This window comes from Pseudomonas sp. LS.1a, from assembly GCF_022533585.1.
Taxonomy (GTDB): domain Bacteria; phylum Pseudomonadota; class Gammaproteobacteria; order Pseudomonadales; family Pseudomonadaceae; genus Aquipseudomonas.
This window is the reverse complement of the sequence record NZ_CP092827.1, coordinates 3,669,289-3,896,415: the sequence shown is the minus strand read 5'-3', so window position 1 is coordinate 3,896,415 and position 227,127 is coordinate 3,669,289. Positions and strand designations below refer to the sequence as shown.

Below are 227,127 nucleotides of genomic sequence, written 5' to 3'. Positions count from 1 at the left end.
GGCGATAGGTGGTGATGGGAACGCCCAGCGTGCTGCCGTCGGATTGCAGGGTCGACTCCTGGAACTCGTGCACGGGGTAGATGCGGCCTTCGGCGTCACGGGCATGGAACTGGCCGACCATTACTGCTGCCATTTGGTTGGAAACCTCTGAATTACGTGGGAAATGTCTGCAGGCATAGACCGTGGAACAGCGTCGGAAGTTTTCGCCCTGCGGAAAAAAAACCAAAGCGACGAGGAACGGTCATCTATAACTACAACGTCCCTTTAGCCAGCAGAGGTTGGAAATTGCCATGAGCCAGGTGTATTCGGTAGCGGTGGTCGTCGGTAGCTTGCGCAAGGACTCCTACAACCGCAAGGTCGCCCGCGCACTATCGGAGCTGGCGCCGTCCAGCCTTGCCCTGAAAATCGTCGAGATAGGCGATTTGCCGTTGTACAACGAGGATGTCGAGGCCGAAGCGCCGGACGCGTGGAAGCGTTTTCGCGAAGAGATCCGCCGCAGTGATGCGGTGCTGTTCGTCACCCCGGAGTACAATCGCTCGGTGCCTGGCGGCCTGAAGAATGCCATTGATGTGGGCTCGCGGCCTTACGGGCAAAGCGCCTGGAGTGGCAAGCCGGCGGCGGTGGTCAGTGTGTCGCCGGGGGCCATTGGTGGCTTTGGCGCCAACCATGCCGTGCGCCAGTCGCTGGTGTTTCTGGACATGCCGTGCATGCAGATGCCAGAGGCCTACATTGGCGGCGCGGCGAGCCTGTTCGAGGATTCGGGCAAGCTCAACGACAAGGCCCGGCCGTTCTTGCAGGCGTTCATTGACAAGTTCGCTTCCTGGGTGAAGTTGAACAGGGCGGTTTGAGGCCTGTTCGTTCAGGCGCCGGTCATCGAAGGGGCTGCGCAGCAGCCCCCAGCGGACTAGCGGAAGCTGTAGGAAACCCCGGCATACACGGCAAAGCCTTCGCCCGGCGTCGAGCGGGCGTTGTCTTTGCCGGCATCGTTGTAGCCAGGTGTCACCGTTGCCGCATAACGCTTGTTGGTCAGGTTGCGCAGGTCCAGCCAGGTCTGCCAGTCCTGCTTCGGTGAATCCCAGCCCAGGCGGGCGCCGAGCAAGGCATATTCATCGGCATGGTAACTGTTGGCGTAGTCAACCTGCACCTTCGACGCCATCTGCGTATTCACCCCCGCGTAGAACCCGTTTGGCCAGTCGTAGCGCAACTCGGCCTGATAGTAGTGCATGGGGATACCGGGCAGGCGATTGTCGCCAAACGTGTCGTCGTCGCGATAGTGGAAGTCACTGAAGGTATAAGCCTGACGCAGGCTCAGCTTGCCAGTGCCGGTGCGCTCCCACAGGGTGCTGTCGAGGCCGGCTTCCACACCCTGGTGCACGGTGGCGCTGGCGTTGAATTCCTTGGCCGGAGCGCCTTGCACGATTTCCACCGCCAGCAATTCATGGCGAACCTGCGAGTAGTACCACGCCAGGTTCCAATGCCCCAATGCCGATTCGCCGCGTGTGCCCAATTCCAGTGTGGTGGCCGTCTGGTTTTGCATTTCGATCGGTTGGTTGGGTGTTGGCGAACTCCAGATCAGGGACCACGGATGTGGAGGTTCGACCGAGCGACTCAGGTTGCCGTACACCTGCAGGTCCGGGCTGATGTCATAGCGCAGCCCAAGGCGTGGCGCGTAGTCCCAGTCATGCATGCTCACCTTGCCGCCCTCGGCAGGGTAAGTGACATCACTTTCACGGCGGGTGTAGATCATCGCCAGGCCTGTGGTCAGCCACAGGTCGGGTACCAGTTCCAGGTCATTGCCCACATGCAGCACCGTGTCCGAGCCCTGGTAGGTGAAGTCACGGGTGCGCTCACCGAACACGTCGCCATTGCGGGTGAACTGCGATGCACCGCTGTTGGGCAGGTGCTTGGTGGTGCGCCAGCCGATGGTGGTCTTGCTCTCGTGGCCGAACAAGGTGTCGCGACGGAAGTAGTTCAAGGTGCCGCTGACATCGGTGTAGGCCACCTTCAGGCGCATCGGGCCTTCGCGCAGGTCCATCGGGTAGTCGTGGTAGACCAGGCCGGCTTCCAGGCGCGCATCGTCGTCGAGGTAGAAGGTGGTCTTGTTGCCTGCCCAGGTACTGCCCGGTTGCGGCCGGCTGTCGTCGCGGGCCAGGTAGGCCGGGTTGGCCGCGCGTGGGTGGTGCTTGATCTGCTCCTTGGTCAGGCGCCCGGCCAGCTGGTTCTCGGTTTCCCGGTAGCGCAGGTAGAAGCGGGTTTCCAGGTTCGGGTTGAAGCGGTAGCCGACATTGGCGGCAACGCCCTTGGCACTGCCGCTGCTGTGCGCCTGGTAGCCGTCATATTCCGAATCGGTCAGGGCCACGTAGTAGTCAAGGTTGCCCAGCACCTGCCCCGAGCTGATGTGCCGGTGCTGGTAGCCGCGGCTGCCGACTTCGTAGCGCACCTGCAGCGGGGCGGCGTCGTAGCCTGTGTGGGTGACGTAGTTGATCGCACCACCGAGGGCGAGGGCGCCCTGGTCGAAGCCATTGGCGCCGCGCAGCACTTCGGCACGGCTCAGCCACAGCGGCTCGAACAGTTCGTAGGGCGTACCGCCCGGGCCGGTCAGGGGCAGGCCGTCGAACATCGTGTACACCCCGGAACCATGGGCCCCCGGTGCGCGGTTGATGCCCGAACCGCGGATCGACAGCTTGATGCCATCGTTGCCCGCCGACTGGGCGAACACCCCGGGCTGGTAGGCCAGTACGTCCTGGTTGCTGGCCACCCGGCCTTGCCCCACGCGCTGCATGTCCACCAGGTTGCTGGCACCCGGCACTTCGCGCAGGCGTTCGCTGGCTGCGCTCAGGTCGTTCTGCTCCTCATCGGTGATCAGCACCTGGCCCAACTCGACCGCAGGTGCCGCCAGGGCGGGCTGGGTGGCCGCAAAAGCAGCCAGCAGGCCGAGGCAGGGTGGTAGGGGCAAAACGCAACGCATTGTACGACTCCAGGCGAAAGGCGAATGGACAACGGCGTTGAGACGAGCGAAATGCCGCTTGGAGCACGAAGAAAGTCGGCAAATCTCGTGCAACCTTCGTCAGACGGTTCTGTACGAAAGTTCTTTACAAGCCGCAGCGGTGGAGTAGGGCGGCCCGCGCTTCGTAAGGTGACTGCAGATCGGCAGCGATGCCTCGCTCAATCACCCGTGGAGTTCAAACATGACTGACAACGCACGACACTCGCAGCAACCCCTGGCGGACGCCCCGGTTCGCCTGACGCCACGTGAACGGCAAGTGCTGTTGTGGTGTGCCTACGGCAAGAGCTCGTGGGAGATTGGCCAGATCCTGGCATGCAAGGAATCGACGGTGAATTTCCATGTGTCGAACATCCTGCGCAAGTTCGATGTGCCCACCCGGGTGGCAGCGGTGATCAAGGCCATTCGCTACGGCATGCTAGCCGAGCAGTGAGGGGGGAGCATGGACAACGATCCTCGGTTACCGCGCTTTGCCGATTGCCATGATCCGTTCTGGCCACGGCTGGACCTGGGCAGGCTGCGTGAGCGGCTGAACCTGCGGCGGCCTGTCAGTGAGGCCGCGCTGGAAGTGGCCGCACGCTGCGCCGCCATCGATGCAGCCCGCGAATTCGCGCGCTGGCGCGCGGTGTTGCGAGAACGGGGCTACAAGCGCCTCGAGGATGTGGCCGGGCATGACCAGGGGCGTGCATTGCGGGTGTGCTACATCCGCTTTGTCGAAGCCGCTGTCCTGTATAACCTCGGCTCGACCGCCTACCTGCCCATTGCGCGCCGGAGGGCTGCCCATGGCTGAGGAATCTGTACTCGACAGTTTGACCTCGGCGCTGGTGGTGTTGCTGGGCGTGGATGGCAATGTATTGTTCGCCGCGTTTCTGGGGGCTTTGCTGGTGAGTGCGGCGCGCGATCGGTTGATCACCAACACGGCCAGGCGCCTCACGCTGGGCAAGAAACTGTTGCTGGTGTTCGTGACCGTGGGGGTGGGCCACCTGTTCGAGCCGCTGGTGTCGTCGCTGGCGCCGTTGCTGACCCGTGGCATGGCGGCGTTCGTGGCTGCCGTGGTGGTGATCCCCATCAGCCTCAAGGTGATGGTCTGGCTGGATACGCTCGACCCGCGCGAACTCATCCAGCGCTGGCGCCGCCGGGGCTAGCCGCTGGTGGCGTTGGGCAAGCGACTGGTCAGTGCGCTCAATTGCCGTTCCAGCTGCTGGATGCGTTGTTTGTCCTGAACCAGCAGGAGAACGGCTTGGCGATCGGCAAGCGACAAGGTGCGCAGGCGCGCGAGCATGTCGCATTCCCAGCCTTCTTCGTCCTGGTATGTGCGAGGTCGCTCGGGTTCGCCCAGCAGAAGCCAGTCCAGTGAGCATGCATATTGCCTGGCGACATCTATGCAAAGCGAATACGGAATGCTGTCGCGCACCTTCCAGCTGCTCAACGTTTGCGGGCTGATCGACAGTGCTCTGGACAGCTCGGCATCAGATTCCGTAGCGGTCAGAAGCTTCAGTCTGGCCAAAACCGAAGCAAGTACATTGGTACTCATAACAAATATCCATGACTGGTTTAATGATATTCCATGGGCTTAAACTACTCGTTATGAATACAGCCCTGCGTTTTAAGGAGCATTTCTGCAATGAGAAGCATCAAACTGAAGAATACACCTACATATGCAGCTAATACTGACAAAACTGGACGACCATTCCCACAGAAGGTATGCCTGAACAATGCTTGCAGGTACTTGCCGTGAGTACATACAAGCTGGTTTGCCCGCATTGCCACAGCCGGATGCGTATACGCACCAGTGAAGGGCGTCATATTTTCCTGCGGATCGCTTATTTGCAATGCACCACCGAAGCGTGTGGCTGGTCAGTGCGCGCCGAATTTGAAATGACCCATGAACTCTCGCCCAGCGGCATGCCCAACCCGGAAGTGTACCTGCCTTCGGCCAATGGTGATTTGCGCAAGGCAGCGTTGCCGGGTGCCGGCCAGGACAAGCCCGGTGAATGAGCCTTCGTGCTCACGGACAATAAGTGTGCAGATAAAAAAACACCCCGCATGAGCGGGGTGTCTTGTTTTGCCGGGGCAATCAGCCGATCAGTTGCAGGCCCGCTTGCTGGACCATTTCCAGCAGCGGTTGCGGGTACACACCCAGCACGAAGGCGAGAATGGCGATAGCCAGCAGCATGACACCGCCGGTGCGCTGCTCCCACTTCAGCGGGGCGTCGTGGCGACGCAGGTTCGGCTCGACCAGGTACAGGGTGACCATGACGCGCAGGTAGTAGTAAACGCCGATGGCGCTACCGATCACCAGGGCACCGACCAGCCACCACAGGTGCGACTCCACGCCAGTGGCAATGATGTAGAACTTGCCGATGAAGCCGGCGGTCAGCGGGATACCCGCCAGCGACAGCATCATCACGGTCAGTACCGCAGTCAGGTACGGACGGCGCCAGAACAGGCCGCGGTACTCGTACAGCGCATCGGCGTCACGGCCGCCGTAAGGCGAGGACATCAGGGTGATGACGCCGAAGGCGCCCAGGCTGGTGATCACGTAGGTGACCAGGTACACGCCCATGGCTTCCAGGGCCAGGCCCTTGCTGGCGACCAGGGCGATGACCAGGTAGCCGAAGTGGGCGATGGACGAGTAACCGAGCAGGCGCTTGAGGTTGCTCTGGGTCAGTGCCAGCAGGTTACCGATCAGGATCGAGGCCACGGCAATCACCGCCAGTACGGTGCTCAGCACGCCGCTGCTGGCAGCAGGGGAGAGCATGAACAGGCGCACGACCACGGCGAACACCGCGACCTTGCTGGCAGTGGCCAGGAAGGCGGCGACCGGTGCCGGGGCGCCTTCATACACGTCCGGGGTCCACAGGTGGAACGGTACCAGCGACAGCTTGAAGGCCAGGCCGACCAGCATCATGCCCAGGCCCAGCTGGGCCACCAGGCTTGGCATGCTGGTGGCGGCCAGGGCCTTGCCGATCTGGTCGAAGCTCAGGCTGCCAGCGTCGGCGTACAGCAGGGCCATGCCGAACAACAGGAAGGCCGAGCCTGCGGCCGACAGCACCATGTACTTGATGCCGGCTTCCAGCGAGCGCTTGTTGAAGAAGGCATACGCTACCAGGCCGTAGACCGGTACCGACAGCAGCTCCAGGCCGATGAACAGGCCGGCCAGGTGGTTGGCGCTGACCAGCACCAGGCCACCGAGGGCCGACATCAACAGCAGCAGGTACAGTTCTTCACGGTTGCCCGGGAAGCCCTTGGAGCCTTCGCCGAGGTAGGCGTGGGCGAGGGTGACGCAGGCCAGCGTCGCCACCAGGATGATGGCCATGTACAGGCAGGCGAACTTGTCGATGGTGATCAGCGGGGTGACCGCCAGCGGCGCAACCTTCAGCGCCGGCAGGATCGACAGCAGGGCCAGGTTGAGGCCCACGGTGGACAGCAGGAAGGTCTGCGAGTGGTTGCGCTTCCAGGCGATCGCCAGCATCACCACCACCGTGGTGATGGTGGTGATCAGCATCGGCGCCAATGCGATGAAGTGTTGAGTGGTGAATTCCATAGCGCTCTTACCGGGCCGAAGCGAGTTGAGTGAAAGCGGAACCGAGCCACTGCTGCACACCACTCATGGTGGCGGCAGAGGTGTCGAGGAACGGCTGCGGATACACGCCCAGCAGGATCAGCAGTACCGCCAGACCCAGGACCATGATCAGCTCGCGACCGTCCATGCCGGCCAGCACGGAGTCGGTCTTGGCCGGGCCGAAGTAGGCGCGGTGGATCATGATCAGCGAGTACACCGAACCGAACACCAGGCCAGTGGTGGCGATCACGGTGATCCACGGCACGCTGGCGAAGCTGCCGATCAGGATCAGGAACTCGCCGACGAAGTTGCCGGTACCGGGCAGGCCCAGGGAGGCGGCGGCGAAGAACAGGCTGATGGCCGGCAGGTAGGCGATGCGGTGCCACAGGCCACCCATCTGGCGCATGTCACGGGTGTGCAGGCGCTCGTACAGCTGGCCGGCCAGGATGAACAGCGCGGCAGCCGACAGGCCGTGGGCCAGCATCTGGATCACCGCGCCTTGCAGGGCCTGCTGGCTGCCGGAGTAGATACCGATCAGCACGAAGCCCATGTGCGAGACGCTGGAGAAGGCGACCAGGCGCTTGATGTCGGTTTGCGCGAAGGCCAGGAAGGCACCGTAGAAGATACCGATCAGGCCCAGGGTCATGGCGATTGGTGCAAACTCGGCCGAGGCATTCGGGAACAGCGGCAGGGCAAAGCGCAGCAGGCCATAGGCCGCAGTCTTCAGCAAGATACCGGCCAGGTCCACGGAACCTGCGGTCGGTGCCTGGGCGTGGGCGTCAGGCAGCCAGGAGTGGAACGGCACTACCGGCAGCTTCACCGCGAAGGCGATGAAGAAGCCCAGCATCAGCAGGTACTCGGTACCGGCTGGCAGTTCGGCCTTGAGCAGATCGCTGTAGTTGAAGGTGATCACGCCGGTGTTGGTGTAGTTGACCAGCACCAGGCCGAGGATCGCCACCAGCATGATCAGGCCGCTGGCCTGGGTGAAGATGAAGAACTTGGTAGCGGCGTAGATCCGGGTCTTCTTGCCGTCCGCGGAGCTGTGACCCCAGAGCGCGATGAGGAAATACATCGGCACCAGCATCATTTCCCAGAAGAAGAAGAACAGGAACAGGTCCAGGGCCAGGAACACACCGACCACGCCGCCGAGGATCCACATCAGGTTGAGGTGGAAGAAGCCGACGTGGCGCTGGATCTCTTTCCAGGAGCACAGTACCGACAGCACACCGAGCAGGCCGGTGAGCAGGATCATCAGCAGCGACAGGCCGTCGAGGGCCAGGTGGATGCTGATGCCGAAGCGCTGGATCCACTGGACTTTGTATTCCAGGGCCCAGGCAGGCTCGGCGCCCGGAGCGGGGGCCAGGGTGTAGTCGCCGTTACCCCACAGCCACAGGCCGATGCCGAGCAGCAGGGACATGGTCAGCAGCGCGATCCAGCGCGGCAGGGTGGCGCCGAAGCGCTCACCCAGCCAGCACAGGAAGCCGCCGATGAAGGGGATCAGGATCAGCCAAGGCAAAATCATGACGGGTTCGTTTCCTTTTGCAGGGTCGCAAGGTTCGCAAAGTTCATGGTCATACCGCGGCCACTACCACAGCGCCGAGTACCAGCACTGCGCCAACGGCGATCGAAGCGGTGTACCAGCGCAGCTGGCCGGTCTCGGTCTTGCTCATGGCGACGTGGCCGCCGCGAGCCAGGCGAGGGATCAGGCCGATGCTGCGGTCAACCGGATCCTTGCGCAGGATGTGGCTGATCAGCAGGTAAGGTTTGACGAACAGCTTGTCGTAGATCCAGTCGAAGCCCCAGGCAGCGAACCACCAGGCCGACAGGACACGACCGATACCGCTGTTGGCGACGGCGCTGACGAAACGGCGCTTGCCCAGGAACAGCAGGGCCGACAGCAGGATACCGGCGATGGCGATGGCGCCCGAAGTGAGCTCCAGCGCGTGCTTGGCTTCGCCACCGGCGTGGCCGGCGCTTTCAGGCAGTACACCGGCCAGCGGCGGGGTGATCCAGGCGCCGACGAAGGTCGACAGCACGATCAGCACGCCCAGCGGCAGCCAGTGGCTGATGCCGTGGCCAGCGTGGGCTTCGGTCTTGGCTTCGCCGTGGAAGGCGATGAAGATCAGGCGGAAGGTGTACAGCGAGGTCATGAATGCACCGACCAGGCCGGCGTACAGCAGGCCGGTGTTGCCGCTGGCGAAGGCTTCCCAGAGGATCTCGTCCTTGGAGTAGAAGCCCACGGTCACGATCGGCAGGGCAGCCAGGGCAGCACCACCGACCACGAAGCTGGCGTAGGCCAGCGGCAGTTTCTTCCACAGGCCACCCATCTTGAAGATGTCCTGCTCGTGGTGGCAGGCAACGATTACCGCACCGGAGGCAAGGAACAGCAGGGCCTTGAAGAAGGCGTGGGTCATCAGGTGGAAGATCGCCGCGTCCCAGGCGCCAACGCCCAGGGCCAGGAACATGTAGCCGATCTGGCTCATGGTCGAGTAGGCGAGGATACGCTTGATGTCGGTCTGCACCAGCGCGGCGAAGCCGGCCAGTACCAGGGTCACGCCACCAACCACGCCTACCAGGTGCAGGATGTCCGGTGCCAGCAGGAACAGGCCGTTGGTACGGGCGATCAGGTACACGCCCGCGGTCACCATGGTTGCCGCGTGGATCAGCGCGGAGACCGGAGTCGGGCCGGCCATCGCGTCGGCCAGCCAGGTCTGCAGTGGCAGCTGGGCCGATTTACCGACCGCACCACCCAGCAGCATCAGCGTAGCCAGCACCATCCAGGTGTCGCCAGCCTGGAACTTCTGCGGTGCCAGCACCAGCAGTTCCTGCACGTTCAGGGTACCCAGCTGGACGAACAGGATGAACAGGCCGATGGCCATGAACACGTCGCCGATACGAGTGACGATGAACGCCTTGAGTGCCGCGTTACCGTTGTTGCGGTTGCTGTAGTAGAAACCGATCAACAGGTACGAGCACAGGCCCACGCCTTCCCAGCCGAAGTAGATGAACAGCAGGTTGTCGCCCAGCACCAGGAACAGCATGCTGGCGATGAACAGGTTGGTGTACGCGAAGAAGCGCGAGTAGCCCGCTTCGCCACGCATGTACCAGGACGCGAACAGGTGGATCAGGAAGCCGACACCGGTGACCACGCCGAGCATGGTGACCGACAGGCCGTCCAGGTACAGGGTGAAGTTCGGCGCGAAGCCGTCCACCGACATCCACTGCCACAGCAGCTGGCTGTACGCGCCGCCTTCAGGCGGGGCGACGTTGAATTGCCAGATGACGTAGGCGGCGGTGGCGGCCGAAAGGCCTACCGAGCCGACGCCGATCAGGGCCGACAGGTTCTCCGAGAACCGCCCGCGCGAGAACGACAGCAGCAGGAAGCCGACGAGGGGGAAGACGAAAGTCAGGAAGAGAAGGTTCATCCGCGCATCTCACTGGCAGCATCGATGTCGAGAGTGTGGAAGCGGCGATACAGCTGCAGCAGGATGGCCAGGCCAATACTGGCCTCGGCGGCTGCCAGGCTGATCACCAGAATGAACATCACCTGGCCGTCGGGCTGGACCCAACGGGCACCGGCGACGACGAACGCCAGGGCAGAGGCGTTCATCATGACTTCCAGGCTCATGAGCACGAAGAGGATGTTGCGGCGGACCATCAGGCCAACCAGACCTAAGCAGAACAGGATGCCGGCGACCGCCAGACCATGCTCGAGAGGGATAGCACCCATGATTTACTCCTTCGCCTCGTTGCGGCCCAGGTGGAAGGCGGTGACGGCCGCGGCCAGCAGCAGCATCGACGCCAGTTCGACCACCAGCAGGTACGGGCCGAACAGGCTGATGCCGACTGCTTTCGGGCCCACGGTGGTACCGCTGATGGCGGCGCCGCTCGGGGCGACGAACAGCACGTACAGCAGCTCCAGCAGCAGCAGGGCGGCGAGGATCACAGGCCCGGCCCAGATACCGGGCTTGAGCCAGCCCCGTTCCTGGGCGACCGATGCCGGCCCGAGGTTGAGCATCATCACCACGAACACGAACAGCACCATGATGGCGCCGGCGTAGGCGATCACTTCCAGGGCGCCGGCGAACGGCGCACCCAGGGCGAAGAAGATCATGGCCACGGAAATCAGCGAAATGATCAGGTAAAGCAAGGCGTGCACGGGGTTGGTGCCGGTCACCACCCGAAGGGTGGAGACCACGGCGATCCCGGATGCGAAGTAGAAAGCGAATTCCATCTTTCTGTCCTTATGGGAGCAAGCTCTTCACGTTGATCGGCTCGGCTTCGTTCTGTGCAGAGCCCTTCGGCTTGCCAGCGATCGCCATACCGGCAACACGGTAGAAGTTGTAGTCAGGGTTCTTGCCGGGGCCGGAGATCAGCAGATCTTCTTTCTCGTAAACCAGGTCCTGACGCTTGAACTCGGCCATTTCGAAATCCGGAGTCAGCTGGATCGCGGTGGTCGGGCACGCTTCTTCACACAGGCCGCAGAAGATGCAGCGCGAGAAGTTGATGCGGAAGAACTCCGGGTACCAGCGGCCGTCCTCGGTCTCGGCCTTCTGCAGCGAGATGCAGCCGACCGGGCAGGCCACCGCGCAGAGGTTGCACGCTACGCAGCGCTCCTCGCCATCGGGGTCGCGGGTGAGGACGATGCGGCCGCGGTAGCGCGGCGGCAGGTACACGGGCTCTTCGGGGTACTGCAGGGTGTCGCGCTTGCGGAACCCGTGGGAGAACACCATTGCCAGGCTGCGCAGCTGGGTGCCGGTGCCCTTAACGATGTCGCCGATATACTTGAACATGGGTCAAATCCTCACTGGGCCGCGACGGCTGGCGTGTTGTAGAGCACGATCGCAGCGGTCACCAGCAAATTGATCAGGGTCAGCGGCAGGCAGAACTTCCAGCTGAAGTCCATCACCTGGTCATAGCGTGGGCGCGGGATCGAGGCGCGCAGCAGGATGAACAGCATGATGAAGAACGCGGTCTTCAGTGCGAACCACAGGAACGACAGTTGCGGCAGGATGCCGAACGGGCCGTGCCAGCCGCCGAAGAACAGGGTTACCAGCAGCGCCGAGATGAGGATGATGCCGATGTACTCACCGACGAAGAACATGCCCCATTTCATGCCGGCATACTCGATGTGGTAGCCGTCGGCCAGTTCCTGTTCCGCTTCTGGCTGGTCGAACGGGTGACGGTGAGTCACGGCGACGCCAGCGATGAAGAAGGTGCAGAAGCCGAAGAACTGCGGAATGATGAACCACAGGTTCTGCGCCTGGTATTCAACGATGTCGCGCATGTTGAACGAGCCCACCTGTACCACCACGCCCATCAGCGCCAGGCCCAGGAACACTTCGTACGACACGGTCTGTGCCGAGGCACGCAAGCTGCCCAGCAGGGCGTACTTGTTGTTCGACGACCAGCCGGCGAACAGCACCGCGTAGACCGACAGGCCGGCCATGGCGAAGAAGAACAGCAGGCCGATGTTCAGGTCGGCAACGCCCCAGGTCGGGGTGATCGGGATGACCACGAAGGCGATCAGCAGGGCGCTCATGGCCACTACCGGTGCCAGGGTGAAGATCACACGGTCGACGAAGGGTGGGTTCCAGTCTTCCTTGAAGAACATCTTCAGCATGTCGGCAGCGATCTGGAACATGCCGTAAGGGCCGACGCGGTTCGGACCGTAACGGTCCTGCCACCAGCCCAGCAGGCGACGCTCGACGAAGCTGAGCAGCGCGCCACAGACCACCACCGCCAGCAGGACCACGATGGCCCGCAGCACGGTGAGGATCACATCGATCACTTCGGGGGTGAACCAGCTCATTGTGCTGCCTCCTGCAGACCTTCGACGGATGCACCGAAGATGGCAGGCGGAATGCCAGCCAGGCCTTTCGGCAACGCGACCAGGCCGGCGCCCAGCTCTTCATTGATACGCAGTGGCAGGCGCAGGGCCACACCGCCCACGTTCAGGCTCAGCAGGGCACCGTCGTTGACGCCCAGGCGGTCGGCTTCGGACTTGGCCAGGGCCACATAGGCTGCCGGGATGCGCTCTTGCACCGGGGCGGCGCGCGAGGAGCTTTCTTCGCTGCCGAACAGGTGGAAGAACGGCACGGCAGTCCAGGTGCCACGGGCCGGGTTGAAGGCGCCCGGAATGGCGTTGAACCAGTGCAGGCGGTCGCCTTGCGATTCGATCAGACGTACGCCTGGGTCACCGGCACGCAGGTGGCCACCGACCTCGTCCTGGAACTTGTTCCAGGCTTGCGGCGAGTTCCAGCCCGGCGACCAGGCGAACGGCACTTGCTGGCGCGGTTCGGCCGAGCCCGAGTAGCCTTCCATGGAGAAGGCGAACGCGGTGTCCTTGTCTTGCGGGGTGCGCGGCTCGTGCACGCTGATGTTGGCGCGCATGGCGGTACGGCCGGAATAGCGCAGCGGCTCACGGGCCAGTTTCAAGCCCTTGATGCGGAACGCGGCGCCTGGCGCAGCGTTGACGATGCCGGCCAGTTGCGGGACGGCTTCGGCGCAGGCGCTGGTGACGTGGTCCAGCTGGGTCCAGTCGACCGGCTTGTTCAGCAGGGTGGCACGCAGGGCGTGCATCCAGCGCCAGCCTTCGTGGATCTGGATGCTGCTGTCCAGGTACTGCGGGTCGAACACCTGGAAGAAGCGCTGGGCACGGCCTTCCTGGCTGACCAGGGTACCGTCGCCTTCGGCGAACGAGGCAGCTGGCAGCACCAGGTGGGCGCGGTCGACAGTCGGCGTTTTCGAGTGGTCGGCAACGATCACTACCTTGGCCGCGGCCAGGGCAGCGTCGACCTTGGCGGCCGGTACGCGGGTGTACAGGTCGTTTTCCAGCACGACGATGGCATCGGCCTTGCCGCTGATGACCGCGTCCAGCGCGGCATCGACCGACTCGCCACCGAGCATGGCCATGCCGAGGCTGTTGGCTTCAGGCACCACCAGGCTCAGCGAGCCGTTCTTCTCGCGCAGCTTCAGCGCCTTGGCGATGTTGGCGGCGGCTTCGATCAGTGCCGGGTCGGCCAGCGAGGTACCGGCTACGACCAGTGGGCGCTTGGCGGCGACCAGGGCGTCGGCGATGCGCTGGGCCAGGGCTTGCGCTTCGGCGTCCAGGCCTTCGACGGCTGGGGCGCTCGGGTCGATGGCGTGGGCCACGGCGAAACCGATGCGGGCCAGGTCGGCCGGGGCGGCGTGCACGCATTCTTCGGCGACGTCGTCCAGCTTGGTTTCAGCCAGCGAAGCGATGAACAGCGGGTACAGCGCGTGCTGGCCGATGTTCTTCACGGCGGCGTCGAGCCACGGCTGCACTTTCATCGCTTCGGCCATGGCCTCGGCCTTGCCCTTGGTGGCCTGGCGCACGGCCAGGGCGACGCGGGCAGCGGTCTGGGTCAGGTCTTCACCGAGCACGAAGACGGCGTCGTGGTCTTCGATGTCGCGCAGGGTCGGGACCGGCAGCGGGCTGTTGTTCAGCACGTTCAGGGCCAGGCGTACGCGGGCCAGTTCGCCGGCTTCCATACCCGAGTAGAAGTACTCGGCACCGACCAGCTCACGCAGGCCGTAGTTGCTTTCCAGGCTGGCGCGTGGCGAACCGATACCAACGATGGTGCGGCCGCGCAGCAGGTCGGCGGCCTTGTCCAGGGCGGCGTCCAGGCCCAGCTTGGTGCCGTCGGCCAGGTGTGGCTGGCGTGGGCGATCCTTGCGGTTGACGTAGCCATAGCCGAAGCGGCCGCGGTCGCACAGGAAGTACTGGTTGACCGAACCGTTGAAGCGGTTTTCGACCCGGCGCAGTTCGCCGTAGCGCTCGCCCGGGCTGATGTTGCAGCCGCTGGAGCAGCCGTGGCAGATGCTCGGGGCGAACTGCATGTCCCACTTGCGGTTGTAGCGCTCGGAGTGGGTCTTGTCGGTGAACACGCCGGTCGGGCAGACCTCGGTCAGGTTGCCGGAGAATTCGCTTTCCAGCACGCCGTCTTCGACGCGGCCGAAGTACACGTTGTCGTGGGCGCCGTACACGCCCAGGTCGGTACCACCGGCATAGTCCTTGTAGTAGCGCACGCAGCGGTAGCAGGCGATGCAGCGGTTCATCTCATGGGCGATGAACGGGCCGAGGTCCTGGTTCTGGTGGGTACGCTTGGTGAAACGGTAGCGGCGCTCGTTGTGGCCGGTCATTACCGTCATGTCCTGCAGGTGGCAGTGACCGCCTTCCTCGCACACCGGGCAGTCGTGCGGGTGGTTGGTCATCAGCCATTCGACGACGCTGGCGCGGAACGCCTTGGATTCTTCATCGTCGATGGAGATCCAGGTGCCGTCGGAGGCAGGGGTCATGCAGGACATGACGATACGACCGCGGGTGTCGTTCTCGTCGGTGTACTGCTTGACCGCGCACTGCCGGCAGGCACCAACGCTACCAAGCGCCGGGTGCCAGCAGAAATAAGGGATGTCGAGGCCGAGCGACAGACAGGCCTGTAACAGGTTGTCTGCACCGTTGACTTCGAGCGCTTTGCCGTCTACGTGGATAGTGGCCATTGTTCAAAGTTCTTCGTTGGCCCGCGTGAGCGGGCGTGGCTAATGGAAATCGGTGAGCTTGCGACACGCCACGATTTCTCGGGCCTGCCGGCAAGCTGGCGAGTGGCACGGACCACCCGCCTAATCATCTTGTTATGCGCCGACCACGATCGGCTTCGCCAGATTTGGACGCAGTGCATCGCCAGCACTTGCTGGGGCGACACCCGCCTCGAACTCCGAGCGGAAGTATTTGATGGCACTGCCCAGCGGCTCGACGGCACCTGGTGCGTGAGCACAGAAGGTACGGCCAGGGCCGAGGAAGTTGACCAGGCCCAGCAGCGTCTCGATGTCTTCGGCGCGGCCCTGGCCTTTTTCCAGTGCGCGCAGCATCTTCACGCTCCACGGCAGGCCGTCACGGCATGGAGTGCACCAGCCGCACGACTCGCGGGCGAAGAACTCTTCCATGTTGCGCAGCAGCGAAACCATGTTGATGCTGTCGTCCACCGCCATGGCCAGACCAGTACCCATACGGGTGCCGACCTTGGCGATGCCACCGGCGTACATCTGCGCGTCGAGGTGCTCGGGCAGCAGGAAACCGGTACCGGCGCCGCCTGGCTGCCAGCACTTGAGCTTGAAGCCGTCGCGCATGCCGCCGGCGTAGTCTTCGAACAGTTCACGGGCGGTGACGCCGAATGGCAGTTCCCACAGGCCCGGGTTCTTCACCTTGCCGGAGAAGCCCATCAGCTTGGTGCCGTGGTCTTCACTGCCTTCGCGGGCCAGCGACTTGTACCAGTCGTTGCCGTTGGCGACGATGGCCGGGACGTTGCACAGGGTTTCGACGTTGTTCACGCACGTCGGCTTGCCCCACACACCAACGGCAGCAGGGAAGGGCGGCTTGGAGCGTGGGTTGGCGCGGCGGCCTTCCAGCGAGTTGATCAGTGCGGTTTCTTCACCGCAGATGTAGCGGCCGGCACCGGTGTGCACGAACAGCTCGAAATCGAAACCGCTGCCGAGGATGTTCTTGCCCAGCAGGCCGGCGGCCTTGGCTTCCTCGATGGCGCGGTTGAGGTTCTTCGCTGCGGTGGTGTATTCGCCACGCAGGAAGATGTAGCCACGGTAGGCCTTCAGGGCGCGGGCGCTGATCAGCATGCCCTCGACCAGCAGATGGGGCTGTTGCTCCATCAGCATGCGGTCCTTCCAGGTGTTCGGCTCCATTTCGTCCGCGTTGCACAGCAGGTAGCGGATGTTCATGGATTCGTCTTTGGGCATCAGGCCCCACTTCACGCCAGTGGGGAAGCCTGCGCCACCGCGGCCCTTGAGGCCGGAGTCCTTGACGCTTTGCACGATGTCGTCGGCCGACATCTGCGCCAGTGCCTTGCGCGCGGCAGCGTAGCCGTTCTTCGATTCGTACTCGGCAAGCCATACCGGCTCGCCGTCGTCACGCAGGCGCCAGGTCAGCGGGTGGGTTTCGGCCGTGCGCGCGATGCGGTTGGCCGGGCCGAAGGAAGTAATGGTCATACGTAACCCTCCAGCAGTTTGGAAACGCCAGCCGGCTGCACGTCACCGAAGGTGTCGTCGTCGATCATCAGCGCCGGGGCCTTGTCGCAGTTGCCCAGGCAGCACACCGGCAGCAGGGTGAAACGCCCGTCCGCGGTGGTCTGGCCGAGGCCGATGCCCAGCTCGCTCTGGATCTGGCTGACCACCGACTCATGGCCGCCGATGTAGCAGACCATGCTGTCGCACACACGGATGATGTGGCGGCCGACCGGCTGACGGAAGATCTGGCTGTAGAAAGTGGCGACACCTTCGACGTCGCTGGCCGGAATGCCCAGCACTTCACCGATGGCGTGGATGGCGCCGTCCGGCACCCAGCCACGTTCCTTCTGGACGATCTTCAGGGCTTCGATGGACGCCGCGCGCGGGTCCTCGTAGTGATGCATTTCGTGCTCGATGGCCGAGCGCTCGGTTTCGCTCAGGGCGAAACGGTCTGTCTGGATAAGCGTGCTGTTCATGCTTAGCGGTCCACGTCAGCCATAACGAAGTCGATACTGCCCAGGTACGCAATGAGGTCGGCGACCATGCTGCCTTTGATCACCGAAGGGATCTGCTGCAGGTGCGGGTAGCTCGGGGTACGGATCCGGGTGCGGTAGCTCATGGTGCCGCCATCGCTCGTCAGGTAGTAACTGTTGATGCCCTTGGTCGCCTCGATCATCTGGAACGACTCGTTGGCCGGCATGACCGGGCCCCACGAGACTTGCAGGAAGTGCGTGATCAGGGTTTCGATGTGCTGCAGGGTGCGCTCTTTCGGCGGCGGCGTGGTCAGCGGGTGGTCCGCCTTGTACGGGCCTTCCGGCATGTTGCGCAGGCACTGGTCGATGATGCGGATACTCTGGCGCATCTCCTCGACACGGACCATGCAGCGATCGTAGGCATCGCCGTTGTGGGCCAGCGGTACTTCGAACTCGAAGTTCTCGTAGCCGGAGTAGGGGCGGGCTTTACGCAGGTCGAAGTCGCAACCGGTGGCACGCAGGCCGGCACCGGTGGTACCCCAGGCCAGGGCTTCCTTGGTGTTGTACGCGGCAACGCCGATGGTACGGCCCTTGAGGATGCTGTTCTGCAGGGCAGCCTTTTCGTACTCGTCGAGGCGCTTGGGCAGCCATTCGACGAAGTCCTTGACCAGCTTGTCCCAGCCGCGCGGCAGGTCGTGGGCGACGCCACCGATGCGGTACCAGGCCGGGTGCAGGCGGAAACCGGTGATCGCTTCGATCACGGTGTAGGCGCGCTGGCGGTCGGTGAAGGTGAAGAACACCGGGGTCATGGCGCCGACGTCCTGGATGTAGGTACCCAGGAACAGCAGGTGGCTGGTGATACGGAAGAACTCGGCCAGCATCACGCGGATGGTGTCGACCTTCTGTGGCACCTTGATGCCGGCCAGTTTCTCGACCGCGAGCACGTACGGCAGGTTGTTCATTACCCCGCCGAGGTAGTCGATACGGTCGGTGTACGGGATGAAGCTGTGCCAGGACTGGCGCTCGGCCATTTTCTCGGCACCACGGTGGTGGTAGCCAATGTCCGGTACGCAGTCGACGATTTCTTCACCGTCCAGCTGCAGGACGATACGGAAGGCACCGTGCGCGGAAGGGTGGTTGGGGCCGAGGTTGAGGAACATGTAGTCCTCGTTGGCGCCCTGACGCTTCATGCCCCAGGCTTCCGGGTTGAAGCGTGCCGACTCCTCTTCAAGCTGCTGCTTGGCCAGGGTCAGGCTGTAGGGATCGAACTCGGTGGCGCGGGCCGGGTAGTCCTTGCGCAGCGGGTGGCCTTCCCAGGTGGGCGGCATCATGATGCGGCTGAGGTGCGGGTGGCCGGCAAAGTCGATGCCGAACATGTCCCAGACTTCGCGCTCGTACCAGTTGGCGTTCGGCCAGATACCGGTCACGGTCGGCAGGTTCAGGTCGCCTTCGCTGAGCGACACCTTGATCATCACATCGCTGTTACGCTCGATCGACAGCAGGTGGTAGAACACGCTGAAGTCGGCGGCGGGCAGGCCGCGGCGCTGGGTGCGCAGGCGTTCGTCGACGCCGTGCAGGTCGTACAGCATGCTGTACGGTTTGGCCACGCCGCGCAGGAAGCTGAGCACTTCCTTGAGTTGCTCGCGCTTGACCCACAGCACGGGCATGCCGGTGCGGGTTTCCTGGGCGACGAATGCTTCGGCGCCAAAACGGTTGTGCAGTTCGACGACCACATCCTGGTCGTCAGCCTTGTAGGGCGGAATGAAAATAGCGTTGTCCGCTGTCATGGTCTCGGTCGCTTTGGGTCAACGTTAAGAATGAAGCCAGGCCGCCGGCTCCAGGGGAGCGGGCGGCAGGTCGCTGGATCAGACTTCGTCGGGGCTGCGCAGGTTGGTTACTGCAATGCGCTGCTCACGACGCAGGTCTTTCTGGGCTGGCATCTCGGCACGGTAAATACCTTGATCACCAACAACCCAGGAAAGCGGGCGTCGTTCTTGGCCGATCGACTCCTGCAGCAGCATCAAGCCTTGCAGGAAAGCCTCAGGGCGTGGCGGGCAGCCAGGCACATAGACGTCCACGGGGAGGAACTTGTCGACCCCCTGAACGACCGAGTAGATGTCGTACATGCCGCCGGAGTTGGCGCATGAACCCATGGAAATGACCCATTTCGGTTCGAGCATCTGCTCGTACAGGCGCTGAATGATCGGCGCCATTTTGACGAAGCAGGTACCGGCGATGACCATGAAGTCGGCCTGACGCGGCGAGGCCCGGATGACTTCGGCGCCGAAGCGGGCGATGTCGTGGGGTGCCGTGAAGGCCGTGGTCATTTCCACGTAGCAGCAGGACAGGCCGAAGTTGTACGGCCAGAGGGAGTTCTTGCGACCCCAGTTGACCGCGCCACGCAGCACATCTTCAAGCTTGCCCATGAAGATGTTCTTGTGGACCTGGTCCTCTAGCAGTTGATCGGTGACGGTTTCCCGTTCACCGACCGGGTACTGCTCGTTGGGCGCATCCGGATCGATTCTGGTGAGATTGTATTGCATGCCAAAGCCTCATTGTTTCAGCTTCGCTTGCCGCTTGCGGCGACCTTCGGGAGCCCAATCAAGTGCCCCGACGCGCCATAGGTAGACAAGACCAGCCAACAGAATTGCTATGAAAACGAGTGCTTCGACGAATCCGGTCCAGCCGCTTTCGCGGACGGACACAGACCATGCAAAGAGGAAGAGGGCTTCGATATCGAAGATCACGAACAGCATCGCGACCAGATAGAATTTGGCGGACAGGCGCAGGCGGGCGCTGCCGACGGGCAGCATGCCGGATTCGAAGGGTTCGTTCTTGGCGCGGCCCCAGGCCTTGCTACCGAGCAGGCTGGACAGGCCGAGCATGAAGGCGCACAGGCCGACGACACCCAGGAGGAAGATGGCAAAGCCCCAGTTGTGGGCGATGAGTCCTGCCGAATCGGACATGCTAGAGATCCTTATACAGAGACCCAGCTCTGCAGTCTGAAATAAGTGTAGAGCGGCGACCTGGTGTCGCACGTGCAGTGACCAAATGTCGCAGCTGAATCAATCGCGCTGATTTTATGGGTAAACCCGGTGCAAGTAAAATTTCTGTCGCAAATTTATTCGTAGGATTAAGTACAAAACCTGCGTGTAACTGGCTGAAAGCCTTGAGATTCGGGCATTGCGTGCGGTTTTGTTAATTATGTTTCTTGCGACGGGTAACGAATTGCAAGTTTCGTAATGATAATTGATATCATTTAACCTGATGCCTGATATTTCCCCTGTTCTGTGCCTTGTAAAGTTCATCTGGCGATTTCCTCTACTTGCAAATGCGAAAAACGCCTGTTCTAGCACCTCCCGACACCGCTCGCACCGCTCTGGGTCAATACTTTATCGATTGAGCGATGACTGGCAGATGAAGTGATCGCCCACTGGCCGAGCCAGTAGGTGAGGATGATCAGGTACGGCGCGGCGGCGAAGGGGCTGACGAAGCGGTCGATGCCGATCAGGCTGTCGGAGAATACGAACAGGCCGGCACCGAGCGCGGCCAGGCTGCCACAGGCCAGTGCGCGCCAGAGCATGGCACTGATTGCCAGGGCGTACACTGCGACCGGGATCAGCAGCGGGCCGAGACCGTGGCTGGCGAGTACGCCGAACAGGGTGATGCCGGTGAGGGCGCTGAACAGGAGTGCGGGTAGGGCGGGGTGCAATGTTTGGCCGCAATAGGCGCGCAGGTAGGCCAGGTGGGCACAAAGGAATGCGACCAGGCCGAACACGAACAGGTCGGCGGGGATGGCCAGCAGGATGTCGCCGAGTACCGAGAACGCCAGGCCGATCGAGATCCACTTGCGATAGGGCGAGGCTGGGGCGCTGCGCAGCCAGGCGATCAGGGCCAGTACGGGTATCGGTTTGGCCAGCAGGGCGAGCAGGGTGTTGTCGCTGGCCAGTGCATATATATAGAGGGCAGCGGCGGCCAGGGCGATTGTGGTCAGGTGGCTCGGGCGGGGCATGGGCGGTCCTTGCTGCTGGGCTGCCACAAGCATAGACCTGATTGTGGGGTTTGTTGGTGATGCGTCGGGGTTGTGTGAGGGCTGGCATGGGTATGGCGAGAGGAATGTGGCGCCTGTGAGATCGAGCGCCGCCCGCGCGGCGCTCGATTTGAGCAGCACCGCAAAAACCAAGGCAGGCACCTGGCCGCCCTGACGCAATCGGGCGCAGAACACCTGAAATGTCGGATTTAACCCCTTCCATGTAGGCCATTTCCCAAACATACTCTTGCCGCCTTTTTTCCGTTGCGGCTGCTGTGGCAGCGCTCTAGTCTCGGCGAGTCGTTGCACATCAACGACACGGCTTTGACAGGCCGGAATTGAAAGAAGGTGCACTCGCTTTGCCTCAATGGCAGCTGTGCGTGTGGGCACGTTCGCGTGCGCCGGTCTTTCTTTCTTTCCACCGGTCTGTCAACCCGCGCATAGCTGCCACCTAACCGTTTGACAGCGGGCGGATGGCAGCCAAACAGGAAAGAAAGGAGCGAGTCATGCTAAAAGTTGTCCCCGATCCACCCCGCAACTCCCATTCCCTCGAAGACACCCTGATCCAGGCCACCGTGGTGCATCAGGCCTTCGGCATTGGTTCAGGCGCAGATGCACACAGGGCCTCGGACTTTGCACTAAGGCTTGATTGATGTGTTGTCTGGGTGTGCCTCTTCGCGGGTAAACCCGCTCCCACAGGTTCATCACAAGCGCCAAGACTTGCACAGCACCTGTGGGAGCGGGTTTACCCGCGAAAGGGCCGGCCCAGGCAGTAGAGAATTTTCAGGGGAATGAACAATGACAACAGAAGACACCCAGTTCACCGTCGGCAAAACCACCTTCTTCCAAGGTGAAAACGGTACTCACCCACTGTTCCGCATCGAGCCCGGCATTCCTTGTCGGGATGCCCGCGAGCAGTCCTCGGAGCTGATGGGCTATGTGCGCGAACTGACCATCACCGGCCTGATGGACGAGAAACCGATGATGATCTGGGCTGCCCATTACCTCAGCGCCATGGCCAAGGCGCTGATGGATGACGCAGAGCTGGGCATGAAGCATTGAGGTTGTTCCAGTCACAGGCTGCTATTTGAACCCATGCAAAAAGGCCCAGGGCTTTCACAAACCCCGGGCCTTTCTTCAACAGCAACCCACTATCAGTGGAACTGCTCTTCCTCGGTCGAACCAGTCAGTGCGGTCACCGACGAAGCCCCGCCCTGAATAACAGTGGTCATGTCGTCGAAGTAGCCAGTGCCCACTTCCTGCTGGTGCGCCACGAAGGTGTAGCCTTTGTTGGCGTCAGCGAATTCCTGCTCCTGCAGCTTCACGTAGGCGGTCATGTCGTTGCGGGCGTAGTCGTGCGCCAGGTTGAACATGCCGTGCCACATGTTGTGGATGCCGGCCAGGGTGATGAACTGGTGCTTGTAGCCCATGGCCGACAGCTCGCGCTGGAACTTGGCGATGGTGGCGTCGTCCAGGTTCTTCTTCCAGTTGAAGGACGGCGAGCAGTTGTACGACAGGATCTGGTCCGGGTACTCCTTCTTGATCGCTTCGGCGAAGCGGCGGGCTTCGTCCAGGTCCGGCTTGGCGGTTTCGCACCAGATCAGGTCGGCGTATGGTGCATAGGCCAGGCCGCGGGCGATGGCCTGGTCGAGGCCGGCGCGTACCTTGTAGAAGCCTTCACGGGTACGCTCGCCGATCACGAACGGCTGGTCGTACGGGTCGCAGTCGCTGGTCAGCAGGTCGGCGGCGTTGGCGTCGGTACGGGCCAGGATGATGGTCGGTACGCCCGAAACGTCAGCGGCCAGGCGCGCGGCCACCAGCTTCTGTACAGCTTCCTGGGTCGGTACCAGTACCTTGCCACCCATGTGGCCGCATTTCTTGACCGAGGCCAGCTGGTCTTCGAAGTGCACGCCGGCGGCGCCTGCTTCGATCATGTTCTTCATCAGCTCGTAGGCGTTCAGTACGCCACCGAAACCGGCTTCGGCGTCGGCCACGATTGGCGCGAAGTAGTCGATGTAGCCGTCGTCGCCCGGGTTCTTGCCGGCTTTCCACTGGATCTGGTCGGCGCGGCGGAAGGCGTTGTTGATACGCTTGACCACGGTCGGTACCGAGTCGACCGGGTACAGCGACTGGTCAGGGTACATGGACTCGGCCGAGTTGTTGTCGGCGGCAACCTGCCAGCCGGACAGGTAGATGGCCTGGATGCCGGCCTTGACCTGCTGCACTGCCTGGCCGCCGGTCAGGGCGCCCATGCAGTTGACGAAATCTTTTTCTGGGCGGAAGGACGGGTGGGCACCTTCGGTGACCAGCTTCCACAGTTTTTCTGCACCCAGGCGCGCCAGGGTGTGCTCCGGCTGCAGGGAGCCACGCAGGCGAACGACATCAGCGGCGGTGTAGGTACGGGTCACGCCTTTCCAGCGCGGGTTCTCGGCCCAGTCTTTCTCGAGGGCTGCAATTTGCTGTTCGCGTGTCAGTGCCATGGAAATAAACCTCGTCGCATCGATCTTGGGGTAATTGTGCTGATGCTCGGAGCAGATCAGGAGCTGGCGGCTGTCCTGTTCGCAGGAGTGCGGCGGCGAACGCGAAGGCTCGAAGGGGAAGGGTGTGCAGGCCAGGCGAAAGGGTGCTCCGGCAGGTTGGCTCGTGGTTGCCTTGCTGCGGTGCTACGCGATTGCCAGTACTGCGGTGATGCGCTTCCGTCCCTCGGGACAACTTCTTCGTTGCAGTCGCAATCCCGTCGAACCGCCTTGTGGGCCGTATAGACACGAGGCGCCTCCAGGGGTGGGAGGAGCACGCCTCGAAGGCCCTTGCCAGGGCCCCTGATTAGCGGGAGCGAGGCCATCATGCCCTTGGGAAAAAGACCCTGTCAAATGTTTTGTAGTGGTTTTTTTCTCTTACTACATCTTTGGTCTAATGCGACCTGGCAGTCAGTTTCAAGGCCTTTGGTCGAGGCCTTGAATTGCCTGGGATCAGTCGAGAAGGTCGACTTTGACACGTAAAGTCATGTTTTCACCGCGCTGGGTGCTGTAACTGAGGCTTGATGTGCTGCGATCGGCTTGGCTCTGCTGATTGTGCCCGGCCAGTGTGATCCATTCGCCGAGCTTGCCGGTGACCGTCGTGTCGGTGCTTTGCACATTCACTACATCTGCACGTTCATGGCTGATGCGGTCATTATTGGTGCTTATTTGCAGACGAACCATATCGCCACTCAGGCTTGGGGTGACGTAGAAACCCTGGGTCACGTTGCGGTATTCGGTGTTGCTCTGGATGCGCCCGTAGCCGTCGGTGCTGGTGCTGGTGATCGGGATGCTCTGGCCTATCTGGATCAGTGCCGGCTGGCCTTCGCTGGCCTGGATCTGCTGCATGCCGCCGTCACGGTTACTGGTGCCGTAGTGGATGACACGCGCGTTGCCACGGTTGTCCTGGAAGTTGCTGTCGTTGTTGTCGACGCTGATCAGCAGGCGCTTGGGCGCGGTGTCCAGCTGTTGCAGCAAGGCGCGCAGGTCGTCGATGCGCTCGGCACTGGCGTTGACGATCAGCTTGTTCTCGAAGGCGCTGACCGTGCCGTCCTTGCCGATGAACGCCTGGGCGGCGGGCAGCAGTTCGGCGCTGCTGCGGTGTTGTAGCGGTACGACCTCGGTGGCGGCCTGGGCGGTAAGGCTGGCGACCAGCAGCAGGGAGGCGAGAAGGGGGCGTAGCGGCATGTCCATGATCTCCGCAGGTGGAATGTTCATGATGGCAAATTTGCCTGGCTTCTGCTGGTTTCACGTTATAGAACCCCTTGAGCGGTGGCCGCTGTCAGACAAATTCCGTAACATCGCGCCCCTTGTTTTTGTACCGTCCGCCCGGACCGCCTCACAGGATGCTCATGAAACCCGCCCGACTCCGCGCCGACCTGCTCGCCGGCCTGACCACCTCGTTCGCCCTGGTGCCCGAGTGCATCGCCTTTGCCCTGGTGGCTCACCTGAACCCGCTGATGGGTCTGTATGGCGCCTTCATCATCTGCACCCTGACGGCGCTGTTCGGTGGCCGGCCGGGGATGATTTCCGGCGCTGCCGGCTCGATGGCGGTGGTGATCGTCGCGCTGGTGGTGCAGCACGGTGCGCAGTACCTGCTGGCGACGGTGCTGCTGGGGGGCGTGGTGATGATCCTGTTCGGCTTGCTGCGCCTGGGCAAGCTGGTGCGGTTGGTGCCGTACCCGGTGATGCTCGGCTTCGTCAATGGCCTGGCCATTGTCATCGCCCTGGCCCAGCTGGAGCATTTCAAGCAGGGTGAGCACTGGCTCAGCGGTGCGCCGCTGTACCTGATGGTGGGCCTGGTGGCGCTGACCATGCTGGTGGTTTATGTGTTGCCGAAACTGACCCGTGCGGTGCCGCCGGCGTTGGTGGCGATCCTCAGCGTTGGTGTGCTGGTGTACCTGCTGGGTCTGCCCACTCGCACCCTGGGCGATATGGCGAACATCGCCGGTGGCCTGCCGCACCTGGCGCTGCCGGACGTACCGTGGAATCTTGAAACCCTGAAGATCATCGTCCCTTACGCGGTGCTGATGGCCATGGTCGGCCTGCTGGAAACCCTGCTTACGCTCAACCTGACCGATGAAATCACCGAAAGCCGTGGCTACCCGGACCGCGAGTGCGTGGCACTGGGCGCGGCCAATATGGTTTCCGGCCTGTGCGGTGGCATGGGTGGTTGTGCGATGATCGGCCAGACGGTGATCAACCTCAGTTCCAATGGCCGTGGCCGGCTGTCGGGCGTGGTGGCCGGAGTGATGGTCCTGCTGTTCGTGTTGTTCCTTTCGCCGCTGATCGAGCGTATTCCGCTCGCGGCACTGGTCGGGGTGATGTTCGTGGTGGCGCAGCAGACCTTTGCCTGGGCGTCGTTGCGTGTGCTGCACAAGGTGCCGCTGAGCGATGTGCTGGCGATCATTGCCGTGACCGTGGTAACGGTGCTTACCGACTTGGCAGTGGCGGTGTTGTTCGGTGTCGTCATCGCGGCGGTGAACTTTGCCTGGCAGCATGCGCGCGAGCTGTATGCCGACAGCCATGAGGACGGGGAAGGGGGCAAGCGTTATCAGGTGCATGGCACGCTGTTCTTTGCCTCGACCACGCCGTTCCTGAACCAGTTCGATCCGGCTAACGACCCGGCCAAGGTGACCCTGGATTGCCAGCATTTGAGCTTTGTCGATTATTCGGCGATTGCCGCGTTGAAGACCTTGCGGGAGCGGTATGCCAGGGCGGGCAAGCAATTGCGGGTGGTGCATCTGTCGGAGCGCTGCAAGAAATTGCTGAAGCGGGCTGGTGAGCAGCACTGAGAGTGGTTGTTGCCTGTACCGGCTTCTTCGCGGCTAAAGCCGCTCCCGCAGGGGTTATGCATTCCCTGTGGGAGCGGCTTTAGCCGCGAAGAGGCCGGTACAGGCGAATGAACTATTCCCCGCGGTTCTTCTTGACGATGGCGTCGGCAATACTCGCCGGCGCCTCGGCATAGCGGGTGAACTCCATCGAGAAGCTGGCCCGGCCCTGGGTCATCGAGCGCATCGAGGTGGCGTAGCCGAACATCTCGCCCAGCGGCACCTCGGCACGGATCACCTTGCCGGCCGGCGTTTCGTCACCATCCTGGATCATCCCGCGGCGCCGGCTCAGATCACCGAGGATGTCACCCTGGTACTCCTCCGGGGTCACCACTTCCACCTTCATCACCGGCTCCAGCAACACCGCTCCACCTTTCTGCGACAGCTGCTTGGTGGCCATCGAGGCGGCGATCTTGTAGGCCATTTCGTTGGAGTCGACATCGTGGTACGAGCCGTCGTACACCGCCGCCTTCAGGTTGATCAGTGGGTAGCCGGCGAGCACGCCGTTCTTCATCTGCTCCTCGATGCCCTTCTGGATCGCCGGGATGTACTCGCGCGGTACCACGCCGCCGACGATTTCGTTGATGAACTCCAGGCCTTCCTTGCCCTCGTCGCCGGGGGCAAAGCGGATCCAGCAGTGGCCGTACTGGCCTCGGCCGCCGGACTGGCGGACGAAGCGGCCCTCGATTTCGCAGGTGTTGCGGATTTTCTCGCGGTAGGCCACCTGTGGCTTGCCGATGTTGGCCTCGACGTTGAACTCGCGGCGCATGCGGTCGACGATGATGTCCAGGTGCAACTCGCCCATGCCCGAGATGATGGTCTGGCCAGTCTCTTCATCGGTGCGCACACGGAATGACGGGTCTTCCTGGGCCAGCTTGCCTAGGGCAATGCCCATTTTTTCCTGGTCGGCCTTGGTCTTCGGCTCCACTGCCACGGAAATGACCGGGTCAGGGAAGTCCATGCGTTCGAGGATGATCGGCTTGTCCATGTCGCACAGGGTGTCGCCGGTGGTCACGTCCTTCATGCCGATCAGCGCGGCGATGTCGCCAGCGCACACGTCCTTGATTTCGGCGCGCTGGTTGGCATGCATCTGCACCATGCGGCCGATGCGTTCTTTCTTGCCCTTGACCGAGTTGAGCACCGCGTTGCCGGAGCTGAGCACGCCGGAATAGACCCGGGCGAAGGTCAGGGTGCCGACGAACGGGTCGGTGGCGATCTTGAACGCCAGGGCCGAGAACGGCTCGCTGTCGTCGGCGTGGCGCTCCAGGTGCTTCTCTTCGTCATCCGGGTCGGTGCCCTTGATGGCGGGGATTTCCGAAGGCGCGGGCAGGTAGTCGATGACCGCGTCGAGCATCAGCGGTACGCCCTTGTTCTTGAACGACGAGCCGAGGATGGTCGGCACGATCTCGTTGTTCAGGGTGCGTTTGCGCAGGCCGGCCTTGATCTCTTCGATGCTTAACGCTTCGCCTTCGAGAAACTTGGTGAGCAGTTCGTCATCGGCCTCGGCTGCGGCCTCGACCATGTGCGCGCGCCATTCGTCGGCCAGTGCCTGCAGTTCGGCGGGGATGTCTTCCTCGCGATAGCTGGTGCCCTGATCCGCGTCGTTCCAGTAGATGGCCTTCATCTTCACCAGGTCGATCTGGCCGACAAAGTTTTCTTCGCTGCCGATGGCCAGCTGGATGGGTACCGGGTGGTGGCCCAGGCGTTGGTCGATCTGCCTGACCACGCGCAGGAAGTCAGCGCCCTGGCGGTCCATCTTGTTGATGTAGGCCAGGCGTGGCACGTGGTACTTGTTGGCCTGGCGCCAAACGGTCTCGGACTGTGGTTCGACCCCGTCCGCGCCGCTGAATACCACCACCGCGCCATCGAGCACGCGCAGCGAGCGCTCCACCTCGATGGTGAAGTCGACGTGGCCGGGGGTGTCGATGATGTTGAAGCGATACTTGTGGGCGAACTGCTTGGTCGAGCCCTGCCAGAAGGCGGTGGTCGCCGCCGAGGTAATGGTGATGCCGCGCTCCTGCTCCTGGGCCATCCAGTCCATGGTCGCGGCACCATCGTGCACTTCGCCCATCTTGTGGTTGACCCCGGTGTAGAACAGGATCCGCTCGGTGGTCGTGGTCTTGCCGGCATCCACGTGGGCGACGATGCCGATATTGCGGTACAGCTCGATGGGCGTTGTGCGGGCCATGGCGGACTACCTGTGGATGAGCGGATTCTCCCACGGTAGCAGACCGGGAGAATCCTGCCCTGCCGCCTGACCGTCAGTCGGCCTGGGCTTGCAGCATCCACTGGCCGTCCACTTCGCGGGCCAGGCCGCTGGCGGGCAGCAGGGCCAGCAGGCGCGTGTGCAGGGCGGCTTCGGTGAAGGTCTTGAGGGTGGCCAGGTCCAGTGCACCCACCAGGTTGAGATCGGCCTTGGTGTACGACAGCCAGGCTTTTTTCAGGGCCTGGGCGACGTCGCTGCCGGAGGTGCTGGCGAAGCGGCGGTGCCATTGGCGGCCGTCGAAGGTGAAGGTGTGGGCGTGGCTGTAGGTGCTTTGGTCGCCACCTTCGGTGCAGCGGTGGCAACGGCACGGGCCTTCGCCGAAGGCGTTGCGCAGGTAGCTGTTGAAGTCCACCACGGGCTTGAGGGACAGGCGTTTGTCGACTTCGAACAGGTCGGCGATCAGGGGTTCTTCGGCGCTCACTCGGGATCCTCGTGTGGTGTGGCTTGCATCGGCGGGCACCCTAACAGATCGGGCCTTTCAGATCACCTTTTGCAGGCCCGGCCTCTTCGCGGGTAAACCCGCTCCCACAGGTACTGCGCATGCGGTCCCTGTGGGAGCGGGTTTACCCGCGAAGAGGCCAGTAGAGACAATAGAGACCACCTGCCGTACTCTACGCGCCCATACGCCTACACACCCACTGAGGTAACCCCGCTTGAGCACCAAGTACCCGTACATCGCCACCATCACCATCAGCGCCGAAGACCGTGGCGGCGACACCGAGGCCTCGGAAAACCCCAACATGCGCGTTGGCCTGGAAGCGGTGACCGAAACCCTGAAAAAGGTGCATTTCGTCGGTACGCTCGCGGCCCCTGAAAAGAACGCCACGCACATCTGCGTGACCCTGGAAAACGGCCTGACCTACTACGGCCCGATCGTCAACGGCCACGCCGAACTCGAAGGCGGCTGGATTGCCTTCGAGTCCGACATGCTCACTCCCGCAGAACTGGGCTTGTAAGTATCAGTTCAGCTCGGCCAGGCACTGCTCGAGGATATCCAGACCTTCTTCGAGCACCGCGGCCTCGATGGTCAGCGGTGCCAGCAGGCGGATGATGTGCCGTGCCTTGCCGCTAGGCATCAGCAACAGGCCCTTGGCTCGCGCCGCTTCCATCACCTTGGCCAGCTGCGCCGGTGCCGGGCTGCCGTCGGCATTGACGAACTCGATCCCGCGCATGGCGCCGACGCCGGTCAGGCGGCCGATGAACGGGCTCAGCCCAGAAGCCTTCCAGCGCTCGTAGCGGCGCACGATTGCCTGCTCCTGGCGCTCACCCCAGGTAGCGACGTTCTCGTCGGTCATCTGCGCCAGGCTGGCCAGGGCCGCCGCGCAGGCGATCGGGTTGCCCGAATAGGTGCCACCCAGGCCGCCTTTGGGCAGCGCTGCCATCAGTTCCTTGCGCCCGACCACCGCACCCAGTGGCATGCCGCCGGCAATACTCTTGGCCAACAGCAGCAGGTCGGGCTCAAGCCCTAAGCGCGGGAAGGCGAAGCGCTGGCCGGTACGACCGAAACCCGACTGGATCTCGTCGATGATGATCAGGATCCCGCGCTCGTCGCAGAAGCGGCGCAGGGCCTGGGCGAAGCCTGGGTCAAGGGCGAGGAAGCCGCCTTCGCCCTGCACCGGCTCGAAGATGAACGCCGCCACGTCCTCCACGGCCAGCTCGACGCTGAACAGGCGGTCCATGGCCTTGAGGGCCTGTTCGCAGGTTACCCCGGTGTCGGCGCTGGGGTAGGGCAGGTGGTACACCGGCCCTGGCAGTTCACCGACCCGCTGCTTGTACGGGGCGACCTTGCCGTTGAGGTTCAGCGTGGCCAGAGTGCGACCGTGGAAGCCGCCGTCGAAGGCGATGATGGCGCGTTTGCCGGTGGCACCGCGGGCTACTTTCAGGGCGTTTTCCGCAGCTTCCGCGCCGCTGTTGGTGAGCATGCCGGCCAAGGGGTAGCTGACCGGCACGAATTGGCTCAGTTGCTCCATCAGTGCCAGGTATGGCCCGTGGGGGGCTGCGTTGAAGGCGTAGTGGGTCAGGCGAGTGGCCTGGGCCTGGATCGCCTCGACCACGGCCGGGTTGCAGTGGCCCAGGTTGAGCACACCGATACCGCCGACGAAGTCGATGTAACGTTTGCCGTCAGTGTCCCAGACTTCGGCATTACGGCCATGGGAAAGTGTGATCGGGTGAACGATGGCAATGGATTGGCTGATACTTTCCTGGTTCATGGGCACGCGGACCTTTGTTCGAGTTTCTTATTATCCAAGCGTGTTGGCGGGTTATTCCGCAAACGAATTATTCGATTGCGGTCATTCCCTGGATTCGTGATCTTGTAGTTGATTTATATCGCCTGTGCCGGCCTCTTCGCGGGTGATATCAATCCCCCTCGGCCACCCGCTCCCGAATCCACTGCACGAAGGCCCTGACCTTGGGCACTTCGGCCGCATGCTCGGCATGGGCGATGAAGTGCCGGCCATTGCTCGCCACCGGGTGGTCCCAGGCCACCACCAGCTTGCCCTCGCTCAGTTCTTCGGCCACCAGGTAGCGCGGAATCAGGGCGATGCCGCAGCCGGCAATGGCCGCGCGGATGCACAGGTAGAACGTGTCGAAGCGTGGCCCGTGGTAGCTGTTCTGGCTATGCAACCCCAGCCCCAGGAACCATTCGTGCCAGGCCTCCGGGCGCGACACGCACTGCAGCAGGCGGTGTTCGGTCAGCGCCTGGGCGCTGTCGAAACGGTGGTTGGCCAGCAGCTGCGGGCTGCACACCGGCACCACTTCTTCGCTGAACAGCTCGATGCAGGTTGCCCCGGGCCAGGTGCCCTGGCCGAAGAAAAACGCAATGTCGGCCTTGGCCTGCACCAGGTCGAACGGCTCCAGTTCGTTGCGGATATCCAGGTGAATGCGCGGGTAGCGGTCGCCAAAACCCTTCAGCCGGGGCACCAGCCAGCGCGCGCCGAAGGTGGGCTGGGTGGCGATGCGCAGCACTTCGGTCTCGTCGCCGTAGCTGAGGATGTAGCGGCTGGAAATGTCGATCTGGGTGAGGATCTTGTTCACTTCGGTGAGGTACAGCGCGCCGGCGGGGGTCAGGTGCAGGCGCCGGCGAATGCGCTGGAACAGCGAGTGCGACAGCATGTCCTCGAGCTGCGCCACCTGCTTGCTGACGGCGCTCTGGGTCAGGTGCAGTTCCTGGGCCGCGCGGGTGAAGCTGAGGTGGCGGGCGGCCGCTTCGAAGCACTGAAGGGCGGTGGTCGAAGGCATCAGGCGTTTGGACATGACGGGCAAATACCGAGCAAAAAAGGAAGGAGTTCATTCCGTAACGGAATCATGTGTTTCGAAAAGGTCGTTTGTTGACCCCGCCCTATAGATTAATACTGACCTGGATCAACGATTACAACCGGTCGTGCGAAGAGGAGGTCAGTACCCGCTTCCGGCAACTGCAAAACAACAACAACGAACATCAGAAATTTATAAGAATTCTGCTCCAGTCTTCAGCCGCTCCGCCGCGGCCGACCCATTCGAGGGTTCTTCATGGCTTCGCTACACAACAACAAACAGCGCTCCCTGCAGCACGGCCTGACGTCCCGTCAGGTCTCCATGATCTCCATTGCCGGCATCATCGGGGCCGGCCTGTTCATCGGTTCCTCCAACGCCATCGCCACCGCCGGCCCGGCCATCCTCATCTCCTACGCCATGACCGGCCTGCTGGTCTTGCTGGTGATGCGCATGCTGGGCGAAATGGCCATCGCCAACCCCAACAGCGGCTCGTTTTCCACCTATGCCTCCGAAGCCATCGGCCCTTGGGCGGGCTTTACCATCGGCTGGCTGTACTGGTGGTTCTGGGTACTGATCATTCCGGTCGAGGCCATTGCCGGCGCCGATATCCTGCATGCCTACTTCCCCGGTGTGCCGTCGTGGCTGTTCGCCTTCCTGATCATGCTGGTGCTGTCGGGCACCAACCTGATCAGCGTGAAGAACTTCGGGGCCTTCGAGTACTGGTTCGCGCTGGTCAAGGTGGTGGCGATCATTGCCTTCATCGTGGTCTGCAGCCTGGCGGTGTTCGGCGTCTGGCCGCTGGCCGAGGTGTCCGGGGTGAGCCGGCTGTGGGACAACGGTGGCTTCATGCCCAACGGTTTCGGCACCGTGCTCGGTGGCGTGCTGATCACCATCTTCTCGTTCTTCGGCGCCGAAATCGTCACCATTGCCGCTGACGAAACCGCCAACCCGAAAGACAAGATCCGCCGCGCCACCAACCTGGTGGTGTACCGCATCGCCATCTTCTACCTGGCGTCGATCTTCCTGGTGGTGTCGCTGGTGGCCTGGAACGACCCGGGGCTTAAAGCCGTGGGTTCGTTCCAGCGCGTGCTGGAAGTGCTGAACGTGCCGGGTGCCAAGCTGCTGGTGGATATCGTGGTGCTGGTGGCCGTGACCAGCTGCATGAACTCGGGCCTGTACACCGCGTCGCGCATGCTCTATTCGCTGGGCGCCCGTGGCCAGGCGCTGAGCGTTACCAAGCGTATCTCCGGTTCTGGCGTACCGACCGTGGCGGTCATTTTCTCGACCCTGGCCGGCTTTGCCGGGTGCTTCGTCAACTATGTGTTCCCGGGCAAAGTGTTCGGCTTCCTGCTGTCCACCACGGGTGCCATCGCCTTGCTGGTGTACCTGGTGATTGCCGTGTCGCAGCTGCGCATGCGTGCCCGTGCCGAGCGTGAAGGGCGGCCGCTGGAGCTGAAGATGTGGCTGTTCCCGTGGCTGACCTGGCTGGTGATCGGCACCATCGTCATGGTGCTGGGCTACATGCTGTTCAGCGATGCCTACCGCTACGAGACGCTGATGACTGCCGGAGTGACTGCATTCATCTTGCTGGTTTCGCTGACCCAGCGAGGCACCAAGGTGGTTGCCCAGACGGCCTGATGATTCTGCTTTAATGGGGGCGTTGCGCGCCCCCATTCGAACAAGCACAGGAAGCGTATGAACGACCACTCACTTTCTCTACAGGCACTCGCTGCACCCGACGGCACTTGCTACGGCTGCGGTTGCTCCCACCCCAGCGGCCTGCACCTGCAAAGCCACTGGGACGCCGACGGCATCCACCTGTTGTGCCGGCACGTGCCCGACAGCACCTTCACCGGCTGGCCCGGCCTGGTTTACGGCGGCCTGCTGGCGATGCTGGTCGACTGCCACTCCAACTGGACGGCGATGGCCTACCACTACCGTAACGAAGGCCGCGAGCCGGGTAGCCTGCCGCGTATCGACTGCGTTACCGGCACGCTCAACCTGACCTACCTGAAACCCACGCCGATGGGCGTCGAGCTGTTGCTCAAGGCGCGTGTGGAAGGCGAAGTAGGGCGTAAGAGCCGGGTGATCTGCGAAGTCTGGGCCGACGATGTGCTGACCGTGACCGCCGACTCGGTGTTCGTCCGTGTCGATACCGAAAAGCTCAAGCTCAAGGCTCACGGCCAAGCCTGACTGCCCGTGCTGACAAGTGGTCGGTGATGGTCAGCGGCCGGGGATGTCTCTAGAGTGAGAGGTTCATTCCCCCAGGCAAGGTTGATCATGACCGATCTCAGTGCTTTCCCTATTACCCGCAAGTGGCCCGCCAGGCACCCCGAGCGCCTGCAGCTGTATTCACTGCCGACGCCCAATGGCGTCAAGGTGTCGATCATGCTCGAAGAGATCGGCCTGGCCTATGAGCCGCACAAGGTCAGCTTCGACAACGATGATCAGCTGAGCCCCGAATTCATCTCGCTCAGCGCCAACAACAAGATCCCCGCCATCCTCGACCCCAATGGTCCGGGCGGCCAGCCGCTGCCGCTGTTCGAGTCCGGGGCCATCCTGCAGTACCTGGCGGAGAAGAGCGGCCAGTTGCTGAGCCAGGATCCGGCCCAGCGTTACCAGACCCTGCAGTGGCTGATGTTCCAGATGGGCGGCATCGGGCCGATGTTCGGTCAGGTGGGCTTCTTCCATTTCTTTGCTGGCAAGGAATACGAGGACAAACGCCCGCGGGACCGTTATGTCAACGAGTCCAAGCGCCTGCTCGGTGTGCTGGACCGGCATCTGAAAGGCCGGGAATGGATGGTCGACGAGTACAGCATTGCCGATATCGCGATCTTCCCGTGGGTGCGTAACCTGGTGGAGCGTTACAACGCCCGTGACCTGGTCGGCTTCGATCAGTTCAGGGAAGTGCAGCGGGTGCTGGCGGCGTTCCTTGAGCGGCCGGCGGTGCAGCGTGGTCTGAAAATCCCGGCTTGAACAGTTGGCACTGATCCTGTGGGAGCGCGCGTGTCGAACCGCCGCGAAGCAGGCACCGCGGTGCATGGCACCGGCTTTGCCGGTGTTCGCGGGCATGCCCGCTCCCACAGGGATGGAGTACAGATTCAGAAAATGTGGTGCAGTAGCCAGTACAGGCTGCCGGCCAACAGCATCGCTGCCGGCAAGGTCAGCACCCAGGCCATCAGCAGGTTGACCAGCGTGCGCTTCTGAATCCCCGACCCGTTGGCCACCATGGTCCCGGCCACCCCGGAACTCAGCACATGGGTGGTCGACACCGGCAACCCGAACATGTCCGCCGCACCAATGGTGCACATTGCCACCACCTCGGCCGACGCACCCTGGGCATAGCTGAGATGGGTCTTGCCGATCTTCTCGCCTACCGTCACCACGATGCGCCGCCAGCCGACCATGGTCCCCAGCCCCAGTGCGATGGCCACGGCCACTTTCACCCACAGCGGGATGTAGCGGGTGGCGTCGTCCAGCTGGGTCTTCAGCAGCAGCACATGGCTGCGTGTGTCGGCATCGAAAACCACCAGCTGGTTCTTCTCGATCAGGCGGATGGCTTCGCTGGTCAGGTACATGTCGTTGCGCACGTTGGCCATGGCCTCGGCCGGTACGCGCTTGAGCGAGCCATAACCTTTGACCTCTTCGCCGATCATGCCGGTCAGCGCCGCCAGCGCCGGTACCAGTTGCGGGTTGGCCTTGGGTTCGGCAATGAACGTGGTCAGCACCTGGCGCGGGTCGGCCGGCGCCGCTTGCGGGTCGTTGCGCACCAGTGCCTGGCGGGTTACCTCGGCGACGGCGGAAAACTGCAGGGCCTGCTCATTGGGCATGGTCTTGTTCAGTGCGTAAGCCATCGGCAGGGTGCCGACCAGAATCAGCATGATCAGGCCCATGCCTTTCTGGCCGTCGTTGGAACCGTGGGCAAAGGACACACCGGTGCAGGTCAGGATCAGCACGCCGCGGATCCACCACGGTGGTGGTGTCTGGCCTTCCGGCGCCTGGTACAGCGCCTTGCGCTTGACCAGCGCGCGCAGGGCCAGCAGCAACAGGGCAGCGCAGGCAAAGCCGATCAGTGGCGAGAACAGCAGGGCATAACCGACCTTGCTGGCCTGGGCCCAGTCCACGCCACTGGTACCGTCGCGTCCGTGCATCAGCGCGTTGGCCACGCCCACACCGATGATCGAACCGATCAGGGTGTGCGAGGAGGATGCCGGCAGGCCCAGCCACCAGGTGCCGAGGTTCCAGATGATCGCCGCCAGTAGCAGGGCGAAGACCATGGCGAAGCCGGCCGAGGAGCCGACCTGCAGAATCAGCTCCACCGGCAGCAAAGCGATGATGCCGAACGCTACCGCGCCGCTGGAAAGCAGCACGCCGAGGAAGTTGCACAGCCCGGACCACACCACGGCGACCGGTGCCGGCAAGGAGTGGGTGTAGATCACGGTGGCCACTGCATTGGCAGTGTCATGGAAGCCATTGACGAACTCGAAGCCCAGGGCAATCAGCAACGCCAGGCCCAGCAGCAGGAATGGCGTGACCGTGGTGATTGCCGTGCCGCTGGCCGTCACATCCTGCTTCAGGCTCCAGGCGGAGTAGGCAATGCCGGCCAGCAGCAGGCCGAAGAACAACACCAGGGTGGCACGCCCCGGCTTGTGGGCAAGCTGCGGGCGGGAGTCGCGTTGGGCCAGTTGCGGCTGGCTGGCCAGTGACGGGGTTGCCATGGGGGCTCCGGTTGGCGTGGGGCGAAGGTGCCGAAGGCCTTGAGCATAGAAACAATTCGTAACCCGGCCGTGACCTCGATCAATGATTTATCTAGGCTCAAGACGGACGGTAATGGCAGGAGAAACCGATGATTCGCTGCAAGCGTGTCTACGATGCGGTTGAGCAGGACGACGGCCAGCGCGTGCTGGTCGATCGGCTGTGGCCGCGCAACAAGCGCAAGGAAGACCTGCGCGGACAGTGGTTGCGCGAAGTTGCACCCTCGGATGAATTGCGCAAGGCGTTTCACCAGGGTGAAGTGGATTTCGCCGGTTTCACCCAGCGCTACCAGCAAGAGCTGGCGGCCCACCCCGAGCACTGGTACCCGCTGTTGGACTTGGCGGGGAAGGGCACTTTGACATTGCTTTATGCGGGCAAGGACACTGAACACAACAATGCCCGGGTGCTGGCGCAATGGCTGGAGGACGAACTGGACCGGCGTGGGCCTGGCAGTTCGCCCGTGTGCTACGCCCAATGATTGATATTCGTTTTACCGGCCCTGTCGCCGGCAAACCCAAGAGTTCGATATGTGATGCCCCTGAACCTGACCCCCGCCGACGACACCCACTGCACCTTCGCACGCGACCTCACGCGCCGCGCCATGCTGCCGTACTACCGTGAATATGACCTGTTGTGGATCGAGCAAGCCTTCGACGAAGCCTGGGGCTGGCGCGAGCAGTGGCTGGTGACTGAAGGTGACACCGTGCTCGGCTTCTGCAGCCTCAGCCAGGACCGTCAGGCGCTGTTCATCCGCGAGTTGCACCTGCTACCCGAGCACCGTGGGCGTGGTGTCGGCAGCTGGGTGCTGGAGCAGTTGGCGCTGTGGGCCCGCCAGCGGCATCTGCCGCTGCTACGGCTGATGGTGTTTCGCAGCAACCCGGCGCGTGTGCTGTACCAGCGCCATGGCTTCGTCGAAATGGGTGAGGACGAATGCTTTGTGCGCATGCAGCGTACGATCGACTAATAGCGCAATGATGGCTTGTCGCGACTGGTGAGCATGGGCATAGTGAACTCAGGCGTTTACGGCTGCCTGCAGGCGGGTAGGCCGTACATGAGTGTGAACAGGGACAAGGAGCCTCCCATGAATGGAATCGGTCCGCGGCTGCGGGAAGAGCGTGAGCGTCTGGGGATGACCCAGCGCGTGTTTGGAGATATCGGCGGGGTCGAACCCAATGCCCAGGGCAAATACGAGAGTGGTGAACGCTCGCCGCGGGTCGATTACCTGGCGGCATTGGCGGCCAGGGGGGTGGATGCGCAATATGTGCTCAGCGGTATCCGCACCCCGCTACCGCTTGAGGGGCTTAACGCCGATGAGTCCGGTTTGCTGAGGGCATTCCGGCAGTTGTCGTGCGACGATCAGGCGGCACTCTGGCACCTGCTGCGGCGTTTGACCAACAACGACAAATCCCGGCAGACAGTGAGGCCGCTCTCGGTTGAACGTCAGGCGTTTCTTACGGAAGGAATGCGTTAGGCCCGCCGTGAAAAATTTTGTTAAGGTGGCGGGATCCAATCGCCCTGCTGACGAGGTGTGTGCTTGATTAGGGTCTTAGTGGTCGATGATCACGATCTGGTACGAACCGGTATTACCCGCATGCTGGCCGACATCGATGGCCTGCAGGTGGTGGGTGAGGGGGATTCGGGCGAATCGGCACTCAAGCTGGCCCGTGAGCTGAAGCCGGATGTGGTGCTGATGGATGTGAAAATGCCCGGCATCGGTGGCCTGGAGGCCACCCGCAAGCTGCTGCGCAGCCACCCGGACATCAAGGTGGTTGCCGTGACCGTGTGCGAGGAAGACCCATTCCCCACGCGCCTGCTGCAAGCCGGTGCTGCTGGCTACCTGACCAAGGGCGCCGGCCTTGACGAAATGGTCCAGGCCATCCGCCTGGCCTTTGCCGGCCAGCGCTACATCAGCCCGCAGATCGCCCAGCAGCTGGCGCTGAAACCGTTCCAGCCACAGGGCTCGCCGTTCGATGCCTTGTCGGAGCGGGAAATCCAGATTGCCCTGATGATCGTCGGCTGCCAGAAAGTGCAGATCATCTCCGACAAGTTGTGCCTCTCGCCCAAGACCGTCAATACTTACCGTTATCGGATCTTTGAAAAACTCTCGGTCACCAGCGATGTCGAACTGACCTTGCTGGCCGTTCGCCACGGTATGGTCGACGCAAGCCTGTAAAACCTCATGTCCCAAGTTTTCGATGCCAGCGCATTCCTGGCGACCTGCAGTGGTCGCCCGGGCGTTTACCGGATGTTCGACGCCGAAGCCCGGTTGCTTTACGTGGGCAAGGCCAAGAACCTCAAGAAGCGCCTGGCCAGCTATTTCCGCAAGACCGGCCTGGCGCCCAAGACCGCCGCGCTGGTGGCGCGCATCGCCCAGGTCGAAACCACCATCACCGCCAACGAAACCGAGGCGCTGCTGCTGGAGCAGAACCTGATCAAGGAATGGCGGCCGCCGTACAACATCCTGCTGCGCGACGACAAATCCTACCCCTACGTGTTCCTTTCCGACGGCGAGTTCCCGCGGCTGGGTATTCACCGTGGGGCGAAGAAGGCCAAGGGCCGCTACTTTGGCCCGTACCCCAGTGCCGGGGCCATTCGTGAAAGCCTCAGCCTGCTGCAAAAGGCCTTTTCGGTGCGCCAGTGCGAAGACAGCTACTACGCCAACCGCACCCGGCCGTGCCTGCAGTACCAGATCAAGCGCTGCAAAGGGCCCTGCACGGGCCTGGTGACCGCCGAGGAATATGCCGAGGACGTGCGCCACTCGGTGATGTTCCTCGAAGGGCGTAGCCAGCAACTGGGCAACGAGCTCAATGCCGAAATGGAGAAGGCCGCCATGGCCCTCAATTTCGAAAGAGCCGCCGAGTTGCGCGACCAGATCGCCTTGCTGCGGCGGGTCCAGGACCAGCAGTACATCGAAGGCGGCAGCGGCGATGTCGATGTCATCGCCGCCTTCGTCAACCCCGGTGGCGCCTGCGTGCACCTGATCAGCGTGCGCGGCGGGCGGGTGCTGGGCAGCAAGAACTTCTTCCCCCAGGTGGGCATCGAGGAGGAGGTGGCCGAAGTGATGGCCGCGTTCCTCTCCCAGTACTACCTGGGCAATGCCGAGCGCGAACTGCCGGGCGAGCTGATCGTCAACGTGGTGCACGAAGACTTCGAAGCCATCACTGAAGCGCTGCACACGCTGCGCGGCCGCGAGCTGACCATCAGCCACCGGGTACGCGGTACCCGCGCCCGCTGGCAGCAACTGGCGGTAACCAACGCCGAGCAGGCGCTCAATGCCCGCCTGGCCAACCGCCAGCACATGGCCGCACGTTTCGAGGCCCTGGCCGAGGTGCTGAAGCTGGACGAGGTGCCGCAGCGCCTGGAGTGTTACGACATCAGCCATTCCAGCGGCGAGGCCACGGTGGCCAGCTGCGTGGTGTTCGGCCCCGAAGGCCCGCTCAAGTCCGACTACCGCCGCTTCAACATCGAAGGCGTCACTGCCGGCGACGACTACGCCGCCATGCACCAGGCCCTGACCCGCCGCTACGGGCGTATCAAGGACGGCGAGGGCAAGCTGCCAGACGTGCTGCTGGTGGACGGCGGCAAAGGCCAGCTGAACATGGCCCGTGACGTGATGCAGGAGCTGGGCTTCAGCGACCTGACCCTGCTTGGCGTGGCCAAGGGCGTGACGCGCAAGGCCGGTTTCGAAACCCTGTACCTGAACGACGTGCACCACGAGTTCACCCTCAAGGGTGACTCACCGGCCCTGCACCTGATCCAGCAGATCCGCGACGAAGCCCACCGTTTCGCTATCACCGGCCACCGCGCCCGCCGTGGCAAGGCCCGCCGGGTGTCCAGCCTGGAGGATGTGGCCGGGGTAGGGCCCAAGCGCCGGCGCGACCTGCTGAAACATTTCGGCGGCCTGCAGGAGCTCAATCGCGCCAGTATCGATGAAATCGCCAAAGCACCCGGCATCAGTAAAAAGCTTGCCGAGTCGATTTATGCCAGCCTGCATAGCGAGTAGAATGCGGGCTCAACTTGCGGCCAGTCGTACCGATGAATATTCCAAACCTGCTCACCGTTCTACGCGTCCTGCTCATCCCGATCTTCATCCTGCTGTTCTATATGCCCTACCACTGGAGCTACATGGCCGCCAGCAGTGTGTTCGCCGTTGCCGCCGCCACCGACTGGCTGGACGGCTACCTGGCGCGTCGCCTGCAGCAGAGCACGCCGTTCGGTGCCTTCCTCGACCCGGTGGCCGACAAGCTGATGGTGGCGGTGGCCCTGGTGCTGCTGGTGCAGACCCACGCCAACTTCTGGCTGACCTTGCCGGCCGCGGTAATCATCGGCCGCGAGATCGTGGTTTCGGCGCTGCGCGAGTGGATGGCCGAGCTGGGCGCCCGGGCGCATGTGGCGGTGTCCAACCTTGGCAAGTGGAAAACCGCGGCCCAGATGCTGGCGCTGGTGATCCTGCTGGCCAACCCGCCGGCGGTGACCTTCTGGGTAATCCTCGGCTACGCGCTGCTGCTGGTGGCGGCGGGGCTGACCCTGTGGTCGATGGTGCACTACCTGCTGGCCGCCTGGCCGCACCTGCGCGAAGGCTCGGAGCAGAAATAAAAGTTTTTTTGAATCAAGGGGTTGACGCCGTTTTGGAAATCGCTAGAATGGCACCCATCACGACGCGGGAATAGCTCAGTTGGTAGAGCACGACCTTGCCAAGGTCGGGGTCGCGAGTTCGAGTCTCGTTTCCCGCTCCAGATTAAAGATTTGCAGACTTTCTTTTTTGTCTGCAAGTTGTGAAAAAAGGGCATGCGCACGCTGCGTAAAGTCTGGCAATCTGCCAGAGCCCGTCAAGAGAATGCCCCGTATCGAAAGATACGGGGCATTTTTCGTTATGGGCTGCATCCAGGGAGAGTCCCGCAGCCAGGCCACAGTCGCCCCTGAGTGGCTAAGCTTGATCTATCGCCAGAGCCTTCTGCCCACAGCGTGAAAGGAGGTGTTTGATGCAACTCATCGCTCAGAAAATCGACAAGCCAGAAACGACGAACTTCATTTTTGGCCAGACGCACTTCATCAAGTCCGTCGAGGACATCCATGAAGCGCTGGTAAATGCGGTGCCAGGTATTCAGTTTGGCCTGGCCTTCTGTGAAGCGTCCGGCGAACACCTGGTGCGCTGGTCTGGCACCGATACCGCGATGATCGAGCTTGCCCAGAAAAATGCACAAAACATTGCGGCTGGCCATAGTTTCATCATTTTTCTTGGTGATGGATTCTATCCACTGAATGTGCTGAACACCGTCAAGCTGGTTCCAGAGGTGTGCTGCATTTTTTGTGCGACAGCCAATCCGGTTGAAGTGATTCTCGCCGAGACGGAGCAGGGGCGAGCAGTTCTGGGGGTGGTGGACGGGGTTCGTGCCACTGACATTGAAGATGATGAAGGCATTGTGTGGCGCAAGGGCTTGTTACGACAGATCGGCTACAAATTGTGAGTTGGCGAGCGGGTACGCGTGAGCGGTGCCCGCAGGGGTAACAGCATCAGGACGATGCTGTCGGCAGGTGTACACCGAGAGCATCGCCTTTCAGATGTTGCCCCTTTGATTGGACGTGTCGTCAAACACCAGGCCGCATCAACGGCTCAGTACCTGAACTCGACCCCCACGTACGCGCCAATCCCGTCCCCCGGCCAGAACGACGCAGTATCCTGCCCGCGCGCGTTGTACACCGGCGTCACCGCCGTCACGTACGCCTTGTTCGCCAGGTTCTTCAGGTCCAGCGACACCTTCCAGTTGCCCTTCGGCGCCTCATACCCCAGGTTCGCTCCCCAGATGGTGTACGACGGCGCATACAGGGTATTGGCATAGTCCACTGCCGTGCGCGAGGCTGACTGTACGTTGACGCCGGTGTACCAGCCGCTGTGGTCCTGGTACTGCAGTTCACCCTGGTAGATGTGCTTGGGCACGCCCGGCAACTGGTTGTCGCCGAAGGTGTCGTCATGCCGGTAGTAGAAGTCGTTGTAGGTGTACACCTGGCGCCAGCGGACCAGGTCGCCCTGAGGGTTTTCCCAAAGGCGGGTGTTGAGACCGGCTTCGACACCCTGATGGATGGTTGGCGAGGCGTTGAAGGCGCCGGTGACCGCTGCCGACGATGACGTGGCGGGGATGATCTGCACGTTCAGCAGCTCGTCGTGGATCCACGAGCGGTACAGGGCCAGGCTGCCATCGAAGATGCCGTGCGAGCCCTTGATACCGACCTCGAAGGTGTTGGCCTTCTGCTCCACCAACGGGCGGATGTAAGGCAGGGTCGGGCCGGAGCCCGAGTACTCCCAGGAAGCAGGCGGGTCGATGCTGCGGCTGAAGTTGGTGAATACCTGCAGGTTCGGGCTGAACTCGTAGCGCAGGCCGATGCGCGGGGCGACGCTCCAGTTGTCGTAGTCCACGTGCTGCGGGAAGTTGGTGGTGTTGGGGTTCACCGCGTGGTCGATGTTGATCTTGCGCCGCACGTTGATGAACGACACGCCGCTGGTGAGCCAGAGGTTGTCGACCAGGTTGAGGTCGTTGCCCAGGGCGATCACCCGGTCGAACGAGTCCTTGTAGTTGACCTGCTTGAGCGACACCTTGTCGTCGTTGGCCGAGTTCACCCCGCCACGCAGGTGCTGGGTGGAGGTGACGGCGATGTTGCTGCGGCTTTCGTGGCCGAACAGGTAGTCGACCCGGTCATAGCCCAGCAACAGGCCGAGGTCGTGCCAGTCCCAGTAACTGGGATTGCTCGGGCTGCGTGGGCTGTTGGTATGGCGATAGTCGTGATACGACAGGCCGAAGGTCAGCCGTGCATCGTCGTCAAAGGTATAAGTGGTCTTGCTGCCCACCCAGATGCTGCCCGGGCGGCGCGCACCGGCACCGCTGCTCTCGGCGGTGGCGCTGGCGCGGCGCGGGTGGTGCAGTGCGGCGTTGAGGGTGGTGGCGCTGGGGTCGTTGTGGGTTTCATCGCGGTAGCGCAGCAGCAGGCGGGTTTCCAGCTTGGGGCTGAAGCGGTAGCCGGCATTGGCAACGATGCCCGAGCTCTTCGACAGGCTGTAGTCGCGATAACCCTCGTTGCGGTAGTTGTCGGCTTGCAGGTAGTAGTCCAGGTCGCCCTCGACCCCACCGTAGCTGATGCTCTGTTTCTGGTAGTGGTAGCTGCCGGCTTCGGCGCGCACGCGCAGGCCAGGGGCGCTGTAGCCGCTGTGGTTGACGAAGTTGACCGCGCCACCGAGGGTCAGCGCGCCATACTGGAAGGCATTGGCGCCGCGCAGGATCTCGGTGTAGTTCACGCCGCTGGCGTTGAGGAATTCGTAGGGTGTGCCGCCAGGGCCGGTCAGCGGCAGGCCGTCGAACAGGAACTTGATGCCTTCACGGAAGTAGCCGGGCGAGGTGTTGGCACCGGAGCCGCGGATCGAGATCTTCGCCGCGTCGTTGCCGCCGGTGGACTGCACGAATACGCCGGGCTGGTAGCCAAGGGTGTCCTGCAGGGTGGCAGTGCGGCCCTTGGCGACCTCTTCACTGTCGACCACGCTGGTGCCGCCGGGCACCTCGGCCAAGGCGCTGGCGGCCTGTTGCACTTCGGATTGCTTGGCGGCCTGCACGGTTACCGTGCCGAGGGTCTGGTCAGCGGCCAGTACCGTGACCGGGGCCAGCAGGGCCGTGGCCGTGGCCGCGGTGGCCAGGGCGGCGTGGCGGATGGCCAGGCGCAGTGGGTGGGGTTGAATCGCACGCATCGTTGAATTCCTTGAAAGTCATCGTAGATCCTCGGCGTTCTATGGGAATAGTCAGGCCTGTCGGAATGGGTGAGAGCAGTTTCTGTGCCAGCTGGTGAAAGGCCGGAAGTTTGGGGGTATGGCCAAAGTTTTAGTGTGAAGTGCTGAATAAAAAAGCAAATTTTGTTGCGCCCCTGTTGTTTGCGGAACAGTGCAGGTTATATCCAAATATCCGAATGCTATGGCGCAACCTGGGGGAGCGGCTTTAGCCGCGATCACCGGCGCAGCCGGTGCCATGCAACGCGTTGGATTCTTCGCGGCTAAAGCCGCTCCCACAGGGGACGCGGATTGATTGCAATTTCAGTTATTTACGCGGCAGCGCAGCCCACAGGGTTGGATGTTGTCAGCGCAACAGGGATGAAACAGTTTGTATGGTTAATGCGTCAGGCCGTTTGAACTAACCTCAATGAATGCGCAGTGTTAGCGCTGGCACGACAACTGCAATAGCCCTTTATGTAGCCGTCTATATAAAGGGCCCCTTGTGCAGCTGAATTGCCGATTATTCAATACATGCCTGGTGGCCAGTGCGCTGTTAGTTGCCGCCTGCCCACCCGCCACGTCCGCGCAGAGCCAGGCGCTGCTCAAGGGCGAAGCGCTCAGCGAAGTGAACGGCGTGATGCGCTACCCGGTCAGCGATTTCGTCGAGCAGCAGCCCGGCAAGCGCGGTGGCACCCTGCGCGTGTCGGCAGCGACCGACGCCGGCAGCTTCGATATCCACGCGCTGTCCAATGGCAACATGCAGTGGATGGGCCGCATCCTGTTCGATTGCCTGGTGTACCAGGCCGAGGACGGCACCCTCACGCCGTGGCTGGCGAAAAGCTGGGACATCAGCGCCGACGGCCTGACCTACACCTTCCACCTGCGCGACGACGTCACGTTCAGCGATGGCGAGCACTTCAACGCCGAGGCCGTGCGGGTCAACCTCGAACACATGCGTGACCCGACGACCAAGTCGCCACTGGCCGCCGCCTATATCGCGCCATACCTGCAGGGACGGGTGGTGGACGAATACACCTTCGAGGCGACCCTGCGTGCGCCCTATGCGCCGTTTCTGGATGTGCTGTCGCAGGCCTGGCTGGGGATGATCTCGCCGCGGCAGATCCTCGAAGCGCCGAAGACCATCGCCAGTCAGCCCATCGGCACCGGGCCTTTCGTGCTGACCGGCTGGGTGCGCGACCAGCGTGCCAGCTTTGTCCGTCGCCCGGGATACGACTGGGCGCCGCCAGCGATCAACCACCAGGGCGAGGCGTATCTGGACGGCATCGAGTTGAGCTACGTGCCTGAAGCGATGATCCGCTACACCTCGCTGGAAGCCGCCGACAACGACATGGCCCTGGACGCACCGGCGCAGAATGCCGCAGCGATCCGCGCCAACCCGCAGCTGACCCTGCGCAACCGCATTCGCAAGGGCAACCCGTCGCGTAGCATCACCTTCAATGTCGAGCGTGTGCCGTTCGATGACGTGCGGGTGCGTCAGGCCGTGGCCAAGGCCATCGACCGTGATGGCCTGGCGTGGATCTCCGGCTTCGGCGAGTACCTGGCCAAGGGGGATTTCCTGGCCGTGAATACGCCCGGCTATGACCCGGTGGCCCGCGATGCCTTGGCCTTCGACCCGGCCGAAGCCGGGCGCCTGCTCGACGCTGCCGGCTGGACCGGCCGTGACACCGAAGGCTATCGCACCCGTGGTGGCCAGCGCCTCGGGGCGACCTTGCTGACCTATGACAACCCGGCGTTCCCGGCCAATGTCTCGGTGGCAGCCCAGGCGGACCTGCGCAAGGTCGGCTTCGACCTGCGCATCGAGTTGCTGCCGCTCAGCAAGGTCATGGAGCTGCGTTACCGCGGCGACTTCGACGCCATCGGCGGCGGCTATTGGCACACCAACACGGCCGATGGCCTGTTCATCCTCTACCACAGTCAATCCATCCCCAGCGCACGAATGATCGGCCAGAACGTCGGCCACTTCCGTGACGCCACCCTCGACCGGTTGCTTGGCGACGCCCGGCGCAGCACCGACCCGAAACAACGCCGCGAACTGTATCGCCAGGCCCAGCAACGCCTGGGCGAGACCGTGCCGGCCGTGCCTTCGGTGGAAAGCCAGATGCTGCTGGCCTACCGCAACGCAATCGGCGGCGTGCTGTTCGATGGTTCGCACAATGTTCCCCTGTTCACCAGCGTATGGCTGGCAAAGGAGCAACCATGAAGCTGCTGTCGATCTTGCTGCGCCGCCTGCGTGACGGTGTGATAGTGCTCTGGGCGGCGGCCAGCCTGACTTTCCTCGGAATGCAGCACAGTGGTGGCGACACCGCCCTGGCGATCCTCGGCGGCCCGGATGCCATGCCGAGCGAAGCGCTGCTGGCCCAGGTGCGTGCCGAGTACGGCCTCGATCAACCGCTGTGGGTGCAGTACGGCCACTACCTGGCGCGCCTGGCCAAGGGCGACCTGGGCGAGTCGTACCGGTTGCGCATACCGGTCAGCCAGGCGATTGGCGAGCAGGCTGCCGCGACCCTGGCTTTGGCCAGCAGCGCGGCGGTGCTGGCAGTGCTGCTGGCGGTAGCCTCGGCGCTGCTCACCGCCAACCGTGGGCGGCGTTTGCGGGCGGTGGTGTCGGGCATCGAGCTGTTGCTGTCATCGGCGCCCAACTTCGTGATCGGCACGCTGCTGCTGTTGGCCTTCGCGTTCTACTTCCATTGGTTGCCGCCGTCCGGGTCCAGCGGTTGGCGCTCGCTGGTACTCCCGAGCCTGGCCCTGGCGCTGCCGATCGCGGCGGTGCTTGCCCAGGTGTTGCGCCAGGCGCTGGAGCAGGTGCTGGAACAACCCTTCATCACCCAGGCCCGTGCCCGTGGCATGGGCGATATCGCTGTGCGTCTGCGCCATGCCCTGCGTCATGCCCTGGTGCCGCTGGTGACCCTGGCCGGCTACGTGTTCGCCAGCCTGCTCGGCGGTGCCGTGGTGCTGGAACTGCTGTTCGGCCGCCAAGGCATTGGCCGTTTGATGCTCGACGCTACCGCCACCAAGGACGTGCCACTGGTGCTCGGCGTCACCCTGCTGGCGGCAGCGATCTACGTGCTGGTCAACCTGCTGGTGGACCTGGCGACCCAGGCCATCGACCCGCGCACCGCACGCTCCTGAATTCACCTGAAAGGAACCATCATGAGTCAAACCACGATTACCGATGCCGAGCTGGACGCGCGTTTTGCGCCGATCTACGCGCGTATCGCCGAAGGCGCGGTGGCCCGCGAGCAGCAGCGCACCCTGGCCCATGAGCCGGTGGCCTGGCTACGCGAAGCCCGTTTCGGTGCCCTGCGCGTGCCGCGCAGCCACGGTGGCTCAGGCGCAACCTTGCCGCAGTTGCTGCGCCAACTGGTGCGTCTGGGGCAGGCCGACTCCAACCTGCCGCAGATTTTCCGCGCCCACTTCGGCTTCGTCGAAGGGCGGCTGTCGTCCGGCGACGCCGCCTCCCAGGACTACTGGTTCGCCCGCGTGGTCGCCGGTGAACTGTGGGGCGCGGCCATGGCCGAACGCACCGACAGTACCGGCAATTCCGTGCAGTTGAGCGAAGACGAGGGCGGTTACCGCCTGGACGGCGAAAAGTACTACTGCACGGGCACGTTGTACGCCGATTGGGTGGCAGCAGTGGCCAACCATGGTGACGACTTTGTCAGCCTCGTGGTACCGACCGGTGCGCCGGGCGTGGAGCGGGTCGATGACTGGGACGGCTTCGGCCAGCGCCTGACCGGCAGTGGCACCACCCGTTTCACCCGGGTCAGCGTGCAGCCGCAGCACCTGCTGCGCCGTTTTGCCAAGGGCGAGTTGCGCGCCGAATCCTACCTCACCGCGTTCTACCAGGCGGTGCACCTGGCCACCCTGGCGGGCATCGGCCGTGCAGTGCTGGCCGATGCCGTAGCGTTCGTCCAGGGCCGCACCCGTGCCTTTGGTGTGCCGGGGCAGTCGCAGCCGGCCGCAGACCCGCGGGTGCAAGCGGTTATCGGTCGCCTGTCGAGCCTGGCCTTCGCCGCTGATGCGCAAGTCACCGCCGTGGGCCAGAGCCTGCAGGCGGTGTACGAAGCCGGGCAGCAGGGTGAGGTGGCCGAGCAGCTTTACACCGACGCCGAGATCCACGCCTTTCAGGCGCAGCAGATCGTCCTGCCGCAAGTGCTGGAAGCGAGCACCTTGCTGTTCGAAGTCGGCGGCGCATCGGCCACCAGCAATGCCCGGCGCCTCGACCGCCATTGGCGCAATGCCCGGACCCTGGCTTCGCACAACCCGGCGATCTACCGCGAGCAGGCGTTGGGCAACTACTACCTCAATGGCATCAGCCCGGCCCAGGCCTGGCGCGCCCTTCACGCCAGCGCCAGCGAAGGGCAGGGCAGCGGCGACGAAGCCAGTGCAGTCTGATCAGGAGAACCGCCATGACCACGAAACAGATGAGCCTGGGCATGAACATCCTCGGCTTCGGCTCGCATTCCGGCGCCTGGCGCCAGGGTGAGGCGGCAATCGACGCCTATATCGACGTCAACTATTACCGCGATATCGCGCGTATTTCCGAGCGCGGCTGCCTGGATGCGATCTTCCTTGCCGATGGCCCGGCGTTGCCGCCGGATGTGTCCGCCCAGCCGGGCGGGCGCCTGGAGCCGACCGTGCTGCTCACCGCAGTGGCGGCCGCCACCGAGCGCATCGGCGTGATCGCGACCTGCTCCAGCACCTACAACGAACCCTTCAACCTGGCCCGGCGAATCGCCTCGCTGGACCATATCAGCGGCGGCCGAGCGGCCTGGAATGTGGTGACCAATGCCGGTGATGCGGCAGCACAGAACTTCGGCCTGGCGGGTGCGCCGCTGCATGTGGACCGTTACGGACGGGCCGAGGAATTCGTCGACGTGACCCTGAAACTTTGGGACAGCTGGGAGGAGGACGCGATCATCGGTGAGCGCAGCACCGGCCGTTTTGCTGACCCGGCCAAGGTCCACACCCTGGATTTCAAGGGCAAGCACTTTCAGGTCAAGGGGCCGCTGAACCTGCCGCGTTCGCCGCAGGGCAGGCCGGTACTGGTGCAGGCCGGCTCTTCCGAAGGCGGCAAGGCACTCGGTTCACGCTATGCCGATGCGATCTTCACCACTCAGACCACCCTGGCCGACGGGCAGGCGTTCTATCGGGAAATGAAGGCGCGGGCCAAAGCCTGGGGCCGTGACCCGCAGCACCTGAAGATCATGCCCGGCCTGTCGACCGTGATCGGCAGCACCGAGGCCGAGGCCCATGCACGCTTCGACGAACTCAATGCCTGGCATGGCGAGCACGGCCTGTTGCAGCAGGTGGCGGGGCGTATCGGCATCGATGCCAGCGAGCTGGACCCGGATGCGCCATTGCCATGGGAACGGATTGGCGCGGTGGCGGATTTCGAGCGCGGGTCGCATGGTTTTCTGGAGGCTCAGTTGAACCTGGCGCGCAGTGAGAACCTGACCATTCGCCAGCTGTCGCGGCGGATTCTGGTCGGGCACCGGTTGGCCGTCGGTACCCCGGAACAGGTTGCCGATACCTTGGCCGAGTGGTTTCTGGCAGGGGCGGGGGATGGTTTCAACATCATGCCCGACATGTTCCCGTCAGGTGCTCGGGTGTTCGTCGAAGAGGTGGTACCGCTGCTGCAGAAGCGCGGGTTGTTCCGCACCGAATACACCGGCACCACCTTGCGCGATCACCTGGGATTGCCGAAAGCAGCGAACCAGTTTGCACAAGCCCGGCGCGAGACCGCACGGGCTGTCTGAGGGCTGCCGCCCAGACATCAACGCATCATCCAAGGACTCGATACCATGCGCTACCGCCCACTCGGCCACACCAACCTGCAAGTCAGCCTGCTCAGCCTCGGCACCATGACCTGGGGGCACCAGAACAGCGAACAGGATGCTCACCAGCAACTGGACGCTGCCCTTGCTGCAGGCATCAACTTCATCGACACCGCCGAGATGTACCCCACGCCCACCCGTGCTGAAACCTGGACCACCACCGAGCGCTACATCGGCACCTGGCTCGCCGCCCGCGGCAACCGCGACAAAGTCCTGCTGGCCAGCAAGATCGCCGGCCCGGCCCGCGACCCCGGTGGCCAGGCGCACATCCGCGATGGCCTGTCGCACCACGACCGCAAGAACATCGTCGCTGCCCTGGAGGGCAGCCTGCGTCGCTTGCAGACCGACTACATGGACCTCTACCAACTGCATTGGCCCGATCGCACCAGCAACTTCTTCGGCATCCGTGAATACCCCTACGTCGACGACCATCCGCAAACGGCAGCCATCGAAGAAACCCTTGCAGTGCTGGACGAGCAGGTCAAGGCCGGCAAGGTGCGCCATATCGGTGTGTCCAACGAAACACCGTGGGGGGTGGCGCAATTCCTGCGGCACAGCGAGGACAAGGGCCTGGCGCGGATTGCCAGCATCCAGAACCCGTACAGCCTGCTCAATCGCTTGTACGAGAACGGTCTGTCGGAGTTCAGCCATCGTGAGGGGATCAGCCTGCTGGCCTATTCGCCGCTGGCGTTCGGAGCGTTGACCGGCAAGTACCTGAACGGGGCGCGGCCGGAAGGTTCGCGATTGTCGTCGGTGTATCGCACGTTCAATCGCTACGGCAGCGAAGAGGCCAACAGCGCGATTGCCGGTTATGTGCAGATTGCACGGGAGCATGGACTGACACCGGCACAACTGGCTCTGGCGTTCGTCATACACCAGCCGTTCGTGGCCAGTGCGATCACCGGGCAGACCACCTTGTTGCAGTTGCAGGAGAACCTGAGCGCACTGGATGTGCAATTGAGCGATGAAGTGCTGGCCGAGATCCAGGCCGTGCACCGCCGTATTCCCAACCCGGCCCCGTAGCCCACATGGCAAGGGCTTCGCCCTTGTTCGCGGCTGAAGCCGCTCCCACAGGGACCGCACGGATTCAGCCTTTGCGGTGATCCTGTGGGAGCGGCTTCAGCCGCGAAGAGGCCGGTACAGGCAACACAAGAAGGACAGACATGAACGCAATCGTATCCATACCAGACACAGTGACCAGCAGGTGGCAGATTCGCCCAGGCCTGACGCTGGCCTGGATCATATTGGGCCTGATACTGCTGGCAGTAACCTTCCCCGACTGGCTCTCGCCAACCGACCCGTTGGCCGCCGACGCCCGCCTGGCTTACCACCCGCCAGGCCCCGCCTTCTGGCTGGGCAGCGACGAGAACGGCCGCGACGTCCTCAGCCGGCTGATCCATGGCGCCCGCCCATCGCTCTACATCGGCCTGGCCGCCACCCTGGTCGGGCTCGGCCTGGGCACGCTGCTCGGCTTGCTCGCCGGCCTCGCTCCGGCCTGGCTGGACAACCTGCTGATGCGCGCTGTCGATGTGCTGCTGGCCTTCCCGGACCTGTTACTGGCGCTGGTGATCATCACCCTGTTCGGCCAAGGCACCAGCAACCTGATCCTCGCCGTCGGCATCGCCTCGGTGCCGCGCTATGCCCGCCTGGTGCGTGCCCAGGCCCTGACCATCCGGCGTGCCAGCTTCGTCGAGGCAGCCGTCACGCTGGGCCGCAGGCCTTTGGCAGTGGTGTTCTGGCATGTGCTGCCCAACGCCGTGCAACCCGTGCTGATCCTGGCCTGCATCGGCCTGGGTGGCGCCATCACCGCCGCCGCCGCACTGAGCTTCCTCGGCTTCGGCGCACCACCTCCCGCGCCGGAGTGGGGCGCGATGATGGCAGTGGCGCGCAATTTCATGGCCAACGCGCCCTGGCTGATGGCCTGGCCTGCGCTGGCGATCACCCTGACTGTCATTTCCATCACCGTCATCGGCCGCGACTGGCTGCGCCGTAGCGAGGGCAGAAACCCATGAGCATCTTCGAAAAGCACCCGGCACCCTTGGTGGATATCCGCGACTTGCGCGTGAGCTTCAACGGTGTGCCGGTGGTGCACGGCGTCGACTTGCAACTGCATGCCGGGCAGTGCCTGGCGCTGGTAGGCGAATCGGGCTCGGGCAAGAGCGTGACGGCGCGTACCCTGGTTGGCCTCACCGGGGTGGGTGCCCGCGTGCAGGCCCAGCGCCTGGCCTTTGCCGGGCAGGACTTGCGCCAGGTCGACGAAACGGGTTGGCAGCGCTTGCGCGGTGGGCGTATCGGCTTTGTCATGCAGGATGCACTGGGTTCGCTCGATCCGCTGCGGCGCGTCGGCGCCGAGATCGAAGAGCCGCTGCTGTTGCACACTGACCTGTCTGCTGAACCGCGGCGCTTGCGGGTGCTCGAACTGCTGTGCCAGGTCGGCGTACCTGAACCCGAAGTCCGCGCCCGACAATACCCGTGGCAACTGTCCGGCGGCCTGCGGCAGCGCGCCCTGATCGCCTCTGCCATCGCCTGTCAGCCGCGCCTGTTGATCGCTGACGAGCCCACCACGGCGCTGGACGCCACGGTGCAGGCGCAGATTCTCGACCTGCTGGAGCAACTGCGCGAGCGCGACAACAGCCTGTTGATGGTCAGCCATGACCTGGCCGTGGTCGCGCGCCTGGCCGACCGGGTGGCGGTGATGCGCCATGGGGTGGTGGTGGAGCAGGGCAGTGTCGAACAGATCCTGCAGGACCCGCAGGACCCCTACACCCAGCGCCTGCTGAGCGCGGCTCGGGCGGTGCATTTCAAACGTCCGGCGGCGCCGGCCCTGGCACTGGTGGAGGATGGCGTGGACGAACAACCCGTGGTGCTGGAGGCACGCGGCCTGAGCAAGGCCTTTGTCGGGCCGGACGGGCGGATGCGCCAGGTGCTGAACGACGTGTCCCTGCAGTTGCGCGCCGGGCAAACCCTGGGCGTGGTGGGCGAGTCCGGCTCCGGCAAGAGCACGCTGGGGCGCATCCTGCTGGGGCTGGAGCGGCCGGAGCAAGGCAGCCTGCAACTGGCCGGGCAGGACTGGCTTGCGTTGTCTGCCGCGCAGCGGCGCCAGGCACGGCAGGGGATCCAGGTGGTGTTTCAGGACCCGCTGGCTTCGTTCGACCCACGCTACACCGTGTTGCGGGTATTGGCCGAGGCGCTGGCGCATGCAGGTGTACCGCGTGCGCTGCAGCGCACCGAGGCGGCGGCGTTGCTGGAGCGGGTGCAGTTGCCGGTGGGGTTGCTCGATCGTCGCCCGCTGGAGTTGTCGGGCGGGCAGCGGCAGCGCATCGCGATTGCCCGGGCGCTGGCCATGAAGCCCAGGGTGCTGGTGCTGGATGAACCGGTATCGGCGCTGGATGTGTCGGTGCAGGCGCGTATCCTCGCATTGCTGGCCGAGCTCAAGGCGGAGTTGAACCTGGCTTGCCTGTTCATCTCCCACGACCTTGGGGTGGTGGAGCAGGTCAGTGACCACCTGCTGGTGATGCAAGGGGGAAGGGTGGTGGAGCAGGGCCCGGCAGCCCAGGTGCTCGGCCAGCCGCGTCAGGCCTATACCCGCGCTTTGCTCGATGCCGTACCTCATCTTCCGGCGGCGCGGCCAAGCTGGTTTACGCGGATTGCGGTGTAAACCCGTGCCAGCCCTGACGCGGGCAAGGCCGCTCTTGTAGAACTGCACATGACTCATTAAATGTGCAGGAACCCTGTGGGAGCGGCTTTAGCCGCGAACAAGGGCGAAGCCCTTGCCATGCACCGTGTTGGATTCTTCGCGGCTAAAGCCGCTCCCACAGGATCACTACAGGCTTCAAGGCTGTGGGAGCGGGCTTGCCCGCGAAGTGGCAGGAACAGCCAATCGGGAAATCTCAGGAGAGGCATCGACGATCACAAACAAAACACAGTTCACTGTCGCCCCACCAACACCCCCGGACACTTTGCCCCCGCAACAGCACCTCACCCTCGGCAAACCCCAGCAAAATCAATCCCTTGAACCCGGCACAACTCCTGCAACAGGCCTATCGAAGCCCAGTCCCCGCAGGAGCGCCCTTGAACACACCCATCCTCCCCCTGATCCCGCTCTGCACCGCACTGGCCTTGCTCGGCTGCGAAAAAACCGAACAGCACGCCGCCGCGCAAAGCACCACGCCACAGCAGGGCGGCACCCTGGTCTACGCCACCGACCGCGAGCCCACCTGCCTCGACCCGCATGTGGCTGGCGACATGCCGCAGGTATTCGTTGCCCAGCAGTACCTCGATTCGCTGGTGTCGATGGACAGCAACGGCCAGATCGGTCCCTGGCTGGCGACAAGCTGGGAGGTTTCGCCAGATGGCCTGCGCTACACCTTCCACCTGCGCCGCGACGTGCAATTCACCGACGGCACACCGTTCAATGCCGAAGCGGTCAAGGCCAACCTCGACCACATGGCCAACCCCAAGACCCAGTCCAGTACCGCTGGTGGCTATATCCGCCAATACCGCGGCACCAAGGTGCTCGACACCTACACTGCCGAAGTCACCCTGGCGACGCCCTATGCGGCCTTCCTCGAAGTGTTGGCCCAGGGCTTTCTCGGCATCCAGTCGCCCACCGCACTGCAACGCAGCCGTGACCAGAACTGCGAAAGCCCGGTCGGCAGCGGGCCGTTCAAGGTGGTGCGCTGGGACCGGCAGAACCAGGTGGAACTGGTGCGCAACCCGGCCTACAACTGGGCGCCACCGACCGCTCGGCACCAGGGCCCTGCGTACCTTGATCGCATCGTCTGGAAGTTCATCCAGGAGCCGTCGGTGCGCTTCGCCTCGCTGCAGGCCGGTGAGGTCGATGTGATCGAAGCGTTGCCACCAGAATCGCACGAAGCAGCACGGCGCAACCCGGACGTGGAACTGATCATTGCCCAGCGCCCGGGGAACCCCACCAACGGCACCTTCAACCTGCGCCGCGCACCGTTCGACGACATCCGTGTGCGCGAGGCCTTCGTTCGCAGCGCCGATGTCGAGGGGGCGCTGAAAAGTGTGTACTTCGGCGAGTTCCCCCGCGCCGGTGGCCCGTTGAGCTTGGCCACGCCGTTCTACAGCGGTGACTTCGAGCGCGGCCAGGACTATGACCCGGCCCGCGCTGCCAGGCTGCTCGACGAGGCTGGCTGGACCGGCCGCGACAGCGAAGGCTACCGCACCAGGAACGGCCAGCGGCTGCGCGCCGTCGTGCTGATCGGTGCGCGCACGCCGCCGTCGGAGCTGACCCTGTGGGAACAGGTGCAGGCAACTACCCGCCAGGCAGGCCTTGAGCTGGTGCTGGACCAGATGAGCGATGCCCAGGTCACCGCGCGCCAGGCCGCCTGGGACTATGACATCCGCATCGGCTACTGGAATACCAACACCCCCGATGTGCTACGCATCATCTTCACCACCGCCTTCGTGCAGCCGGCCGGGGTTGGCGGTTACCACCAGAACTCCTCCGGCTACGCCGACCCCGGTTTTGACGCGCTGCTCGACAGTGCGCTGGCCACCCAGGATGCGGACCTGCGCCGCCAGCGCTACTTCCAGGCGCAGCAACAGGCTGCCGCGCAGTACCTGCAACTCACCACCTACCCGCAAAGCACGCGCCTGGGCATCTACAAGACCGCCCATGGCGTGCGCCTGGAGCCTTCGCTGGCGGTGACCTACCTCTATGACGCATGGGTGAACAAATGACTACGACGACACTCGCGGTGATCGACCCACGCCGCGAACGCCTGGCCGCCCTGGGCCGGCGCGCCACCCTCCGCCTGGCCGGCGGCGTGCTGGTGCTGTGGGCGGTGGCGACCCTGACGTTCTTCGCACTCCGGCTGATGCCGGGTGACCCGGTGCTGGCGATCCTCGGTGGCCCCAGCGGCAACCCCACGCCCGAAGCGATTGAAGCCGCGCGCGTGGAGTATGGCCTCGACAAGCCGTTGGCTGTGCAGTACGTGTTCTACCTGGGGCGCCTGCTGCAAGGTGATCTGGGGGTGTCCTACTCGCAGCACCTGCCGGTTACCCGGGTGCTGGCCGAGCAGGGCGGGGCGACCTTGGAACTGACCATCGCCGCCCTGCTGCTGGCCTGGGTGCTGGTGCTGCTGCTGACAGTGGTCACCGCCGGGCGCGGCAGGCTGGTCGGCGGCATCGCCTCGCTGGCAGAAACCCTCAGCGCGGCACTGCCGCACTTCTGGCTCGGCGTGGTGCTGCTGGCGGTATTCGCCTTCGGCCTGCGCTGGTTCCCGCCGGCCGGTAGTGACAGTTTCGCCAGCCTGATACTCCCGGCGTTATCCCTGGCGATTCCGCTGGCCGGCTTCATCGCCCAGGTCACCCGCGAGTCGCTGGAACTCACCCTCGATCAACCCTTCATCCTGACCGCCCGTACACGCGGCCTCAGTGACCTGGCCGTGCGCTTTCGGCACGCCTTGCGCCATGCCTTGCTGCCAGGTGTGTCGCTGTCGGGCTGGGCCATCGGCGCACTGATCAGTGGTGCGGTGGTGTGCGAGGTGATCTTTTCCCGCAAGGGGGTGGGCCGCCAGCTGTACCAGGCAGTGCAGGCCCAGGACCTGCCCTTGGTGATCGGTATAAGCCTGGTCGTTGCGGCTGGCTATGTGCTGGCGAACATTCTGGTCGACCTGCTGTACCAGTGGATCGACCCTCGGCAGCAGGAGGCTGCAGCATGACAGACCTGACCCATGATCAAGCCCTTGCGCCGTTGCGCCGGCAGCGTCATCTGAAACTGCCGCCGCTGGGCGCAAGCCTGGCGATCCTGTTCCTGTTCGCATTGCTTCTGGCCGCGTTGGCGCCGGGGCTGTTCACTCGCATCGACCCATTGGCCATCGTACCGCGGCAAGCGTTTCAGCCGCCCGGTTGGGCGCACTGGCTGGGCACCGACCAGTCAGGGCGCGACATCTTTGCGCGGATCATCCACGGCGCACGGCAGAGCCTGCTGATCGGCCTCGCGGCGACGGCCATTTCCATGGTCATCGCCATCGCCCTCGGCCTGCTTGGTGGCCTTGGCGGCGCACGCGTGGACCGTGCGGTCGGCTGGTTGCTGGAAGTGCTGTTCGCCTTCCCCAGCCTGGTGCTGGCGCTGCTGTTCGTGGCGGTGTTCGGCAGCGGCGTCGGCCCGCTGATAGTCGCCACCGGGCTGGGCGGTGCGCCGGGGTACGCGCGCATGGTCCGTGGCCAGGTGCTGGCGGTACGCAACGCCGGCTACATCGAAGCGGCGCGGGCGCTGGGGCACCCGACTGCGCGCATCGTGCTGCGCCAATTGTTGCCCAATGCCATGCGGCCATTGGTGGTGACGCTGACCATGGGCGTTGGCCAGGCCATCGTCTGGGCCTCGGCGCTGAGCTTCCTCGGCCTGGGCGCGCGGCCACCGGCGCCGGAGTGGGGGACGATGTTGTCCATGGGGCGTGACTTCATCGCCAATGCCTGGTGGCTCACCTTCTTCCCTGGCCTGTTCATCGTCCTCACCACCCTGGCGACCACCGTGACCGGCCGTTACATCCAACAACGTCTGGAGGGGCGCCTGCCATGAGCGACAAGACCTTGACCGTCGAAGGACTGAACGTGGCCTTTGATGACGGCAGCGTGGTCCGTGATTTGTCTTTCACCTTGCCGCCGGGCCGATGCGTGGCCTTGGTTGGTGAGTCCGGCTCGGGCAAGAGCGTCAGTGCCCGCTGCCTGGTCGGCCTGGCCGGGGCGCGAGCGAAAGTGAGCGCCCGTCGCCTGAGTTTCGCCGGCCATGACCTGCTCGACCTCAGCGAGCGGCAGTGGCGGGCGGTGCGTGGCAAGGACATCGGCTTCGTGCTGCAGGATGCGCTGGTGTCGCTGGACCCGTTGCGGCCTGTGGGCAAGGAAATTCTCGAAGTGCTGCAGACCCACGGATACGGTGACCGCCACACCCGTACTGCACGTGTGCATGAGTTGCTCGAGCGAGTAGGCGTGCCGGATGTCGAGCTGCGTGCTCGCCAGCGTCCGGGGCAGTTGTCTGGCGGCCTGCGCCAGCGTGCACTGATCGCCAGTGCCCTGGCCCTGGACCCCGCACTGGTGATCGCCGATGAGCCGACCACGGCACTGGATGCCACCGTGCAGGCGCAGATTCTCGAAGTGTTCCAGCAGATCAAGGCCCGTGGTGCCTCGCTGCTGATCATCAGCCACGACCTGGCAGTGGTCGCGCAATTGGCCGACGAGGTGGTGGTGCTGCGCCATGGCGAAGTGGTGGAGCAGGGGCCGATGCAGCAGGTGCTGCGCCAGCCGCGCCACCCCTACACCCGGGCCTTGCTGGCGGCAGTGCCGGCCGAGCACCCGCGCGGTAGCCGGCTGTCACCCGAGCGGGTTGGCGTGCGCATCGAACCGCGGGCACGCTCGCACGGTGACGTGCTGTTCGAAGGCCGTGGTCTGGGCAAGCGCTACCTCGGCCCCGACGGGCTGGTGCGGCAGGTGGTACAGGGTGTCGATTTCACCCTGCGTGCCGGGCGCACCCTGGGCATTGTCGGTGAGTCCGGCTCGGGCAAGACCACCGTGGCACGCATCGCCCTCGGCCTGCTGCAGCCCGACGAGGGTGAGGTGCTTTATCGCGGGCAACCCTGGAACCGCCCGGCCAACGCTGTGAGCGAGGCCGTGCGCCGGCCGTTGCGTGGCGAGATCAGCGTGATCTACCAGGACCCGCTGGGCTCGTTCGACCCGCGCTGGAGCGTGGCGCAGATTCTTGATGACGCGTTGCAGGTAGCCGGTATCGAGGCACCCGCCAGACCCGCACGCATCGCTGTGCTGCTCGACCAGGTGCGCCTGCCGGCAGCGCTTGCCCAGCGCCGACCGTTGCAACTGTCGGGTGGCCAGCGCCAGCGGGTGGCAATTGCCCGGGCCATCGCCAGCGAGCCCAAGGTGATCATCTGCGACGAGCCGGTCTCGGCCCTGGACGTGTCGGTGCAAGCCCAGGTGCTCGACCTGCTGGCCGACCTGCAGGACGAACTGGGCCTGGCCTACCTGTTCATCTCCCATGACCTGGGGGTGATCCGCCATGTCAGCGACGACGTGCTGGTGATGCGCCATGGTCAGGTGGTGGAACAGGCACCGGTCGAACAGTTGTTCGATAACCCGGCCCACGCATACACCCGGCGATTGCTCGGCGCGGTGCCGCGCCTGCCCGGTAGCGGCGCCGAACTGGTGGTGCCGCCGCTGGACCTGGTGCACGAGGCGTTCGACCTGTTCGACGAAACCCGCCTGTGGAAGATCGCGATTTGAAGGTGAACTGAGACGTCAAGCCCTGCGCGGCTCCCCCAGGGATCGCGCCAGCCTCAAGACATTGGCAAAGCAGCTGCTCCCACAAGGCTCGGGTCGCTTAAACGAAAGATGCACTTAAAGGACTGAACCATGACCACATTTCAACGTTTCCCAACCCTGGCTCCGGCCACCAGCGTCGCGGAGCTGAAGGCCCGCATCGTGGCCTTGTTGCCCGCAATCGGCGAAGGTGCCGCGCAGCGCGAGCGCGAACGCCAGCTGCCCCATGAGGCCATTGCCCAGCTTGCGGCAGCCGGGCTTTACACCGTGCGTATCCCTGAGCAGTACGGCGGCCCCGGCGGCACTGTCAGCGATGTGATCGAACTGCTGCTGCAAGTCGCCTCGGTCGATTCCAACGTGGCCCAGGCCCTGCGCCCAGGTTTTGCCTTCGTCGAAGGCCTGCTGGCCGCGCAGGCCGAAGGCGCCGAGCAGGAGCGCGAGCGCTGGTTCGCACGCTATCTCCAGGGTGCGGTGATTGGCAATGCCGGCTGGGAACTGGGCGGTGCCAACGGCGCCATCGCCGCGCGCCTGGTGCGCGAGGGCGAGCACTTTCGCGCCAATGGCAGCAAGTTCTACAGCACGGGGGCGCTGTTCGCCGATTACGTCAGCGCCGTTGCCCTGGACGAGGACGAGCAGCCGGTGTCGTTCATCCTGCCGCGCGACCGCGAGGGCCTGGAGCTGGTCGACGACTTTGATGCCATGGGCCAGCGCCTGACCGCCAGCGGCACCACCCATTTGCGCAATGTGCGCGTCGAGGCCAGCGATATCCGCACGCGCACCGTGGAGGAGGGCAAGCGCACCATCGTCACGCCGTTCCTGCAGCTGTTCCTTGCCACCGTGCTGGGCGGTATTGCCCGCAATGCGCTGGACGACGCCACCCGCTTCACCCGTGAGCATGCCCGCCCGATCAAGCACAGCACGGCCAGCCGCTCGGTGGATGACCCCTATGTTGAGCTGTCGGTAGGCGATATCGCTGCCCGTGCCTATGGCGCCGAGGCCATGGTGCTGAAGGCCGCTGCAACCATCGACAAGGCCTGGGCCGCGCAACTGGATGAAGCCGCCGTGGAGCAGGCCGCGATCGAGGTGGCGCAGACCCAGTACCTGGTCGCCGAGCTGGCGCTCAAGGCTGCGCAAACGCTGTTCGACGTTGGCGGTGCCTCCACCACCGGCCGCCAGCATAACCTCGACCGCCACTGGCGCAACGCCCGCACCGTGGCCAATCATAACCCCCGCCAGTGGAAGGCGGCGGTGGTCGGTGCCTGGCAGCTCAAGGGCACTCGCCCACCTGTCTCGGGGCTGTTTTGACTGCCCAGCCGGCCTTGCTGGCCGGCCATGTGCAAAGCCCCAAGGTGCCGGTGATCATCGGTGCCGCATTGTTCATGGAGCTGCTCGACAGCACTGCGGTGATGACCGCCCTGCCGCGGATGGCCGCCGATTTCGGCGAGCCAGGGTTGCGCATGAATCTGGTGGTGTCGCTGTACATGCTTGCCCTGGCCCTGTGCGTGCCGGTCAGCGGTTGGGCCGCCGAGCGCTTTCGCCCACGCCAGGTCATGTTGTCGGCGATGGGCTTGTTCACTTGCGCCTCGCTGGCCTGCGCCCTGGCCGATACGCTCTGGCAGCTGTGCCTGGGGCGCATGCTGCAGGGGGCAGCCGGGGCTCTGATGACACCGGTGGGGCAGGTGATCATCCTGCGCTGGTCGAGCCGTGAGCAGCTGCTGCAGGCCATGTCGTGGTTGGCCCTGCCGGCACTGGTGGGGCCGCTGGTCGGTCCGTTGCTCGGCGGTTTGCTGGTGACGGTGCTGTCCTGGCACTGGATCTTCCTGATCAACCTGCCTATCTGCCTGCTCGGTTGCTGGCTGATCCTGCGCCATGTACCGGACTATCCGGCACGGCCGGTGCCACCGTTGGACGTGCGTGGCTTGCTGCTCAGCGGCGGGGCCCTGGCCATGTTGGTGTTCGGCCTGGAATCGCTGGGGCTGGGGCAGTTGCCGCAGGCCTGGGCGATGGTGCTGGTGGCCGGTGGGGGAGCCTGTGCGTTGGGGTATCTGCTGCACGCGCGGCGACATCCCAATCCATTGGTGGACCTGTCGCTGTTGCGCCTGCGCAGCTTTGGCGTGGCCCAGGCGGGTGGCGGGCTGTTCCGCCTGGGTTCGGCAGCCCAGCCGTTCCTGATCGTGCTACTGCTGCAGAACTGCCTGGGCTTGAGCCCGTTGGCGGCGGGATGGCTGGTGGTCAGCGGCGGCGTCGGCGCGCTGCTGATGAAGGTACTGGCAGTGCCATTGGTGCGGCGCTACGGCTATCGACGGGTGCTCAGTTGCAATGCCGTGCTCAGTGGTGTGGGGATTGCCCTGTGCGCCAGTTTCGATCGTGATACTGCTGTGTGGCTGATGGCTACGGTGCTGTTCGCCGCAGGCCTGGTGCGTTCACTGCAGTTCTCGACGTTGGGGGCTGCCAGTTATCAGGACGTGCCCGGTGAGCGATCGGCGGCGGCCAGTTCGTTGTCGGCGATGTCCGTGCAGCTGACCATGGCCATGTCGGTGAGCCTGGCAGGGGGGCTGTTAGGGATGCTGGCCGGGTTGGACGGGCGTAGCGAAACTTCGGTGGCAGATATCTCCACGGTGATGGTGCTGTGCGCTGCCATGTGTGGAATTTCCGGTCTGGTGTTCCGGCGTTTGTCGGACTAGTCAGCACGCGAACACCACGTTCGTGCGCGATGCCGCGTTGCGGATATGCTCTTGCATCGCACGCTGCGCCCCGGCCTGGTTGCCACGGGCAAGCTGGCGCAGGATCTTGCGGTGTTCCTGCCAGGTCTCCATGGCGCGTTCCGGGCGAATGAACGGCAGCTTCTGGCTCTCCAGGAAAATGTCCTGGTTGGTGGTGATCACCTGCAGCATGGCGTGGTTGCCACTGGCTTCCAGCAGGCGACGGTGAAAGGCGAAGTCCAGGCGCGCGGCGGCCTCGAAATGGCCAGCACGCAGCTCCTGGCGCATCGACTCGACATTGGCTTCGAGCGCATCGATGTCCGCTGCCGTCAGGTACAGCGCCGCCAAGCCGGCGGCAAACCCTTCGAGTGCATAGCGCAACTGGAACGTATCGACGGCGGATACCTGTTCGGCATAGGGCCAGGAGAAACCGGTAGCGGGTGGCGGCGCCTGGACGAATACTCCCTTGCCCGGCTGTACGCTCACCAGCCCCAAGGCGCTCAAGGAGGACAGCGCCTCGCGCAGGGAGGCGCGGCTTACACCCAACTGCTCTGCCAGGTCACGTTGGGAGGGCAGGGCATCACCAGGCTGGTAGTCGCCGTCCTGGATCAGCCTGCGGATAGCCTGCAAAGCGATTTCCGGAACTGCACGGGGGAGTGTGTCGAGCATCTGTTCAGACCAGCTGGCAAGGGGTCTGCGCTTTTTAAAGGCTTTAGCGGTTGCCTGGCAAGTCTCGCCCCACGCTGACGCAACGGGGCAGGTGGCTGCACGAAAGGGGGGCGATGGCAGAGCGATTGGTGCTATCTGTTCAGACCAGTAAGACCGCGTGATGCCAAGGGGCGAAAGCGTATTCCGGGGCTGCCGGGCAACACTGGCACGGCCTGTGCTTTTCGGGCTAGGCAACTTCTTCGCATGCACCCGAGGCATTTTCCATGAAAAACATCCGTACCCTGTTTCTGGCCACCCTGCTTTGCGGCGGCGTCATGAGCGTTTCTCAGGCCCAGGCCGATGCGCTGGCCGACATCACTGCCCGGGGCGTGCTCAAGGTCGCCGTACCCCAGGACTTCCCTCCCTTCGGCTCGGTAGGGCCGGACCTCAAACCCCGCGGCCTGGACATCGACACCGCGCAACTGCTGGCTGACAGGCTCGGCGTCAAGCTGGCGCTGACCCCGGTCAACAGCACCAATCGCATTCCGTTCCTCACGACCGGCAAGGTCGACCTGGTGATTTCCAGCCTGGGCAAGAACGCCGAGCGAGAAGCGGTGATCGATTTTTCCCGCCCCTACGCACCGTTCTACCTGGCAGTGTTCGGGCCGGCCGAGACGTCGGTCGACGATATCGGTGCCGTTGCCGGCAAGACCATCAGTGTCACGCGTGGCTCGATCGAGGACATGGCGTTATCCGCGGTCGCCCCACAGGGTACGATCATCAAGCGCTTCGAGGACAACAACTCGACCATCGCCGCCTACCTGTCGGGCCAGGTCGAGCTGATCGCCAGCGGCAGCGTGGTGATGGCTGTCATTGCCGAGAAGAACCCGGGCAAGGTGCCGGTGATGAAGGTCAAGCTCAAGGACTCGCCCGTGTACGTGGGCCTGGCCAAGCAGGAGCCGGCCTTGCTCGAGAAGGTCAACGCCACCCTGGATGCGGCCAAGGCCGACGGCAGCCTCAACCGCAATGCCGAAAAATGGCTGAAGCAGCCATTGCCGGCCGACCTTTGAACGGCCCTGGAGTCGCTGACCCATGGCCTATCAATTTGATTTTTCCCCGGTGCTGGCCCAGGGCGGCCTGCTGCTCGAAGGGGCTGTGTTCACGCTTGAGCTGACGTTGATCGGCACCCTGTTCGGGGTGGCCATCGGTGTGCTTGGCGCGCTGGTGCGCGCCTGGCGACTACGGCCGTTCGATGCCCTGTTCGGCCTCTACGTGGAGCTGATCCGCAACACGCCCTTCATCGTCCAGTTGTTCTTCATCTTCTTCGGCCTGCCCGCGCTTGGCGTTCGGTTGACGGAATGGCAGGCGGCGGTACTGGCCATGGTGATCAACCTTGGCGCCTATTCCACCGAGATCATTCGGGCGGGTATCCAGGCCATCCCCAGAGGGCAACTGGAGGCTGCGGCGGCATTGGCCATGAGCCGTTTCGAGGCTTTTCGCCATGTGGTGCTGCAACCTGCACTGGCCAAGGTCTGGCCGGCCCTGTCGAGCCAGATCGTGATCGTCATGCTCGGCTCGGCGGTATGCTCGCAGATCGCCACAGAGGAACTGTCGTTCGCTGCCAACTTCATCCAGTCGCGCAACTTCCGGGCTTTCGAGACATACCTGCTGACCACGGCCTTGTATCTGGTCATGGCCATCCTGGTGCGCCAACTGCTGGCATGGTTCGGTCGACGCGCGTTGATGGGGAGACGCTGAATGGATTTCACCTTGTGGGACATCGTGCGCAACCTGCTCGCAGGCTTGCAATGGACCTTGCTGCTGTCGCTGGTGGCATTCGTCTGTGGTGGTATTGCCGGGCTGTTGCTGCTGTTGGCGCGCATCTCCGATAGCCGGTTGCTGCGTGGCGCGGCGAGGAGCTACATCGAGCTGTTCCAGGGGACGCCGCTGCTGATGCAGCTGTTCATGGTGTTTTTCGGCATCGCCCTGTTCGGCATCGATGTGTCGGCCTGGATGGCGGCGGCCATCGCCTTGACGCTGTTCACCAGTGCCTTTCTCGCCGAGATCTGGCGGGGCTGCGTCGAGTCCATACCACATGGCCAGTGGGAGGCCTCCGGCAGCCTGGCCATGAGCCGTCTGGAGCAGTTGCGCCATGTGATCCTGCCCCAGGCCCTGCGCATTGCCGTCGCACCGACAGTCGGGTTCTCGGTGCAGGTGGTCAAGGGCACGGCGGTGACCTCGATCATCGGTTTCACCGAGCTGACCAAGACTGGCGGCATGTTGGCCAACGCCACTTTTGAACCGTTCCTGATCTACGGTCTGGTGGCCGTGGGTTACTTCGTCCTTTGCTACCCGCTCTCGCTGAGCGCCCGTTATCTGGAGAGGAAGCTGCATGCCCCTGCTTAGAGTGTCCGCATTGCACAAGTACTACGGCGACAACCATGTGCTCAAGGGGGTCGACCTGGCGATCGAGGAGGGCGAGGTGGTCGCCATCATCGGCCGTAGCGGTTCCGGCAAGAGTACCTTCCTGCGAACCCTCAACGGCCTGGAGTCGATCAGCGACGGGGTGATCGAGGTGGATGGCGAATACCTGGATGCCAGCCGCGCCGACTTGCGCTCGCTGCGGCAGAAGGTTGGCATGGTGTTCCAGCAGTTCAACCTCTTCCCTCACCTGACCGTGGGCCAGAACGTCATGCTTGCGCCCCAGGTGGTGAAGAAGGCCGGCAAGGCCGAGGCCCGCCAGTTGGCCGAACAGATGCTCGCCAGGGTTGGACTGGGCGACAAGTTCGACGCCTACCCGGACCGCCTTTCCGGCGGCCAGCAGCAGCGGGTGGCGATTGCCCGGGCGCTTGCCATGTCGCCCAAGGTGTTGCTGTGCGACGAGATCACCTCGGCGCTCGACCCCGAGCTGGTCAATGAGGTGCTCGGTGTGGTGCGCCAGCTGGCCAGTGAAGGCATGACCCTGATCATGGTCACCCACGAAATGCGTTTTGCCCGGGAAGTCGGTGACAAGCTGGTCTTCATGCATCAGGGCAAGGTCCACGAGACGGGCCATCCGCGCGAGGTTTTCGCGGCCCCCCGGACAGCAGAGCTGGCGAACTTCATCGGTAGCGTGGCAGGGGGTTAGGGTCCATCGTGTTGCCCTGCGAAGGCGCCAGTGCCGATTCGGCGCGGCCCCTTACCCCGCATGCCTCAGGATGTAGCGAATGAAGGCATCCAGTTTGGGTAGCGCGCTGCGCTGGCGCAGATAGACCAGGTTGACCGGGCGGGTAGCGGGCAGGAAGTCGTCAAGCAGTGTGACCAGGCGCCCTGCGCGAAGGTCCTCGGCCACCAGGAACTCGGGTTGCAGCAGGATCCCGTTGCCTGCCAGGGCGGCCAGCCGCAGTGCCTGGCCATCGTTGCTTTTCAGCACCCAGTGTTCCGGCCAGGGGTATTCCTTGCCAGCGTCCAGCAAGGGCCAGGTGAAACGGTTGGTCCATGTGGAGTGCGCCAGTAACCTGTGCCCGGCCAGGTCTGCCGGAACGGCTGGGCGCCCGTGCCTGTCCAGGTAGCCGGGGGCGGCGCAGATCACCATCCGATAGGGGCGCAGTGCCTTGGCCACCAGATCTGCATCACCCAGGTTGCCAATGCGCAAAGCAGCATCGAACCCCTCGGCCATCAGGTCGACGACACTGTTGCTGAGCACCAGATCAACGCGCACGTCCGGGTGTTCGGTGAGAAAGCCGGCAACCAGCGGCGCGAGCAGCGACGAGCCCAGGGTCATGGGGGCGCTGATACGCAATAGTCCGCTGGGTGCCTGTTGCAAGCTTTCAACGCGCTCATAGGCCTTGCGAACCTGGTCCAGTGCCTGCCTGGACTCTTCGTAGAACACGCGGCCTGCTTCGGTGACGTGCATGCGCCGGGTACTGCGCTGGATCAGTTCGACCTGCATTGCATCTTCAAGTTGGCGGATATACCTGCTCACCATTACCACTGACAGGTCCAGGTGCTCGGCGGCCTGGCTGAAGCTGCCCTGTTCGGCGACGCTGACAAATACCTCCATGGCGCGCAGGCGGTCCATATTTTAACTCCTGGTTAAATATGATTGAACAATACCTGTATTTATTAACAAATTGTTTTTGCTTACCGTGAAGACTGTCAAGTCATCAATGAGGTATGCCCCGTGGCGCCCTTGCATTCGCTGCTCGAACATTTTCCACAAGTCAGCCTCGTCGACCGGCCAACACCCATTCAGCGCCTTGAAGGCCTTGAGCATTCGCTCGGGCTGCTTAAGCGCGGCATCAAGCTGTTCGCCAAGCGTGACGATTACATGGCCCTGGGCGGCGGTGGCAACAAGCTGCGAAAGCTTGAGTTTCACCTTGGCGAGGCCCTTCGAGACAAGGTGGATGTGGTCGTGACAATGGGTGGGCTGCAATCCAATCATGCACGTTTGACTGCGGCAGCCTGTGCGAAGCTGGGCATGCGTTGCGAACTTGTGCTGGGCCGTGCCGTACCCCGGGACGATGAAGAGTACGAGCACAACGGCAATGTGCTTCTGGATGAGCTGTTCGGGGCCGTCGTGCATATCGTGCCTGAAGGTTTTACCACGGCGAGTTGGGCCGACACCCGTGCACAGGAACTGCAAATGCAGGGCTGCAAGGTCAAGGTTATTCCCACCGGCGGCTCGACAGCCGTGGGGGGCCTGGGCTATGCCAAGGCCGCGCTGGAAATCGCCCGGCAGGAAGCCAGCATGGGCCTGAAGTTCACGCACATGGTCATGGCCAATGGCAGTTCCGGCACCCATGCGGGCATGGCCGCCGGGTTTGCTGCGATGGGGCGGGCGCCGGGCTTCATCAAGTCCTTTGCAGTACTTGCCGAGGCGCCTGAATCGCACCGTCGCACGCTTGAACTTACCCGGCAGACCTTGGAACTGCTTGGCAGCGAGCAGGTTATCGAGCCGCCAATGATTGCCGTCGATGGTGCACATCGCGGCGCGGGCTATGGTGTTCCGACGAAGGCCATGTTGTCGGCGTTGCAACTCATGGCCCGTTCCGAGGGGCTGTTGCTTGATCCGGTCTACTCCGGAAAAGCGTTCGCCGGCCTGGTCGCCGACCTGGAAAGCGGCTTGTACGCACAGGGTGACAACATCTTGCTGCTGATGACCGGTGGGGCACCGGGGATCTTCGCTTATCGGTCGGCCCTGCAGGGCGCATAGGTACGAGTGCGCCGGGTGCTTATGCCTGCGCATGATGAATGTGGGGTCTACCTTGAGTAGGCGCACCCGCGGCTGTCGTTTCAATTACCTGAGGTCGTGTGAAATGAGTAACCCCATTCAAGTGCCAAGGATCGCCGATCAAGGTACTGAAGATGTTGATACCGTCGAGACAAACGAGTGGCTGGATGCCCTGGAGGGCGTAGCACGCACCGAGGGCAGTGGGAGGGTGGAATTCCTGCTGCAGCGCCTGGCCGAGCATGCCGGCCACCTGGGGGCTCGAATCGCTGCCAACCCATACTCGCTTTACCAGAACACCATCGCCGTGGAACAGCAACCGGAGTACCCCGGTGATCTGGCGATGGAAGAGCGCATTACCTCGATCATTCGCTGGAACGCGCTGGCCATGGTGGCCAAGGCGAACAAGGCCTATGGCGAGCTGGGCGGCCATATCGCCAGTTACGCCTCTGCCGCGGAAATCTTCGAAGTGGGCTTCAACCATTTCTTCCGTGCCGATACTGCACAAGGCAAAGGCGACCTGGTGTATTTCCAGCCGCATTCCGCGCCAGGTGTCTATGCCCGCGCTTTCCTGGAGGGCCGGCTTGAGCAACAGCAACTCGAGCGTTATCGGCAGGAGGTGGATGGCGGCGGGCTGTGCTCCTATCCCCACCCTTGGCTCATGCCGGACTTCTGGCAGTTTCCGACCGGCTCCATGGGCATCGGCCCGATCAGCGCGATCTATCAGGCCCGCTTCCTGCGCTACCTGCAACACCGTGGCATTGCCTCGACCGAAGGGCGTCATGTCTGGGGGGTATTCGGCGATGGCGAGATGGACGAGCCGGAATCGGTCGCAGCACTGTCGCTTGCCGCACGGGAGAAGCTGGACAATGTCACCTTCGTGATCAACTGCAACCTGCAGCGGCTTGACGGGCCTGTGCGCGGTAACGGGCAAATCATCCAGGAGCTGGAATCGCTGTTCAAGGGTGCTGGCTGGAACGTTATCAAAGTGGTCTGGGGCTCGGGCTGGGATGCCCTGTTCGCCCGGGATCACCACCACGTTCTGCTGCGCCGCCTGGCCAGCACCGTCGATGGCCAGTACCAGGCCCTGGGTGCCAACGATGCAGCCTACAACCTTGCGCATTTCTTCGACCTCGACCCGGAGCTGCACGCGCTGGTCGCTCACATGAGCCCGGCCGAAATCGATGGCCTGCGTCGCGGCGGCCACGATTTTCGCAAGTTGCACGCTGCATTCGACGCAGCGAAGCGCCACAAGGGGCACCCGACGGTCATCCTGGCGAAGACCAAGAAAGGCTTTGGCATGGGCCAGGCCGGCGAATCGCGCAACACCGCGCACCAACAGAAGAAACTGGACGTCGAGGCGCTCAAGGCGTTTCGGGACCGTTTTGCGCTGCCGCTGGATGACCAGGCAGTGGAGGAGATGCGCTTTTATCGACCGCACGATGACAGCCCAGAACTGCGCTACTTGCATGCCCGTCGGCAGTCGCTGGGTGGTTACCTGCCTCGACGCACCAGCCTGGCCCCCAGCATCGCGGTACCGCCGCTTGCCGACTATGCGCGGTTCGCCCTGGCCCCTGACGATCGGGAAATCTCCACCACGATGGCTGTGGTCCGGCTCTTCACCAACCTGCTCAAGGACAAGCAGCTCGGCCCACGCATCGTGCCCATCGTGGCCGACGAGGCGCGTACCTTTGGCATGGCCAATCTGTTCCGCCAGGTTGGCATCTATTCACCGGTTGGCCAGCTCTACGAACCGGAAGACGCCGGTGCATTGCTGTACTACAAGGAATCCACCGACGGCCAGTTGCTGGAGGAGGGCATTACCGAAGCCGGTGCTGTCTCTTCGTGGGTCGCCGCAGCGACCTCCTACAGCGTCAACGGCGAGCCGATGCTGCCGTTCTATATCTACTATTCGATGTTCGGTTTCCAGCGCATCGGCGACCTGATCTGGGCGGCTGCCGACCAGCGCGCCCGTGGTTTCCTGATCGGTGCCACCGCTGGCCGCACTACCTTGGCGGGCGAGGGCCTGCAACACCAGGACGGTACCAGCCAGCTCATCGCCTCGACGGTGCCTAACTGCCGCGCCTACGACCCGGCGTTCGCCAGTGAGGCGGCCGTGATCATCGACCATGGCAGCCGACGCATGCTCGAGCAGCAGTGCGATGAGTTCTACTACCTGACGGTGACCAACGAGAACTACACCCAGGCCCCGCTGCAGGACAGCGAACACGACGATGTGATCCGTGGCATGCGCCTGTACGGCACGCGCGGAACGGAGGAGCCTGCGGTACGCCTGCTGGGTTCCGGCGCCATCATGCGGGAGGTGATCGCCGCCGCCGAGCTGCTGCTGCAGGACTGGGGTATCAGCAGCCAGATCTGGAGTGTCACCAGTTTCTCGGAGCTGGCACGCGATGCTCGCGAGGTAGAGCGCCAGCGCCTTTTCGGCAGCCAGTCCGAAGGGCAGAGCCACTTGCAGCGCTGCCTGCCCGGGCCTGTGCCGGTGGTGGCGGCCAGCGACTACGTGCGTGCTTATGCCCAGTTGATCGCTGCCCATGTCAGCGCGCCGTTCACCGCCCTGGGTACCGATGGCTTTGGCCGGAGTGACACGCGCTCGGCACTGCGTCGCTTCTTCGAGGTTGATCGTCAGCACATTGCCCTGGCGGCATTGGCAGGCATCGATCCTGGCAAGCACGCCGCAGCGCTGCAGCGTTATGGCATCGACGCACGTGCCGAGGCACCCTGGAACCGCTGAGCCTCGGCAGCCTTGGCCTGGCCTACGCCATCCGGCGTAACGCCACGGCCATGGCCCCGCCAAGTACCGGCATGCCCAGCAGCAGTTCGAATGAAGATTTCACGGTGTTGCATGAAAGGTCTCAAGTCGTTCGAAATATGACTTGGACGGTCTTGGTGGGTGGCGCATAGGATTGCAGCCACTGGAGTTCACAACCGACTCCCTCATCAGGAAAATGCACATGAACCTCAAATCACTTATCGCCAACCCGCTGGGCTTCGGTACCGCCCCACTGGGCAACATGTTCCGCAACGTGCCTGAAGACGAAGTACAGGCTACCGTCGATGCCGCCTGGAACAACGGCGTGCGCTACTTCGACAGCGCGCCGTTCTACGGTGCCGGCCTCTCCGAAAGCCGTCTGGGCAATGCCCTGGCCGCTCGCCCACGTGACGAGTACGTGCTCAGCACCAAGGTCGGCCGCATCATCCTCGACGAACTGGAAGACCCGGCTGCCCGTGAACTGGGCGAAAAAAGCGGCCTGTTCGAGCACGGCAACCGCAACCGCATCGTCAACGACTACAGCGCCGACGCCACCCTGCGCTCGATCGAAGACAGCCTGCGCCGCCTGAAGACCGACCGCCTGGACATCGTCTGGATCCACGACATCGCCCAGGACTTCTACGGTGACGAATGGCTGAGCCAGTTCGAAGTCGCCCGTACCGGTGCCTTCCGCGTACTGACCCGTCTGCGTGAAGAAGGTGTGATCAAGGCCTGGGGCCTGGGTGTGAACCGCGTCGAGCCGATCGAGCTGACCCTCGACCTGGAAGAAGCCCGTCCGGACGGCTTCCTGCTGGCCGGCCGCTACTCGCTGCTGGACCACGACCGCGCACTGCAACGCGTCATGCCGCAAGCGGTGGAGCAGGGTGTCGGCATTGTCGTGGGTGGCCCGTACAGCTCGGGTGTTACCGCTGGCGGCGAGCACTTCGAGTACCAGAAAGCCACCCAGCCGGTGCTGGCCAAGCTCGAGCGCATCCGTGCCGTGGCCCGTGCCCATGGCGTGGATGTGAAGGCGGCGGCCCTGCAGTTCGCCCTGGCCCACCCGGCCGTGGTCTCGGTGATCCCGGGCTCCACCCGCCCTGCACACGCCAACGAAGACCTCGCCGCCCTGAGCAAGGTGATTCCGATGGCCTTCTGGAACGACCTGCGCCAGCAAGGGCTGATCAACGCCAAGGCTCCGGTACCTGCTGTTTAAACCGATCTTGCAGGGCCGCTTGGCGGCCCTGTCTACCCCGAATCAATGGGGCCACGCCCCGAGGAGAATCACCATGGCAACTGCACAAGCTTCCATCACCCTGGCAACCGATGCCAATCGCGTCTGGCAACTGATTGGCGGTTTCGACGCGCTGCCCGACTGGCTGCCGTTCATTCCCGAAAGCACCCTGAGCGAAGGCGGCCGCGTTCGTACCCTGAAAAGCGTGGCTGGCGACACCATCGTCGAGCGCCTGCTGGACTTCAACGAAGCCGGCCGCAGCTACAGCTACACCATCCTCACAGGCCCGGCTCCGGTGCGTGACTACCAGTCGACCCTGCGTGTGGTGGCTGAAGGTAGCGGCTCTCGCGTGGAATGGTCCGGCTCGTTCGTGCCGGTGGGTATCAGCGATGCTGAAGCAACCGCGCTGTTTGCCGGCATCTACGAAGATGGCCTGGCGGCGCTGAAGAAAGGGCTGGAAGGCTAGGCGGTTTTCTGGAAGGGCTTGCCCGGCGACAGTGTCAGGATTCGAACCCTGGAACGTCGCTTGGGGGCCGGCTAACACGTCGGCAGAGTTTCCAGGTAGCACCAGAACTCATCGGCAATCAGTGACAAGGGAGAGGTCCTACGGCTCTATCGGAAGTTTCACTGCCCAGTCCGGTTTGTACACCTTAAGGGTGTCGCTACCATCAGGGTTCGGCGCTTCCAGGGAGATTTCAGTGACCTTTTCCGGCCATACAAGAAAACCGGGGTTAGTAGCGTGAACCGGCCCTTGTGTTCACCCAGGAGCTTTCTGTGCTCGGCCTTGTTGATTCTGTTGTGTCTATTGGGTGTATTCCCGCTGGATGTAATCCTGCCATCATTCCCTGCGCTCGCAGACGAGTTTCACGTCGAGTCACAGCAGATAGCCTACTCGGTGAGCTTCTTTGCGTTTGGTGTCGCCTTGGCGCAAATCGTGATCGGGCCATTGTCGGATGGCATGGGGCGCAAGCGGTTGTTGCTCGCTGGGTTGGGAGTGTCCATTGCAGGGGCAGTGGGTTGTGTACTTTCAACCCGCTATGAGACGTTCATGGCGTTCCGTTTGCTGCAGGCCCTGGGTTGCGGGAGTTTCGTGCTGGGCCAGGCGCTCGTGCAGGATCTGTACAGTGGTAGACAGCGCAATGCCATGCGGATCCTGCTGATCAGCGCAAGTGGGCTGTTCATTTCGTTGTCACCGGTCGCAGGCGCTTTTCTCCAACAATCCTTTGGCTGGAAAGGCAGCTTTACGGTATTCGCTTTCATAGCCGTGATCGTTTCATGCCTGTCATATGCATTGCTGCAGGACACGCCTGCATCGCGAGGCCGTAGTTCGGGCATGCGCAGCTATTGGGTCATGCTGCGTGATACGACCTATCTTGCGCACTCCCTGCTGTCCAGCCTCGCGTTTGCCTGCCATTTTTCCTTCATCGTGGTCGCGCCATTGGCGTTGATGGACCGCCTGGGGCTGACGCCATATCAATTCTCGGTGGTATTTATCGCCTATGGGCTTGCGTATATCGCTGGCGGAGCAGCTGCGACCTACTTGAACAATCGTGTAAGCCCGCAGGTTCAGATCAAGACAGGATTCCTGCTTATAGCTGCCGGGGGCATCACACTGTTGATCTGGGAGCAGCTAGCGGGATTGACGGTGGCGGGGCTGCTGCTGTCGATGATCATCTGCACGACCGGGACAACGCTGGTGCGTCCTGCTGCAACGACCCAAGCCTTGGCGCGCTACCCGCATCAGGCCGGTGCGGCAGCGTCGCTCAATACGACGTTGTTGTTCGTAGGTGGTGGTTTGGCTGGCAGTCTTGTTGCTGGCGTCGAAAGCGAACTGCCGATGAGCCTGGGGCTTTTGTTCCTGGGTGTCAGTTTGTGCGGATGGCTACTGCTTGCATGCCTGACGGAAACGCTATCGAGCACTCGAACTTGATAGCAAGCGAGCCATCCTCGGTGAAAGCGATTACGGCGTAGCTGAGGTGTTGATCAGGCCCAGATACCAAACAGCACCAACGCCGCCACGCCAAGTCCGACCGCAACCGAACAGCCGCCCAACGACAGTGCCGCCCGACCTTGCCGGTACCAGCCGTCCTGGCCCAGTTGCCGTGCCGGTGCCAACAGGCTGCGCCAGTGCAGTTCCGTGTCATGGAACGCCTGCAGATTCGCCATGTCCGCATCCAGCCAACGGCGAAAATCAATCCGCTCGCAGGCCGTTACCTGTGGGCTCTGCAAGCGCACGTACCATTGCCCGGCAACACTCGCCAGCACATCCCGGCGCGAGCGGCCGGCCTGCAGTGCCTGGTCCATGTGCCGCTCGATGCTCGCCAATGGCAGGTCGAGGCGGGCGGCGATGCTGGCGAAATCCAGTTGGTCGAGGCGGTTGAGCAGGAACACCTGTTGCACACGCCGTGGCAGGCGCTTCAGGGCGTACAGCAGGGCGTCGTCGACATGATGTTCGGCAGCAGGGCCTGGGTGCTCAAGGGGCAGCAGCAGACGGGTCATGGACAGCTCCTTGCTCTGGTAAGGGGGAGAGGGGTGGGGGCATCTTCCGTGATGCATGATCAGCGTAGGTGAAACGAGATTGATTCTCAAGTGCTGATTCCGCAAAGTTTTGTAATGAGCGTTCACGCCCTGAAACACCTTTGCTATCATGCGCGCCATCACGATCTTCATTAGCCTGAAGAGCCAAAAAAAAGACCCAGCAAAAAGCCGGGTCAAAAACCGTGATTAGCCTGATGAGGAGATAATCTGAGAGCGACCTAAGCTCCAGGTTATCCAGCAGATCTTGCGATCAGCTGAGTGCAATAATAATCGTTATCATTTGCCAGTCAAATGAATTTTCGCTAATCCGGTAAAAAAGTTTTACCGGTGCGCTTCCTTGTCCCGGCAATCGGGGCTTTGCCGTTACCCGGCCATCACGTTCTCTCCCTTCTTTTCGTCTCTACAAACCCGGTTCCCCGGTGCGTTTGTGCTCCAGCAGTGCGCGGGCCATGTCCATCATGTGCATCAGGGCGAAGGTCAGCTCGCGCTGGCTGCCCTGCTGGTGGGTTGCGGTCTCCTGTGCGGTGGCGGCGGCGCAGCGCAGCAGGGCGATGGCGTGCTCCTGCGCCTGGTCGGTGGTTACGCCCTGGTGCAGGGTCCAGATCTTGTTGTCCAGAGTGGGACGCGGTGGGTTGGGGTTGAGGTAGTAGTCGAGAGCGCGGCGGGCGGCTTCGCTGTCGAGATCTGTTTCGTCGTTTTTCGGATGTTTCATCGCGATACCTTCTGATTTCCCTTCAAACACGCGGGAATCACAGGATAGGTCAGTCTGTACTATCTATCGAAAAATAAATAATTCAGATTGTGTATTGCTGCGAGTAATACAGTCCGTATTGTTGCCGCTCATGGAAAACTGGAACGCATTTCTCAAGCGCTACAAGCGCGAACACAATCTCAGCCAACTGAAGCTGGCCGAACGCCTGGGCATGACTCAGGGGGGCGTGGGGCATTGGCTGCGTGGCACGCGGCGGCCGACGCTGGAAACCATCAACGAAAAGCTCGAAAAACTTGGGCTGGTGTTTCTGGAAGCCCAAGTCATGGTGGTGGAGCGCGATATCGTGCGCGAATCGCCTGGTCACTATGCGGCTGAACAGCCGGTTTCGGCCGAAGCGCTGCTGTATGCGAGCTTTCGCTTCCCGGTGCTGAGTTGGGCTGACTTGCAGGGGCCTTTGCCAGAGACAAGCAAGGCCCACGAACAGACGGACTATATGCCCGCAGGCAATGCATTCTGGTTGGTGGTGGAAAACGACTCGATGAATGCCGCCAGCGGCAAGAGCGTGCCTGAGGGCATGCGTGTGCTGGTGGATACCGGCCTGCCGGCAGAACCAGGGAGGTTGGTAATCGCGCGGCAGCCCGGGCGGCCGGCAGTATTGCGGCAGTTGGTCGAGGAGGGCGGAGACAAGATGCTCAAGCCGCTGAATACGCGCTATCCGACAGTCCTGTGTGAAGAAGGCTGCGAGTTTCTGGGCGTGGTCGTGCGGGGGCACGAGGTTTTCTAGCTTGCCGGGGCCGCTTTGCGGCCCTTTCGCGACACAAGGCCGCTCCCACAGCGGTCGCGTCGGGTTTGATCGTGACGCACGCCTTTGCAGGAGGCTCATGGCAGCGATGAATATGGATAAATGGATCGCCCTGGTCCGTACCCGGATGGAAGAGCTAGGGCTCACTCAGGAACAGCTGGCCGAGCGCGTTGGCGTGTCTCAAGGCAGCGTGGGGCATTGGGTGAACAAGCGGCGTCAGCCGAAGATCGAGTCGATGAATCGCACGCTCGTCGAGATTGGCATGCCCCATTACAGCGTCAGCTTGCAGCTGCGCATTCAGGGGCAGGACGGGGAGCGGAGCGTTTACGAGATGGATGGGGCCGATGACGACGTGGACCTCATGCAATACATCGTGTGCTTCCGCTACCCGGTGCTGGGCTGGGATGAGCTAGGTATCGCAGAGGGGGTGGAGCCAGGTGTGTTCGAGCAGACTGACTACCTGGCCCAAGGCAAGGCGTTCTGGCTGACCGTCGAGAATGATGCGATGAGTGCCGCCAGTGGCCGCAGTGTGCCGCAGGGTATGCGGATGTTGGTGGACCCTGGGGTAGATGCCGAGCCAGGGCGTTTGGTTATCGCTCGTCAGCCGGGCAAACCGGCGATCTTCCGTGAGTTGGCGGAGGAAGGTGGGCAACGGTACCTGAAGGCACTTAACAGCAACTACCCGGCGCTGCTGTGTGAGGATGGCTGCGAGTTTCTGGGGGTGGTCGTGCGGGTGCATGGCTCCTTCTAGATTGCCGGGGCTGCTGCGCAGCCCTTTCGCGACACAAGGCCGCTCCCACAGGTACGGTGCATGCCTTGAGGTTGGCGCGGTACTTGTGGGAGCGGCCTTGTGTCGCGAAAGGGCCGCAAAGCGGCCCCCAGGACGCTTACTCTGCCAAATCGACCAGCACCGTCCCTTCGCTGACCATATCCCCTTCCTGGCAGAACAACGCCTTCACCGTGCCGCCATGCGGCGCGCGAATGCTGTGCTCCATCTTCATGGCTTCCAGCACCACCAGCGCCGTACCCGCTTCCACCACCTGCCCCGGCTCCACCAGCACCCGCACGATGCTGCCGTTCATGGGCGCACCCAGGCCACCCTGGTGGCTATGGCTGGCCTCGGCCTCGGCAATCGGGTCGAAGGATTCGATGGCATGCATCTCACCCTCCCAGTGAAGGTACAGCGTGCCACCGCGGCGGATCGCCAGATGCTGGCGACGCACGCCCGCCTGGTCATGTACCAACTGCTCGCCCACCAGCTGCCAGGTAGACGCAGCGCTGCGCTCCAGGGCTACTGCCTGGTCCTGCCCGCCACTCACCAGATGCAGGCTGCTGCGCGCCGGCAAGCCAAGGCGCAGGCCATTGCGCTCGGCCCATGGCGAACTGCGGTCGTCCTCCCGCTGATGTGCGGCCTGACCCTGCAGCCAGGCCTCGGCCGCCGCTTCCCAGAAGCCTGCCGGCAGCGCTTGCGGTGCGGGCAGCAAAACCGCCTGATGACGCGGAATGAAGCCGGTATCCAGCTCCGCTGCCGCAAACGCCGGGTGGGCGAGAATGCGCCGCAGGAAGGCGATGTTGGTCTTCAACCCGCCAATGGCAAACTCGTCGAGCATGGCCAGCAAGCGCAGGCGTGCCTGTTCGCGGTCTTCGCCCCAGGCGATCAGCTTGCCCAGCATCGGGTCGTAGAACGGCGACACCACATCGCCTTCGCTGACCCCGCTGTCCACCCGTCGCCCTTCGCCGGCTGCCGACTCGCGGTACAGCGCCAGCTTGCCGGTGGCGGGCAGGAATTCGTTGGCCGGGTCTTCGGCGTACAGGCGCACTTCGATGGCATGGCCGATCAGCGGCACCTGGTCCTGGGTAATCGGCAGGGCCTCGCCGCAGGCCACGCGAATCTGCCAGGCCACCAGGTCCAAGCCGGTAATGGCTTCGGTGACCGGGTGCTCCACCTGCAGGCGGGTGTTCATCTCCATGAAGAAGAACTCGCCGCGGGCATCGAGCAGAAACTCCACGGTACCGGCGCCCACGTAGCCGATGGCCTGGGCTGCGCGTACCGCCGCCTCACCCATGGCCCGGCGCAATTCGGGTGACAGGCCTGGTGCTGGGGCTTCTTCCACCACTTTCTGGTGACGACGCTGGATCGAACAATCACGCTCGTTGAGGTACAGGCAGTTGCCGTGCTGGTCGGCGAATACCTGGATTTCCACGTGACGAGGCTTGAGCACGTATTTTTCCACCAGCATGCGCGCATCGCCGAACGATGACTGCGCCTCACGCTGTGCCGAGGCCAGGGCGTCGGCCAGCTGGCTTTCCTCCTCGACCACTTTCATGCCCTTGCCACCGCCGCCGGCGCTGGCCTTGAGCAGCACCGGGTAGCCGATGCGTTCGGCGGCGGCGCGGAAGGTGTCCAGGTCCTGGGCTTCGCCGTGGTAGCCCGGCACCAGCGGCACGCCAGCGGCTTCCATCAGCGCCTTGGCCGCCGACTTGCTGCCCATGGCGTCGATGGCGCTGGCCGGTGGGCCGAGGAAGATCAGCCCGGCCTCTTCGATGGCGCGGGCAAAGCCCGCGTTCTCGGACAGGAAGCCATAGCCCGGGTGGATGGCCTGGGCGCCGCTGGCCTTGGCGGCGGCCAGCAGCTTGTCGACCAGCAGGTAGCTTTCGGCAGCCTTGGTGCCGCCGAGGTCGACGCGGATATCGGCTTCGCGGCTGTGCCGGGCATCACGGTCGGTGGCGCTGTGCACGGCGACAGTGGTCAGGCCCATGGCCTTGGCGGTGCGCATCACCCGGCAGGCGATTTCGCCGCGGTTGGCGACCAGCAGGGTGGTCAAAGCGGGGCGGCTCATGGGCGCGGCTCCTTCTTGTCATCGGTTTGCCAGGCGGGGCGGCGTTTTTCCAGGAAGGCGCGCAGGCCCTCCTGGCCTTCGGCGCTGACGCGGATGCGGGCGATGGTGTTTTCGCAATAGCGGCGCAGCGCCGGGCTGAGTTCGCCGGCGTCCACTTCGCGCAGCAGGTCCTTGGTGGCGCGCAGCGCTTGCGGGCTGTTCTGCAGCAGGTTGGCGACCCAGGCTTCGACCTGGGCGTCCAGTTCGCTGGCCGGGTACACCTCGGCCAGCAGGCCCAGCTCGCGGGCCCGCACGCCACTGAAACGTTCGGCGGTGAGGGCGTAGCGGCGTGCGGCGCGCTCGCCGATGGCCTTGACCACGAACGGGCTGATCACTGCCGGGGCCAGGCCGATGCGCACTTCCGACAGGCACAGCTGGGCGTCTTCGGCGCCGATGGCCATGTCGCAGCAGCTGATCAGGCCCAGCGCGCCACCAAAGGCGGCACCTTGGACCACGGCCAGGGTCGGCACCTTGAGGCGGTGCAGGGCATACATCAGTTCGCCCAGCTCGCGGGCATCATCCAGGTTGGTGTTGAAGTCCAGCTGCGCCGACTGCTGCATCCAGGCCAGGTCGGCGCCGGCGCTGAAGTGTCGGCCACGGCCGCGCAACAGCACGAAGCGCAGGCTGGCGTCCTCGGCCAGCTGGTCGAGGGCGACGATCAGTTCGCGGATCATCTGCGCGTTGAAGGCGTTGTTCTTGTCCTCGCGGCTCAGCCACAGGGTGGCGAAGCCGCGCGGGTCGCGGATCACTTCGAGGGTGCTGAAATCGCTCATGGTCACATCCGGAAAATGCCGAAGCGGCTCTGTTCGATCGGTGCGTTCAGCGCGGCGGACAACGCCAGGCCGAGCACGTCGCGGGTCTGTGCCGGGTCGATGACACCGTCGTCCCACAGGCGGGCGCTGGAATAGTAGGGGTGGCCCTGATGCTCGTACTGGTCAAGGATCGGCTGCTTGAGCCGGGCTTCGTCCTCGGCGCTGAACGGGTGGCCACTGCGCTCGCTCTGTTCGCGTTTGACCTGGGCCAGCACGCCGGCGGCCTGTTCGGCCCCCATCACGCCAATCCGCGCGTTGGGCCACATCCACAGGAAGCGCGGGTCGTACGCCCGGCCGCACATGCCGTAGTTGCCGGCACCGAAGCTGCCACCGATGATCACCGTGAACTTCGGCACCTGGGCGCAGGCCACGGCGGTGACCAGCTTGGCGCCGTGCTTGGCGATGCCACCTTCCTCGTACTTTTTACCGACCATGAAACCGGTGATGTTCTGCAGGAACAGCAGCGGGATGCCGCGTTGGCAGGCCAGCTCGATGAAGTGCGCGCCTTTTTGCGCGGCCTCGGCGAACAGGATGCCGTTGTTGGCCAGGATCGCCACCGGGTAGCCGTGCAGGTGGGCGAAGCCGCACACCAGGGTGGTACCGAACAGCGCCTTGAATTCATCGAACACCGAGCCGTCGACCAGGCGCGCGATCACCTCGCGCACGTCGAACGGTTGCTTGGCATCGGCCGGCACCACGCCGTACAGCTCGTCGGCGGCGTACAGGGGGGCCACCGGGGCCTGGCGCTGCAGCTTGCCCAGCTTGTGCCAGTTGAGGTTGGCCACGCTGCGTCGGGCCAGTGCCAGGGCGTGTTCGTCGTTGTCGGCGTAGTGGTCGGCCACGCCGCTGGTGCGGCAGTGCACATCGGCGCCGCCAAGGTCTTCGGCACTCACCACTTCACCGGTGGCGGCCTTTACCAAGGGTGGGCCGGCGAGGAAGATGGTCGCTTGCTGGCGCACCATGATCGCTTCGTCGGCCATCGCTGGCACGTAGGCACCGCCGGCGGTGCACGAGCCCATCACCACGGCAATCTGCGGAATGCCCAATGCGCTCATGTTGGCCTGGTTGAAGAAGATCCGCCCGAAGTGCTCGCGGTCGGGGAACACTTCATCCTGGCGTGGCAGGTTGGCGCCGCCGGAGTCCACCAGGTAGATGCACGGCAGGCGGTTCTGCAGGGCGATGGTCTGCGCACGCAGGTGCTTCTTCACCGTCAGCGGGTAGTAGGAACCGCCTTTGACCGTGGCGTCGTTGGCCACGATCATGCATTCCACGCCTTCGACGCGGCCGATGCCGGCGATTACGCCCGCAGCAGGCACGTCTTCGCCATATACCTCATGGGCGGCCAGTTGGCCGATTTCGAGGAACGGCGAGCCCGGGTCCAGCAGGCGGTCGATGCGCTCGCGTGGCAGCAGCTTGCCACGTGAGGTGTGCCGCTCCTGGGCCTTGGGCCCGCCGCCCTGGGCCACCTGGGCGAGCAGGCCGCGCAGGGCCTGGACCTGTTCGAGCATGGCCGCGCTGTTGCCGGCGAACTCCGCCGAACGCGGGTTGATCTGGGTGTGCAAGGTAGCCATGTGCGCGCGTCCCCTGTGCTCAGCGGGTTTCGTTGAACAGTTCGCGGCCGATCAGCATCCGGCGGATTTCGCTGGTGCCGGCACCGATCTCGTACAGCTTGGCGTCGCGCAGCAGGCGGCCTGCCGGGAATTCGTTGATATAGCCGTTGCCACCCAGAATCTGGATCGCCTCCAGGGCCATTTGCGTGGCGCGTTCGGCGGTGTAGAGGATCACCCCGGCGGCATCCTTGCGGGTGGTCTCGCCACGGTCGCAGGCCTGGGCCACGGCATACAGGTAGGCGCGGCTGGCGTTGAGCTGGGTGTACATGTCGGCGATCTTGCCCTGGATCAGCTGGAACTCGCCGATGCTCTGGCCGAACTGCTTGCGGTCGTGGATGTAGGGCACCACCAGGTCCATGCAGCTTTGCATGATGCCGGTCGGGCCGCCGGACAGCACCACGCGCTCGTAGTCCAGGCCGCTCATCAGCACGCGCACGCCGCCGTTGAGCTGGCCGAGGATGTTTTCTTCCGGCACTTCGACGCCGTCGAAGAACAGCTCGCAGGTGTTGGAGCCGCGCATGCCCAGCTTGTCGAACTTGTTGCTGCGGCTGAAGCCTTTCCAGTCACGCTCGACGATGAACGCGGTGATGCCATGCGCGCCCTTGTCCAGGTCGGTCTTGGCGTAGATCACGTAGGTGTTGGCGTCGGGGCCGTTGGTGATCCAGGTCTTGCTACCGTTGAGCACGTAGTGGTCGCCGCGCTTTTCCGCGCGCAGCTTCATCGACACCACGTCGGAGCCGGCGTTGGGCTCGCTCATGGCCAGGGCGCCGATGTGCTCGCCGCTGATCAGCTTGGGCAGGTACTTGAGCTTCTGCTCGTGGCTGCCGTTGCGGTTGATCTGGTTGACGCAGAGGTTGGAGTGGGCGCCGTAGGACAGGGCCACCGAGGCCGAGCCACGGCTGATTTCTTCCATCGACACCACGTGGGCCAGGTAGCCCAGGCCGGCACCGCCATATTCTTCCGGCACGGTGATGCCCAGCAGGCCCATGTCGCCGAACTTGCGCCACATGTCGGCCGGGAACAGGTTGTCGTGGTCGATTTGCGCGGCGCGCGGGGCCAGTTCGGCGGCGACGAAGGTGCGCACCTGGTCGCGGAGCATGTCGATGGTTTCGCCCAGGGCGAAGTTCAGGGTGGGGTAATGCATGCTGGGGCACCTTCTTGTTCTTGAAATTGGGTAACACCGTAGCTCAAGGGCTATCCACCGGCCCTGTGGGAGCGGGTTTACCCGCGAATGCGTCAGCAGGGCCACCGTCATTGCCTGGATGATCGCATTCGCGGGTAAACCCGCTCCCACAGGGTCGGTGATACGCCGACAAACCCGATGTCGTTTTCACCTTTACGTTAACGTAAACCTGTGGACGGTCACTGTCAATCGACTCATCACCTTTACGTAAACGTAAATCTGCGCCAGAGTATTCCCGCTTGCTTCAGTCGTGCCCAGAACAACCACAAGAAGGGACACCCATGAGTCAACCAAGCTATACCCGCGGTCGCCAGGACCAAGCCTTGCTGACCCAGACCATCGGCCAGGCCTTCGATGCCACCGTGGCCCGTTTTGCCGATGGCGAGGCACTGGTGTCGCGTCACCAGGGCCTGCGCTACAGCTGGCGGCAGCTGGCCGAGCAGGTCGAGGTACATGCCCGTGCCTTGATGGCCTTGGGCGTGAACACCGGCGATCGGGTCGGCATCTGGTCGCCCAACTGCGCCCAGTGGTGCATCCTGCAGCTGGCCAGCGCCAAGGTCGGTGCCATCCTGGTCAACATCAACCCGGCCTACCGCGTGGGCGAGCTGGAATACGTGCTGCGCCAGTCCGGCTGCCGCTGGCTGGTGTGTGCCGATGCCTTCAAGACGTCCGACTACCACGCCATGGTCCAGGAACTGGCACCCGAACTGGCCAGCGCCATCCCGGGTGAAATGGTCAGTGAACGCCTGCCCGACCTGCGCGGTGTGGTCAGCCTGGCCGCCAACCCGCCGGCAGGCTTCCTGCCTTGGCAAGCGCTGGCCGAGCGGGCAGGGCAGACCTCCGTCGAGGCCTGCGCGGCGCGCCAGCAAAGCCTGCAGTTCGACCAGCCGGTGAACATCCAGTACACCTCCGGCACCACTGGCGCGCCGAAGGGCGCCACGCTCAGCCACTACAACATCCTCAACAACGGCTTCATGGTCGGCGAAAGCCTGGGCCTGACCGCACGTGACCGCATGGTGATCCCGGTGCCGCTGTACCACTGCTTCGGCATGGTCATGGCCAACCTCGGCTGCATCACCCATGGCAGCACCATGATCTACCCCAACGACGCCTTCGACGCCGAGCTCACCCTGCGCGCCGTGGCCGAAGAGCGCGCCAGCATCCTTTATGGTGTGCCGACCATGTTCATCGCCATGCTCGACCACCCCGCGCGTGCGCAAATGGACCTGTCGACCCTGCGCAGCGGCATCATGGCCGGCGCCACCTGCCCGATCGAGGTGATGCGCCGGGTCATCGACCAGATGCACATGGCCGAAGTGCAGATCGCCTACGGCATGACCGAAACCAGCCCGGTGTCGCTGCAGACCGGCCCGGACGACGGCCTGGAACTGCGCGTGACCACCGTGGGTCGCACCCAGCCGCAGCTGGAGAACAAGCTGGTGGACGCCGACGGCTGCATCGTCCCGCGCGGCGAGATCGGCGAGCTGTGCACCCGCGGCTACAGCGTGATGCTCGGCTACTGGGACAACCCCCAGGCCACGGCGGATGCCATCGACCCGGCCGGCTGGATGCACTCGGGCGACCTGGCGGTGATGGACGAGCACGGCTACGTACGTATTGTCGGGCGCAACAAGGACATGATCATTCGCGGCGGCGAGAACATCTACCCGCGTGAGCTGGAAGAGTTCTTCTACACCCACCCGGCGGTGGCCGATGCGCAGGTGATCGGCATTCCGTGCAGCCGTTATGGCGAGGAGATCGTCGCCTGGATCAAGCTGCACCCGGGGCACAGTGCCACGGTCGAGGAACTGCAGGGCTGGTGCAAGGCGCGCATTGCGCATTTCAAGGTGCCGCGGCACATCCGCTTCGTCGACGAGTACCCGATGACGGTGACCGGCAAGGTGCAGAAGTTCCGCATGCGCGAGATCAGTGTCGAGGAGCTGTCTGCCGGGTGATGTGTTGCCTGTGCCGGCCTCTTCGCGGGTAAACCCGCTCCCACAGGTATTGCACAGCCTTCGAGGTCGGTGCTGTACCTGTGGGAGCGGGTTTACCCGCGAAGAGGCCGGCCCTGCCAGCACAGAATCCTGGTCTACCCTTAAGCCTCTACCGGTGGCTCCTGGTTGGGCGGGTCGCCCACCGTCGGCGGCACGGTCGGCTTGATCGGCAGCTCGTCCGGGGCTTCTTCCGGCACGGGCGGCGGCAGGCTGGGGTCGTCGATGTTGGGGTCGGGTGTCTCCGGTGGAATGGGAATGTTCATGGCCTGACCTCGCATGGGTAATTGAAGAGGTGCTGCAGGCTTCGACTCCTGGCAGCTGCCGTTCGCTCAATTTTATTGAACCCCACGCCTGTGCCCGGCTCTGAACCCTTACCGCTACCAGCCTGAGGGAGCAAGGTCCGATGTCACGAAACGAGCCCTTCGAAAGCGTGCCCATGGCCAACGATCACCCGGACCAGGCCATCAGCCTGTCCCAGGCGCTGCTGGCGCCACGCATCGTGATCGAAGACACCCAACCCGTGCTCGAAGCCGGTACCTTCGCCACCAAGGCCATCAGTGGCCAACCAGTGGCGGTCAGCAGCAAGGTCTACAGCGACGGCCACGACCGCCTGGCGGTGATGCTTAACTGGCGCCAGGCCCACAGCCGGCGCTGGCATTGCGTGCCCATGCATTCGCCGGGCAACGACCTGTGGCAGGCCGAGTTCACCCCCACCGAACTGGGCCCGCACCTGTTCAGCATCGAGGCCTGGATCGACCCGTTCGCCACCTATTGTCACGACCTGGAGAAGAAGTACCACGCCGGTGTCGAGGTCAGGCTGGAGCTGGAGGAAGGCCGGTTGATGCTGGGCAAGGGCATCGAGTTGTGCGACGGTGCCCTGCGCGAGGAACTTCAGGCCATCCAGCAGCGCCTTTCCACCCTGGATGCCGACGACCAGGTGGCGCTGTTTCTCGACCCGGCCACCGCGCGCCTGATGAGCGATGCCGAGCACCGCAGCTACCTGGCCCGCAGCCGTGAATTCCCCGTCGATGTCGACCGCCCGGCAGCGCAGTTCGCCAGCTGGTACGAGCTGTTCCCGCGCTCGATCACCGACAGCCCCGAGCGCCACGGCACCTTCAATGATGTGCACGAGCGCCTGCCGATGATCCGCGACATGGGCTTCGACGTGCTGTACTTCCCGCCCATTCATCCCATCGGCATGCAGCACCGCAAGGGCCGTAACAATGCCCTGAAAGCCGAGCCCGGCGATCCGGGCAGCCCGTATGCCATCGGCAGCCCGGAAGGCGGCCACGAGGCAATCCACCCGCAACTGGGCAGCCGCGACGACTTCCGTCGCCTGGTGGCCGCGGCGGCCGAACATGGCCTGGAAATCGCCCTCGACTTCGCCATCCAGTGCTCCCAGGATCACCCCTGGCTGAAGGAGCACCCTGGCTGGTTCAGCTGGCGCCCGGACGGCACCATCCGCTATGCCGAGAACCCGCCGAAGAAGTACCAGGACATCGTCAACGTCGATTTCTACGCACCCGACGCCGTGCCCTCGCTGTGGCTGGCCCTGCGTGACGTGGTGGTCGGCTGGGTCGAGGAAGGGGTGAAAACCTTCCGCGTCGACAACCCGCACACCAAGCCACTGCCGTTCTGGCAGTGGCTGATCGCCAATGTGCGCAGCCAGCACCCCGAGGTGATTTTCCTTGCCGAGGCGTTTACCCGGCCGGCGATGATGGCGCGCCTGGGCAAGGTTGGTTATGCGCAAAGCTACACCTACTTCACCTGGCGCAATCACAAACAGGAGCTGCGCGAGTACTTCGAGCAGCTTAACCAGCCGCCGTGGAGCCAGTGCTACCGGCCCAACTTCTTCGTCAATACGCCGGATATAAACCCGTACTTTCTGCACACCTCCGGCCGTGCCGGCTTCCTCATCCGCGCGGCGCTGGCCACCATGGGGTCGGGGCTGTGGGGCATGTACTCGGGCTTCGAGCTGTGCGAAGGCACGCCACTGCCGGGCAAGGAGGAGTACCTGGATTCGGAGAAGTATGAAATTCGCCCGCGCGATTTCAGTCAGCCCGGCAACATCATTGCCGAAATCGCCCAGCTCAACCGCATCCGCCGACAGAACCGCGCCTTGCAGACTCACCTGGGCGTGGCGTTCTTCAACTGCTGGAACGACAACATCCTGTACTTCGCCAAGCGCACGCCGGCGCGCGACAACTACATCCTGATCGCGGTGAGCCTCGATCCGCACAACGCCCAGGAGGCGCATTTCGAATTGCCGCTTTGGGAGCTGGGGCTGGACGACAACGCCGAAACCCATGGCGAGGACCTGATGAACGGCCACCGTTGGTCGTGGTACGGCAAGACCCAATGGATGCGCATCGAGCCTTGGCATTTGCCGTTCGGCATCTGGCGCATCGAAAAGGCCCGTTAACAAAGTGCACGCCATCCGCTGTGGGAGCGGGTTTACCCGCGAAGCAGGCGCCGCGGAGCATGGCACGGGCTTCGCCCGTGTTCGCGGGTAAACCCGCTCCCACAGGGTTCGTGTCAAGTCAGTTGCTTGTGCATTGGGGCCAGAGCAACCTGGAATTGAAAGGAGTCGCATATGGCCAAGCGTTCCCGCCCGGCAGCCTTCATCGACGACCCGCTGTGGTACAAGGACGCCGTCATCTACCAGCTGCACATCAAGTCGTTCTTCGATTCGAACAACGATGGCATCGGCGATTTCGCTGGCCTGATCAGCAAGCTTGACTACATCGCCGAGCTGGGCGTCAACACCCTGTGGCTGCTGCCGTTCTATCCCTCGCCACGTCGCGACGACGGCTACGACATCGCCGAATACAAGGCCGTGCACCCCGACTACGGCAACCTCGCCGATGCCCGCCGCTTCATCGCCGAGGCGCACAAACGCGGCCTGCGGGTCATCACCGAGCTGGTCATCAACCACACCAGCGACCAGCACCCCTGGTTCCAGCGCGCCCGCCATGCCAAGCGCGGCAGCAAGGCGCGGGACTTCTACGTGTGGTCGGATGACGACCAGAAGTACGACGGCACGCGTATCATCTTCCTCGACACCGAGAAGTCCAACTGGACCTGGGACCCGGTCGCCGGCCAGTACTTCTGGCACCGCTTCTACTCGCACCAGCCCGACCTCAACTTCGACAACCCGCAAGTGCTCAAGGCCGTGATCGGGGTGATGCGCTTCTGGCTCGACCTGGGGGTCGATGGCCTGCGCCTGGACGCCATCCCCTACCTGATCGAGCGCGATGGCACCAACAACGAGAACCTCGCCGAAACCCACGACGTGCTCAAGGCGATCCGCGCCGAAATCGACGCCAATTACCCCGACCGCATGCTGCTGGCCGAGGCCAACCAATGGCCCGAGGACACCCGCCCGTACTTCGGCGAAGGCGAGGGTGACGAATGCCACATGGCTTTCCACTTCCCGTTGATGCCGCGCATGTACATGGCCCTGGCCATGGAGGACCGCTTCCCGATCACCGATATCCTGCGCCAGACCCCGGAAATCCCCGCCAACTGCCAATGGGCGATCTTCCTGCGCAACCACGATGAGCTGACCCTGGAAATGGTCACCGACCGCGAGCGCGACTACCTGTGGAACTACTACGCCGAAGACCGCCGCGCGCGCATCAACCTGGGCATCCGTCGGCGCCTGGCGCCGTTGCTGCAGCGTGACCGTCGGCGCATCGAACTGCTCACCAGCCTGCTGCTGTCGATGCCCGGCACCCCCACGCTGTACTACGGCGACGAACTGGGCATGGGCGACAACATCTACCTGGGCGACCGCGACGGCGTGCGCACGCCCATGCAGTGGTCACCGGACCGCAACGGCGGTTTCTCCCGCGCCGACCCGCAGCGGCTGGTGCTGCCGCCGATCATGGACCCGCTGTACGGTTACCAGACCGTCAACGTCGAGGCCCAGGCCAACGACCCGCACTCGCTGCTCAACTGGACCCGGCGCATGCTGGCGGTGCGCAAGCAGCAGAAGGCCTTCGGCCGCGGCAGCCTGCGCACCCTCACGCCGAACAACCGGCGCATCCTCGCCTACCTGCGCGAGTACACCGACGCCGAGGGCAACACCGAGGTCATCCTGTGCGTGGCCAACGTCTCCCGCGCCGCCCAGGCGGCTGAACTGGAATTGTCACAATACGCCGACAAAGTACCGGTGGAGATGCTCGGCGGCAGCGCCTTCCCGCCGATCGGCCAACTGCCGTTCCTGCTGACCTTGCCACCCTATGCCTTCTACTGGTTCCTGCTGGCCTCCCACGACCGCATGCCCAGCTGGCACATCCAGGCCACCGAGGGGTTACCCGAATTGACCACGCTGGTGCTGCGCAAACGCATGGAAGAACTGCTGGAAGCCCCAGCCAGCGATACCCTGCAAAACGCCATCCTGCCGCAGTACCTGCCCAAGCGGCGCTGGTTCGCCGGCAAGGAAGGGCCGATCGACGCGGTGCGTCTGTGCTACGGCGTGCGCTTCGGCACGGCCACCACGCCAGTGCTGCTCGGTGAAATCGAAGTGCTCAGCGACGGCGTGGCCAACCGCTACCAACTGCCGTTCGGCCTGCTGCCCGAAGAACAGATCAACACCGCGCTGCCGCAGCAGCTCGCCCTGTCGCGGGTGCGCCGTGCCCATCAGGTTGGCCTGATCACAGACGCCTTTGTGCTCGAACCGTTCATCCGCGCAGTGCTGCGTGCCTGTGAGGAGGGCATGCAACTGCCTTGTGGCAACGGCGAGGGCGAGCTGCGCTTCGAAAGCACGCAGCAGTTGGCGAGCCTGGCGTTGAACGACGAAAGTACAGTGCGCTACCTCAGCGCCGAGCAGTCCAACAGCTCGGTGGTGATCGGCGACCATGTGGTGCTCAAGCTGATCCGCCGGGTCAACCCGGGTGTGCACCCGGAGCTGGAAATGAGTGCCTATCTGACCGCCGCAGGCTTTGCCAATATTTCGCCATTGCTGGGCTGGGTCAGCCGGCTGGACGAGCAGGGGGTGCCACACTTGCTGATGATCGCCCAGGGCTACCTGAGCAACCAGGGTGATGCCTGGGCCTGGACCCAGAACACCCTGGAGCGGGCCATCCGCGACCAGATGGAGCCTTCCAGCCTGGACGCCGAGGCGCACACTGACGCACTGGCCGAACTCACCGGCTTTGCCGCCTTGCTCGGCCAGCGCCTGGGCGAGATGCACCTGCTGCTGGCCGCACCGACCAATGACGAGGCTTTCCAGCCGCGCCCAAGCGATGCCGACGACAGCGAACGCTGGAGTGCGCAGATCAGTGCCGAACTTGCCCATGCCCTCGACCTGCTGGCGCAGCACCGCGACAGCCTCGACAGCGACAGCCAGGCGCTGGTCGACGATTTGCAGCAACAGCGCGACGGCCTGGCCCAGCACATTGCCAACCTGACCCACCAGGCCCAGGGCGGCCTGCTGATGCGCGTGCACGGCGACCTGCACCTGGGCCAGGTGCTGGTGGTGCAGGGCGATGCCTACCTCATCGATTTCGAAGGTGAGCCGGCCCGGCCGCTGCAAGAGCGCCGGGCAAAACACAGCCCGTACAAGGATGTCAGCGGCGTGCTGCGATCCTTCGACTATGCTGCTGCCATGATCTTGCGCAATGCGTCTGCGGTCGACCTTTCCGGTCCGGCCCGCCAGGCCCGGCAACGTGTTGCCCGGCAGTACCTGCACCAGTCGCGGCATGCCTTTGTCGAAGCCTATGGCCTGGCCACTGCAGCCATGCCCCACGCCTGGCAGCAGGCCGAGGGCGAGCGTGCCGCACTGGAGCTGTTCTGCGTGGAGAAAGCCGCCTACGAAATCACATACGAAGCCGAGAACCGTCCGAGTTGGTTGGCCGTGCCCTTGCATGGCCTGCATGGACTGATCAGTACCTGGGGAGAGTCATAGATGAATGCAACCACGCGTGAAAACGGCGGCCTTCGGCAACGGGACCTGGACGCCCTGGCCCGCGCCGAGCACGCCGATCCATTTGCGGTACTAGGCCCCCACGGCGACGGTACGGGCGGGCAGGTGGTCCGCGTCTTCCTGCCCAATGCCCTGAATGTGCGCATGCTGGCCCGGCATGACGGGCGCATCCTCACCGAAATGGAGCAGGGCAGCCTGCCCGGTTTGTTCACCGCGCACCTCGATGAAGCACACCCGTACCTGCTGCAGATCGGCTGGGCCGGCGGCGAGCAGGTCACCGAAGACCCCTACAGCTTCGGCCCGCAACTGGGCGACATGGACCTGTACCTGTTCGCCGAAGGCAACCACCGCGACCTGTCGGGGCGCTTTGGTGCCCAGCCGATCCAGGTCGATGGTATCGACGGCGTGTGCTTTTCGGTGTGGGCGCCGAACGCGCGTCGGGTGTCGGTGGTGGGCGATTTCAACAACTGGGACGGCCGCCGCCACCCCATGCGCCTGCGCCATAGCGCCGGGGTGTGGGAGTTGTTCGTGCCGCGCCTGGGCGTGGGCGAAACCTACAAGTTCGAAGTGCTGGGCAAGGACGGCATACTGCCCCTGAAAGCCGACCCGCTGGCGCGCGCCACCGAACTGCCGCCGAGCACCGCCTCCAAGGTTGCCGGGGCGCTCAGCCACGGTTGGCAAGACCACGACTGGATGGCGCAACGCGCGCAGCGCCATGCCTACAACGCGCCGCTGTCGATCTACGAGCTGCACCCCGGTTCCTGGCGCTGCGAGCTGGATGAGGCGGGCGAAGTCGGGCGCTATTACAACTGGCGCGAGCTGGCCGAGCGCCTGGTGCCGTACGTTCAGGAGCTGGGCTTCACCCACATCGAACTGCTGCCGATCATGGAGCACCCGTTCGGCGGCTCCTGGGGTTACCAGCCGCTGTCGCTGTTCGCGCCCACCTCGCGCTACGGCAGCGCCGAGGACTTCGCCGCCTTCGTCGACGCCTGCCACCAGGGCGGCATTGGCGTGCTGCTCGACTGGGTGCCGGCGCATTTCCCCACTGACGAACACGGCCTGGCGCGTTTCGACGGCACCGCCCTGTACGAATACGACAACCCCCTGGAGGGCTACCACCAGGACTGGAACACGCTGATCTACAACCTTGGCCGCAACGAAGTGCGCGGCTTCATGATGGCCTCGGCACTGCACTGGCTGAAGCACTTCCACATCGATGGCCTGCGCGTCGATGCGGTGGCCTCGATGCTGTACCGCGACTATTCACGCAAAGCCGGCGAATGGGTGCCCAACCGCCACGGCGGGCGCGAGAACCTGGAGGCCATCGACTTCATCCGCCACCTCAACGGCGTGGCGGCCCACGAGGCCCCGGGCGCGCTGATCATCGCCGAGGAGTCCACCGCCTGGCCCGGCGTCAGCCAGCCGACCCAGCAGGGCGGCCTGGGCTTTGCCTACAAGTGGAACATGGGCTGGATGCATGACACCTTGCATTACATCCAGAACGACCCGGTGCACCGTACCTACCACCACAACGAGATGAGCTTCGGGCTGATCTATGCCTATTCCGAGCACTTCATCCTGCCCATCTCCCACGACGAAGTGGTGCACGGCAAGCACTCGCTGATCGACAAGATGCCCGGCGACCGCTGGCAGAAATTCGCCAACCTGCGTGCCTACCTCACCTTCATGTGGGCGCATCCGGGCAAGAAGCTGCTGTTCATGGGCTGCGAGTTCGGCCAGTGGCGTGAGTGGGACCACGATGGCGAGCTGGACTGGTACCTGCTGCAGTACCCTGAGCACCAGGGGGTACAGCGCCTGGTGGGCGACCTCAACCGCCTGTATCGCGAAGTGCCGGCGCTGCACGAGCAGGATTGCCAGCCGCAGGGTTTCCAGTGGTTGATTGGTGACGATGCGCAGAACAGCGTGTATGCCTGGCTGCGCTGGAGCAGCAATGGCGAGCCGGTGCTGGTGGTGGCCAACTTTACGCCGGTGCCGCGCGAGGGCTATCGCATTGGCGTGCCGTTCGGCGAGCGCTGGCAGGAGCTGTTGAACAGCGATGCAGAGCTATATGCCGGGTCCAATGTCGGCAACCTGGGGGTGGTGGAGAGTGACGAGATAGCCAGCCATGGGCAGCCGCAGTCGCTGGCCCTGAACCTGCCGCCACTTGGGGTTCTGATAATGAAACCAGCCTGATGTGTTGCCAGTACTGGCCTCTTCGCGGGTAAACCCGCTCCCACAGGAATTGCACAAGCTTCAGACCCTGTGCGGTCCTTGTGGGAGCGGGTTCACCCGCGAAAGGGCCGAACCTGCCTACCACCGCATCCGCACCCCAAGGCTGCCAATCAACCCGTTCAGGTCATTGTCGTCCACGTCACTGCTGTAATCGGCACTGACAAACAGCGCCACCGTGGGCGTCACCCGCGCCACCAGCCCCAACCCCAGTTCCACCGTGGTCGAGTAGCGCGAGCTGGAGATCTTGTCGACCTGGTCCAGCTTCACCTCCTCGGCATTGCTGAAGTCATACCACACGTTGGTCCGTACATAGGGCTCGATCGGCATGCCGCGTACCTCATAGCGTCCGGACAGCCTGGCACCCACCCGGCCGCTCCAGCTCGGCTGGCTGTCGAAGGCCTGCAAGGTCTCTTCCTGCGCCCGGCTGCCGGGGAAGAACTGCTGGTTGATCAACTGCGCCTGCGGCTCGATCACCCAGCCGCCCCCCAGGCCGATGGGGATGCCCCCCTCCAGCGAGAAGGACACCGCGTGGCCGCTGTCGTCCAGCCGCTGGCCGTTCTCGCCACGGCCATTGACGTCGATGCGCGAGCCCATGGCCACGGCATCCAGGTGCCAGCCCTGCTCATGGGTCATGCTCCAGTACACCCCCAGGCTTTCCCCGCTCAGGTTCACCGCGTTGCGCTGCTTGTCGCCCAGCAGCCGGCGCGTGCCGTTGAAGTTGGTCTGCAGGTTGTTGTGCCCGACGAAAATCCCCGCGCGGTGCACATTGCCCGCTGCAGTTTCACGCACAAACAGGTCCGGGCCGATCATCAGTTGCTGGCTGGGTGCCTCCAGCTGGTCTGGTGGTTGCGCACCCTTGCCTGGCGCGATCGGGAAGAACTGCGCCCACTGGCTGGCGACAAGGTCCGGTGCAGCCTGCCCATGGCGCTCGCTCATCTTCTGCGAAAACGCAGTCAAGGTACCGATACTCAAGCCACTGGCGCTGATCGGGTCGAGCGACAACTGTGGTACTGCCGGTTGTTGCAGGAAGCCGGGCGAGGCCGGGTCGTCCTGCAATTCATACGCGATAGTTTCCACCGGGGTTGCCAGAAGCAGCGACGTGGAAACCGCGTAGAAAATGCTGTCGAAGCGCAAGGGATTCGAGGTGCTTTTCATGGCGGATCTCCTTTGTTTTTGTGTTACAGCCCTAGGACCTGGCCTGTTGTCACGAGCTGTACGGCAAAAACAGTGGGCGACCCAAACCAGCACGCCCGGCTTTCGCCAGCGCGCACGAAGGCGCGAGCTAGAGGCCCGGCGCGAGATCATTACTGCTTGATATGTTCAGCTAAGGAGAGGGCGCCGCTTGCGTCAAGAAAGCGTGAAGGAAGTGTTCATGTTCCGTAGCGTGGCTCAACCAATTGATTTTCCGGGTAAAACAGAGGGCTATAGCGGGGTTCGCTATTTGCCGTGTGGTGACTATGAAAAATAATTGCTAGAGCCTGACCTCGACCGCCAACGGAAGGTGGTCCGACAGGTGCGACCAAGGTTTGTGCCCCAGAATCCGCGGCCCATGGCTTTCGGCGTTGCGCAGGTAGACGCGGTCCAGGCGCAGCAGCGGCAGGCGCGCAGGGTAGGTGCGGGCCAGGTGGCCATGGTGGCGCTCGAAGGCCTCGTGCAGGTCATGCTGCAGGCCCAGGGTGCGGTTGCCGTGGGATTTCCAGTCGTTGAAATCGCCGGCGATGATCACCGGGGCATCGGCGGGCAAGGACTCGAGCAGCTTGCGCAGCAGTTGCAGCTGCTTCTGGCGGTGGCTTTCCAGTAACGACAGGTGCACGCAGATGGCATGTACCTGGCGCTGGCCGGGGACGTCGAGGATGCAGTGCAGCAGGCCACGACGTTCGGGGCCGGTGATCGACACGTCGAGGTTGCGGTGTTCGATGATCGGGTATCTGGACAGCAGCGCGTTGCCGTGGTGGCCGTCGGGGTAGACCGCGTTGCGGCCGTAGGCGAAGTCGCTCCACATGCTGTCGGCGAGGAACTCGTACTGCGAGGTCTGCGGCCAGCCGGGGTAGCGCGCGGCGTGGCGGTCGTGGCTGCCGAGCACCTCCTGGAGGAAGACGATGTCGGCCTGGGTGCTGCGCACCGCCTCGCGCAGTTCCGGCAGGATGAAGCGCCGGTTGAAGGCGGTGAAGCCCTTGTGGGTATTCACCGTCAGCACCCGCAGCCGCTTCACGGCCGGGGCCTGGTTGTCGCTGGCGAAACCTTTACTGCCGGCTTCGGGGTTCACGGTTACTCCTCGGTCAACGGGTTTGCGCCGCTCCTGCAAAAGGGACACATACCCGCGGTTCAGGTTCACTCCTCATCACGCTGCAACACCATCAGCAGCAACGACCGCCCCTTGACCTCGAAGGTGCTGTCGAACTGCAGATGCTGCCCCTTGCGCAGCTCCGGCCGGTCGGTGTCGACCAGGCAACTCCAGTAATCCCCATCGGGTACCGTCGGCAACTCGAACGGTACGATGTCATGGTGGGCATTGACGATCAGCAGCACGGTGGCCTCGGCGCCTGGCCGGGCAATGCCACTGACCTGCGCGCGGCCATCGATCAACATGCCCAGGCATCGCCCGTGCGGGTCTTCCCATTGCTCCACGCTCATCTCGTTGCCATCCGGTGCCAGCCAGGTCACGTCCTTGACCCCGATTGCCTCATTGTAGTCGCCCACCAGAAAGCGCGAGCGGCGCAGTATCGGGTAGGCCAGGCGCAGGCGGGTCAGGCGTTTGACGAAGGCCAGCAGCTCTTCACCCTCCTGGTCCAGGTCCCAGTTCACCCAGCCGATCTCGCTGTCCTGGCAATAGGCATTGTTGTTGCCGTGCTGGGTGCGGCTGAACTCGTCACCGGCGACGATCATCGGCGTGCCCTGGGCCAGCAGCAGGGTAGCGAAGAAGTTGCGCATCTGGCGCATGCGCAGGGCATTCACGCCCGGGTCGTCGGTTGGCCCCTCGACACCGCAGTTCCACGACAGGTTGTTGTCGGTGCCGTCCTGGTTGTTCTCGTCGTTGTCTTCGTTGTGCTTGTGGTTGTAGGACACCAGGTCGCGCAAGGTGAAACCGTCGTGGGCGGTGACGAAATTGACCGAGGCATAGGGGCGCCGGCCACGGTTGTTGAACATGTCCCCCGAGGCGGTCATGCGCGAGGCAAAGTCGGCCAGTTGGCCTTCGTCACCTTTCCAGAAGGCGCGCACGGTGTCGCGGAAGCGGTCGTTCCACTCTGCCCAGCCCGGGGCGAAGTTGCCCACCTGGTAGCCGCCCGGGCCGCAGTCCCAGGGCTCGGCGATCAGTTTTACCTGGCTCAGCATAGGGTCCTGGCGGCAGGCGACGAGGAAACCGTGGCGTTCGCTGTAGCCGTCGTGGTAGCGGCCAAGAATGGTCGCCAGGTCGAAGCGGAAGCCGTCCACGTGCATTTCGCCGGCCCAATAGCGCAGCGAGTCGGTGACCAGCTGCAGCACGCAGGGGTGGCTAAGGTCCAGGGTGTTGCCGGTGCCGGAATCGTTGATGTAATAGCGCTTGTCGTCCGGCATCAGGCGGTAGTACGAGGCGTTGTCGATGCCGCGCATCGACAGCGTTGGCCCGCGCTCGTTGCCTTCGGCGGTGTGGTTGTAGACCACGTCGAGGATTACCTCCAGCCCGGCGTCGTGCAGGTGCGCGACCATTTCCTTGAACTCGGCGATCTTGCCGCTGGCCAGGTAGCGCGGGTGTGGGGCGAAGAAGGCGATGCTGTTGTAGCCCCAGTAGTTGTTCAGGCCCTTGTCCAGCAGGTGCTGGTCGTTGACGAAGGCGTGAACCGGCAGCAGCTCGATGCTGGAAACGCCCAGCTCCTTGATGTGCCTGAGCAGCTCGTCATTGGCCAGGCCGGCGAAGGTGCCGCGCAGGTTTTCCGGTACTGCCGGGTGGCACATGCTGATGCCACGGGTGTGCGCCTCGTAGATGATCGTGCGTTCCCAGGGGATCAGCACGCGCTGGTCGCGGCCCCAGGTGAAGGCAGGGTCGATCACCTTGCACTTAGGCACGAAGGGCGCGCTGTCGCGTTCGTCGAACGACAGGTCGCCGTCGGGGTGGCCGATGGTGTAGCCGAACAGTGCTTCGGACCATTGCAGGCTGCCGACCAGTTGCTTGGCATACGGGTCGATCAGCAGTTTGTTGGGGTTGAAGCGGTGGCCGTTCTCTGGCTCGTAGGGGCCGTGCACGCGGTAGCCATAGATCAGCCCGGGGTGCGCGTCGGGCAGGTAGCCGTGGTAGATCTCGTCGGTGTATTCGGGCAGCTCGATGCGCTCGATTTCGTGTTCGCCAGTGGAGTCGAACAGGCACAGCTCGACCTTGGTGGCGTTGGCCGAGAACAGGGCAAAGTTGACCCCCAGGCCATCCCAGGTGGCACCGAGGGGGAAGGGCAGGCCTTCACGGATGCGCGATGGGGCGACCGAGCGGGTTTTCTTCGGGGTGCGGGGGCTCATGGCGGTCCTCTATGGCCGTGGTGGAGGGGGAGCTGTGCAGTCCTGCACCGGCCTCTTCGCGGGCTTGCCCGCTCCCACAGGTACGGCGCCACACTCAGGCCTGGCGCCTACCTGTGGGAGTGGGCAAGCCCGCGAAGAGGCCGGTACAGGCTTAACCGGCAGCCGGCTTTTTCACCGCCCGGGGCTTCTTCACCGCTACGGCTTTCTCAACCGGCTCAGCCGCTACCTTGGGCTTGGCCGGCGCCCGCTTGCGCGGCGCCGCCTTGGGGGCCAGTGCCTCGGCTTCGGCCAGCTTGCGGGCCATGTCCCAATGGCGGTCTTCCTGGCCGGCAGGCTTACCCTCGGATTCCCAGATCTGGTAGGCAAATTCGCGGATACGTTTTTCATCAACACTCATCATGACGCTCCTGATGCTCAAGATTGTTGTATCAGCAGGTTGACCGGAAACTCCGCCAGCACGGCGCTCAACAGCAGCTCCCTGGAAGAGCTGACCGCAGCACTGGGGAAAAGTCCCGTCGAGTTGGCAGGCGACAAGGCAAACGGCAGGCTTACTCGGGTATCGTCCCAGTTCTGTGCCGGGATCAGGGGTATCGGTGCACCCGCCAGCAGGGTACTGGCCAGGCGTGGCGCGATGATGACGGCTCGCTCGCCTTCGCCCAGGCGGGCAAAGGCCACCACCTTGTCGGCATGCCGGCCGTGCACGCTCAGCGGCAGGTAGGCACCCCGGCGGAACAACTCGGCGTGGGCCTGGCGGCAGTCCAGCACCCGGGCGATCAGCGCCTGTTTGAGGCGGCCGTCGCGCCAGTGCGCCAGCAGTTCGGCCACAGGTGTTGCATCGTCCAGGGTGCGACGCCTGCAAGCGTAGTCCACGGCGCGGCGGTTGTCCGGGTCGACCAGGCTGAAGTCCCAGTATTCGGTGCCCTGGTACAGGTCAGGTACGCCCGGCGTGGTCATGCGCAGCAGGGCCTGGACCAGGCCGTTGAGGGCACCGGGGCAGGCCAGCAGGTATGCGGCATCGGCCAGGGATTTGCGCAGCTGCTGGTTCTCGCTGTCCAGCAGCAGGCCGTCGATGTAGCGGGCGCAGGCGCCTTCGTAGGCCTCGTTCGGCGCGCTCCAGCTGCTGCGCAGCTTGGCCTCGCGCAGGGCCTTCTGCTGCCACTGGCGAATGCGTTCGGCGTACTGGCGCAGGGCGTTGTCCTCGTGCAGGTCGAGGTCCAGTGGCCAGCTGCCCAGCAAGGTCTGCAGCAGCATCAGCTCATCGCCGGGGCTGGGCGCCAGGCCGTCGTCCAGTTGCATGCGCAACGGTGTCGCCAGTTCGCGCCAGTGTTCCATTCGGCTGGCCAGCCACGGGCCGCGCTCACTGAGCACGGCCAGGCGCGCGCGGGTGTCTTCGCCGCGCTTGTGGTCATGGGTGGCGCTGGCCAACAGGTTGTCGGGGAAGTCGCGCAGGCGTCGCTGGGCCTCGTTGTGGAAGTGTTCGAGCGGGGCGCTGAAGCGCTCGGCGTCGAAGCCCACGTCGTTGCGCGACAGCAGCCGTGCGCTGCGGTAGAAGGCGGTGTCTTCCACGGCCTTGGCGGCGCTGGGCGCGGTCAGTTGCTGGAAGCGCACGCAGGCGTGGCGCAGTTGCTTGCGTGCCCGGCCCGCTGGCAGGTTGCGCCAGGTTTGCCCGCCCAGCCACTGTTCAAGGTGCTCAAGCAGCGGCCAGTCGGCTTCGCCGAGGTCCTGGCGGGCATTGGCCAGGGCCTGCTGGAAAAACCCTTCGTCTTCTGCCGGGCGCCCGCAGGCATTGAAGTAGGTGCGGTACACCGGGTAATGCGCCACCAGCGCCTGCAAGGCGCGACGGATAGCGCCCAGGGTCAGGTCGCGAGTCATCAGGTCGTTGCGCGCTACCTGCAACAGCGCCTGGGCCACCGACTCGCAGTCGCCGGCCAGGCTGGCATTGAGCACCAGGTGGCGAGCCTGGCGCACCTCCTCGGGGAAGTCCGGGCGTTCGCTTGCATTGGCCCACAGCTCGGTCAGCGCTGCTTCACCCGCCGGGTCGTGCTGCAACAGCGAGACCTGGTTCATGAACTCATAGCCGGTAGTGCCATCGGTAAGCCAGTCGCGGTGCAGGTGCTCGTTGGCGCCGAGGATCTTCTCCACGTAAATGGGGAAATGCTCCAGGGCTGCATGCAACGGCCGCCGCGCCAGCAGGCCATCGACCCGCCGGCGCAGCTTGCGGCAGTAACCGCGCGGGTCGGCCAGGCCGTCGATATGGTCGATGCGCAGGCCGTCCACAAGGCCACGTTCGATCAGCTCGAACAGCTTGGCGTGGGTGGCTTCGAACACCACCGCGCGTTCAACCCGCAGACCGCCCAGTTCGTTGATGTCGAAGAAGCGCCGCCAATTGATGTCGTCGGCGGCGGTGCGCCAGCTGGCCAGACGGTAGGTCTGGCGTTCCAGCAGCAGGTGCAGGCGCTTGAAGCCATTCTCGCTACGGCTGTCGAACGCCACCAGGGCCGACGCAAGGTCGACGCCTGCGCCTGCCAGGCGCGCCAGTTCGGCTTGCAGCGGCAGGGCGTCGGCCAGCGGCGTGGCCGATGCGTTCAACGCAGTGAAGCGTTCGGCCAGGGCCTTGAGCGCCGGTTCCGGGCTGAGGGCGAGAATCCAGCCATAGTCGACCGGGCAGATCGGGAAGCGGTGTTGGTAATGGGCGATTTGCAGCTGCCCATGGTGCTTGTCGAACTCAAGCGGTATCTCGCCATTTTTCAGCGCCACGCCATAGTCGCTGGCGAGGAACGGCAACAGCAGCTGGCCGGCCAGCAGCGGGTCGCTGGAGTGCCACTGGATGTCGAAGAATTCCGCATACGGGCTGCGTCGGCCCCAGGCCAGCAGGCTCTGCCACCAGGGGTTGTCGGCACCGCCCACGGCCATGTGGTTGGACACCGTATCGAGGATCAGCCCCATGCCGTGCTGGCGCAGGGCCGCGACCAGCCGTTGCAGCGCCGCCTCGCCGCCCAGTTCGGGGTTGACGCAGGTCGGGTCGACCACATCGTAGCCGTGGCGTGAGCCGGCGCGGGCCTTGAGGATAGGCGACGCATACAGGTGGCTGATGCCCAACTGGGCGAAGTACGGCACCAGCGGCACCGCGTGATCGAGGGTGAAGTCACTGTGAAATTGCAGGCGCAGGGTCGCGGTCAGCGCTTTCATCGGTCACGCTCCCAGGCCTGTTCGCGGGCCTGGGCCAGCAGTTCCAGGCGCCTTGCTGCGTCTTCGTCGTCGAGCAGCTCACGTACCGGCCGGGCAAAGCGTCGGCGCCAGTTGGGGTGGCCGGCGGTGGTGCCCGGCAGATTGGGTTGCTCGTCGCAGCCTAGCAGGTCTTCCAGCGGCACCAGTACCAACGGTGCGCGGGTGTGGCCGACGTAGCGGATGGCCGCATCGATCAGCGCGTCGTTGTCCGGCAGCGAGCCGTAGTTGGCCTCCAGGGTACGGCGCAGGCCGTCGTGCTCCTTCTGCCGTTCGTGGCGCCAGTGCAGTTCGGTCGCGGCGTCGATCAGTTGCAGGCGGTGGTTCCAGTCGATGTCGCGGTTTTCCAGCCAGCCGGCCAGCGGCGCAAGATCGTGGGTGCCGGTGGTGGCCAGGGCGTTGTCCGGCCAGTCGAGAATCGGCTTGAAATGGCCGGGCTGGGTCTGCTCGAAGGGCAGCACGCGCATGCCCAGTACGGCCTTGGCCGCCAGTTGCTCGCGCAGGCCGTCAGGCACGGTGCCCAGGTCTTCGCCGAGGATGATCGCCTGGTGGCGCACCGACTCCAGCGCCAGCAGGCGCAGCAGGTCGTCCAGCGGATAGTTGAGGTAGGCACCTTCGCTGGGCTTGCTCCCCTGCGGTATCAGCCACAACCGGCGCAGGCCCATGACATGGTCGATGCGCAGGCCGCCGGCGTGGGCGAGATTGGCTCGCAGCATTTCGATGAAGGCGCGGTAACCGTTACGTTTGAGGCCTTCGGGCGAGAAGGCGCAGATGCCCCAGTCCTGGCCGGCACGGTTGAGGATGTCAGGCGGTGCGCCCACTTTCAGGCCTGCCAGCAGCTCGTCCTGGCGGCTCCAGGCCTGGCTGCCGGCACCGTCGGCGCCCACCGCCAGGTCAGCGATCAGGCCGACCGCCATGCCGTTGCCGCGTGCCGCTTCCTGGGCGCGTTGCAGGCCTCGTTCGGTCAGCCATTGGCAGAAGGCATGGAACTCGACCTTGGCCGGGTAGGCTTTGGCGAAGGCCTCCACTTCCGGGTGGTAAGGGTCGTGCCAGGCCTTGGGCCAGTTGCGCCAGTCGGCGCCCAGGCCATGCTCTACGGCCTGCGCCTGCAGCACCTCGAAGCGGCAGTGGTGCTCCAGGGCCTGGCCACCAGCTTCGCGGAAGCTGTCGAAGTCCGTGCGCAGCGGGTGCTCGCCCTGGCTGAAGCCCAGGTACAGGGCTTCGAGCAGGCGCAGGCGGGCACTGGCGGCACGCGGCCAGTCGACCAGCGGGGCTTGTTCCAGGTCCTCCAGCTGTTGCTCCAGGCCGCAAGCTTCGATGGCCACGCGCACAGCCCGCTCGCCCAGCAGCGCGGCCGGGCTGGCGTACAGGGTATTGAGCAGCAGGCGGCTGGAGGGCGAGTAGGGGCTGTAGTGCGTCTGGTCGATGGCCGACAGGGCGTGGATCGGGCTGATCGCCAGGGCATCGGCACCGCGCTCGGCGGCCGCTCGGGCCAGTTGTTCCAGGGCCAGGCAGTCGCCGTAGCCGCCATCGCCGGGGCGGCGCAAGCTGTACAGCTGCACCGCCAGGCCCCAGCAGCGCGGTGGCGGCTGCGGCACACGGTCCTCAAGGCTGTGGCAGCGTGGCGGGGCCACGGCCACGGTGAAGCGGCGGCTGTCGATTTCCACCTGGTGGTAGCCGATGGGCAGTTCACCAGGCAGGCGAGCCTGGTCGTCGAGGCATAGGGTGAGTGAGGCGTGGTCTTCGAGGGTGCAGTGCGCGACGCTGGCGGCGCTGAAGTAGCGCGCCAGTGGCAGTGGCTGGCCGAGGTCGGCGGTCAGCAGCGGCGGCAGGTGCTCACTGTCTTCGGCAGCGTCGACGGCGCGCAGGCTGGCGGCAATGGCGGCGTCATCGGCGGCCGGGTGGCCAAGGCCTGCAAGGATGTTGCGCAGCACCTCGTCGCTGACACGCTGGGGCCGGGCGTTGGCGTCGATCCAGTCGCGGCTCAGTCCGACGCGGGTCGCCAGACGGTGCAGGGCGGTTTCGCTCATGGGCGCTCCTGGGCAGGTGGAAGCAGGCTGACCACGCAGCTGTACGCGGCCAGATGAGTATCGGGGTGCCGGGCGTCGCTGCTGTCGAACAGCCGGGTGGCTGGTGCGGGCAGCTCGACCGCCTGTGGGCTGGCGTCCAGGTTCAGGTCAATGCGCAGGGTGTTGCCATCGCCCAGGCGCCAGCGTGCGGTCAGTGCCTTGTCGCCGAGCACCTCGGCACCTAGCGCGCGGCTGCCTGGCAGGTGGGGGATCACATGGCGGCGGCGCAAGTCGAGCAACTGCTGGTACAGGCCGTGCCAGCCGGCGATCACTTCCCAGGCCTGCGGGCGGGATGCCTCGAAGGTCTGTTCGGCGTTGGGGTCGGGGATGCGTTGGCGCTGCTCGGGGTCGGCGAAAGCGGCGAAATGGGCGAACTCGCCGCGCCGGCCTTCACGCACGGCATCAGCCAGCTGGTCATGGAAGTCAGTGAAGAACAGGAACGGCCGGCAGCTGCCGTCTTCGTCGCCCATGAACAGCAGCGGGATCATCGGCGCCAGCAGCAACAGGCCGGTGGCCGCCCGCAGCGCCGGCGGCGGGCACAGGCGGGTCAGGCGCTCGCCGAGGGCGCGGTTGCCGACCTGGTCGTGGTTCTGCAGGAACAGCACGAAGGCGCTGGGCGGCAGGTGCCCGCTGGGCTCGCCGCGGGGCGTGCCATGGCGGTTGGCCTGGCCCTGGAACACGAAGCCTTCGCCAAGGCAGCGGGCCAACTGGTCGATGGGGCGCTGCTGGTAGTCGGCGTAGTAGCCTTCGGTTTCGCCGGTCAGCAGCACGTGCAGGGCATTGTGGCCGTCGTCGTTCCACTGGGCGTCGAAGCCTTGTTCCAGCAGGAAGGCCTGGTTGTGCTCGTTCTCCAGTACCAGCCACACCTGGCGGCCCGGTTCCACTGCCGCGCGTACCCTTTGTGCCAGCTCGATCAGGAAGTCGGGCTGGTCGATGGCGTGCACGGCGTCCAGGCGCAGGCCATCGAAGCGGTAGTCGCACAGCCACATCAGGGCATTCTGGATGAAGTACTCGCGCACCTGCGGGCGACGGAAGTCGATGGCTGCGCCCCAAGGCGTCTGCCGGTCGTCGCGGAAGAACGGGCTGGCGTACCGGTGCAGGTAATTGCCGTCGGGGCCGAAGTGGTTGTACACCACATCGACCAGCACCATCAGCCCCAGGCCATGGGCCTGGTCGACCAGCTCACACAATTGCTCTGGGCTGCCATAGGTGTTTTGCGGCGCATAGGGCAGCACGCCGTCGTAGCCCCAGTTGCGCTCGCCGGGGAACTGCCCCAGCGGCATCAGTTCGATGGCGCTGATGCCCAGCTCGGCCAGGCGAGGCAGTTGCCGGGCGACCCCGGCGTAGCCGTCGAGCAAGCCGACATGCAGCTCCTGGATGACCGCCTCGTGCCAGGGCCGGCCTTGCCAGGGGTATTGCCAGGCATAGCCGGCCACATCCACCACCTGGCTTGGGCCCTGTACGCCCTCAGGCTGGTAGCGCGAGGCCGGGTCGGCCACCTGCAGTGCGCCGTCGATACGGTAGTGGTAACGGTCACCGGCCTGGCACGGGGCCACGCCGGTGTACCAGCCATCATCATCGGGCAACAGCTCGATGGCCGGCTGTTGCTCCAGTTCCACGCTCACGCTGCGCGCATCCGGGGCCCAGAGGGCGAAGCGCGCCGACGTGGCGTCCAGCAGGTGTGCGCCATGCCTGTGCATCTTCTGCTCCCCGCTCAGTAGTGGCTGTGCTGCGCCTGCTTGACCAGGTCTTCGTACAGGCGTGCGTAGGGTTCCACGGCCTGGCACCAGTTGAACGGTTGGGTCATCGACAGGCAGCGCATGGCATTCAGCAGGTCCTTCTTGCCATAGACATAGAAGGCGCGGCTGAGGGCCTGGCGATAGCTCTCGACAGTGGACTCATTGAACAGGAAACCGGTGACACCGGACTCGATGGTGTCGGCCAGGCCGCCGGTGTTGCGCGCCACCGGCAACGAACCGAAGCGCTGCGCGTACATCTGGCTGAGGCCACACGGCTCGTAGCGTGACGGCATCAGCAGGAAGTCGCTGCCGGCGAACATGCGCCGGGCGTCGGTTTCGTTGAAGCCGATGCGCACGCCGATGCGGCCCGGGTGGCGTAGCGCCAGCTCGCGCATGGCCTGTTCTTCTTCGGGCTCGCCACGGCCGATGATCGCGATCTGCCCACCTTGCTCGACGATGTAGTCGGCGACACCGAGGGTAAGGTCCAGGCCTTTCTGGTAGACCAGGCGCGAAACCACGGCGAACAGTGGGCCTTCGGAGGGCTGCAGTTTGAAAAGCTCGCGCACTGCCTGGGCATTGCGCGCCTTGCCTTCCCAGTCATTGATGCTGAAGTTGTGCTGCAGGTGCTTGTCGGTAGCCGAGTCCCAGCTTTCGTCGATGCCGTTGGGAATGCCGCCGAGCAGGCCTTGCTGCGCCTTGCTGGCGAGGAAGCCGTCCAGGCCGCAGCCGAATTCCGGGGTGGTGATTTCCCGGGCATAGGTGGCGCTGACCGTGGTGATGTGGCTGGAATAGGCCAGGCCGGCCTTGAGGAACGACAGCTTGCCGTAGAACTCCATGCCTTCCTGCTGCATGGCATGTTCGGGGATTGCCAGCTCCGGGCTGCAGCCGCGGCTGTACACGCCCTGGTAGGCCAGGTTGTGGATGGTGAACAGGGTGGGCGTGCTCAGCCCGCGCCAGTGCATGTAGGCCGGCGCCAGGCCGGCGGGCCAGTCGTGGGCGTGCACCACTTCGGGCTTCCAGTGGATCCTGCCTTCGCCGGCGGCGATTTCGGCGGCGGCCAGGCCCAGGCGGGCGAAGCGGATGTGGTTGTCGGGCCAGTCGCGGCCGTTGTTGGCGCCATAGGGGGTGCCGTCGCGCTGATACAGTTCGGGGCAGATCAGCACATAGATGACCAGGCCGTCGGCCATGTCCATGCGCCCGATCTTGCACGGCGGCAGGGCGGCGTGGCCGCCCAGTTCACCGACGATATGGATGGGGTTGTCGCTTTCCATCACCTGGCGGTAGCCGGGGATCAGCACCCGCACATCGTGCAGGTGCGCCAGGGCGCGGGGCAGGGCGGCGGACACGTCGCCCAGGCCGCCGGTCTTCACCAGGTCGGCGATTTCCGAGGTCACGAACAATATCTTGCGCTTGTTGCGGTTGTGCTGGCGCTGGGCGCCGGGTGCCTTGCCTGTCGCGGCGAAGTCCGGGGTGAGCGGTTCGCGGTTGTCCGGGTTGAATGAATCTACGTGAGGCTCGACAGCGGCACTGATCATACTTCTCTCCGTCCCTATGCTTGGCCGGGTGCTGGCACCCGTGGCGATGTTTCGTGTTGGTTCTCTCTGTTTCTGGATTCTGCGTAGTGCGTTCCATGCCCCAGGTTCGTGCGCGCAGGCACAGCGCGATCGGCATTCCCGCCGAAGGCGATTGGGCTGGTGGGGTGTGTGGGCCGAGGCTGGGAAGTCCCTTTGCGTTTGGCCTACTTAGTTCCTGACCTGCCCGCGTTCCGTAAAGTTCGACTTTTTTTCGTCACTCTTCCGTTGAGCAAATGGCGGGCCGAAACCCGAGTGTAGGAGAGAAAGAGATAAAAATGTGACCCGCTGGTCACCATTGTCGTGCCGCGGAGTAGACGCAAACGTTGGCGGTTGTGACTGGATGTGAATGCAGGGGATGGAGCGGTTGATGAAGGGGCAGACGGGCTGCCCCATTACGGATAGCTGCGCACCTTTTTGGTGCGCTGGAGGAGTGTCAGAGTCATCGCCTTCCAAGAGAATGTGCATTTCGGAATCCGAGTGATTTCAGGAAGAATGAAAGGGGCTGTTTCGCGAACTTTTCAGTAACTGTTTTTATTATTTTCCTGGCTTGAATTTTTGGTGATTCAGCGATCGGACTCGCGCGCGCAAAATTTTGTAAGTTGATGCGTTAAGAAATTTCCTACGAAATCGTCAATGCATGAAACCCATCGTTCCTGTCATGGCGGGGCGGTACGGTTTAAGTTGCTCTTCAGTCACTGCCTCATCCTCACTGTCGTCATCGATCAAGTCCGCCAATGCCACGGATCTAGCCGGCTTGAGCGTTGACGACGGGCAATTTTCATTCGACGTACTCATCTTGAAGAAAGCCAGGATGTGGTTGTTTTTCGCCGGTAAACATGATGGCGGGTAGAGCAACTCATGAAACAGTCGGACTTTCGCTTCGGATTTCAGGCGCTCGCCGGGCGCACGGAGTTCGAAGTGGTTTCATTCAAGCTGGAAGAAACCATCAGCCAGCCATTTTTACTGAACCTTGAACTTGTCAGTTACGACAGTGATGTCGACTTCGGCCAGGTGCTCGACAAGCCTGCGCTATTCACCCTTTATTGCGCAGACCGGCCACTGCGTCATGTGCATGGCTTGGTCAGTGCCTTCAGCCAGGGTGAAACCGGCTTCTGTCGCACGCGCTACCACGCCCTGGTCGAGCCGCAACTGGCCCGCGCCCGCTTGCGTTCGAACTGGCGCATCTTCCAGCAGAAAACCGTGCCGCAGATTCTTGAACTGATGTTCAAGCGTCAGGGCATTGCCCGGTTTGAGTTCAATAGCAGCGCCGAGCACCAGGTGCGTGAGTTTTGTGTCCAGGCGGGGGAAACCGACCTCGACTTCATCCATCGCCTTGCCGCTGAAGAGGGCTTCGTCTACCGCTTTGCGCACTGCGCCAGGCACCACACGCTGATCGTTACCGATCGCCTGCTATCGCTTGGGTTGCTCAGCCGGGGCACGCTAAAGCCCGTAGATGATGAGGCGCTTTGGCTGGATGAAGATGATCTCGGCCCCGACAAGGTGCTGTACCACGCCAGTAGCGGTGGCGACCAAGCCCGTGCCTGCCTGCGGCGTTTGCGCTACTGCGAGCAGGTGCGTACCGCGCAGCAGGTGCAGCGCGACTACACCTTCACCAACCCGGCCTATCGCCAGGAGCACAAGGCTCAGGCCAGCGGAATCACGCACCAGTCGCTGGACTACGAGTTTTTTGATTACCCGGGCCGCTACAAGCGCGATGCGGTCGGCAAGCGCTTCACTGAAACGCGGCTGACGGCCCTGCGCCATGACGCCCGCCTGGCCGAAGTGCAGGGCGATGACGTGCGCCTGCAGCCAGGCCTGAGCTTCACCCTCGTCGGCCACCCGCGCGAAGACCTCAATGTGCACTGGCGCGTGATCAGCCTGTGCCACGAAGGTACGCAGTTCACCAGCCTGCAGGAAGAAGCCGCCGGTGCCGAACAAGGTACCCGCTATGTGAACGATGCGCTGCTGGTGCAAGGCATGGCCGAATGGCGCCCGGCACCCTTGGCCAAGCCGCGCATCGATGGCCCGCACATGGCCACCGTGGTCGGCCCTCCGGGCGAAGAGATTTTTTGCGACCAGTGGGGGCGGGTCAAGGTCAGCTTCCCCTGGGACCGTGAAAGCAGCAACAACGAATTCAGTTCCTGCTGGGTACGGGTGTCGCAAGGCTGGGCCGGTGGCAGTTGGGGTTCGATGGCAATTCCGCGTGTTGGCCAGGATGTGATTGTCCAGTACGTCAATGGCGACCCTGACCAGCCGATGATCACCGGGCGCACCTACTGCGGTGACCAGCTGCCGCCTTACGACCTGCCCGAACACAAGACCTGCATGACCATCAAGAGCCAGACCCACAAAGGCGATGGCTTCAACGAGTTGCGCTTCGAGGACGAACTGGGGCGGCAGGAAGTATTCATTCATGCCGAGCGCGACCAGAACAACGTCGTGAAGCACAACGAAACCACGTTCATCGGCAATGATCGTAGCGAGCGCGTCGAGCATGACGAAGTGGTGCACATAGGTGGCAACCGCAGTGTCAAGGTCGGCGCCAGCAAGAGCGAAACGGTCGCCCTTGGCAAAGTCGAAAGCATTGGCCTGGGCAAGTCGTTGGCCGTTGGCGGGGCGTTGAGCGTGATGGTTGGCCTCGAGGCCAGCGAGCAGGTCGCGCAGGACAAGCGTGTGCAGGTCGGCGGGCAACTGCGGGTCGATGCCAATGACGATGTGTCGATCACCAGCCATCACGGCCATGTGCACATCGACAGCCGAACGTCGCTGACCCTGAGTTGCGGCGGGGCGTTCATCAAGCTGGGTGGTGGCCGCATCGAAATCGGTTGCCCCGAGCCACTGCTGTTGCATGCCATCGCCCAGGTAAAGGCGCCTGCACGTTACGGTGAGCCGCCTGCACCGTTGCAGGATGAAATCGAGTTTCGCCTGGTGCATGCCGACGGTACGCCGATTGCGGGCACGGCCTACGTGGCGACGTTGTCCGATGGCACCCAGCGCCAGGGTATGGTCGATCAGAACGGCTATGCCCGCCTGGCTGGCGTTACCCCCGGTTGCAGCGCCCAGGTGCGCTACGAGGTTGGCCAAGGCTCGCTGCAACTGACGACCGCAACCGAGCCGGATGCTGCCTTGCAGGCATTGCTTGCCGGCTGCACCTCGGCAGGTGGCCAGCCATGAACTCCGCTGCTGACTGGCTGGATGAAGCGGTGGAAAAGGTGGCAGGCGGCTTTGGCTGGCTGCGTGACCTGGTGCTGGGCGAGTTTGCCGAGGAACGGCCACTGAGCGTGGTCATTGCCGACATGCTGCTGTCGTTGGTGCCTGGGGTGGTGATCGTGCTCAGTGCCCGTGACCTGGCCGCAGTGTGCCTGCGCCTGGGCAAGCGCTACACGGCGGATGGCAGCCAGGCAACGGCGCAGCCGCCACAGTGGCAGGAGTGGGTGCTGCTGGTCGCCTGCCTGATTACCTTGATCGCGCCGATCATCGGTGCCGTGGTGGGGGCGGTGGGTACGCCCGTGGGCTCGGTGGCAGGTGCATTGGTCGGCCAGGAAGCGGCAGCGTTTCTGCGAGGTTTGTGCCTGCTACTTATCCGTGAAAGCCAGATCATCTTGCGGACCGTGGTTGCGTTTCTTGGCAAGTTCACCCGCGGCAGCGTGGAGTTCTGGCTGCGCCAGGTCAGGTTCACGAGCTATGAAAAGGATTTGCTGGCCTATCTGAACCAGTTCTTGACCAAGGTCATCGCTGCAACGGCAAAGCTTCGCAGCTACCTGGGCAACTGGCCCTTCAACCAGGCGGCCTCGCACCTGTTGGTGCGGCTGCAGGCCATGGAAGCGCAGTTCTACGCGGTGCAGGTGCATGCAGTGCGGGAAATCCCACAGGCGCTGATGCAACTCGACGCCAGGTTGGCCAAGGTGCTGGAACAGGCCAGCGATCTGCCCGCGCAGGTTGCGCAGGCCGGGGTGCATGCGCCTAAGCCGGTGCCCATGGCGATGAGTGGTGGGCGGGTGACTTCTGGCATTGGCATGCGTCCGCGTTACCTCGAGCGCCCCGAGGGTGCGCTCGGCCCGCCAGTGCCCACCTCTGCGGCTGCCGCCACGCATGGCGCCAATGTGCACGTGTTCGATCATTCGACGGCGACCCGGGCGCAGAAGGGCATTTATGGGGAGGTGGTCAGTGATCAGTACATGCTCGGCAAAGGCCATGAGAACCTGCTGTCGGTCGCTCGTGGGCCTCGCAGCCTGGAAATGAAACCCACCGGGCGCGGGCTGGATGGCGTCTATCGTAATGCCCATCCACCGCCGCCGTTCATCATTACCGAGACCAAGTATCGAACGGGGGGCGCGTTTTCGCCGGGTAGTTTGCCGGTTACAAAGGGGAGTAAGGGGTTTCCGAGCGCCAGGCAGATGAGTGATGCGTGGATTGAGCCGAGACTTGACTTGGAGCTTGGGAAAAAACAGGCGGAAGAAGTTGCATTCGCCGGATATGAACGTTGGTTAATGATCGTAGATGAAGGTGGTGTGGTAACGAAAATAGTCAAGCTCGACGAAAATGCTAAATTTATCGGTGATGTGATCCAATAGGGGTGTGTAATGACTGGATTTGATCGGGTCAAGCGTGAGCCTTTTTTGCAAGAGGCAGCCTATCTCGATAGTGTTTCTTTTTGGAAGGAGAATTATGTAGAGCGCCAGGCTGAGTCTTTTCTCGAAATTGAGCGTCCCGAGTATGTAAATGTCAAGATGTTGAGCTGGAGGTGGTGCTTTCAGTCTATGGAGTTGCTCATTGCTCTATATTCGGGAGGGGAACCCATTGAAGCGCTTGAATTTTACGCGGATCACATGTTTTCCCAGTTTCAACGTCACAAGCAAGCTTATCCGAGTTTCAGCTTGAAACTGTGGGAGCCGGATGCCTATCAGTACACACTCTGGCTTCTATCGTTTGCAGTGCTGTTCAACAAGCCCGGGCGCATCAGACAAATCGCAGGTTTTTTGAGTGAAGCCCCAGATGACGGTGAGGACATCCTGTTGCGGCAACTGTTTTCCCGTGTGGGGGTGACGATCCCCGGGAGTACGTTGATTCATGAGCGCCCCTACCATGAATTGCTCAATGCCGTAACTACTGAGAAGGATGAGCAGCAACAGGCAGTGCGTAGTTACCTGAAGCAGTGGTATCGCGGCATGCGCGACTGTTATTGGCATGACCGGCACAAGGCACGAAGCGATGCGGGTTTCTTTGGCTATTGGGCCTTTGAGGCAGGATTGGTCACTGTGTTGTGGGGCGTCGACGATACGCCCTATAGAGATCTTCCTTTCTACCCGAAGGATTTGGTAGACGATGCTCGCAAGCGTCAAGTTATCAAAAGCTTCCCTGAACAACTGCAAAGCGCGCCGTATTCGGATGCGCTTGCCAGGTCGGGCGAAATTTGCCCGCGCACGGGCGTGTGGGTATGTGATGAATGGGCGGTGGGGCCCCAGACATTCATGCAAGGCGTAGAGATGCCGAGCGAAAATGGGCGCTCTCTGGTTTGGCGCTTGGTGAAAGGCTTATAGCGTGCGGGAGGGCCAATGGGCCAGTTCGACAGCATCAAGCGCGACCCGTGGATGGTCGAGCAGCATTACCTGGCTTCGACGCGTGAAAAAGAGCAGGAATTCGCCGACCCTGACGCCCAGGCATTGCTGATCGGGCCAGCCGAGCACAGGCATCACTACCGTGGCCTTAGCCGCGACTGGGCACACATGGCACTGGAGCTGGCAGTACAGCGGTATTCCGGTGGCGAGCCAATGGAACTGGTGGAGGCCTATGCAGACTATGCGTTCGCCCAGTTCGCCCGGCATTTTTCGGCGTACCCGGCATCCAGCGAGCAGTTGCGCCCTTGGGTGTCGGATGAATACCGGCTTGCCTTGTGGCTGCTGTCGCTGGCGGTGCTGTGCGGTTACCCCGAGCGTGTCGGCCAGATACTGGGCTGGCTGAACCAGAACGACGAGCGCAGCCCCGACCTGCTGCTGCATCGCCTGTTCCAGCGGCTGGGCAAGGCCTACCCTGGCACCTTATTGCTTCACCCCGAACCTTATGGCGCCTTGCTGGAGAGCCTCGACCTGAAAGGGCCCGCGCAGCATGACGCGCTCATGCACTATCTCGGGCAGTGGTACGCCAATGCGCACGATTGCTACTGGTATGAGCGCCACACCTGGGCACGGAGCGACCACTTGGGTTATTGGGCCTTCGAGGCGGCACTGGTGGCGTTTTTATGGTCAGTGCAGGGTGATGGCCTGGAAAGCGCTCCCCACTTTTACCCGCAGGCGCTCGTCGAAAGGGCGCATTACCGACGCCTGGGCAAGCAGTTCCGCGATCCGGAAACCGCCAGGCGCGAGGATGCCCCAGGCTGGCCTTCCGGCACACCTTGCCCATGGCCCGGTTACTACGTCTGCGTCGAGCGCATGGTAGGTGAGCAAGTGTTCATGCACCAGGTACCTTTCCCTGAGATCGATGGCCAGGTCGTGCACTGGCGGCTGTCGAAAACGTTCTGATGGCGCTGCCGGCATGCGTGCCTGGCGCCTCACATGATTCGGGAGTGGCAACAATGCCTGCCATCGTTCTGCTGGGTCACCCTCATCACTGCCCGTCGTGCGGACCGACCAGCATCAGCAGCGGCTCCAGCCTGTTCTTCGTCAACGGCAGGGCAGCCGCCAGGGTTGGCGACAGGCTCGGGTGTGGGGCGGTGATTACCAGCGGCTCGGCACTGATGATGGATGATGGGCAGCCGCTTGCCAGGATCGGCGATGCCACCAGTCATGGCGGTACCCTGGAAAATGGCGATAATAGCTGGCTGCTCGATTGAGCGATGCGGGAGCAGTTCAGCTCCCACAGGGACGGGGCAGGTTCAGAGGCTGACGGCCTTGCCGTCTGTGCGCGCTTGCGCCAGCAGCAGGTTCAGTTGGGCGACCTGTTGGCGCAGTTGGTCACGTTCGTCCTTCAGTTTACGCAGCTCATCACGGCGCACGGAGACATAGAGGGTCTGGGTTGGGGTTGCAGGCATCAAGGTACCCATGAGCACACCTCGCGGTTTTGGCTAGTGACAAGTCAAAGCGTAGACGCTTCACGCGGGCGCATTCTGAATTCTTTCGCAGGCCTTGGGAACTTTTTTGTTTATCGTGGTCTCGCCGTTCGTCGCTGAACCCTCGATCGGTTCGCTGGACTAATCTGAAAAGCTGGATTGTGTTGTCATTTATTTCGAAAGGGGAGCATCGGCTCATGCAACTGGGAATCATCGGGCTGGGCCGCATGGGCGGCAATATCGCAAGGCGCCTGATGCGCGCCGGCCACCGTACTGTGGTGCATGACCGCAACCGTGAGGCCATCGACGGCCTGGAGAGCGAAGGCGCCCAGGGCGCGCACGACCTCGGTGCGCTGGTACAGAAGCTGAAAGCACCGCGTGCGGTGTGGGTAATGCTGCCGGCCGGCGAGCCCACCGAGCAGACCATCGCCCAACTGGCCGAACTGCTGGAACCGGGCGATGCGATCATCGACGGCGGTAACACCTTCTACAAGGACGACGTGCGCCGCGCCGCCGAGCTGGCCAAGCGCGGGCTGCATTACCTGGACGTCGGCACCTCCGGTGGCGTGTGGGGCCTGGACCGTGGCTACTGCATGATGATCGGTGGCGAAAAGGATGTGTTCGAGCGCCTGGAGCCGCTGTTCAAGGCGCTCGCGCCGGGGGTGGGTGACATCCCGCGTACCCATGGCCGCAGCGGCGAGCATCAGCGTGCCGAACACGGCTACATCCACGCCGGCCCACCCGGTGCCGGGCACTACGTGAAAATGGTGCACAACGGCATCGAATACGGCCTGATGCAGGCCTATGCCGAAGGTTTCGACCTGCTGCGCAGCAAGGGCGGCAACGAACTGCCGGAAGACCAGCGTTTCGACCTGAACGTGGCCGAAATCGCCGAAGTGTGGCGGCGTGGCAGCGTGGTCACCTCGTGGCTGCTCGACCTCACTGCCGATGCGCTGGTGGCCGACCCGCAGCTGTCGCAGTTCAGTGGCTCGGTGTCTGACAGTGGCGAAGGCCGCTGGACCATCGACGCCGCCGTCGAGCAGGCGGTGCCGGTGCCGGTACTGTCCAGCGCACTGTTCGCCCGCTTCCGTTCGCGTCAGCAGCAGGGCACCTATGGCGACAAGATTCTCTCGGCCATGCGCCTGGGCTTTGGTGGCCATGTCGAGAAGAAAGGCGAATGACCAAACAGAGTATTCCGGCCGCACCACCCTGCACCCTGTTCCTGTTCGGCGCCAATGGCGACCTGGTCAAGCGCCTGCTGATGCCGGCGCTGTACAACCTCAGCCGTGACGGCTTGCTGGACCGCAACCTGCGCATCGTCGGGGTCGACCACAACCCGGCCACTGCCGAGGAGTTCGCCGGGCGCCTGCATGCCTTCATGGTCGAGCGTGACAAAGGTGGCGAGGACACGACCAAGTGCCTGGACGAGAAGCGCTGGGCACGCCTGGCCAAGCGCCTGGATTACCAGACCGGCGATTTCCTCGACCCGGCCACCTACCAGGCCCTTGCCAGGCGCATCGACACAACCCGCCATGGCAACGCCATCTTCTACCTGGCGACCTCGCCGCGCTTCTTCCCCGAGGTGGCGCAGCGCCTGGGGCAGGCCGGGCTGCTCGACGAATCGGCCGGCGGCTTTCGTCGCGTCGTGGTCGAAAAGCCCTTCGGCACCGACCTGGCCAGCGCCGAAGCGCTCAACGCCTGCCTGCTGAAGGTGATGGGCGAGCGGCAGATCTACCGCATCGACCATTACCTGGGCAAGGAGACGGTGCAGAACATCCTGGTCAGCCGCTTCTCCAACGGTTTGTTCGAATCGTTCTGGAACAACCACTACATCGACCATGTGCAGATCACCGCTGCGGAAACCGTCGGTGTCGAGACCCGAGGCGCGTTCTATGACAGCACCGGGGCGCTGCGCGACATGGTGCCCAACCACTTGTTCCAGTTGTTGGCGATGGTGGCCATGGAGCCCCCGGCCGCGTTCGCCGCTGATGCCGTGCGCAGCGAAAAGGCCAAGGTGATCGGTGCCATCCGCCCATGGTCGGCGAAGATGGCCCTGAAAAACTCCGTGCGTGGCCAGTACAGCGCCGGCAAGCAGGGGCGCAAGCAGTTGCCCGGCTACCGTCAGGAGGCCAACGTTGCGGCCGATAGCCAGACCGAGACCTATGTGGCGCTGAAGGTGATGATCGACAACTGGCGCTGGGCCGGGGTGCCGTTCTACCTGCGTACCGGCAAGCGCATGAGCGTGCGTGACACCGAAATCGCCATTTGCTTCAAGCCTGCGCCTTATGCGCAGTTCCGTGAATCGGAGCTGGAACGGCCCAAGCCCAACTACCTGAAAATCCAGATTCAGCCCAACGAAGGCATGTGGTTCGACCTGCAGGCCAAGCGCCCCGGGCCGGAGCTGGTGATGGAGAATGTCGAGCTGGGCTTTGCCTACAAGGACTTCTTCAAGATGACCCCGGCGACCGGCTACGAGACGCTGATCTACGACTGCCTGACCGGTGACCAGACCTTGTTCCAGCGGGCTGACAACATCGAGAACGGCTGGCGCGCGGTGCAGCCGTTCCTCGATGCCTGGGCCCAGGGCGGCGAGGTGCATGAGTACCCGGCCGGTGAAGACGGGCCCGAGGCCGGCAATGAATTGCTGGCGCGGGACAAGCGGGAGTGGCACAGCTTGGGCTGAGTTTTTGTGAAGCCTGTGCGGGCCTCTTCGCGGGTAAACCCGCTCCCACAGGTACATCACAGGCCTTGAAACCATCGATATCCCTGTGGGAGCGGGTTTACCCGCGAAGAGGCCAGCACAGGCAACCACACAAAGACGTCTCAATGTCCGCCCACATCGAAGACTATGCCCTGATTACCCGGTTGTTTCAGGCTGCCTGATATAAAAGTGTGAAACGACCGGAGTAGACTAGGGCAAACCCTTTCGGCACGGAGCACACATGGGCATTCGCGGTACTGACCGGCAGATCGACAACATCGAGTTCAATGTCAGCGACATCGCACGGAGCAAGGCCTTCTACGGCAGTGTGTTCGGCTGGGCGTTCACCGACTACGGGCCGTCCTACACCGAGTTCAGTGATGGCCGGCTGACCGGTGGCTTCACCACGGGGGAGCCGGTGCGCCCGGGCGGGCCGCTGGTCATCTTGTACGCCGACGATCTGGAGGCTACGCAGCAGCGGATCGAAGCAGCCGGGGCGAAAATCAGCCGGGCCACCTTTGCTTTCCCTGGCGGGCGGCGCTTCCACTTCATCGACCCGGATGGTTATGAGCTGGCGGTGTGGACGGCCCAAGCCTGATGGCCAATCACAAGATCGAAATCCGCCGGCGCAATATCGAGAAGATCCTGCAGGCGGCGGAAAAGGTGTTTGCCGAGAAAGGCTACGGCGCCACCTCGATGGGGGATATCGCCGAGCAGGCCGAGTTGCCGCGTTCCAACCTGCATTACTACTTCAGCACCAAGGACGACCTGTTCCGCGCGGTGCTGCAGGATCTGCTGGATGTGTGGAAGCAGGACGCGCTGTGCTTCGAGAACTTCGACGACCCGCGCGTGGTGCTGACCAGTTACATCCGGGCGAAGATGGGCCATTCGCGCTCGCGGCCGCTGGGTTCGAAGATTTGGGCCGAAGAGATGCTGCACGGGGCGCCGGTACTGGGGGTGAGCCTGGATGAAAGCCTGGTGCCCTGGGCCAAGCTGAAGGAAGCCAAGATCCGCCGCTGGGTGGAGGAGGGGCGCATCCTGCCGGTGGAGCCGTCGGCGCTGTTGTACATGATCTGGGCTTCGACCCAGCACTATGCCGACTTTGGTTACCAGGTGGCATTGCTCAATGGCGGGGAGGCGTTGTCGGACATGGCCTTTGAAAATGCCGTGCAGACGGTGACCAGTGTGATCTTGCGGGGGATCGGGCTGGAGCCTTGAGGTCGGGGCCGCCGCGCGGCCCTTCGCGGGTAAACCCGCTCCCACAGGTGTCTTGCTGCCCTCACAAGCGGCGCGGTCCCTGTGGGAGCGGGTTTACCCGCGAAGGGCTGCGCAGCAGCCCCAATGGGTTTCAGCTGGCCTCGCGGTAGGGGTTACGCGGGTCCTGCGTCCAGTTCAGGTACGGCTTGCCGGTGTCCTGTGCCACCATCTCGATGCAACTCTCCACCGGGCAGGTGATCTGGCACAGGTTGCAGCCTACGCATTCCTCCTCGATCACGTTGTAGGCATGCGTGCCATCCGCCTTCAGCGTGCTGGCAATCGCCTGGTGCGAGGTATCCTCACAGGCAATGTGGCAGCGCCCGCAGCCAATGCATGCCTGCTGGTCGATGTGCGCCACCGACTTGTAGTTCATGTCCAGGTACTTCCAGTCGGTGGTATGCCCCACCGCCTGGCCGCGGAACGCCTCGATATTGCGGTGCCCGTGCTGGTCCATCCAGCGCGCCAGGCCGTCCTTCATGTCCTCGACAATGCGGAAGCCATGCAGCATGGCCGCCGTGCACACCTGCACGGCACCACTGCCCAGGGCCATGAACTCGGCGGCATCACGCCAGCTGCCGATGCCGCCAATGCCGCAGATCGGCAAGCCGTGCGTTTGTGGGTCGCGGGCGATTTCCGCCACCATGTTCAGGGCAATCGGCTTTACTGCCGAACCGCAGTAACCGCCATGGGTGCTCTGGTCACCGACGATGGGGTGGGCGACCATGCGGTCGAGGTCGACGCTGGTGATCGAGTTGATGGTATTGATCAACGACACCGCATCGGCCCCGCCACGATGCGCGGCGCGGGCCGACTGGCGGATGTCGGTGATGTTCGGCGTGAGCTTGACGATCACCGGCAGCGAGCAGTACGTCTTGCACCAGCGGGTAACCATTTCCACGTACTCCGGCACCTGGCCGACTGCCGCGCCCATGCCGCGCTCCGGCATGCCGTGCGGGCAGCCGAAGTTCAGTTCGATGCCATCGGCCCCGGTGGCTTCCACCAGCGGCAGGATGAACTTCCAGGACTGCTCCTCGCACGGCACCATCAGCGACACGATCAGCGCGCGGTCGGGCCAGTCCTTCTTCACCTGGGTGATTTCGCGCAGGTTGATGTCCAGGGAGCGGTCGGTGATGAGCTCGATGTTGTTGATGCCCTGCACCTGGCGGTTGGGGCCATAGTGCGCCGAATAGCGTGACGACACGTTGACCGCCGCCGGGTCTTCGCCCAGGGTCTTCCACACCACGCCGCCCCAGCCGGCCTCGAAGGCGCGGACCACGTTATAGGCCTTGTCGGTTGGCGGTGCGGAGGCCAGCCAGAAGGGGTTGGGTGCCTTGATGCCGGCAAATTCGATGGACAGGTCGGCCATTTACGCAGCCTCCACGTTGAGCATGAGTTGGGCATGGATGGCTTCGGCGGCCAGCTTGCCGTGTTGCACGGCCTGGACGGTCAGGTCCTGGCCCAGGGCGGTGCAGTCGCCGCCGGCATATACGCCTGGCAGGCTGGTCTGCATCGTTTCGTCGACGCGGATGCGCTCGCCGTCGCGTGCCAGTTGTGCGGCCACCGGGTCGCCGAGGCTGGCGTCGTCGAAGCGTTGGCCGATGGCCTTGAAGATGGCATCGGCGGCCAGCTCGAAGGTTTCGCCGGTGTCGCGCAGGTGGCCGCCTGCCAGCTCGGTGCGGGCAAAGCGCATGCCGCGCACCTTGCCGGTGTCGTCCAGCAGCACGGCATCGGGGCGGGCCCAGGTGTGCAGGCGCACCTGGTTGGCCTTGGCGATGTCCTGCTCGTGGCCGGTGGCACCCATGTCGGCATGGCCACGGCGGTACACCAGGTTGACGTCGCGGGCACCCAGGCGGCTCATCTGCACGGCCATGTCGATGGCGGTGTTGCCGGCGCCGATTACCAGGCAGCGGTCGGCCAGGGGCAGCTGCGTCAGGTCATCGGCCTGACGCAGCTCGCGAATGTATTTGGTGGCGGCGAGCAGGCCGGGGGCTTCTTCATCCGGCAGGCCCAGCTGGCGCACGGCATTCAGGCCGAGGCCGAGGAACACTGCGTCGTACTGGTCGCGCAGCTCACCCAGGCCGAGGTTGCTGCCCAGGCGCTGGCCATGGCGGATCTCGATGCCACCGATGCCGAGCAGGAACTCCACTTCACGCTGGGCGTAGTCGTCCACCAGCTTGTAGCGGGCGATACCATACTCGTTGAGGCCACCGGCCTTGTCGCAGGCCTCGAACACCACCACATCATGCCCGTGCATGGCCAGGCGATGGGCGCAGGACAGCCCGGCAGGGCCGGCGCCGACCACGGCGACGCGCTTGCCGGTGGCCGGCGAGCGCTGGAACGGGTGCTCGGTGAAATGGGCGTTGTCCAGGGCATAGCGCTGCAGCTGGCCGATCAGCACCGGTGCGCATTCCTGCGCGTTGTTGCGCACGCAGGCTTGCTGGCAAAGGATTTCGGTGGGGCAGACGCGGGCGCAACTGCCGCCGAGGATGTTGGCCGAGAGGATGCGTTCGGCGGCGCCTTGCAGGTTTTCGTCGCTGATGCGGTGGATGAACGACGGGATGTCGATGTCGCTGGGGCAGGCGTTGACGCAGGGGGCGTCGTAGCAATACAGGCAGCGTGCGCTTTCGACGGCGGCCTGGCGGGCGGTGAGGGGTGGGGCCAGGTCGCTGAAGCGCTCGGCCAGCTGGTCGGCGCCGGCCCGGGGGCGCGGCAAGTGGTTCAGGGCGTCGATCACGGTTGTAGCCTCTCTATTTTTTATGGATGCAGGCGACAAGCATTGCGGTGGTTTCCGGGGCCGCTGCGCGATGGGCTGCGCAGCAGCCCCAATGGCTTCAGCGCTGCACGGGCGTCGGCCGCTGCATTTCGGCCCTGCGCCCCAGCACCTCATACACCGACGGGTACGCCGGCCGCTCCACATACCGCCCCGCGCCCTTTTCCGCGCGCAGGTCGCCATCGGCCCAGAGCACCTTGCCCTGGCTGATGGTGTGGCTGGGGATGCCGCGCACGGTACGGCCTTCGAAGATGTTGAAGTCCACCTGCTGATGGTGGGTCTTGGCCGAGATGGTACGGGTGCCTTGCGGGTCCCACAGCACCAGGTCGGCGTCGGCGCCAACACGAATGGCGCCCTTGCGCGGGAACAGGTTGAAGATTTTCGCGGTGTTGGTGGAGGTCAGCGCGACGAACTCATGCACCGACAGGCGCCCGCTGTTCACCCCGGCATCCCACAGCACCGCCATGCGGTCCTCGATGCCGGCAGTGCCGTTGGGGATACGGCTGAAGTCGTCACGGCCCATGGCTTTCTGTTCGGCGCAGAAGCAGCAATGGTCGGTGGCGGTGGTGTGCAGGTTGCCCGACTGCAGCCCGCGCCACAGCGCCTCCTGGTGTTCGCGCGGGCGGAACGGTGGGCTCATCACGTAGCCTGCGGCGGTGGCCCAGTCCGGGTCACGGTAGACGCTGTCATCCAGCAGCAGATGGCCGGGCAGGACCTCGCCGTACACCGGTTGACCCTTGCCCCTGGCATAGGCGATTTCATCCAGCGCTTCGCGGCTGGAAACATGCACCAGGTACAGCGGCGTACCCAGCGTTTCGGCAATGCGGATGGCGCGGCTGGCCGCCTCGCCCTCGACCTGGGAGGGGCGTGACAGCGGGTGGGCTTCCGGCCCGGTCAGGCCCTGGGCCAGCAGTTTTTTCTGCAGGTGGTACACCAGTTCGCCGTTCTCGGCATGCACGGTGGGCACCGCACCCAGTTGCAGGCAGCGCTCGAAACTGGCCACCAGGGTGTCGTCGGCGGCCATGATCGCATTCTTGTAGGCCATGAAGTGCTTGAAGCTGTTCACCCCGTGTTTGGCCACCAGTTCGCCCATCTCTTCGGCCACCTGCTCGCTCCACCAGGTAATGGCGACATGGAAGCCATAGTCGCTGGCGCTTTTCTGCGCCCAGCCGCGCCAGGTGTGGAACGCCTCCAGCAACGACTGCTGCGGGTTGGGGATGACGAAGTCGATGATCGAGGTGGTGCCACCGGCCAGGCCCGCAGCGGTGCCGCTGAAGAAGTCCTCGCTGGCCACCGTGCCCATGAACGGCAGTTGCATATGGGTGTGCGGGTCGATGCCGCCGGGCATCAGGTACTGGCCGCTGCCGTCGAGGATCTCGCAGTCGGTGGGTGGTTCAAGGTTTTGCCCGATGGCGCGGATCAGGCCATCGGCACACAGGACATCGGCGGGGTAACTCTCTTCGTGGGTGACCACGGTGGCGCCACGGATCAACAGGGACATGCCGTTTTCCTCGCAGGCTGACCGGTCTGGGCCGGTTCTTGGAATTTTCTTGGTACAGGGCGGGCAGGGTGGTTAATCCTGTCAGGCCTGACAAGATTGGAGGCTAGATGCTGATCCTCGATTCATCAAGAAAATTTTCCCATTAATTTTGTGGTTTTTAAGTGATTGAAATTAGAGGATTAAATTGTTTTATGGCGCTGACTATGGGGCTTTTGAAAACTTTGACTGACTTGACAAGATGAAAATCTGGTCAAGATTTTCAAGCACATAAAGCGTGTGTACTCCGGCCATCGCAATAGCCCGGTGGGCAAACAACTACAAGAAAATCTGGAGAAAGCCCCATGCAGCAGAGCAGATCGGAAGTGGTCGAGCAGGATGGCCTGTTCGAGCTGTCCGAGGGCAGCGATGTCCTCGACAGCCCGCGCTACAACCACGACATCGCCCCGACCAAGGTGCACCAGCGCACCTGGAACAAATGGCACATCACCGCCCTGTGGGTGGGCATGTCCATCTGCGTGCCCACCTACACCCTCGGCGGCGTGCTCACCGCCTACTTCGGCCTCAGCGTGGGCGAGGCCTTGCTGGCGATTCTGCTGGCCAACCTGATCGTGCTGATCCCGCTCACCCTCAACGCCTTCCCCGGTACCAAGTACGGCATCCCGTTCCCGGTGCTGCTGCGATCGTCGTTCGGCATTATCGGCTCCAACGTGCCATGCCTGATCCGCGCGGTGGTCGCCTGTGGCTGGTTCGGCATCCAGACCATGTTCGGCGGCCTGGCCATCCACCTGTTCCTCGGCTCGGTGTTCGACGGCTGGAAGGCCCTGGGCGGCACCGGCGAGGTGATCGGCTTCATGATCTTCTGGTGCCTGAACCTGTGGGTGGTGCTGCGTGGCGCCGAGTCGATCAAGTGGCTCGAAACGCTGTCGGCGCCGCTGCTGGTGGCAGTGGGCGTCGGCCTGCTGTTCTGGGCCTTGCCGCACATGTCGATGACCGAACTGCTGGCCCAGCCGCCCAAGCGCCCGGAAGGGGCGAGCATGCTCGGCTACTTCTGCGCCGGGCTTACCGCCATGGTCGGTTTCTGGGCCACGCTATCGCTGAACATTCCCGACTTCAGCCGCTACGCCCGCAGCCAGAAGGACCAGATTCTCGGGCAGATCTTCGGCTTGCCGCTGACCATGTTCCTGTTCGCCGCGCTGGGCGTGGTGCTGACCGCTGCCTCGGCGTCGCTGGTTGGCGAGACCGTGTCCGACCCGGTCAGCCTGATCGGCAAGATCCACAGCCCGTTCTGGGTGGCCCTGGCCATGGCGCTGATCGTGATCGCCACGCTGTCGACCAACACTGCGGCGAACATCGTGTCGCCGACCAACGACTTCCAGAACATCGCCCCACGCCTGATCGGGCGCAGCCGCGCGGTGTGGCTTACCGGCTTCATCGGCCTGGCGCTGATGGGCCATGAGTTGCTGAAGAAGCTGGGCTGGATCGTCTCCGACCTGAGCCTGGAGAGCGTGTACTCCAACTGGCTGTTGGGCTATTCCAGCCTGCTGGGGCCGATCGCCGGGATCATGGTGGTGGACTACTTCCTGATCCGCCAGCAGAAGCTGGACCTGGCCGGGTTGTACCGCGACGACGTGTACCCGGCATGGAACCGGGCCGGGTTTGCCGCCTTTGCGCTGCCGGTGGCGCTGACCGTGATGGCCATTGGCAACAGCAGTTTCAGCTGGTTCTACGACTACGGCTGGTTCACCGGTTCGCTGCTGGGCGGGGCGCTGTATTACCTCTTTGCCGGCGTGCTGGCGCGCAGCCCGGCGCGGGTGGCCAAGCCTTTGCCGTGAGACCGCGCTGGCTCCTTCGCGGGTAAACCCGCTCCCACAGGTAAAGCGCTGACCTCGGGACCTGCGCTGTACCTGTGGGAGCGGGTTTACCCGCGAAGAGGCCGGCACAGACAACAAAAATGCCTGAGGAAAACCCCATGACCCCAGCTCAACAAGTACTGCAATCCAGCCAGCACCACATCGACAGCACCCGCCTGTGGCGATCCCTGATGGACCTGGCCCGCCTCGGTGCCACCGCCAAGGGCGGCGTGTGCCGCCTGGCCCTGACCGACCTCGATCGCCAGGCCCGCGACCTGTTCGTGCAATGGTGCGAGGCCGCCGGTTGCTCGGTCAGCATCGACGCCGTCGGCAACATCTTCGCCCGTCGCCCGGGGCGTAACCCCAAGCTGCCCCCGGTGATGACCGGCAGCCATATCGACACCCAACCCACCGGTGGCAAGTTCGACGGCTGCTTCGGGGTGATGGCCGGGCTGGAGGTGATCCGCACCCTCAATGACCTGGGCGTGGAAACCGAAGCGCCGCTGGAAGTGGTGGTGTGGACCAACGAGGAAGGTTCGCGCTTTGCGCCGTGCATGATGGGTTCGGGGGTGTTCGCCGGCAAGTTCACCCTGGAGGAAACCCTGGCCAAGCGTGACGCCCAGGGTGTCAGCGTTGGCGAGGCGTTGAACGCCATCGGCTACGACGGCCCGCGCGCTGTATCAGGCCACCCGGTGGGGGCCTATTTTGAAGCGCACATCGAGCAGGGTCCGATCCTCGAAGATCAGGCCAGGACCATCGGCGTGGTGCTGGGCGCATTGGGCCAGAAGTGGTTCGACCTGACCCTGCGCGGTGTCGAGGCCCATGCCGGCCCGACGCCGATGCACCTGCGCAAGGACGCCTTGGTCGGTGCGGCGGCGGTGGTGGAGGCAGTCAACCACACTGCCCTCGGTCACCAGCCCCATGCCTGTGGCACGGTGGGTTGCCTGCAGGCCTACCCGGGCTCGCGCAACGTGATCCCGGGCGAAGTGCGCATGACCCTGGACTTCCGTCATCTGGAGGGTGAGCAACTGGATGCGATGATTGCCGATGTGCGCGCGGTGATCGAGGCGACCTGTGCCAGGCATGGCCTGAGCTACGAACTGGTACCCACGGCCGATTTCCCGGCGCTGTACTTCGACCAAGGGTGTGTCGATGCCGTGCGCGAGTCGGCGCAGGCGCTGGGCCTGCCGCACATGGACATCGTCAGCGGGGCGGGGCACGACGCGATCTTCCTGGCCGAGCTGGGGCCGGCGGGTATGATTTTCGTGCCGTGCGAGAACGGTATCAGCCATAACGAGATCGAGAACGCCACGCCCGAGGACCTGGCGGCGGGCTGCGCGGTGTTGCTGCGCGCGATGCTGGCGGCGTCGGAGGCGATTGCCAGCGGGCGGTTGGCGGCATAGTGGAGCGGCGGGTTGTGGCGAGCACCTGCGAGCTCCACAATTCATCCCGCGGGCTCAAGACGGCCATCGCGCCCAATGTGATAACGCTGCAGGTCCTGCGCCAGAACCAGCCGCCCGCTATAGTGGGCCAACGCCTCGGCACGCACATCGTCGATGCTCGGGCTGCGCCGTGAGTCGTGCTGGTAGCGGGCGCTGAAGTGCGTCAGTACCAGGTTGCGCACGCCCGCAGCTTCGGCAAAGCGTGCCACCGCAGCCGCGGTGCTGTGGCCGAAGGTGACCCCCGTGCGCTCGACCACCGCCTGGGTGAACGTGGCTTCGTGTACCAGCACGTCCGCCCCCCTGGCGGCATCGGCCAATAGCGCGGGGGTGTCGTTGTCGCCGCACACGATCACCCGCCGTGGCGGGCGCGAAGGGCGCAAGTAATCACTGCCGTGCAGCAGCTGCCCGCCATGCTGCACCGTCAGGCCCTTGGCCAGGTCGCCCCACAGCGGGCCACGGGGTATGCCTTTTGCTTCCAGACGCGGGATGTCCAGGCGCGGTTCGGGGTTGAGTTCGGTGAACACGAAGCCGACGCTCGGCACCCGGTGCGACAACTGCACGCTGGTCACCTGCACGGCTTCACTGCGCCACTCCACCAGGTCTTCAACGGCCAGCAGGCGCAGTTCGAACGGCAGGAAGGTATCGCTGGCCACCAGCCCCTGGCGCACCCAGTCGTGCAGGGCGGTGGGCAATACAAGGTCCAGCGGCTGGGTGCGCCCGCTCATGCCGGCACTAGCCAGCAGGCCCGGCAGGCCGAAGCAATGGTCGCCGTGCACGTGGGTGATGAAGATGGCGCGCAGGTCGCGGATCGACAGCGGCGTGTGCAGCAGTTGGTGCTGGGTGCCTTCGCCACAGTCGACCAGGTACCAGTGGCTGCCACTGGCTTCGATCACAGCGGTGGCGCTGACGTTGCGTGCCTTGGTCGGCACGCCGGCGGAGGTGCCCAGGAACAGCAAATCCATGGTCTGGCTCCTTGTTTCAGCCCGGCAGCGACGCTTGTACCAGCGGGCCGATATGCATCAGGCGGATACAAGGTGCTTGTGGCGGCTTGGTACTCAACGGGCTCGTTCCTTCGAGGTGATACGGGGCGCACACCTTAGCCGGATTGCCGCATGTCGTCGATGGCCCGCCAGGTTTGCCTACTCGGCCTGTCGCCAGATGAGCTTGCTGGTGTCATAGCCTTGCTCACGGGCGATCATCAGCAGTTGCTCGCGCAGTTGGTCGGTGACCGCGGGCGTGCGCGAAAGCAGCCACAGGTATTCGCGGTTCGGGTGGCCGACCAAGGCCACGCGGTAGTCCTGATCGTGGTACAGCACCCAGTACTCGCCCTTGGCCAGGCCGGGCGCAAGGCGGCTGAACCAGTTGTCGAAGCGCACCCAGAGCTTGTCGGTGCTACCCGGTTGCTGGGCTTCGGCGATGCCCTTGGCCTGGTTCCACTGGCCGTCCTTTTCCTGGCAGCGGTTGGTCACGTCGAGGCGGCCGTCCTCTCGCAGACCGTAGTGCGCCTCGGACTGCACGCAGTTGCGCTGGAAGAACATCGGCAGCCGCGCGAGTTCGTACCAGGTGCCCTGGTAACGTTGCAGGTCGACCTGCTGGGTACGCGGCGGTGCCGGGTGGTCGTTGCCGGCGCAGCCGAGCAGGGCCAGGGTCATGCAGGAAAGCAGCAACGTGGTGCGTAGCGCCATGGTGAACCTCCTTGATACGGACGGGGCTTACCTGTGTTTCGATGCGGGCGAGAGGCAAAAGTTGTACGGGATTGTAGCTTTCAGAACGAACCGGTCTGCACTTCGCCTGCGCGCACGTAGCGGGCGATGACCACGCCCTTGGGCGAAACCTGCGAGTGCTGCAGGGTGAAGGCCGCCGCTGCCGCATCGTCGCCGAACAGGCGTTTGCCGTGGCCGAGCAGCAGCGGGTGGATCAGCAGTTGCAGTTCATCGACCAGGCCTGCCGCCAGCAGTTGCTGTACCAGTTCGCTGCTGCCCTGGGTCAGCAGGTTGGCGCCGTCCTGCTGTTTCAGCGTGCGAACCGCTGCGGTGATGTCCGCGCCCAGGGCATGGCTGTTGTGCCAGTCGAGGGTTGAGGGGTTGTGGGTGGCCACGTGCTTGGGCACGCTGTTGAACAGGTTGGCGATGGAGAAGTCTTCCGAGCTGTCTTTGATGTCAGGCCAGTAGCCGGCGAAGATGTCGTAGGTGCGCCGGCCCAGTAGCAGTTCGAAGGGCTCGCTGAACAGGGCCTGCATGGCCTGGCCGAAGACTTCCTCTGCATACGGCACGATCCAGCCGCCGTAGGTGAAGCCGCCGCTGGTGTCTTCCTGCGGGCCGCCGGGGGCCTGCATGACACCGTCGAGGCTGATGAAGGCGGCTACGATGAGTTTGCGCATGGGGACTCTCCTGTTGGCAGCCGGGGTGGCTGTGGGCATGGGATAGTCGAATGGCAGGCAGCAGAATCGACAGGGCTGTTTGAGTGGTCTGCACTGGCCCTTTCGCGGGTAAACCCGCTCCCACAGGAACTCCACAGTTTCGCAGGCTGTGCAGTACCTGTGGGAGCGGGTTCACCCGCGAAGAGGCCGGTACAGGCTACATCACAGCCAGTAGGTCACCGCCCACCACCCCAGGCCACCCATCACTACGGTATAGGGCAAGGCCATCCACACCATCCGCCCATACGACAGCCGGATCAGCGGTGCAATCGCCGACGTCAGCAGGAACAGGAACGCCGCCTGCCCATTCGGTGTCGCCACACTGGGCAGGTTGGTACCGGTGTTGATTGCCACCGCCAGCGTCTCGAAATGCTCACGGCTCATGCCGCCATTGAGGAACGCCTGCTTCACCTCGGTGATGTAGATAGTGGCGACGAATACGTTGTCGCTGATCGCCGACAGCAGGCCGTTGGCCAGGTACAGCATGCCCGGCTGCTGCTCGGCCGGCAGCGCCAGCACCCAGGCAATCAACGGGCTGAACAGCTGCTGTTGATGAATCACCGCCACCACGGCAAAGAACACCACCAGCAATGCGGTGAACGGCATGGCGTCCTGGAAGGCACGGCCCAGGCGGTGTTCGTCAGTGATGCCGGTAAAGGCCGTGATCAGCACGATCACCATCAGGCCGATCAGGCCGACCTCGGCAACGTGCAGCCCCAGGCAGACGATCAGGATCAGTGCGGCGAACCCTTGCACCCACAGCGCAATGCGTTGGGCCGTGGTGCGCGCAGCATCGTCCTCGGCGGCGTAGGCGGCCAGCACCTGGCGCACTGGCTCGGGCATCAGCGTGCCATAGCCGAACAGGCGCAGCTTCTCCAGCAGCACGCAGGTCAGCAGGCCGGCGCCCAGCACCGGCAGCGACACCGGTGCCACCTTCAGGAAGAAATCGGCAAAGTGCCAGCCCATTTCGTGGCCAATCAGCAGGTTCTGCGGCTCGCCCACCAGCGTACACACGCCGCCCAGGGCGGTACCCACCGCGCCATGCATCAGCAGGCTGCGCAGGAAGGCGCGGAACTGGTCGAGGTCTTCACGGTGCAACTGTGCGATCTGCTGGTCGCTGTCCAGTGCACCGTCTTCGCGCGGGTTGGCCCCGGAGGTGACGCGGTGGTAGACCGCATAGAAGCCGACCGCGGCGCTGATGATCACGGCGGTCACGGTCAGCGCATCGAGAAACGCTGAGAGGAATGCCGACAGCACGCAGAACAGCAACGCCAGGGTCGCCTTCGAACGCACCCCCAGCAAAATGCGCGAGAACAGGAACAGCAGCAGTTCCTTCATGAAGTGGATGCCCGCAACCATGAACATCAGCAGCAGGATCACCGGGAAGTTGTGCTGCAACTCTTCGTACAGGGTTTGCGGGGTGGTCATCTGCAACAACAGGGCTTCGACCAGCAGCAGGCCGCCGGGCATCAGCGGGTAGCACTTCAGGGCCATGCCCAGGGTGAAGATGAATTCGAGCACCAGTGCCCAGCCGGCCGCGACCGGGCCAACGGTCAGCAGCAGCGGGTTGAGCACCAGGAACAGGCAGATGACTGCCTTGTACCAAAGCGGCGACTGGCCCAGAAAGCTGTGGGCGAGGGCGCCGGTCAGGGAGCGCGACATGAATTTGTATCCTTATGATTCGGCGATGGCGCACGGTGCCGGATCAGCGCGTCTTAGGCAAGGCGTAAAGTCCCGTTTTTGGCACAAGTGCGGTCATCGGGCTGGGTTACCATCCGTGCCATGAACCCTTCACCCGCAGGAGTGCCGCCCGTGACCGAGTACAGCGCATTCAAGGTCGAACTGACCGACAGCATTGCCCATGTTCAGATCAACCGCCCGGAAAAGGTCAATGCGATGAATGCGGCCTTCTGGGAGGAGATCACCGACATCTTCCAGTGGGTCGATGACACCGACGCGGTGCGGGTGGTGGTGATCAGCGGTGCCGGCAAGCATTTTTCCGCCGGTATCGACCTGATGATGCTGGCCTCGCTGGCCGGGCAGATGGGCAAGGACGTGGGCCGCAATGCGCGCTTCCTGCGCAGCACCATCTTGCGCCTGCAGGCGTCGTTCAATGCCGTGGACAAATGCCGCAAGCCGGTACTGGCAGCGGTGCAGGGTTACTGCATTGGCGGTGCCATCGACCTTATCTCGGCCTGCGACATGCGCTACTGCAGCAGCGACGCGCAGTTCTCGATCAAGGAAATCGACATGGGCATGGCCGCCGATGTCGGCACACTGCAACGTTTGCCTCGTATCATCGGTGACGGCATGATGCGTGAGCTGGCCTTCACCGGGCGCAATGTCGAGGCCGAAGAGGCGCTGCGCATTGGCCTGGTCAACCGGGTCTATGATGATCAGGCCGCGCTGATGGACGGGGTCTTTGCCATCGCCCGCGAGATTGCCGCAAAATCGCCGATCGCCGTGGCCGGCACCAAGGAAATGCTCAGCTACATGCGTGACCATCGCATCGACGATGGCCTGGAGTACATCGCCACCTGGAACGCCGCGATGCTGCAGTCCGAAGACCTGCGCGTGGCAGTGGCGGCGCACATGAGCAAACAGAAACCGACGTTCGCCGACTGATCAGGCCGGGGGACGCGCAGTAAAGGAACCCCCCGACATGTCAGCACGCTGGACTACCGCAGTACTCGACCCGCAGATCACCGGGGGGCTGGCCGTGGCCCGCAGCCCGGAAGGGTTCCTGGTGGACGACAACGGCGCGCTGTTCCCCCGCGACTGGCTCAAGCGCCAGGACCTCGATGTGTTGTGCGAGCACGGCATTGGCCACTTCGACGGCCAGCCGGTGTTCCTGCTGGAGCTGCGCAGCGCCACCGACGTGCCCGGTTGCGCCTGGCGAGGATTGCGCGCGTTCATGCTCGAAGGTGACTTCGATACCTACACAGTGCTGGGCTATGCCGCACAGATCGGCACCTGGGCCCGTGAGCACCGCTTCTGCGGCAGCTGCGGCCAGGCGATGACGCAGATTCGCTGGGAGCGGGCAATGTACTGCCAGCCCTGCGACCTGCGCAGCTACCCGCGCATTTCACCGAGCATGATCGTGCTGGTGACCCGTGGCGACGAAATCCTGCTGGCGCGCTCGCCGCGTTTCGTCACCGGGGTATACAGCACGTTGGCAGGCTTCGCCGAACCGGGCGAGTCGGCCGAGGACTGCCTGGTGCGCGAAGTGCGTGAAGAAGTGGCGGTGGAGGTGCAGAACATCCAGTACGTCGGCAGCCAGTGCTGGCCGTTCCCGCATTCGATGATGCTGGGCTTCCATGCCGAGTATGCCGGCGGCGATATCGTCATGCAGCCGGACGAGATCGAGGACGCCAGGTGGTTCAGCGTCCACGACCTGCCGCCGCTGCCGGCCGGGCGTTCGATTGCCCGGTACCTGATCGACCTTTATGTTGCACGGCGGCTGGGCTGTGATATCCCTGCTTTCCCGTCCTAGCTGCAGTGAGAAATGTTCTCCGACTAGGCGCAGGGCGCAGGCAATGGTCATTCCATTGCCAAGTCCTGCAACGACGGCGGAGGACATTTCTCGCGCAGATAGGGCGGGTAAGCAGGGGTATCACAGCCCATCAGGCTTGCCCGAACCAGTGCTGCCACGCCAGGCGCACGGTCAATGCCAGCACCACGGTGATGAACACCGGGCGGATGAACTTGCTGCCGCCACTGATCGCCGTGCGTGCGCCGAAGAACGCGCCGACCATCACCGACAGGCCCATGCACAGGCCGACGATGTAGTCCACCTGCCCGGAAATGATGAACACCGTCAGCGCCGCGATGTTGCTGACGAAGTTCATGCTGCGCGCCACGCCGCTGGCACGGACCAGGTCGATGGGGTACAGCAGCAAGGTGCTGACCGTCCAGAACGCCCCGGTACCCGGGCCGGCCACGCCGTCATAGAAGCCCAGGGTGAAGCCTTGCGGTACTTGCCACTTTTTCCTGATCGGTGCATCGGCATCCAGCGGTGCCTTGGGCGTGCCGCCGAACAGCAGGTAGACACCACAGGCGAAGACGATCACCGGTAGCATCTTGTTCAGCCATTCGGCCGGCATGTAGTGGGCGATGACCGCGCCGAGCAAGGCCCCGGTCAAGGTGGCGAACAAGGCGGGGCGCCATTGTGCCGGGTGGAACAGCTTGCGCCTGTAGTAGGTGAAGCCGGCGGTGGCCGAGCCGAAGGTGGAGCTGAGCTTGTTGGTACCCAGTACCAGGTGCGGTGGCATGCCGGCGGTGAGTAGCGCCGGGGTGGTGAGCAGGCCGCCACCGCCGGCGATGGCATCGATGAAACCGGCGACGAAGGCGACCAGGGCCAGGATCAGCAGGGTGAGGGGTTCTACGGTGAGTTCGAAGGGCATGGGGTTTTGGCAGGCAGGGAGGCAAGGGGCGGCAAAGGGCCGCACTAGAAGCGTGACATGGTAATCCTGGGGGAGGTGTGTTGCCAGTGCCGGCCTCTTCGCGGGTAAACCCGCTCCCACAGGTACTACACATTTCAAGACCTGTGCAGTACCTGTGGGAGCGGGTTTACCCGCGAAGAGGCCGGTGCAGGCGATCACATCAGCTACGGATAAACGCCAGCAAATCCGCATTGATCACATCGGCATGGGTGGTCGGCATGCCATGCGGGTAGCCCTGGTAGGTCTTCAGTGTGCCATTGGGCAGCAGCTTGGCCGACAGCAGCCCGGAGTTCTCATACGGCACGATCTGGTCGTCGTCGCCATGCATCACCAGCACCGGCTGGGTAATGCCCTTCAGGTCTTCGGTGAAGTCGGTCTGGGAAAACGCCACGATGCCATCGTAATGGGCCTTGGCGCTGCCGATCATGCCCTGGCGCCACCAGTTGCCGATGATGCCTTCGCTGGCGTCGACACCGGGGCGGTTGTAGCCGTAGAACGGCCCTGCCGGCACATCCCGGTAGAACTGCGCGCGGTTGCTGGCGACCTGGGCCTGGAAGCCGTCGAAAACGGATTTGGGCAGGCCACCGGGATTATCGGGAGTCTGCACCATCAACGGCGGTACGGCGGCGATCAGCACGGCCTTGGCCACCTTGTCTGCAGGGTGTCGGGCCATGTAGCGCACCACCTCACCGCCACCGGTCGAGTGGCCGACATGCACGGCGCCCTGAATGCCCAGGTGGGCCACCACTGCGGCTACGTCGTCGGCGTAGTGGTCCATGTCGTGGCCGTCCCATACCTGGCTGGAGCGGCCATGGCCGCGGCGGTCGTGGGCGACCACGCGGTAACCGTGGGCGAGGAAGAACAGCATCTGCGCGTCCCAGTCGTCGGCACTGAGCGGCCAGCCGTGGTGGAAGTGGATGACCGGCGCATCGCGCGGGCCCCAGTCCTTGTAGAAGATCTGTACGCCGTCCTTCGTGGTTACATAGCTCATGGTCGGGTCTCCTGTGTGCAGGAAGCGAAGTGAGCTATTGAGAATAGGAGGAATTTTGCTTGGCGCCGGAATTTGTGGTGACTGCACTGTAGTGGGCTTGCACCATGCTTCCGGCCTGCCCGGCGCCGTGTAGGAGCGGTGCCAGGCGATCAGGCGCGGTCGCGCATCCGGTACCAGGCCTTGGCGGCGGCTTCCAGCGGTGCGGCCAGCAGGTCGCCACCGGGGAAGCGGCCGTTGTCGATGCCTTGATATAGCGCCAGCAGGTCGTCGTCACCGAGGATGGCATCGCTCACGGCCCGGGCTGCGGCCAGGGTCGGCAGCACGCCATGGCCTGAGAAGCCCTGCAGCCAGTAGCGCTGGCCCTCGCGGCCGACGTCCGGGGTACGCTGGATGCTGCAATCGATATGGCCGCCCCAGGCGTAGTCGATGGCTACCCCGGCCAGCTGCGGAAACACCCGCTCCAGGTAGGGGCGGGTGGCGCTGGCGACGTCCCTGGGAATACCGCCCAGGTAGGTGCAGCCGCCGCCAAATAGCAGACGATGGTCCGGGGTAAGGCGGAAATAGTCGGGCACGAACTGGTTGTCGATTACGCAGCTGTTGCGGGGCAGTAGCGACTGGGCGAAGTCGGCGTCCAACGGCGCGGTGGCTACCTGATAGGACCCGACGGGCAGCAGGCGGCGTGACAGGCTGCGGTCGAGGCGGTCGATGTAGGCGTTGCAGGCCAGGACCAGCACGTCGCTGCGCACTTCGCCACGCTCGGTGCGGGCGATGTAGCCGCTGCCGGTCTGTTGGTAGTCGAGCACCTGGCTTTGTTCGAAGATACGCCCACCGCTAGCTTCGATGGTACTGGCCAGGCCCTGGGCCAGCTTTAGCGGATTGAGGTGGGCGCCTTTGGCGTCATAGAGCGCAGCCTGGTAGCGCGGGCTGTCGATCCATTGGGGCAGCTCGTCGCGGCCGATCAGGCGCAGGGCGTCGTAGCCCCATTTGTGTTCGGCCTCGTGCAGGGCTTCTTCCAACAGCTTCACCCGGCGCGGCAGCACGGCAGTCCACAAGCTGCCCAGCCGGTAGTCAATGTCGAAGCCATGTCGCACGGGGAGTTCGCGCATTTCGTCGGCGGCCCAGCACATGCTGGCCCACAGGCGTCGGGTGCGTTCGATACCCAGGGCCTTTTCCAGCGGCGGCATGTCGCACGACCAGCCGAGCAGTGCCTGGCCACCGTTGCGGCCGGACGCGGCCCAGGCCACGCGGCTGGCTTCCAGCAGCGTTACGCGTTTGCCGGCCTGGGTCAGGCGCAGGGCGGTGTGCAGGCCGCTGAAGCCGGCGCCAATGATCAGTACATCGGTGTCGTGGTTGCCTTGCAGGGTGGGGCGCAGGGGAATGCTGGTGGGGTAGGTCTGGGCGTAGTAGCTGGCGACGTGCTGGGCGGATTGTTTGAACATGCAGGGGTCTCATGAAATTTATTTTGATTATTCTCATGAAAATTTAGCAGGTAAATTTCATGGCGCCAATGCATTGGCCGCCTTTGTGGTTTACCTGGGGTTGTTGTGTTGCCTGTCCTGGCCCTTTCGCGGGTAAACCCGCTCCCACAGGTCATCGCTGGACTTGAGGCCGGCGCTGTTCCTGTGGGAGCGGGTTTACCCGCGAAGGGGCCTGACCTGGGAGGGCAAAATCTTCAGGTTGTCGCCTTTTTTCGAGGCTGCCTTGGTTTGCCTGCGGCCGCTTTTCCTTTCCCGCCGCCCCTGCGCTTCTTCTTCCACGGCGGCGCCGCCCCGGCCGCCGGCCCGCTGATGGTCATGCGCATACCGCTGCACCGCTCCACCAGTTTACCCATCCATGCCGACTGCCGGGCGACGAACTCTTCCAGCGTCATCTCGCCACTCTGCACCATGTCCAGCGCCTGCTCCCAGATAGCCGTGGTACCCGGGTCGGCAATGGCGCGCGGTACGGCGTCGATCAGGCTGAACGCCGCAGGCGTGGCGGACAGGGCCTTGCCGTTCTTGACCAGGTAACCACGGTCAAGCAGGCCCTGGATGATGCTGGCGCGGGTGGCTTCGGTGCCGATGCCGGTGGTTTCCTTGAGCTTCTGCTTCAGTCGAGGGTCATCCACCAGCTTGGCGACGTTCTTCATCGCCTTGATCAGGTCGCCTTCGGTAAACGGCTTGGGTGGCTGGGTCCACAGGTCTTTCAGTTGCAGGCCCTGCACGCTGCAGTCCTGGCCTTCGCGCAGCGCTGGTAACACCTGGGCCGGTGGTGTCTCGCGGCCCTTGGCCGGGGTCAGCGCTTCGGGCAGTGCACGGCGCCAGCCGGGTTCGACGATCTGCTTGCCTACTGCACGCAGGGCATGGCCGGCGCAATCGAAGTCGGCCTGGGTGCGGTCGTACTCGTGGTTGGGCAGGAACTGCGCCAGGTAGCGGGCGCGGATCAGGGTGTACACCGCCTTGTGCTTGGCCGGCAGGCGCGACGGGTCGCTGGCGGCGGCAGTGGGGATGATGCCGTGGTGGGCACTGACCTTGGCGTCGTTCCACGCCCGTGAACGGCGCTGCGGCTCCAGGTAGGGCTGCAGCGGCGCCAGGCTGGCATCGGCCCGTTGCAGGACGGCGAGGATGGCGGGCGCTTCGGCGTGCTGGCTTTGTGGCAGGTAGCCGCAGTCGCTGCGCGGGTAGGTGATCAGCTTGTGGGTTTCGTACAGCGCCTGGGCGATGTCGAGGGTTTCCTGGGCGCCGAGGCCGAATTTTTTCGAGCACAGTTCCTGCAGCGTGCCCAGGTCGAAGGGCAGGGGAGCCGCCTCACGCACGCGCTCGGTGGTCACCTTGATGGCCCGGGCAATACCCGCCTTGCCGATGTCGGCGGCAGCCTGCTGCGCCAGGGCCTGGTTCAGGCAGCGGCCCTGGTCGTCGCAGGCGTCCTCGGGGGCGCGCCACTGGGCGTTGAAGCCGAAGCCTGCGTGTTCGAGTTGCACGTCGATGGCCCAGAACGGCACCGGCACGAAGTCGGCGATGCTGCGGTCGCGGTCGACCACCAGGCGCAAGGTGGGCGTTTGCACCCGGCCCACCGGCAGCACGCCCTGGTAGCCGGACTGCCGGCCCAGCAGGGTGAACAGCCGGCTCATGTTCATGCCGATCAGCCAGTCGGCGCGGGAGCGGCCCAGCGCCGAGTGGTACAGGTTGAAGGTTTCGTGGCCCGGCAGCAGGCGTGCCAGTGCCTTGCGGATGGAGGCGTCGTCCAGTGCCGACAGCCACAGGCGCTGCACCGGGCCGCGGTAGCGACAATGCTCGACCAGTTCGCGGGCGATCATTTCGCCTTCGCGGTCGGCATCGGTGGCGATCACCAGTTCGCGCGCTTCGCCGAGCAGGCGCTTGACCGCCTTGAACTGGCTGGCGGTCTTGGGCTTGACCAGCATCTTCCACTTGTCCGGGATGATCGGCAGGTCGGCCAGGTTCCAGCGCTTGTAGCGTTCGTCGTAGCTGTCGGGCGGGGCGGTTTCCAGCAGGTGGCCGATGCACCAGGTCACGCAGACGTCGGTGCCTTGCCAGCAGCCATCGCCCTTGCGGTTGGCGCCGAGCACTTTGGCGATGTCTTTTGCCTGGGAGGGTTTTTCGCAGAGGAACAGGCGCATGGCCGGGGACGCTTCATCGGGGGTGATGGGCGATAGGATGCGCAAGCGAGGGCGCGGAGGCAAGTTTTATCTGGATGGATGTACAGGTTTTTTGTCAGAGGGGATGTCTTGGCTGTACCGGCCTCTTCGCGGGTGAACCCGCTCCCACAGGGGCCCCACAATTTTCAGAATTTGTGGGGGCCTGTGGGAAGGTCGTGGATCAGGCGCGCGAGTCGCGCACCATGTCCACGTGCGGGATGCCGGCTTCGAGGAACTCCTCGCTGACCACGCGAAAACCCAGCCGCTCGTAGAACGGCGTGGCGTGCACCTGGGCGCTGAGCATCTGCTGCTTCAGGTCGCGGTTCTGGGCTTCGACAATCACCGCGTTCATCAGCGCGTCACCCACCTTAAGCCCGCGCCAGTCCTTCAGCACCGAGACCCGGCCGATGGTGCCGTCAGGCAGCAGGCGGGCGGTGCCGATCGGGTAGTCGCCTTCCAGGGCCAGGAAGTGCGCGGCGGTCGGGTCGTCCGAGTCCCACTCCAGCTCCGGCGGCACGTGCTGTTCGGCAATGAACACCGCTTCGCGGATGCGGCGGATGTCGGCGTTGTCCTTGTGCCAGTCGGCAAGGCGCACACGAATCTTATTCATTGGCGAATCCCAGGCTTCCTTGTTTGACCAGCTGCTGTACCAGCATAAGGCCATCTTCATCCTGCAGCCATTCGCCCAGGTTATCGATGTGCAGGGCGTCGGCCGCGCAAACCAGCTTCAGCAGCTCGCGCAGTTTGCCCGGCAGCGGGCAGCTGCGGCCGCTGGCGAACAGCAGCAGGTCTTCTTCGAATTCCGACCAGGCCAGGCGTGCGCTCGGGTTGCGGATCAGGATGGCGCCCTGTTCCAGGGCGTCGATCAGCTCTTCCTCGGACAGCTCTTCACCGACGATCTGCTCGGGGTAGCGCGGCTCGGTCATGAACTGGCCGAACCAGGTCAGCAGCAGGTCCTTGTCGCCCATGTGCTTGTCGAGCAGCGCCTTCAGGCGGTCGAGGGCGTCGTGCTGGATCTGGTGCGGGTCGCTGACCGGCTGGGCGTCGGCGTCGCTGTAGCGTTCTTCGTCGGGCAGGAACTGGCCGAGGAAATCGGTGAAGTGGGTCAGCACTTCGGCGGCGCTTGGGGCGCGGAAGCCGACCGAGTAGGTCAGGCAGTCGTCCACGGCCACGCCGTAGTGGGCCAGGCGCGGTGGCAGGTAGAGCATGTCGCCCGGCTCCAGGGTCCACTCATCGCTCTGCTCGAATTCGGCGAGGATGCGCAGGTCGGCGTGCTCCAGCAGCGAGCTGTCGCTGCTGCACATCTGGCCGATTTTCCAGTTGCGCTGGCCGTGGCCCTGCAGCAGGAACACGTCGTAGTTGTCGAAGTGCGGGCCGACGCTGCCACCGGGGGCGGCGAAGCTGATCATCACGTCATCGATGCGCCAGCTGGGCAGGAAACGGAAGTTTTCCAGCAGTTCGGCCACTTCCGGGACGAACTGGTCGACGGCCTGCACCAGCAGGGTCCAGTCCTTTTCCGGCAACTCGGCGAAGGTCTCTTCGGTGAACGGGCCGCGACGCAGCTCCCACGGGTGCGCGCCGTGCTCGAGCACGATACGCGACTCTACTTCCTCTTCCAGAGCCAGGCCGGCCAGCTCGTCGGGGTCGATCGGGCTGATGAAGTCCGGGAAGGCCTGGCGCACCAGCAGCGGCTTCTTCTGCCAGTAGTCGCGCATGAATTCGCGGGCCGAGATGCCGCCGAGCAGCTGCAGTGGAGTATCAGGATTCATGTTCAACCTATTGAAAAAATGTAATTTTCGTCCGGGAATAAAAACGCCCGGGCAGGCCGGGCGTTGAACGCGACGGTCAGCTTAGATGCGTTTGGCCTGTGCTGCCGCGTTGCCGATGTAGGTAGCAGGGGTCAGCTGCTTGAGCTCGGCCTTGGCGTCGGCTGGCATGTCCAGGCCGTCGATGAAGGTCAGCAGCGCTTCCGGGGTGATGCCCTTGCCACGGGTCAGCTCTTTGAGCTTCTCGTAGGGGTTTTCGATGTTGAAGCGGCGCATCACGGTCTGGATCGGCTCGGCCAGTACTTCCCAGCAGGCGTCCAGGTCGGCGGCGATGCGGGCTTCGTTGACTTCCAGCTTGCCGATGCCTTTCAGGCTGGCTTCGTAGGCGATGACGCTATGGGCAAAGCCTACGCCCAGGTTGCGCAGCACGGTGGAGTCGGTCAGGTCACGTTGCCAGCGCGAGATCGGCAGCTTGCTGGCCAGGTGCTGGAACAGCGCGTTGGCGATACCCAGGTTGCCTTCGGAGTTTTCGAAGTCGATCGGGTTGACCTTGTGCGGCATGGTCGACGAGCCGATTTCGCCGGCAACGGTCTTCTGCTTGAAGTAGCCCAGCGAGATGTAGCCCCACACATCGCGGTCGAAGTCGATCAGGATGGTGTTGAAGCGGGCGATGGCGTCGAACAGCTCGGCGATGTAGTCGTGCGGCTCGATCTGGGTGGTGTACGGGTTGAACTGCAGGCCCAGCTCGTCTTCGATGAAGGCGCGGGCGTTCTGCTCCCAGTCGATCTGCGAGTAGGCCGACAGGTGGGCGTTGTAGTTGCCCACGGCGCCGTTGATCTTGCCCAGCAGCGGCACGGCGGCAACCTGGGCGATCTGGCGCTCCAGGCGGTACACGACGTTGGCCAGCTCTTTACCCAGGGTGGTCGGCGAAGCCGGCTGGCCGTGGGTGCGCGACAGCATCGGCACGTCGGCATGGGCGTGGGCCAGGGCGCGGATGGCATCGGCGATCTGGCGCATCAGCGGCAGCAGCACTTCGTCACGGCCGGCGCGCAGCATCAGGGCGTGGGACAGGTTGTTGATGTCCTCGCTGGTGCAGGCGAAGTGGATGAACTCGCTGACCTTGGCCAGCTCAGGCAGCTTGGCAGCCTGCTCCTTGAGGAGGTATTCGATCGCCTTGACGTCGTGGTTGGTGGTGCGCTCGATTTCCTTGACGCGTTCGGCGTGCTCGAGCTTGAAGTCGGTGGCCAGGCTGTCCAGCAGGGCGTTGGCTTCGGCGGAGAATGCCGGCACTTCGCCGATCTGCGGGTGGGCGGCCAGGCGCTGCAGCCAGCGCACTTCGACCAGGGCGCGGAAACGGATCAGGCCGAATTCGCTGAAAATAGGGCGCAAGGCCTGGGTTTTGCCGGCATAACGGCCGTCTACAGGGGAAACCGCAGTGAGCGAAGAGAGCTGCATGGGGTGTTCTCGGACAGTCAGGCTTTTGGAAGGGCGCATATCATACATGAATTTTGCGCCCGAGTCGGGTGGCTGACCAAAGGTCGGGCCATTAAAAGCATGTCGCGGCCCTTGTGGGGCGGGTTTACCCGCGAATACGTCGGCTGATCCAGCATCGCATTCGCGGGTGAACCCGCTCCCACAGGGGTGGGGTCGCCTGTCAGGAAGGCGAACGCATCATGTCGTACAGTTCGTTGAGCAACTTGCGCCGGCTGAACACCAGCTGCCAGCGGTGCCCGCCCAGCTGGCGCCACAGGCGCGCGGCGCGGATGCCGGCCAGCAGCAGGGCGCGGATCTTCGAGGCGTTGCTGGCCTGCTGCAGGAAGCGCATGTCGCCATGTACCTGGATGCGCTGGCGCAAGGTGCTCAGGGTGTCCTGGTACAAGGCTCCACTGGATGCAATGACGTTTTCATGAACCAGGCCGAAATGCTCGGCCTGGGACTGGATTTGCGGCAGGCGGTTGCCGATGGTGTCGAGCAGGTCGCCGCGCTTGTTCAGCTGGCGCTCCAGGCCCAGCATCGACAGGGCGTAGCGCAGCGGCTCGCGCTGCAGGCTGCTGGGGTCGCGCTCCAGCGCGCCGACCAGCGCGCGGTAGCCGTCGCGCAGGTTCAGGTCATCACCGCCGAACACCTCCAGGGTGTCCTTGGGGTCACGCACCAGCAGGCTGCCCAGCATGCAGCCGATGTTGGCCTCGCTGGCCTGGCCGGTGCGGGCGATGCGATCGACCAATACAGCGGCCTGGAACACACCGCCCAATGCAATCAGCTGCTCCTGCAGGTTGCTCATGTGCGCGGGCTCCAGGGCTCGGCGGCTTCGATCACGCCGCCACCCAGGCACACTTCGCCGTCGTAGAACACCACCGACTGGCCCGGGGTAACGGCGCGCTGCGGCTCGTCGAACACCGCGCGGTAACCGCTTTCGGTCAGCGCCAGGGTGCACTGTTGGTCGCTCTGGCGGTAGCGTACCTTGGCGGTCAGCTGGCGCGGGCTGCTGAGGTCGACCGGGTTGACCCAGAAAATTTCCGAAGCCAGCAGGGCGCGGGAGAACAACCATGGGTGTTCGTTACCCTGGCCGACTACCAGCACGTTGCGGGTCAGGTCCTTGTGCAGCACGTACCACGGCTCGTCGCCGGCGTCCTTCAGGCCGCCAATGCCCAGGCCCTGGCGCTGGCCGATGGTGTGGTACATCAGGCCGTGGTGGCGGCCGATCACTTCACCGTCGGTGGTTTCGATGTCGCCTGGCTGTGCCGGCAGGTACTGCTTGAGGAAGTCGCTGAAGCGGCGCTCGCCGATGAAGCAGATGCCGGTGGAGTCCTTCTTCTTGGCGGTGGCCAGGCCGTGTTTTTCGGCAATGGCGCGGACTTCGGGCTTTTCCAGCTCGCCGACCGGGAACAGGGTGCGGGCAATTTCCTTGCCGCCGACGGCGTGCAGGAAGTAGCTCTGATCCTTGTTCGGGTCCAGGCCCTTGAGCAGTTCGGTGAGTTCACCGGTGTCGCGGCGGCGCACGTAATGGCCGGTGGCGATCAGGTCGGCACCCAGCGACAGGGCGTAGTCGAGGAACGCCTTGAACTTGATTTCGCGGTTGCAGAGGATGTCCGGGTTGGGCGTGCGGCCGGCCTTGTACTCCTCGAGGAAGTGCTCGAACACGTTGTCCCAGTATTCGGCGGCGAAGTTGGCGGTGTGCAGCTTGATGCCGATGCGGTCGCACACGGCCTGGGCGTCGGCCAGGTCTTCACGGGCGGTGCAGTATTCGGTGCCGTCGTCTTCTTCCCAGTTCTTCATGAACAGCCCTTCCACCTGGTAGCCCTGCTCCATGAGCAGAAGGGCGGAGACAGAAGAGTCCACGCCGCCGGACATGCCGACGATGACGCGGGTCTTGGCGGGGTCTTTGAGTGCTGGGCTGGTCATGGTTACCGGTGTGTATCAAGGGGGGAAAAACGTCGATTCTATCAAACCTGCGGCGGCGCGTCAGTCGCGCAGCAGGTCGAGGCTGTGCAAGGGGCCTTTGAGGTAGTCGTCGAGGCAGCGTGGCACCAGTTCGCTGCGCCAGCGGGCGGGGTCGGCCAGCAGTTCGTCGCGGGTCAGCCACACGGCGCGGACAATGTCGCGGTCCAGTGCCAGGTCGGCGTGATGGCGCACGGGGCGGGCGGCGAAGCAGATGCGCTGGTAGGTCACGCCGTTGCTTGGTGCGGTGTACAGGTAGATGCCGACCACGCCGGTGAGCTCGACTTCCCAGGCGGTTTCTTCGAGGGTTTCGCGCAGGGCGGCCTGGGGCAGGGTCTCGTTGGGTTCGAGGTGGCCCGCGGGTTGGTTGAAGACGTGTTGGCCTGCCTTGAATTCTTCGACGAAGAGGAACTTGCCTTCGTGTTCGACGATGGTGGCGACGGTGATGTGGGGTTGCCAGGTCATGAACAGCTCCTTAGAGGCCTGCACAGCCCCTGTGGGAGCGGGTTTACCCGCGAATGCGTCGGTGGATTCGCCATCGCATTCGCGGGTAAACCCGCTCCCACAGGGTCCGCGCTGGCGGCCAGAAATCGTTTATCCAGAAAGCACAAACCCCGGTGCGTGGCCGGGGTTTGTGCTGTTACTTCAAGCGAGCCTTACAGGGCGGCAATGGCGCTGTTCAGGGTCTGGCTTGGGCGCATCACCTTGGCGGTCAGCTCGGCATCCGGGGCGTAGTAGCCACCGATGTCGGCCGGCTTGCCCTGGACGGCGTTGAGCTCGGCGACGATGGTCTCCTCGTTCTCGGTCAGGGTCTTGGCCAGTGGCGCGAAGCGTGCCTGCAGGGCAGCGTCGTCGTTCTGCGCAGCCAGGGCCTGGGCCCAGTACAGGGTCAGGTAGAAGTGGCTGCCGCGGTTGTCGATACCACCGACTTTGCGCGACGGCGACTTGTTGGTGTCGAGGAACTTGCCAGTGGCCTGGTCCAGGGTGTTGGCCAGCACTTTGGCGCGCGGGTTGTCGTAGGTGTTGCCCAGGTGCTCCAGGGAAGCGGCCAGGGCCAGGAATTCACCCAGCGAGTCCCAACGCAGGAAGTTCTCTTCCACCAGCTGCTGCACGTGCTTCGGTGCCGAACCGCCGGCACCGGTTTCGAACAGGCCGCCGCCGTTCATCAGCGGTACGATCGACAGCATCTTGGCGCTGGTGCCCAGCTCCATGATCGGGAACAGGTCGGTCAGGTAGTCACGCAGCACGTTGCCGGTCACCGAGATGGTGTCCTTGCCTTCGCGGATGCGGGCCAGGGAGAACTTGATGGCGTCGACCGGTGCCAGGATGCGGATGTCCAGGCCACTGGTGTCGTGATCCTTCAGGTACTTCTGCACCTTCTCGATCATCACGCCGTCGTGGGCGCGGGCCGGGTCCAGCCAGAACACTGCCGGCGTGTTGCTCAGGCGGGCACGGTTGACGGCCAGCTTGACCCAGTCCTGGATCGGCGCGTCCTTGACCTGGCACATGCGGAAGATGTCACCGGCTTCGACGTTCTGCTCGAGAACGACCTTGCCTTTGCTGTCGACCACGCGCACCACGCCGTCGGCCTTGATCTGGAAGGTCTTGTCGTGGGAACCGTATTCTTCGGCCTTCTGTGCCATCAGGCCGACGTTCGGCACGCTGCCCATGGTGGTCGGGTCGAAGGCACCGTTGGCCTTGCAGTCTTCGATGGTGGCCTGGTAGATGCCGGCGTAGCAGCGGTCCGGGATGATCGCCTTGGCATCCTGCAGTTCGCCGGCGGCGTTCCACATCTTGCCCGAGTCACGGATCATGGCCGGCATCGAGGCGTCGACGATGACGTCGCTCGGCACGTGCAGGTTGGTGATGCCTTTGTCGGAGTTGACCATGGCCAGGGCCGGGCGCTGGGCGTACAGGGCCTGGATGTCGGCTTCGATTTCGGCCTGCTTCTCGGCTGGCAGGTCCTTGATGCGGGCGTACAGGTCGCCGATGCCGTTGTTGGCGTTGAAGCCTACTTCAGCCAGGGCGGCGGCGTGCTTGGCCAGCACGTCGTTGTAGAACTCTTCGACGATGACGCCGAACATGATCGGGTCGGAGACCTTCATCATGGTGGCTTTCAGGTGCACCGACAGCAGCACGCCGGAGGCCTTGGCATCGGCGATCTGCTCGGCGATGAAGGCTTTCAGGGCCTTGCGGCTCATGGTGGCGCAGTCGATGACTTCGGCGGCTTTTACCGCGGTCTTTTCTTTCAGCACGGTGGTGCTGCCGTCTTTGCCGACCAGCTCGATGCGCAGGCTGTCGTCAGCTTCGATCAGTGCGGCTTTTTCGCTGCCGTAGAAGTCGCCCTGGGTCATGTGGGCAACGTGCGACTTGGAGTCGGCAGCCCAGGCGCCCATCTTGTGCGGGTGCTTGCGGGCGTAGTTCTTGACCGACAGCGGCGCGCGGCGGTCGGAGTTGCCTTCGCGCAGTACCGGGTTCACGGCGGAACCCTTGATGCGGTCGTAGCGGGCGCGGGATTCTTTCTCTTGCGCGGTGGCCGGCTCGTCGGCGTAGTCAGGGATGTTGAAGCCCTTGCCTTGCAGTTCCTTGATCGCGGCTTTCAGCTGCGGTACCGAGGCGCTGATGTTCGGCAGCTTGATGATGTTGGCTTCAGGGGTGGTAGCCAGCTGGCCCAGTTCCGCCAGGTGATCGCCTACTTGCTTCTCTGCGCCCAGTTGCTCCGGGAAGGCGGCGAGGATGCGGCCAGCCAGGGAGATGTCGCGGGTTTCGACGGCGATGTCAGCCGAAGCGGTGAAGGCTTCGATGATCGGCAGCAGCGAGTAAGTGGCGAGGGCGGGGGCTTCGTCGGTGAAGGTATAGATGATCTTGGAACGGGTGGGCATGCGGGTTAACTCTCTGTGTGCTGAGCGTGCTCGAGTCTCGTGCTGCGCAGGGTAGGCGCATCGCCCTGGCAGCGCCATGAGCGGAAAGTCGAGAGGCTGCGAGCGGTGATGGTGGATGCATCAGTCGAGCGTCAAGTGCTGAGCTGCGGTAACAACCCAGGCTTCGTGGCCAGGCTTTGTGTCCATTCATGGCCGAGGGCGGTCCGCATTTTTCCTGGGGATCGCCCCGATGACCCTTCGGTCGCGGCGCAGTATACCAAACCATTCGGGCTAATCAGCAAGGCCAAGTGATATCGGCCCATTTATAAGACCAAAGACTAAGCGGCAATGTGGCGGGTTGTCGCATGCCTTGCAGGTCCGCAGATGTGGTTTAGGCTCATTGCATCACTTGATGTCCAAACCACACCCGACAGCGGAGTAGTGCAAGCATGGGATACCAGAAAATCAAGGTTCCGACCGACGGCGCCAGGATCACCGTCAATGCCGACCATTCGCTCAACGTGCCTGACAACCCGATCATTCCTTATATTGAGGGCGACGGGATTGGCGTCGATGTCTCGCCGGTCATGATCAAGGTGGTCGACGCCGCCGTGCAGAAGGCCTACGGCGGCAAGCGCAAGATCGCCTGGATGGAGGTGTACGCCGGCGAAAAAGCCACCCAGGTGTACGACCAGGACACCTGGCTACCCCAGGAAACCCTCGATGCCGTGCGTGATTACGTGGTGTCGATCAAGGGGCCGCTGACCACCCCGGTGGGTGGTGGCATCCGTTCGCTCAACGTGGCCTTGCGCCAGCAGCTCGACCTTTACGTGTGCCTGCGCCCGGTGCTGTGGTTCCAGGGCGTGCCGAGCCCGGTGAAAAAGCCTGGCGATGTGGACATGGTGATCTTCCGCGAGAACTCCGAGGACATCTATGCCGGTATCGAGTGGAAGGCCGGTTCGCCCGAGGCGAACAAGGTGATCAAGTTCCTCAAGGAGGAAATGGGCGTTACCAAGATCCGCTTCGACCAGGACTGTGGCATTGGCGTCAAGCCGGTGTCCCGCGAGGGCACCAAGCGCCTGGTGCGCAAGGCCCTGCAGTATGTGGTGGACAACGACCGCGAGTCGCTGACCCTGGTGCACAAGGGCAACATCATGAAATTCACCGAGGGTGCCTTCAAGGACTGGGGCTATGAAGTGGCGCGCGACGAGTTCGGCGCCGAGCTGCTCGATGGTGGCCCGTGGATGAAGTTCAAGAACCCCAAGAGCGGCCGCGAGGTCATCGTCAAGGACGCCATTGCCGACGCCATGCTGCAGCAGATCCTGCTGCGCCCGGCCGAGTACGACGTGATCGCCACCCTTAACCTGAACGGTGACTACCTGTCCGATGCCCTGGCGGCGGAAGTGGGCGGTATCGGCATTGCGCCGGGTGCCAACCTGTCCGACACCGTGGCCATGTTCGAGGCCACCCACGGCACCGCACCCAAATATGCGGGGCAGGACAAGGTCAACCCAGGCTCGGTGATCCTGTCGGCGGAGATGATGCTGCGGCACATGGGCTGGACCGAGGCGGCCGACCTGATCATCAAGGGCACCAACGGCGCGATTGCCGCCAAGACCGTGACCTATGACTTCGAACGGCTGATGGACGGCGCCAGGCTGGTGAGCAGCTCAGGCTTTGGCGATGAAATGATCAAGCATATGTAAAGCAATGCAAAACCGGCCGCTTCCAGTAAGGAGGCGGCCGGTTTTTCGTATGCCGGCAGGCCGCGCGGCAAGTCAGGCGTCGGCAGTGCTGCCGGTTTGCTGTGCGCTGGTGGCAGTGGCGGCAGTGGCGCTGCTGATATTCACCGCGTGCAGGCCTTTGGGGCCCTGGACGATGTCGAAGCTCACGGCCTGGCCGGCCTTGAGCGTCTTGTACCCGTCCATCTGGATGGCTGAGTAATGAGCGAACAAGTCTTCGTCCTTGCCCTCTTCATTGATGAATCCATAGCCCTTGGCATTGTTGAACCACTTGACTTTACCGCTTGCCATCCCTATGTCCCTCTGCAAAGGACTCCATCACTGGAGTATCATCCACTTCATCCGCATACGAACCATGCGAAAAATCTGGTTGACTGCGCGGATCTTTATCGACCACGGTGGGTTCTTATTGTTTGTAACACCGTTTTGCCGATAGTCAAGGTCGCCCGGCGCCTGCGCTGGCCGTGCCTTTCGCAGTCAACCCATAACCTTAACCTGTCGCTCATGATGAAATTCTTTCCATGCATGCACCTAGTGAGATTCGACTAACATTCAATCAGGATCGCCCGCAATCGAATGAGGACGACGGCTCAGGTCTTGCAGTACAGGAAGCCAAGCCGATCCTGCAGGCACCACCGATGTACAAGGTGGTTTTGTTCAACGATGACTACACGCCGATGGATTTCGTCGTCGAAGTGCTCGAGACGTTCTTCAATCTGAACCGCGAGCTGGCGACCAAGATCATGCTGACCGTCCATACCGAAGGGCGGGCAGTGTGCGGATTGTTTACCCGTGACATCGCCGAAACAAAGGCTATGCAGGTCAACCAATACGCCAGGGAAAGCCAGCATCCGCTACTCTGTGAAATCGAGAAGGACGGTTAATCGCCGACCACTTGGGTATGAGGTGAAGCTATGTTAAACCGCGAGCTCGAAGTCACCCTCAATCTTGCCTTCAAGGAGGCCCGTTCGAAGCGTCATGAGTTCATGACCGTCGAACATCTGCTGCTGGCACTCCTTGACAATGAGGCTGCCGCGACCGTTCTGCGCGCCTGTGGCGCCAATCTCGACAAACTCAAGCACGACCTGCAAGAGTTCATCGATTCCACCACGCCCCTGATTCCGGTCAACGACGAAGACCGCGAAACCCAGCCGACCCTGGGCTTCCAGCGTGTACTGCAACGTGCCGTGTTCCACGTGCAAAGCTCCGGCAAGCGTGAAGTCACCGGCGCCAACGTGCTGGTGGCGATCTTCAGCGAACAGGAAAGCCAGGCCGTGTTCCTGCTCAAGCAGCAGAGCGTGGCCCGCATCGACGTGGTCAACTACATCGCCCATGGCATCTCCAAGGTGCCGGGCCATGGTTCGCATTCCGAAACCGACCAGGAAATGCAGGACGAAGAGGGCGGCGATACCGCTTCTTCGAGCAACCCGCTGGATGCCTATGCCAGCAACCTGAACGAGCTGGCCCGTGCCGGCCGTATCGACCCGCTGGTAGGCCGCGAGCAGGAAGTGGAGCGCGTGGCGCAGATTCTTGCCCGTCGGCGCAAGAACAACCCGCTGCTGGTGGGTGAGGCTGGCGTTGGCAAGACCGCCATCGCCGAAGGCCTGGCCAAGCGCATCGTCGATGGCCAGGTGCCCGACCTGCTGGCGCAGAGCGTGGTGTATTCCCTCGACCTTGGCGCACTGCTGGCCGGTACCAAGTACCGTGGCGACTTCGAGAAGCGCTTCAAGGCGCTGCTGGGCGAGCTGCGCAAGCGCCCGCAGGCAATCCTGTTCATCGACGAAATCCACACCATCATCGGTGCCGGTGCAGCGTCGGGCGGGGTAATGGATGCGTCCAACCTGCTCAAGCCACTGCTGTCGTCCGGTGAAATCCGCTGCATCGGCTCGACCACGTTCCAGGAGTTCCGCGGCATCTTCGAGAAGGACCGTGCCCTGGCACGGCGCTTCCAGAAGGTCGATGTCAGCGAGCCCTCGGTCGAAGACACCGTGGGCATCCTGCGTGGCCTGAAAGGGCGCTTCGAAAGCCACCACAACATCGAGTACAGCGACGAAGCCTTGCGCGCCGCTGCCGAGCTGGCCTCGCGCTACATCAACGACCGGCACATGCCGGACAAGGCCATTGACGTGATCGACGAAGCCGGTGCCTACCAGCGCCTGCAGCCGGAGGCCAGCCGCGTCAAGCGCATCGACGTGCCACAGGTCGAAGACATCGTCGCCAAGATCGCGCGGATTCCGCCGAAACACGTCACCAGCTCCGACAAGGAACTGCTGCGTAACCTCGAGCGTGACCTGAAGCTGACCGTATTTGGTCAGGACCAGGCGATCGATTCGCTGGCTACCGCGATCAAGCTGTCCCGTGCCGGCCTCAAGTCGCCAGACAAGCCGGTTGGTTCGTTCCTGTTCGCCGGCCCGACCGGCGTCGGCAAGACCGAAGCGGCGCGGCAGCTGGCCAAGGCGCTGGGTGTAGAGCTGGTGCGCTTCGACATGTCCGAGTACATGGAGCGCCACACCGTGTCGCGCCTGATCGGCGCGCCTCCTGGTTATGTTGGCTTCGACCAGGGTGGTTTGCTGACCGAGGCGATTACCAAGCAACCGCACTGCGTGTTGCTGCTCGATGAAATCGAGAAGGCCCACCCGGAAGTCTTCAACCTGCTGCTGCAGGTGATGGACCACGGCACCCTGACCGATAACAACGGGCGCAAGGCCGACTTCCGTAACGTGATCCTGATCATGACCACCAACGCCGGCGCAGAAACCGCTGCGCGGGCCTCGATCGGCTTCACCCATCAGGACCATGCGTCCGATGCCATGGAAGTCATCCGCAAGAGCTTCACGCCGGAATTCCGCAACCGCCTGGATACCATCATCCAGTTCGGCCGCCTGAGCCACGAGACGATCAAGAGCATCGTCGACAAGTTCCTTATCGAACTGCAGGCACAGCTGGAAGACAAGCGGGTACTGCTTGAGGTCAGTGAGGATGCACGCGGCTGGTTGGCGGCCTCGGGCTACGACGTGCAGATGGGTGCGCGGCCGATGGCGCGGCTGATCCAGGACAAGATCAAGCGGCCGTTGGCCGAGGAGATCCTGTTTGGCGAACTGGCCGAGCATGGTGGCGTGGTGCACGTCGACCTGCGCGATGGCGAACTGGTGTTCGACTTCGAGACGACGGCTGAGGTTGCGTGACAGCGGGGGCTGCAATGCAGCCCCCTGCATCTGGCAGGCACAAAAAAGCCCGGCACATGGCCGGGCTTTTTCATGGCTTGAGCTTAGCGCGCACGGTAGGTGATGCGGCCCTTGCTCAGGTCGTAGGGCGTCAGTTCGACGCGGACCTTGTCGCCAGTGAGAATACGGATGTAGTTTTTGCGCATCTTTCCGGAGATGTGCGCGGTTACGACGTGCCCGTTTTCCAACTCCACGCGGAACATGGTGTTGGGCAGGGTGTCGACGACAGTACCTTCCATTTCGAAGCTGTCTTCTTTCGACATGCAGTAGAGCCCTCGGATCCAGTGTTGGCCCGACGCATAACCGCACCGGGCAAAAAAGTGGCGTGGATTATGCCCGAAAACTGTGTGTCAAGCCAATGCCTTTCAGTTGAGGGTGACCCAGCGCTGATTTATCAACAGTTCGATGGGCCGATACTGCGTCTTGTAGTTCATTTTCTTGCAGTTCTTGATCCAGTAACCCAGGTAAACCGCCTCCAGGTTCTGGCGCAGGGCTTCGGTGATCTGCCAGAGGATGGCGAAGCGGCCCAGGCTGCGGCGTTCTTCGTCCGGCTCGTAGAAGGTGTATACCGCCGACAGGCCGTTGGGCAGCAGGTCGCACACCGCTACCGCCATCAAGCGGCCTTCCAGGCGGAACTCGTAAAACCAGCAGAACGGCAGGTCGCGCACCAGGAAGGTGGAAAACTGGTCACGGCTGGGCGGGTACATGTCACCGTCGGCGTGGCGCGTTTCGATATAGCGCCGGTACAGATCGAAGTATTCTTCCTTGAACACCGGGCGTGCCGCAGTCACGGTCAGGTCGGCGTTGCGCTTGAGGATGCGCCGTTGCTGGCGGTTGGGGATGAAGCGTGCCGCCGGGATGCGTGCCGGCACGCAGGCATTGCAGTTCTGGCAGTGCGGGCGGTACAGGTGGTCGCCACTGCGGCGAAAGCCCATTTCCGACAAGTCGGCGTACACATGCACGTCCATTGGCTGGCTGGGGTCGAGGAACAGCGTGGTTGCCTGTTCGTCGGGCAGGTAGCTGCAGGAGTGGGGCTGAGTGGCATAGAACTTCAACCGCGCCAACTCTGTCATGATCAACCCCCTCGGTGAGACTTTGCTTTAAGTGTAAGCCAGCTATGGGAACTCGCCTAGGGAACCCATGTGGCGCTGTTGGGCTGGTCGAGGTGGCGTGCCAGGTAACCGGCGAACTCGGCGCGGCTGATGGCGCGGGCGCCCAGGCTGTGCAGGTGGTGGGTCGGCATCTGGCAGTCGATGAGGACGAAACCGGCCTGGCGCAGGTGGTTGACCAGGGTCACGAAGCCGACCTTGGAAGCGTTGTCGGCGCGGCTGAACATCGATTCGCCGAAGAACAGCTGGCCCATGGCCAGGCCGTACAGGCCGCCGACCAGCTCGCCATCCCGGCGCACCTCTACCGAATGGGCGGTGCCGCGCCGGTGCAGCTCGCAATAGGCGGCGCGCATGGTGTCGGTGATCCAGGTGCCGTCGGCGTAGTCACGCGGCGCGGCGCAGGCGGCGATGACGGCGGCGAAGTCAGTGTCGAAGCTGACCTGGTATCGGCCCTGGCGCATCAGCTTGGCCAGCGAGCGCGACACGTGCAGCTGGTCAGGGAACAGCACCGTGCGCGGGTCGGGTGACCACCAGAGGATCGGCTGGCCGTCCTGGTACCACGGGAAACAGCCATGGCGATAGGCCTGCACCAGGCGCTCGGGGCTCAGGTCGCCGCCGGCGGCGAGCAGGCCGTTGGGGTCGTGCAGGGCCTTTTCCAGAGGAGGGAAGGCAAGCGAGTCGCGGGTCAGCCAGGTGAGCATGGTCTATCGTGCGGTGGGGGAGGGGAGGGCTCAGCATGGCTTGCGCGCATGGCAGGGTCAATGGGTGTGGCCCCTTCGCGGGTAAACCCGCTCCCACAGGGGCCCTGCTGCCTTCAGGGGTGTTGCAATACCTGTGGGAGCGGGCAAGCCCGCGAAGAGGCCGGCACAGGCGATGAAAATAGGCAATTTCCTACACATTCATGAAACCGCAGGCACCATCCGCTACATTTGCTGTCACACCTGTGCAAAAACACAGCATAAGCCTTTGTCACAGAAGACAATGCGTGCTCAAATTGCAGGTATACGAAAGTCGCCCCCACTCAAGCTCCTTACGGCGTGCCGTCATGGCAGTGGGCGGGCAGTAATGTTAAAAGTAGTGGTTCATTGGCCGCACCGTCGGCCGATCACTATTGGACGCGCAGCACGCGCAGGAATAGACGCGTTTTGAAGAAATCCACCGCAACTCCAGCTCCCTTGCCCGTCCCCCTGTGGCGGCAGCAGCTGCATTATCGCCTCAAGGAAGGTGCGTTGATCGCAGTCGGCGCCCTGTGCCTGTACCTGTGGATGGCGCTGCTGACCTACGACACGTCGGACCCGGGCTTCAGCCACACCAGCAACGTCGACCAGGTGCAGAACGCCGCCGGGCGTGCCGGTGCCTACTTCGCCGACATTCTGTTCATGGTGCTGGGTTACTTCGCCTACATCTTCCCGCTGCTGCTGGCGATAAAGACCTGGCAGATCTTCCGCGAACGCCACCAGCCCTGGGACTGGAGCGGCTGGCTGTTCTCCTGGCGGTTGATCGGCCTGGTGTTCCTGGTGCTGTCTGGTGCGGCGCTGGCGCATATCCATTTCCACCCGCCAGCGAGCATGCCGTTCTCGGCCGGTGGCGCACTCGGCGAGAGCCTGGGCGACCTGGCGCGCAACCTGCTGAACGTGCAGGGCAGCACGCTGATGTTCATTGCCCTGTTCCTGTTCGGCCTGACCGTGTTCACCGACCTGTCGTGGTTCAAGGTGATGGACCTGACCGGCAAGATCACCCTCGACCTGTTCGAGCTGGTGCAGGGCGCCGCCAACCGTTGGTGGGAAGCACGCAACGAGCGCAAGCGCCTGGAGGCGCAGCTGCGCGAGGATGAACCGGTGGTGGTCAAGGCCGCGCCAATGGCTGCCGACAAGCGTGAGCCGGCCAAACCGGCGCTGCGCGAGCGCATTTTCAAACGTGAAGAGGCACCTGCCCGGCCAGTCGAGCCGCGTGAGCCCACCCTGTCACGCGAGCCTGTGGTACCGCGCGAGTCGCTGGCACCACGTGAGCCGATAATCTCCCGCGAACAACCTGCCGCGGCCCCGATGATCGTGCCGCCGACACCCGCCAGGGCGCCGGAGCCGAGCAAGCGGGTGATGAAGGAGAAGCAGGCACCGCTGTTCGTCGACAGCGCGGTGGAAGGCACCTTGCCGTCGATCTCCATCCTCGACCCGGCCGAACAGAAGAAGATCGAGTACTCGCCGGAATCCCTGGCCGGCGTCGGCCAGCTGCTGGAAATCAAGCTCAAGGAATTCGGCGTGGAAGTGACGGTGGACTCGATCCACCCGGGCCCGGTGATTACCCGTTACGAAATCCAGCCGGCCGCCGGCGTGAAGGTCAGCCGCATCGCCAACCTGGCCAAGGACCTGGCGCGTTCGCTGGCAGTGACCAGTGTGCGTGTGGTCGAGGTCATTCCCGGCAAGACCACCGTGGGTATCGAGATCCCCAACGAAAACCGGCAGATGGTGCGCTTCTCGGAAGTGCTGGCCACGCCGCAGTACGACGAGCAGAAATCGCCGGTCACCCTGGCCCTGGGCCACGACATCGGCGGCAAGCCGGTAATCACCGACCTGGCCAAGATGCCGCACCTGCTGGTGGCCGGTACCACCGGTTCCGGTAAGTCGGTGGGTGTGAACGCGATGATCCTGTCGATCCTGTTCAAGTCCAGCCCGGAAGACGCGCGCTTGATCATGATCGACCCGAAAATGCTCGAATTGTCGATCTACGAAGGCATCCCGCACTTGCTGTGCCCGGTGGTCACCGACATGAAGGACGCCGCCAACGCCCTGCGCTGGAGCGTGGCCGAGATGGAGCGGCGCTACAAGCTGATGGCGGCCATGGGCGTGCGTAACCTGGCCGGCTTCAACCGCAAGATCAAGGACGCCCAGGAAGCCGGCGAAATCATCCATGACCCGCTGTACCGCCGCGAGAGCATGGACGACGAGCCGCCTGCGCTGAAAACCCTGCCGACCATCGTGGTGGTGGTCGATGAATTCGCCGACATGATGATGATCGTCGGCAAGAAGGTCGAAGAGCTGATCGCCCGTATCGCCCAGAAGGCACGTGCGGCCGGTATTCACCTGATCCTCGCCACCCAGCGCCCTTCGGTGGACGTGATTACCGGCCTGATCAAGGCCAACATCCCGACCCGCATGGCGTTCCAGGTGTCGAGCAAGATCGACTCGCGGACCATCATCGACCAGGGTGGTGCCGAACAGCTGCTGGGCCACGGTGACATGCTGTACATGCCGCCGGGCACCAGCCTGCCGATTCGCGTGCACGGCGCGTTCGTCTCCGACGACGAGGTGCACCGCGTGGTGGAAGCGTGGAAGCTGCGGGGCGCCCCGGACTACAACGACGACATCCTCAATGGTGTCGAAGAGGCCGGCAGCGGCTTCGAAGGCGGCGGCGGCGGCGGTGGCGATGGCGAAGATTCGGAAAGCGACGCCCTGTATGATGAGGCCGTGCAGTTCGTGCTGGAAAGCCGCCGCGCATCCATTTCGGCCGTGCAGCGCAAACTGAAGATCGGCTACAACCGCGCCGCCCGCATGATCGAAGCCATGGAAATGGCCGGCGTGGTTACCCCCATGAACAGCAACGGCTCGCGGGAAGTGATTGCCCCGGGTGGCCCGCGCGACTGATGAACACCTTGCCGGGCGCCAACGGTGGCGTCCGGCCTTTTCAATGCTCGATGAGGATTCCCATGCGCGCGATTCGCATGCTGTTGGTTTCTGCCCTGGCCGCGGCTTCTGTGTCGGCCACCGTTTCGGCTTATGCCGGTGAGCAAGATGTACAACGCCTGACCCAATTGTTGGAAAAGTCGCAGACCATCGAGGCGAACTTCTCCCAGCTGACCCTGGACGCTGGCGGCACCAGCCTGCAGGAAACCTCCGGCAAGATGACCGTCAAGCGCCCGGGCCTGTTCTACTGGCACACCGATGCGCCGCAGGAGCAGGTGGTGGTCTCCGATGGCAAGAACGTCACCCTGTGGGACCCGGACCTGGAGCAGGCCACCATCAAGAAGCTTGATGTGCGCCTGAACCAGACCCCGGCACTGCTACTGTCCGGTGACGTGTCGAAGATCAGCCAGAGCTTCGACATCAGCTCGAAGGAGCAGGGCGAAGTGATGGACTTCACCCTCAAGCCGAAAACCAAGGACACCCTGTTCGACTCGCTGCGCGTGTCGTTCCGCAAAGGCCTGATCAATGACATGCAACTGATCGACAGCGTCGGCCAGCGCACCAACATCCTGTTCAATGGCGTGAAGGCCAACCAGGCGGTGCCGGACAGCAAGTTCAAGTTCGACATCCCCAAAGGCGCGGACGTCATCAAGGAGTAACCAGAACTCGCCATGGACCTGTTTCGAAGCGAACCCGTCGCCCAGCCCCTGGCCGCTCGCCTGCGCCCGTCCAACCTGGACGAGTACGTTGGCCAGGAGCATCTGCTGGCGCGCGGCAAACCGCTGCGCGAGGCGCTGGAGCAGGGTGCGCTGCACTCGATGATCTTCTGGGGGCCGCCGGGGGTGGGCAAGACCACCCTTGCGCGGTTGCTGGCGCAGTTCTGCGATGCGCACTTCGAAACGGTGTCGGCGGTGCTGGCCGGGGTGAAGGAAATTCGCCAGGCGGTCGAGGTGGCCAAGCAGCAGGCTGGCCAGTACGGCCGCCGTACCATCCTGTTCGTCGACGAAGTGCACCGCTTCAACAAGTCGCAGCAGGATGCCTTCCTGCCCTATGTGGAAGACGGCACCCTGCTGTTCATTGGCGCCACCACCGAAAACCCGTCGTTCGAGTTGAACAACGCACTGCTGTCGCGGGCGCGGGTATATGTGCTCAAGAGCCTGGACGAGGCGGCGCTGCGCAAGCTGGTCAACCGCGCGCTGACTGAAGAGCGTGGCCTGGGCAAGCGCAACCTGCGGGTTGGCGATGACGCTTTCAAGATGCTGATGGCTGCCGCCGATGGCGATGGCCGGCGCATGCTCAACTTCCTCGAGAACGCCTCGGACCTGGCTGAGGACGGCAGCGAGATCGACGTCGAGATGCTGCAGAGCCTGCTCGGTGACAGCCGCCGCCGCTTCGACAAGGGCGGCGAGGCGTTCTACGACCAGATTTCCGCGCTGCACAAGTCGGTGCGCGGCTCCAACCCCGATGGTGCCCTGTACTGGTTCGCGCGCATGCTCGACGGCGGCTGCGACCCGCTGTACATCGCCCGCCGCGTGGTGCGCATGGCCAGCGAAGACATCGGCAACGCCGACCCGCGTGCGCTCAGCCTGTGCCTGGCGGCCTGGGATGTGCAAGAGCGCCTGGGCAGCCCCGAGGGTGAGCTGGCGGTGGCCCAGGCCATCACCTACCTGGCCTGTGCACCGAAGAGCAACGCAGTGTATATGGGCTTCAAGACCGCCCTGCGCGAAGCCGCCGAGCATGGCTCGCTGGAAGTGCCGCTGCACCTGCGCAACGCTCCGACCAAGCTGATGAAGCAACTGGGCTATGGCGACGAGTACCGCTATGCCCACGACGAGCCCGACGCCTATGCCGCCGGCGAAGATTACTTCCCCGAGGAACTCGAGCCGCGCCAGTACTACCAGCCGGTGCCCCGTGGCCTGGAACTGAAGATTGGCGAGAAGCTGCGCCACCTGGCCGACCTTGACCGCAACAGCCCCCGCCAGCGGAGAAAACCGTGATTGCACTGATTGCCGCCGTCAGCGCGGGCGGTATTGCCGGCACTTTGTTGCGCTTTGCTACCACCAACTGGGTGGCTGCCCACTGGCCACGGCACTTCTATCTCGGTACGCTGGCGGTCAACCTGATTGGCTGCCTGCTGATCGGCCTGCTCTATGGCCTGTTCCTGCACAAGCCGATCGTGCCGGTCGAGCTGCGCGCCGGGCTGATCGTCGGCTTCCTCGGCGGCCTGACGACTTTTTCCTCCTTTTCGCTGGATACCGTACGCCTGCTGGAAAGCGGGCAAGTGCCCCTGGCTTTGGGTTATACCGGTATCAGCGTGGTGGGCGGGCTGCTCGCGACCTGGGCCGGCCTGTCCCTGACCCGATTCTGAACCAACACCTACACATAACGAGAGAACGATATGCTCGATTCCAAACTGTTACGCGGCCAACTTCAGGAAGTGGCGGATCGCCTGGCCTCCCGTGGCTTCAGCCTGGATGTCGCGCGCATCGAATCACTGGAAGAGCGCCGCAAGGCGGTGCAGACCCGCACCGAGCAGCTGCAGGCCGAGCGTAACGCCCGTTCCAAGTCGATCGGCCAGGCCAAGGCCAAGGGCGAAGACATTGCGCCGCTGATGGCCGACGTCGAGCGCATGGCCAATGAACTGGCTGCCGGCAAGACCGAACTGGACGGCATCCAGGCCGAACTGGACGGCATCCTGCTGACCATCCCCAACCTGCCGGACGCCAGCGTACCGGTCGGTGCCAGTGAAGACGACAACGTCGAAGTGCGCCGTTGGGGCACACCGAAGGCCTTCGACTTCGAAATCAAGGACCACGTCGCCCTCGGCGAAGTCAGCGGTGGCCTGGACTTCGAAGCCGCCGCCAAGCTGTCTGGTGCGCGCTTTGCCGTGCTGCGTGGCCCGATCGCCCGCCTGCACCGCGCCCTGGCGCAGTTCATGATCAACCTGCACACCGGTGAGCACGGCTACGAGGAACACTACACCCCGTACCTGGTGCAGGCTCCGGCCCTGCAGGGTACCGGCCAGTTGCCGAAGTTCGAGGAAGACCTGTTCAAGATCAGCCGCGAAGGCGAGGCCGACTTCTACCTGATCCCGACTGCCGAAGTGTCGCTGACCAACCTGGTGGCCGGTGAAATCCTCGACGCCAAACAGCTGCCGCTGAAGCTGGTTGCCCACACCCCGTGCTTCCGCAGTGAAGCCGGTGCTTCGGGCCGTGACACCCGCGGCATGATCCGCCAGCACCAGTTCGACAAGGTCGAGATGGTGCAGGTCGTCGAGCCGTCCAAGTCGATGGAAGCCCTGGAAGGCCTGACCGCCAACGCCGAGCGTGTGCTGCAGCTGCTGGAGCTGCCGTACCGCGTGCTGGCCCTGTGCACCGGCGACATGGGCTTTGGCGCGGTGAAGACCTACGACCTGGAAGTGTGGGTACCCAGCCAGGACAAGTACCGCGAAATCAGCTCGTGCTCCAACTGCGGCGACTTCCAGGCGCGCCGCATGCAGGCCCGCTGGCGCAACCCGGAAACCGGCAAGCCAGAGCTGGTGCACACCCTCAACGGCTCCGGCCTGGCCGTAGGCCGTACCTTGGTTGCCGTGCTGGAAAACTACCAGCAGGCCGACGGTTCGATCCGTGTGCCGGAAGTGCTCAAGCCATACATGGGCGGCGTCGAGGTCATCCGCTAAATGGATTACCTGCCGCTGTTCCACAAGCTGCAGGGTGGCCGCGTGCTGGTCGTTGGCGGTGGTGAGATCGCCTTGCGCAAGGCGCGCCTGCTGGCCGATGCCGGCGCCGCGCTGCGGGTGGTGGCACCGGATGTCGACGGCCAGTTGGCAGCGCTTGCCCGGGAAGGTGGCGGCGAGGTGCTGGTGCGTGGCTATCAGGCGGCCGACCTGGTCGGTTGCCGGCTGGTGATCGCGGCCACCGACGACCCTGGGCTCAATGCCCAGGTGTCGGCGGATGCACAGGCGCTGAGCCTGCCGGTCAATGTGGTGGATGCGCCGGCCCTGTGCACGGTGATCTTCCCGGCGATCGTCGACCGTTCGCCGTTGGTGGTGGCGGTGTCCAGTGGCGGCGATGCTCCGGTGCTGGCGCGCTTGATTCGCGCCAAGCTGGAGGCCTGGATCCCGTCCGCCTACGGCGAACTGGCTGGCCTGGCCGCGCGCTTCCGCGACAAGGTCAAGGCCTTGTACCCGGACGTCAACCAGCGCCGCGGCTTCTGGGAAACCGTATTCCAGGGGCCGATTGCCGAGCGCCAGCTGGCCGGGCAGGGCGCCGAGGCCGAGCGCCTGTTGCAGGCGATGGTCGACGGTGCACCGGTGCAGCAGGGTGGTGAGGTGTACCTGGTGGGTGCGGGCCCGGGCGATCCGGACTTGCTGACCTTCCGCGCCTTGCGCCTGATGCAGCAAGCCGACGTGGTGTTGTACGACCGTCTGGTGGCACCGGCGATCATCGAGATGTGCCGGCGCGATGCCGAGCGTATCTATGTGGGCAAGCGCCGTGCCGACCATGCCGTGCCGCAGGACCAGATCAACCGCCTGCTGGTCGATCTGGCCCGGCAGGGCAAGCGTGTGCTGCGCCTGAAGGGCGGCGACCCGTTCATCTTCGGCCGGGGTGGCGAAGAGATCGAAGAGCTGGCCGAGCATTGCATCCCGTTCCAGGTGGTGCCGGGCATTACCGCGGCCAGTGGGTGCTCCGCCTATGCGGGCATTCCGTTGACTCACCGCGACTATGCCCAGTCGGTGCGTTTCGTGACCGGGCACCTGAAGGATGGCACCAGCAACCTGCCTTGGCATGACCTGGTGGCGCCGGCGCAGACCCTGGTGTTCTACATGGGCCTGGTGGGTTTGCCGACCATCTGTGCCGAGCTGATTCGCCATGGCCGTGCGGCCAGTACCCCGGCGGCGCTGGTGCAGCAGGGCACTACGCGAAATCAGCGGGTGTTCACCGGCACCCTGGCGGATCTGCCGGAGCTGGTGGCCCAGCATGAAGTGCATGCGCCGACCCTGGTGATTGTCGGGGAAGTGGTGCAGTTGCGTGACAAGCTGGCGTGGTTCGAAGGCTCGCAGAACAGCTGAAATCGTTGGGGCCGCTTTGCGGCCCCGACAATCTCAAGCCTGCCAGATTCCCTTGCCTGCCAACCGCTCCCGATCATGCGCCAGGTTGAAGTCCTGCAGCGGCCCCTTGGGCACGATCCCGTTCGGGTTGATGGTCTTGTGGCTCATGTAGTAGTGCTTCTGGATATGCTCCATGTCCACCGTACCCGCCACCCCCGGCCACTGGTACAGCTCGCGCAGCCAGTTCGACAGGTTGTGATAATCGCTCAGGCGGCGCAGGTTGCACTTGAAGTGCCCGTGGTACACCGCATCGAAGCGCACCAAGGTAGTGAACAGGCGCACATCGGCCTCGGTCAGGTATTCTCCGGCCAGGTAGCGATTGCGGCCGAGCAAGTCTTCCAGGTAGTCCAGTTCGTTGAACACTTCATCAAAGGCAGCCTCGTAGGCTTCCTGCGTAGTGGCAAAGCCTGCGCGATACACACCGTTGTTCACCGCCGGGTAGATGCGCTCGTTCAGCGCATCGATGGTCGGGCGCAGCGGCTCTGGGTACAGGTCCAGTGTATTCTCGGTCAGTTCATTGAACGCGCTGTTGAAGATGCGGATGATCTCCGACGACTCGTTGTTGACGATGCGTTTCTCTTTCTTGTCCCACAGCACGGGTACAGTCACTCGGCCGGTGTAGTGCGGGTCATCCTGGGTATAGCGCTGGTGCAGGTACTGCAGCGCATCGAGGTGGTCGCCGCTGGAGCCTTGCTGCTGGTCGAAAGTCCAGCCATGGTCCTGCATCAGCCAGCTGACCACAGATACGTCGATCAGGGGTTCCAGTCCCTTGAGGGCACGGAAGATCAGGGTGCGGTGCGCCCATGGGCAAGCCAGCGAGACGTACAGATGGTAACGGCCGGCTTCGGGAGCGGGCAGCTGATTGCGGCGTTGGGCATTTTCGCGCTTGAACGTGCCGTCCTTGCCGTTTTCATACCACTGGTCATGCCAGCGGCCGTCGATCAAAAGGCCCATGGTGAGCTCCTCGGAACAAAGTTGTTTGTCGTTGGAGCCCAGTCTAGGGGAAATCGTTCGAATAACTAGCGCAAAGAATGCCCCCTTAGTATCTAGTTATTCGATTGGTTCCGTGCGCTCCAGTAACCACGTGCGGTTGCGAAAGCCTGCTCACGGTGCTGGCCCAGGCCGCGCAGGGCCAACGCCATGGTCGCGACCACGGCCATTTCACCGTAGCTGTCCTCGGCCTCGCCGCGCCAGACCGCCAGCAATTGCTCGGGCTGCAGGCTGGGCGGCTTCACGTGGCGGCGCTCGCTTAGTGCTAGCCATTCCTCGTCCCAGGCTTCGCCGGCAGTGGTGCCGTACAGGTGGCTGATGACATCGGGGTTGACCTCGATCTCGCCGCCATCACCCTTGATCACCACGGCATGGTCGCCCAGCAGGCGGCTGGCCTCGCGGTGCACCGCCTGGTAACCGGGGTGGAAGATACTCTGCAGGCCACAGCGCGCAGCCAGCGGGTTGAGCACCCGGGCCAGCGAATGGATGGGCGACCGCAGGCCCAGGGTGTTGCGCAGGTCGATCATGCGCTGCAACTGCGGCGCCCAGTCCTGCAACGGGAAGAAGGCCAGGTGCTGCTGGTCCAGGGCCTGGCTGACGGCGGCCCAGTCACGGCATAGCGGGATTTCCAGCAAGGACAGCAACTGCTCGGTGTACAGGCGCCCGGCAGTGTGTGCACCGCCACCGTGCATCAGGATGCGCACGCCATTGTTGGCCAGGCACTTGGCGGCCAGCAGGTACCAGGGCAGGTGGCGTTTCTTGCCGGCGTAAGTGGGCCAGTCCAGGTCCACGGCAATGCTCGGCGCCTGCAAGTGCGCGCGCAGAGCCTCGGTGAAGCCGGCCAGTTCTTCGGCGCTTTCTTCCTTGTGCCGCAGCAGCATGAGGAAGGCACCGAGCTGGGTGTCCTCGACCTTGTCTTCCAGCAGCAGGGTCATGGCCATGCGGGCTTCGTCACGGGTCAGGCCGCGCGCGCCGCGCTTGCCTTTGCCAAGAATGCGCACGAATTCGGCGAACGGATGTTCGGCGGGGGTTTCCAGGGTAAGCGGGCGAGGTGCTGTCATATGCAGTTGGTCGGCTTGGGCAGGCCCGCCAGCTTGGCGGCCAGTTTGGCGGGAGTGCCGTTGAACAGGCGGTTCAGGTGCGGGCTGTTGCCCTTGTCCGGGCCCAGTTTGAGGGCCGTGTACTTGATCAGCGGGCGCGTGGCCGGGGACAGCTGGTATTCCTGGTAGAACTGGCGCAGCAGCTCGAGGATTTCCCAGTGGTCCGCCGTCAGCGGGATGCCCTCGCGTGCGGCCAAGGCCTCGGCGGCGGCATGCGACCAGTCTTGCAGGTCGACCAGGAAGCCGTCCTTGTCCAGGGCGATCGCCTGATCGCCAACGTTGAGGGTATTCATAGCCAGCTGTTGACCTTGTCGTAATGCAGCGACAGTTCGACGAACCCGCCGTAGTCCACGGCCTTGGCCAGTTCGTTGCCGACCGCGCGGGCCTGCACGTCTTCTTCCAGGGCGAACAGGCGCTGGGCCAGGCCGGCGGCTTGCAGCTGGCGGTGCGGCTCGCTGCCGCTGCGCAGGGCATACACCGCATCGCCGCACAGCAGCAGGGCGTCGTCGGTACCGAGCAGGCGCAGGCAGCTGGCCAGGCGCTCGTCGCCGAACGGGGAGTGGGCAATTACATGCAGGGTCGTCATCAGAGTGTTACCACCTGGTCGAAACGGGCGATCAGTGCGGCCAGGGCCGCGTCGTCCAGCACTTGCACCGGCAGCGCCAGGGTGTCGGCTGCCAGGCCGCGACGTGCGAGGCTGTGGCTGCAAGCGAACAGGTCTTCGACGCCGAACATTGGCAACGCTTGCAGGTTGGCGGCCAGGTTCTTCTGTTGCACGGCGGTGGGCTGTTGGTCCGCAGCGAGCTGGAATACGCCGTCATCGAGGAACAGCATGCCCAGCGGCAAATCGAACGCGCCGCCAGCCAGGGCGATGTCCAGTGCCTCGCGGGCCGATGGGCCGTTCCAGGGTGCCTGGCGGCTGATGATCAACAAGGATTTGGCCATTTCAGTCGCCTCCGAAGCAGACAAGGCGATCGGCAACCTGCGCCGCCTCATGCAACTGGCCAAGCCCCGACAATTCCCAGGGTTTGGGCAGGTTCACGGCCGGGCGCTGGTAGCGGTTGGCCTCGGCCTCATCGAGCACGCCACGGCGCAGGGCGGCGGCGATGCACACCACTGCGTCCAGCTGGTTGGCTTCGATGAAGGCGCGCCATTGGCCGGCCACATCCAGCTCATCCTGGGGGGCGACCACGTTGGCCGAGGCACTGTGTACCCCGTCCTGGTAGAAGAACAGCCGGGCAATCTCATGCCCGCCAGCCAGCACCGCCTCGGCGTAGCGCAAGGCGCGCCGCGAGGAGGGCGCATGGGCCGGGGAGAACACCGCGATAGCGAATTTCATGGATAACTCATGCAAAAGGAATGGTGCCATGATAAAGCAAAAAAGCCCGCGCCCGCTTGTGCATGGCGGGGCTGGCTTTCTGTCTTGCACCAATCTTCAGGTCTACGCGGCCTCGTGTAGGAGCTGCCTTGTGTCGCGACGGGCTGCAAAGCAGCCCCATGGCCCTGACAGAAGGACTCCAGGCTCAAGCCTGTTCCTTGCTCTCCGGCAAGAACCAGTTCAACACCAGGGCACAGATACCCCCGGTAGCCACGCCCGACTCCAGCACATTGCGAATCGCCGCCGGCATGTGCGCCAGGAACTCCGGCACCTGCGCCACACCCAGGCCCAAGGCCAGGGACACAGCGATGATCAGCAGGGCGCGACGGTCCAGCCGCGTGCTGGCCAGGATATTGATCCCTGACGCCGCAACCGCACCGAACATGACCATGGCCGCACCACCCAGCACCGGCTCCGGCACTGCCTGGATCACCCCGGCAACGCTCGGGAACAGGCCCAGCAGCACCAGCATCACGGCTATCCACAGGCCGATATGGCGGCTGGCGATCCCGGTCAACTGAATCACCCCGTTGTTCTGGGCAAAGATCGAGCTCGGGAAGGTGTTGAACAAGCCAGCCAGCAGCGAGTTGGCCCCGTTGACCAGCACACCGCCCTTGATCCGCTGCATCCACACCGGCCCTTCGACCGGCTGGCGCGACACCTTGCTGGTGGCGGTAACGTCACCAATGGCTTCCAGCGAAGTCACCAGGTAGATCACCAGCATCGGAATGAACAGCGCCCAGGAGAAGCCCAGGCCGAAGTGCAGCGGCGTCGGCACCTGGAACAGCGCGGCTTCGTGCATGCCGGTGAAGTCCAGGCGGCCCAGGTAGCCGGCCAGCGCATAGCCGACTGCCAGGGCGATAACGATGGCACAGCTGCGCATCCACACCACCGGGATGCGGTTGAGGATGACGATGATCGCCAGTACCACGCCCGACAGCAGCAGGTTCTCGCCATTGGCGAAGGTGCCATTGGCCATGGCGCCGAAGCCACCGCCCATGCTGATCAGGCCGACCTTGATCAGGGTCAGGCCGATCATCAGCACCACGATGCCGGTTACCAGCGGGGTAATCAGGCGTTTGACGAAGGGCAGGATGCGCGACACGCCCATTTCGACGAACGAGCCGGCGATTACCACACCAAAGATGGCCGCCATCACGCCCTCTACCGGCGTCCCTTGCTTGACCATCAGCGCCCCGCCGGCAATCAGCGGGCCGACGAAGTTGAAGCTGGTGCCCTGGACGATCAGCAGCCCGGCGCCGAACGGCCCGAAGCGTTTGCACTGGACGAAGGTGGCGATCCCCGAGATGACCAGCGACATGGAAACGATCAGGTTGGTATCCCGTGCGGAAACACCTAGCGCCTGGCAAATCAGCAGGCCAGGGGTGACGATCGGCACGATGATCGCCAGCAGATGCTGCAGGGCAGCCAGCAGGCCGATCAACAGCCTTGGCTTGTCCTCCAGACCCAGCACCAGTTCATTGGCAGGCGCCGCCGCGCCTGGGCTGTGTTCGTGTGAGCTCATTGCAGAAAGCTGCCCCGAAAGAAAAAAGGAGCGCATTCTACGGGGTGATGGCGGATTGGGGTAGAGCAAAGCACGATGGCGGCATGATCGACGACCATGCGCTTTATTATCTGACTTTATGGTCAGTTATTGAGCGCTATATGCTTCAGCAGGTAGAGCATAAGCCTGAAACCTGCGTGGACCCTGTGGGAGCGGGTTCACCCGCGAAGAATCCAACGCGGTGCCTGGCACCGGCTGCGCCGGTGTTCGCGGGTGAAGCCGCTCCCACAAAAAAGCCCGCCGAAGCGGGCTTTCTCACGCAGCAATTAATCAGTCATCACGACCCATGATGCCAAACAGCTGCAGCAGGCTGACAAACAGGTTGTAGATCGACACATACAGGCTGATGGTCGCCATGATGTAGTTACGCTCGCCACCATGAATGATCGCGCTGGTCTGGAACAGGATGCAGACCGACGAGAACAGCACGAAGCCAGCGCTGATCGCCAGTTGCAGGCCGCTGATCTGGAAGAAGAAGCTGGCCACGACAGCACCCAGCAGGACAAAGAAGCCCGCAGTGATGAAGCCGCTGAGGAAGCTCATGTCCTTGCGGGTGATCAGCACATAGGTCGACAGACCACCGAACACCAGCGCAGTCATGGCAAACGCCGAGCTGACCACCTCGGCGCCACCGGCCATGCCCAGGTAACGGTTGAGGATAGGGCCGAGGATGAAGCCCATGAAGCCGGTGAGGGCGAAGGTAGAGACCAGGCCCCAGGCCGAGTCACGCAGTTTGTTGGTAAGGAAGAACAGCCCGTAGAAGCCGATCAGCACCACGAACACGTTCGGGTAGCCGACGCGCATCTGCTGGGCCACGAAGGCCATGACACCGCTGAAGGCGAGGGTAAGTGCCAGCAGGCTGTACGTGTTGCGCAGGACCTTGCTGATCTCCTGCTGCTCGACCTGCTGGCCGTGGTGTACGGCGTAATCCTGTTCGCGCATGGCGACACTCCTTGGTAAACCTGTGGTTTTCAAACGTTCAGATGCTAGGAGTCTATCAGAGCTCCCACAACCCGCGACACAGAGAGTTTGACAGCTTGTTTCATTACGGTATGATGGCGGCCGCAAAACGAGCTGGAAGCGTGGCCGAGTGGTTTAAGGCAACGGTCTTGAAAACCGTCGATGGGCAACTATCCTAGAGTTCGAATCTCTACGCTTCCGCCATATTCAAAGCCCTGATTATTCAGGGCTTTTTGCGTTTTTGGGGCATAGAAACCATCCTTGGGAACGTCCGTGGGAATGGATTGTTTCGCAAGCACTTCCGATACTTCTTTCTTGGTCGGTTTCGCCAAGGCTCCAACTTCCTTCCTGGCGTCATCCCATTCTGACAGGCACGAAAAAGCCCGCCGAGGCGGGCTCCTCGCTTGCTACTGAGCGCTAGCCGCAGCCACTCAAGCCAAATTGCATCACTGACAACTGCGCGGAAATCTGATCCGTAGGCCGGACCCAAACCTTGTCTCCCACCGTTTCCATGCGGTAGTTGATGGACATAGCGCTGTCGTTCTTCCCGGTAATGTACAGAACGGCCGACCCCTTCATGCCAAGCAGCCCGTCAGTATCAAGGGCGACCGAGTCAATCCTGGCCACGGACCTGCAGGTGGCGTTCATCTGCCCAAGATTGGTAACGATTTGTGAGCCCAGCTGGCGGACCAGGTCCTCCCCGGTCTTTTCAAAGTCTGCGTGCCTCTTCCATTCGACAGCTGCGTAGCCGAAACCAACGAGCAGAATGATAAAAACACCAAGCTTTTTGATACGTGACACTGGTGATCCCGATAGATGTAATGGGTGAATGCTGCCGCAGGGCCTGGATACAGGTTACGTCCAGGCGGATGAGCCGATCCTTGTGCCTGGTGTTCTCCGGGATGATGCAGACGTGGGCATCCTAGTAGAAGAGGTAGATCCCGTCACCCACAAAACCGCGGCCGTTGATGTTCACGATCAGTGACGCAGCGCGGAGGTGGGTAATGTTCTGCAGGAGCTGCGTAAAGCTTGAGGTCTGCCCTGTACCTGTGGGAGCGGCTTCAGCCGCGAACACCGGCGCAGCCGGTGCCATGCACCGTGTTGCATTCTTCGCGGGCTTGCCCGTTCCCACAGGTTCTATTGCAGGGTCACTGGCTTCATGTCATCTGGTAATTGCCGAATAGCCGCCTCTATCCGCTCGATCGGTGCCGCGAGTTCGTCCGCTTCCTTGTCCTTGCCCTCCCTTCTCAGGCGATCGCGCTCAAGGCGCAGGTTAAGCAAATTTTTCTGCAGTTTCAGGGCCGAGGCATTGAACGGGTCCATGCTTTTCTCATGCTGTAGGCCTCCGTGCCGTTGTAGGAAAACTGGACCGTAGCAGCTGGAATTTGCTGGAGAAACTGATGTTTCATACAGGCAAAGCCCACTGCATCGATTCTTCCTACATTGCGCGGTAAAAGATCCTACAGGCTACGTTTCAAGACATGTCTTTCAAACCCGGCTCAACACCGCGTAGTAGCTGGGAACAAGCAGTTTCCGCAATGCCCGCCTTCAACGCGGCTCAATCGAAGGCGTGTCGTGCTTTTCGAAATCTTATGTAGCAATTGCTGCCCCGAAGACTAAAGGTGATCCGCATCCACCACTGCCTGGGTGAACGCTTGCGGCGCTTCCTGCGGCAGGTTGTGGCCGACGCCGCCGCTGATCAGCCGGTACTCGTACTTGCCGGTAAAGCGCTGCGCATAGGCTTCGGCCGGCGGGTGCGGGGCGCCGTTGGCGTCGCCTTCCAGGGTGATGGTCGGTACGCCGATGCTGGGGAAACTGGCCAGCTTGGCCTCGAGCGGGTCGTAGCGTGTTTCGCCCTGGGCCAGGCCCAGCCGCCAGCGGTAGTTGTGCACGGTAATCGCCACCTGGTCGGGGTTGTCCAGGGCCTTGGCGCTGCGCTCGAAGGTGGCGTCGTCGAAGGCCCACTTGGGCGAGGCGGTTTGCCAGATCAGCTTGGCGAAGGCATGGCGGTTCTTGTCATAGCCGGCCTGGCCGCGCGCGGTGGCGAAGTAGTACTGGTACCACCACTGCAACTCGGCGCTGGGGGGCAGGGGGGCCTTGGCGGCTTCCTGGCTGCTGATCAGGTAGCCGCTGACCGACACCAGTGCCTTCACCCGCTCGGGCCACAGTGCCGAGACGATGTCGGCGGTGCGTGCGCCCCAGTCGAAGCCGGCGAGCACGGCGCGCTGGATATGCAGCGCGTCCATGAAGGCGATCACATCGCTGGCCAGCGCCGCGGGCTGGGCGTTGCGTGGGGTTGCTGCAGACAGGAAGCGGGTTTGGCCGTAACCACGTACGTAGGGCACTAGCACCCGGTAGCCTTTTGCTGCCAGGGCGGGTGCAACTTGTTCAAAACTGTGAATGTCATACGGCCAGCCATGCAGCAGGATCACCACCGGTCCGTCGGCCGGGCCTTGCTCTACGTAGGCCACATCGAGCACGCCAGCGTTGACGTGTTTCAACGGGCCGAAGTCATCTGCCGCTGTGGCGGCTGGCTGGGGCTGCTGTGGTGCAGCCGTGGCGATGTTCGCCGCCAGCAGGCCAAGTGGCAGCAGGGCACAGGCGAGCAGTGTACGGCTGAAGCGGAGTGGCAGGGTGGTGGTCGAGTGGCGGGCAGACATCGGGCATCTCCTTGGCGAGGCCATCGGTGCGGGTTGATGGGGGCCAGTAAAGATGACGGCTGTATCGAGGATGTGTCCGCGCAGCCTGCAGGAAACGTTGTTGTGTATCAGGTCTCAATTTGTACACATGAAGATACAAATACCGGGTGGCAGCGGTTTTTGCCGCTTCTGCTACGATCGATAGGTTTCCCGGGCAGGGAGAGGCCCATGCATTACGTCGTGATAGCACCTCATCGCAGTGAGTACCCGCGGCCCATCCGCTTCGCCAAGGGCACTCTGCTGGATATCGGCCCGCGCTACGAGGGCGAGCCAGGCTGGCAGGACTGGTACCTGTGCACCTGCGCCGGCCAGGAGCCGGGCTGGGTGCCGGCCCAATTGATCGAGCGCCTCAGCGTGTGCAAGGGCAGGGCGCTAGACCACTATTCGGCGCATGAACTGGATGCCGACCCAGGGCAGTTGGTGCAGATGGTGCGCCCGCTCAATGGCTGGGTCTGGTGTCGGCGCCATGGCGATGACGAGTTTGGCTGGTTGCCTGCGCAGAAGCTTCAGCGGCTGTCCTGAAGCGCGCCTCCGGCCAGTACCTGCTCCGTGCGCAGAATGCGCGCGTAATCCAGAGCCAGGTTGCTCAATGACAGTGCATGCACATCCTCCGCGGGCCAAAGCCGGCCTTGCAGGTCGTGCTGGTCAAAGGTGAAGCAGGCATCCTCTACTACCACCACATCGAAACCGAGATTGCCCGCCGAGCGTGCACTGGATTCCACGGAATTGTTGGTAATTACCCCGGTGATGACCAGCTCGTTGATGCTGCGCGCGTGCAACCAGCGCTCCAGGCCGGAGTTGGCGAAGGCATCGGGCACATGTTTGTCGAACACGGTTTCGCTGGCCAGCGGGGTGAATGCGGGCTGGAATTCGCAACCGGACTGGCCCGGCCAGAACACCGAGTCCACCGAGCGGGACAGGTGGCGCACATGGATCACCGGGCGCCCTGACTGACGCCACGCAGCCAGCAGCTCGGCTATACGCAGTTCGGCCTCGGGGTTGTTGCGCCGGCCTAGGCGCGGGTGGTGGATGCCAACCTGAAGGTCAATCAACAACAGGGCAGCGTTGGTCGCGAAAGCGGTCATGACGGGATGGCACTCCTTGGCAGGTTCGGGCGCTTGACCCTAGCACAGCGTGGATGACTGCAAAAATTGCTGTCACGCGTAAGGGCTTGGTGTGCCGCTCTTGTGGGAGATGGCCCGGCCCTTGGGCTGCGCTGTCGCGCAGAGAACTCAGTGCGCAAGCGGTCCGCGTACCGTGTGGGAGCGGGCGTGCCCGCGAAGAATCCAACGCGGTGCCTGGCACCGGCTTCGCCGGTGTTCGCGGCGGTTCGACGCCTCGACACGCCCGCTCCCACAAAGAATCGGCGCCGTTGCATCTGATCCGCTTTTTTTCCACAAACCTGAATCTGTAACCGTATCAGCTCACGCCCGACAATATGTCCATTCCCGCATCACACTTGTAGAGGTTCCAATGGGCAAGCTTGCGCTATTCCTGGGTGGTTTTCTGCTGCTGACCATTCTGATTGGTATTCTTGGCACCATTCCGCCAAGCTGACGTTCATCATCCAAATTCCCCGCGGCCTGCCTGTCCTCCGGGCGGGCCCATTGCTCTTCGTTGTTGGCCGATTCACCCTACCGATTTGTACGATAAGTCATTCTTTGCACTGGGAAATCTGTCCACAAAAAACGTGGGTAGGTCTGTGGATAAAGTGCTGCAAGCCAGGCCCACGGCGGGCTCTGTTAAATTGAGCAGAATTTGAACAGCCGTTTCAGGGGGGTGTTTCAGTAGGCCAGGCCGGCGCAGCGTAGGGCCACCAGCAGGTCGCGCACCCGCGCCGGCAGCTCGCCGGCGGGGTACACGGCATGCATCTGCGGGTCCTGGCCGTTGCTGGAGGTCAGGCGGTATTGCGGGCATACCCGCACCAGCCGCCCGGCCTTGACCTGCGCTTCGCCAACCCAGGCGGCCAGGCGGGCGATGCCGGCACCGGCCAGTGTGCTGTGGTACACCGCGTCGCCTGAGTCCAGCCGCAGCCTTGGCCTGGGGCGCAGGCTGGTGATCTGGCCGTCGCGGCAGAAGTGCCAGGCCTTGAGGATGCGCGGGGCGGTGTGCAGGATCAGCGCGTGGCCTTCGAGGTCCTCGGGTTGTTGTGGCGTGCCGGCCAGGGCCAGGTATTCAGGGCTCGCATACAGGTGGCGCCGGTAATCCCACAGCGGGTAGCCGATCAGCTCGCTCGACTGCGGGAAGGCGCCGCGCACCACGAAATCGAACTTGCCTTGCAGTGGGTCCAAGGCCCCGTCGCTGTACTGCACGTCCAGGGTTACCTGGGGGTGGCAGCGGGAAAACTCGGCAAGCACCTGGGGCAGCACATGTTCACCCAGCACCTGCGGTACGGCGAAGCGGATCCAGCCTTGTGCGCTGCCGCTGAGCGCGGCCAGTTCGTCGGCGGCATCACGTTGCACATCCAGCAAGCGTTCGGCATGGGGCAGCAGGCGCTCGCCGGCTTCGGTCAGGGTCACGGCGTTGGCGTTGCGGTTGAGCAGTTTGCTCCCTGCGTTGTCTTCCAGGGTTTGTACCGCGCGGGTTACTGCGCTGGGGGAGCGCCCCAGGGCGCGGGCGGCGGCAACGAAGCTGCGCTTGTGCGCCACGCTGACGAACGCCTGGATTTCCCGCAGCATGTCCAATGCCATTGCCTGCTCCTCGTTGCAGTTTTCGCAATGTGGCATTTCAACACAAGCGCGGCACTTTGATTAGCCTTGCAGGCGTCTCCACTGCCTGGAACCGCGTCATGATGGATATCGCTGTGCTTTCCGTGTTCGCCTTCGCCGCTGGGCTGATCGACGCTGCCGTGGGTGGCGGCGGGCTGATCCAGATCCCGGCCTTGTTCAACGTGCTGCCCACCGCGCAACCGGCGGCATTGCTTGGTAGCAACAAACTGGCGTCGGTGTGTGGCACGGCCTTCGCGGCGCGTTCGTTCATTCGCAAGGTGACGCTGGACTGGGGGTTGATCGTGCCGGCGGCGCTCAGTGCCTTCGTCATGTCGTTCGCCGGTGCCGCCACGGTGTCGCTAGTGCCGCCCAGCGTGATGCGCCCGGCGGTGCTGGTGCTGATCGTGCTGATGGCCATCTACACCTTCTGCAAGAAGGACTTTGGCACGCTGCACAAACCCGCAACGATCGGCCGCAAGGAGCAGTGCCTGGCGGTGCTGATCGGTGGTGCGATCGGCTTTTACGATGGCCTGTTCGGGCCGGGCACCGGCAGCTTCCTGATCTTCCTGTTCATCCGCTTCTTTGCCCTGGACTTCCTGCACGCCTCGGCATCGGCCAAGGTGGTCAACATCGCCACCAACCTGGCGGCGCTGGTGTTCTTCGTGCCATCGGGCAACGTGCTGTACGCCATCGCCTTGCCCATGGCGGTGTGCAACATCCTCGGCGCGCTGACCGGTGCCTGGCTGGCGGTGCGCAAGGGCGCGGGCTTTGTCCGCGGGTTGTTCCTGGTGCTGCTGTGCGTGCTGATCGCCAAGTTGACGTGGGACTTGCTGGCCGGCTAGTTCACATCACCTGGCGTTGCGGTTCGGCCTGCTCGACGCGGTTGCGGCCATGGGCCTTGGCCCGGTACAACGCCTGGTCGGCGCGCGCCAGCAGTTCGTCGAGGGTGGGGGCCGGCATGTCGGCGGCACAACCGGCCAGGCCGATACTGACGGTAATCTGCAGGGGCTGCTCGGCCTGCACCACATGCAGGTCCTGCACGGCGCGGCGCAGGCGTTCTGCCGTGAACTTGGCCCGATCTGGCGCCAGGCCCGGGAGGACCACGACGAACTCCTCGCCGCCCAGGCGGGCGAACAGTTCGCCATCATGCAGCTGCTCCTGCAGGGTCCCGGCAAACTGGCGCAGCACCTGGTCACCAACCGCATGGCCGTGGGCATCATTGATCGACTTGAAGTGGTCGATGTCCAGCATCATCAGGGTCAGCGGCAGCGCCTGGGCGTGTTGCTCACGGCTGTCCAGCAGCGCGTTGGCGCGGCGGGTGAAGGCGCTGCGGGTGAGCACGCCGGTGAGGTGGTCGATGGTGGCCTGATGCGCCAGGCGGGCCATCAGGCTGCGGTTGGCCTGGCTGACGCAGGCCACCACCAGCGGCCCGAGCACCAGCATGGCGATGCCAAGGCGCGCCGACATCAGCGTGGTCACCCCGGGCTCGCTTTGCGGCACGCTGAAATGCATGAGGTTTTGCGCTACCGCCACGATCAGCGTGCTGCCAGCGGTAAGTGTCAGCAGAGAGACCAGAAACGGGGAGTAGGTCCAGGCGCACCACAGCAGTGCGGCAATCGGGAAGGCAATGGCCCCGGGGCCGCCGAAGGCAATGCTGAACGCCAGCGAGGCCAGCAGCACAAGCAACGGTGCCAGGCGGATGGCCTGGGCGCCACCGCGCACCAGCGCCCGTGCCGAAGGCGCCGTCAGCAGCACTGGCAGCACCAGCACGCTGGTGGAGAATTGTTCGCTGAACCAGGCCAGCCAGGTGGCGCGCAAGGACTGTTCGAACCACGGCGCGGCCATTACCGCCGCCATGCTGGCCGCCACGATCGCCGCGGCGGCAGAGGCGCCAAACACGCTGAGCACGCCGTGGGGGGTACGCATGCGCCGGTGCAGGCGCGGCAAGCGCGAGAGCAGCAGCCAGAGGGTGGCCACCACGCCCAGGTTGCACAGGTTGAACCACAGGGCGGGTACCCAGGCACTGCCGCACAGCAGGTCGGCGCCGACCATGGCCAGCCAGACCAGGGTAAAGCCCGTCAGCGTGGCCTGCCGGGGATAACGCAGCAGCACGCCGGCCAGTACCGCATTGACCGGCCAGAATAGCGACAGGGATTCGATCGGACGGGCCAGGATGCCGCCCAGGGTGAGGGCAAAGGTCAGGCCGAGCAGAACGACGTAGTGCAGCACGCGCGATTGGGCTGGAAAAACCATGGGCTCGACCGGCAAAGCGGAAACGAAATCCAGGACAACGGCTTGAAGCACCTGGGGCAATTGCGCACAAGTTTGTTTCGTCAGAGGACTTGATGTCAATCTGCCGCGATTGGTCGAGATAATGCCAAATTGCCTCCATCCGCTGCCGATCACCTCACAGCCCGAAGAACCACGGCACCATCAACACGGTCACCAGCATCACAAGCACGGTAAACGGCACGCCGACCTTGACGAAGTCGGCGAAGCGGTACTGCCCCGGGCCCAGTACCAGCGTGTTGACCGGCGATGACACCGGCGTCATGAACGCCGCCGAGGCGGCCAGCGCCACGGTCATGGCGAACGGGTAGGGCGACATGCCCAGCTGCGCGGCGGTGCTGACGGCCACGGGTGCCATCAGTACCGCGGTGGCCGTGTTGGAGATGAACAGGCCGATCACTGCCGTGACCGCGAACAGGCAGGCAAGAATGGCACTTGGGCCGGCACCGCCCAGCACGCTGACCAGGCCGCCCACCGCCAGGTCGATGCCACCGGTTTTCTGCAGTGCCTGGGCAAAGGGCAGCATGCCGACGATCAGCACCAGGCTTTGCCAGTGGATGGCCCGGTAGGCGCTGTTCATGTCGATGCAGCGGCCGGCGCCCATCAGCAGGCAACCGATCAGTGCGGCAATGACGTTGGGTACCACGCCGCTGACCATCAGCCCGACCATCACTGCCAGGCTCAGCAGCGCCTGTGGTGCGCGGGTGCGGGCGGGCGCGACCAGGTCGATTTCTGCGGGCAGGCTCAGAACCAGGAAGTCCTTGGGCTTGCTTTGCAACTGGCGCACGGCTTTCCATGGGCCGACTACCAGCAGGGTGTCGCCCAGGCGCAGCTTTTCTTCCACCAGTTGTTCTTCGATCGCTGCCTGCTCGCGGCGCAAGCCGACCACGTTGAGGTCGAAGCGAGTGCGGAAGGCCAGTTCGAGGATGCTCCTGCCGATCAGTTTCGAGCCAGGTGGCAGCGAGACCTCGGCCATGCCCAGCTCCTGGGACTGGTCGATGAAGTAGGCGGCCTTGAAGTGCAGAGGCTCCAGCTGCATGGTTTGACACAGGCTGCGCAGGTCGTCGTGGTTGGCGAACAGGTCGAGCAGCAGCACGTCGCCCTGGTGCAGCACGGTGCTGGAGTCGGCGGCGATCACCCGCGTGGTGAACTTGTGCTGGCGTTCGATGCCGATCACGTTGGCGCCATGGCGGGTGCGTAGCTCTAGCTCGCCCAGGGTGTGGCCGATCAGCGGGGAGTGGGGGCGGATGCGCAGGCGCCGCTCACGGCCATTGAGCTTGTAGTCCAGCACCAGGTCCAGCAGGGTGCGGCGGCTTTCCACGCGGCCGTCCTTGCGCACTTCGCCGTTCAACCAGTGCCGGGTCAGCAGCATGTAGCCGATGCCCAGCACCAGCACCACCAGGCCAAACGGGGTGAAGCTGAAGAAGCTGAAGCCCGCTTCGCCATGGCGCACCAGTTCGCTGTGCACCACCACGTTGGGTGGTGTGGCCACCAGGCTTAGCATGCCGCTGATCAGGCCGGCGAAAGCCAGTGGCATCATCAGGCGGCTGGGCGAAATCTGCAGGCGCGCGGCGATGCTCAGCACCACCGGAATGAAAATGGCCACCACACCGGTGGAGCTCATCATCGAACCCAGCCCCGCCACGGCCACCATCAGCAACACCAGCAGGCGGGCCTCGCTGTTGCCGGCCCGCTCGCTCATCCACTCGCCGATGCGGTAGGCAATGCCGGTGCGCACCAGGCCTTCACCGATCACGAACAGGGCGGCGATCAGTACCACGTTGGGGTCACTGAAGCCGGCCAGCGCCTGCTCTACGGTGAGGATGCCCGACAGCGGCAGGGCGAGGATCACCAGTAGCGCGACCACGTCCATGCGTGGGCGGTTGATGACGAACAGGACGATGACGATGGCCAGCAGGCCGAGGACCCAGAGCAGCTCTTGGTTCATGGGGAGGGGGTGTTCCTTCACACGGGGGCACGATAGACAGTAGCAGCCAGTGTGCCGGAACGTGGTGAAGGGGGTGTTGATGTACTGCAGGGTTTGCAAAACAAAAGGGGCCGCATTGCGGCCCCTTGGTCACCGGGATCAGTGACGGTGACGACGGTGCTTGCCGTTGTTGTCGCCCAGGTGGTTGCCGATGGCACCACCAGCCGCGCCACCCAGGCCGGCACCTACGGTGGAGCCGGTCTTGCCGCCCACCGCACCGCCCAGCAGCGAGCCGCCGGCCGAGCCCAGGCCACCGCCGATGGCGGCTTCGGTACGGTTGCCCTTGCGTGCACCTACCGCACTGCCGGCTGCGCCGCCGAGGCCGGCACCGATGGCCGCCCCCGTTTTGCCGCCGATCTGTTGACCGACAACGTTACCCAGAACACCACCCAGGCCACCGCCAATGGCGGCGGTACCGTCACCGGCGAAAGCGCCCTGGCACAGCAGCAGGCCGAGGGCAAGGGAAGGCAGAGTCAGACGCATGATACGAACCTCAAAGGAATCATCAGGTTAAGGTGCCGCGCAACGGGCGGCGGCTCAGGGTTGAAAAGACGCTTCAGCGGTAGTAGCGGTCACCACGGTACCGACGATAGTCATCATCATCGTCGTCGCGGTCATGCCGATGGTGGTGGCGATGGTCACGATCACGGTCACGCCAGCCATCGTCGTCGTCATGGTAGCGATGGCTATGGCACCCTGCGGTCAGCAGGACAACGGCAATCAGCGAAAGGCTTGCAAGACGGGTCATCACGATATAGGTCCTTGATCCGCAAAGGTTTACGGCACACCTTCTGAGACTGGGAAGGATCCATTTGGTTTCGCTGTCAGGCAAAAAATTTGTCGGGCCAGCGATGAGCGGCATGCCTTGTCTGCGACTGCCACCTGCGCGGCAATTCACTCGCGTGGCTTGCCAGTGCTAGAGTCGCGTTCTTTTTTACCCTGAGGATGGAACATGCGTGCGATTCTGCCGATGGCCGCGGCGCTGATGCTGGTCGGTTGTGCTTCTGCAACCATGGAAACGGCCCGCGGCGGCAAGCCGACTGCGCAGCTCGACTCGCACAAGGCGCCGGCGCTGGTGGCCCAGTGCATCCAGTTCAGCTGGCAGGAAGAGAAGGTGTTCGGCGACGATGCCAGTGGCTACCTGGAACCACGCAAGCAGGGTGGGTTCACGGTGTATACCCGTGAGGCCGAGGCGTTCGTGGACGTGTACCCGCAGGCCGGTGGGGCGCGGGTGGATTACTACGCGCAGAAGAACGACGGCGTGGCCCTGCAGCGCCGGGCGGCGGCGGCGACCTGCCTGTAACGTCAAAACACATTCCCCTGTGGGAGCGGGTTTACCCGCGAATGCGTCGGTAGATTCACCGCCGCATTCGCGGGTAAACCCGCTCCCACAGGGGCCGCGCGAGCTTTACAATTTTTAGCAATGCAGTCCTGTCGCAGGGAGATTGGTGGGGGCTAGCATAAGCCCTACTGAATCAAGGAAGACACCATGGACCGCTCATTGCAACTCAACCGCGCCAGCTGGGATGAACGTGCTCCGCTGCACGCTGCTTCCAACGACTACGAAGTCGAACGGCTCATCCGGCAACCCGAACACCTTTCCGAAACCGTACGCTTCGACCTGCCATTGCTTGGCAATATCGACGGGCTCAACGCCGTTCACCTGCAGTGCCACATCGGCACCGACACCCTCTCGCTGGCGCGCCTTGGCGCCAAGGTCTGTGGCCTGGACTATTCCACGGCGTCGCTGGCCGAGGCGCGGGTGCTGGCCGAGCGCTGTGCGGCACCCATCGCGTATGTCGAGGCCGATGTCTATGCCGCCGACAAGGTGCTGCCGGCTGGCACGTTCGACCTGGTCTACACCGGGATCGGCGCGCTCTGCTGGCTGCCCCGCATCGAGCCGTGGGCGCGTACTGTCGCGGCCCTGCTGAAACCAGGTGGGCGGCTGTTTCTGCGCGACGGGCACCCGATGCTGATGGCGGTCAACGAAGACCACCAGGACCGCCTGCAACTCGAGTACCCATATTTCGAGCACGAAGAGCCGACGGTGTGGCACAACGACCAAACCTACGTCGAAACCGAGCAGCGCCTGTCTCACACCGAAACCCACGAGTGGAACCACGGCCTGGGCGAGGTGATCAGTGCCTTGCTGGCGCACGGCCTGCAGCTGACCGCCCTGGTCGAGCACCAGAGCATCCCCTGGGAGGCGCTGCCGGGGCAGATGGTCAAGGGCGACGACGGTGAATATCGCCTGCGCGAGCAGCCCGCGCGCCTGCCCCTGAGTTACACCCTGGTGGCAGTAAAAGCCTGATCAGGACAGGTAGCCGCCGTCGACATTGAGCGCGGTACCGGTGGTGTAGCTGGAGGCATCGCTGGCCAGGTACAACACGGCGCCGGCCATTTCCTTGGGGTCGGCCACGCGCTTGAGCGGGATATGCTGCAGCGCGGCGTTGAGGATGGCGTCGTTCTTTACCAGTGCCGAGGCGAACTTGGTATCGGTCAGGCCCGGCAGCAGGGCGTTGCAGCGGATACCGAACGGCGCGCATTCCTTGGCGAAGACCTTGGTCATGTTGATGACCGCCGCCTTGGTCACCGAATAGATGCCCTGGAACAGGCCGGGCGACACCCCGTTGATCGACGCCACGTTGATGATGCTGCCGCCACCCTGCTCACGCATCAGCTTGCCGGCCTCTACCGACATGAAGAAGTAGCCACGGATGTTCACGTCCACGGTCTTCTGGAAAGCACCCGGGTCGGTATCCAGCACGTTGCAGAACTGCGGGTTGGTGGCGGCGTTGTTGACCAGGATGTCCAGCCGCCCGAATTGCTCGCGGATGCCGGCGAACACCTGCTGGATCTGCTCCAGTTCACCGATGTGGCAGGCTACCGCCGTTGCCTTGCCGCCGGCGGCGATGATGGCGTCGGCCACCTGCTGGCAACCGTCGAGCTTGCGGCTGGACACGATCACATGGGCACCTTGCTGGGCCAACAGGTGGGCGATGGCCTCGCCGATGCCACGGCTGGCGCCGGAAACGAAGGCAATCTTGCCGTCGAGGTCGAACAGGTGGGTCTTGGACATGCTGTTTTCCTTGTTATCCGTCGTCGAAGTCGGGGCTCAGAGGCTGGACTTGGCGATGACCTGCAAGGTCATCTGCTCCAGCAGGCGGTTCATGTGGATGAACTGGGCAAAGCGCTTGTCCTGGGTCTGGCCGTGGTAATAGCGGTAGTAGATCTGCTGGACGATGCCGGCCAGGCGGAACAGGCCATAACAATAGTAGTAATCGAAGTTGTCCAGGCGGATGCCAGCGCGCTCGGCGTAGTAATCGACGAACTGGCGGCGGCTGAGCATGCCCGGGGCGTTGCTCGGCTGGCGGCGCATCAACTGCACTGGCGCCGGGTCGTCGGCCTGGATCCAGTAGGCCAGGCTGTTGCCCAGGTCCATCAGCGGGTCGCCGAGGGTGGCCATTTCCCAGTCCAGCACACCGATGATGCGCATGGGGTTGTCGGCATCGAGGATCACGTTGTCGAAACGGTAGTCGTTGTGCACGATGCCGGGCCGCGTGTGGTCGGCGGGCATTTTCTCGTGCAGCCAGGCGGTTACCTGTTCCCAGCGCGGGGCGTCCGGGGTCAGGGCCTTTTCATAGCGACTGGTCCAGCCCTCGATCTGGCGCTGCACATAGCCTTCCGGCTTGCCCAGGTCGGCCAGGCCGCAGGCGTTGTAGTCCACCTGGTGCAGTTCCACCAGGCGGTCGATGAAGCTCTTGCACAGGGCCTCGGTGCGGTTGGCGTCGAGGTCCAGTTCGGCCGGGATGTCCGAGCGCAGGATGATGCCCTTGACCCGCTCCATCACGTAGAACTCGCCGCCGATCAGGCTGGTGTCGGTGCAGTGCACATAGGCCTTTGGGCAGTAGGGGAAGCCGCTGTTCAGCTGGTTGAGGATGCGAAACTCGCGGCCCATGTCGTGGGCCGATTTGGCCTTCTGCCCGAACGGCGGGCGGCGCAGCACGAAGTCGCGGCCCGGGTAGCTGACCAGGTAGGTTAGGTTGGAGGCACCGCCAGGGAACTGGCTGATGCTCGGCAGGCCAACCAGGCCGGGGATGTTGGCCTTGAGGTAAGGGTCGATGACAGCCGCGTCGAGTTCTTCGCCGGGGCGTACCTGGGTGGACTGGTCGGTGAGCGTCATGCGTTTTCCTTATTCTCGATCGCAAGGACTATTGGCTAATCTAATGGTGCGTCGGGGTTGGGACAAGCGTGCCAGGTGCCATATAGGTAAGGGTGTTGCTGCCTGATCAACTGCCTTGATGAAGCGACTGGCGATAGGGCCCGAACAGGCGGGCAAAAAAAAACCGAAGCCGGTCAGGCTTCGGTTTTTCGATCATCCGCGATCTCCAGCCCTCAGGACGGGAACAGCTCGCTGAGCTTCATCGACAGCATCATGTCGCCTTCAACGCGCAGCTTGCCGCCCATGAACGCTTGCATGCCGTCAGTTTCGCCGCTGACGATACCCTTCAGGGTTTCGCTGTCCATTACCAGGGTGCAGTTGGCATCCGGGTTTTCGCCTTCCTGCAGGTCGCAGGTGCCGTCCTTGACGATCAGTGCGTAGTGCTTGCCTTCGTCGGTGATGTTGAAGCCGAACACCAGGTCCAGGCCGGCGGCAGCGGATGGGTTGAACTTCTCTTGCATCTTTTTAACGGCATCAGCTACGGAGGTCATGGCGCATTCCTTATAGAGTGATTTACACGTCCCCGCAGGGACACAACAAGCCGGGCTCATCGATAGGTGACAAGCTCCGGCGCCCTCAACAGTTGCACATGGGCCTGGCTGTTGAAGGAAGCCAGTGCCACGTCGCGGCCGCGGAACTTCAGCTGGCTGAGCGACGTGTTGATGATCTGCCAGTTCAGCGCGAACGCCTGGCTGGGGGTAATACGGGTAACCAGGTGGAGCAGGGCGGCAATGGTGCCGCCCGAGGTGAAGATGGCGATATTGTCACCGCTACCGGCGGCATCGAGTACGCGCTGCAGGCCGCCTTGCACGCGGGCGGTGAACGCCTGCCAGGTCTCCAGGCCATCGTCGGCATGTTCGCCATCGTGCCAGCGCTGCACCATCAGTGCGAACAGGCGCTGGAACTCGCTGCGGTGCTGCGCGCCGTTGCGCAGGATGTGCAGGGCGTCGGGCTCTTGCGGCAGCAGCCCGGGCAACAGCGCACGGATCACACCATCGGCATCGAACTCATTGAACGCAGCATCGGTCTCGACAGCCGGCACCGGGCTGCCATTGGCGTGCAATGCTGCCAGGGCCAGCCGCGCGGTATCCTGCTGGCGGCGCAGGTCGCCTGCCACGCAGCGGTCCAACCGTACCCCGAGCTGGGCCAGGTGCTCACCCAGGGCGTGGCTCTGGCGCTCGCCCACGGGCGAGAGGACATCGTAGTCATCGGCGCCGAAGGAGGCTTGGCCATGTCGGATCAGGTAGAGGTTGCCCACGAAAGGTTCCGGCCTGTTGGAGGTTGCTGCGAGGTTAGGATGCGGCACACGGGCTGTCAACGAAAAAACATACAAGCGTTTGAAAAGGTTGTTTGAAAGGTGTTGCCGGCGTTTACAGCGGCTGGCAGCACCTCAGGCGCAACGGTATGCTTGCAACAGTTACGCGCCGTCGTGGCGCAGGTATTTAAGGAGTCAACGTGGAGTTTCTTGCCGAATACGCAAGCTTTCTCGCCAAAACCGCCACCCTGGTCATCGCCATCCTGATAGTGCTGTCGGCCATCGCCGGGCTGCGCGGCAAGGGGCGGCGCAAATCGGGTGGGCAATTGCAGGTCACCCGCCTGAACGAGTTCTACAAGGACCTGCGCGAGCGCCTGGAGTCCGGCCTGCTCGACAAGGCCCAGCTCAAGGCCTTGCGCAAGCAGCAGGCCAAGGCGGAAAAACAGCAGAAGAAGGGCAAGGCCGAGGAAAAGGACCGGGTCTTCGTGCTGGACTTCGATGGCGACATCAAAGCCTCTGCCACCGAAAGCCTGCGCAACGAAATCACCGCGCTGCTGACCCTCGCCACCCCGCGTGACGAAGTGGTGCTGCGCCTTGAAAGCGGTGGCGGCCTGGTGCACAGCTACGGCCTGGCCGCATCGCAACTGGCGCGCATTCGCCAGGCCGGCATCCCGTTGACCGTGTGTATCGACAAGGTGGCTGCCAGCGGCGGTTACATGATGGCCTGCATCGGCGAGAAGATCGTCAGCGCGCCGTTCGCCGTGCTGGGTTCCATCGGCGTGGTGGCGCAGTTGCCCAACGTCAACCGCCTGTTGAAGAAGCACGACATCGATTTCGAAGTGCTGACCGCCGGTGAATACAAGCGCACCCTGACCGTGTTCGGCGAGAACACCGAGAAGGGCCGGGAGAAGTTCCAGGAAGACCTGGACATCACCCACCAGCTGTTCAAGGACTTCGTTGCCCGCTATCGTCCACAGCTGCACATCGACGAAGTGGCCACTGGCGAAGTCTGGCTGGGCGTCGCGGCACTCAACCGCAAGCTGGTGGACGAGCTGCAGACCAGTGACGAGTACCTCAGCGAGCGCGCGCGCAACGCCAACCTGTTCCACCTGCACTACGCCGAACGCAAGAGCCTGCAGGAGCGAATCGGCATGGCTGCCAGTGGCACGGTGGAGAACACCGTGGTGGGCTTGTGGAGTAAACTCGGCCGCCTGCGCTAACACCTTGAACCCGTTGAAATTTTTTTTCGTTCAGGGGGTTGCAAGGTTAAAGGAATGAAGACATAATGGCGCCCATCGAAACGCAGCAAACTTTGAAAAAGGTTCAGCGTTTCAAGGAGATAGCGAAGCGCAAGCTGCTAGATCCGACCTTTGAGGCCGAGTAGCAAAGTGGTTATGCTCCGGATTGCAAATCCGTCTACGCCGGTTCGATTCCGACCTCGGCCTCCACCATTCGAAAGCCCCGCAGATTAACGTCTGCGGGGTTTTTCTTTGAGGTCTAGAAACGCCGATCATTTCCGCATCATCGGGCATCGTTTCCGCATCAGCCCACTATTTGGTCGGGCTGACCACCTCGCCGACGCGGCGATAAACGCGCTTGGTAATCTCCTCTTTGGAATGTCCGAGCAGTCGGCTGGCGTGGCTAATGTCCTCAATCTCCGATGCCGCCTTCGGTCGGATATCGCGGAACTGGAACTGCCGAACTTTGGTGGCCAGGTCTGTGTTGCCATCGGCGATCAGCTTGCGTGCCGCCTTGTCACGCGCCTCACTAAAGCGATTCCTCAGCATTTCCCAGCTCATGCGCAGGCCGGAGTCGTTGGTGATGAGGCGTGAGTTCCGCACGCCTTGCAGCTTGCGTCTCTCTAGGAGCGCTTCGATGAACAGGCCCAGGCCGGTCGACTCGCCATTGATGTGCCGGCGGATGCGAAGCTTCTTGTCAGTCTTGTTCTGGCCGACCCACAGGTAGTCCTCGTCGAGGTCGACGGTGCTGAACTTCAACGTGTCGGCTGGGCGCTGGCCGGCCAAGTAGGCGAGGTCCATGGCATCCTTCAGGCCTTGGTCGGCCTCCGAGTACACTGCGTCCCAGACATCGTCGGCAGCGTAGAAGTCGCGTACCTTTTCCTTGTTGCGACGAACCGCCAGGCACGGATTTCGATCTGCGAATCCCCACTCCATGGCCACGGTAAATACGTGTGAAAGCAGCGCGATTTCCCGGTTTGCCCGAGTCTTCGCGGTGCGGGCGTCCCGGTACTGCGCGACGACCGGAGGAGTGATGGCCTCAATGGGAGCGTCGGCAAACGCCGTGCGCAGGCGCTCCAGTTCGTATTTGTTGTCTTTCTGAGTGCGTGGCGCCTTTGCCGGGATGATGTCACGCTCGTACCGGTCAAACAGCTCGGCCATCGTTGACATTACCCTCGGTGCTGCCTTGTGCTCCAAGCGTGCCCACTCAAGCTTGGCCTCCGCGAGATCTGTCCCCAACGGAATTTCCTGCCGATTTCCGTCTGCATCCCGCCCGTTGTAGTAGTACCCGACCCACAATTTGCCGCTCTTCAGCTTGCGAACTCGCCGCAGCATCCGAGGCGGCAGGTCCTTGTTCGATGCCTTCCTGTTGCGCATCTGTTACCCCACGCGCGATAAGTCTAATGTCCAAGTTTCTGTTGTTGCATTCGTTGCGGTTGGCTTCACGCCGGCCATTTTGAGGCGGGCATATACCCGTCCAACTACCGGGCGCCGGGCCCGGGTCAGCGTGTACTGCCAGCCGTTTTTGGCCAGCCAGGCGATTTGCTTGCTTGGGATCTGGTAGCCGGTGATTCGCACCACCTCTTCCTCATCAAGAAACTCACTTGCATGTTCCATCGTGCGGGCTCCGTGCCTTCGATTGCAGCAGGTTGGTGTTCACGTTGGAGACTTGATGATCTGCTCGCCCGCCCAGGGTGATCTGCTGCGAGGCTGTCATGCTGCCGCTCCTGCATTAACGGCGCTGGCAGGTCTTTCACGCAGTTCAAGGTGCATGCGCTTAGCAAGGTCGCCCAGTCTGGTGACTTGCAGGCCGGCGCGTGCTGCCTGCTGAGTTGCCTTCATGGCGGCTAGGGTCCGCTCAGTCAGGTTCAAGGTATCGATGACGTTGACGAGCAGTTCGTAATCCGCTTTGGTCACCGCCAGCCCGGTATACGACATGATCCGGTCCTCGAGCTCGGCGATTGCGCGCTTGAGATTGGCGATGGTGTGGTGGTGCTCGCGTTGTTCGGCCTCGCGGTTGATCAGCGATTCGTCCACACGGGCACGTACGAAGTGCCTGGACTCGTCGGTTGGGCTCAGGAACCCGGCTTGCTGCAGCGCGGCTTCAATCGCCCGTGCCATCTGCTCCGAGGTGGTGTAGGTCTCGGCCTGCTCGGCCAGTGTTGCGTCCATCGCGGCGACGATGCAGCTGACGGCGGATGGGTGCGTATACCCCTCGGCAGGCTGCGCGTGCGGGTGATCTTTATCGATTAGCGTTGCATCAGCGGGCGCTGCCTCGCGCAGCTTGTCGTGGGGTGTCAGTGCCTCGGCGGGGCTGCTGAGGGGATGAATAATGCCTGCTGCTTCGCAGCAGAGACTCTTTGTTTTCTGCGCGTCGATGCTAGCAGTCTCGCGGAGCGAAGCGAGTGTGGCATCGGTGAGCCCCCGTACCAGCAGATGCTCGCTTTCCTCCGAGGTCCAGATTTGCGGTGATGCCAGAGCGCCGGGGCGGCTGTGTCCTGTGCACGGCGCAGAGTCAAAAAGCAAGCCGGATGGGTGGTGGGCGCGACCTGCTTTTCGGCCAAGGAAATAGGCGTAGGCAAACAGTCCGATGATGAAGGCACAGATGATGAAGAGGGCGACGACCTGTTGGGTGGTCATGGGTCTTACTCCTTGTGGTGTGCGGGCCGGTGGTGGCGGCCCTAGCTGGTGTTGGTACTACTTGTCTTGCTCGGTAGAGCGGGACTGCTTTTCGTCCGCTAGGTAGGCCCTGCTGTCGATCAGGGCGGCAACATGGCGGATATGGGCGAACTTCAAGGCCTTCTGGCTGTTGTCCAGCGTGGTGACGGGCAAGCAGATCCGGCCGACCTTCAGTTGCTCGGCAAAGGTGTCTTCGTTGAGATTGCGGAAGTACTGCACGCGCACTTTGTCGAGTGGAATGAGCACGTCGCCAAAGGTGCGGTAAAGCAGCTCTACTGTCGTTGCATCAGGTGCGTGCGGCAGGCGCAGCGCTAGTTGGTCTGCATTGCTCATCAGGCTTCGGGCTCTCCCTGAGCTTGTGGCGTGACGGGTGGTTCCAGGTGATTTCGCAGTGTTTGCGTACTAGGCTCTGCCAGGCTTTGGGGACCTGCAGGAGTGCTGCGTTGCGCTCCGCGCGGGTCCTGAGCTGGAGAATCTCGGCCGCGTATTGCCTAGGCTGCATGACGCTTGTCTTCCGGTGGTGTCGGAAGCTGCAGCTGCAGGCGCTCTGCGAGCCAAGGGATCCCGGCCTGTTTTACGCGGGTCGACATGCTGTACTGCATGCCTGAGGTCGGGTGAAACCACTGTCCCTCCTTGATACGCAGATACTCGCGGTCCCGGGTGGGGTAGCGAGGCAGGTTGCGCTCGGTCAGCAGCTCGTTCTCGCGCATCAAGCAGATCAGTTCGTTGCGGCTGATCCCGAACAGCTTGGCGGTTTGTGCCAGGTTGCGTTCCATGGTTTCCTCCTACGCCGCGTCAGCCAGCAATTGATCGGTCGAAGACATGGCGGCAGTATCAACCTGCCCATTGGCGATCGCCTCGAGGTGGACTGCGATCTTTCTCGCACTGGAGAGGCTGTTCGCTGGCAGCGTCAGAGTGTTCACCGTCGAGCCCATGCGGATCACCACATCGAGCTGGTCGAGATAGACCTCGGTCTGCAGCATGGCCTTGGCGCAGGCACCGTTCGCCTCGTCGCGGAGGATGTGGGTGAATTGCCCGGAGAGGTTGGTCTGCGCCTTGAGGCAGGCGAAAGCGTTGTGGCTCAGTGCGTAGCTCATGCTGCATGCCCCCCATCGTCTGGGGTCACTGGGCGGGTAGTGGGGGCTGTCACGGGGCGCTTGGTGGCGGAAAATTCGCAGCCGTGTTGCCGGGCTAGGCGGCGGATTTTGAAAATCAGATCAGTAGATGCAGCGGCCGGATGGACGTGCAGTGATGCAGTGGTGTGCATGGAGTTGCCTCACTCTGTGGTGGAAGAGTGAGGGTGATCATAACCTCAAAGGTTAACTTGTCAAGGCGTTGGTTAACCTTTCGGGTCATTCCTTGTGTAAAGCGTAAAATTGGCTTTTGTGGTCAGGAGGTTGGCTGTCTCTATGAGGTAGACATTGGTCGTCAACCCATAAGCGTTGGCGACTCGTTGAATACTGGATGCGATAGCGTCGGCATGCTGTCCATTGATATGTTCGCTTAGGACGACCACCAAGTGAAAAACAAAATCTGCTCCAAGCGACTTCTGCACAATTTCTGCCGCTCTGCTTGCTTCCCTCAAAGTGGGAATCAGCCGGTTGATACTGAATTTTTCGGTATCAAATAATTTGACCTCTGCGGCATTGATACGATTTGTGCTGATGGATAGACCATCAAAAATTATAGGTTTGTCGGCATCCCCTGTTTCTATTTTTAAATGTCTGTCAAATTGGATTTTGGTGGCTCTGCAGAGCTTAAATATTGCGGTGTTTTCAATTAGTTCGAGATTTTTTTTGAGGCTTTTTCTCCGCGTTTCTTTAAGCGAGTCCAAGCTTATAGATTTTAAAGACTGTGCGGGTTCGTTGGTTGCATTGACTGGATTCACTCCTTCACCGTCTTGGGTCTTGGAAGAGTCGCCCAAATCTGCATCCAGTCCGTCCGATCGTGGTTCGTCGGGCTTGGACTCCTGCATCACAGGGCCTTCAGGGTCCAGTGGATTGGTTGAATCGGTCGTCGGTTCAGCGATCCCTTCATCCAACTCTGCTTCCAATTTACTTTGGCGTTCGTCGGTTGAGGCTATACCGAAAAGGCTTAAGAAATGGTTCTGGTTTTTGTAGTCGGACGGCGCATAAAGGGTTTTGTGGTTGTAGTTTAGGGTGAGGAAGAAAAGGATTACTAAGAGTGCCGGGAAAAGCATCAAGAACCATATAAACGTAGCTTGATTTTCAGGCTCTATAAAGGGTAGGACAGCCGTTCCGCTAATCTCGGCTAGCGCTGCGAATCTTGATATCACTGTTAGCGGATTACGAACGTGCCCAACTGCATCCTTATCATTGTTCTGTTCTGGCAAGACCTAAGTCTCCTTAAAGGTCAGATATTTTCCAGCGAGCGCGCCCGCATATACTCCATTCTTCCGTCATCTTAATTATTCGATTAGGCCAGTCTGGGTTCAGCGCATACAAATATTGTTCGTTTCCTTCCTGGCGGAGTTGCTTCAAGGTCGTCGCTTGATCGCTTGATCGTTTCGCTGCAACGAAGTGTCCAGGCAACGCCTCGAGAGAAGGATCGATCACGACCTTATCTCCTTCAATGAACTTGGGCTCCATGCTCACGCCTTCCACCCTCAGGATGAATGCTCGTGGGCCGACTGGGCCTGGTGCATCAATCCATTCCTCAGCCTCGCGGGGGTCGAAATGAGCTGCGCTATCGCACCATGCACCGGCTGCTATGGAGCCAATAACCGGTAGCTTCCTGCCTGTATGGCTAACAACGGTGGCATTCGTAGGCTCGCTATTCAGCCTCGAGGGGATGTCTAAATAGCCTGTCGGTAGGGCCAATGCCTTTTCAATTTCCCGAGCTATCTGGTCACCAATGCCTTTGGTCGGGTTTCTACCAGCGAAAGCGCTTACCTGTGCAGGGGCCTTTTCCAGCCTTTCCGCGAGCTGAGCGAGACGCAGGCTTCGTTCAGCCATCAGGCGCCGTAGGTTTTGTAGTCGCGTGTCAGAGATTCTCATGGGTAAGGATTCTGAACATGTTAACCCTGTAGGTGAATGTCCTCTTGGGTATTGTAAAAGTTAACCTTAAAGGTTATCTTTGGCTGCAAGGAGGCAGTCTATGAAACTTCGACAGTACATTGATCGACTCGGTACAGAAGGGATGGGGGCGTATGCTGAGCGGTGCGGTATCTCGGCTAACTACCTTCGTATACACGTTCGCTACGCCAGCAAAGATCCAAGCGTTTCGCTGATGCGCGCTTTAGCTGAGCAGAGTCAAGGGGCCGTAACGATTGAGTCTGTTTTGCAGCATTACCGCCTACTTCCTGATCAAGGTTCAGGCGGAAAAAAAGCGGCCTAAAGGCCGCCTCGTTTCCCCCGGTAGTACCACCACAGTGCTACCGGGCCGCGTTCAAGGATGTGGCGCACACCACGAAACAACTGTCCTTGACCACGTAGATCCTGACACGCGTGCCAGGAGCCGCTTCTCCACCACAGATGGGCGGCGTTATAGGTGTAGTCCTTGGACTGCACCGGCAGTGACTCTCTCAAGCCACACGGCGAGTGTAACACCACCGCTCGTCGCTGGCACTGGCAGCCTTCATGGCGTAATGCCATGTGCCAGAACGGAGGCAAGTGATCGCCTCCAAAGCCCAGCAATAGCACCACGATGCTGCCGGGCCGCGTGACAGGTATGCGGACACACCACATAGGTCTGTTTGCCTTGATCGCACCGCCCAGGCAGGGAGCCTGGGTGTCACCTCCTTCACCACGGGAGGTGGTTGCTTCGCCTGGGGCAATAGATGGATAGACGCCCCGGCCCGAGGCCTTATAGGCCTCCGCTAACCGGCTATTTACTCTCTCAACCGCTATGCGGTGCATGCACCACCACTGCACGCCGCAGGCACTGGCTACCGACAAGGACAATGCCATGAGCCGAACCGCAATGAGCTGCCTCGAGCGCGCCAAGCGCGAAGTTCTGCCGCTCGAACTCGCGCTGTACCATGCTGTACGTGACTACCCAGGCGGTGCTGCTGCCATCGCGGCCACCACTGGCCGCAACGCCACCACACTCCAGCACAAGCTGTCCCCCACCCATCCCACCCATATTGTCAATGTCCAGGAATTCGGCGAGATCCTCGAGCTGACCAAAGATCCGCGGCTCCTCGACTCGGTGCATGCTCTGGTCGGCGACACCATCTGGCAAGAGCTCTCCGGCGCCTACAGCCATGACGTTCCCGAAACCCTGACCATGGGCCTTGCGGCGTTCTTCCGCCAGGTCGCCAATCTGTCCGAAACCTGGGCACGCAGCATCGGCGACGGCAAGGTCGACGATCAGGAGCTCGCGGAGATTCAACAGCAAGTCTTCCGGGGCATCCAGGGCTTGCTCGGCATGTACCGCCGTGCCGAATACGTCAACCAGACCACTCGGGGGGCGCGTCGTGGCTGATATTGCTGATTTGGCGAATGATCGCGCCCAGTGGCACTTGGACTTGGCGCTGGCAGCCCGCAAGCCTGCCCCCGTGCGCGTCTCTCTTGAGGAGTGCGTGGATTGTGATGAGCCAATCTCTCAGGCACGCCGGTTAGCTGCCCCAGGCTGCATGCGTTGCACGGATTGCCAGGTCTTGAACGAGAAGGAAGGGGCTCGTCATGCTCGATAAGGTACTCGACCAACTGCACGACTACGGCCTGCAGCCTGACCAGCCCTTGATCTTCGGCAAACTGACCCGCTGTCGCACTAAGGATGACAAGGGCAAGGAGAAGAACGGCTGGTATGTCCTGCATGAGCACCTCACGGCCAAGGGGCAAGCCCTGATCTTCGGCAGCTTCGGTGACTGGCGCCTCGGTGAAACGCAGAAGGTAAAAACCGACGGTCGCGGCCTCACCCCGGAAGAGCGTGAAGTGATGCGTGCCCGGCAGGCTGACGGCAAGCGCCGGGCTGCGGAGGTCGCCGCCAACGCGGCGCGTCGTGCGGCCAAGCGTGCGGAAGCGCTGTTCAAGCGCATGCCGGAAAAGGGTCGAAGTGCCTACCTTGATCGCAAGCAGGTGGTCGGCTTCGGCGTCCGCTATGCGCCAAAGTCAGGCGCGGTACTCGTCCCCATGCAGAACGCCCAGAACGCTATCGTCGGCCTGCAAGTTATTTATCCCGAGCCCCAAGCGGATACCGGGCGCGACAAGTCCTACTGGCCACATGGCATGGCGAAGGAGGGGGCGTTCCACATGATCGGCGGCCACCCTGAGCCCGGCGAGCCGGTGCTGGTGTGTGAGGGGTACGCCACCGGCGCTAGCCTGCACATGGCGACTTCGCAGGCAGTGGCGATCTCCTTCGATGCAGGCAACTTGATGGCAGTCGCCAAGCACATTCGCGAGCGCTTCCCTGGTCGGTCCATCATCATCTGCCGCGATGATGACTGGAAGACCAAGCGACCGACAGGTGAGCCCTGGAACCCCGGTGAGGAAAAGGCCAACAACGCGGCGGTGGTGGTCGGTGGCCAAGTGGTCGGCCCGATCTTCTCGGGCGATCGCGAGGCCAAGTGGACTGACTTCAATGACCTGCACTGTGCCGAAGGCCTCGAGGCAGTTCGTCGGCAGGTCGCGGCGGTGATCAAGCCCCCCGCTACTGGTGGCTGGAAAGACATGCTGGCCAGGACCGAGAGCGGCGCTCTTATTGCCCACATGCAGAACGTCGAGCTGATCCTGGCCAACGATGAGCGGTGGAGCGGGGTGATCGGCTACAACGCCTTCAGCTCGAAGATCATGCGCCTCCGGGCGGCGCCCTATGGTGGCGTGCCGGGGGAGTGGAGCGACATCGATGATATGCGTGTAATGAAGTGGCTGGCCCAGCAGGGCCTCCGCGTCAAGGCCTCGCATGTGGTCGAGGCTGTTAGTGTTGTGGCGCACGACAACGCCTTCCATCCTGTCTGCACCTACCTGGCCAAGCTGGAATGGGATCGCGTGCCACGCCTTGAGCGCTGGCTGCATGAAATCTTCGGTGTGCCCCGCAATGAGTACAGCGCCAAGGTCGGTAAGCGCTGGATGATCTCGGCGGTGGCCCGAGTGATGAAGCCGGGCTGCAAAGCGGATGCGGTGATGATCCTCGAGGGTGCGCAGGGCGCGGGTAAGTCCACGGCGCTGGGCATCCTTGGTGGCGAATGGTTCATGGACACGCCGTTTACCTTGGGCGACAAGGATGCGTTCCAGGCGATCCGGGGCAAATGGATCGTCGAGCTGGGTGAACTGGACAGCTTCAACAAGGCTGAGAGCACCAAGGCCAAGCAGTTCTTCTCGGCCTCCATCGACACCTACCGCGAAAGCTATGGGCGAAGAACGAGCGATGTGCCACGCCAGTGTGTTTTCGCGGGCACCACCAACCAAGATGAATACCTCAAGGACGCCACCGGTAATCGGCGTTATTGGCCGGTCGCCTGCGTCAAGGTCGACCTGGAGGCGTTGCGCCGGGTCCGTGACCAGCTGTGGGCCGAGGCCATGTTCTGCTACCAGGCCGGTGACATCTGGTGGGTCACCCGCGAGGAGGAAGAACTGTTCACTACCGAGCAGGAAGAGCGCTTCGTGGTTGATGAATGGGAAGGACCGATCCTCAAATGGCTGGAGGAATCGCAGGCCGGGGAGACGGTCACCGGGAGCGAGGTGTTGGGTCAGGCGCTCAACCTGGATCCCGGCCATTGGGGCAAGCCCGAGCAGATGCGTGTGGGGTCGATCATGCACCGCCTGGGTTGGCGGCGTCGACGGCTCGCCGCGCTTCCGAAGAGTGGCAAGCGGCCCTGGGCGTACCAGAAGCCCGAGGGCTGGGGCCGCACCAGCGCCCTGGAGCAACAACCGCCAGCGCCGAAGGAGGACTGCTTTTGATCAAACATATCGATGAGATGCTGAAGTTGTGGGCTCAAGAGCTTCATGCACCTGAGCCCTGTCATTCGGCAGGCGGTGTTGGTAGCATGCTCGGCCTGTTGATTGAGTGTAAGGGTGATCTTGTCCGTGGTACTCGAGGCAGCAAGGTGCTGCTGGACGAGTCTGCGGACATCGAGATCATCGTGAACAAGCATCTGGCACCGGAGCTCTACCTGGTAGTCTCTGAGCATTACTGCAACGCCGACAGTGAGCTGTACCAGAAGTACCGCCACTGTGGGTGTAGCCGGGACACGTACTACAAGCGCTTGCATGAGGCGCACGTCTGCATCGCAGGCTTGCTCATGGGGCGAGCTGCATGATCCGCCACGCATGGTCCCACCGTCCAACCACTGGACTACCACGTTTTTTGCAGGTGGTCCAAGCTCAAGCCCGCGCTATTCGCGGGCTGTCCCACCGTCCCACCACTCGCACGAAGGCGCGCACATAGGGCGTATGCAGCGCGTTACGCGCGCGTTGCGCGCAGCGTGCTTTTAATCTCTCTCTTTACACGGGAAAGGGTTAAAACAGTTAGACAGTGGGACAGCCCTTGATTTTCAAGGGCTCAACAAGTCCCACCATCACCGCACCCTTTGGGACCTGTGGGGCAGCGCCGAAGTGAAGCTAAGCCGGAGTGGTGTATTCCCCCGACATTTTCCAGACATTCCCTAGGCATTTCCCCCTTATTGTCGGGTGGCATTAAAACTTGCTTGCTGCCACCGGAATCGACCTGTAAAAAGTACCCATCTTCGAGACGTGCGGGCGCAGAAAGCAGCTCGCCAAACACAGCAAACCCGGCCACCGCGCCGGGTTTTTTGCATTTGGGGAACGGGATGACGAACGAACAACAAGCGCTTGCCGAGATGCCGGTCTGGCTCGTGATCACTCTCGCCCTGGTCGGTGGGGTATCTGGCGAGATGTGGCGAGCGGACAAGGCGGGTGTTCGTGGCTGGGCGCTGGTTCGGCGTATCGCCTTGCGGTCCGGAGCCTGCGTGGTCTGCGGGATGGCAACGATCATGTTGCTGTACTCCGCCGGCGCATCGATTTGGGCTTCGGCGGCATTCGGTTGCCTGACCGCAATGGCTGGTGCCGATGTCGCCATCGGCTTGTACGAGCGCTGGGCCGCCAAGCGCCTGGGAGTGTGCGAGATGCCGCCACGCAGTGGCGAGCCAGGTCAGTGAACCGGTCGGAAATACGGCGGAGGCCGGGGACCCTGGCGACTTGGCCGGGGTACGGGACGGGAAACCCGCGGCTCTTCGTTAGCGGGAGGTTTACCAGCTTAGTGAACTGCGGTGAACTGGTTAACCCCTTGAATCAATTGGGTGAACTGGACTTTTGAGCATGATCTACTTGACCAAATCGGAGTTCGCCGCCCGACGCGGATGGTCGAAATCCTACGTTTCCAAACTGGCCAGCCAGGACCGCTTGGTACTCGCGGACGACGGCAAGGTCGATGTTGTGGCCACTGAGGCGCTACTGGCCGAGTCAGCCGATCCCAGCAAGGCAGCCGTCGCGGCCCGGCATGAAGAAAACCGGGTGGAGCGGGATGTGCGCAGCCACCTACAACCAGGCGGCGACACACCTGCGGTGCAGCCACTGGTCCAGCAGCCAGGCAAGGGCCTGGACTTCCAGAAGGCAAGGGCGCATCGCGAGTTCTACCTTGCCCAGCTAGCCGAGGCGGAGTTCAACAAAGTTCAGGGCAACCTGGTTGAGCGCAAGGCGGTGGAAGACGCCGCTTTCGCAGCTGGCCGTACGCTCCGAGACCTGATGTTCGGTCTTGCTCCGCAGCTCGCTGCCGAGCTGGCGGGCATGAGCGATTCCTGGGAAATCGAAAAACGCCTGACGGGCGCCTTCCGCCAAGTCTTCGAAGACGCGGCCAAGATGAGCGGCGCCGATCTCAACCAAGCCATGACACAGAGCTGAACCTATGCCCACCGGATACGCGGACGGTGCGAAGGTGTACCGCGAAGCGTATGGCCGGGGGCTAACGCCCGACCCTGAATTGTGGGTTGATGAATGGGCTGACGAGTACATGCGGATCCCGCGTGATACCGGTGCAGCCGAGCCCGGCAAATACCGCACAGCACGGACGCCGTATGCCCGTGAACCCATGCGCTGCCTCTCGCCAGCGCACCCCTGCAAGCGCGTCATTACGATGGTCGCCTCGCAGCTGATGAAAACGCAGATAGCCCTGAACTGGATTGGGGCGCTGATCCACATGGCACCTTCCAACATCCTGACGTTGCTGCCCAGCCTGGCCCTGGCCAAGCGGGTGTCGGCCCGGATCGGTAAGACGATCGCCGCAACGCCTGAATTGAAGGCGCGTGTGGCGGCTTCACGATCCCGGGATGCCCGCAACACCATGGATACCAAAGAGTTCGAGGGCGGCACGCTGTACGCTACCACCGCTGGTTCGGCCTCCAACCTGGCCGAGCTTGCTGCGCGATACATCTACGGCGATGAAATTGACCGCTGGGACGTGGACGTCGATGAAGAAGGTGACCCCGTCGATCTTGCAGAGACGCGGGGCAGTACCTTTGGACGCAATGCCAAGTTCTACTTCTCTAGCTCGCCGACCATCAAGGGTGCCTCACGCATTGCTGATCTGTTTGAGACCAGCGACCAGCGGTATTACTACGTGCCCTGTCCAACCTGCGGTCATATGCAGGTGCTGGAGTGGGAGCGTCTGCTGTATTCCGCTGACTTCCAGACCGTCCACTATAAGTGCTCCTCACCTGATTGCGATGTACTGATCGAGGAGCACCACAAGGGCGAGATGCTCGCCCAAGGGGAATGGCGCTCACACGCAAAGGGCGACGGTGAAACGGTTGGTTTCCACCTCAATGCTCTGTATGCCCCGCTCGGTTGGACTTCATGGGCGGATCTGGCCAAGCAATTCGAGAAGGCCAAGCGTGCCCAGGACCGAGGCGACCTTGAGCCCATGCAGGTGTTCTACAACACACGCTTGGCGAAGGTATGGGACAGTGCGGTCGAGCAGACCAAGGCCGAAGTCCTGCAGGCACGAGCGCTGCAGGAGGATTATGTCCTCGGTACCGTGCCTGTTGGCGTGCTGGTGATCACTGGCGCCGTCGACGTTCAAGCCAACCGTCTGGAGGCGATGACGGTGGGCTACGGTGCTGGCATGGAGCGGTGGGTCATTGATCACCAGGTTATTCCTGGCGATCCGGCTGACCAGCGTACGTGGGATCTGCTGGACGAGAGATTGAAGGTCCGGTACCGCCATCCAAGCGGCGTTAGCCTGGGCATCCTGGCTGTCGGTATCGACTCTGGTGGTCATCACACCCATGAGGTCTACCAGTTCACCCGTGTACGCCGTTGGCGCAACATCTTTGCGCTGAAGGGAGCGAGTAAGCCGGGCAAGCCCGTGATTGCCCAGCGGCCCTCTCTGGTGGATGTCACCTGGAAGGGCCAGACCGAACGCAACGGCGCCGAGCTGTGGATGGTTGGTACCGATACCGCTAAGGATTGGATCTACAACCGTTACAGCTTCGAGTCGGGTCCTGGTGCGCTGCATTTCCCGAGGGATCTGCCTGATGAGTTCTTCCAGCAGTGCGTGGCTGAACGCAAGATCGCCCGCTATGTGAAAGGGTACAAGCGAATCGAGTGGGTCAAGGGTAAGGCCGACCGCAACGAGGCGCTCGACCTCATGGTTTACAACCTGGCCATGGCGAATTACCTCGGACTGCATCGTTACGGCGAGCAGGACTGGGAGAAGCTGCGCCAAGCCTTGGCCCAGGCGAACCTGTTCGAGGAGCCAACACCAGTAAAGCCGTCGGCCGTTGAGCAAGATGATGACGACGATGATGCTCAAGTCGAGTCGCAATTACCGGCTCCGCGCCCAGTCCGGCCCGCTCCTACGGCCTCGCCAACGCCGCCTCGTCCGGCACCTCAACCAATGCAACGCCGCAGCTCAAGCAGTGGCTATCTGAAGAGACGCTGACATGGCATACACCCAGGCACACCTCGCGGCTGTCGAAGGTGCGATTGCCCGTGGCGAACGTATCGTTCGCTACAGCGACCGCACCGTCGAATATCGGACCGTGGACGAACTCATCAAGGCCCGCGATCTGATCCGCACCGAGCTGGCCCAGGCAGCTGGTCGCCGCTCTCGCGTGGTTCGGCTCTATCACGGAGGTAAGGGCTTGTGAGCGGTCGCTATATCTCCACACGCTCTGGCCTGCTGGTGCCGGAGCGCATCAAGGCCAGCTACGAGGGCGCCGCCGAAGGGCGGCGCTCCTCTAACTGGGATGCCCCTGATACGGGGCCAAACAGCCTGATCATGCCAGCCCTGCGCAACCTGCGTTCGCGCTCGCGGGCTGCGGTGCGCAACGACCCGTATGCGGGCAACATCATCGACAAACGGGTCAGCAACCTGATCGGTACCGGCATCACGCCTCAACCGCGCTTGCTCGACAAGGCGCTGCGAAAGGCCATGCAGGTGCTGTGGGAGGATTGGGTGGACGAATCGGATGCGGATGAGCGCACCGACTTTTACGGCCAGCAGGCGCTGGTAGCGCGGACGGTCGAGCAATCAGGTGAGTGTTTCGTCCGCTTGCGGCCACGCCGGCTGGAGGATGGACTGGCGGTCCCGCTGCAGGTGCAGTGCCTTGCACCTGAATTCGTCCCGCACGACAAGTTCGAAGTGACGCGGTCCGGCAACGTCATCCGCGCCGGGATCGAGTTCAACAGCATAGGGCGGCGCGTTGCTTACTGGTGCTACCGCAACCACCCAAGCGACAAGGCCTCGCTCAATGCCGGCTACAACCCTCTAGTGCGCGTCCCGGCCGAGCAGATGTTGCACATCTTCGAGCCCTTGGAACCAGGCCAGTTACGTGGTGTGCCTCGGCTCGCGCCGATCCTGAAACGTCTGCGGAGCCTGGACAACTACGACGACGCAGTGCTGTTTCGCCAGGAAGTGGCGAACCTGTTCGCGGGCTTCGTTCGCAAGCCCGCGCCGGAAGGGCCGGGGCATCCGCCGATGGACATGCTCACTGGCGCACCGGTTGTCCATGACCGAGATGCGTTCACGCCGATGGTGGCATTGGAGCCCGGCACTATGCAGGAGCTCGGGCCGGGGGAACAGGTGGAATTCTCCGACCCGCCCGATGGCGGCAACAACTACCCAGACTTCATGCGGCAGCAGCTCATGGCTGCAGCTGCAGGGGCGGGCCTGCCTTATGAGCTGATGACTGGCGACATGCGCGACGTAAACGACCGGGCGATTCGCGTGGTGCTCACCGAGTTCCGCCGCCGCTTGGAGCAGTTGCAGTTCCAGGTGTATGTCCACCAGTTGTGTCGCCCTGTGCGAGCCGCATGGATGGACATGGCGGTGCTGGCCGGGGCGTTGGAACTGGAAGACTACGTCCTGCGGCGGCGTGAGTACTTGCGCACCCGGTGGGTGCCACAGGGCTGGGCCTACATCCATCCCGTTCAAGACGTTCAGTCGCGGATGCTCGAGGTGGGGGCGGGTTTCGCCTCGCGCACGGAGATGTGCCTGCGCTCCGGCACAGATGCGGAAATCGTGGACGAAGAGAACGCCGCAGATATCGCCCGGGCCAAGGACCTGGGCCTCAACTACAGCAGCTTGTCGGCCATTACGGATGAGCCGGATGAGCCCGACGAGAAGGGGAAAACATGAAACCGTTGATGCCGTTCCGCATCTTCAACAAGGCCAAGCCCATGCCGCAGGTCGAGGATGGGCACTGGTACAAGATCGCTGCAGCCGCGGAGGGCGAGGCCGGGGCCAAGGTGATCGAAGTCTATGTATACGGCGAGATTGGCGCATGGGGCATTACCGCGAACCAGTTCATTCAAGACCTCAAGGCGGTGGACGATGGCGTTTCGGAAGTGGTGGTGGCCTTCAATACCAACGGGGGTGATCTGTTCGAAGGCCTCGCGATTCACAATGCACTGAGCCGGCTGGGTGAGCGCTGCACCGGCCGGGTCGATGCCCTGGCGGCCAGTGCTGGCAGCGTGGCGGTATGTGGTGCGCACCGCGTGGTGATGGCATCGAATGCCATGCTGATGATCCACAACCCCTACACCTGGGTAGGCGGCGATGCCGAGGACCTTCGGCGCGTGGCGGATGTTCTCGACCAGGCGCTCGAGGCCATGATCGCTGCTTACAAGGCCAAGGCGCCGAATGTCGATGACGCTGAACTGCGGCGTCTGGTCGATGCGGAAACCTGGCTCACCGCCCAGGAGGCACTGGACCTGGGCCTGGCCGACGAGATCGGCAACGGCATCAAGGTCCAGGCTTGCTTGGGGCAGGGGGCCACTCTGGCGCGGTACCGAAATACCCCGCAGGCGTTGTTGGATCAGCTCCAGGCCAGCCAGGCCGATCCAGAAACCCCGAGCGAGCCCGCTCCGGTCGATGAGCCCCCAGCTCCCAGCACGGCTAACTCGACGGCGTTGGCATTGATGATCACCCAGGCTTGTGCGAAAGCGGGCATCAGCAACCTGGTCGAACCGCTGATCGCATCGACCAAGCTGGCCGACGAAGCCACGGTCCAGGCAGCGTTGACTCGCGCCAAAGCCGTGCGAGACCTCTGCGTAGCGGCGCGCTTGCCCGAGATGGCGGTCGAATATGTCGGCGCTGGCCTGGACGCGACCGTGGTTCGGGCGCGGCTGTTCGACAAGCTGGTCGGCTCGGGCAAGGGCTTCGAGATCGACAACACCCTTCCACCAGCTGCCGATGAGCCTGAGGCAGTCCAGGCGAAGCTTCCAAACCCCAGCAACATTTGGTCTGCGCGACGGCAGGCCGCTCAACAACGCACCGGCAAAGGAGCCTAAGCATGAGCAAAACCTATGTGGAACCGGTGCATGCCGGTGAATTCCTGCTGTCCGAGGGCGCAGGAAAGATCTCCCGCGAAGTCATTGAGCTGGCGCCTGGTGCTGCCTTGGTAGCCGGCCAGCTTCTTGGGCAGCTCACTGCCTCCGGCCAATTCGCTCCGTACAACCCAGAGGCCGCTGACGGCAGCGAGACGGCCAAGTGCATCTTGTTTGCGTCCGTTGGCGAATCGGACGTAGCCCGGCGCGGGCGCGCGGTAGTGCGCTTGGCCGAGGTGAGCGAGGGGCTGCTGACCGGCCTCGATCTCGATGCCGAGAAAGCCCTGGCGGCGCAATTCATCATCGTTCGCTGACAGCGAGCCAACCCTTTTACAGCCCCGCCTAGTGCGGGGTTTTGCATTTCTGGAGGGCCTTCATGGCTGACATCGATATTTTTGAAGACAACGCTTTCTCGGTTCCTGCGCTTACTGTGGCGATCAACGAGCAGCCTTTCGTGCCTGGGCGCCTTGCCGAACTGGGGCTGTTCGAGGAGGAGGGCGTGACCACGGTGACCGTGCAGGTCGAGAAGGACGGAGAAACTCTTGCGCTGGTGCCGGCGGGCGAGCGGGGTACTTCGGGGCTGGTAGTCAACGGTAGCAAGCGGATCCTGCTGCCATTCAACACCGTTCACCTGCCCGAGCGCTTCGCCATCAAGGCGGACGAAATTCAGGGCATCCGCGCCTTCGGTGAGCAAACTGAGCTGCAGGCGGTGCAGGATGTGGTCAATAAGCGCCTGGCGAAGGCCCGTCGACAACTGGATGCCACCCATGAATTCCATCGCATGGGCGCGTTGAACGGCTACGTGCTGGATGCGGACGGCAAGACTGTGCTGCTTGATATCTATGCCCGCTTCGGCCTCGCTCCTATCGAGATCCCGATGGAGCTGGCCAATCCGGACACCAATGTTCGGGTGAAGTGCGTGGATGCGCTGGATGCCCAAGAGGAAGCCTTGGGTGCTGCCACCACCAGTGGTGCTCGGGCCTTCTGCGGGAAGAACTTCTGGCGAGCGCTGATCGGGCACAAGAGCGTCGCGAAAACCTACGAGGGCACTCAGTACGCTGCAGCGTTGCGGGCTGACGGTCGCGAAACTTTCGAGTTCGGCGGCATCACCTGGGAGCGCTACCGGGGCAAGGTTGGCGGTATCGCCTTTGTCGCGGACGACGAGGCGCGTCTGGTCCCAGAAGGTGTGCCCGGCCTGTGCATCACCCGCTTCGCGCCGGCTGACTACATGGACACGGTCAACACCGAGGGCCTGCCGTACTACAGCCAGGTGGAAATGATGCCGTTCAAGAAGGGTGTGGCCGGTGAGGCCCAGTCCAACCCGCTACACCTGGTGACCCGTCCTCGCGCCATTCTCCGCTTGAAGCTCTGACCATGGCGTTCCGGGACCTGATAACCGACGTCGACGCCACGGTGTTCGAGATCCTGGGCGATACGGTGCTGATCGAGGGGCGTGAGGTGCTGGGGATGTTCTCAGCCCCTTGGCTGCAGCCCAAGGTCGGCCAGATAAGGACCGCGTTGCGTGAGCCCCATCTGGTCATCCGCGTACAGGACAACATCGGCATCGAAGTGAAGCACAAGGTGTTCTTCGGCGTGCCCCAAGAGGATGGCGGCGGCAACTACCTCATCACTAGCATCGAGCCGGGTGGCGACGGCCTGGTGACGCTCATTCTGAGGAAGTCGTTATGAGTGTGGGCAGCTACCACAAGCAGTCGGCCAGCAGCGGGTTGATCTCGTTGCAGGCTAACCCGCAGGACGTGAAGGGCTTCAAGGACTTCGCGAAGCTGGTACCCAAGGCGGTGGCGGCGGCTCAGCGAAGGGCTGTGAACAAGGTGCTTCGCTGGCTCCGTACGCATATCGCTCGCGATGTGGGCCGGCAGGAGCGGATCGCCATTGCTGCGGTGAGGCAGCGCCTTAAAGCTTTCCCTGTGTCCAGCAATGGCCAGGGGCGGCTGTGGTTTGGCATCAACCCCATTGAAGCCAGCCGAGCAGGCCGGCCCCGGCAGTCCCGTACGGGCGTTTCGGTTGCTGGTCGTCGCTACAAGGGCGCTTTCTTCAAGCGGGTTTATGGCGGTAACCCGGATATCTGGATCCGCACGGCCAGCAAGCACTTCGATGCGAAGGACTACCCCGACAGTGAGGTTTCAGGTCGGGGAGGGCGCCGGACGGGTTGGGTTGCCGAGAACGACAGTCGCTTCCCCTTGGCCAAGGCCAAGATCTCGCTGGAGGAAGCCCGGCCGCATTTTGAGGCCTGGACCAATCGAGCGCATGAACGGCTGCTGGTGGTGATGGAGCAGGAGCTGAACTTCGAGCTGCAGAAATACCTACGGAGGACAGGCAATGGATGACGGGCCGATTCCGCTCGGTGCGGTGTACACCGCTATTGAGGAACACATCAAGAAGGCGATCCCCGGCCTGGCCTATGTCGGGACCATGCCGGAGGGTATCCAAGTGGTCACCCCACCAGCGGTGGTGCTTGAGCTGGTTGGGTTTGGGGACGCCGACAAGGATCCTGGCACGGGCGAGGTCGCAGTCGAGGCTCGTTTCGAGGCGCGGGTCATCGTGGGGCAGGAGGAACCCAACTGCCTGCATATCGCAGCATTCGTTGCGGCGCAGCTGGCGGTGCTATTGCGAATGCAGTCCTGGGGCCTTCTGGTTGAGTTCGCGGAGTTCGTGCGGGCAGAGCGCGATTGGAGCCGTCCTGAGCTGGATAGCTTCGCGGTTTGGGTCGTCGAATGGACGCAGATCATCTACCTGGGCGAAGAGGAGTGGCCGTGGCCCCGAGAGCCCGGCCCAGTGAAGTTCGCTTTCGACCCGGACAGTGGCCCCGGCAACGAGGACCGTTATCAAGAGCCGGAGGCGCTGGCATGAGTTATGCGGCCGCACAGACGGACCGCATGCTGGCTGGACTGGTGATCCCCTGTTACGTCGTGGCGGTCGATCTGGTCGCCGCCAGGGTGCGGGTCACTGACGGCGGCGACTGGACGAGCGCTTGGGTGCGCTGGCATGCCATCGCCGCTGGCAAGGCCCGCCACTGGCGTGCGCCGAGCCTGAGCGAGCAGGGCGTGCTGGTGAGTCCGAGTGGCGAGCCTGCGCAAGGGACGTTCGTTCCTGGGCTGTACGGCAACGCCGGCCCGCCGCCGGACAATCGCGATCATGTCGAGGTGTGGCGGTTCGACGATGGCGGCTCCCTGGTCTACGACTGGGCGGCCAATAGCTACACCATCAAGCTGCCCAACGGCACGGTCAACATCGAGGTCGGCAGTAGCAAGGCGGTTATCACCGGCGCCGCGATCAACGCCGAGTCGGCCGCGATCAAGGCCAAGGCGCCAGTCATCACCCTGGAAGGCAGCGTGGAGATTGTCGGGCCGTTACGCGTAACGGGCGACATCTTCGGCCTCGGCAAAATCATCGACACCGCCGGTAACACGGCGAACCACAAGCACTGACAGCCCGCATTCGCGGGCTTTGTCTTTTCTGGAGCATCACATATGGCAGTCAAGAAAACCGCCGAGACTGACGCGGCAACGGATGCGGCCGAGTCCGCAGTTGTACCTGGTGCCGACGGCACCGACACCGTCGTTGCAGCCGCTGAGCCGGCCGGCGTGACCTTCACCGACCGCGTTTTCACCTCGCGCTCGCTGTTCCTGCAGGCCGGTGATGACCTGCGCGAGTTCAAGGTGCGGGCCGGCCGCGTTACCGTCCAGGCCGGCGACGCAGAGGCGCTGGCATTCCTGCGTAGCCATGCCGACCTGCAGCAGCTGGACGGCTAAGCATGATTGGCCTGGACCGCAGGACCGGCCAGAAATCCACCGGCCTTGATCATCTGAAACAGTCGATTGAGGACATCCTGACCACGCCCCTGGGTACCCGCCGGATGCGGCCTGAATACGGCTGTAACCTGCGCCGCTTTGTCGACCTGCCGGTTAACGAGGGCTGGAAAAGCGCTGTGCAGGCCGAGGTCGCCCGCGCCCTGGGGCGCTGGGAACCGCGCCTACAGCTGGAGCGGGTCAAGGTCGTTTCGGTGCTGGATGGCCAGATCGGGCTGTTGCTGACAGGCCAGTACCTGGGTAGCTCAGCCGTTGTGGAGGTGAGCGCATGATTGACCTGTCTTTACTGCCCCCGCCCGATGTGGTGGAAACCTTGGAGTTCGAGACGCTGTATCAGGAGGTGTTAGGCATCTTCCGCGCCCATATGCGCGACCAGTGGACCGCGCTGCTCGAGTCCGACCCGGTGGTCAAGCTGATGGAGGTCATGGCCTACCGTGAGCTGGTCATGCGTGCCCGTGTCAACGCGGCGGCCAAGGCTAGCTTGCTGGCCTACGCCAAGCGCGCTGACCTGGACAACCGCGCGGCCGACTACGGTGTGCAGCGCTTGACCATTCGCGCGGCTGACCCCGACGCGGTGCCGCCGGTGGAGGCAGTGATGGAAGACGACGAGGCGCTGCGCTACCGCACGCGCCTGTCGCTGGAGGCGCTGTCTGTCGCCGGCAGCAGCGGGGCATACGAGTATCACGCGCTGAGTTCATCGGCCGAGCTGGTGCACGTTTCGGTCGATTCGCCCCGGTTTTCCGGGGTGGCGGTGCCAGCCGCGGTTAAGGCGCAGCTGCCGGCCGGGGCCATTGTCGTGGTCTGTGACTACGACGCCGGCTTGGCCAATCCGCTGCCTGGCGATGTGTCGCTGGCGGTTTTGGCCCGACCGGCAAGCTCCGTGCCCGAGGCGCAACTGGTGGCCACCGTCCTCAAAGCGCTGTCGGCCGAGGATGTGCGCCCGGTGACGGATCGGCCCCGCGTGCAGGGAGGCATCCCTAGCGACTTCCAGGTGGAGGCGGTGCTGTGGGTGGAAGACGGGCCAGACCCTGACGTTGTCCTTGCTGCAGCCAGGGCCAGCCTGGACAAGGCCATTGCCGCCGCGCGTCGGCTGGAGGGGCAGCTGCCCGTATCGGCTGCCTACGCGGCGTTACACGTAACGGGAATCAGCCGTGTCGACTTGGTCAAGCCGGTGGAAGGGGTGGTGTGTGACAAGCGGCATTATCCGCGCGCCACGTCCATTGCCTTGACCACCAAGGTGGTCACATGAGCCTGTTACCGCACAACGCCACGCTGCTGGAGCGCTCGCTGGAACGTGCCGGCGAGATGGGTGTGGACCCGGACATCATCCGGGGTGTGGCCGACTCGGCACGCTGCCCGCCCAACTTCCTGCCCTGGCTGGGCTGGGCGCTCAAGGTCGACGGCTGGGAGGCCGCTTACACCGATGACCAGCGCCGCGCGCTGAGCCGCGAGGCGATTCCTGTTCACAAGACCAAGGGCACCGTCGGCGCAATCCGGCGGGTGCTCAAGGCAGTGCGGGTCAATGCGGAGTTTAAGGAGTGGCACCAGATACCGAATGCCGCCCCGTACACATTCCAGGTCACGGCCTGGGCCAATGACAACCGGGAGGGCGAGGGTTCGATTATCTCGCCCGAGCTGGGCGCGCGCCTGCGTGCCCTGGTCGACGCGGCGAAGAATGAGCGAAGCCATTACGAGTTTCGGCTGGGAGCGCGCTTCAATGGCGGCCTGGTGCTGGGTAACGCCTTCCAGGCGCGGGCCGTGCAGCATCGATCCATGGATGCCCAGGCGGTGCCCTTCGACCCGATGGCGCAGACGGTGCTGTTTGCCAATGCGCTCAACGCGTCCAGCGTGTTCCGGCAATTTGCCGAGGCGCAGGGCGTACCCATTCAAGCAGAAGGTGCCCCGCTGGTGGCCAACGCGGCGCAGGTGCGCACGGTCGTGCGGGGCTACATGGAGGCTGTTCTATGAGCACAGGCTTGCAACCTGTCATCACCAAGGCCGGCTTGGCGGCGATCCTGACGGCGACGAAAACCGGCCTCTCGGCCGAGATTAGCCAAATCGCCTTGGGCAGCCAGGCCTACACCCCGAGCGCCGAGCAGAAGACCCTGCGCAACGAGGTGGCGCGCTTTCCGATTTCCAGCGGCGAGAAGCTGAGTAGCACGCTGTTGCACCTGACCGCTGTCGCCGATGGCGCGACAGCGTACTGGGTGCGCGAGGTCGGGATTTTCCTCAGCGACGGCACCCTGTTGGCGGTCTGGTCGCACCTGACCGAGGCGCTGGCCTACAAGGCCGCCAACATCGACCTGCTGCTGGCCTACGACCTGTCACTGGCTGCGCTGCCGGCGGACAGCGTGACCATCACCAGCACGGCCGCCGGCCTCAACCTGACGCTGGCCGAACCCTTGGCCGTGCAGGCCACGGCGCTCATTGCCGAGCAGCTGCGTACCCTGGTGCAGCAAGACCGCTTGGTTAATCAGGAGCGCCTGCAGCGCATTGCAGAAGAGCAAATCAGCGGCCTGCTGGAGCGTATGACTGCTGCCGAGAAAACCGCCACCGAAACGCGCGACAGCTTGCTGAGCGCGACGGTAGCCAATGCCACCGGCCTGATGGCCCTTCAATACACCGTTGTCCAACACTTGTACGGATCATAACCATGAGCCTTGAAACTGAAATCGCTGCGCTGGTCGCGGCAAACAACAAGCTGATCGACTATTTCGGCGGCAAAAAGGCTGCGATTGACGCTGCCGTGTCGGCAGCGGTCGCGGCAGCACCGTCGATTGTTCGTGCCTACTGGGTGGACTCGCAGCTGGGCGACGACAACGCGGTCGGCACCGAGGCCAGCCCGTTCAAGACCCTGCAGCGGGCGGTCGATGCAACCCCTGACGGCGGGCGGGTTACGGCGTGGCTGGCCAGGGACTATGTACTCGATAAGAGCATCACCACTGCAGGTCGTCAGTTGATCGTTGCAGGTGTGGCTGGGTCGGGGCGAAAGCTGATTTGCAATGAGTTTCTGCCGGAGGGCAGCGACCAGCTGACTCGCATGGGGTCGTTCTGGATGTCGAACGGCTCGACCCTGCAGTTGCTTAACGTGACGGTCAGTCTCCCGGCCTCGAGCGCCGGTGATCTGAGTGCCTATTACGCGCTCGCTTTTGCCAGCGGCTCATCGGCCCCGATCCTTATGCAGGTGCGCATGTACAACTGCACGCTGGAGCTGCGCGGTACTTTCCGGGGCAGGCTGATCGGGCCGGGCTCGGCACTTATTGCGTTGTCGATGACCGGTACGGCGGTGCCTTCGGCCCTCAATGGCTCGCTGTTCGTGGGTATCGCAGCGGGCACCCTGGCCAAGGATTTGGGCCACATCATCACCAACCTGTCGAGCCTGTGAGTCGATCATGCAAAAAACCTTTTTGAACGTCGTTTACGGCGAGACCAACTACAACGGCTTCGACTTCGAGGCGCTTCCCATTGGCGCGGCGCTGCTGGTGGCCCAGCAGCAGATCGAGAAGGCGGCCGACCAGGCGCTGGCAGCGGTGCTGGGCGATCCGCTGCGCGCCATCGAGAACCAGCTGGCCGAGAGCGAGGCGAAGGCCTTCAAGCTGGCGGGTTACGACGGTGAGGTGCCATTGACCGTACAGGCCGTGGTCGATGCCCAGGGCGTCGAGCCCATGGACGCGGCCGAGTCGATCCTGCAGGAGGCGCAGGCGTGGCACACGGCTGTTTGCGCAATCCGTGCAGCCCGCCTCAAAGGCAATGTCGAGGTGCTCAAGGCGACTACCCATGCGCAGGCTGAAACCTACGCCGACGAGGCGATCAACGCCATCCGTGCGAGCGTGCCGGGCGCCGTCTGACCCCCTCGCCGCATTCCCTTGAGCGCCCCGTTTTCGGGGCGTTTTCGTTTCTGTTGGGCCGCCGCGTGCGGCCCATTCTTTTGGAGCTATCCCATGGCTGGATTTTTTCACGGCGTTACCGTAACGAACGTCGACACCGGCGCGCGCAATGTCGCGCTGCCGTCTTCCTCGATCATCGGCCTGGTCGACACCTTTACCGAGGGCGCGAACGTCTCGGCCAAGGTCGGCGACTTGTTACTGATTACCAACGAGCGCGAGGCCGTCGCCGCGTTCGGTGCCGACGCTGCCATCACCAAGGCCTGCCGGGCGATCTATGCGCGTTCCAAGGCCGTCATCGTTGCTTCGGGGGTGACCAAGGTGGCCGACGCGGCCGCGCAGACTTCCGCGATCATTGGCGGGGTGCAGGCCAGCGGCAAGCGTACCGGCCTGCAGGCGCTGCTGGACGGCAAGAGCCGTTTCAATGCCCAACCGCGCCTGATCGTCGCGCCCAAGCACAGCGCGACCCTGGCGGTGGCCACCGCCATGGACTCCATTGCGGCCAAGCTGCGCGCCGTAGCGATCATCGACGGCCCCAACACTACTGACGAGGCGGCCACCGCCTACGCCAAGTCGTTCGGCTCCAAGCGCATTTACATGGTCGACCCGGGCGTGCAGGTGTGGGACACCGCTACCAACGCGACCATCGACGCGCCGGCCTCGGCCTGGGCTGCCGGCGTGTTTGCCTGGACCGACAGTGAGTATGGCTTCTGGTCCTCGCCATCGAACAAAGAGTTCGTCGGCATCACCGGCACTACCCGCGCCATCGAGTATCTGGACGGCGACGAGACGTGCCGGGCCAACCTGCTCAACAACGCCAATATCGCGACCATCATCCGTGATGACGGATTCCGCCTATGGGGTAACCGCACGCTGTCGAGCGATCCGAAGTGGGCGTTCGTCACCCGCGTGCGAACCATGGACATGGTCATGGACGCGATCCTGTACGGCCACAAGTGGGCGGTGGACCGGGGCATTACCTCGACCTATATCCGCGATGTAACCGAAGGCTTGCAGGCCTTCATGCGCGACCTGAAAGCCCAGGGCGCAATCATCAACTTCGAGGTTTACGCCGACCCGGTGCTCAACACGGCCAGCCAGCTGGAGCAGGGCAAGGTGTACTGGAACATCCGTTTCACCGATGTTCCACCGGCCGAAAACCCCAACTTCCGCATCGAGGTCACCAATCAATGGCTGACCGAAGTCCTCGACCAAGTCGCGTAAGGAGCGCATCACATGGCAATGATTCCCGAGATTCTGGCCAACATGAACCTGTTTGTGGACGGCGTCAGCTTCCAGGGCGATGTTCCCAGCCTGACCCTGCCCAAGCTCACGCTAAAAATGGAGGAGCACCGGCCCGGTGGCATGGATATGCCGATTGAGATGGATGTGGGCATGGACAAGATGGAGTCCAACTTCACCACCACTGGCGTGCGCAAAGAGTCGCTGAAATTTTTCGGCCTGGCTGACGGTAACGCCTTCAACGGCACTTTCCGGGGGTCGTTCAAGGGCCAGAAGGGCGAAACCAAAGCGGTCATCGTCACTCAGCGCGGCACCCTGAAGGAGCTGGATATGGGGGACTGGAAGCCGGGCGACAAGGCCGAGTTCAAGCACGCTGTGGCGTTGACCTATTACAAGCTCGAGGTCGGCGGTGAGGTCATCTATGAGATCGATCCCGTGGCGATGAAGCGCGTCATCAACGGCGTCGACCAGTTGGCCAGCCAGCGCCGCGACCTCGGCCTGTAATCCCAGCAACCTTTCCGCATTCTTTTCAGATTCAAGGATTCCGAGTCATGAGCAAGCCAGCACCGAAGTACCTCAAGCTGACCGCTGAAAACGTCACCATCACCCTGACCAAGCCGAGCGAAATGAACGGCATCAAGGTGGATACCATCACCCTGCGCGCGCCGACCGTGCGCGATATGCGCATGTCCAGCCAGACCTCGGATGGCGACGACGAGCAACGCGAACTGAACCTGTTCGCCTCCTTGGCCGAGGTCAGTATCAAGGACCTGGAGGGCCTGACCTACAAGGATTACAACCGTATCTCGACCGGTTACACCTTTCTGGTGCGAGAGGACGAACTGTAATCCCGAAAGCATGAAGGCCGCCGCCAAGCGACTGGCGGCCGAGCTGAATTTCTCGGCCGAGGAAATCATGACCATGTCCTATGTCGACGTGGTCTGGTGGCTTACAGATTGAGCTTTGCATAGGGGGCTCCGGTGGCGAACAAACTAGCGTTAGCGCTGGTGATCGGCGGCACGGTCGCCTCATCGGTAGGCGCCGCATTCAAAACGGTGGAAAACGGCATCCAGAGGTTGGAGGCCAAGGGCAACAGAGCCAAGGTGCTGAAAAGCACGATTGGCGAAACCATCAAGCTGCGCGAGGAGTGGAAGCGCGCCCACGACAGTGGTGCCGCCGGCGCCGACAAGCTGTTGCGCAAGCTGAACGGCAACCTTGAGGCGCTGCGCAACCAGGGCGTCGAGGTCGGGCGGCTTAAGCGTGAGTATCAGCGACTTGGCCGCGAAGCTCGTGCCGCCAGTCTGCAGATGAAGGGACACCAGCAGCTGCAGGCGGGCAAGGAATCGCTCAAGTCGAACGTAGGGAAGGCAGTGGCGGCCACGGCTGCTGTCGCTGCGCCGACGATGATCAGCGCGAATTACCAGGCAATCATCCGCGACATTGCGATCAAGGCTGACATTGTCAACAAGCCCCAGGAACAACAGCTAACCCGAACGGTGATCGGCACGGCCGCTGACACCGGAATGGCGCGCAACGACGTGGCCGCCCTGGTCAACCAGCTGGTCGGCGCTGGCATGGAGCTGGATAAAGCGCTGGCCTATGCGCCGGTGGCGGCCAAGTTCGCCGTCGGTCAAGGCGCCTCGGGCGTCGACACGGCGTCAATGATCCAGGCGCTTGAGCAAAACGCCAAGATCAGCGACCCGAAGGTCATGCAGCAGGCGCTGGAGGCCATCGCCTATCAGGGCCAGGCGGGTAGCTTCGAGGCCAGCGACATGGCCAAGTGGTTCCCGCAGCTGTTGGCCGGCATGGAGAAGAGCGGCATCACCGGGCTGGATGCGGTGACTTCGCTGGGCTCCATGCTGCAGGTGCAGATGAAGACCGCCGGCGGTTCTGACGAGGCTGCAAACAACCTCAAGAACTGGATGGAGAAAATCGGTTCCGGCGAAGTGGTCAAGGCCTATAAAGACGCCGGCATTGATTATCAGGCTTCGCTGAATACCGGCCTGCAGAAGGGTATGAACGTCATTGAGGCGTCCATGGCCCTGGCCATGAAGTACGTCGAGAAAACGGACCCGGAGAAGGCCAAGAAGATCGAGGCGGCCAAGGCTAACATCGACAAGGAAGCCGATCCGGAGAAGGCCAGGGCGGCACTGGACGCCCTGGAGAAAACCCTGCGCACCGGCGATATCTTCGCCGACATGCAGGTCAAGGCGGCGCTGACCGCCTACGGACAAAACCGGGGTTTGTATGAGGAACTGAAGGCCAATTCCGCCAACGCGCAGAAGGTCGGCGGCATCCTCGACAAGAACCTGGCCGAGCGCCGCGAAACCTCGGCCCAGCAGTGGGCGGAGACGGTCCAGGCAGCTGACGACGCCATGCGCAGCATTGGCGATGCCATCCGCCCGGCCACCGACATGGCGGCCAAAGGGCTGACGGCGGTTGCCCGTGGCATCACCTCTCTGTCGGACACCTTCCCGGCGGTCGTAGCGGGCATCGCTGGCACGGTGGCGGCCATACTGGCGCTGCGGACCGCGTCCAGCGCGTTCAAGATCGGCAAGGGTGTGCTCAACATCGCGCGCGGTCGTCGCCTGGAGCGTTTCGCCGGCAGTGTTGGTCGTGGTGAGCGGGCGCCTATCGAACTGCCCAAAACGGGCAACAAGGTGCTCGATACCGGTTTGGGTGCATTGGGCAAGGTGTTTGGAGCCACGGCCAGTAATGACTCGACTCTAATCGGCGACAGCGAGCCGCAGCGGGTGTTTGTGGTTAACGCTGACGCTATCGCCCGTCTCGGCGGTAGCGTGGCTAATTCGGCACCTGTAGAGGCCGGCAGCCGTAGAGCACGCCGCCGTCGTCGGCGCCGAGCAGGAGCCTCGACCAATGCGCGGGGTACACCTGCTGCGCCGCCGGTCAAGGCGCATGTGCCGGCGGCGGGCCTTGCGGCGCTCGCTGGTGCTGCCGAGGCGAACAACCTGGGACGTATGGTGCGCAGTGTGCGCGGCATCACCAAGGCCGCGGGCAAGCTGCCTGGTGGCAAGCTGATCGATGCGGTGCCTGGCGTGTTCGATGTGGCACTAAATGCCGAAACCCAAGACGAGAAGGCCGAGGGTTACGGTGGTGTGGCGGGCGGCACGGCCGGGGCCATGGCGGGTGCGGCAGCCGGCGCGGCGATTGGCTCGATTGTGCCGGTAATTGGCACCGCTGTGGGTGGTGTTGTTGGGGCGGTCCTGGGTGGCCTCGGCGGCGAGTCCGTCGGCGGCTGGCTGGGTAAGCGCTGGTTTGGTGAGGATGCGCCCGAGGCGGAAGACAAGCCAAAGGCGGCACCAGGTGAGGCGTTACGCGTAATGCTGGAGCCGCAGGAGGCCAAGCCGGACGCCTCGGCTGTGCCCGATGTGGGCAAGCCTGCGTTGGAAGTTGGGGGCACCGATAAGGTTACCGTGCCGCCTCCGGCACCAATGCCGGCCGTGGGTGATGCGGTACGCAACACCGGCAAGCCGGCCGAGCCTGCCGCTAGCCCGGCCGCCTCGGCTGTGCTCGATGCGGGCAGGCCTGCGCAGGAGGTGGGTGGCACAGATAAGGTTGCCATGCCGCCGCCGGCACCAATGCCCGCCGTGGGTAATGCAGTGCGCAACGCCGGCAAGCCGGCCGAGCCTGCCGCCCGGTTGGTGGCAGAAATGAGCGACGAGGAAATTGAGCGCCGCTATGACCAGCTGCCGGCTTTTGCCAAGCGAGATATGTTCGAGGGGGTTGGTGGCTTTTCAGGCAACAAGGCCGGGCTGGTTGAGGACTTTTCGCCGTCGCTGTCGCTTGACGCACCGCCGGCCCAGCCCAAGCCCGCGCCTGTGCCGGTTGATGCTGGGCAGGCGCTTGGGATGGCCCTTCGTGAGCTGGAGAAAGTGCCGCAGGTTCCGGTTAGCGTTGCGCCGACCATCACCAGGGTTATGCAGCGTGGTCAGTCTGAGGTGCAAAAGGTCGACCAGGGTTTGCCCCTGGAGCGGACAGGGTTGGGCGATGTGGTGCGCGACATGGCGGCCAAGTCGGTACCGGTGCCGCCGCGAGTGCCCGAACCGACCGAGCCAGCCAAGGCGGGCGCTTCGACCCCGCCCCAGGCGCCGAAGGTCGACCAGTCCTTTACGTTTGCTCCCAACCTCAAGTTTGAGGTGTTAGGTGACGTCAAGGACCCTTCGCAGGTTGTTCGCGAAATCGAGGCGCCCCTGCGGCAGTTGTTCGAGGCGTGGCAGCGCGAAACATCGGCGCGCATGGCCTCGGCTCAGCTGTTTGATCAACCGCACGTTTAAGGAGGGCCTATGGCCTACATGGAGCAACTGGAATCCTCCCTGTCGGGGCTGGTTTCAGCGGGGGAGGTTGGACGCAAGGGCATGGACGGCATGCTGGCCCCGCTCAATGGCGCGGTCAGCAGCATCACGGGTGCGGCATCCGAACTGGAGAACATCCCCTTTGTTGGACCGGAGGCCGGGGAAAAGCTGGGGCGGATCGTGCGCAGTATCAACGTGGCCCAGTCTCAAGTGGGGCAAGTGGCTTCGATGTATAGCCGTGCTGTCACCGGTGCCGCCCAGGTGCAGGAGCGCCTTGGCACATTCAAGACAATGGCGGCCAAGGTCACGGCCGAGGCGAAGCGAGTTGCGGGTCTGGTAAGCCCGTCACTGGCCAACATCCTGCCCACGGGTGGTCTGCTGGGCTCGGCCACGCCACTGCCCGAGGCGGTCGCGCCGTTCCCGCATCTGCTGATCATCCAGCCGCACGACCCCAAGCTGCAGCCGTATTACTTCAACCTGGACACAGCGCCCTTTGACGAACTGCGCCGGCAGGCGTCGTTCCGCTGGGCCGGCCAGGAACGCTTGCGCCGCAGTGTGGCGCAGCAGGCCGTTGGCCTGGGTGAGGAAAAGATAACGCTCAAGGGCGCGATCTTCCCGCACCACAAGGGCGGCATTAAGCAGCTGACCGTGCTGCGCAGTATCGGCCGCAACCTGCAGGCGCTGAAGCTGGTCACGGGCTACGGCGAGGTACTGGGCGACTGGTGCCTGGTGAGCGTGGAGGAAGAACAGGGCCACCTGCTAGCAGGTGGTATCCCCCGGAAACAAGGGTTCACCCTGGAGTTTGTGAGCTATGGCAACGACCTGCAGAACGTCTAGCGGGGATTTGCTGGATGTGATCTGCCAGCACCACTACGGGCACCTCAATGGCACTGTCGAGGCGGTGCTGGAGGCCAACCCGGACCTGGCCAGGGAGGCGCAGCCGTACCGCGCCGGCCTGTTGATCCAGCTACCCGACCTGTCGGCGCCGGCGGTGGAGCTGCTGCAGCTGTTCGACCGATAACCCCGCGTTACGCGTAACGAGCCCCGCCCCGTGCGGGGTTTTTCATTTCTGGAGCAAGCATGAAACCGACGTACCGTATCGTCGCGGATGGCAAGGACATTACCGCGCTGATCAATGACCGCCTGTTGCTACTGCGGGTATCGGACAAGCCCGGCATGGAGTCGGACGAGTTCGAGCTGCGCATTGACGACCGCGACCAGGCTGTTGCGCTTCCTGGGCGCGGCGGCCGGGTGGAGGTGCTGCTGGGCTATGAGGGCCAGCCCCTCAAGCGCATGGGCGCCTTTACCGTCGACGAGGTGCAGCTGTCTGGCCCGCCGGACACCATGACCATTCGCGGCAAGGCCAGCGACATGCGCGGCAGCGGCAAGACCGTACGTAGTGGTAGCTGGGAAAACGTGTCGCTGTCGCAAATCGTCAACGAGGTGGCCAAGCGCAACGGCTGGGAGCCGGTGTGCCCGGTGACCACCAAGATCGAGCGCGTCGACCAGCGCAACGAGTCGGACTTCAACTTCGTCACGCGCCTGGCCAAGCAGTACGACAGCACCGCCAAAGTGGCTGAGGGCAAGCTGCTGGTCATGCCCCGGCAGGGCGGAAAAAGCATCAGCGGCAAGACTCTGCTGGTCGTGACCATCAACAAAACCGAGGTCGAGCGCTACCAATTCCGCCTCGGGGATCGCGGCGCGCAAAAGGCTGTGCGGACCCAGCACCAGGACAAGAAAACCGGTGCCCTGCAGGTGGTCCAGCTGGACAACGACGAGGCCCCCGACGGCCTGCCCCCGGTGCATACCGACCGCCATATCTATCCCGACAAGACTGCCGCCGAGCAGGCCGCCAAGGCGCGCTTGGCGGCGTTCAACCGCAGCACCGCCGGTGTGCGCCTGGAAATGGCCGGGCGTACTGACCTGTTTGCTGAACGCACGATCAACGCCCAGGGCTTCAAGGTCGGCCTGGATGGCGAGTACCTGGTGGACAGCGTCGAGCAGGTATTCACCGCCAGCGGCTGGACTACCACCGTGGAGTGCAACGGCGGCAAGAAGGGCAAGGTCAAGGCCTCGGGCAAAAAGAAGAAAGACGACAACAAGCCGCTCAGGGTTGAGCAGCTGTAATCCCATAGCCGCACGCGGCAGCAATTGGAGAAATGAATGGCTATCTCAGTACAACAGCTACAAAAGATCTACCCGAACGCCGGCCCGAAAGCCGGCGTTTTTGTTCCCGGCCTCAACGCCACGATGGGTAAGTTCGGCATTATTACGTGCCTACGTATGGCTGCCTTCCTCGCTCAGATAGGGCATGAGTCGGGCCAGCTGCAGTACGTGCGTGAGCTTGGTAATGACAGGTACCTGTCGAAGTACGACACCGGGCGTCTGGCCCAGCGTCTGGGCAACACTCCTGACGCAGATGGAGATGGCCAGCTCTTTCGAGGACGTGGCCTCATCCAGGTAACAGGCCGGTTCAACTACGAAGCCTGCAGCGAGGCTCTGTTCGGTGACAGCCGTCTGCTCAATACACCGGAGCTGCTCGAGCATCCAGTCTATGCATCGATGTCGGCCGGCTGGTTCTGGCAGAAGGAGGGCCTGAACAGTTTGGCAGACAAGGGCGACATGGTGGCCATCACCAAGCGGATCAACGGCGGTACCAACGGCCTAGATGATCGCATGGCCATCTATAAGCGAGCCCTCGAGGTGTTGCAGTGATCGCCTGGGGCAGTCGGCTGATCGCCTTGGCGACCTTGGTGCTCGCATGTGCCATCGGCGCCCGGGCAGCCTGGGTATGGCAGGCGAACGCCTATGGGAAGCAGCTCGCCGAGCAGGCTGACGACCACCGCAAGCAGCTGGCGGAGAAGGATCGCCTGCACGGCCGTGAACGTGAGGAGGCTGCTGCGGCTGCGCTCAACCAACTCGCAGAGCAGCAGGATGCGCGCCGCGCCCTAGAGACTCGTCTGCAGGATCAGATCAAAACGCACTGGAAGGAAATGAACGATGCTCAACAAGCTCAGGCTCGTCTGCGTGACCGGCTTGCTACCGCTGATCTGCGGCTGTCAGTCCCTGTCGATACCGGAGCCCTTGCCGCCCAGGGTTGTGACAGTGGGGTGCGCGAAGCCGCCGGCTCCGGAGGCGTGGTACATGGCGCCGTACGCGCCCAACTTGACCGAGCGCATGCTCAACGAATTGTCGCCATCACCGATGAAGGTGACCGGGGACTGATCGCGCTGCAGGCCTGCCAGGCCTACGTCCGCGAAGTCACCAAGTGAAAAGAGGCGAGCCGGGTGGATGCGCCAACATCCAGCCCGGCCCGCCGAACCCGCAGACCCTTCCTGCAAGTCCAGCCGTGGCCTCTGCCTTGTGCACAAAGCGCGGCGAGCCTAACACCTGTTTATCCATACAGTAAAGACTTGCATACCTATGACCTCTCCAATCATCCCCTGGATGGGTGGCAAACGCCGCCTGGCCGACCGCTTGATCCCTCTCTTTCCCCCTCATGAATGCTATGTCGAAGTCTTCGCCGGCGGAGCCGCGTTGTACTTCATGCGTCCTCAGCCCGCCCCGGTGGAGGTGCTGAACGATCTCAACGGTGACCTGGTTACCCTCTACCGCGTTGTACAGAACCACCTCGAGGAGTTCGTGCGGCAGTTCAAATGGGCACTCAGTTCGAGGCAGATCTTCGAGTGGCAGAAGATGACGCGTCCCGAGACCCTCACCGACATCCAACGTGCGGCGCGGTTTTTCTACCTGCAGCATGCCTTCGGCGGCAAGGTCACAGGGCAGACGTTCGGTACCGCGACCACCGGGCCGGCCATCAACCTGCTGCGCATCGAGGAGAACCTGTCTGCCGCGTGGCAGCGCCTCGCAGGCACCTACGTCGAGAACCTGCCCTGGCTCGATTGCGCCGAGCGCTATGATCGAGCGCACACATTTTTCTACATGGACCCGCCGTATTGGCAGACCGCTGGCTATGGCGTGGATTTTCCGTTCGAGGAGTACGAGCGTATGGCCGACTTCATGCGCCGGTGCAAGGGTAGGGTGATGGTCAGTATCAACGACCACCCGGATATCCGGCGAGCCTTTGACGGCTTCCACTTCGAGTGCCTGGATATCCGCTACAGCAACACGAACCAGCGCCAGTGCAAGGCGGAGGTGACCGGCGAGTTGGTGATCATGAATTGGCTGCCGTCATCGCTAGGTGGCTTGTTCTAAGGGCCTGGACACGTAGGTGGCTTAAGGCTTGTTGATCAGGCATCAGAGCTCTGGGAGATTCACTGCTACTAGGTTGCTACTTCCAGCGTACGAGCGCGCTTGGGGCATTAGCTCCGATGGACGTGATACCTATGGGTGGTGGCATAATGACACCTCAGAGCCCCGAGCGCTATCACTCATCGCATCGGGTAGAGCTAAGCCTACGGGGTCGCACGGATTGGTATATCATCTCGGTCTTTAGCGTCTAGGAATCGCTTGGGGCGCGGGTTGAGTTTAACGGATTGATACCGTAACCATCACCGAGTACTTGTCGCTGATCAGCGCGCCTCCAAGTAAGGTTAATAATGTAAAGCGGGACTATGTGACCTTGTTTAACTTAAACGCAGATGACAATGCATGCCGGCTGATTGAGCCGAGAAGTCTTCACGAGGTCGCTAGCGACAAGTACTCTCCTTTCGTGAAAATGATGCAAGGGCTGCTCGTTGTCGATTCAGATAGTGATGCAGTTCCATGCTCAAAGATGGATGTCGTTGATATAAATGTTACTTGTGCGGCTGAGGAGCTTATTCCTCACGAAATTCGAGCCAGCCAAGGAATATTTTTTACTGGCGATCAAATAGCAGAGAAAATTGCGTTGTCCCTTTCCGAAGAGATTTCGGCCGGCTCATCTTTTTTTGATCCGTCTTGTGGGGCTGGAAATTTGCTGCTGGCTATAGCTAAGTCTTTTCCCTTGAAGCGAAGTGTCTTAGATACGCTTGATTTTTGGGGGAAGAAATTTGGTGGTTGCGATTTAAGCGAAAGCTTCATACTGGCAACTAAGCTACGCCTGATCGCCTTAGCGCTGCGTCGACACGGCTTGCAAAAGGTTTCAAGGCAGGATTTAGAGTCTTATCTGAGACTTTTCAAGTCATTTGAAGTTGCAGACTATCTCGGGACAGAGTTTGGTGCAGACTTTGATTGTATTGTGGCGAATCCTCCTTTTGGACATATCACTGCGCCAGACGGGGTGGCGTGGAGTTCTGGAAAGACACAGCAAGCAGGTGTGTTTATTGCCCAGGCACTGATGGTGGCTAAATCTGGGCAAAGGATCGCAGCGGTATTGCCGGACGTTCTACGTAGTGGGACTCGCTATCAAAAGTGGCGGCATATGGTTGAGCAAAACTCGGCTGATCTTCATGTAGACGTTTACGGGCAGTTTTCCAAAACTGTGGATGTTGATGTTTTTTTGTTGTCAGTTAATGTCGGCGCTGAGCGAAGAGTTGACCGCGTCGATAACTGGCAGCCGACGGTTCGTAGGGTATTGGATAGTTGCGTAAAGCTCAATGCACTTTTTGAGGTCCGGGTTGGGCCGGTTGTTCCGCACAGGCTTTCGGAAAAGGGGAAATTGGTGCCGTATTTAACGACGCATGATGCGCCACCGTTTTCCAAAGTAGGTAGGCTGCCAAAAATAAATTTTGGCGGTACCTTGTATTCGCCTCCTTTTGTTGTGGTTCGTCGTACATCCAGTCCGAGTGATAAAGCTCGCTTGGTTCCTTCGTTAGTCCAAGGTCGACATTCTATAGCTGTTGAAAATCACCTGATCATTATTAAGCCTAGAGACGGGTCGCTCAAGAAGTGTTTGGAGTTGATTGAAGAGTTTAAGGAGGAAAGGGTTGCGGACTGGCTAAATGCTGTTAGTCGGTGTCGCCACTTAACTACCAAAATTCTAGCGGATATTGACATAGTCAGGGAGCGTTATGAGTAATGTTCATTTTAGGTTTTCTCCTAATATATTGGTTAGGCTTGGTGAGGAGTTAAACCAAGGCGCTGATCAAAGTATCTTGGAGTTAATTAAGAACTCTTATGATGCTGATGCTACTAATTGTGTTGTTGAGTTGGTTGGTACGGGGCAGCCCGGTGGGAAGATCATCGTTACAGACGATGGTAATGGAATGTCTAGTAACAACATTAAAGATTCGTGGCTAGTACTAGGCAAGTCCAGTAAAAATAGCCATCAAACGACAGATTTAGGTAGAACTCCTTCGGGTAGTAAAGGGCTGGGGCGACTTGCTGCCTTGAGAATGGGGCGTACTGTACATCTTGAGTCGACAGTGGTCGCCACGGGTATAACCAGTGTGCTGAAGGTGAATTGGGATGATTTTGATAAGGCAGACACCGTCGAAGAAGTTGACCTAGAGATAACTGAAGATAAATCTGGGCGACCTTCTGGCACACGAACTGAACTAACTGGTTTGAGGTCCGCGATAAGAAGCGAGGACTTAAAAAAGCTAGCGCGAATAGTGTTGATGCTGACGGATCCTTTCGAGGATAAAGTTTCCGGCTTTACAGTTGAGCTTAAGGCTCCTGAGTTTACAGAGGTTGAAAAGCTACTTCGTCTCAAATATTTTGAATCATCAGAGTATCATCTTTCTGCGAGCATTGACGAAGACGGGCTTGTATCTGCTGAGATCCTTGACTGGCAAGGTAAGGTGCTTCACAAGGGAGGGCATGATGATGTTCGGAATAAGAAAGACGCCCCTGTGTTCAAAGCTCCCAAGTGTAAGTTTGACTTTTGGGCTTTTTTATTAAAAAAAGAAAGCTTCGTATCTGGTAAATCTGTAAATATTGGAGATGTGCGTGAATGGTTGCGTCACTTCGGCGGTGTGCACGTATACCAGGACGGCGTTAGAGTGTCACCGTACGGTGGAGCCGGTGATGACTGGCTTGGCATTAACTTGATTCGAACGCAGAATCCAGAAGAACGACCAAGCACCAATAACTCTATTGGTAGGATTTCTTTGAGTAATAAAGGTCGTTATGCTCTCACGCAGAAAACTGACCGCTCAGGCTATATCGCGGATGATCACTTTTCAGAGCTTAAAGAATTCGCCGTCGAAAGCTTAGAGTGGATGGCTAGGTGGCGTCTTCATCATGCTGAGCGCCGCCGCCAAGCTGAGCGCAATAAAGTTCCGTCCGTTGCTGTAAAAGAAAAAGAAAAAGTCAGTGATTTGATTCAGGAAGTTCCGGAGCGCATGCGGGGCAGGATTAGTGCGGCTTTCAATCAATATGCTAAAACACGTGATCGTGAAGCGGATAACCTCAAAAAGGAAATTCAGTTATATCGTACGTTGAGCACTGCTGGCATTACCGCTGCAACCTTTGCGCACGAATCTCACGGTAATCCCTTAAAAGCTATCGAGCTTGCTACTACCGCTTTGGAGGGGCGGCTCAACGCTTATGCTCCTGAAGATAAGCGCGCTACTGTAATGCGTATAGTTGGTAAGATACGCAAAGCGCTTGATGCACTCTCTACGTTGAGCTCGGCGACACTTAGCTTGGTTCGGGTCAACAAACGGCGAGTGGGTCGAGTGGAGATCAACTCTGTTGTGAAACAGATTGAAGTTATGATGCGTCCTTTTTATGAGGCAAGAGATACAGTCTTAAACCTTGATCTTTGCCCTTCAAATCCGTATCTCCGATGTTCAGAGGCTGCGTTAGAGTCGATTTTTACAAATCTCTTGAATAATGCGTTGAATGCATTCAGGAGAGGTGGGACCACTTCGCGAGTCATTGTAATCGAAACCAAAACTGACGGTATAAATTGTACTATCACCGTGGCAGATTCTGGGCCCGGAATTATACAGCAAAATTTATCGGAAATCTGGCTGCCAGGGATTTCTTCCGACCCAGACGGGACTGGACTTGGGCTAACCATTGTTCGTGATACCGTCAAAGATTTGGGAGGCACAGTGGAAGCTATTCCAAATGGGGCGCTTGGTGGTGCGGAATTTGTAATTAAATTGCCGGTGGTGGGGCAGTAAAATGCATGCTATTAAGATTTATGATCGGGAAATTTCTCGGATATTGCTGCTTGATGACGATCCAAATATTCGAAGCTTATACGAGTTCAATCTCGAAGATATGAATGTCGACACCAAGGAAGTCGAGGTTGTCAGCAGTGTTTCAGCCTTTCTTTCGGAAATTAATCATGCAGATGGTTTTGTGTGTGATCTGAATCTAAATAGTAGGAAGTACTCTCCCGTCAATGGTGATGTGATCGTTTCTGCTTTATATAAGCAAAAGAGCCCGGCTGTTTTGTGCTCCAGGGATGTGGATAATGTGTCGTCGGTGAGGCGCCTTCGTCACTCAATTCCATGTGTTTTAGATGCTCGAGAGCTAAACTCTGAAAGTGTGCGTAATGCTTTTGAAGTGTGCATCAAGGAGTTTGCAGGGGAGTACAGTGTCTCTAGGAAACCTTGGCCGACCCTGATTCGCTTCGAAAACATTGTTCTTCAAACTACTGATGCTGTAAGAGTGGCTATTGTTATTCCGGGTTGGGATTCGCAGAGCCTTGTTGAAGTTGATATCACTAAGGCGGATGGGGATATTTATCGAAGAGTATTGCGAGCTTTTCGTGCTGGCGAAGTTTACCGTTGTAAAGCAATTGTGAATTTGGAAGTTGAGACTTCAAGGGATCTTTATATCAAGGATTGGAATCTGGCGTGATGTCGACTTTGACTATTATTGATGTGGGGCACGGCAATGCAGCTGTGCTTTCTGATGCCGGAAAGGTTGTGGTAGTCGATACTGCAGGGAAAACACATTTGCAGCGCTTTCTTGATCAGGCGGATCTGACGCAGATAGACTTGGTGATCATATCGCATACAGACGCCGATCATTTGGCAGGACTGATTAATCTTCTATCCAATCCCAAATATTTAATTAAGAAGCTGATAATTAACCCCGACTCTATTAAAGGATCTGCTCTATGGGAGGATGTCAGGTACCTAATCGATGACCAAATTCGTCGAAAGCAGTTGGAGCTTGAGCATGGCATAAGCTCTTGTAGCGTTTATCAGTGGTGTAAGGTTACTGAGGATCTGTTTTTGGAAGTTGTTTCGCCTTCTCCTGCGATGGCGCTGTCTGGTGCAGGACAAATACTTCCGAGAGATGGTCGTAAGTTAACAAGTAATTCAGTTAGTATCGTCCTAAGGGTTCTATTTAAGAATGAACCAGTAGCCCTGCTGACTGGCGATATGGACAGGATTGCCCTAGATCAGATCATCGGGCATTCAGTCAAAATAAGTGCGAAATACCTTGTCTTTCCACATCATGGTGGATTACCTGGGGAAGGGACTGCTGAGAGTTTTACAACCGATTTATTAGGTGCGGTTCGTCCTGAGTCGATAATTTTTTCTAACGGTCGATTAAAGTTTAATAATCCGAATCCCGAAATCATTGATGCGTCAGTGCGTTTAATTCCGGCGATAAATATCCTATGCACACAGCTCTCGAAAACCTGTTGTGAAAACCAATTGGCAAGGGATGACTATCAGCCAAAAATGTATTCGGCGGGAAGTGATGGGAGTTTGTTTTGCGCAGGTACAGTGGAAATTGATATGGGAACGCTTAAGATAAATGGTGATGCTGCATCGGCTCACCGATCTTTTGTTAGCGGGTTGCCAAACTCTCTATGTGGTAAGAGGGCTTGATATTCATGGGTGCATTTCCTCTCCGCGTTCGACGGTCTTGATTTTGTGCCCTTCCTGCAGCATTAACTGACGCCCGCTCCCTGACAGCTTAAATTCCGGGAATCCCTTTCGCGTATTGCGCATTCTGATAACAAGCCCAAGGTTTCTCAAGCTTTCGATCAGGGCAAGGGCATGCTGTTCGCTTTGAAGGTTCATAAGAGAATAAATATGGTGGGGGGTGACTACTTGATTTGGGGCGATTTTATACATTTCCTGTAATACGAAAGCTTGGTCTGTTGTGAGTGTGACCAGTGCGTCCTGGGTTTCCTTTATATTCTCCTGGATCCTATCGATTTTCGAGAGAAGGTCGAGAATTTCTCTCTTTTTTTTACGGGACTGCATCCAAAGGTAAATGGCAATCACATATAGACAGGCCGTTGTCGCAATAAATTTCCATCGAGGTATTTGGGTTGTAGCTTGTAACCAGTCCCCTAGCGAATTACCCGTTCCCGACACTGTGAGCCAAACGCCGGTTAATGTCTCTCGCGTACAGAAGAGAAGAACCACTGCCACAACGAAAGGTGCAATCAGCTTATCCAAAATCCAGCGAAGTAGGTTCATCTTCTGCAGTACTCAATTTCCTCAGAGGAGCATTCTCACACAAGCAGCGAATTGAGTTAAGAGCGATCAGATTGAAATCTTTCCAGCTTAAGGGGGGCTCTGTAGTCGCGGACGCCTCCAGCTCGCAATTTTGAGTCTCTGGTAAGGAGCGGAGTGGTGGGGAAGCGGTTGGGTCTTTGGCGAAGTCCGATGGTACAAAAATGGTACGCGGAAGAGCTGGATACCTTCAACGTCCCGAGTTTACTCAGCCTTAAGGAAAACATGCCCAATCCATCATCGGCGCTGATCATGTGGCTTCTGTCAGCGGCGTGCTGCTTGCGGGATCGCTCACGCCCGCAGGCGTTCTACCCCGGATGAGATCGCCTCAGCATGGATATCGAGGGTCGCTAATGCGACCATGACGTTTTCATGTATGTGGACTGAGCCGCGATGGCTCACCCATAGCGAGAGCTCCTCCAGAGCTGCTCTGATGGCGACCTGGTTCAGATGCAACAGCTCAAGGGTGTCAGCTGTGGTCGAGGCTTGGTCATCCATACGCATGCTCCAGGTACGAGAGTTCTTAGGGCAAATTTAGGGCAAATCCTAGGGCGTGTTAGGCCTATGCAGGCCATTCGCTAAAGCCAGAATAGCCGTTTATGCTGGCCTCCGGAGGCCTATTGAGATCCTCGGGTGGGTTCAACTCCCTATCCATGACTACTAATGTGCCTATAGAAGTAAAGGAGGCGCTAGATGATGAGAAGGCTGGAAACTATGATCATGCCGGGCGATCCGTTGGAGTTTGAGGCTGCTGACGCGTTACGTCGGTATCGTGGGGCTCAATCAGCTGGCAGTCCGGCCCAGGAAGTGGAGCGTTGTCGCCTCTTGGGTCGGTAGCGGAAAGTCGGGATCGGCAGCTATCGACCCAAAGCAGACACGAAAAAACTGATGTCGTGAGTGCTATGCGCACTCTGTGGGAGCGGGCTTGCCCGCGAACACCGGCGTAGCCGGTGCCAGTCTTCGCGTTTGATTCTTCGCGGGCGCGCCCGCTCCTACAACGATTGCTGTTCGGCTCACCGGCAGCAACGGGTCGAAAGCGGACGGTGCACATAGGAATGATGTCCTGGCTACATAAGTCTGTTTCTCCGAGCCTGACTAGGCTGCAGGTTATGTCCAGCAACTGGCGGACAGGGATCGGGCTCATGGTCGTGAACGCGAGGAGGCTGCAGCTGCAGCCCTGGAGCAGTTGGCTGAGCAAAAAAGACAGCGCAAAGACCTCGAGGATCGCCTGCAGGAGTTGGGCAAAACATATTGAAAGGAGATGAACGATGCACAAAAGATTCAAGCTCGCCTGCGTGACAAGCTGGCTACTGCTGACTTGCGGCTGTTAGTCCTTGTCGACGCCGCAGCCTTTGCCGCCTCGGGTTGTGACGGTGGGATGCGAGAAGCCGCCGACACCGGAGGCGTGGTTCATGGAGCCGTTCGCGCCCGACTTGACCCTGCGCATGCTCAAAGAATAATCGGCATCACCGATGAAGGTGACCGAGGTCTGATCGCTCTACGGGCTTGTCAAGCCTATGTGCGTGACCTGGCTCAGTGGAAAGAGTGACGATGATAGTATGTAGATATCGTACTACTTCCTGTGCGTCCATAGAGGTGCACCTTTCCTAGCACCGACGCGGAGGTGACGCGAGTGAGGGGGAGTCAGCTAGAGCCCGAAGTGCGCGATTGAGGAGGAGGTGCTGGTTAGCCTCTGGGATACCTGAGCCAGACTGTAGGATGGCGGTGGGGGACGAGCCATCATGTCGTCCTGCAGAGGCTATTAGAAGGCGCCGTCAGAGGCGCAAACGTGTATGCTAGCATCCAGATTCAACGCGCATTTTTTATGCGTAATTGGGAGATTTCTAAGTAGTGATAAATAATATTCGTATTGAGAACTTTAAGTCTATTGACAAAGTGGATTTGAAGCTTGGGCGATTTAATGTGTTTATTGGCGAGAACGGTGCCGGTAAAAGTAATATTTTAGAAGCAATTGCGCTTGCGGGGGCTGCGCGGGCGAGAAAGTTAGATAGCGAGTTTCTAGCTTCGAGAGGGGTGCGTGTAACTGATCCGGTATGGCTCCGAAGTGCCTTTAGCGGCTCTAGTCAGGAAAAGCCGATTTGTATTACGGTTTCCTGTGAGGGCGCTAAGATGAGGTATGAAATAAGTTTGAGTGACGATCCTTATCCTAAGTGGAGTTGTCATGCTATTGATGATACGGGGTATGAGATTTCGCTTGAAACATTGCTGAGCTTAGTTAAAGAAATTGAAAAGATGGATGCAGATGATGAGGAGAAGTCAGATGCGCTGAAAGTTTTGCTAAGTTCATTTTCTGGCGGTCAGCCTATAGCGGGCTCAAATAAAATAAAAACTACGCTAGCTGTTACTCCTGCTCTAAAAAGCTTGAAGGATAGGGTGGACAGTAATAGCGCTCTTCTAAGTTCAATTAGTGATTTTATTATTTATTCGCCTGAGAATACTAAGCTTCGAAAATTTGAGGAGGAGGGGCAGATTGAACCGCTGGGCATTAATGGTGAAGGTGTTCTAAAGCTATTGTCCGTTTTTGACAAGGAGGTTGATAAAACTAGGCTCGAGAAAGTCAAGAGCTCTCTTCGTATGTTGGGTTGGTTTCGAGATTTTTCGGTGGTGCATGGTTCTGCCAACATACCATCTCGTATTGCCATCAAAGATAAATGGCTAGACTCTGATTTGAATGGGTTTGATCAGAAAAGCGCAAACGAAGGCTTTCTGTTCTTGATGTTTTATCATTGTTTGTTTGTGAGTGACCGCACTCCAGCATTCTTTGCTATCGACAATATTGACGCTTCTCTAAATCCCAAGCTCTGCGAACATCTTGTGGCGCAATTATACAAAATGGCGGTTGAGCACAATAAACAGGTAATATTGACAACTCACAATCCGGCGGTCCTAGACGGTCTCGATTTGGGCTGCGATGATCAAAGACTGTTTACAATTTCTCGAGGCGGAAAAGGACAAACCCGTGTACGGCGTATCGAAGATCCTAGTGCTGAAGGTAACCAGCGACCACTTAGGCTATCTGAATCGTTTATCCGTGGAACGTTAGGCGGGCTGCCAAAAGGATTCTAAAATGCCGGTGTTTGGTTTGGTGACTGAAGGTATAACAGATCAGGCTGTATTGGAAAATATAATAAACGGTATTGTACTGGCAAAAACTGACGACGAAGCGGATTTCGTATTTTCTCAGCCGACACGAGGAGTGGGAAAACAGAAAAATGATGGAGGGTGGGAGAGAGTTTTTGAGTTTTTAGCCACAGAAGATTTAATGATTGATGCGCTTGAAAAGGTTAGCTTCCTAGTCATTCACTTAGATTCGGATCAAGGGACTCATAAGAATTTTGGTGTCGCTCTCCTTGATGCCACAGGTAAGCCTAGGCCTACTATTGACATTATTTCTGATGTAAAAAATGTCTTGATTTCCAAGATTTCCCCAGCAGTCTATTTGAAATATCGGGACAAATTGGTTTTTGCAATAGCAGTTCACTCGCTAGAATGTTGGTTGCTTCCTTTGTTTGGTAAAAAGCGATCTCGTGCGAATGAGGTAAATTGTGAGAGAAAATTGGCTCATGAGTTGAGAGTCAAGGGTAAAGATCGATTTGTAGAAAGGCGAGAAGATAAATTGATTAAAGATTATGATCTATATTTTGATCTGTCCTCTCCTTATTATGAGCCCGCTAGCGCAGATAGGGCTGCTGTGCACAATGAAAGCCTAGAGTCTTTTGTTGGTGCTCTGAATTCTAAGTTGTGACTAGGTGTGGGTTGGTAGAGGGGGTTGTAGTAAACAAATAATGCGTTGGAGAAGGTCGCTACTATAAGTGGGCGAGGATGTTAGGCCACTTATAGTCCCAATCGCTTCGACCGTAGGGCAGGTCATTTAAACGGGCTGATGAGGCGCGTTAGGTGACCAGCAGCGGTTGATTCAGGACCGTAAGCGCTCTATCCCGATCGAGATCGCCTCAGCATGAGTGTCCAGTGTCGTCAGTGCCACCAGGACGTTTTCATGGATGTGAGTCGAACCACGTTGACTTACCCAGAGCGACAATTCCTCCAAGGCTGTCCTGATGGCAGTTTGATTCAACAGCAGCAGCTCCATTGTATCTGCTGTGGTCGCAGCTTTCTTGTCCATAGCTAGCTCCTAGCATCGTAGATTCTTATGGCAAAATAGGACAGTTTATTAGGCGCCAGGGACTTGAGTAGGCTTTCTGCTACGGTGAGGATTGCCGCGCGCTTGCTGACCCTCGCTGGATCAGTGAGTATATCGGGCGACTCCAATCACTACGTTGGTTGAGGCAGACCAATCTACGTCAATGAGCGGACAACACGCCGAAATCAGTTCCGCAATGGCTAAATGGACCGGCGGAAAATGTAGCCTCCAGAGAGAGCTGTGATGAAAGTCTGCGGAAATGTTATTGGTATAACTTGTTGATTTATAACGGAAAATTCGTGGGCTTGAAAACCGCTGGCTCAGCGCTTTCCATGCCCAAAGCTACCGGGCAGCCGTGCCCATGAGTCGAGCATGTCAACACGCTTTGGCGCTTTCTTTGCCTTTGCAGCAGCTGGCTTCACCGGCACTTTTATCTTAAATTTTGCACCGGCGAACTCCGCTACGCTTACCTTGAAGCTCATGCGTGTGTTGGGAGGGATACCGCTTTTTTCGAAGACAACCCCCGTTAGCCCCATTTTGCTTTTAAGCCCAAGGCGTTCACAGATCCATGCTGAAACGAACAGCTTGAATTCGCGACCTTCAAATACGTTAACCAGTGCGCCCAGAAGGGAATACTCACCATGAGTCTCTGAGTGCTCTATGCCATGTGCAAGCGCCTGGCTGTACAGATACGACATGAGAACCTTCTTCTCGTCAAGAAGTGGCCTCACAGTGCTTTTGCTCAGGGCCACGATCTGTTTGTATGAGTCCTTCAAATTGCCTCCAGCTCCTGCCGTTTATGTTTTGAAGGCAGTTTAACCTAAAAGAAAGGGCTGTGAATAATCCTCCGTTTTCACTAGCGGATCCTGTGCTTCCTTAGCGGTTATGCAGGTCTGCTGGCTCGGTATAGCGCTGGAGGAGGGTGATAAATCAGTTCCGCAATTAGATTGCGAGCCCTTGATTTCAAAGGCTTGCAGGCGGCCTACTTCTGTAGTGATGCGGAATTGACTCTGCTGTAAGTAACTGAAAATTAAGAGAATGCCAGGCGGATTGCAAATCCGTCTACGCCGGTTCGATTCCGACCTCGGCCTCCACCATTCGAAAGCCCCGCAGATTAACGTCTGCGGGGCTTTTCTTTGCGGGTCAAAAAAGCCAAGAGTTCCGAAACTAAAGGCATGGAGTTCCGAAACTTCAGCCTTTCGAGGGCTTGGCGATGGCGCCGAGGTGGAGGGCACTCAAACCAGATCTGGTCGCGCTTATGCCTGAGCTGGAGAAAGGAAGCGTCCGGCCGATACAGGCTTTCTGTAAGTGGAACTCAAATAGGGATAGATGATGCTTGACAAGGATGGGTACGATTTAGTGTGCACGAGCGCAGCTGATCTTGGCGACGCACAGAGGCCGCGCCTGAAAAGCGTGGTGATAGAGGGGCTCGGCGCATCAGTTGGCGAAATGTTCCCTGGCTTTGCCGCGGCCTTTCCTCGTACTGTGGCGGCGATCGAACAGGAGTATGCGGTACCGATAGTGCTTTTCGAACTTTTTGAAGGGACCTGGTTGGCATCGCTGGCGGCTGAAGGGCGCGGACAGAATCTGTTCT

The 227,127-nt window shown here is 62.6% G+C and carries 213 protein-coding genes, 3 tRNA genes and 1 pseudogene (2 of these 217 cut by a window edge); 119 read left to right on the top strand and 98 right to left on the bottom strand.

The features are described 5' to 3' along the window. On the bottom strand, positions 1 to 133 hold the 5' portion of the coding sequence (locus MKK04_RS18120; RefSeq protein WP_207831012.1) for a hypothetical protein. Its footprint begins 86 nt before the window's first position; 133 of the gene's 219 nt are visible here — the first part of the coding sequence; its start codon is at positions 131 to 133; its stop codon lies beyond the left edge, outside the window. A 157-nt stretch (positions 134 to 290) separates the two neighbouring features. On the opposite strand from MKK04_RS18120, the gene MKK04_RS18115 reads away from it, so the two are divergent. Beyond that, positions 291 to 848 carry an NADPH-dependent FMN reductase gene (locus MKK04_RS18115; protein WP_207831015.1) on the top strand — a complete coding sequence of 186 codons (558 nt, stop codon included), beginning with the start codon at positions 291 to 293 and terminating at the stop codon, positions 846 to 848. 56 nt (positions 849 to 904) lie between these two features. Here MKK04_RS18115 and MKK04_RS18110 read toward each other — a convergent pair whose 3' ends face one another. After that, positions 905 to 2,968 carry a TonB-dependent receptor family protein gene (locus tag MKK04_RS18110; RefSeq protein WP_241105856.1) on the bottom strand — a complete coding sequence of 688 codons (2,064 nt, stop codon included), beginning with the start codon at positions 2,966 to 2,968 and terminating at the stop codon, positions 905 to 907. A gap of 220 nt (positions 2,969 to 3,188) precedes the next feature. Here MKK04_RS18110 and MKK04_RS18105 point away from each other — a divergent pair, with 220 nt between their 5' ends. The 3 genes from MKK04_RS18105 to MKK04_RS18095 are packed head-to-tail and all read left to right on the top strand — an operon-like array spanning position 3,189 to position 4,149. Next, entirely contained in the window at positions 3,189 to 3,437 is a 249-nt protein-coding gene (locus MKK04_RS18105) for a response regulator transcription factor (protein ID WP_063912679.1), read from the top strand. 9 nt (positions 3,438 to 3,446) lie between these two features. Then, a complete protein-coding gene (locus MKK04_RS18100) occupies positions 3,447 to 3,794 on the top strand; it encodes a head completion/stabilization protein (protein ID WP_207831019.1) in 348 nt (115 codons plus the stop codon). Then, complete coding sequence (locus MKK04_RS18095) at positions 3,787 to 4,149, top strand: hypothetical protein (protein WP_207831020.1); 363 nt, start codon at positions 3,787 to 3,789, stop codon at positions 4,147 to 4,149. The genes MKK04_RS18100 and MKK04_RS18095 overlap by 8 nt, the downstream gene beginning before the upstream one ends. Here MKK04_RS18095 and MKK04_RS18090 read toward each other — a convergent pair. Continuing rightward, on the bottom strand, positions 4,146 to 4,538 hold the full coding sequence (locus tag MKK04_RS18090; RefSeq protein ID WP_207831022.1) for a helix-turn-helix domain-containing protein: 393 nt from the start codon (positions 4,536 to 4,538) through the stop codon (positions 4,146 to 4,148). The two genes, MKK04_RS18095 and MKK04_RS18090, sit on opposite strands and share 4 nt — an antisense overlap. Positions 4,539 to 4,738: 200 nt before the next feature. On the opposite strand from MKK04_RS18090, the gene MKK04_RS18085 reads away from it, so the two are divergent. After that, positions 4,739 to 5,002, top strand: a complete 264-nt coding sequence (locus tag MKK04_RS18085; protein WP_207831280.1) for an ogr/Delta-like zinc finger family protein — start codon at positions 4,739 to 4,741, stop codon at positions 5,000 to 5,002. A 79-nt stretch (positions 5,003 to 5,081) separates the two neighbouring features. Here the strand turns inward: MKK04_RS18085 and nuoN are convergent, their stop codons facing one another. The 14 genes from nuoN to MKK04_RS18015 form a co-directional block, all read right to left on the bottom strand. Then, a complete protein-coding gene (gene nuoN / locus MKK04_RS18080; RefSeq protein ID WP_025339926.1) occupies positions 5,082 to 6,551 on the bottom strand; it encodes an NADH-quinone oxidoreductase subunit NuoN in 1,470 nt (489 codons plus the stop codon). Between the two features lie 7 nt (positions 6,552 to 6,558). Beyond that, positions 6,559 to 8,091, bottom strand: coding sequence for an NADH-quinone oxidoreductase subunit M (nuoM, locus tag MKK04_RS18075; protein ID WP_207831024.1), 1,533 nt, complete (start codon positions 8,089 to 8,091; stop codon positions 6,559 to 6,561). A gap of 49 nt (positions 8,092 to 8,140) precedes the next feature. Next, the gene (gene nuoL / locus MKK04_RS18070) at positions 8,141 to 9,994 is read right to left on the bottom strand and encodes an NADH-quinone oxidoreductase subunit L (protein ID WP_025339925.1); all 1,854 of its coding nucleotides are present in this window, start codon (positions 9,992 to 9,994) and stop codon (positions 8,141 to 8,143) included. Next, a complete protein-coding gene (nuoK, locus tag MKK04_RS18065; RefSeq protein WP_003251446.1) occupies positions 9,991 to 10,299 on the bottom strand; it encodes an NADH-quinone oxidoreductase subunit NuoK in 309 nt (102 codons plus the stop codon). Before nuoK ends, nuoL begins: the two co-directional genes overlap by 4 nt. A gap of 3 nt (positions 10,300 to 10,302) precedes the next feature. Then, positions 10,303 to 10,803 (bottom strand): NADH-quinone oxidoreductase subunit J, encoded by a 501-nt coding sequence (gene nuoJ, locus MKK04_RS18060; protein WP_063912672.1) that lies wholly within the window; start codon positions 10,801 to 10,803, stop codon positions 10,303 to 10,305. Positions 10,804 to 10,813: 10 nt separating this feature from the next. Then, positions 10,814 to 11,362, bottom strand: coding sequence for an NADH-quinone oxidoreductase subunit NuoI (nuoI, locus tag MKK04_RS18055; RefSeq protein WP_003251442.1), 549 nt, complete (start codon positions 11,360 to 11,362; stop codon positions 10,814 to 10,816). A gap of 11 nt (positions 11,363 to 11,373) precedes the next feature. Further along, on the bottom strand, positions 11,374 to 12,381 hold the full coding sequence (nuoH, locus tag MKK04_RS18050; RefSeq protein WP_063912671.1) for an NADH-quinone oxidoreductase subunit NuoH: 1,008 nt from the start codon (positions 12,379 to 12,381) through the stop codon (positions 11,374 to 11,376). Next, on the bottom strand, positions 12,378 to 15,092 hold the full coding sequence (gene nuoG / locus MKK04_RS18045) for an NADH-quinone oxidoreductase subunit NuoG (protein WP_207831026.1): 2,715 nt from the start codon (positions 15,090 to 15,092) through the stop codon (positions 12,378 to 12,380). Before nuoG ends, nuoH begins: the two co-directional genes overlap by 4 nt. 132 nt (positions 15,093 to 15,224) lie before the next feature. Continuing rightward, entirely contained in the window at positions 15,225 to 16,589 is a 1,365-nt protein-coding gene (gene nuoF / locus MKK04_RS18040) for an NADH-quinone oxidoreductase subunit NuoF (protein WP_207831027.1), read from the bottom strand. Further along, the gene (gene nuoE / locus MKK04_RS18035) at positions 16,586 to 17,083 is read right to left on the bottom strand and encodes an NADH-quinone oxidoreductase subunit NuoE (protein ID WP_003251433.1); all 498 of its coding nucleotides are present in this window, start codon (positions 17,081 to 17,083) and stop codon (positions 16,586 to 16,588) included. Before nuoE ends, nuoF begins: the two co-directional genes overlap by 4 nt. A 2-nt stretch (positions 17,084 to 17,085) precedes the next feature. Continuing rightward, positions 17,086 to 18,867 carry an NADH-quinone oxidoreductase subunit C/D gene (gene nuoC / locus MKK04_RS18030; protein WP_013973384.1) on the bottom strand — a complete coding sequence of 594 codons (1,782 nt, stop codon included), beginning with the start codon at positions 18,865 to 18,867 and terminating at the stop codon, positions 17,086 to 17,088. Between the two features lie 78 nt (positions 18,868 to 18,945). Continuing rightward, entirely contained in the window at positions 18,946 to 19,623 is a 678-nt protein-coding gene (locus tag MKK04_RS18025) for a NuoB/complex I 20 kDa subunit family protein (RefSeq protein ID WP_003251429.1), read from the bottom strand. Positions 19,624 to 19,632: 9 nt separating this feature from the next. Further along, positions 19,633 to 20,046 carry an NADH-quinone oxidoreductase subunit A gene (locus MKK04_RS18020; protein ID WP_003251427.1) on the bottom strand — a complete coding sequence of 138 codons (414 nt, stop codon included), beginning with the start codon at positions 20,044 to 20,046 and terminating at the stop codon, positions 19,633 to 19,635. Between the two features lie 383 nt (positions 20,047 to 20,429). Next, on the bottom strand, positions 20,430 to 21,092 hold the full coding sequence (locus tag MKK04_RS18015) for a lysoplasmalogenase (RefSeq protein WP_233693676.1): 663 nt from the start codon (positions 21,090 to 21,092) through the stop codon (positions 20,430 to 20,432). A gap of 524 nt (positions 21,093 to 21,616) precedes the next feature. Between MKK04_RS18015 and MKK04_RS18010 the strand changes: the two genes are divergently transcribed. Both MKK04_RS18010 and MKK04_RS18005 read left to right on the top strand, forming a co-directional pair. After that, positions 21,617 to 21,763: a hypothetical protein gene (locus tag MKK04_RS18010; protein WP_233693799.1), complete on the top strand. Its 147-nt coding sequence runs from the start codon at positions 21,617 to 21,619 to the stop codon at positions 21,761 to 21,763. A 145-nt stretch (positions 21,764 to 21,908) separates the two neighbouring features. Continuing rightward, complete coding sequence (locus tag MKK04_RS18005; protein ID WP_233693675.1) at positions 21,909 to 22,172, top strand: DUF3077 domain-containing protein; 264 nt, start codon at positions 21,909 to 21,911, stop codon at positions 22,170 to 22,172. Positions 22,173 to 22,264: 92 nt separating this feature from the next. Here the strand turns inward: MKK04_RS18005 and aceA are convergent, their stop codons facing one another. Both aceA and MKK04_RS17995 read right to left on the bottom strand, forming a co-directional pair. After that, positions 22,265 to 23,590, bottom strand: a complete 1,326-nt coding sequence (aceA, locus tag MKK04_RS18000; protein WP_013973380.1) for an isocitrate lyase — start codon at positions 23,588 to 23,590, stop codon at positions 22,265 to 22,267. Between the two features lie 489 nt (positions 23,591 to 24,079). Continuing rightward, entirely contained in the window at positions 24,080 to 24,844 is a 765-nt protein-coding gene (locus tag MKK04_RS17995; protein WP_241105855.1) for a secretin N-terminal domain-containing protein, read from the bottom strand. Positions 24,845 to 24,978: 134 nt separating this feature from the next. On the opposite strand from MKK04_RS17995, the gene MKK04_RS17990 reads away from it, so the two are divergent. Next, the gene (locus MKK04_RS17990; RefSeq protein WP_207831033.1) at positions 24,979 to 26,421 is read left to right on the top strand and encodes a SulP family inorganic anion transporter; all 1,443 of its coding nucleotides are present in this window, start codon (positions 24,979 to 24,981) and stop codon (positions 26,419 to 26,421) included. Between the two features lie 112 nt (positions 26,422 to 26,533). On the opposite strand, the gene fusA is transcribed toward MKK04_RS17990, so the two are convergent. Both fusA and MKK04_RS17980 read right to left on the bottom strand, forming a co-directional pair. Beyond that, positions 26,534 to 28,645, bottom strand: coding sequence for an elongation factor G (gene fusA, locus MKK04_RS17985; RefSeq protein WP_207831036.1), 2,112 nt, complete (start codon positions 28,643 to 28,645; stop codon positions 26,534 to 26,536). A 73-nt stretch (positions 28,646 to 28,718) separates the two neighbouring features. Next, positions 28,719 to 29,144: a hypothetical protein gene (locus tag MKK04_RS17980; protein WP_087499969.1), complete on the bottom strand. Its 426-nt coding sequence runs from the start codon at positions 29,142 to 29,144 to the stop codon at positions 28,719 to 28,721. A gap of 232 nt (positions 29,145 to 29,376) precedes the next feature. Here MKK04_RS17980 and MKK04_RS17975 point away from each other — a divergent pair, with 232 nt between their 5' ends. Next, complete coding sequence (locus MKK04_RS17975; protein WP_085720495.1) at positions 29,377 to 29,679, top strand: hypothetical protein; 303 nt, start codon at positions 29,377 to 29,379, stop codon at positions 29,677 to 29,679. 3 nt (positions 29,680 to 29,682) lie between these two features. On the opposite strand, the gene MKK04_RS17970 is transcribed toward MKK04_RS17975, so the two are convergent. Continuing rightward, positions 29,683 to 30,933, bottom strand: a complete 1,251-nt coding sequence (locus tag MKK04_RS17970) for a 2-aminoadipate transaminase (protein ID WP_207831038.1) — start codon at positions 30,931 to 30,933, stop codon at positions 29,683 to 29,685. Between the two features lie 148 nt (positions 30,934 to 31,081). Continuing rightward, positions 31,082 to 31,978 (bottom strand): transcriptional regulator GcvA, encoded by an 897-nt coding sequence (gcvA, locus tag MKK04_RS17965; RefSeq protein ID WP_015271044.1) that lies wholly within the window; start codon positions 31,976 to 31,978, stop codon positions 31,082 to 31,084. Between the two features lie 255 nt (positions 31,979 to 32,233). Here gcvA and MKK04_RS17960 point away from each other — a divergent pair, with 255 nt between their 5' ends. The 3 genes from MKK04_RS17960 to MKK04_RS17950 all read left to right on the top strand — a co-directional run bounded on the left by MKK04_RS17960 (position 32,234) and on the right by MKK04_RS17950 (position 34,954). Further along, complete coding sequence (locus MKK04_RS17960; protein ID WP_207831041.1) at positions 32,234 to 33,616, top strand: amino acid permease; 1,383 nt, start codon at positions 32,234 to 32,236, stop codon at positions 33,614 to 33,616. Between the two features lie 57 nt (positions 33,617 to 33,673). Then, positions 33,674 to 34,171 (top strand): PaaI family thioesterase, encoded by a 498-nt coding sequence (locus MKK04_RS17955; protein ID WP_063912661.1) that lies wholly within the window; start codon positions 33,674 to 33,676, stop codon positions 34,169 to 34,171. An 87-nt stretch (positions 34,172 to 34,258) separates the two neighbouring features. Continuing rightward, entirely contained in the window at positions 34,259 to 34,954 is a 696-nt protein-coding gene (locus MKK04_RS17950) for a glutathione S-transferase N-terminal domain-containing protein (protein ID WP_233693672.1), read from the top strand. Between the two features lie 125 nt (positions 34,955 to 35,079). On the opposite strand, the gene MKK04_RS17945 is transcribed toward MKK04_RS17950, so the two are convergent. Then, a complete protein-coding gene (locus MKK04_RS17945; RefSeq protein WP_241105854.1) occupies positions 35,080 to 36,696 on the bottom strand; it encodes an inorganic phosphate transporter in 1,617 nt (538 codons plus the stop codon). 128 nt (positions 36,697 to 36,824) lie between these two features. On the opposite strand from MKK04_RS17945, the gene MKK04_RS17940 reads away from it, so the two are divergent. The 8 genes from MKK04_RS17940 (at position 36,825) to MKK04_RS17905 (ending at position 42,201) form a co-directional block, all read left to right on the top strand. After that, positions 36,825 to 37,211: a DUF488 domain-containing protein gene (locus MKK04_RS17940; protein ID WP_063912658.1), complete on the top strand. Its 387-nt coding sequence runs from the start codon at positions 36,825 to 36,827 to the stop codon at positions 37,209 to 37,211. A gap of 54 nt (positions 37,212 to 37,265) precedes the next feature. Beyond that, positions 37,266 to 37,697 carry a GNAT family N-acetyltransferase gene (locus MKK04_RS17935; RefSeq protein ID WP_207831047.1) on the top strand — a complete coding sequence of 144 codons (432 nt, stop codon included), beginning with the start codon at positions 37,266 to 37,268 and terminating at the stop codon, positions 37,695 to 37,697. A gap of 117 nt (positions 37,698 to 37,814) precedes the next feature. Then, entirely contained in the window at positions 37,815 to 38,204 is a 390-nt protein-coding gene (locus MKK04_RS17930) for a helix-turn-helix domain-containing protein (RefSeq protein WP_063912656.1), read from the top strand. 63 nt (positions 38,205 to 38,267) lie between these two features. Continuing rightward, positions 38,268 to 38,906, top strand: coding sequence for a response regulator transcription factor GacA (gacA, locus tag MKK04_RS17925; RefSeq protein WP_003251380.1), 639 nt, complete (start codon positions 38,268 to 38,270; stop codon positions 38,904 to 38,906). Between the two features lie 6 nt (positions 38,907 to 38,912). Further along, positions 38,913 to 40,736: an excinuclease ABC subunit UvrC gene (gene uvrC / locus MKK04_RS17920; protein WP_207831051.1), complete on the top strand. Its 1,824-nt coding sequence runs from the start codon at positions 38,913 to 38,915 to the stop codon at positions 40,734 to 40,736. 32 nt (positions 40,737 to 40,768) lie between these two features. After that, positions 40,769 to 41,329 carry a CDP-diacylglycerol--glycerol-3-phosphate 3-phosphatidyltransferase gene (pgsA, locus tag MKK04_RS17915; RefSeq protein WP_015271035.1) on the top strand — a complete coding sequence of 187 codons (561 nt, stop codon included), beginning with the start codon at positions 40,769 to 40,771 and terminating at the stop codon, positions 41,327 to 41,329. A 64-nt stretch (positions 41,330 to 41,393) separates the two neighbouring features. Beyond that, positions 41,394 to 41,469 (top strand) — tRNA-Gly (locus tag MKK04_RS17910). Between the two features lie 246 nt (positions 41,470 to 41,715). Continuing rightward, the gene (locus MKK04_RS17905) at positions 41,716 to 42,201 is read left to right on the top strand and encodes an adenosine-specific kinase (RefSeq protein ID WP_233686922.1); all 486 of its coding nucleotides are present in this window, start codon (positions 41,716 to 41,718) and stop codon (positions 42,199 to 42,201) included. Between the two features lie 146 nt (positions 42,202 to 42,347). On the opposite strand, the gene MKK04_RS17900 is transcribed toward MKK04_RS17905, so the two are convergent. Next, entirely contained in the window at positions 42,348 to 44,465 is a 2,118-nt protein-coding gene (locus MKK04_RS17900) for a TonB-dependent receptor family protein (protein ID WP_241105853.1), read from the bottom strand. A gap of 520 nt (positions 44,466 to 44,985) precedes the next feature. Here MKK04_RS17900 and MKK04_RS17895 point away from each other — a divergent pair. The 13 genes from MKK04_RS17895 (at position 44,986) to MKK04_RS17835 (ending at position 62,322) form a co-directional block, all read left to right on the top strand. After that, the gene (locus MKK04_RS17895) at positions 44,986 to 46,704 is read left to right on the top strand and encodes an ABC transporter substrate-binding protein (protein WP_442964547.1); all 1,719 of its coding nucleotides are present in this window, start codon (positions 44,986 to 44,988) and stop codon (positions 46,702 to 46,704) included. Further along, entirely contained in the window at positions 46,701 to 47,633 is a 933-nt protein-coding gene (locus MKK04_RS17890; RefSeq protein ID WP_063912652.1) for an ABC transporter permease, read from the top strand. Before MKK04_RS17895 ends, MKK04_RS17890 begins: the two co-directional genes overlap by 4 nt. A gap of 21 nt (positions 47,634 to 47,654) precedes the next feature. Beyond that, positions 47,655 to 48,899: an acyl-CoA dehydrogenase family protein gene (locus tag MKK04_RS17885; protein ID WP_207831057.1), complete on the top strand. Its 1,245-nt coding sequence runs from the start codon at positions 47,655 to 47,657 to the stop codon at positions 48,897 to 48,899. Positions 48,900 to 48,913: 14 nt separating this feature from the next. Next, a complete protein-coding gene (locus tag MKK04_RS17880) occupies positions 48,914 to 50,263 on the top strand; it encodes an LLM class flavin-dependent oxidoreductase (protein ID WP_241105852.1) in 1,350 nt (449 codons plus the stop codon). Positions 50,264 to 50,308: 45 nt separating this feature from the next. Continuing rightward, a complete protein-coding gene (locus MKK04_RS17875) occupies positions 50,309 to 51,364 on the top strand; it encodes an NADP(H)-dependent aldo-keto reductase (protein WP_241105851.1) in 1,056 nt (351 codons plus the stop codon). Between the two features lie 140 nt (positions 51,365 to 51,504). Next, entirely contained in the window at positions 51,505 to 52,353 is an 849-nt protein-coding gene (locus MKK04_RS17870; RefSeq protein WP_233686917.1) for an ABC transporter permease, read from the top strand. Continuing rightward, positions 52,350 to 53,999, top strand: a complete 1,650-nt coding sequence (locus tag MKK04_RS17865; RefSeq protein WP_241105850.1) for a dipeptide ABC transporter ATP-binding protein — start codon at positions 52,350 to 52,352, stop codon at positions 53,997 to 53,999. The genes MKK04_RS17870 and MKK04_RS17865 overlap by 4 nt, the downstream gene beginning before the upstream one ends. Before the next feature lie 455 nt (positions 54,000 to 54,454). Continuing rightward, entirely contained in the window at positions 54,455 to 56,050 is a 1,596-nt protein-coding gene (locus MKK04_RS17860) for an ABC transporter substrate-binding protein (RefSeq protein WP_442793792.1), read from the top strand. Continuing rightward, the gene (locus MKK04_RS17855) at positions 56,047 to 57,033 is read left to right on the top strand and encodes an ABC transporter permease (protein WP_207831071.1); all 987 of its coding nucleotides are present in this window, start codon (positions 56,047 to 56,049) and stop codon (positions 57,031 to 57,033) included. The genes MKK04_RS17860 and MKK04_RS17855 overlap by 4 nt, the downstream gene beginning before the upstream one ends. After that, complete coding sequence (locus tag MKK04_RS17850) at positions 57,030 to 57,893, top strand: ABC transporter permease (RefSeq protein ID WP_207831072.1); 864 nt, start codon at positions 57,030 to 57,032, stop codon at positions 57,891 to 57,893. Before MKK04_RS17855 ends, MKK04_RS17850 begins: the two co-directional genes overlap by 4 nt. Continuing rightward, a complete protein-coding gene (locus MKK04_RS17845; protein WP_207831074.1) occupies positions 57,890 to 59,602 on the top strand; it encodes a dipeptide ABC transporter ATP-binding protein in 1,713 nt (570 codons plus the stop codon). The genes MKK04_RS17850 and MKK04_RS17845 overlap by 4 nt, the downstream gene beginning before the upstream one ends. A gap of 129 nt (positions 59,603 to 59,731) precedes the next feature. Further along, a complete protein-coding gene (locus MKK04_RS17840) occupies positions 59,732 to 60,943 on the top strand; it encodes an acyl-CoA dehydrogenase family protein (protein WP_233686913.1) in 1,212 nt (403 codons plus the stop codon). Further along, positions 60,940 to 62,322 (top strand): MFS transporter, encoded by a 1,383-nt coding sequence (locus MKK04_RS17835; protein WP_241105849.1) that lies wholly within the window; start codon positions 60,940 to 60,942, stop codon positions 62,320 to 62,322. The genes MKK04_RS17840 and MKK04_RS17835 overlap by 4 nt, the downstream gene beginning before the upstream one ends. Here MKK04_RS17835 and MKK04_RS17830 read toward each other — a convergent pair whose 3' ends face one another. Then, the gene (locus tag MKK04_RS17830) at positions 62,323 to 63,009 is read right to left on the bottom strand and encodes a FadR/GntR family transcriptional regulator (protein WP_063912641.1); all 687 of its coding nucleotides are present in this window, start codon (positions 63,007 to 63,009) and stop codon (positions 62,323 to 62,325) included. A 263-nt stretch (positions 63,010 to 63,272) separates the two neighbouring features. On the opposite strand from MKK04_RS17830, the gene MKK04_RS17825 reads away from it, so the two are divergent. Genes MKK04_RS17825 through MKK04_RS17810 form a run of 4 tightly spaced genes read left to right on the top strand, consistent with a single transcriptional unit; the run spans position 63,273 to position 66,115 of the window. Continuing rightward, positions 63,273 to 64,058, top strand: a complete 786-nt coding sequence (locus tag MKK04_RS17825; protein ID WP_233686911.1) for a transporter substrate-binding domain-containing protein — start codon at positions 63,273 to 63,275, stop codon at positions 64,056 to 64,058. A 22-nt stretch (positions 64,059 to 64,080) separates the two neighbouring features. Beyond that, on the top strand, positions 64,081 to 64,746 hold the full coding sequence (locus MKK04_RS17820; protein ID WP_207831086.1) for an amino acid ABC transporter permease: 666 nt from the start codon (positions 64,081 to 64,083) through the stop codon (positions 64,744 to 64,746). Next, entirely contained in the window at positions 64,747 to 65,394 is a 648-nt protein-coding gene (locus MKK04_RS17815; RefSeq protein ID WP_233693661.1) for an amino acid ABC transporter permease, read from the top strand. After that, positions 65,381 to 66,115: an amino acid ABC transporter ATP-binding protein gene (locus MKK04_RS17810; RefSeq protein ID WP_046615618.1), complete on the top strand. Its 735-nt coding sequence runs from the start codon at positions 65,381 to 65,383 to the stop codon at positions 66,113 to 66,115. The genes MKK04_RS17815 and MKK04_RS17810 overlap by 14 nt, the downstream gene beginning before the upstream one ends. A 51-nt stretch (positions 66,116 to 66,166) precedes the next feature. Here MKK04_RS17810 and MKK04_RS17805 read toward each other — a convergent pair whose 3' ends face one another. Next, positions 66,167 to 67,048 (bottom strand): LysR substrate-binding domain-containing protein, encoded by an 882-nt coding sequence (locus MKK04_RS17805; RefSeq protein ID WP_063912637.1) that lies wholly within the window; start codon positions 67,046 to 67,048, stop codon positions 66,167 to 66,169. A gap of 102 nt (positions 67,049 to 67,150) precedes the next feature. On the opposite strand from MKK04_RS17805, the gene MKK04_RS17800 reads away from it, so the two are divergent. From MKK04_RS17800 to MKK04_RS17780, 5 genes are all read left to right on the top strand, one after another. Beyond that, entirely contained in the window at positions 67,151 to 68,182 is a 1,032-nt protein-coding gene (locus MKK04_RS17800; RefSeq protein WP_178076355.1) for a D-cysteine desulfhydrase family protein, read from the top strand. Positions 68,183 to 68,285: 103 nt separating this feature from the next. Further along, the gene (mdeB, locus tag MKK04_RS17795; protein ID WP_241105848.1) at positions 68,286 to 70,949 is read left to right on the top strand and encodes an alpha-ketoglutarate dehydrogenase; all 2,664 of its coding nucleotides are present in this window, start codon (positions 68,286 to 68,288) and stop codon (positions 70,947 to 70,949) included. Between the two features lie 220 nt (positions 70,950 to 71,169). Beyond that, positions 71,170 to 72,180, top strand: coding sequence for an aldo/keto reductase (locus tag MKK04_RS17790; protein WP_241105847.1), 1,011 nt, complete (start codon positions 71,170 to 71,172; stop codon positions 72,178 to 72,180). A 73-nt stretch (positions 72,181 to 72,253) separates the two neighbouring features. After that, positions 72,254 to 72,664: an SRPBCC family protein gene (locus MKK04_RS17785; protein WP_207831096.1), complete on the top strand. Its 411-nt coding sequence runs from the start codon at positions 72,254 to 72,256 to the stop codon at positions 72,662 to 72,664. A gap of 273 nt (positions 72,665 to 72,937) precedes the next feature. Further along, positions 72,938 to 74,128: a Bcr/CflA family efflux MFS transporter gene (locus MKK04_RS17780; protein ID WP_241105846.1), complete on the top strand. Its 1,191-nt coding sequence runs from the start codon at positions 72,938 to 72,940 to the stop codon at positions 74,126 to 74,128. Between the two features lie 53 nt (positions 74,129 to 74,181). Here the strand turns inward: MKK04_RS17780 and MKK04_RS17775 are convergent, their stop codons facing one another. Both MKK04_RS17775 and MKK04_RS17770 read right to left on the bottom strand, forming a co-directional pair. Further along, positions 74,182 to 74,697: a DUF4880 domain-containing protein gene (locus tag MKK04_RS17775; RefSeq protein ID WP_063912627.1), complete on the bottom strand. Its 516-nt coding sequence runs from the start codon at positions 74,695 to 74,697 to the stop codon at positions 74,182 to 74,184. 439 nt (positions 74,698 to 75,136) lie between these two features. Next, positions 75,137 to 75,448 (bottom strand): DUF6124 family protein, encoded by a 312-nt coding sequence (locus tag MKK04_RS17770; RefSeq protein WP_063912626.1) that lies wholly within the window; start codon positions 75,446 to 75,448, stop codon positions 75,137 to 75,139. Positions 75,449 to 75,578: 130 nt separating this feature from the next. On the opposite strand from MKK04_RS17770, the gene MKK04_RS17765 reads away from it, so the two are divergent. Both MKK04_RS17765 and MKK04_RS17760 read left to right on the top strand, forming a co-directional pair. Then, the gene (locus tag MKK04_RS17765) at positions 75,579 to 76,232 is read left to right on the top strand and encodes a LexA family protein (RefSeq protein WP_063912625.1); all 654 of its coding nucleotides are present in this window, start codon (positions 75,579 to 75,581) and stop codon (positions 76,230 to 76,232) included. A gap of 106 nt (positions 76,233 to 76,338) precedes the next feature. Next, a complete protein-coding gene (locus tag MKK04_RS17760) occupies positions 76,339 to 77,001 on the top strand; it encodes a LexA family transcriptional regulator (RefSeq protein ID WP_241105845.1) in 663 nt (220 codons plus the stop codon). A gap of 136 nt (positions 77,002 to 77,137) precedes the next feature. Here the strand turns inward: MKK04_RS17760 and MKK04_RS17755 are convergent, their stop codons facing one another. From MKK04_RS17755 to MKK04_RS17740, 4 genes are read right to left on the bottom strand one after another with little or no spacing between them, the layout of a single operon-like run. After that, on the bottom strand, positions 77,138 to 79,090 hold the full coding sequence (locus tag MKK04_RS17755; protein ID WP_241105844.1) for an acetyl/propionyl/methylcrotonyl-CoA carboxylase subunit alpha: 1,953 nt from the start codon (positions 79,088 to 79,090) through the stop codon (positions 77,138 to 77,140). Next, positions 79,087 to 79,902 (bottom strand): gamma-carboxygeranoyl-CoA hydratase, encoded by an 816-nt coding sequence (locus tag MKK04_RS17750; RefSeq protein WP_233686908.1) that lies wholly within the window; start codon positions 79,900 to 79,902, stop codon positions 79,087 to 79,089. The genes MKK04_RS17755 and MKK04_RS17750 overlap by 4 nt, the downstream gene beginning before the upstream one ends. Positions 79,903 to 79,904: 2 nt before the next feature. After that, positions 79,905 to 81,512: a carboxyl transferase domain-containing protein gene (locus MKK04_RS17745; RefSeq protein WP_207831107.1), complete on the bottom strand. Its 1,608-nt coding sequence runs from the start codon at positions 81,510 to 81,512 to the stop codon at positions 79,905 to 79,907. 19 nt (positions 81,513 to 81,531) lie between these two features. Continuing rightward, entirely contained in the window at positions 81,532 to 82,695 is a 1,164-nt protein-coding gene (locus MKK04_RS17740; protein WP_025339821.1) for an isovaleryl-CoA dehydrogenase, read from the bottom strand. Between the two features lie 320 nt (positions 82,696 to 83,015). On the opposite strand from MKK04_RS17740, the gene MKK04_RS17735 reads away from it, so the two are divergent. Further along, entirely contained in the window at positions 83,016 to 84,689 is a 1,674-nt protein-coding gene (locus tag MKK04_RS17735; protein WP_241105843.1) for an AMP-binding protein, read from the top strand. A gap of 140 nt (positions 84,690 to 84,829) precedes the next feature. Here the strand turns inward: MKK04_RS17735 and MKK04_RS17730 are convergent, their stop codons facing one another. Then, positions 84,830 to 84,991, bottom strand: a complete 162-nt coding sequence (locus MKK04_RS17730; RefSeq protein ID WP_172827510.1) for a hypothetical protein — start codon at positions 84,989 to 84,991, stop codon at positions 84,830 to 84,832. 140 nt (positions 84,992 to 85,131) lie between these two features. On the opposite strand from MKK04_RS17730, the gene MKK04_RS17725 reads away from it, so the two are divergent. The 3 genes from MKK04_RS17725 to glgB all read left to right on the top strand — a co-directional run bounded on the left by MKK04_RS17725 (position 85,132) and on the right by glgB (position 92,850). Next, on the top strand, positions 85,132 to 87,150 hold the full coding sequence (locus MKK04_RS17725) for an alpha-1,4-glucan--maltose-1-phosphate maltosyltransferase (RefSeq protein ID WP_241105842.1): 2,019 nt from the start codon (positions 85,132 to 85,134) through the stop codon (positions 87,148 to 87,150). A 171-nt stretch (positions 87,151 to 87,321) separates the two neighbouring features. After that, on the top strand, positions 87,322 to 90,639 hold the full coding sequence (gene treS, locus MKK04_RS17720; RefSeq protein ID WP_233693652.1) for a maltose alpha-D-glucosyltransferase: 3,318 nt from the start codon (positions 87,322 to 87,324) through the stop codon (positions 90,637 to 90,639). Next, on the top strand, positions 90,640 to 92,850 hold the full coding sequence (gene glgB, locus MKK04_RS17715) for a 1,4-alpha-glucan branching protein GlgB (protein WP_207831118.1): 2,211 nt from the start codon (positions 90,640 to 90,642) through the stop codon (positions 92,848 to 92,850). It begins immediately after the preceding gene. A gap of 117 nt (positions 92,851 to 92,967) precedes the next feature. Here glgB and MKK04_RS17710 read toward each other — a convergent pair whose 3' ends face one another. From MKK04_RS17710 to glgA, 8 genes are all read right to left on the bottom strand, one after another. Continuing rightward, positions 92,968 to 94,044: an autotransporter domain-containing protein gene (locus tag MKK04_RS17710; protein WP_233693651.1), complete on the bottom strand. Its 1,077-nt coding sequence runs from the start codon at positions 94,042 to 94,044 to the stop codon at positions 92,968 to 92,970. A gap of 316 nt (positions 94,045 to 94,360) precedes the next feature. Continuing rightward, positions 94,361 to 95,155: an endonuclease/exonuclease/phosphatase family protein gene (locus MKK04_RS17705; RefSeq protein WP_207831122.1), complete on the bottom strand. Its 795-nt coding sequence runs from the start codon at positions 95,153 to 95,155 to the stop codon at positions 94,361 to 94,363. Positions 95,156 to 95,220: 65 nt separating this feature from the next. Then, positions 95,221 to 97,374 carry a glycogen debranching protein GlgX gene (gene glgX / locus MKK04_RS17700; protein ID WP_207831124.1) on the bottom strand — a complete coding sequence of 718 codons (2,154 nt, stop codon included), beginning with the start codon at positions 97,372 to 97,374 and terminating at the stop codon, positions 95,221 to 95,223. Positions 97,375 to 97,525: 151 nt separating this feature from the next. Next, positions 97,526 to 97,774, bottom strand: a complete 249-nt coding sequence (locus tag MKK04_RS17695; RefSeq protein WP_061551133.1) for a DUF2934 domain-containing protein — start codon at positions 97,772 to 97,774, stop codon at positions 97,526 to 97,528. Positions 97,775 to 97,788: 14 nt separating this feature from the next. Continuing rightward, positions 97,789 to 100,563, bottom strand: coding sequence for a malto-oligosyltrehalose synthase (locus tag MKK04_RS17690; RefSeq protein WP_241105841.1), 2,775 nt, complete (start codon positions 100,561 to 100,563; stop codon positions 97,789 to 97,791). Continuing rightward, the gene (gene malQ / locus MKK04_RS17685) at positions 100,560 to 102,629 is read right to left on the bottom strand and encodes a 4-alpha-glucanotransferase (protein WP_207831130.1); all 2,070 of its coding nucleotides are present in this window, start codon (positions 102,627 to 102,629) and stop codon (positions 100,560 to 100,562) included. The genes MKK04_RS17690 and malQ overlap by 4 nt, the downstream gene beginning before the upstream one ends. Then, positions 102,626 to 104,368 (bottom strand): malto-oligosyltrehalose trehalohydrolase, encoded by a 1,743-nt coding sequence (gene treZ / locus MKK04_RS17680; RefSeq protein ID WP_241105840.1) that lies wholly within the window; start codon positions 104,366 to 104,368, stop codon positions 102,626 to 102,628. The genes malQ and treZ overlap by 4 nt, the downstream gene beginning before the upstream one ends. Before the next feature lie 14 nt (positions 104,369 to 104,382). After that, complete coding sequence (gene glgA, locus MKK04_RS17675; protein ID WP_207831134.1) at positions 104,383 to 105,942, bottom strand: glycogen synthase GlgA; 1,560 nt, start codon at positions 105,940 to 105,942, stop codon at positions 104,383 to 104,385. Positions 105,943 to 106,839: 897 nt separating this feature from the next. Here glgA and MKK04_RS17670 point away from each other — a divergent pair. The 5 genes from MKK04_RS17670 to MKK04_RS17650 are packed head-to-tail and all read left to right on the top strand — an operon-like array spanning position 106,840 to position 112,810. Next, complete coding sequence (locus MKK04_RS17670) at positions 106,840 to 109,155, top strand: type VI secretion system Vgr family protein (protein ID WP_241105839.1); 2,316 nt, start codon at positions 106,840 to 106,842, stop codon at positions 109,153 to 109,155. Continuing rightward, positions 109,152 to 110,555: a hypothetical protein gene (locus MKK04_RS17665; RefSeq protein ID WP_233693646.1), complete on the top strand. Its 1,404-nt coding sequence runs from the start codon at positions 109,152 to 109,154 to the stop codon at positions 110,553 to 110,555. Before MKK04_RS17670 ends, MKK04_RS17665 begins: the two co-directional genes overlap by 4 nt. A gap of 9 nt (positions 110,556 to 110,564) precedes the next feature. Further along, a complete protein-coding gene (locus MKK04_RS17660) occupies positions 110,565 to 111,521 on the top strand; it encodes a PoNi-like cognate immunity protein (protein WP_241105838.1) in 957 nt (318 codons plus the stop codon). A 15-nt stretch (positions 111,522 to 111,536) separates the two neighbouring features. Then, positions 111,537 to 112,499: a PoNe immunity protein domain-containing protein gene (locus MKK04_RS17655; protein WP_207831142.1), complete on the top strand. Its 963-nt coding sequence runs from the start codon at positions 111,537 to 111,539 to the stop codon at positions 112,497 to 112,499. A 53-nt stretch (positions 112,500 to 112,552) separates the two neighbouring features. Further along, positions 112,553 to 112,810: a PAAR domain-containing protein gene (locus tag MKK04_RS17650; RefSeq protein WP_207831144.1), complete on the top strand. Its 258-nt coding sequence runs from the start codon at positions 112,553 to 112,555 to the stop codon at positions 112,808 to 112,810. Between the two features lie 42 nt (positions 112,811 to 112,852). Here the strand turns inward: MKK04_RS17650 and MKK04_RS17645 are convergent, their stop codons facing one another. Continuing rightward, entirely contained in the window at positions 112,853 to 113,020 is a 168-nt protein-coding gene (locus tag MKK04_RS17645) for a DUF6026 family protein (RefSeq protein WP_013973320.1), read from the bottom strand. 164 nt (positions 113,021 to 113,184) lie between these two features. On the opposite strand from MKK04_RS17645, the gene gnd reads away from it, so the two are divergent. From gnd to MKK04_RS17625, 4 genes are all read left to right on the top strand, one after another. Beyond that, a complete protein-coding gene (gnd, locus tag MKK04_RS17640; protein WP_207831284.1) occupies positions 113,185 to 114,207 on the top strand; it encodes a phosphogluconate dehydrogenase (NAD(+)-dependent, decarboxylating) in 1,023 nt (340 codons plus the stop codon). Further along, positions 114,204 to 115,709 carry a glucose-6-phosphate dehydrogenase gene (gene zwf, locus MKK04_RS17635; protein ID WP_207831146.1) on the top strand — a complete coding sequence of 502 codons (1,506 nt, stop codon included), beginning with the start codon at positions 114,204 to 114,206 and terminating at the stop codon, positions 115,707 to 115,709. Before gnd ends, zwf begins: the two co-directional genes overlap by 4 nt. 259 nt (positions 115,710 to 115,968) lie before the next feature. Further along, entirely contained in the window at positions 115,969 to 116,325 is a 357-nt protein-coding gene (locus MKK04_RS17630) for a VOC family protein (RefSeq protein ID WP_063912609.1), read from the top strand. Beyond that, entirely contained in the window at positions 116,325 to 116,945 is a 621-nt protein-coding gene (locus MKK04_RS17625) for a TetR/AcrR family transcriptional regulator (protein ID WP_063913067.1), read from the top strand. The genes MKK04_RS17630 and MKK04_RS17625 overlap by 1 nt, the downstream gene beginning before the upstream one ends. Positions 116,946 to 117,075: 130 nt before the next feature. Here MKK04_RS17625 and preA read toward each other — a convergent pair whose 3' ends face one another. The 3 genes from preA to hydA all read right to left on the bottom strand — a co-directional run bounded on the left by preA (position 117,076) and on the right by hydA (position 121,255). Then, complete coding sequence (gene preA, locus MKK04_RS17620; RefSeq protein ID WP_207831148.1) at positions 117,076 to 118,350, bottom strand: NAD-dependent dihydropyrimidine dehydrogenase subunit PreA; 1,275 nt, start codon at positions 118,348 to 118,350, stop codon at positions 117,076 to 117,078. Next, a complete protein-coding gene (locus MKK04_RS17615) occupies positions 118,351 to 119,718 on the bottom strand; it encodes an NAD(P)-dependent oxidoreductase (protein ID WP_233686896.1) in 1,368 nt (455 codons plus the stop codon). 97 nt (positions 119,719 to 119,815) lie between these two features. Beyond that, positions 119,816 to 121,255: a dihydropyrimidinase gene (hydA, locus tag MKK04_RS17610; protein ID WP_233693643.1), complete on the bottom strand. Its 1,440-nt coding sequence runs from the start codon at positions 121,253 to 121,255 to the stop codon at positions 119,816 to 119,818. A gap of 341 nt (positions 121,256 to 121,596) precedes the next feature. Here hydA and MKK04_RS17605 point away from each other — a divergent pair, with 341 nt between their 5' ends. Together MKK04_RS17605 and MKK04_RS17600 are read left to right on the top strand one after the other, a co-directional pair. Continuing rightward, positions 121,597 to 123,087 carry an NCS1 family nucleobase:cation symporter-1 gene (locus tag MKK04_RS17605; protein WP_241105837.1) on the top strand — a complete coding sequence of 497 codons (1,491 nt, stop codon included), beginning with the start codon at positions 121,597 to 121,599 and terminating at the stop codon, positions 123,085 to 123,087. 137 nt (positions 123,088 to 123,224) lie between these two features. Beyond that, positions 123,225 to 124,508, top strand: a complete 1,284-nt coding sequence (locus MKK04_RS17600; RefSeq protein WP_241105836.1) for a Zn-dependent hydrolase — start codon at positions 123,225 to 123,227, stop codon at positions 124,506 to 124,508. Positions 124,509 to 124,549: 41 nt separating this feature from the next. On the opposite strand, the gene MKK04_RS17595 is transcribed toward MKK04_RS17600, so the two are convergent. The 4 genes from MKK04_RS17595 to nhaB form a co-directional block, all read right to left on the bottom strand. Then, positions 124,550 to 125,509 (bottom strand): ribonuclease Z, encoded by a 960-nt coding sequence (locus tag MKK04_RS17595; RefSeq protein WP_241105835.1) that lies wholly within the window; start codon positions 125,507 to 125,509, stop codon positions 124,550 to 124,552. 177 nt (positions 125,510 to 125,686) lie between these two features. After that, a complete protein-coding gene (locus MKK04_RS17590) occupies positions 125,687 to 126,232 on the bottom strand; it encodes a lipocalin family protein (protein ID WP_207831161.1) in 546 nt (181 codons plus the stop codon). An 80-nt stretch (positions 126,233 to 126,312) separates the two neighbouring features. Further along, positions 126,313 to 126,927, bottom strand: a complete 615-nt coding sequence (locus MKK04_RS17585) for a dihydrofolate reductase family protein (RefSeq protein ID WP_241105834.1) — start codon at positions 126,925 to 126,927, stop codon at positions 126,313 to 126,315. A gap of 201 nt (positions 126,928 to 127,128) precedes the next feature. Next, positions 127,129 to 128,628, bottom strand: coding sequence for a sodium/proton antiporter NhaB (gene nhaB / locus MKK04_RS17580; RefSeq protein ID WP_241105833.1), 1,500 nt, complete (start codon positions 128,626 to 128,628; stop codon positions 127,129 to 127,131). Positions 128,629 to 128,778: 150 nt separating this feature from the next. On the opposite strand from nhaB, the gene MKK04_RS17575 reads away from it, so the two are divergent. Both MKK04_RS17575 and nudC read left to right on the top strand, forming a co-directional pair. Continuing rightward, a complete protein-coding gene (locus MKK04_RS17575; protein WP_207831166.1) occupies positions 128,779 to 129,591 on the top strand; it encodes a crotonase/enoyl-CoA hydratase family protein in 813 nt (270 codons plus the stop codon). Between the two features lie 37 nt (positions 129,592 to 129,628). Beyond that, positions 129,629 to 130,459 carry an NAD(+) diphosphatase gene (nudC, locus tag MKK04_RS17570; protein WP_207831167.1) on the top strand — a complete coding sequence of 277 codons (831 nt, stop codon included), beginning with the start codon at positions 129,629 to 129,631 and terminating at the stop codon, positions 130,457 to 130,459. A 130-nt stretch (positions 130,460 to 130,589) separates the two neighbouring features. On the opposite strand, the gene MKK04_RS17565 is transcribed toward nudC, so the two are convergent. The 11 genes from MKK04_RS17565 to MKK04_RS17515 form a co-directional block, all read right to left on the bottom strand. Beyond that, positions 130,590 to 131,369 (bottom strand): TSUP family transporter, encoded by a 780-nt coding sequence (locus tag MKK04_RS17565; RefSeq protein ID WP_063912595.1) that lies wholly within the window; start codon positions 131,367 to 131,369, stop codon positions 130,590 to 130,592. Positions 131,370 to 131,568: 199 nt separating this feature from the next. Further along, entirely contained in the window at positions 131,569 to 132,399 is an 831-nt protein-coding gene (locus tag MKK04_RS17560; RefSeq protein ID WP_207831173.1) for an alpha/beta fold hydrolase, read from the bottom strand. Positions 132,400 to 132,548: 149 nt separating this feature from the next. Next, entirely contained in the window at positions 132,549 to 133,838 is a 1,290-nt protein-coding gene (locus MKK04_RS17555) for an NAD(P)/FAD-dependent oxidoreductase (RefSeq protein WP_241105832.1), read from the bottom strand. Positions 133,839 to 134,071: 233 nt separating this feature from the next. Next, on the bottom strand, positions 134,072 to 136,015 hold the full coding sequence (locus tag MKK04_RS17550; RefSeq protein ID WP_241105831.1) for a DNA topoisomerase III: 1,944 nt from the start codon (positions 136,013 to 136,015) through the stop codon (positions 134,072 to 134,074). 199 nt (positions 136,016 to 136,214) lie between these two features. Further along, complete coding sequence (locus MKK04_RS17545; protein ID WP_003258855.1) at positions 136,215 to 136,643, bottom strand: GNAT family N-acetyltransferase; 429 nt, start codon at positions 136,641 to 136,643, stop codon at positions 136,215 to 136,217. Further along, a complete protein-coding gene (locus tag MKK04_RS17540) occupies positions 136,636 to 137,802 on the bottom strand; it encodes a ribosomal protein uL16 3-hydroxylase (RefSeq protein WP_063912591.1) in 1,167 nt (388 codons plus the stop codon). Before MKK04_RS17540 ends, MKK04_RS17545 begins: the two co-directional genes overlap by 8 nt. An 81-nt stretch (positions 137,803 to 137,883) precedes the next feature. Next, positions 137,884 to 139,254: an adenylosuccinate lyase gene (gene purB, locus MKK04_RS17535; protein WP_063912590.1), complete on the bottom strand. Its 1,371-nt coding sequence runs from the start codon at positions 139,252 to 139,254 to the stop codon at positions 137,884 to 137,886. A 199-nt stretch (positions 139,255 to 139,453) separates the two neighbouring features. Continuing rightward, positions 139,454 to 140,080, bottom strand: a complete 627-nt coding sequence (gene hflD, locus MKK04_RS17530; RefSeq protein ID WP_015270973.1) for a high frequency lysogenization protein HflD — start codon at positions 140,078 to 140,080, stop codon at positions 139,454 to 139,456. Next, positions 140,077 to 141,201, bottom strand: a complete 1,125-nt coding sequence (gene mnmA, locus MKK04_RS17525) for a tRNA 2-thiouridine(34) synthase MnmA (protein ID WP_233693638.1) — start codon at positions 141,199 to 141,201, stop codon at positions 140,077 to 140,079. Before mnmA ends, hflD begins: the two co-directional genes overlap by 4 nt. A gap of 60 nt (positions 141,202 to 141,261) precedes the next feature. Next, the gene (locus MKK04_RS17520; RefSeq protein WP_207831181.1) at positions 141,262 to 141,702 is read right to left on the bottom strand and encodes an NUDIX hydrolase; all 441 of its coding nucleotides are present in this window, start codon (positions 141,700 to 141,702) and stop codon (positions 141,262 to 141,264) included. Positions 141,703 to 141,893: 191 nt separating this feature from the next. Further along, positions 141,894 to 144,119 (bottom strand): NADP-dependent isocitrate dehydrogenase, encoded by a 2,226-nt coding sequence (locus MKK04_RS17515; RefSeq protein ID WP_233686887.1) that lies wholly within the window; start codon positions 144,117 to 144,119, stop codon positions 141,894 to 141,896. Between the two features lie 428 nt (positions 144,120 to 144,547). Here MKK04_RS17515 and icd point away from each other — a divergent pair, with 428 nt between their 5' ends. Further along, a complete protein-coding gene (gene icd, locus MKK04_RS17510; RefSeq protein WP_207831185.1) occupies positions 144,548 to 145,804 on the top strand; it encodes an NADP-dependent isocitrate dehydrogenase in 1,257 nt (418 codons plus the stop codon). Between the two features lie 72 nt (positions 145,805 to 145,876). On the opposite strand, the gene cspD is transcribed toward icd, so the two are convergent. Continuing rightward, positions 145,877 to 146,131 (bottom strand): cold shock domain-containing protein CspD, encoded by a 255-nt coding sequence (gene cspD / locus MKK04_RS17505; protein WP_207831187.1) that lies wholly within the window; start codon positions 146,129 to 146,131, stop codon positions 145,877 to 145,879. A gap of 230 nt (positions 146,132 to 146,361) precedes the next feature. Between cspD and clpS the strand changes: the two genes are divergently transcribed. After that, complete coding sequence (gene clpS / locus MKK04_RS17500; protein WP_013973290.1) at positions 146,362 to 146,724, top strand: ATP-dependent Clp protease adapter ClpS; 363 nt, start codon at positions 146,362 to 146,364, stop codon at positions 146,722 to 146,724. Between the two features lie 30 nt (positions 146,725 to 146,754). Next, positions 146,755 to 149,025 (top strand): ATP-dependent Clp protease ATP-binding subunit ClpA, encoded by a 2,271-nt coding sequence (gene clpA, locus MKK04_RS17495; RefSeq protein ID WP_233693637.1) that lies wholly within the window; start codon positions 146,755 to 146,757, stop codon positions 149,023 to 149,025. A gap of 83 nt (positions 149,026 to 149,108) precedes the next feature. Here clpA and infA read toward each other — a convergent pair whose 3' ends face one another. The 3 genes from infA to aat form a co-directional block, all read right to left on the bottom strand. After that, complete coding sequence (gene infA / locus MKK04_RS17490; protein ID WP_002553999.1) at positions 149,109 to 149,327, bottom strand: translation initiation factor IF-1; 219 nt, start codon at positions 149,325 to 149,327, stop codon at positions 149,109 to 149,111. Positions 149,328 to 149,429: 102 nt separating this feature from the next. After that, positions 149,430 to 150,137, bottom strand: coding sequence for an arginyltransferase (locus MKK04_RS17485; protein WP_207831191.1), 708 nt, complete (start codon positions 150,135 to 150,137; stop codon positions 149,430 to 149,432). Positions 150,138 to 150,193: 56 nt separating this feature from the next. Further along, positions 150,194 to 150,874: a leucyl/phenylalanyl-tRNA--protein transferase gene (gene aat / locus MKK04_RS17480; RefSeq protein WP_241105830.1), complete on the bottom strand. Its 681-nt coding sequence runs from the start codon at positions 150,872 to 150,874 to the stop codon at positions 150,194 to 150,196. 384 nt (positions 150,875 to 151,258) lie between these two features. On the opposite strand from aat, the gene MKK04_RS17475 reads away from it, so the two are divergent. From MKK04_RS17475 to cysG, 6 genes are all read left to right on the top strand, one after another. Further along, positions 151,259 to 153,814, top strand: coding sequence for a DNA translocase FtsK 4TM domain-containing protein (locus MKK04_RS17475; protein WP_442964546.1), 2,556 nt, complete (start codon positions 151,259 to 151,261; stop codon positions 153,812 to 153,814). 62 nt (positions 153,815 to 153,876) lie between these two features. Next, a complete protein-coding gene (gene lolA, locus MKK04_RS17470; RefSeq protein WP_063912582.1) occupies positions 153,877 to 154,512 on the top strand; it encodes an outer membrane lipoprotein chaperone LolA in 636 nt (211 codons plus the stop codon). A 12-nt stretch (positions 154,513 to 154,524) separates the two neighbouring features. Further along, on the top strand, positions 154,525 to 155,850 hold the full coding sequence (locus tag MKK04_RS17465; RefSeq protein WP_013973284.1) for a replication-associated recombination protein A: 1,326 nt from the start codon (positions 154,525 to 154,527) through the stop codon (positions 155,848 to 155,850). Continuing rightward, positions 155,847 to 156,221 (top strand): fluoride efflux transporter CrcB, encoded by a 375-nt coding sequence (gene crcB, locus MKK04_RS17460; RefSeq protein ID WP_075045642.1) that lies wholly within the window; start codon positions 155,847 to 155,849, stop codon positions 156,219 to 156,221. Before MKK04_RS17465 ends, crcB begins: the two co-directional genes overlap by 4 nt. Positions 156,222 to 156,251: 30 nt before the next feature. Next, on the top strand, positions 156,252 to 157,532 hold the full coding sequence (gene serS, locus MKK04_RS17455) for a serine--tRNA ligase (RefSeq protein WP_025339770.1): 1,281 nt from the start codon (positions 156,252 to 156,254) through the stop codon (positions 157,530 to 157,532). Further along, positions 157,533 to 158,924 carry a siroheme synthase CysG gene (gene cysG, locus MKK04_RS17450; protein WP_241105828.1) on the top strand — a complete coding sequence of 464 codons (1,392 nt, stop codon included), beginning with the start codon at positions 157,533 to 157,535 and terminating at the stop codon, positions 158,922 to 158,924. Positions 158,925 to 158,957: 33 nt separating this feature from the next. On the opposite strand, the gene MKK04_RS17445 is transcribed toward cysG, so the two are convergent. The 7 genes from MKK04_RS17445 to MKK04_RS17415 form a co-directional block, all read right to left on the bottom strand. Next, positions 158,958 to 159,917, bottom strand: coding sequence for a glutathione S-transferase family protein (locus MKK04_RS17445; protein WP_241105827.1), 960 nt, complete (start codon positions 159,915 to 159,917; stop codon positions 158,958 to 158,960). 92 nt (positions 159,918 to 160,009) lie between these two features. Continuing rightward, the gene (locus MKK04_RS17440; protein ID WP_241105826.1) at positions 160,010 to 161,014 is read right to left on the bottom strand and encodes a glycosyl transferase family protein; all 1,005 of its coding nucleotides are present in this window, start codon (positions 161,012 to 161,014) and stop codon (positions 160,010 to 160,012) included. Next, the gene (locus MKK04_RS17435; RefSeq protein ID WP_025339766.1) at positions 161,011 to 161,346 is read right to left on the bottom strand and encodes a TusE/DsrC/DsvC family sulfur relay protein; all 336 of its coding nucleotides are present in this window, start codon (positions 161,344 to 161,346) and stop codon (positions 161,011 to 161,013) included. The genes MKK04_RS17440 and MKK04_RS17435 overlap by 4 nt, the downstream gene beginning before the upstream one ends. After that, on the bottom strand, positions 161,343 to 161,639 hold the full coding sequence (tusB, locus tag MKK04_RS17430) for a sulfurtransferase complex subunit TusB (RefSeq protein ID WP_207831205.1): 297 nt from the start codon (positions 161,637 to 161,639) through the stop codon (positions 161,343 to 161,345). Before tusB ends, MKK04_RS17435 begins: the two co-directional genes overlap by 4 nt. Then, entirely contained in the window at positions 161,639 to 161,998 is a 360-nt protein-coding gene (gene tusC, locus MKK04_RS17425) for a sulfurtransferase complex subunit TusC (RefSeq protein ID WP_063912576.1), read from the bottom strand. The genes tusB and tusC overlap by 1 nt, the downstream gene beginning before the upstream one ends. Before the next feature lies 1 nt (position 161,999). After that, complete coding sequence (gene tusD, locus MKK04_RS17420) at positions 162,000 to 162,392, bottom strand: sulfurtransferase complex subunit TusD (RefSeq protein ID WP_144173979.1); 393 nt, start codon at positions 162,390 to 162,392, stop codon at positions 162,000 to 162,002. A 184-nt stretch (positions 162,393 to 162,576) separates the two neighbouring features. Continuing rightward, a complete protein-coding gene (locus tag MKK04_RS17415; protein ID WP_207831207.1) occupies positions 162,577 to 163,956 on the bottom strand; it encodes a nucleobase:cation symporter-2 family protein in 1,380 nt (459 codons plus the stop codon). Positions 163,957 to 164,039: 83 nt separating this feature from the next. Between MKK04_RS17415 and MKK04_RS17410 the strand changes: the two genes are divergently transcribed. Next, on the top strand, positions 164,040 to 164,285 hold the full coding sequence (locus MKK04_RS17410) for a hypothetical protein (RefSeq protein ID WP_241105825.1): 246 nt from the start codon (positions 164,040 to 164,042) through the stop codon (positions 164,283 to 164,285). On the opposite strand, the gene MKK04_RS17405 is transcribed toward MKK04_RS17410, so the two are convergent. Then, positions 164,266 to 164,937, bottom strand: coding sequence for a Bax inhibitor-1/YccA family protein (locus MKK04_RS17405; RefSeq protein ID WP_241105824.1), 672 nt, complete (start codon positions 164,935 to 164,937; stop codon positions 164,266 to 164,268). The two genes, MKK04_RS17410 and MKK04_RS17405, sit on opposite strands and share 20 nt — an antisense overlap. A gap of 134 nt (positions 164,938 to 165,071) precedes the next feature. Here MKK04_RS17405 and MKK04_RS17400 point away from each other — a divergent pair. Beyond that, positions 165,072 to 165,159 (top strand) — tRNA-Ser (locus MKK04_RS17400). A gap of 213 nt (positions 165,160 to 165,372) precedes the next feature. Here the strand turns inward: MKK04_RS17400 and MKK04_RS17395 are convergent. The 3 genes from MKK04_RS17395 to MKK04_RS17385 form a co-directional block, all read right to left on the bottom strand. Beyond that, the gene (locus MKK04_RS17395; protein WP_241105823.1) at positions 165,373 to 165,756 is read right to left on the bottom strand and encodes a hypothetical protein; all 384 of its coding nucleotides are present in this window, start codon (positions 165,754 to 165,756) and stop codon (positions 165,373 to 165,375) included. Positions 165,757 to 166,092: 336 nt separating this feature from the next. Next, positions 166,093 to 166,278, bottom strand: a complete 186-nt coding sequence (locus MKK04_RS17390) for a hypothetical protein (RefSeq protein ID WP_063912572.1) — start codon at positions 166,276 to 166,278, stop codon at positions 166,093 to 166,095. 293 nt (positions 166,279 to 166,571) lie between these two features. Continuing rightward, positions 166,572 to 167,615: an alpha/beta fold hydrolase gene (locus tag MKK04_RS17385; RefSeq protein ID WP_241105822.1), complete on the bottom strand. Its 1,044-nt coding sequence runs from the start codon at positions 167,613 to 167,615 to the stop codon at positions 166,572 to 166,574. Positions 167,616 to 167,822: 207 nt separating this feature from the next. Between MKK04_RS17385 and MKK04_RS17380 the strand changes: the two genes are divergently transcribed. Beyond that, positions 167,823 to 168,176, top strand: a complete 354-nt coding sequence (locus MKK04_RS17380) for an SH3 domain-containing protein (RefSeq protein WP_063912570.1) — start codon at positions 167,823 to 167,825, stop codon at positions 168,174 to 168,176. On the opposite strand, the gene MKK04_RS17375 is transcribed toward MKK04_RS17380, so the two are convergent. After that, a complete protein-coding gene (locus MKK04_RS17375; RefSeq protein ID WP_241105821.1) occupies positions 168,161 to 168,739 on the bottom strand; it encodes a cysteine hydrolase family protein in 579 nt (192 codons plus the stop codon). The genes MKK04_RS17380 and MKK04_RS17375 overlap by 16 nt on opposite strands. Before the next feature lie 699 nt (positions 168,740 to 169,438). Continuing rightward, on the bottom strand, positions 169,439 to 170,344 hold the full coding sequence (locus tag MKK04_RS17370) for a LysR family transcriptional regulator (RefSeq protein WP_233693629.1): 906 nt from the start codon (positions 170,342 to 170,344) through the stop codon (positions 169,439 to 169,441). Positions 170,345 to 170,442: 98 nt separating this feature from the next. Between MKK04_RS17370 and MKK04_RS17365 the strand changes: the two genes are divergently transcribed. Continuing rightward, entirely contained in the window at positions 170,443 to 171,204 is a 762-nt protein-coding gene (locus tag MKK04_RS17365; protein ID WP_233686877.1) for a sulfite exporter TauE/SafE family protein, read from the top strand. A gap of 1 nt (position 171,205) precedes the next feature. Here MKK04_RS17365 and MKK04_RS17360 read toward each other — a convergent pair whose 3' ends face one another. The 4 genes from MKK04_RS17360 to MKK04_RS17345 all read right to left on the bottom strand — a co-directional run bounded on the left by MKK04_RS17360 (position 171,206) and on the right by MKK04_RS17345 (position 175,386). Further along, a complete protein-coding gene (locus tag MKK04_RS17360; protein WP_207831286.1) occupies positions 171,206 to 172,630 on the bottom strand; it encodes a GGDEF domain-containing protein in 1,425 nt (474 codons plus the stop codon). A gap of 139 nt (positions 172,631 to 172,769) precedes the next feature. After that, positions 172,770 to 174,599 carry an SLC13 family permease gene (locus MKK04_RS17355; RefSeq protein ID WP_241105820.1) on the bottom strand — a complete coding sequence of 610 codons (1,830 nt, stop codon included), beginning with the start codon at positions 174,597 to 174,599 and terminating at the stop codon, positions 172,770 to 172,772. A gap of 138 nt (positions 174,600 to 174,737) precedes the next feature. After that, positions 174,738 to 175,121, bottom strand: a complete 384-nt coding sequence (locus MKK04_RS17350) for a glycine zipper domain-containing protein (protein WP_025339704.1) — start codon at positions 175,119 to 175,121, stop codon at positions 174,738 to 174,740. Positions 175,122 to 175,194: 73 nt separating this feature from the next. Further along, positions 175,195 to 175,386, bottom strand: a complete 192-nt coding sequence (locus tag MKK04_RS17345; RefSeq protein ID WP_003257401.1) for a hypothetical protein — start codon at positions 175,384 to 175,386, stop codon at positions 175,195 to 175,197. Between the two features lie 204 nt (positions 175,387 to 175,590). Here MKK04_RS17345 and MKK04_RS17340 point away from each other — a divergent pair, with 204 nt between their 5' ends. After that, a complete protein-coding gene (locus MKK04_RS17340) occupies positions 175,591 to 175,941 on the top strand; it encodes a hypothetical protein (protein WP_207831221.1) in 351 nt (116 codons plus the stop codon). Between the two features lie 186 nt (positions 175,942 to 176,127). Continuing rightward, positions 176,128 to 176,949, top strand: coding sequence for a class I SAM-dependent methyltransferase (locus tag MKK04_RS17335; RefSeq protein ID WP_207831223.1), 822 nt, complete (start codon positions 176,128 to 176,130; stop codon positions 176,947 to 176,949). On the opposite strand, the gene MKK04_RS17330 is transcribed toward MKK04_RS17335, so the two are convergent. The 4 genes from MKK04_RS17330 to MKK04_RS17315 form a co-directional block, all read right to left on the bottom strand. Beyond that, positions 176,950 to 177,717, bottom strand: a complete 768-nt coding sequence (locus tag MKK04_RS17330) for an SDR family oxidoreductase (protein ID WP_063912563.1) — start codon at positions 177,715 to 177,717, stop codon at positions 176,950 to 176,952. It abuts the gene before it with no gap. A 36-nt stretch (positions 177,718 to 177,753) separates the two neighbouring features. Then, positions 177,754 to 178,821 (bottom strand): phosphotransferase family protein, encoded by a 1,068-nt coding sequence (locus tag MKK04_RS17325; protein WP_241105819.1) that lies wholly within the window; start codon positions 178,819 to 178,821, stop codon positions 177,754 to 177,756. A gap of 212 nt (positions 178,822 to 179,033) precedes the next feature. Then, on the bottom strand, positions 179,034 to 179,351 hold the full coding sequence (locus MKK04_RS17320; protein ID WP_046614879.1) for an SCP2 sterol-binding domain-containing protein: 318 nt from the start codon (positions 179,349 to 179,351) through the stop codon (positions 179,034 to 179,036). Positions 179,352 to 179,407: 56 nt separating this feature from the next. Next, the gene (locus tag MKK04_RS17315) at positions 179,408 to 180,118 is read right to left on the bottom strand and encodes a histidine phosphatase family protein (RefSeq protein ID WP_241105818.1); all 711 of its coding nucleotides are present in this window, start codon (positions 180,116 to 180,118) and stop codon (positions 179,408 to 179,410) included. Between the two features lie 197 nt (positions 180,119 to 180,315). Here MKK04_RS17315 and sohB point away from each other — a divergent pair, with 197 nt between their 5' ends. Both sohB and MKK04_RS17305 read left to right on the top strand, forming a co-directional pair. Further along, positions 180,316 to 181,335 (top strand): protease SohB, encoded by a 1,020-nt coding sequence (sohB, locus tag MKK04_RS17310; protein WP_233686873.1) that lies wholly within the window; start codon positions 180,316 to 180,318, stop codon positions 181,333 to 181,335. A 154-nt stretch (positions 181,336 to 181,489) separates the two neighbouring features. After that, positions 181,490 to 181,563 (top strand) — tRNA-Cys (locus MKK04_RS17305). Between the two features lie 102 nt (positions 181,564 to 181,665). On the opposite strand, the gene MKK04_RS17300 is transcribed toward MKK04_RS17305, so the two are convergent. The 8 genes from MKK04_RS17300 to MKK04_RS17265 form a co-directional block, all read right to left on the bottom strand. Further along, positions 181,666 to 182,730 carry a tyrosine-type recombinase/integrase gene (locus tag MKK04_RS17300; RefSeq protein WP_241105817.1) on the bottom strand — a complete coding sequence of 355 codons (1,065 nt, stop codon included), beginning with the start codon at positions 182,728 to 182,730 and terminating at the stop codon, positions 181,666 to 181,668. Positions 182,731 to 182,733: 3 nt separating this feature from the next. Beyond that, positions 182,734 to 182,970 carry a DUF4224 domain-containing protein gene (locus MKK04_RS17295; RefSeq protein WP_021782189.1) on the bottom strand — a complete coding sequence of 79 codons (237 nt, stop codon included), beginning with the start codon at positions 182,968 to 182,970 and terminating at the stop codon, positions 182,734 to 182,736. Between the two features lie 96 nt (positions 182,971 to 183,066). Further along, a complete protein-coding gene (locus MKK04_RS17290) occupies positions 183,067 to 183,993 on the bottom strand; it encodes a hypothetical protein (RefSeq protein WP_241105816.1) in 927 nt (308 codons plus the stop codon). Between the two features lie 57 nt (positions 183,994 to 184,050). Beyond that, entirely contained in the window at positions 184,051 to 184,365 is a 315-nt protein-coding gene (locus MKK04_RS17285) for a pyocin activator PrtN family protein (RefSeq protein WP_241105815.1), read from the bottom strand. Between the two features lie 158 nt (positions 184,366 to 184,523). Next, positions 184,524 to 184,808, bottom strand: a complete 285-nt coding sequence (locus tag MKK04_RS17280) for a phage antirepressor KilAC domain-containing protein (protein WP_241105814.1) — start codon at positions 184,806 to 184,808, stop codon at positions 184,524 to 184,526. Between the two features lie 9 nt (positions 184,809 to 184,817). Next, the gene (locus MKK04_RS17275) at positions 184,818 to 185,129 is read right to left on the bottom strand and encodes a hypothetical protein (protein WP_241105813.1); all 312 of its coding nucleotides are present in this window, start codon (positions 185,127 to 185,129) and stop codon (positions 184,818 to 184,820) included. Positions 185,130 to 185,371: 242 nt separating this feature from the next. Then, complete coding sequence (locus tag MKK04_RS17270; RefSeq protein ID WP_241105812.1) at positions 185,372 to 186,385, bottom strand: hypothetical protein; 1,014 nt, start codon at positions 186,383 to 186,385, stop codon at positions 185,372 to 185,374. A 13-nt stretch (positions 186,386 to 186,398) separates the two neighbouring features. Further along, complete coding sequence (locus MKK04_RS17265) at positions 186,399 to 187,007, bottom strand: LexA family protein (protein WP_241105811.1); 609 nt, start codon at positions 187,005 to 187,007, stop codon at positions 186,399 to 186,401. A gap of 952 nt (positions 187,008 to 187,959) precedes the next feature. On the opposite strand from MKK04_RS17265, the gene MKK04_RS17260 reads away from it, so the two are divergent. The 37 genes from MKK04_RS17260 (at position 187,960) to MKK04_RS17080 (ending at position 220,735) form a co-directional block, all read left to right on the top strand. Then, positions 187,960 to 188,478 (top strand): phage regulatory CII family protein, encoded by a 519-nt coding sequence (locus tag MKK04_RS17260; protein WP_241105810.1) that lies wholly within the window; start codon positions 187,960 to 187,962, stop codon positions 188,476 to 188,478. Beyond that, positions 188,432 to 188,689, top strand: a complete 258-nt coding sequence (locus tag MKK04_RS17255; protein ID WP_442964545.1) for a TraR/DksA C4-type zinc finger protein — start codon at positions 188,432 to 188,434, stop codon at positions 188,687 to 188,689. Before MKK04_RS17260 ends, MKK04_RS17255 begins: the two co-directional genes overlap by 47 nt. Further along, a complete protein-coding gene (locus tag MKK04_RS17250; RefSeq protein ID WP_241105808.1) occupies positions 188,679 to 190,895 on the top strand; it encodes a VapE domain-containing protein in 2,217 nt (738 codons plus the stop codon). The genes MKK04_RS17255 and MKK04_RS17250 overlap by 11 nt, the downstream gene beginning before the upstream one ends. Next, on the top strand, positions 190,892 to 191,254 hold the full coding sequence (locus MKK04_RS17245; RefSeq protein ID WP_241105807.1) for a PA0613 family protein: 363 nt from the start codon (positions 190,892 to 190,894) through the stop codon (positions 191,252 to 191,254). The genes MKK04_RS17250 and MKK04_RS17245 overlap by 4 nt, the downstream gene beginning before the upstream one ends. 510 nt (positions 191,255 to 191,764) lie before the next feature. After that, on the top strand, positions 191,765 to 192,112 hold the full coding sequence (locus tag MKK04_RS17240) for a phage holin family protein (protein ID WP_021782200.1): 348 nt from the start codon (positions 191,765 to 191,767) through the stop codon (positions 192,110 to 192,112). A gap of 160 nt (positions 192,113 to 192,272) precedes the next feature. Beyond that, positions 192,273 to 192,854, top strand: coding sequence for a terminase small subunit (locus tag MKK04_RS17235; protein ID WP_237859514.1), 582 nt, complete (start codon positions 192,273 to 192,275; stop codon positions 192,852 to 192,854). A gap of 4 nt (positions 192,855 to 192,858) precedes the next feature. Continuing rightward, positions 192,859 to 194,892, top strand: coding sequence for a phage terminase large subunit family protein (locus MKK04_RS17230; RefSeq protein ID WP_241105806.1), 2,034 nt, complete (start codon positions 192,859 to 192,861; stop codon positions 194,890 to 194,892). A gap of 1 nt (position 194,893) precedes the next feature. Next, the gene (locus MKK04_RS17225; RefSeq protein WP_021785548.1) at positions 194,894 to 195,100 is read left to right on the top strand and encodes a phage head-tail joining protein; all 207 of its coding nucleotides are present in this window, start codon (positions 194,894 to 194,896) and stop codon (positions 195,098 to 195,100) included. Further along, complete coding sequence (locus MKK04_RS17220; protein WP_241105805.1) at positions 195,097 to 196,590, top strand: phage portal protein; 1,494 nt, start codon at positions 195,097 to 195,099, stop codon at positions 196,588 to 196,590. Before MKK04_RS17225 ends, MKK04_RS17220 begins: the two co-directional genes overlap by 4 nt. Beyond that, a complete protein-coding gene (locus MKK04_RS17215) occupies positions 196,587 to 197,744 on the top strand; it encodes a head maturation protease, ClpP-related (RefSeq protein ID WP_241105804.1) in 1,158 nt (385 codons plus the stop codon). The genes MKK04_RS17220 and MKK04_RS17215 overlap by 4 nt, the downstream gene beginning before the upstream one ends. Before the next feature lie 2 nt (positions 197,745 to 197,746). Next, positions 197,747 to 198,094, top strand: coding sequence for a head decoration protein (locus MKK04_RS17210; RefSeq protein ID WP_019096806.1), 348 nt, complete (start codon positions 197,747 to 197,749; stop codon positions 198,092 to 198,094). Between the two features lie 62 nt (positions 198,095 to 198,156). Beyond that, positions 198,157 to 199,152 carry a major capsid protein gene (locus MKK04_RS17205; protein ID WP_241105803.1) on the top strand — a complete coding sequence of 332 codons (996 nt, stop codon included), beginning with the start codon at positions 198,157 to 198,159 and terminating at the stop codon, positions 199,150 to 199,152. 2 nt (positions 199,153 to 199,154) lie between these two features. Beyond that, positions 199,155 to 199,469, top strand: a complete 315-nt coding sequence (locus MKK04_RS17200; protein WP_019096804.1) for a head-tail joining protein — start codon at positions 199,155 to 199,157, stop codon at positions 199,467 to 199,469. Beyond that, positions 199,466 to 200,128: a hypothetical protein gene (locus MKK04_RS17195; RefSeq protein ID WP_241105802.1), complete on the top strand. Its 663-nt coding sequence runs from the start codon at positions 199,466 to 199,468 to the stop codon at positions 200,126 to 200,128. The genes MKK04_RS17200 and MKK04_RS17195 overlap by 4 nt, the downstream gene beginning before the upstream one ends. After that, on the top strand, positions 200,121 to 200,651 hold the full coding sequence (locus MKK04_RS17190) for a hypothetical protein (RefSeq protein ID WP_241105801.1): 531 nt from the start codon (positions 200,121 to 200,123) through the stop codon (positions 200,649 to 200,651). The genes MKK04_RS17195 and MKK04_RS17190 overlap by 8 nt, the downstream gene beginning before the upstream one ends. Next, positions 200,648 to 201,229, top strand: coding sequence for a phage baseplate assembly protein V (locus tag MKK04_RS17185; RefSeq protein ID WP_241105800.1), 582 nt, complete (start codon positions 200,648 to 200,650; stop codon positions 201,227 to 201,229). The genes MKK04_RS17190 and MKK04_RS17185 overlap by 4 nt, the downstream gene beginning before the upstream one ends. 42 nt (positions 201,230 to 201,271) lie before the next feature. After that, positions 201,272 to 201,553, top strand: coding sequence for a hypothetical protein (locus MKK04_RS17180; RefSeq protein WP_241105799.1), 282 nt, complete (start codon positions 201,272 to 201,274; stop codon positions 201,551 to 201,553). Between the two features lie 2 nt (positions 201,554 to 201,555). After that, a complete protein-coding gene (locus tag MKK04_RS17175) occupies positions 201,556 to 201,882 on the top strand; it encodes a GPW/gp25 family protein (protein ID WP_241105798.1) in 327 nt (108 codons plus the stop codon). Beyond that, a complete protein-coding gene (locus tag MKK04_RS17170) occupies positions 201,879 to 202,859 on the top strand; it encodes a baseplate assembly protein (protein WP_241105797.1) in 981 nt (326 codons plus the stop codon). The genes MKK04_RS17175 and MKK04_RS17170 overlap by 4 nt, the downstream gene beginning before the upstream one ends. Further along, entirely contained in the window at positions 202,856 to 203,578 is a 723-nt protein-coding gene (locus MKK04_RS17165; protein ID WP_241105796.1) for a phage tail protein I, read from the top strand. The genes MKK04_RS17170 and MKK04_RS17165 overlap by 4 nt, the downstream gene beginning before the upstream one ends. Then, entirely contained in the window at positions 203,575 to 204,261 is a 687-nt protein-coding gene (locus MKK04_RS17160) for a phage tail-collar fiber domain-containing protein (protein ID WP_241105795.1), read from the top strand. The genes MKK04_RS17165 and MKK04_RS17160 overlap by 4 nt, the downstream gene beginning before the upstream one ends. Positions 204,262 to 204,263: 2 nt before the next feature. Beyond that, positions 204,264 to 204,995, top strand: a complete 732-nt coding sequence (locus MKK04_RS17155) for a hypothetical protein (RefSeq protein WP_241105794.1) — start codon at positions 204,264 to 204,266, stop codon at positions 204,993 to 204,995. A 7-nt stretch (positions 204,996 to 205,002) separates the two neighbouring features. Further along, the gene (locus MKK04_RS17150) at positions 205,003 to 205,458 is read left to right on the top strand and encodes a hypothetical protein (protein WP_241105793.1); all 456 of its coding nucleotides are present in this window, start codon (positions 205,003 to 205,005) and stop codon (positions 205,456 to 205,458) included. 93 nt (positions 205,459 to 205,551) lie between these two features. Beyond that, the gene (locus tag MKK04_RS17145; RefSeq protein ID WP_179028024.1) at positions 205,552 to 206,718 is read left to right on the top strand and encodes a phage tail sheath subtilisin-like domain-containing protein; all 1,167 of its coding nucleotides are present in this window, start codon (positions 205,552 to 205,554) and stop codon (positions 206,716 to 206,718) included. Positions 206,719 to 206,730: 12 nt separating this feature from the next. Beyond that, positions 206,731 to 207,240, top strand: coding sequence for a phage major tail tube protein (locus MKK04_RS17140; protein WP_241105792.1), 510 nt, complete (start codon positions 206,731 to 206,733; stop codon positions 207,238 to 207,240). Positions 207,241 to 207,287: 47 nt separating this feature from the next. Continuing rightward, positions 207,288 to 207,584: a phage tail assembly protein gene (locus MKK04_RS17135; RefSeq protein WP_241105791.1), complete on the top strand. Its 297-nt coding sequence runs from the start codon at positions 207,288 to 207,290 to the stop codon at positions 207,582 to 207,584. A gap of 132 nt (positions 207,585 to 207,716) precedes the next feature. After that, a complete protein-coding gene (locus MKK04_RS17130) occupies positions 207,717 to 211,031 on the top strand; it encodes a phage tail tape measure protein (RefSeq protein WP_241105790.1) in 3,315 nt (1,104 codons plus the stop codon). A 9-nt stretch (positions 211,032 to 211,040) separates the two neighbouring features. Beyond that, positions 211,041 to 211,886, top strand: coding sequence for a phage tail protein (locus tag MKK04_RS17125; protein ID WP_241105789.1), 846 nt, complete (start codon positions 211,041 to 211,043; stop codon positions 211,884 to 211,886). Further along, entirely contained in the window at positions 211,861 to 212,070 is a 210-nt protein-coding gene (locus tag MKK04_RS17120; RefSeq protein ID WP_241105788.1) for a tail protein X, read from the top strand. The genes MKK04_RS17125 and MKK04_RS17120 overlap by 26 nt, the downstream gene beginning before the upstream one ends. Before the next feature lie 59 nt (positions 212,071 to 212,129). After that, positions 212,130 to 213,176, top strand: a complete 1,047-nt coding sequence (locus MKK04_RS17115) for a phage late control D family protein (protein WP_241105787.1) — start codon at positions 212,130 to 212,132, stop codon at positions 213,174 to 213,176. 36 nt (positions 213,177 to 213,212) lie between these two features. Then, a complete protein-coding gene (locus MKK04_RS17110) occupies positions 213,213 to 213,764 on the top strand; it encodes a glycoside hydrolase family 19 protein (protein WP_241105786.1) in 552 nt (183 codons plus the stop codon). Beyond that, positions 213,761 to 214,321: a lysis protein gene (locus MKK04_RS17105; RefSeq protein ID WP_241105785.1), complete on the top strand. Its 561-nt coding sequence runs from the start codon at positions 213,761 to 213,763 to the stop codon at positions 214,319 to 214,321. The genes MKK04_RS17110 and MKK04_RS17105 overlap by 4 nt, the downstream gene beginning before the upstream one ends. Before the next feature lie 151 nt (positions 214,322 to 214,472). After that, on the top strand, positions 214,473 to 215,264 hold the full coding sequence (locus tag MKK04_RS17100) for a DNA adenine methylase (RefSeq protein ID WP_241105784.1): 792 nt from the start codon (positions 214,473 to 214,475) through the stop codon (positions 215,262 to 215,264). Between the two features lie 307 nt (positions 215,265 to 215,571). Continuing rightward, on the top strand, positions 215,572 to 217,008 hold the full coding sequence (locus MKK04_RS17095) for an N-6 DNA methylase (protein ID WP_241105783.1): 1,437 nt from the start codon (positions 215,572 to 215,574) through the stop codon (positions 217,006 to 217,008). Further along, positions 217,001 to 219,064, top strand: coding sequence for a sensor histidine kinase (locus tag MKK04_RS17090; RefSeq protein WP_241105782.1), 2,064 nt, complete (start codon positions 217,001 to 217,003; stop codon positions 219,062 to 219,064). Before MKK04_RS17095 ends, MKK04_RS17090 begins: the two co-directional genes overlap by 8 nt. A gap of 1 nt (position 219,065) precedes the next feature. Beyond that, positions 219,066 to 219,749, top strand: a complete 684-nt coding sequence (locus tag MKK04_RS17085; protein ID WP_241105781.1) for a hypothetical protein — start codon at positions 219,066 to 219,068, stop codon at positions 219,747 to 219,749. Beyond that, entirely contained in the window at positions 219,749 to 220,735 is a 987-nt protein-coding gene (locus MKK04_RS17080; protein WP_241105780.1) for a ComEC/Rec2 family competence protein, read from the top strand. Before MKK04_RS17085 ends, MKK04_RS17080 begins: the two co-directional genes overlap by 1 nt. 3 nt (positions 220,736 to 220,738) lie before the next feature. Here the strand turns inward: MKK04_RS17080 and MKK04_RS17075 are convergent, their stop codons facing one another. Together MKK04_RS17075 and MKK04_RS17070 are read right to left on the bottom strand one after the other, a co-directional pair. Continuing rightward, entirely contained in the window at positions 220,739 to 221,335 is a 597-nt protein-coding gene (locus tag MKK04_RS17075) for a hypothetical protein (RefSeq protein ID WP_241105779.1), read from the bottom strand. Between the two features lie 327 nt (positions 221,336 to 221,662). Beyond that, positions 221,663 to 221,869, bottom strand: a complete 207-nt coding sequence (locus MKK04_RS17070; RefSeq protein ID WP_241105778.1) for a hypothetical protein — start codon at positions 221,867 to 221,869, stop codon at positions 221,663 to 221,665. A 601-nt stretch (positions 221,870 to 222,470) separates the two neighbouring features. Between MKK04_RS17070 and MKK04_RS17065 the strand changes: the two are divergent. From MKK04_RS17065 to MKK04_RS17055, 3 genes and pseudogenes are all read left to right on the top strand, one after another. Beyond that, a pseudogene (locus tag MKK04_RS17065) lies at positions 222,471 to 222,920 on the top strand (lysis protein); the annotation flags it as partial. A gap of 302 nt (positions 222,921 to 223,222) precedes the next feature. After that, positions 223,223 to 224,458, top strand: a complete 1,236-nt coding sequence (locus tag MKK04_RS17060; RefSeq protein ID WP_241105777.1) for an AAA family ATPase — start codon at positions 223,223 to 223,225, stop codon at positions 224,456 to 224,458. Position 224,459: 1 nt separating this feature from the next. Continuing rightward, on the top strand, positions 224,460 to 225,137 hold the full coding sequence (locus MKK04_RS17055) for a hypothetical protein (protein ID WP_241105776.1): 678 nt from the start codon (positions 224,460 to 224,462) through the stop codon (positions 225,135 to 225,137). Between the two features lie 171 nt (positions 225,138 to 225,308). On the opposite strand, the gene MKK04_RS17050 is transcribed toward MKK04_RS17055, so the two are convergent. After that, the gene (locus tag MKK04_RS17050) at positions 225,309 to 225,515 is read right to left on the bottom strand and encodes a hypothetical protein (RefSeq protein WP_241105775.1); all 207 of its coding nucleotides are present in this window, start codon (positions 225,513 to 225,515) and stop codon (positions 225,309 to 225,311) included. Between the two features lie 338 nt (positions 225,516 to 225,853). Continuing rightward, positions 225,854 to 226,231, bottom strand: coding sequence for a hypothetical protein (locus tag MKK04_RS17045; RefSeq protein ID WP_241105774.1), 378 nt, complete (start codon positions 226,229 to 226,231; stop codon positions 225,854 to 225,856). A gap of 634 nt (positions 226,232 to 226,865) precedes the next feature. Between MKK04_RS17045 and MKK04_RS17040 the strand changes: the two genes are divergently transcribed. After that, positions 226,866 to 227,127, top strand: the 5' end (the start) of a protein-coding gene (locus tag MKK04_RS17040; protein WP_241105773.1) for a hypothetical protein. 464 nt of this gene lie beyond the right edge of the window; only the first 262 of its 726 coding nucleotides appear in the window; the start codon lies at positions 226,866 to 226,868; the stop codon falls past the right edge of the window.

Coding starts and splice junctions, on each gene's coding strand:
- MKK04_RS17540 (WP_063912591.1), bottom strand. CDS start 137,802: ATGAATCCTGATACTCCACTGCAGCTGCTCGGCGGCATCTCGGCCCGC.
- MKK04_RS17210 (WP_019096806.1), top strand. CDS start 197,747: ATGAGCAAAACCTATGTGGAACCGGTGCATGCCGGTGAATTCCTGCTG.
- MKK04_RS17280 (WP_241105814.1), bottom strand. CDS start 184,808: ATGGAACGCAACCTGGCACAAACCGCCAAGCTGTTCGGGATCAGCCGC.
- MKK04_RS17055 (WP_241105776.1), top strand. CDS start 224,460: ATGCCGGTGTTTGGTTTGGTGACTGAAGGTATAACAGATCAGGCTGTA.
- fusA (WP_207831036.1), bottom strand. CDS start 28,645: ATGGCCCGCACAACGCCCATCGAGCTGTACCGCAATATCGGCATCGTC.
- MKK04_RS18105 (WP_063912679.1), top strand. CDS start 3,189: ATGACTGACAACGCACGACACTCGCAGCAACCCCTGGCGGACGCCCCG.
- MKK04_RS17855 (WP_207831071.1), top strand. CDS start 56,047: ATGACTACGACGACACTCGCGGTGATCGACCCACGCCGCGAACGCCTG.
- MKK04_RS17900 (WP_241105853.1), bottom strand. CDS start 44,465: ATGCGTGCGATTCAACCCCACCCACTGCGCCTGGCCATCCGCCACGCC.
- MKK04_RS17520 (WP_207831181.1), bottom strand. CDS start 141,702: ATGACCTGGCAACCCCACATCACCGTCGCCACCATCGTCGAACACGAA.
- nuoL (WP_025339925.1), bottom strand. CDS start 9,994: ATGAACCTTCTCTTCCTGACTTTCGTCTTCCCCCTCGTCGGCTTCCTG.
- MKK04_RS17600 (WP_241105836.1), top strand. CDS start 123,225: ATGACCCCAGCTCAACAAGTACTGCAATCCAGCCAGCACCACATCGAC.
- MKK04_RS17195 (WP_241105802.1), top strand. CDS start 199,466: ATGAGTGTGGGCAGCTACCACAAGCAGTCGGCCAGCAGCGGGTTGATC.
- MKK04_RS17150 (WP_241105793.1), top strand. CDS start 205,003: ATGCAAAAAACCTTTTTGAACGTCGTTTACGGCGAGACCAACTACAAC.
- MKK04_RS17090 (WP_241105782.1), top strand. CDS start 217,001: ATGAGTAATGTTCATTTTAGGTTTTCTCCTAATATATTGGTTAGGCTT.
- MKK04_RS17790 (WP_241105847.1), top strand. CDS start 71,170: ATGAACCTCAAATCACTTATCGCCAACCCGCTGGGCTTCGGTACCGCC.
- MKK04_RS17115 (WP_241105787.1), top strand. CDS start 212,130: ATGAAACCGACGTACCGTATCGTCGCGGATGGCAAGGACATTACCGCG.
- MKK04_RS18025 (WP_003251429.1), bottom strand. CDS start 19,623: ATGCAATACAATCTCACCAGAATCGATCCGGATGCGCCCAACGAGCAG.
- MKK04_RS17075 (WP_241105779.1), bottom strand. CDS start 221,335: ATGAACCTACTTCGCTGGATTTTGGATAAGCTGATTGCACCTTTCGTT.
- MKK04_RS17815 (WP_233693661.1), top strand. CDS start 64,747: ATGGATTTCACCTTGTGGGACATCGTGCGCAACCTGCTCGCAGGCTTG.
- MKK04_RS17350 (WP_025339704.1), bottom strand. CDS start 175,121: ATGCGTCTGACTCTGCCTTCCCTTGCCCTCGGCCTGCTGCTGTGCCAG.
- MKK04_RS17175 (WP_241105798.1), top strand. CDS start 201,556: ATGATTGGCCTGGACCGCAGGACCGGCCAGAAATCCACCGGCCTTGAT.
- MKK04_RS17710 (WP_233693651.1), bottom strand. CDS start 94,044: ATGAAAAGCACCTCGAATCCCTTGCGCTTCGACAGCATTTTCTACGCG.
- MKK04_RS17440 (WP_241105826.1), bottom strand. CDS start 161,014: ATGACAGCACCTCGCCCGCTTACCCTGGAAACCCCCGCCGAACATCCG.
- nuoM (WP_207831024.1), bottom strand. CDS start 8,091: ATGATTTTGCCTTGGCTGATCCTGATCCCCTTCATCGGCGGCTTCCTG.
- MKK04_RS17630 (WP_063912609.1), top strand. CDS start 115,969: ATGGGCATTCGCGGTACTGACCGGCAGATCGACAACATCGAGTTCAAT.
- nuoC (WP_013973384.1), bottom strand. CDS start 18,867: ATGACAGCGGACAACGCTATTTTCATTCCGCCCTACAAGGCTGACGAC.
- MKK04_RS17665 (WP_233693646.1), top strand. CDS start 109,152: ATGAACTCCGCTGCTGACTGGCTGGATGAAGCGGTGGAAAAGGTGGCA.
- MKK04_RS17805 (WP_063912637.1), bottom strand. CDS start 67,048: ATGGACCGCCTGCGCGCCATGGAGGTATTTGTCAGCGTCGCCGAACAG.
- hydA (WP_233693643.1), bottom strand. CDS start 121,255: ATGTCCCTGTTGATCCGTGGCGCCACCGTGGTCACCCACGAAGAGAGT.
- MKK04_RS17160 (WP_241105795.1), top strand. CDS start 203,575: ATGAGCACAGGCTTGCAACCTGTCATCACCAAGGCCGGCTTGGCGGCG.
- MKK04_RS17265 (WP_241105811.1), bottom strand. CDS start 187,007: ATGGCTGAACGAAGCCTGCGTCTCGCTCAGCTCGCGGAAAGGCTGGAA.
- MKK04_RS17735 (WP_241105843.1), top strand. CDS start 83,016: ATGAGTCAACCAAGCTATACCCGCGGTCGCCAGGACCAAGCCTTGCTG.
- MKK04_RS17990 (WP_207831033.1), top strand. CDS start 24,979: ATGAAACCCGCCCGACTCCGCGCCGACCTGCTCGCCGGCCTGACCACC.
- MKK04_RS17930 (WP_063912656.1), top strand. CDS start 37,815: ATGAATGGAATCGGTCCGCGGCTGCGGGAAGAGCGTGAGCGTCTGGGG.
- MKK04_RS17845 (WP_207831074.1), top strand. CDS start 57,890: ATGAGCGACAAGACCTTGACCGTCGAAGGACTGAACGTGGCCTTTGAT.
- nuoI (WP_003251442.1), bottom strand. CDS start 11,362: ATGTTCAAGTATATCGGCGACATCGTTAAGGGCACCGGCACCCAGCTG.
- MKK04_RS17165 (WP_241105796.1), top strand. CDS start 202,856: ATGAGCCTGTTACCGCACAACGCCACGCTGCTGGAGCGCTCGCTGGAA.
- MKK04_RS17155 (WP_241105794.1), top strand. CDS start 204,264: ATGAGCCTTGAAACTGAAATCGCTGCGCTGGTCGCGGCAAACAACAAG.
- MKK04_RS17880 (WP_241105852.1), top strand. CDS start 48,914: ATGACCACGAAACAGATGAGCCTGGGCATGAACATCCTCGGCTTCGGC.
- MKK04_RS18090 (WP_207831022.1), bottom strand. CDS start 4,538: ATGAGTACCAATGTACTTGCTTCGGTTTTGGCCAGACTGAAGCTTCTG.
- MKK04_RS17285 (WP_241105815.1), bottom strand. CDS start 184,365: ATGAGCAATGCAGACCAACTAGCGCTGCGCCTGCCGCACGCACCTGAT.
- MKK04_RS17695 (WP_061551133.1), bottom strand. CDS start 97,774: ATGATGAGTGTTGATGAAAAACGTATCCGCGAATTTGCCTACCAGATC.
- MKK04_RS17045 (WP_241105774.1), bottom strand. CDS start 226,231: ATGTCGTATCTGTACAGCCAGGCGCTTGCACATGGCATAGAGCACTCA.
- MKK04_RS17785 (WP_207831096.1), top strand. CDS start 72,254: ATGGCAACTGCACAAGCTTCCATCACCCTGGCAACCGATGCCAATCGC.
- MKK04_RS17405 (WP_241105824.1), bottom strand. CDS start 164,937: ATGCGCGAACAGGATTACGCCGTACACCACGGCCAGCAGGTCGAGCAG.
- MKK04_RS17180 (WP_241105799.1), top strand. CDS start 201,272: ATGGCAGTCAAGAAAACCGCCGAGACTGACGCGGCAACGGATGCGGCC.
- mdeB (WP_241105848.1), top strand. CDS start 68,286: ATGAGTAACCCCATTCAAGTGCCAAGGATCGCCGATCAAGGTACTGAA.
- MKK04_RS17185 (WP_241105800.1), top strand. CDS start 200,648: ATGAGTTATGCGGCCGCACAGACGGACCGCATGCTGGCTGGACTGGTG.
- infA (WP_002553999.1), bottom strand. CDS start 149,327: ATGTCGAAAGAAGACAGCTTCGAAATGGAAGGTACTGTCGTCGACACC.
- MKK04_RS17825 (WP_233686911.1), top strand. CDS start 63,273: ATGAAAAACATCCGTACCCTGTTTCTGGCCACCCTGCTTTGCGGCGGC.
- MKK04_RS18010 (WP_233693799.1), top strand. CDS start 21,617: ATGCTAAAAGTTGTCCCCGATCCACCCCGCAACTCCCATTCCCTCGAA.
- MKK04_RS17885 (WP_207831057.1), top strand. CDS start 47,655: ATGAGTCAAACCACGATTACCGATGCCGAGCTGGACGCGCGTTTTGCG.
- MKK04_RS17765 (WP_063912625.1), top strand. CDS start 75,579: ATGGAAAACTGGAACGCATTTCTCAAGCGCTACAAGCGCGAACACAAT.
- MKK04_RS17950 (WP_233693672.1), top strand. CDS start 34,259: ATGACCGATCTCAGTGCTTTCCCTATTACCCGCAAGTGGCCCGCCAGG.
- MKK04_RS17810 (WP_046615618.1), top strand. CDS start 65,381: ATGCCCCTGCTTAGAGTGTCCGCATTGCACAAGTACTACGGCGACAAC.
- icd (WP_207831185.1), top strand. CDS start 144,548: ATGGGATACCAGAAAATCAAGGTTCCGACCGACGGCGCCAGGATCACC.
- preA (WP_207831148.1), bottom strand. CDS start 118,350: ATGGCCGACCTGTCCATCGAATTTGCCGGCATCAAGGCACCCAACCCC.
- MKK04_RS17120 (WP_241105788.1), top strand. CDS start 211,861: ATGGCAACGACCTGCAGAACGTCTAGCGGGGATTTGCTGGATGTGATC.
- MKK04_RS17945 (WP_241105854.1), bottom strand. CDS start 36,696: ATGGCAACCCCGTCACTGGCCAGCCAGCCGCAACTGGCCCAACGCGAC.
- MKK04_RS17820 (WP_207831086.1), top strand. CDS start 64,081: ATGGCCTATCAATTTGATTTTTCCCCGGTGCTGGCCCAGGGCGGCCTG.
- MKK04_RS18100 (WP_207831019.1), top strand. CDS start 3,447: ATGGACAACGATCCTCGGTTACCGCGCTTTGCCGATTGCCATGATCCG.
- MKK04_RS17645 (WP_013973320.1), bottom strand. CDS start 113,020: ATGGGTACCTTGATGCCTGCAACCCCAACCCAGACCCTCTATGTCTCC.
- MKK04_RS17050 (WP_241105775.1), bottom strand. CDS start 225,515: ATGGACAAGAAAGCTGCGACCACAGCAGATACAATGGAGCTGCTGCTG.
- cspD (WP_207831187.1), bottom strand. CDS start 146,131: ATGGCAAGCGGTAAAGTCAAGTGGTTCAACAATGCCAAGGGCTATGGA.
- nuoF (WP_207831027.1), bottom strand. CDS start 16,589: ATGACCATTACTTCCTTCGGCCCGGCCAACCGCATCGCGCGCACGGCC.
- tusC (WP_063912576.1), bottom strand. CDS start 161,998: ATGGCCAAATCCTTGTTGATCATCAGCCGCCAGGCACCCTGGAACGGC.
- MKK04_RS17100 (WP_241105784.1), top strand. CDS start 214,473: ATGACCTCTCCAATCATCCCCTGGATGGGTGGCAAACGCCGCCTGGCC.
- MKK04_RS17550 (WP_241105831.1), bottom strand. CDS start 136,015: ATGCGCCTGTTCCTCTGCGAAAAACCCTCCCAGGCAAAAGACATCGCC.
- MKK04_RS17205 (WP_241105803.1), top strand. CDS start 198,157: ATGGCTGACATCGATATTTTTGAAGACAACGCTTTCTCGGTTCCTGCG.
- lolA (WP_063912582.1), top strand. CDS start 153,877: ATGCGCGCGATTCGCATGCTGTTGGTTTCTGCCCTGGCCGCGGCTTCT.
- treS (WP_233693652.1), top strand. CDS start 87,322: ATGGCCAAGCGTTCCCGCCCGGCAGCCTTCATCGACGACCCGCTGTGG.
- MKK04_RS17775 (WP_063912627.1), bottom strand. CDS start 74,697: ATGACCCGTCTGCTGCTGCCCCTTGAGCACCCAGGCCCTGCTGCCGAA.
- MKK04_RS17740 (WP_025339821.1), bottom strand. CDS start 82,695: ATGCATTACCCCACCCTGAACTTCGCCCTGGGCGAAACCATCGACATG.
- MKK04_RS17590 (WP_207831161.1), bottom strand. CDS start 126,232: ATGGCGCTACGCACCACGTTGCTGCTTTCCTGCATGACCCTGGCCCTG.
- MKK04_RS17110 (WP_241105786.1), top strand. CDS start 213,213: ATGGCTATCTCAGTACAACAGCTACAAAAGATCTACCCGAACGCCGGC.
- MKK04_RS17385 (WP_241105822.1), bottom strand. CDS start 167,615: ATGTCTGCCCGCCACTCGACCACCACCCTGCCACTCCGCTTCAGCCGT.
- MKK04_RS17750 (WP_233686908.1), bottom strand. CDS start 79,902: ATGAGCGATTTCAGCACCCTCGAAGTGATCCGCGACCCGCGCGGCTTC.
- MKK04_RS17485 (WP_207831191.1), bottom strand. CDS start 150,137: ATGACAGAGTTGGCGCGGTTGAAGTTCTATGCCACTCAGCCCCACTCC.
- pgsA (WP_015271035.1), top strand. CDS start 40,769: ATGAATATTCCAAACCTGCTCACCGTTCTACGCGTCCTGCTCATCCCG.
- MKK04_RS17300 (WP_241105817.1), bottom strand. CDS start 182,730: ATGCGCAACAGGAAGGCATCGAACAAGGACCTGCCGCCTCGGATGCTG.
- MKK04_RS17135 (WP_241105791.1), top strand. CDS start 207,288: ATGAGCAAGCCAGCACCGAAGTACCTCAAGCTGACCGCTGAAAACGTC.
- MKK04_RS17295 (WP_021782189.1), bottom strand. CDS start 182,970: ATGGAACATGCAAGTGAGTTTCTTGATGAGGAAGAGGTGGTGCGAATC.
- nuoJ (WP_063912672.1), bottom strand. CDS start 10,803: ATGGAATTCGCTTTCTACTTCGCATCCGGGATCGCCGTGGTCTCCACC.
- MKK04_RS17755 (WP_241105844.1), bottom strand. CDS start 79,090: ATGAGCCGCCCCGCTTTGACCACCCTGCTGGTCGCCAACCGCGGCGAA.
- MKK04_RS17275 (WP_241105813.1), bottom strand. CDS start 185,129: ATGAGCTACGCACTGAGCCACAACGCTTTCGCCTGCCTCAAGGCGCAG.
- cysG (WP_241105828.1), top strand. CDS start 157,533: ATGGATTACCTGCCGCTGTTCCACAAGCTGCAGGGTGGCCGCGTGCTG.
- MKK04_RS17345 (WP_003257401.1), bottom strand. CDS start 175,386: ATGACCCGTCTTGCAAGCCTTTCGCTGATTGCCGTTGTCCTGCTGACC.
- MKK04_RS17260 (WP_241105810.1), top strand. CDS start 187,960: ATGAGCCGAACCGCAATGAGCTGCCTCGAGCGCGCCAAGCGCGAAGTT.
- MKK04_RS17410 (WP_241105825.1), top strand. CDS start 164,040: ATGATCGACGACCATGCGCTTTATTATCTGACTTTATGGTCAGTTATT.
- MKK04_RS17445 (WP_241105827.1), bottom strand. CDS start 159,917: ATGGGCCTTTTGATCGACGGCCGCTGGCATGACCAGTGGTATGAAAAC.
- glgX (WP_207831124.1), bottom strand. CDS start 97,374: ATGAGCCCCCGCACCCCGAAGAAAACCCGCTCGGTCGCCCCATCGCGC.
- MKK04_RS17745 (WP_207831107.1), bottom strand. CDS start 81,512: ATGGCTACCTTGCACACCCAGATCAACCCGCGTTCGGCGGAGTTCGCC.
- hflD (WP_015270973.1), bottom strand. CDS start 140,080: ATGAGCAACCTGCAGGAGCAGCTGATTGCATTGGGCGGTGTGTTCCAG.
- MKK04_RS17995 (WP_241105855.1), bottom strand. CDS start 24,844: ATGAACATTCCACCTGCGGAGATCATGGACATGCCGCTACGCCCCCTT.
- MKK04_RS17605 (WP_241105837.1), top strand. CDS start 121,597: ATGCAGCAGAGCAGATCGGAAGTGGTCGAGCAGGATGGCCTGTTCGAG.
- MKK04_RS18015 (WP_233693676.1), bottom strand. CDS start 21,092: ATGCCCCGCCCGAGCCACCTGACCACAATCGCCCTGGCCGCCGCTGCC.
- MKK04_RS17235 (WP_237859514.1), top strand. CDS start 192,273: ATGATCTACTTGACCAAATCGGAGTTCGCCGCCCGACGCGGATGGTCG.
- malQ (WP_207831130.1), bottom strand. CDS start 102,629: ATGAGCGAAACCGCCCTGCACCGTCTGGCGACCCGCGTCGGACTGAGC.
- nudC (WP_207831167.1), top strand. CDS start 129,629: ATGTCAGCACGCTGGACTACCGCAGTACTCGACCCGCAGATCACCGGG.
- MKK04_RS17335 (WP_207831223.1), top strand. CDS start 176,128: ATGGACCGCTCATTGCAACTCAACCGCGCCAGCTGGGATGAACGTGCT.
- glgA (WP_207831134.1), bottom strand. CDS start 105,942: ATGATCAGTGCCGCTGTCGAGCCTCACGTAGATTCATTCAACCCGGAC.
- MKK04_RS17890 (WP_063912652.1), top strand. CDS start 46,701: ATGAAGCTGCTGTCGATCTTGCTGCGCCGCCTGCGTGACGGTGTGATA.
- MKK04_RS17125 (WP_241105789.1), top strand. CDS start 211,041: ATGGCCTACATGGAGCAACTGGAATCCTCCCTGTCGGGGCTGGTTTCA.
- MKK04_RS17325 (WP_241105819.1), bottom strand. CDS start 178,821: ATGACGCTCACCGACCAGTCCACCCAGGTACGCCCCGGCGAAGAACTC.
- MKK04_RS17655 (WP_207831142.1), top strand. CDS start 111,537: ATGGGCCAGTTCGACAGCATCAAGCGCGACCCGTGGATGGTCGAGCAG.
- purB (WP_063912590.1), bottom strand. CDS start 139,254: ATGCAGCTCTCTTCGCTCACTGCGGTTTCCCCTGTAGACGGCCGTTAT.
- MKK04_RS17870 (WP_233686917.1), top strand. CDS start 51,505: ATGAACGCAATCGTATCCATACCAGACACAGTGACCAGCAGGTGGCAG.
- MKK04_RS17725 (WP_241105842.1), top strand. CDS start 85,132: ATGTCACGAAACGAGCCCTTCGAAAGCGTGCCCATGGCCAACGATCAC.
- MKK04_RS17730 (WP_172827510.1), bottom strand. CDS start 84,991: ATGAACATTCCCATTCCACCGGAGACACCCGACCCCAACATCGACGAC.
- glgB (WP_207831118.1), top strand. CDS start 90,640: ATGAATGCAACCACGCGTGAAAACGGCGGCCTTCGGCAACGGGACCTG.
- MKK04_RS17840 (WP_233686913.1), top strand. CDS start 59,732: ATGACCACATTTCAACGTTTCCCAACCCTGGCTCCGGCCACCAGCGTC.
- mnmA (WP_233693638.1), bottom strand. CDS start 141,201: ATGACCAGCCCAGCACTCAAAGACCCCGCCAAGACCCGCGTCATCGTC.
- nhaB (WP_241105833.1), bottom strand. CDS start 128,628: ATGTCGCGCTCCCTGACCGGCGCCCTCGCCCACAGCTTTCTGGGCCAG.
- MKK04_RS17625 (WP_063913067.1), top strand. CDS start 116,325: ATGGCCAATCACAAGATCGAAATCCGCCGGCGCAATATCGAGAAGATC.
- MKK04_RS17545 (WP_003258855.1), bottom strand. CDS start 136,643: ATGAATAAGATTCGTGTGCGCCTTGCCGACTGGCACAAGGACAACGCC.
- MKK04_RS17595 (WP_241105835.1), bottom strand. CDS start 125,509: ATGGATTTGCTGTTCCTGGGCACCTCCGCCGGCGTGCCGACCAAGGCA.
- MKK04_RS17560 (WP_207831173.1), bottom strand. CDS start 132,399: ATGAGCTATGTAACCACGAAGGACGGCGTACAGATCTTCTACAAGGAC.
- treZ (WP_241105840.1), bottom strand. CDS start 104,368: ATGCACAGGCATGGCGCACACCTGCTGGACGCCACGTCGGCGCGCTTC.
- MKK04_RS17390 (WP_063912572.1), bottom strand. CDS start 166,278: ATGGACCCGTTCAATGCCTCGGCCCTGAAACTGCAGAAAAATTTGCTT.
- aceA (WP_013973380.1), bottom strand. CDS start 23,590: ATGGCACTGACACGCGAACAGCAAATTGCAGCCCTCGAGAAAGACTGG.
- MKK04_RS18020 (WP_003251427.1), bottom strand. CDS start 20,046: ATGTCCGATTCGGCAGGACTCATCGCCCACAACTGGGGCTTTGCCATC.
- MKK04_RS17250 (WP_241105808.1), top strand. CDS start 188,679: ATGCTCGATAAGGTACTCGACCAACTGCACGACTACGGCCTGCAGCCT.
- MKK04_RS17140 (WP_241105792.1), top strand. CDS start 206,731: ATGGCAATGATTCCCGAGATTCTGGCCAACATGAACCTGTTTGTGGAC.
- MKK04_RS17230 (WP_241105806.1), top strand. CDS start 192,859: ATGCCCACCGGATACGCGGACGGTGCGAAGGTGTACCGCGAAGCGTAT.
- tusD (WP_144173979.1), bottom strand. CDS start 162,392: ATGAAATTCGCTATCGCGGTGTTCTCCCCGGCCCATGCGCCCTCCTCG.
- MKK04_RS17145 (WP_179028024.1), top strand. CDS start 205,552: ATGGCTGGATTTTTTCACGGCGTTACCGTAACGAACGTCGACACCGGC.
- MKK04_RS17690 (WP_241105841.1), bottom strand. CDS start 100,563: ATGAAAGCGCTGACCGCGACCCTGCGCCTGCAATTTCACAGTGACTTC.
- MKK04_RS17170 (WP_241105797.1), top strand. CDS start 201,879: ATGATTGACCTGTCTTTACTGCCCCCGCCCGATGTGGTGGAAACCTTG.
- MKK04_RS17380 (WP_063912570.1), top strand. CDS start 167,823: ATGCATTACGTCGTGATAGCACCTCATCGCAGTGAGTACCCGCGGCCC.
- MKK04_RS17465 (WP_013973284.1), top strand. CDS start 154,525: ATGGACCTGTTTCGAAGCGAACCCGTCGCCCAGCCCCTGGCCGCTCGC.
- MKK04_RS17585 (WP_241105834.1), bottom strand. CDS start 126,927: ATGCGCAAACTCATCGTAGCCGCCTTCATCAGCCTCGACGGTGTCATG.
- MKK04_RS17240 (WP_021782200.1), top strand. CDS start 191,765: ATGACGAACGAACAACAAGCGCTTGCCGAGATGCCGGTCTGGCTCGTG.
- MKK04_RS17320 (WP_046614879.1), bottom strand. CDS start 179,351: ATGACCTCCGTAGCTGATGCCGTTAAAAAGATGCAAGAGAAGTTCAAC.
- MKK04_RS17960 (WP_207831041.1), top strand. CDS start 32,234: ATGGCTTCGCTACACAACAACAAACAGCGCTCCCTGCAGCACGGCCTG.
- MKK04_RS17355 (WP_241105820.1), bottom strand. CDS start 174,599: ATGAACCAAGAGCTGCTCTGGGTCCTCGGCCTGCTGGCCATCGTCATC.
- MKK04_RS17200 (WP_019096804.1), top strand. CDS start 199,155: ATGGCGTTCCGGGACCTGATAACCGACGTCGACGCCACGGTGTTCGAG.
- MKK04_RS17760 (WP_241105845.1), top strand. CDS start 76,339: ATGAATATGGATAAATGGATCGCCCTGGTCCGTACCCGGATGGAAGAG.
- MKK04_RS17330 (WP_063912563.1), bottom strand. CDS start 177,717: ATGTCCAAGACCCACCTGTTCGACCTCGACGGCAAGATTGCCTTCGTT.
- MKK04_RS17415 (WP_207831207.1), bottom strand. CDS start 163,956: ATGAGCTCACACGAACACAGCCCAGGCGCGGCGGCGCCTGCCAATGAA.
- MKK04_RS17865 (WP_241105850.1), top strand. CDS start 52,350: ATGAGCATCTTCGAAAAGCACCCGGCACCCTTGGTGGATATCCGCGAC.
- MKK04_RS17375 (WP_241105821.1), bottom strand. CDS start 168,739: ATGACCGCTTTCGCGACCAACGCTGCCCTGTTGTTGATTGACCTTCAG.
- MKK04_RS17290 (WP_241105816.1), bottom strand. CDS start 183,993: ATGACCACCCAACAGGTCGTCGCCCTCTTCATCATCTGTGCCTTCATC.
- nuoH (WP_063912671.1), bottom strand. CDS start 12,381: ATGAGCTGGTTCACCCCCGAAGTGATCGATGTGATCCTCACCGTGCTG.
- nuoN (WP_025339926.1), bottom strand. CDS start 6,551: ATGGAATTCACCACTCAACACTTCATCGCATTGGCGCCGATGCTGATC.
- MKK04_RS17940 (WP_063912658.1), top strand. CDS start 36,825: ATGATTCGCTGCAAGCGTGTCTACGATGCGGTTGAGCAGGACGACGGC.
- MKK04_RS17970 (WP_207831038.1), bottom strand. CDS start 30,933: ATGAACCAGGAAAGTATCAGCCAATCCATTGCCATCGTTCACCCGATC.
- MKK04_RS17370 (WP_233693629.1), bottom strand. CDS start 170,344: ATGGCATTGGACATGCTGCGGGAAATCCAGGCGTTCGTCAGCGTGGCG.
- MKK04_RS17850 (WP_207831072.1), top strand. CDS start 57,030: ATGACAGACCTGACCCATGATCAAGCCCTTGCGCCGTTGCGCCGGCAG.
- MKK04_RS17515 (WP_233686887.1), bottom strand. CDS start 144,119: ATGCCCACCCGTTCCAAGATCATCTATACCTTCACCGACGAAGCCCCC.
- MKK04_RS17875 (WP_241105851.1), top strand. CDS start 50,309: ATGCGCTACCGCCCACTCGGCCACACCAACCTGCAAGTCAGCCTGCTC.
- MKK04_RS17225 (WP_021785548.1), top strand. CDS start 194,894: ATGGCATACACCCAGGCACACCTCGCGGCTGTCGAAGGTGCGATTGCC.
- MKK04_RS17660 (WP_241105838.1), top strand. CDS start 110,565: ATGACTGGATTTGATCGGGTCAAGCGTGAGCCTTTTTTGCAAGAGGCA.
- MKK04_RS17935 (WP_207831047.1), top strand. CDS start 37,266: ATGCCCCTGAACCTGACCCCCGCCGACGACACCCACTGCACCTTCGCA.
- MKK04_RS18005 (WP_233693675.1), top strand. CDS start 21,909: ATGACAACAGAAGACACCCAGTTCACCGTCGGCAAAACCACCTTCTTC.
- nuoE (WP_003251433.1), bottom strand. CDS start 17,083: ATGAACAGCACGCTTATCCAGACAGACCGTTTCGCCCTGAGCGAAACC.
- MKK04_RS17650 (WP_207831144.1), top strand. CDS start 112,553: ATGCCTGCCATCGTTCTGCTGGGTCACCCTCATCACTGCCCGTCGTGC.
- serS (WP_025339770.1), top strand. CDS start 156,252: ATGCTCGATTCCAAACTGTTACGCGGCCAACTTCAGGAAGTGGCGGAT.
- tusB (WP_207831205.1), bottom strand. CDS start 161,639: ATGACGACCCTGCATGTAATTGCCCACTCCCCGTTCGGCGACGAGCGC.
- MKK04_RS17830 (WP_063912641.1), bottom strand. CDS start 63,009: ATGCTCGACACACTCCCCCGTGCAGTTCCGGAAATCGCTTTGCAGGCT.
- MKK04_RS17340 (WP_207831221.1), top strand. CDS start 175,591: ATGCGTGCGATTCTGCCGATGGCCGCGGCGCTGATGCTGGTCGGTTGT.
- MKK04_RS17365 (WP_233686877.1), top strand. CDS start 170,443: ATGATGGATATCGCTGTGCTTTCCGTGTTCGCCTTCGCCGCTGGGCTG.
- MKK04_RS17190 (WP_241105801.1), top strand. CDS start 200,121: ATGGATGACGGGCCGATTCCGCTCGGTGCGGTGTACACCGCTATTGAG.
- MKK04_RS17435 (WP_025339766.1), bottom strand. CDS start 161,346: ATGAATACCCTCAACGTTGGCGATCAGGCGATCGCCCTGGACAAGGAC.
- gcvA (WP_015271044.1), bottom strand. CDS start 31,978: ATGTCCAAACGCCTGATGCCTTCGACCACCGCCCTTCAGTGCTTCGAA.
- clpA (WP_233693637.1), top strand. CDS start 146,755: ATGTTAAACCGCGAGCTCGAAGTCACCCTCAATCTTGCCTTCAAGGAG.
- MKK04_RS18095 (WP_207831020.1), top strand. CDS start 3,787: ATGGCTGAGGAATCTGTACTCGACAGTTTGACCTCGGCGCTGGTGGTG.
- MKK04_RS17565 (WP_063912595.1), bottom strand. CDS start 131,369: ATGCCCTTCGAACTCACCGTAGAACCCCTCACCCTGCTGATCCTGGCC.
- MKK04_RS17670 (WP_241105839.1), top strand. CDS start 106,840: ATGAAACAGTCGGACTTTCGCTTCGGATTTCAGGCGCTCGCCGGGCGC.
- MKK04_RS17215 (WP_241105804.1), top strand. CDS start 196,587: ATGAAACCGTTGATGCCGTTCCGCATCTTCAACAAGGCCAAGCCCATG.
- MKK04_RS17955 (WP_063912661.1), top strand. CDS start 33,674: ATGAACGACCACTCACTTTCTCTACAGGCACTCGCTGCACCCGACGGC.
- aat (WP_241105830.1), bottom strand. CDS start 150,874: ATGCTCACCTGGCTGACCCGCGACTCGCTTGCCTTCCCTCCTCTGGAA.
- MKK04_RS17085 (WP_241105781.1), top strand. CDS start 219,066: ATGCATGCTATTAAGATTTATGATCGGGAAATTTCTCGGATATTGCTG.
- MKK04_RS17080 (WP_241105780.1), top strand. CDS start 219,749: ATGTCGACTTTGACTATTATTGATGTGGGGCACGGCAATGCAGCTGTG.
- nuoG (WP_207831026.1), bottom strand. CDS start 15,092: ATGGCCACTATCCACGTAGACGGCAAAGCGCTCGAAGTCAACGGTGCA.
- MKK04_RS17770 (WP_063912626.1), bottom strand. CDS start 75,448: ATGAAACATCCGAAAAACGACGAAACAGATCTCGACAGCGAAGCCGCC.
- zwf (WP_207831146.1), top strand. CDS start 114,204: ATGACCAAACAGAGTATTCCGGCCGCACCACCCTGCACCCTGTTCCTG.
- MKK04_RS18115 (WP_207831015.1), top strand. CDS start 291: ATGAGCCAGGTGTATTCGGTAGCGGTGGTCGTCGGTAGCTTGCGCAAG.
- MKK04_RS17070 (WP_241105778.1), bottom strand. CDS start 221,869: ATGGATGACCAAGCCTCGACCACAGCTGACACCCTTGAGCTGTTGCAT.
- nuoK (WP_003251446.1), bottom strand. CDS start 10,299: ATGGGTGCTATCCCTCTCGAGCATGGTCTGGCGGTCGCCGGCATCCTG.
- clpS (WP_013973290.1), top strand. CDS start 146,362: ATGCATGCACCTAGTGAGATTCGACTAACATTCAATCAGGATCGCCCG.
- MKK04_RS18110 (WP_241105856.1), bottom strand. CDS start 2,968: ATGCGTTGCGTTTTGCCCCTACCACCCTGCCTCGGCCTGCTGGCTGCT.
- uvrC (WP_207831051.1), top strand. CDS start 38,913: ATGTCCCAAGTTTTCGATGCCAGCGCATTCCTGGCGACCTGCAGTGGT.
- MKK04_RS17905 (WP_233686922.1), top strand. CDS start 41,716: ATGCAACTCATCGCTCAGAAAATCGACAAGCCAGAAACGACGAACTTC.
- MKK04_RS17555 (WP_241105832.1), bottom strand. CDS start 133,838: ATGTTCAAACAATCCGCCCAGCACGTCGCCAGCTACTACGCCCAGACC.